This is a genomic window from Cupriavidus sp. OV096 (assembly GCF_900115455.1).
In the GTDB taxonomy this organism is placed as follows: Bacteria; Pseudomonadota; Gammaproteobacteria; order Burkholderiales; family Burkholderiaceae; genus Cupriavidus.
The window spans coordinates 1-228,469 of the sequence record NZ_FOWM01000001.1 but is presented as its reverse complement, the minus strand read 5'-3'; the positions used below and the strand labels follow the sequence as shown (position 1 = coordinate 228,469).

The 228,469-nt window shown below is 65.2% G+C and carries 213 protein-coding genes, 3 tRNA genes and 1 pseudogene (1 of these 217 cut by a window edge); 160 read left to right on the top strand and 57 right to left on the bottom strand.

Annotated features, from left to right (window positions below):
* Both BM115_RS01080 and BM115_RS01075 read right to left on the bottom strand, forming a co-directional pair.
* Positions 1–2: a 2-nt sliver of an Rrf2 family transcriptional regulator gene (locus tag BM115_RS01080; protein ID WP_092289667.1), read on the bottom strand. 436 nt of this gene lie to the left of the window's left edge; only 2 of the gene's 438 nt are visible here; the start codon is cut by the window's left edge — 2 of its three bases fall inside, at positions 1–2; the stop codon falls past the left edge of the window.
* A gap of 306 nt (positions 3–308) precedes the next feature.
* Positions 309–395 (bottom strand) — tRNA-Leu (locus tag BM115_RS01075).
* A 69-nt stretch (positions 396–464) separates the two neighbouring features.
* Between BM115_RS01075 and rnr the strand changes: the two genes are divergently transcribed.
* Genes rnr through BM115_RS01060 form a run of 3 tightly spaced genes read left to right on the top strand, consistent with a single transcriptional unit; the run spans position 465 to position 4,602 of the window.
* Entirely contained in the window at positions 465–3,071 is a 2,607-nt protein-coding gene (gene rnr, locus BM115_RS01070) for a ribonuclease R (protein WP_092289665.1), read from the top strand.
* Between the two features lie 42 nt (positions 3,072–3,113).
* Positions 3,114–3,857, top strand: coding sequence for a 23S rRNA (guanosine(2251)-2'-O)-methyltransferase RlmB (rlmB, locus tag BM115_RS01065; protein ID WP_092289663.1), 744 nt, complete (start codon positions 3,114–3,116; stop codon positions 3,855–3,857).
* A 16-nt stretch (positions 3,858–3,873) separates the two neighbouring features.
* Complete coding sequence (locus BM115_RS01060) at positions 3,874–4,602, top strand: SIR2 family NAD-dependent protein deacylase (RefSeq protein ID WP_177219830.1); 729 nt, start codon at positions 3,874–3,876, stop codon at positions 4,600–4,602.
* 4 nt (positions 4,603–4,606) lie between these two features.
* Here the strand turns inward: BM115_RS01060 and tal are convergent, their stop codons facing one another.
* A complete protein-coding gene (gene tal / locus BM115_RS01055) occupies positions 4,607–5,563 on the bottom strand; it encodes a transaldolase (RefSeq protein WP_092290827.1) in 957 nt (318 codons plus the stop codon).
* Between the two features lie 146 nt (positions 5,564–5,709).
* On the opposite strand from tal, the gene rpiA reads away from it, so the two are divergent.
* Positions 5,710–6,396 (top strand): ribose-5-phosphate isomerase RpiA, encoded by a 687-nt coding sequence (gene rpiA / locus BM115_RS01050; protein WP_092289661.1) that lies wholly within the window; start codon positions 5,710–5,712, stop codon positions 6,394–6,396.
* A 90-nt stretch (positions 6,397–6,486) separates the two neighbouring features.
* Here the strand turns inward: rpiA and BM115_RS01045 are convergent, their stop codons facing one another.
* Both BM115_RS01045 and argA read right to left on the bottom strand, forming a co-directional pair.
* Positions 6,487–6,759, bottom strand: a complete 273-nt coding sequence (locus tag BM115_RS01045) for an oxidative damage protection protein (protein ID WP_092289659.1) — start codon at positions 6,757–6,759, stop codon at positions 6,487–6,489.
* A gap of 127 nt (positions 6,760–6,886) precedes the next feature.
* On the bottom strand, positions 6,887–8,356 hold the full coding sequence (argA, locus tag BM115_RS01040) for an amino-acid N-acetyltransferase (RefSeq protein ID WP_092289657.1): 1,470 nt from the start codon (positions 8,354–8,356) through the stop codon (positions 6,887–6,889).
* Between the two features lie 23 nt (positions 8,357–8,379).
* Here argA and hrpA point away from each other — a divergent pair, with 23 nt between their 5' ends.
* The 7 genes from hrpA (at position 8,380) to BM115_RS01005 (ending at position 18,039) form a co-directional block, all read left to right on the top strand.
* The gene (hrpA, locus tag BM115_RS01035; protein WP_092289655.1) at positions 8,380–12,393 is read left to right on the top strand and encodes an ATP-dependent RNA helicase HrpA; all 4,014 of its coding nucleotides are present in this window, start codon (positions 8,380–8,382) and stop codon (positions 12,391–12,393) included.
* Between the two features lie 127 nt (positions 12,394–12,520).
* Positions 12,521–13,507 (top strand): YVTN family beta-propeller repeat protein, encoded by a 987-nt coding sequence (locus BM115_RS01030; RefSeq protein ID WP_092289653.1) that lies wholly within the window; start codon positions 12,521–12,523, stop codon positions 13,505–13,507.
* A 13-nt stretch (positions 13,508–13,520) separates the two neighbouring features.
* Positions 13,521–14,336, top strand: a complete 816-nt coding sequence (locus tag BM115_RS01025; RefSeq protein ID WP_092289651.1) for a polysaccharide deacetylase family protein — start codon at positions 13,521–13,523, stop codon at positions 14,334–14,336.
* Positions 14,336–15,328, top strand: coding sequence for a sterol desaturase family protein (locus BM115_RS01020; protein ID WP_092289649.1), 993 nt, complete (start codon positions 14,336–14,338; stop codon positions 15,326–15,328). Before BM115_RS01025 ends, BM115_RS01020 begins: the two co-directional genes overlap by 1 nt.
* Before the next feature lie 73 nt (positions 15,329–15,401).
* Positions 15,402–16,277 carry an EI24 domain-containing protein gene (locus BM115_RS01015; protein ID WP_092289647.1) on the top strand — a complete coding sequence of 292 codons (876 nt, stop codon included), beginning with the start codon at positions 15,402–15,404 and terminating at the stop codon, positions 16,275–16,277.
* 12 nt (positions 16,278–16,289) lie between these two features.
* Complete coding sequence (locus BM115_RS01010; protein ID WP_092289645.1) at positions 16,290–17,090, top strand: competence/damage-inducible protein A; 801 nt, start codon at positions 16,290–16,292, stop codon at positions 17,088–17,090.
* Between the two features lie 121 nt (positions 17,091–17,211).
* Entirely contained in the window at positions 17,212–18,039 is an 828-nt protein-coding gene (locus BM115_RS01005; protein ID WP_177219829.1) for an EI24 domain-containing protein, read from the top strand.
* A gap of 13 nt (positions 18,040–18,052) precedes the next feature.
* Here BM115_RS01005 and BM115_RS01000 read toward each other — a convergent pair whose 3' ends face one another.
* Positions 18,053–18,517, bottom strand: a complete 465-nt coding sequence (locus BM115_RS01000; protein WP_092289641.1) for a rhodanese-like domain-containing protein — start codon at positions 18,515–18,517, stop codon at positions 18,053–18,055.
* Between the two features lie 513 nt (positions 18,518–19,030).
* On the opposite strand from BM115_RS01000, the gene BM115_RS00995 reads away from it, so the two are divergent.
* The 4 genes from BM115_RS00995 (at position 19,031) to ntrC (ending at position 24,012) form a co-directional block, all read left to right on the top strand.
* Entirely contained in the window at positions 19,031–20,446 is a 1,416-nt protein-coding gene (locus tag BM115_RS00995; protein ID WP_092289640.1) for a 3-hydroxylaminophenol mutase, read from the top strand.
* A gap of 202 nt (positions 20,447–20,648) precedes the next feature.
* Complete coding sequence (locus BM115_RS00990; protein ID WP_092290825.1) at positions 20,649–21,176, top strand: DUF4124 domain-containing protein; 528 nt, start codon at positions 20,649–20,651, stop codon at positions 21,174–21,176.
* Positions 21,177–21,186: 10 nt separating this feature from the next.
* A complete protein-coding gene (gene glnL / locus BM115_RS00985) occupies positions 21,187–22,326 on the top strand; it encodes a nitrogen regulation protein NR(II) (RefSeq protein ID WP_092290823.1) in 1,140 nt (379 codons plus the stop codon).
* A 111-nt stretch (positions 22,327–22,437) separates the two neighbouring features.
* Positions 22,438–24,012 (top strand): nitrogen regulation protein NR(I), encoded by a 1,575-nt coding sequence (ntrC, locus tag BM115_RS00980; RefSeq protein WP_092289638.1) that lies wholly within the window; start codon positions 22,438–22,440, stop codon positions 24,010–24,012.
* Positions 24,013–24,075: 63 nt separating this feature from the next.
* Here the strand turns inward: ntrC and BM115_RS00975 are convergent, their stop codons facing one another.
* Complete coding sequence (locus BM115_RS00975) at positions 24,076–24,873, bottom strand: HAD-IIB family hydrolase (RefSeq protein ID WP_092290821.1); 798 nt, start codon at positions 24,871–24,873, stop codon at positions 24,076–24,078.
* A gap of 237 nt (positions 24,874–25,110) precedes the next feature.
* On the opposite strand from BM115_RS00975, the gene ugpB reads away from it, so the two are divergent.
* From ugpB to BM115_RS00885, 18 genes are all read left to right on the top strand, one after another.
* Positions 25,111–26,421 carry a sn-glycerol-3-phosphate ABC transporter substrate-binding protein UgpB gene (gene ugpB, locus BM115_RS00970; protein WP_092289636.1) on the top strand — a complete coding sequence of 437 codons (1,311 nt, stop codon included), beginning with the start codon at positions 25,111–25,113 and terminating at the stop codon, positions 26,419–26,421.
* 116 nt (positions 26,422–26,537) lie between these two features.
* Complete coding sequence (gene ugpA, locus BM115_RS00965) at positions 26,538–27,419, top strand: sn-glycerol-3-phosphate ABC transporter permease UgpA (RefSeq protein WP_092289634.1); 882 nt, start codon at positions 26,538–26,540, stop codon at positions 27,417–27,419.
* Positions 27,420–27,437: 18 nt separating this feature from the next.
* On the top strand, positions 27,438–28,286 hold the full coding sequence (gene ugpE, locus BM115_RS00960; protein WP_092289632.1) for a sn-glycerol-3-phosphate ABC transporter permease UgpE: 849 nt from the start codon (positions 27,438–27,440) through the stop codon (positions 28,284–28,286).
* A gap of 27 nt (positions 28,287–28,313) precedes the next feature.
* Positions 28,314–29,435, top strand: coding sequence for a sn-glycerol-3-phosphate import ATP-binding protein UgpC (locus BM115_RS00955; protein ID WP_092289630.1), 1,122 nt, complete (start codon positions 28,314–28,316; stop codon positions 29,433–29,435).
* The gene (gene ugpQ, locus BM115_RS00950) at positions 29,432–30,205 is read left to right on the top strand and encodes a glycerophosphodiester phosphodiesterase (RefSeq protein ID WP_092289628.1); all 774 of its coding nucleotides are present in this window, start codon (positions 29,432–29,434) and stop codon (positions 30,203–30,205) included. Before BM115_RS00955 ends, ugpQ begins: the two co-directional genes overlap by 4 nt.
* 301 nt (positions 30,206–30,506) lie before the next feature.
* On the top strand, positions 30,507–33,359 hold the full coding sequence (locus BM115_RS00945; RefSeq protein ID WP_092289626.1) for a 2-oxoglutarate dehydrogenase E1 component: 2,853 nt from the start codon (positions 30,507–30,509) through the stop codon (positions 33,357–33,359).
* Positions 33,360–33,446: 87 nt separating this feature from the next.
* Positions 33,447–34,703 carry a 2-oxoglutarate dehydrogenase complex dihydrolipoyllysine-residue succinyltransferase gene (odhB, locus tag BM115_RS00940; protein WP_092289624.1) on the top strand — a complete coding sequence of 419 codons (1,257 nt, stop codon included), beginning with the start codon at positions 33,447–33,449 and terminating at the stop codon, positions 34,701–34,703.
* Between the two features lie 93 nt (positions 34,704–34,796).
* Positions 34,797–36,221, top strand: a complete 1,425-nt coding sequence (gene lpdA, locus BM115_RS00935) for a dihydrolipoyl dehydrogenase (protein WP_092289621.1) — start codon at positions 34,797–34,799, stop codon at positions 36,219–36,221.
* A 110-nt stretch (positions 36,222–36,331) separates the two neighbouring features.
* Positions 36,332–37,429, top strand: coding sequence for a cell division protein ZapE (gene zapE / locus BM115_RS00930; RefSeq protein WP_092289619.1), 1,098 nt, complete (start codon positions 36,332–36,334; stop codon positions 37,427–37,429).
* 245 nt (positions 37,430–37,674) lie between these two features.
* The gene (locus tag BM115_RS00925) at positions 37,675–40,188 is read left to right on the top strand and encodes a heavy metal translocating P-type ATPase (protein ID WP_092289617.1); all 2,514 of its coding nucleotides are present in this window, start codon (positions 37,675–37,677) and stop codon (positions 40,186–40,188) included.
* Positions 40,189–40,190: 2 nt separating this feature from the next.
* Positions 40,191–40,337: a cbb3-type cytochrome oxidase assembly protein CcoS gene (gene ccoS / locus BM115_RS00920; protein WP_092289615.1), complete on the top strand. Its 147-nt coding sequence runs from the start codon at positions 40,191–40,193 to the stop codon at positions 40,335–40,337.
* Positions 40,338–40,495: 158 nt separating this feature from the next.
* Positions 40,496–41,956, top strand: a complete 1,461-nt coding sequence (gene ccoN, locus BM115_RS00915; protein WP_092289613.1) for a cytochrome-c oxidase, cbb3-type subunit I — start codon at positions 40,496–40,498, stop codon at positions 41,954–41,956.
* 18 nt (positions 41,957–41,974) lie between these two features.
* Entirely contained in the window at positions 41,975–42,640 is a 666-nt protein-coding gene (gene ccoO, locus BM115_RS00910) for a cytochrome-c oxidase, cbb3-type subunit II (RefSeq protein WP_092289612.1), read from the top strand.
* 5 nt (positions 42,641–42,645) lie between these two features.
* Positions 42,646–42,816, top strand: coding sequence for a cbb3-type cytochrome oxidase subunit 3 (locus BM115_RS00905; RefSeq protein ID WP_092289610.1), 171 nt, complete (start codon positions 42,646–42,648; stop codon positions 42,814–42,816).
* Positions 42,813–43,727: a cytochrome-c oxidase, cbb3-type subunit III gene (gene ccoP, locus BM115_RS00900; protein WP_092289608.1), complete on the top strand. Its 915-nt coding sequence runs from the start codon at positions 42,813–42,815 to the stop codon at positions 43,725–43,727. Before BM115_RS00905 ends, ccoP begins: the two co-directional genes overlap by 4 nt.
* Positions 43,728–43,782: 55 nt before the next feature.
* A complete protein-coding gene (gene ccoG, locus BM115_RS00895) occupies positions 43,783–45,324 on the top strand; it encodes a cytochrome c oxidase accessory protein CcoG (RefSeq protein ID WP_092289606.1) in 1,542 nt (513 codons plus the stop codon).
* 40 nt (positions 45,325–45,364) lie between these two features.
* The gene (locus BM115_RS00890) at positions 45,365–45,592 is read left to right on the top strand and encodes a hypothetical protein (protein ID WP_092289604.1); all 228 of its coding nucleotides are present in this window, start codon (positions 45,365–45,367) and stop codon (positions 45,590–45,592) included.
* Positions 45,589–45,834: a hypothetical protein gene (locus BM115_RS00885; protein WP_092289602.1), complete on the top strand. Its 246-nt coding sequence runs from the start codon at positions 45,589–45,591 to the stop codon at positions 45,832–45,834. Before BM115_RS00890 ends, BM115_RS00885 begins: the two co-directional genes overlap by 4 nt.
* A 28-nt stretch (positions 45,835–45,862) precedes the next feature.
* On the opposite strand, the gene fnr is transcribed toward BM115_RS00885, so the two are convergent.
* Positions 45,863–46,588, bottom strand: coding sequence for a fumarate/nitrate reduction transcriptional regulator Fnr (gene fnr / locus BM115_RS00880; RefSeq protein WP_092290819.1), 726 nt, complete (start codon positions 46,586–46,588; stop codon positions 45,863–45,865).
* Positions 46,589–46,672: 84 nt separating this feature from the next.
* Between fnr and BM115_RS00875 the strand changes: the two genes are divergently transcribed.
* The 10 genes from BM115_RS00875 to BM115_RS00830 all read left to right on the top strand — a co-directional run bounded on the left by BM115_RS00875 (position 46,673) and on the right by BM115_RS00830 (position 60,071).
* The gene (locus BM115_RS00875) at positions 46,673–47,431 is read left to right on the top strand and encodes a sulfite exporter TauE/SafE family protein (protein WP_092289600.1); all 759 of its coding nucleotides are present in this window, start codon (positions 46,673–46,675) and stop codon (positions 47,429–47,431) included.
* Between the two features lie 635 nt (positions 47,432–48,066).
* Positions 48,067–48,990: an SMC-Scp complex subunit ScpB gene (scpB, locus tag BM115_RS00870; RefSeq protein ID WP_092289599.1), complete on the top strand. Its 924-nt coding sequence runs from the start codon at positions 48,067–48,069 to the stop codon at positions 48,988–48,990.
* 28 nt (positions 48,991–49,018) lie between these two features.
* The gene (gene rluB / locus BM115_RS00865; RefSeq protein WP_092289597.1) at positions 49,019–50,968 is read left to right on the top strand and encodes a 23S rRNA pseudouridine(2605) synthase RluB; all 1,950 of its coding nucleotides are present in this window, start codon (positions 49,019–49,021) and stop codon (positions 50,966–50,968) included.
* A 337-nt stretch (positions 50,969–51,305) separates the two neighbouring features.
* Entirely contained in the window at positions 51,306–51,794 is a 489-nt protein-coding gene (rimP, locus tag BM115_RS00860; RefSeq protein ID WP_092289595.1) for a ribosome maturation factor RimP, read from the top strand.
* On the top strand, positions 51,791–53,266 hold the full coding sequence (gene nusA, locus BM115_RS00855; protein WP_092289593.1) for a transcription termination factor NusA: 1,476 nt from the start codon (positions 51,791–51,793) through the stop codon (positions 53,264–53,266). Before rimP ends, nusA begins: the two co-directional genes overlap by 4 nt.
* A gap of 82 nt (positions 53,267–53,348) precedes the next feature.
* Complete coding sequence (gene infB, locus BM115_RS00850) at positions 53,349–56,240, top strand: translation initiation factor IF-2 (RefSeq protein ID WP_092289591.1); 2,892 nt, start codon at positions 53,349–53,351, stop codon at positions 56,238–56,240.
* 63 nt (positions 56,241–56,303) lie between these two features.
* A complete protein-coding gene (gene rbfA / locus BM115_RS00845) occupies positions 56,304–56,675 on the top strand; it encodes a 30S ribosome-binding factor RbfA (RefSeq protein ID WP_092289589.1) in 372 nt (123 codons plus the stop codon).
* Between the two features lie 72 nt (positions 56,676–56,747).
* Positions 56,748–57,698: a tRNA pseudouridine(55) synthase TruB gene (gene truB / locus BM115_RS00840; protein ID WP_092289587.1), complete on the top strand. Its 951-nt coding sequence runs from the start codon at positions 56,748–56,750 to the stop codon at positions 57,696–57,698.
* Positions 57,699–57,823: 125 nt separating this feature from the next.
* A complete protein-coding gene (locus BM115_RS00835) occupies positions 57,824–58,789 on the top strand; it encodes an Ig domain-containing protein (protein WP_092289585.1) in 966 nt (321 codons plus the stop codon).
* Between the two features lie 97 nt (positions 58,790–58,886).
* Complete coding sequence (locus BM115_RS00830) at positions 58,887–60,071, top strand: MFS transporter (protein ID WP_092289583.1); 1,185 nt, start codon at positions 58,887–58,889, stop codon at positions 60,069–60,071.
* A gap of 24 nt (positions 60,072–60,095) precedes the next feature.
* On the opposite strand, the gene BM115_RS00825 is transcribed toward BM115_RS00830, so the two are convergent.
* The 4 genes from BM115_RS00825 to BM115_RS00810 form a co-directional block, all read right to left on the bottom strand.
* Positions 60,096–61,697: a DHA2 family efflux MFS transporter permease subunit gene (locus tag BM115_RS00825; protein WP_092289581.1), complete on the bottom strand. Its 1,602-nt coding sequence runs from the start codon at positions 61,695–61,697 to the stop codon at positions 60,096–60,098.
* A 36-nt stretch (positions 61,698–61,733) separates the two neighbouring features.
* Positions 61,734–62,999 carry an HlyD/EmrA/EmrK family protein gene (locus BM115_RS00820; protein WP_092289579.1) on the bottom strand — a complete coding sequence of 422 codons (1,266 nt, stop codon included), beginning with the start codon at positions 62,997–62,999 and terminating at the stop codon, positions 61,734–61,736.
* A 60-nt stretch (positions 63,000–63,059) separates the two neighbouring features.
* Positions 63,060–64,541, bottom strand: coding sequence for an efflux transporter outer membrane subunit (locus tag BM115_RS00815; RefSeq protein WP_143093839.1), 1,482 nt, complete (start codon positions 64,539–64,541; stop codon positions 63,060–63,062).
* Positions 64,542–64,626: 85 nt separating this feature from the next.
* Entirely contained in the window at positions 64,627–65,166 is a 540-nt protein-coding gene (locus BM115_RS00810) for a MarR family winged helix-turn-helix transcriptional regulator (RefSeq protein ID WP_092289577.1), read from the bottom strand.
* 194 nt (positions 65,167–65,360) lie between these two features.
* Here BM115_RS00810 and typA point away from each other — a divergent pair, with 194 nt between their 5' ends.
* Positions 65,361–67,181, top strand: coding sequence for a translational GTPase TypA (gene typA / locus BM115_RS00805; RefSeq protein WP_092289575.1), 1,821 nt, complete (start codon positions 65,361–65,363; stop codon positions 67,179–67,181).
* Positions 67,182–67,227: 46 nt separating this feature from the next.
* On the opposite strand, the gene BM115_RS00800 is transcribed toward typA, so the two are convergent.
* Entirely contained in the window at positions 67,228–68,085 is an 858-nt protein-coding gene (locus BM115_RS00800) for a sterol desaturase family protein (protein ID WP_092289573.1), read from the bottom strand.
* A 218-nt stretch (positions 68,086–68,303) separates the two neighbouring features.
* Here BM115_RS00800 and BM115_RS00795 point away from each other — a divergent pair, with 218 nt between their 5' ends.
* The 6 genes from BM115_RS00795 to BM115_RS00765 all read left to right on the top strand — a co-directional run bounded on the left by BM115_RS00795 (position 68,304) and on the right by BM115_RS00765 (position 76,327).
* A complete protein-coding gene (locus BM115_RS00795; RefSeq protein WP_092289571.1) occupies positions 68,304–69,872 on the top strand; it encodes a methyl-accepting chemotaxis protein in 1,569 nt (522 codons plus the stop codon).
* Between the two features lie 98 nt (positions 69,873–69,970).
* Positions 69,971–71,077, top strand: coding sequence for an enoyl-CoA hydratase/isomerase family protein (locus tag BM115_RS00790; RefSeq protein WP_092289569.1), 1,107 nt, complete (start codon positions 69,971–69,973; stop codon positions 71,075–71,077).
* A 107-nt stretch (positions 71,078–71,184) separates the two neighbouring features.
* Positions 71,185–71,745, top strand: coding sequence for an NADPH-dependent FMN reductase (locus tag BM115_RS00785; RefSeq protein WP_092289568.1), 561 nt, complete (start codon positions 71,185–71,187; stop codon positions 71,743–71,745).
* 1,161 nt (positions 71,746–72,906) lie between these two features.
* Positions 72,907–74,736, top strand: a complete 1,830-nt coding sequence (locus BM115_RS00775; RefSeq protein WP_143093838.1) for a hypothetical protein — start codon at positions 72,907–72,909, stop codon at positions 74,734–74,736.
* Between the two features lie 3 nt (positions 74,737–74,739).
* Positions 74,740–75,525 (top strand): hypothetical protein, encoded by a 786-nt coding sequence (locus BM115_RS00770; protein ID WP_092289564.1) that lies wholly within the window; start codon positions 74,740–74,742, stop codon positions 75,523–75,525.
* Positions 75,518–76,327: a hypothetical protein gene (locus BM115_RS00765; RefSeq protein ID WP_143093837.1), complete on the top strand. Its 810-nt coding sequence runs from the start codon at positions 75,518–75,520 to the stop codon at positions 76,325–76,327. Before BM115_RS00770 ends, BM115_RS00765 begins: the two co-directional genes overlap by 8 nt.
* A gap of 105 nt (positions 76,328–76,432) precedes the next feature.
* Here BM115_RS00765 and BM115_RS00760 read toward each other — a convergent pair whose 3' ends face one another.
* The 6 genes from BM115_RS00760 to BM115_RS00740 form a co-directional block, all read right to left on the bottom strand.
* Positions 76,433–77,812 carry a type II restriction endonuclease gene (locus tag BM115_RS00760; RefSeq protein WP_092289560.1) on the bottom strand — a complete coding sequence of 460 codons (1,380 nt, stop codon included), beginning with the start codon at positions 77,810–77,812 and terminating at the stop codon, positions 76,433–76,435.
* Between the two features lie 36 nt (positions 77,813–77,848).
* Positions 77,849–78,328, bottom strand: a complete 480-nt coding sequence (locus BM115_RS00755; protein WP_092290813.1) for a very short patch repair endonuclease — start codon at positions 78,326–78,328, stop codon at positions 77,849–77,851.
* A 1-nt stretch (position 78,329) separates the two neighbouring features.
* A complete protein-coding gene (gene dcm, locus BM115_RS00750) occupies positions 78,330–79,592 on the bottom strand; it encodes a DNA (cytosine-5-)-methyltransferase (RefSeq protein ID WP_092289558.1) in 1,263 nt (420 codons plus the stop codon).
* A gap of 319 nt (positions 79,593–79,911) precedes the next feature.
* Complete coding sequence (locus BM115_RS00745) at positions 79,912–80,172, bottom strand: helix-turn-helix transcriptional regulator (protein ID WP_092289556.1); 261 nt, start codon at positions 80,170–80,172, stop codon at positions 79,912–79,914.
* Positions 80,169–80,363 carry a hypothetical protein gene (locus BM115_RS27005; protein ID WP_143093836.1) on the bottom strand — a complete coding sequence of 65 codons (195 nt, stop codon included), beginning with the start codon at positions 80,361–80,363 and terminating at the stop codon, positions 80,169–80,171. The genes BM115_RS00745 and BM115_RS27005 overlap by 4 nt, the downstream gene beginning before the upstream one ends.
* Positions 80,363–80,671, bottom strand: a complete 309-nt coding sequence (locus BM115_RS00740) for a hypothetical protein (RefSeq protein ID WP_092289554.1) — start codon at positions 80,669–80,671, stop codon at positions 80,363–80,365. Before BM115_RS00740 ends, BM115_RS27005 begins: the two co-directional genes overlap by 1 nt.
* A gap of 210 nt (positions 80,672–80,881) precedes the next feature.
* Between BM115_RS00740 and BM115_RS27425 the strand changes: the two genes are divergently transcribed.
* Positions 80,882–81,118 carry a hypothetical protein gene (locus tag BM115_RS27425; protein WP_092289552.1) on the top strand — a complete coding sequence of 79 codons (237 nt, stop codon included), beginning with the start codon at positions 80,882–80,884 and terminating at the stop codon, positions 81,116–81,118.
* Between the two features lie 515 nt (positions 81,119–81,633).
* Here BM115_RS27425 and BM115_RS00720 read toward each other — a convergent pair.
* The 13 genes from BM115_RS00720 to BM115_RS00670 form a co-directional block, all read right to left on the bottom strand.
* Positions 81,634–83,415 carry a DNA cytosine methyltransferase gene (locus BM115_RS00720; protein WP_092289546.1) on the bottom strand — a complete coding sequence of 594 codons (1,782 nt, stop codon included), beginning with the start codon at positions 83,413–83,415 and terminating at the stop codon, positions 81,634–81,636.
* Entirely contained in the window at positions 83,412–84,089 is a 678-nt protein-coding gene (locus BM115_RS27000; RefSeq protein ID WP_143093835.1) for a hypothetical protein, read from the bottom strand. Before BM115_RS27000 ends, BM115_RS00720 begins: the two co-directional genes overlap by 4 nt.
* A complete protein-coding gene (locus BM115_RS00710; RefSeq protein ID WP_092289542.1) occupies positions 84,086–84,394 on the bottom strand; it encodes a hypothetical protein in 309 nt (102 codons plus the stop codon). The genes BM115_RS27000 and BM115_RS00710 overlap by 4 nt, the downstream gene beginning before the upstream one ends.
* The gene (locus BM115_RS00705) at positions 84,391–84,576 is read right to left on the bottom strand and encodes a hypothetical protein (protein WP_255370654.1); all 186 of its coding nucleotides are present in this window, start codon (positions 84,574–84,576) and stop codon (positions 84,391–84,393) included. Before BM115_RS00705 ends, BM115_RS00710 begins: the two co-directional genes overlap by 4 nt.
* Before the next feature lie 253 nt (positions 84,577–84,829).
* Positions 84,830–85,234: a hypothetical protein gene (locus BM115_RS00700; protein ID WP_092289540.1), complete on the bottom strand. Its 405-nt coding sequence runs from the start codon at positions 85,232–85,234 to the stop codon at positions 84,830–84,832.
* Positions 85,234–86,145 (bottom strand): DNA translocase FtsK, encoded by a 912-nt coding sequence (locus tag BM115_RS00695; protein ID WP_255370653.1) that lies wholly within the window; start codon positions 86,143–86,145, stop codon positions 85,234–85,236. Before BM115_RS00695 ends, BM115_RS00700 begins: the two co-directional genes overlap by 1 nt.
* Positions 86,146–86,212: 67 nt before the next feature.
* Complete coding sequence (locus tag BM115_RS27545; protein ID WP_092289538.1) at positions 86,213–87,367, bottom strand: RecT family recombinase; 1,155 nt, start codon at positions 87,365–87,367, stop codon at positions 86,213–86,215.
* Positions 87,364–88,287, bottom strand: a complete 924-nt coding sequence (locus BM115_RS00685) for a YqaJ viral recombinase family nuclease (protein ID WP_092289536.1) — start codon at positions 88,285–88,287, stop codon at positions 87,364–87,366. The genes BM115_RS27545 and BM115_RS00685 overlap by 4 nt, the downstream gene beginning before the upstream one ends.
* Positions 88,288–88,412: 125 nt before the next feature.
* Positions 88,413–88,574, bottom strand: a complete 162-nt coding sequence (locus BM115_RS27235; RefSeq protein WP_177219827.1) for a hypothetical protein — start codon at positions 88,572–88,574, stop codon at positions 88,413–88,415.
* The gene (locus tag BM115_RS00680; protein ID WP_092289534.1) at positions 88,571–88,807 is read right to left on the bottom strand and encodes a hypothetical protein; all 237 of its coding nucleotides are present in this window, start codon (positions 88,805–88,807) and stop codon (positions 88,571–88,573) included. Before BM115_RS00680 ends, BM115_RS27235 begins: the two co-directional genes overlap by 4 nt.
* On the bottom strand, positions 88,804–89,118 hold the full coding sequence (locus BM115_RS00675) for a hypothetical protein (RefSeq protein WP_092289532.1): 315 nt from the start codon (positions 89,116–89,118) through the stop codon (positions 88,804–88,806). The genes BM115_RS00680 and BM115_RS00675 overlap by 4 nt, the downstream gene beginning before the upstream one ends.
* A 73-nt stretch (positions 89,119–89,191) precedes the next feature.
* Complete coding sequence (locus BM115_RS26995) at positions 89,192–89,461, bottom strand: hypothetical protein (RefSeq protein ID WP_143093834.1); 270 nt, start codon at positions 89,459–89,461, stop codon at positions 89,192–89,194.
* Between the two features lie 169 nt (positions 89,462–89,630).
* Positions 89,631–90,092: a helix-turn-helix domain-containing protein gene (locus BM115_RS00670; protein WP_092289530.1), complete on the bottom strand. Its 462-nt coding sequence runs from the start codon at positions 90,090–90,092 to the stop codon at positions 89,631–89,633.
* 85 nt (positions 90,093–90,177) lie between these two features.
* Between BM115_RS00670 and BM115_RS27565 the strand changes: the two genes are divergently transcribed.
* The 39 genes from BM115_RS27565 (at position 90,178) to BM115_RS00475 (ending at position 117,263) form a co-directional block, all read left to right on the top strand.
* Positions 90,178–90,462, top strand: a complete 285-nt coding sequence (locus tag BM115_RS27565) for a YdaS family helix-turn-helix protein (protein WP_092289528.1) — start codon at positions 90,178–90,180, stop codon at positions 90,460–90,462.
* Positions 90,463–90,625: 163 nt separating this feature from the next.
* Entirely contained in the window at positions 90,626–90,877 is a 252-nt protein-coding gene (locus BM115_RS00660; protein WP_177219826.1) for a hypothetical protein, read from the top strand.
* Positions 90,874–91,092 carry a hypothetical protein gene (locus BM115_RS00655; protein ID WP_092289527.1) on the top strand — a complete coding sequence of 73 codons (219 nt, stop codon included), beginning with the start codon at positions 90,874–90,876 and terminating at the stop codon, positions 91,090–91,092. The genes BM115_RS00660 and BM115_RS00655 overlap by 4 nt, the downstream gene beginning before the upstream one ends.
* 242 nt (positions 91,093–91,334) lie before the next feature.
* Entirely contained in the window at positions 91,335–91,637 is a 303-nt protein-coding gene (locus BM115_RS00650; protein WP_143093833.1) for a hypothetical protein, read from the top strand.
* 265 nt (positions 91,638–91,902) lie between these two features.
* Entirely contained in the window at positions 91,903–93,051 is a 1,149-nt protein-coding gene (locus BM115_RS00645) for a DUF1376 domain-containing protein (protein WP_092289523.1), read from the top strand.
* 287 nt (positions 93,052–93,338) lie between these two features.
* Positions 93,339–93,842 (top strand): hypothetical protein, encoded by a 504-nt coding sequence (locus BM115_RS00640; protein ID WP_177219824.1) that lies wholly within the window; start codon positions 93,339–93,341, stop codon positions 93,840–93,842.
* Entirely contained in the window at positions 93,839–94,357 is a 519-nt protein-coding gene (locus BM115_RS00635; RefSeq protein WP_092289522.1) for a RusA family crossover junction endodeoxyribonuclease, read from the top strand. The genes BM115_RS00640 and BM115_RS00635 overlap by 4 nt, the downstream gene beginning before the upstream one ends.
* Positions 94,357–95,073 (top strand): hypothetical protein, encoded by a 717-nt coding sequence (locus tag BM115_RS00630; RefSeq protein ID WP_092289520.1) that lies wholly within the window; start codon positions 94,357–94,359, stop codon positions 95,071–95,073. Before BM115_RS00635 ends, BM115_RS00630 begins: the two co-directional genes overlap by 1 nt.
* Before the next feature lie 389 nt (positions 95,074–95,462).
* A tRNA-Gly gene (locus tag BM115_RS00620) sits at positions 95,463–95,536 on the top strand.
* Positions 95,537–95,551: 15 nt separating this feature from the next.
* On the top strand, positions 95,552–96,916 hold the full coding sequence (locus BM115_RS00615) for a site-specific DNA-methyltransferase (RefSeq protein WP_092289517.1): 1,365 nt from the start codon (positions 95,552–95,554) through the stop codon (positions 96,914–96,916).
* Positions 96,917–96,925: 9 nt separating this feature from the next.
* Positions 96,926–97,327: a hypothetical protein gene (locus BM115_RS00610; RefSeq protein ID WP_092289515.1), complete on the top strand. Its 402-nt coding sequence runs from the start codon at positions 96,926–96,928 to the stop codon at positions 97,325–97,327.
* Between the two features lie 3 nt (positions 97,328–97,330).
* Positions 97,331–98,722 (top strand): phage terminase large subunit, encoded by a 1,392-nt coding sequence (gene terL / locus BM115_RS00605; protein WP_092289513.1) that lies wholly within the window; start codon positions 97,331–97,333, stop codon positions 98,720–98,722.
* A gap of 9 nt (positions 98,723–98,731) precedes the next feature.
* On the top strand, positions 98,732–100,006 hold the full coding sequence (locus tag BM115_RS00600; protein WP_092289511.1) for a phage portal protein: 1,275 nt from the start codon (positions 98,732–98,734) through the stop codon (positions 100,004–100,006).
* Positions 99,945–100,781 (top strand): phage head morphogenesis protein, encoded by an 837-nt coding sequence (locus BM115_RS00595; protein WP_092289509.1) that lies wholly within the window; start codon positions 99,945–99,947, stop codon positions 100,779–100,781. Before BM115_RS00600 ends, BM115_RS00595 begins: the two co-directional genes overlap by 62 nt.
* 9 nt (positions 100,782–100,790) lie before the next feature.
* A complete protein-coding gene (locus tag BM115_RS00590; RefSeq protein WP_092289507.1) occupies positions 100,791–101,867 on the top strand; it encodes a DUF2213 domain-containing protein in 1,077 nt (358 codons plus the stop codon).
* A gap of 19 nt (positions 101,868–101,886) precedes the next feature.
* A complete protein-coding gene (locus BM115_RS00585) occupies positions 101,887–102,312 on the top strand; it encodes a structural cement protein Gp24 (RefSeq protein WP_255370652.1) in 426 nt (141 codons plus the stop codon).
* A gap of 70 nt (positions 102,313–102,382) precedes the next feature.
* The gene (locus tag BM115_RS00580; RefSeq protein ID WP_092289503.1) at positions 102,383–103,345 is read left to right on the top strand and encodes a DUF2184 domain-containing protein; all 963 of its coding nucleotides are present in this window, start codon (positions 102,383–102,385) and stop codon (positions 103,343–103,345) included.
* 1 nt (position 103,346) lies between these two features.
* Positions 103,347–103,664: a hypothetical protein gene (locus BM115_RS00575; RefSeq protein ID WP_092289501.1), complete on the top strand. Its 318-nt coding sequence runs from the start codon at positions 103,347–103,349 to the stop codon at positions 103,662–103,664.
* Positions 103,665–103,678: 14 nt separating this feature from the next.
* Positions 103,679–104,068: a DUF4054 domain-containing protein gene (locus BM115_RS00570; RefSeq protein WP_255370651.1), complete on the top strand. Its 390-nt coding sequence runs from the start codon at positions 103,679–103,681 to the stop codon at positions 104,066–104,068.
* A gap of 28 nt (positions 104,069–104,096) precedes the next feature.
* Positions 104,097–104,501 (top strand): hypothetical protein, encoded by a 405-nt coding sequence (locus BM115_RS00565; RefSeq protein ID WP_255370650.1) that lies wholly within the window; start codon positions 104,097–104,099, stop codon positions 104,499–104,501.
* Between the two features lie 116 nt (positions 104,502–104,617).
* Positions 104,618–104,860: a hypothetical protein gene (locus BM115_RS00560; protein ID WP_255370649.1), complete on the top strand. Its 243-nt coding sequence runs from the start codon at positions 104,618–104,620 to the stop codon at positions 104,858–104,860.
* The gene (locus tag BM115_RS00555; RefSeq protein ID WP_255370648.1) at positions 104,857–105,378 is read left to right on the top strand and encodes a phage neck terminator protein; all 522 of its coding nucleotides are present in this window, start codon (positions 104,857–104,859) and stop codon (positions 105,376–105,378) included. Before BM115_RS00560 ends, BM115_RS00555 begins: the two co-directional genes overlap by 4 nt.
* Positions 105,379–105,439: 61 nt before the next feature.
* Positions 105,440–106,822, top strand: coding sequence for a DUF3383 family protein (locus BM115_RS00550; RefSeq protein WP_092289498.1), 1,383 nt, complete (start codon positions 105,440–105,442; stop codon positions 106,820–106,822).
* 12 nt (positions 106,823–106,834) lie between these two features.
* Positions 106,835–107,263, top strand: a complete 429-nt coding sequence (locus BM115_RS00545) for a phage structural protein (RefSeq protein ID WP_092289496.1) — start codon at positions 106,835–106,837, stop codon at positions 107,261–107,263.
* Positions 107,263–107,772, top strand: a complete 510-nt coding sequence (locus BM115_RS00540) for a phage tail assembly chaperone (RefSeq protein WP_092289494.1) — start codon at positions 107,263–107,265, stop codon at positions 107,770–107,772. The genes BM115_RS00545 and BM115_RS00540 overlap by 1 nt, the downstream gene beginning before the upstream one ends.
* Complete coding sequence (locus BM115_RS27230) at positions 107,772–107,927, top strand: hypothetical protein (RefSeq protein WP_177219823.1); 156 nt, start codon at positions 107,772–107,774, stop codon at positions 107,925–107,927. The genes BM115_RS00540 and BM115_RS27230 overlap by 1 nt, the downstream gene beginning before the upstream one ends.
* Positions 107,924–109,783, top strand: coding sequence for a tape measure protein (locus BM115_RS00535; RefSeq protein ID WP_092289492.1), 1,860 nt, complete (start codon positions 107,924–107,926; stop codon positions 109,781–109,783). Before BM115_RS27230 ends, BM115_RS00535 begins: the two co-directional genes overlap by 4 nt.
* Positions 109,780–110,370: a phage baseplate protein gene (locus BM115_RS00530; protein ID WP_092289490.1), complete on the top strand. Its 591-nt coding sequence runs from the start codon at positions 109,780–109,782 to the stop codon at positions 110,368–110,370. Before BM115_RS00535 ends, BM115_RS00530 begins: the two co-directional genes overlap by 4 nt.
* A 3-nt stretch (positions 110,371–110,373) precedes the next feature.
* Complete coding sequence (locus BM115_RS00525; RefSeq protein WP_092289488.1) at positions 110,374–110,706, top strand: phage baseplate plug family protein; 333 nt, start codon at positions 110,374–110,376, stop codon at positions 110,704–110,706.
* Complete coding sequence (locus BM115_RS00520) at positions 110,693–111,634, top strand: phage protein (protein WP_092289486.1); 942 nt, start codon at positions 110,693–110,695, stop codon at positions 111,632–111,634. The genes BM115_RS00525 and BM115_RS00520 overlap by 14 nt, the downstream gene beginning before the upstream one ends.
* Entirely contained in the window at positions 111,631–112,317 is a 687-nt protein-coding gene (locus BM115_RS27225) for a Gp138 family membrane-puncturing spike protein (RefSeq protein ID WP_177219822.1), read from the top strand. The genes BM115_RS00520 and BM115_RS27225 overlap by 4 nt, the downstream gene beginning before the upstream one ends.
* Complete coding sequence (locus BM115_RS00510; protein WP_092289484.1) at positions 112,314–112,679, top strand: contractile injection system sheath initiator; 366 nt, start codon at positions 112,314–112,316, stop codon at positions 112,677–112,679. The genes BM115_RS27225 and BM115_RS00510 overlap by 4 nt, the downstream gene beginning before the upstream one ends.
* 10 nt (positions 112,680–112,689) lie before the next feature.
* The gene (locus BM115_RS00505; RefSeq protein WP_092289482.1) at positions 112,690–114,153 is read left to right on the top strand and encodes a hypothetical protein; all 1,464 of its coding nucleotides are present in this window, start codon (positions 112,690–112,692) and stop codon (positions 114,151–114,153) included.
* Positions 114,144–114,758, top strand: a complete 615-nt coding sequence (locus tag BM115_RS00500) for a baseplate wedge 1 family protein (protein ID WP_092289480.1) — start codon at positions 114,144–114,146, stop codon at positions 114,756–114,758. The genes BM115_RS00505 and BM115_RS00500 overlap by 10 nt, the downstream gene beginning before the upstream one ends.
* Positions 114,759–114,760: 2 nt before the next feature.
* Complete coding sequence (locus BM115_RS00495; protein WP_092289478.1) at positions 114,761–115,591, top strand: phage tail protein; 831 nt, start codon at positions 114,761–114,763, stop codon at positions 115,589–115,591.
* A gap of 134 nt (positions 115,592–115,725) precedes the next feature.
* Entirely contained in the window at positions 115,726–116,109 is a 384-nt protein-coding gene (locus tag BM115_RS00490) for a putative holin (protein WP_092289476.1), read from the top strand.
* A complete protein-coding gene (locus BM115_RS00485) occupies positions 116,102–116,455 on the top strand; it encodes a hypothetical protein (protein WP_092289474.1) in 354 nt (117 codons plus the stop codon). Before BM115_RS00490 ends, BM115_RS00485 begins: the two co-directional genes overlap by 8 nt.
* Positions 116,455–116,868, top strand: a complete 414-nt coding sequence (locus BM115_RS00480; RefSeq protein ID WP_092289472.1) for a DUF5675 family protein — start codon at positions 116,455–116,457, stop codon at positions 116,866–116,868. The genes BM115_RS00485 and BM115_RS00480 overlap by 1 nt, the downstream gene beginning before the upstream one ends.
* Positions 116,865–117,263, top strand: coding sequence for a hypothetical protein (locus tag BM115_RS00475; RefSeq protein ID WP_092289471.1), 399 nt, complete (start codon positions 116,865–116,867; stop codon positions 117,261–117,263). The genes BM115_RS00480 and BM115_RS00475 overlap by 4 nt, the downstream gene beginning before the upstream one ends.
* 244 nt (positions 117,264–117,507) lie before the next feature.
* Here the strand turns inward: BM115_RS00475 and BM115_RS00470 are convergent, their stop codons facing one another.
* Positions 117,508–117,801, bottom strand: a complete 294-nt coding sequence (locus BM115_RS00470; RefSeq protein WP_092289469.1) for a hypothetical protein — start codon at positions 117,799–117,801, stop codon at positions 117,508–117,510.
* Between the two features lie 1,370 nt (positions 117,802–119,171).
* Between BM115_RS00470 and BM115_RS00460 the strand changes: the two genes are divergently transcribed.
* On the top strand, positions 119,172–120,209 hold the full coding sequence (locus tag BM115_RS00460) for a hypothetical protein (RefSeq protein WP_143093832.1): 1,038 nt from the start codon (positions 119,172–119,174) through the stop codon (positions 120,207–120,209).
* Complete coding sequence (locus BM115_RS00455) at positions 120,196–120,729, top strand: hypothetical protein (RefSeq protein ID WP_177219821.1); 534 nt, start codon at positions 120,196–120,198, stop codon at positions 120,727–120,729. The genes BM115_RS00460 and BM115_RS00455 overlap by 14 nt, the downstream gene beginning before the upstream one ends.
* A 53-nt stretch (positions 120,730–120,782) precedes the next feature.
* On the opposite strand, the gene BM115_RS00450 is transcribed toward BM115_RS00455, so the two are convergent.
* Positions 120,783–121,883, bottom strand: coding sequence for a site-specific integrase (locus BM115_RS00450; protein ID WP_092289465.1), 1,101 nt, complete (start codon positions 121,881–121,883; stop codon positions 120,783–120,785).
* A gap of 100 nt (positions 121,884–121,983) precedes the next feature.
* Between BM115_RS00450 and dusA the strand changes: the two genes are divergently transcribed.
* The 3 genes from dusA to BM115_RS00435 all read left to right on the top strand — a co-directional run bounded on the left by dusA (position 121,984) and on the right by BM115_RS00435 (position 124,269).
* Positions 121,984–123,012 carry a tRNA dihydrouridine(20/20a) synthase DusA gene (dusA, locus tag BM115_RS00445; RefSeq protein WP_092289463.1) on the top strand — a complete coding sequence of 343 codons (1,029 nt, stop codon included), beginning with the start codon at positions 121,984–121,986 and terminating at the stop codon, positions 123,010–123,012.
* Between the two features lie 782 nt (positions 123,013–123,794).
* Complete coding sequence (locus tag BM115_RS00440) at positions 123,795–124,058, top strand: hypothetical protein (RefSeq protein WP_369823365.1); 264 nt, start codon at positions 123,795–123,797, stop codon at positions 124,056–124,058.
* A gap of 135 nt (positions 124,059–124,193) precedes the next feature.
* Positions 124,194–124,269: transfer RNA gene (locus tag BM115_RS00435), tRNA-His, on the top strand.
* A 67-nt stretch (positions 124,270–124,336) separates the two neighbouring features.
* On the opposite strand, the gene BM115_RS00430 is transcribed toward BM115_RS00435, so the two are convergent.
* Entirely contained in the window at positions 124,337–125,461 is a 1,125-nt protein-coding gene (locus BM115_RS00430) for a hypothetical protein (protein ID WP_092289461.1), read from the bottom strand.
* Positions 125,462–125,704: 243 nt separating this feature from the next.
* Between BM115_RS00430 and BM115_RS00425 the strand changes: the two genes are divergently transcribed.
* Entirely contained in the window at positions 125,705–126,442 is a 738-nt protein-coding gene (locus tag BM115_RS00425) for a hypothetical protein (protein WP_092289459.1), read from the top strand.
* Positions 126,443–126,655: 213 nt separating this feature from the next.
* On the opposite strand, the gene BM115_RS27220 is transcribed toward BM115_RS00425, so the two are convergent.
* Together BM115_RS27220 and lexA are read right to left on the bottom strand one after the other, a co-directional pair.
* Positions 126,656–126,829, bottom strand: coding sequence for a hypothetical protein (locus tag BM115_RS27220; RefSeq protein ID WP_177219820.1), 174 nt, complete (start codon positions 126,827–126,829; stop codon positions 126,656–126,658).
* A gap of 120 nt (positions 126,830–126,949) precedes the next feature.
* The gene (gene lexA / locus BM115_RS00420; RefSeq protein WP_092289457.1) at positions 126,950–127,606 is read right to left on the bottom strand and encodes a transcriptional repressor LexA; all 657 of its coding nucleotides are present in this window, start codon (positions 127,604–127,606) and stop codon (positions 126,950–126,952) included.
* A gap of 191 nt (positions 127,607–127,797) precedes the next feature.
* On the opposite strand from lexA, the gene BM115_RS00415 reads away from it, so the two are divergent.
* The 8 genes from BM115_RS00415 to BM115_RS00380 all read left to right on the top strand — a co-directional run bounded on the left by BM115_RS00415 (position 127,798) and on the right by BM115_RS00380 (position 133,816).
* Positions 127,798–128,841 (top strand): asparaginase, encoded by a 1,044-nt coding sequence (locus BM115_RS00415; protein WP_369823371.1) that lies wholly within the window; start codon positions 127,798–127,800, stop codon positions 128,839–128,841.
* Positions 128,842–128,968: 127 nt separating this feature from the next.
* Positions 128,969–129,343 (top strand): 30S ribosomal protein S6, encoded by a 375-nt coding sequence (gene rpsF, locus BM115_RS00410; RefSeq protein WP_019448365.1) that lies wholly within the window; start codon positions 128,969–128,971, stop codon positions 129,341–129,343.
* Positions 129,344–129,420: 77 nt separating this feature from the next.
* Positions 129,421–129,720, top strand: coding sequence for a primosomal replication protein N (gene priB / locus BM115_RS00405; RefSeq protein WP_092289453.1), 300 nt, complete (start codon positions 129,421–129,423; stop codon positions 129,718–129,720).
* Between the two features lie 3 nt (positions 129,721–129,723).
* Positions 129,724–130,002, top strand: coding sequence for a 30S ribosomal protein S18 (gene rpsR / locus BM115_RS00400; protein WP_006163606.1), 279 nt, complete (start codon positions 129,724–129,726; stop codon positions 130,000–130,002).
* 30 nt (positions 130,003–130,032) lie between these two features.
* Entirely contained in the window at positions 130,033–130,485 is a 453-nt protein-coding gene (gene rplI, locus BM115_RS00395) for a 50S ribosomal protein L9 (protein WP_092289451.1), read from the top strand.
* A gap of 129 nt (positions 130,486–130,614) precedes the next feature.
* Complete coding sequence (locus BM115_RS00390) at positions 130,615–132,006, top strand: replicative DNA helicase (protein ID WP_092289449.1); 1,392 nt, start codon at positions 130,615–130,617, stop codon at positions 132,004–132,006.
* Positions 132,007–132,165: 159 nt separating this feature from the next.
* Positions 132,166–132,792: a DUF47 domain-containing protein gene (locus tag BM115_RS00385; RefSeq protein WP_092289447.1), complete on the top strand. Its 627-nt coding sequence runs from the start codon at positions 132,166–132,168 to the stop codon at positions 132,790–132,792.
* Positions 132,793–132,805: 13 nt separating this feature from the next.
* Entirely contained in the window at positions 132,806–133,816 is a 1,011-nt protein-coding gene (locus BM115_RS00380) for an inorganic phosphate transporter (RefSeq protein ID WP_092289446.1), read from the top strand.
* Between the two features lie 68 nt (positions 133,817–133,884).
* Here the strand turns inward: BM115_RS00380 and BM115_RS00375 are convergent, their stop codons facing one another.
* From BM115_RS00375 to BM115_RS00355, 5 genes are all read right to left on the bottom strand, one after another.
* Entirely contained in the window at positions 133,885–134,532 is a 648-nt protein-coding gene (locus tag BM115_RS00375; RefSeq protein ID WP_092289444.1) for a C40 family peptidase, read from the bottom strand.
* Between the two features lie 71 nt (positions 134,533–134,603).
* On the bottom strand, positions 134,604–135,086 hold the full coding sequence (locus BM115_RS00370) for a hypothetical protein (protein ID WP_092290797.1): 483 nt from the start codon (positions 135,084–135,086) through the stop codon (positions 134,604–134,606).
* Positions 135,087–135,260: 174 nt separating this feature from the next.
* Positions 135,261–136,976 (bottom strand): PhoH family protein, encoded by a 1,716-nt coding sequence (locus BM115_RS00365; RefSeq protein WP_092289442.1) that lies wholly within the window; start codon positions 136,974–136,976, stop codon positions 135,261–135,263.
* Between the two features lie 276 nt (positions 136,977–137,252).
* On the bottom strand, positions 137,253–137,714 hold the full coding sequence (locus tag BM115_RS00360; protein ID WP_092289440.1) for a peroxiredoxin: 462 nt from the start codon (positions 137,712–137,714) through the stop codon (positions 137,253–137,255).
* 177 nt (positions 137,715–137,891) lie between these two features.
* The gene (locus BM115_RS00355; RefSeq protein ID WP_092289438.1) at positions 137,892–138,278 is read right to left on the bottom strand and encodes an Mth938-like domain-containing protein; all 387 of its coding nucleotides are present in this window, start codon (positions 138,276–138,278) and stop codon (positions 137,892–137,894) included.
* Positions 138,279–138,522: 244 nt separating this feature from the next.
* Between BM115_RS00355 and BM115_RS00350 the strand changes: the two genes are divergently transcribed.
* The 11 genes from BM115_RS00350 to clpB all read left to right on the top strand — a co-directional run bounded on the left by BM115_RS00350 (position 138,523) and on the right by clpB (position 151,111).
* Positions 138,523–139,752 (top strand): pyridoxal phosphate-dependent aminotransferase, encoded by a 1,230-nt coding sequence (locus BM115_RS00350; RefSeq protein ID WP_092289436.1) that lies wholly within the window; start codon positions 138,523–138,525, stop codon positions 139,750–139,752.
* A 54-nt stretch (positions 139,753–139,806) separates the two neighbouring features.
* Positions 139,807–141,117 (top strand): homoserine dehydrogenase, encoded by a 1,311-nt coding sequence (locus tag BM115_RS00345; RefSeq protein WP_092289434.1) that lies wholly within the window; start codon positions 139,807–139,809, stop codon positions 141,115–141,117.
* A 13-nt stretch (positions 141,118–141,130) separates the two neighbouring features.
* Positions 141,131–142,576 (top strand): threonine synthase, encoded by a 1,446-nt coding sequence (thrC, locus tag BM115_RS00340; protein WP_092289432.1) that lies wholly within the window; start codon positions 141,131–141,133, stop codon positions 142,574–142,576.
* 173 nt (positions 142,577–142,749) lie between these two features.
* Positions 142,750–143,958, top strand: coding sequence for a molybdopterin molybdotransferase MoeA (glp, locus tag BM115_RS00335; protein WP_177219841.1), 1,209 nt, complete (start codon positions 142,750–142,752; stop codon positions 143,956–143,958).
* Between the two features lie 18 nt (positions 143,959–143,976).
* Entirely contained in the window at positions 143,977–144,234 is a 258-nt protein-coding gene (gene moaD / locus BM115_RS00330) for a molybdopterin converting factor subunit 1 (protein ID WP_092289428.1), read from the top strand.
* Between the two features lies 1 nt (position 144,235).
* On the top strand, positions 144,236–144,739 hold the full coding sequence (locus BM115_RS00325) for a molybdenum cofactor biosynthesis protein MoaE (RefSeq protein ID WP_092289426.1): 504 nt from the start codon (positions 144,236–144,238) through the stop codon (positions 144,737–144,739).
* Positions 144,740–145,120 carry a fluoride efflux transporter CrcB gene (gene crcB, locus BM115_RS00320; protein ID WP_092289424.1) on the top strand — a complete coding sequence of 127 codons (381 nt, stop codon included), beginning with the start codon at positions 144,740–144,742 and terminating at the stop codon, positions 145,118–145,120.
* Between the two features lie 306 nt (positions 145,121–145,426).
* The gene (locus BM115_RS00315; RefSeq protein ID WP_092289422.1) at positions 145,427–147,583 is read left to right on the top strand and encodes a 3-hydroxybutyrate oligomer hydrolase family protein; all 2,157 of its coding nucleotides are present in this window, start codon (positions 145,427–145,429) and stop codon (positions 147,581–147,583) included.
* A 165-nt stretch (positions 147,584–147,748) separates the two neighbouring features.
* Positions 147,749–148,039, top strand: coding sequence for a tlde1 domain-containing protein (locus BM115_RS00310; RefSeq protein WP_092289421.1), 291 nt, complete (start codon positions 147,749–147,751; stop codon positions 148,037–148,039).
* 96 nt (positions 148,040–148,135) lie between these two features.
* Complete coding sequence (locus tag BM115_RS26990) at positions 148,136–148,426, top strand: protein BatD (protein ID WP_143093831.1); 291 nt, start codon at positions 148,136–148,138, stop codon at positions 148,424–148,426.
* A gap of 96 nt (positions 148,427–148,522) precedes the next feature.
* Entirely contained in the window at positions 148,523–151,111 is a 2,589-nt protein-coding gene (gene clpB / locus BM115_RS00305) for an ATP-dependent chaperone ClpB (protein WP_092289419.1), read from the top strand.
* Positions 151,112–151,180: 69 nt separating this feature from the next.
* Here clpB and BM115_RS00300 read toward each other — a convergent pair whose 3' ends face one another.
* From BM115_RS00300 to BM115_RS00270, 7 genes are all read right to left on the bottom strand, one after another.
* Positions 151,181–151,516, bottom strand: coding sequence for a type II toxin-antitoxin system RelE/ParE family toxin (locus BM115_RS00300; RefSeq protein ID WP_092289418.1), 336 nt, complete (start codon positions 151,514–151,516; stop codon positions 151,181–151,183).
* Positions 151,513–151,785 carry a type II toxin-antitoxin system Phd/YefM family antitoxin gene (locus BM115_RS00295; RefSeq protein WP_092289416.1) on the bottom strand — a complete coding sequence of 91 codons (273 nt, stop codon included), beginning with the start codon at positions 151,783–151,785 and terminating at the stop codon, positions 151,513–151,515. The genes BM115_RS00300 and BM115_RS00295 overlap by 4 nt, the downstream gene beginning before the upstream one ends.
* An 82-nt stretch (positions 151,786–151,867) precedes the next feature.
* Complete coding sequence (locus tag BM115_RS00290) at positions 151,868–152,668, bottom strand: enoyl-CoA hydratase/isomerase family protein (protein WP_092289414.1); 801 nt, start codon at positions 152,666–152,668, stop codon at positions 151,868–151,870.
* Positions 152,665–153,900, bottom strand: a complete 1,236-nt coding sequence (locus BM115_RS00285; RefSeq protein WP_092289412.1) for a CaiB/BaiF CoA transferase family protein — start codon at positions 153,898–153,900, stop codon at positions 152,665–152,667. Before BM115_RS00285 ends, BM115_RS00290 begins: the two co-directional genes overlap by 4 nt.
* A gap of 68 nt (positions 153,901–153,968) precedes the next feature.
* Positions 153,969–154,946, bottom strand: coding sequence for a Bug family tripartite tricarboxylate transporter substrate binding protein (locus tag BM115_RS00280; RefSeq protein WP_092289410.1), 978 nt, complete (start codon positions 154,944–154,946; stop codon positions 153,969–153,971).
* Between the two features lie 82 nt (positions 154,947–155,028).
* Positions 155,029–155,949, bottom strand: a complete 921-nt coding sequence (locus tag BM115_RS00275) for a LysR family transcriptional regulator (protein ID WP_092289408.1) — start codon at positions 155,947–155,949, stop codon at positions 155,029–155,031.
* A 153-nt stretch (positions 155,950–156,102) separates the two neighbouring features.
* Positions 156,103–157,857, bottom strand: coding sequence for a YadA family autotransporter adhesin (locus tag BM115_RS00270; protein ID WP_092289406.1), 1,755 nt, complete (start codon positions 157,855–157,857; stop codon positions 156,103–156,105).
* A 530-nt stretch (positions 157,858–158,387) separates the two neighbouring features.
* On the opposite strand from BM115_RS00270, the gene BM115_RS00265 reads away from it, so the two are divergent.
* From BM115_RS00265 to aceA, 16 genes are all read left to right on the top strand, one after another.
* Positions 158,388–159,392 (top strand): sulfate ABC transporter substrate-binding protein, encoded by a 1,005-nt coding sequence (locus BM115_RS00265; protein ID WP_092289404.1) that lies wholly within the window; start codon positions 158,388–158,390, stop codon positions 159,390–159,392.
* Between the two features lie 272 nt (positions 159,393–159,664).
* A complete protein-coding gene (locus BM115_RS00260) occupies positions 159,665–160,705 on the top strand; it encodes a sulfonate ABC transporter substrate-binding protein (RefSeq protein ID WP_092289402.1) in 1,041 nt (346 codons plus the stop codon).
* Positions 160,706–160,744: 39 nt separating this feature from the next.
* On the top strand, positions 160,745–161,908 hold the full coding sequence (ssuD, locus tag BM115_RS00255) for an FMNH2-dependent alkanesulfonate monooxygenase (RefSeq protein WP_092289401.1): 1,164 nt from the start codon (positions 160,745–160,747) through the stop codon (positions 161,906–161,908).
* 19 nt (positions 161,909–161,927) lie between these two features.
* Positions 161,928–162,722 (top strand): aliphatic sulfonate ABC transporter permease SsuC, encoded by a 795-nt coding sequence (gene ssuC, locus BM115_RS00250; protein ID WP_092289399.1) that lies wholly within the window; start codon positions 161,928–161,930, stop codon positions 162,720–162,722.
* Between the two features lie 31 nt (positions 162,723–162,753).
* Positions 162,754–163,659, top strand: a complete 906-nt coding sequence (locus BM115_RS00245) for an ATP-binding cassette domain-containing protein (RefSeq protein ID WP_092289398.1) — start codon at positions 162,754–162,756, stop codon at positions 163,657–163,659.
* A gap of 43 nt (positions 163,660–163,702) precedes the next feature.
* The gene (locus BM115_RS00240) at positions 163,703–164,557 is read left to right on the top strand and encodes an EAL domain-containing protein (RefSeq protein ID WP_092289396.1); all 855 of its coding nucleotides are present in this window, start codon (positions 163,703–163,705) and stop codon (positions 164,555–164,557) included.
* Complete coding sequence (locus tag BM115_RS00235; RefSeq protein WP_092289394.1) at positions 164,554–165,243, top strand: RBBP9/YdeN family alpha/beta hydrolase; 690 nt, start codon at positions 164,554–164,556, stop codon at positions 165,241–165,243. Before BM115_RS00240 ends, BM115_RS00235 begins: the two co-directional genes overlap by 4 nt.
* A 107-nt stretch (positions 165,244–165,350) precedes the next feature.
* A complete protein-coding gene (gene cysT / locus BM115_RS00230) occupies positions 165,351–166,283 on the top strand; it encodes a sulfate ABC transporter permease subunit CysT (RefSeq protein ID WP_092289392.1) in 933 nt (310 codons plus the stop codon).
* Position 166,284: 1 nt separating this feature from the next.
* Complete coding sequence (gene cysW, locus BM115_RS00225) at positions 166,285–167,205, top strand: sulfate ABC transporter permease subunit CysW (protein ID WP_092289390.1); 921 nt, start codon at positions 166,285–166,287, stop codon at positions 167,203–167,205.
* The gene (locus BM115_RS00220) at positions 167,202–168,284 is read left to right on the top strand and encodes a sulfate/molybdate ABC transporter ATP-binding protein (protein ID WP_092289389.1); all 1,083 of its coding nucleotides are present in this window, start codon (positions 167,202–167,204) and stop codon (positions 168,282–168,284) included. The genes cysW and BM115_RS00220 overlap by 4 nt, the downstream gene beginning before the upstream one ends.
* Before the next feature lie 34 nt (positions 168,285–168,318).
* Positions 168,319–169,266, top strand: coding sequence for a CysB family HTH-type transcriptional regulator (locus BM115_RS00215; protein ID WP_092289387.1), 948 nt, complete (start codon positions 168,319–168,321; stop codon positions 169,264–169,266).
* A gap of 324 nt (positions 169,267–169,590) precedes the next feature.
* Positions 169,591–170,748, top strand: a complete 1,158-nt coding sequence (locus BM115_RS00210; protein ID WP_092289385.1) for a sensor histidine kinase — start codon at positions 169,591–169,593, stop codon at positions 170,746–170,748.
* Positions 170,749–170,777: 29 nt separating this feature from the next.
* Entirely contained in the window at positions 170,778–171,593 is an 816-nt protein-coding gene (locus BM115_RS00205; RefSeq protein ID WP_092289383.1) for a LytR/AlgR family response regulator transcription factor, read from the top strand.
* Between the two features lie 81 nt (positions 171,594–171,674).
* Positions 171,675–172,091, top strand: coding sequence for a gamma-glutamylcyclotransferase family protein (locus tag BM115_RS00200; RefSeq protein ID WP_092289381.1), 417 nt, complete (start codon positions 171,675–171,677; stop codon positions 172,089–172,091).
* 120 nt (positions 172,092–172,211) lie between these two features.
* Complete coding sequence (locus tag BM115_RS00195) at positions 172,212–173,207, top strand: alpha/beta fold hydrolase (RefSeq protein ID WP_092289379.1); 996 nt, start codon at positions 172,212–172,214, stop codon at positions 173,205–173,207.
* A gap of 299 nt (positions 173,208–173,506) precedes the next feature.
* Positions 173,507–174,802, top strand: coding sequence for an isocitrate lyase (gene aceA, locus BM115_RS00190; protein WP_092289378.1), 1,296 nt, complete (start codon positions 173,507–173,509; stop codon positions 174,800–174,802).
* Between the two features lie 90 nt (positions 174,803–174,892).
* Here aceA and BM115_RS00185 read toward each other — a convergent pair whose 3' ends face one another.
* From BM115_RS00185 to BM115_RS00170, 4 genes are all read right to left on the bottom strand, one after another.
* Positions 174,893–176,476, bottom strand: coding sequence for a glucoamylase family protein (locus tag BM115_RS00185; protein WP_092289376.1), 1,584 nt, complete (start codon positions 176,474–176,476; stop codon positions 174,893–174,895).
* A gap of 80 nt (positions 176,477–176,556) precedes the next feature.
* A complete protein-coding gene (locus BM115_RS00180; protein ID WP_255370647.1) occupies positions 176,557–178,158 on the bottom strand; it encodes a DUF3131 domain-containing protein in 1,602 nt (533 codons plus the stop codon).
* A 235-nt stretch (positions 178,159–178,393) separates the two neighbouring features.
* The gene (locus BM115_RS00175; protein WP_092289374.1) at positions 178,394–178,828 is read right to left on the bottom strand and encodes a universal stress protein; all 435 of its coding nucleotides are present in this window, start codon (positions 178,826–178,828) and stop codon (positions 178,394–178,396) included.
* A gap of 136 nt (positions 178,829–178,964) precedes the next feature.
* Positions 178,965–179,921 carry a LysR family transcriptional regulator gene (locus tag BM115_RS00170; RefSeq protein WP_092289372.1) on the bottom strand — a complete coding sequence of 319 codons (957 nt, stop codon included), beginning with the start codon at positions 179,919–179,921 and terminating at the stop codon, positions 178,965–178,967.
* A gap of 155 nt (positions 179,922–180,076) precedes the next feature.
* Here BM115_RS00170 and BM115_RS00165 point away from each other — a divergent pair, with 155 nt between their 5' ends.
* Both BM115_RS00165 and aceB read left to right on the top strand, forming a co-directional pair.
* Complete coding sequence (locus BM115_RS00165) at positions 180,077–180,778, top strand: haloacid dehalogenase type II (protein ID WP_092289371.1); 702 nt, start codon at positions 180,077–180,079, stop codon at positions 180,776–180,778.
* Positions 180,779–180,827: 49 nt separating this feature from the next.
* On the top strand, positions 180,828–182,414 hold the full coding sequence (gene aceB / locus BM115_RS00160; protein WP_092289369.1) for a malate synthase A: 1,587 nt from the start codon (positions 180,828–180,830) through the stop codon (positions 182,412–182,414).
* A 73-nt stretch (positions 182,415–182,487) separates the two neighbouring features.
* On the opposite strand, the gene BM115_RS00155 is transcribed toward aceB, so the two are convergent.
* Positions 182,488–182,898 carry a VOC family protein gene (locus tag BM115_RS00155; protein ID WP_092289367.1) on the bottom strand — a complete coding sequence of 137 codons (411 nt, stop codon included), beginning with the start codon at positions 182,896–182,898 and terminating at the stop codon, positions 182,488–182,490.
* 285 nt (positions 182,899–183,183) lie between these two features.
* Between BM115_RS00155 and BM115_RS00150 the strand changes: the two genes are divergently transcribed.
* The gene (locus BM115_RS00150) at positions 183,184–183,654 is read left to right on the top strand and encodes an SRPBCC family protein (protein WP_092289366.1); all 471 of its coding nucleotides are present in this window, start codon (positions 183,184–183,186) and stop codon (positions 183,652–183,654) included.
* The gene (locus BM115_RS00145; protein ID WP_255370646.1) at positions 183,651–185,108 is read left to right on the top strand and encodes a DHA2 family efflux MFS transporter permease subunit; all 1,458 of its coding nucleotides are present in this window, start codon (positions 183,651–183,653) and stop codon (positions 185,106–185,108) included. Before BM115_RS00150 ends, BM115_RS00145 begins: the two co-directional genes overlap by 4 nt.
* A gap of 7 nt (positions 185,109–185,115) precedes the next feature.
* Here the strand turns inward: BM115_RS00145 and BM115_RS00140 are convergent, their stop codons facing one another.
* Positions 185,116–185,385 (bottom strand): acyl-CoA-binding protein, encoded by a 270-nt coding sequence (locus BM115_RS00140; RefSeq protein ID WP_092289362.1) that lies wholly within the window; start codon positions 185,383–185,385, stop codon positions 185,116–185,118.
* A 175-nt stretch (positions 185,386–185,560) separates the two neighbouring features.
* Between BM115_RS00140 and tsaB the strand changes: the two genes are divergently transcribed.
* The 6 genes from tsaB (at position 185,561) to BM115_RS00110 (ending at position 194,863) form a co-directional block, all read left to right on the top strand.
* A complete protein-coding gene (gene tsaB, locus BM115_RS00135) occupies positions 185,561–186,340 on the top strand; it encodes a tRNA (adenosine(37)-N6)-threonylcarbamoyltransferase complex dimerization subunit type 1 TsaB (protein WP_092289361.1) in 780 nt (259 codons plus the stop codon).
* Positions 186,337–186,873, top strand: a complete 537-nt coding sequence (gene rimI, locus BM115_RS00130) for a ribosomal protein S18-alanine N-acetyltransferase (protein ID WP_369823364.1) — start codon at positions 186,337–186,339, stop codon at positions 186,871–186,873. The genes tsaB and rimI overlap by 4 nt, the downstream gene beginning before the upstream one ends.
* Complete coding sequence (locus tag BM115_RS00125) at positions 186,870–187,709, top strand: uracil-DNA glycosylase (protein WP_092289359.1); 840 nt, start codon at positions 186,870–186,872, stop codon at positions 187,707–187,709. The genes rimI and BM115_RS00125 overlap by 4 nt, the downstream gene beginning before the upstream one ends.
* A complete protein-coding gene (locus BM115_RS00120; protein WP_092289357.1) occupies positions 187,690–188,823 on the top strand; it encodes a DUF1853 family protein in 1,134 nt (377 codons plus the stop codon). The genes BM115_RS00125 and BM115_RS00120 overlap by 20 nt, the downstream gene beginning before the upstream one ends.
* Positions 188,824–188,914: 91 nt before the next feature.
* Positions 188,915–191,869, top strand: coding sequence for a putative mucin/carbohydrate-binding domain-containing protein (locus BM115_RS00115; RefSeq protein ID WP_092289355.1), 2,955 nt, complete (start codon positions 188,915–188,917; stop codon positions 191,867–191,869).
* A 42-nt stretch (positions 191,870–191,911) separates the two neighbouring features.
* Positions 191,912–194,863 (top strand): putative mucin/carbohydrate-binding domain-containing protein, encoded by a 2,952-nt coding sequence (locus tag BM115_RS00110; protein WP_092289353.1) that lies wholly within the window; start codon positions 191,912–191,914, stop codon positions 194,861–194,863.
* A 60-nt stretch (positions 194,864–194,923) separates the two neighbouring features.
* On the opposite strand, the gene lplT is transcribed toward BM115_RS00110, so the two are convergent.
* Complete coding sequence (lplT, locus tag BM115_RS00105) at positions 194,924–196,243, bottom strand: lysophospholipid transporter LplT (RefSeq protein ID WP_092289351.1); 1,320 nt, start codon at positions 196,241–196,243, stop codon at positions 194,924–194,926.
* Positions 196,244–196,728: 485 nt separating this feature from the next.
* Between lplT and alr the strand changes: the two genes are divergently transcribed.
* From alr to BM115_RS00075, 6 genes are all read left to right on the top strand, one after another.
* The gene (alr, locus tag BM115_RS00100) at positions 196,729–197,838 is read left to right on the top strand and encodes an alanine racemase (protein ID WP_092289349.1); all 1,110 of its coding nucleotides are present in this window, start codon (positions 196,729–196,731) and stop codon (positions 197,836–197,838) included.
* Between the two features lie 46 nt (positions 197,839–197,884).
* Positions 197,885–199,252 carry a DNA repair protein RadA gene (radA, locus tag BM115_RS00095; protein ID WP_092289347.1) on the top strand — a complete coding sequence of 456 codons (1,368 nt, stop codon included), beginning with the start codon at positions 197,885–197,887 and terminating at the stop codon, positions 199,250–199,252.
* Between the two features lie 25 nt (positions 199,253–199,277).
* Positions 199,278–200,057, top strand: coding sequence for a GntR family transcriptional regulator (locus tag BM115_RS00090; RefSeq protein WP_092289345.1), 780 nt, complete (start codon positions 199,278–199,280; stop codon positions 200,055–200,057).
* 215 nt (positions 200,058–200,272) lie between these two features.
* The gene (locus BM115_RS00085) at positions 200,273–201,841 is read left to right on the top strand and encodes a gamma-glutamyltransferase family protein (protein ID WP_092289343.1); all 1,569 of its coding nucleotides are present in this window, start codon (positions 200,273–200,275) and stop codon (positions 201,839–201,841) included.
* Positions 201,842–201,944: 103 nt separating this feature from the next.
* Positions 201,945–203,240, top strand: coding sequence for an oxalate/formate MFS antiporter (gene oxlT, locus BM115_RS00080; RefSeq protein ID WP_369823363.1), 1,296 nt, complete (start codon positions 201,945–201,947; stop codon positions 203,238–203,240).
* A 129-nt stretch (positions 203,241–203,369) separates the two neighbouring features.
* Positions 203,370–203,855: a disulfide bond formation protein B gene (locus BM115_RS00075; RefSeq protein WP_092289341.1), complete on the top strand. Its 486-nt coding sequence runs from the start codon at positions 203,370–203,372 to the stop codon at positions 203,853–203,855.
* Between the two features lie 54 nt (positions 203,856–203,909).
* Here the strand turns inward: BM115_RS00075 and BM115_RS00070 are convergent, their stop codons facing one another.
* On the bottom strand, positions 203,910–205,844 hold the full coding sequence (locus tag BM115_RS00070; protein ID WP_092289339.1) for an ATP-binding cassette domain-containing protein: 1,935 nt from the start codon (positions 205,842–205,844) through the stop codon (positions 203,910–203,912).
* A gap of 279 nt (positions 205,845–206,123) precedes the next feature.
* Here BM115_RS00070 and BM115_RS00065 point away from each other — a divergent pair, with 279 nt between their 5' ends.
* The 13 genes and pseudogenes from BM115_RS00065 to BM115_RS00005 all read left to right on the top strand — a co-directional run.
* Positions 206,124–207,038: a MurR/RpiR family transcriptional regulator gene (locus BM115_RS00065; protein ID WP_092289338.1), complete on the top strand. Its 915-nt coding sequence runs from the start codon at positions 206,124–206,126 to the stop codon at positions 207,036–207,038.
* Positions 207,039–207,046: 8 nt separating this feature from the next.
* Positions 207,047–208,021 carry an isoaspartyl peptidase/L-asparaginase family protein gene (locus BM115_RS00060; protein ID WP_092289336.1) on the top strand — a complete coding sequence of 325 codons (975 nt, stop codon included), beginning with the start codon at positions 207,047–207,049 and terminating at the stop codon, positions 208,019–208,021.
* A gap of 89 nt (positions 208,022–208,110) precedes the next feature.
* The gene (locus tag BM115_RS00055) at positions 208,111–210,003 is read left to right on the top strand and encodes a dipeptide ABC transporter ATP-binding protein (protein ID WP_092289334.1); all 1,893 of its coding nucleotides are present in this window, start codon (positions 208,111–208,113) and stop codon (positions 210,001–210,003) included.
* Positions 210,004–210,069: 66 nt separating this feature from the next.
* On the top strand, positions 210,070–211,626 hold the full coding sequence (gene gsiB, locus BM115_RS00050) for a glutathione ABC transporter substrate-binding protein GsiB (protein WP_092289332.1): 1,557 nt from the start codon (positions 210,070–210,072) through the stop codon (positions 211,624–211,626).
* Between the two features lie 192 nt (positions 211,627–211,818).
* Positions 211,819–212,739 carry a glutathione ABC transporter permease GsiC gene (gsiC, locus tag BM115_RS00045; protein ID WP_092289330.1) on the top strand — a complete coding sequence of 307 codons (921 nt, stop codon included), beginning with the start codon at positions 211,819–211,821 and terminating at the stop codon, positions 212,737–212,739.
* Positions 212,740–212,748: 9 nt separating this feature from the next.
* Entirely contained in the window at positions 212,749–213,654 is a 906-nt protein-coding gene (gsiD, locus tag BM115_RS00040; protein WP_092289329.1) for a glutathione ABC transporter permease GsiD, read from the top strand.
* A 7-nt stretch (positions 213,655–213,661) separates the two neighbouring features.
* Positions 213,662–214,690: a DmpA family aminopeptidase gene (locus tag BM115_RS00035; RefSeq protein ID WP_092289327.1), complete on the top strand. Its 1,029-nt coding sequence runs from the start codon at positions 213,662–213,664 to the stop codon at positions 214,688–214,690.
* A gap of 1 nt (position 214,691) precedes the next feature.
* On the top strand, positions 214,692–215,519 hold the full coding sequence (locus tag BM115_RS00030) for a M55 family metallopeptidase (RefSeq protein ID WP_092289325.1): 828 nt from the start codon (positions 214,692–214,694) through the stop codon (positions 215,517–215,519).
* A 70-nt stretch (positions 215,520–215,589) separates the two neighbouring features.
* Complete coding sequence (locus BM115_RS00025; protein ID WP_092289323.1) at positions 215,590–216,336, top strand: hypothetical protein; 747 nt, start codon at positions 215,590–215,592, stop codon at positions 216,334–216,336.
* Between the two features lie 417 nt (positions 216,337–216,753).
* A complete protein-coding gene (locus BM115_RS00020; protein ID WP_255370645.1) occupies positions 216,754–219,144 on the top strand; it encodes a filamentous hemagglutinin N-terminal domain-containing protein in 2,391 nt (796 codons plus the stop codon).
* Positions 219,141–220,883 (top strand): annotated as a pseudogene (locus tag BM115_RS00015) (ShlB/FhaC/HecB family hemolysin secretion/activation protein). Before BM115_RS00020 ends, BM115_RS00015 begins: the two are co-directional and overlap by 4 nt.
* Before the next feature lie 11 nt (positions 220,884–220,894).
* The gene (locus BM115_RS00010; RefSeq protein ID WP_092289321.1) at positions 220,895–221,701 is read left to right on the top strand and encodes a peptidylprolyl isomerase; all 807 of its coding nucleotides are present in this window, start codon (positions 220,895–220,897) and stop codon (positions 221,699–221,701) included.
* A 61-nt stretch (positions 221,702–221,762) separates the two neighbouring features.
* Positions 221,763–228,469: two-partner secretion domain-containing protein (locus BM115_RS00005; RefSeq protein ID WP_092289319.1), on the top strand; the 6,707-nt coding region annotated here is incomplete at its 3' end.

Here is a 228,469-nt window from a genome sequence, read left to right as displayed (position 1 = left end):
ATGAACGAAATCTCAATGTGAAACCATCTTAGTTACAGATGGTCGAACTGTCAACGCGGTAAATGGCCATTGTTGCCGTTTGTTTTTCGCGAAGGGTGGCCGAATCGTGCCGGATAATGCCGGAATCGGCACTGAAACTGATACACTCATCGACGGCGCCGTGCCGCCAATGAATTCACAAGCCAGAATGGCGTAGAGGGGAGTGCGGATTTGCAGGTTTCTCGGATCAGCGTCGGCAACGCGAAAATCATAGCGATGCCGCAAAACAAAAAGCCCGCAACTTGCGTTGCGGGCTTCTCGCTGAAACCTGGTGCCCAGGAGAGGACTCGAACCTCCACAGTGTTGCCACCGCTAGGACCTGAACCTAGTGCGTCTACCAATTCCGCCACCTGGGCAGGTGTCGAAACAACCGAAGCCGCCATTATAGCGACCGTAAAACGTTTGTCAAATAGTTTCCAGAAAAATTGAATCAGAACAACTATCCGATCCCTAGCCGGGAAGAAATCCTCGGCGTGCTGAGAACTTCGGGGTCGCCGCAATCGGCAGGCGATATCGCCAAGGCCCTGGCCGTCACGCGCAAGGAGCACGACGGCTTCCAGAAGCGCCTCGCCGCGATGGAGCGCGACGGCCAGATCGAACTGAACCGCAAGGGCCGCTATGAGCTGGCCCACCAACCGAATTTCATCGTCGGCCGTGTGCAGGGGCACCGCGACGGTTTCGGTTTCCTGATTCGCGATGACGGTGAGGACGATGTCTTCCTGCCCGAGCGCGAACTCCAGAAGGCGATGCACAACGACCGCGCGCAAGTGCGCGTGGTGGGCTACGACCGCCGTGGCCGCCCGGAAGGGCAGATCGTCGAGATCGTCGAGCGCGCCAACCGCTATGTGATTGGTCGCCTGCTGTCCGAGAACGGGGTGCTCGTGGTAGCGCCCGAGGACAAGCGCATCGGCCAGGACATTCTGATTCCGCCCAAGCAGCAGGGCAAGGCCCGCGTGGGACAGGTGGTCAGCGTGGAGCTGATCGAGTATCCGGACCGCTACGTGCAGCCCGTGGGCCGCGTGGTGGAAATTCTTGGCGATATCGACGATCCCGGCATGGAAATCGAGATCGCCGTGCGCAAGTACGGTGTGCCGCATGCGTTCTCGCCGGCCGCCGCCAAGGAAGCGCAGGGGCTGCCGGACGAGGTGCGCGAAGCCGACCTCGACCATCGCATCGACCTGCGCGACATCCCGCTGGTCACCATCGATGGCGAAGACGCGCGCGACTTCGACGATGCCGTCTATTGCGAGCCGGTCAAGATCGGCCGCGCCAAGGGCTGGCGCCTGATCGTGGCGATTGCCGACGTGTCGCACTACGTGCGCCCAGGCACGCCGCTGGACGCCGATGCGCTGGACCGCGCCACGTCGGTCTACTTCCCGCGCCGCGTGATTCCGATGCTGCCCGAGAAGCTGTCCAACGGCCTCTGCTCGCTGAACCCGCACGTGGACCGCCTGTGCATGGTCTGCGACGCGGTGATCACGGCCAAGGGCGAACTCAAGGGCTACCAGTTCTACCCGGCGGTGATGCACTCCAAGGCGCGCCTGACCTACAACGAGGTCTGGGCCGTGCTGTCGAACACCAAGGGTCCCGAGGCGCACAAGCGCGGTGACCTCGTGCCGCACATGCAGAACCTGTACGAGCTGTTCCAGGTCCTGCTCAAGGCGCGCCGCGAGCGCGGGGCGATCGACTTCGACACCACCGAGACCTACATCGTCTGCAACGCGCAGGGCAAGATCGAGCAGATCCTGCCGCGCACCCGCAACGACGCGCACCGGCTGATCGAGGAGTGCATGCTGACGGCCAACGTCTGCGCGGCCGACTTCCTCGAGCGCTTCAAGCATCCGGCGCTGTACCGCATCCACGCGGGCCCGAGCGAGGAAAAACTCAAGAATCTGCGAGAGTTCCTGCGCACGTCCGGCCTGTCTCTGGGCGGTGGCGACAAGCCGCAGGCATCGGACTACGCCGAGGTCATGGACAAGATCAAGTCCCGCCCCGACGCGCCGATGCTCCAGACCATGCTGCTGCGCTCGATGCAGCAGGCGGTCTACAGCCCCGACAATATCGGCCACTTCGGCCTCGCGTATGAGGCTTACGCCCACTTCACGAGTCCGATCCGTCGCTATCCCGACCTGCTCGTGCACCGCGCGATCAAGGCCGTGCTGGCGCACACCAAGTACCAACCGGCGTTCGCGCACGGCACCGAGCTGAACACAGCGGTCTCGCCCAAGGCGCGCCGCTTGAACGCGGCCGATGCCGAGAAGAAGGCGCAGAACTCGGCCGCCCGGGCCAAGCGCAACGAAGCCATCTGGGATGAGCTGGGCCTGCACTGCTCGGCAAACGAGCGCCGGGCTGACGAGGCCTCCCGCGATGTGGAGGCCTGGCTGAAGTGCTACTTCATGCGCGACAAGCTCGGCAGCGACTTCGCCGGCACGGTCAGCGCGGTCACCTCCTTCGGCATCTTCGTGCAGCTCGACGAACTCTATGTCGAAGGGCTGGTGCACGTGACCGAACTGGGCAGCGACTACTTCCAGTTCGACGAGGCTCGCAACGAACTGCGCGGCGAGCGCACGGGCATCCGCTATCGGCTGACCGACCGCGTGCGCGTGCAGGTGTCGCGCGTCGACCTGGACGCTCGCAAGATCGACTTCCGCCTGGTGCAGGAGCCGTCGGCCAAGACGCTGCGCGCCCGCACGACGGGACCCGAAGTGCAACCGCGCGTGCCGGCCGCCCATGCGGTGCCCGCGCGCAAGAAGGGCCGTCAGCTGGCGGCGCTGCTTGGCGGCACGTCGAAGCCTGAGGAATCGTTCGACGAGACGCTGGACCGCGTGATCGAGGAGCAGCCGGTGTTCGAGGCCGTGATCACGCCGATGAAGCCGCATGTGGGTCATGCGCCGCATGGCAAGTCCGGCGGCAAGCCGGCCAAGCGCGCGGCCAAGCCCAAGCCCGCGCACCTCGAGCAGCCGCGCAAGCCCACGGCCAAGCGCACCGCCAAGGCGGCGGCCAAGACCGCGCGCCCGGCACGCAAGCGTTAAAACACGCGGCGCCGGGGTGGCCATGGCGGGTACAATCCCGCCATGGCCAAACACAAACTCCTGATCGGCTTTCACGCCGTGAACGCACGCCTTCGCCAAGACGCGAAGAGCGTGTCCGACATCTATATCGAATCCAACCGGCGCGACCGCCGCATGCAGGACTTCATCCGCCTCGCGGAAAGCCTGAACGTGCGCCTGCATCCGGTGGATGCCGACCGCCTGCGCGGCATGGCCGGCACCGATCGCCACCAGGGCGTGGTGGCGCGTGCCGACGACATCTCGCTGGCGCTCAATCTGGACGAACTACTCGATAGCATCGAAGGCACGCCGCTGCTGCTGGTGCTCGATGGCGTGACCGATCCGCACAACCTCGGCGCCTGCCTGCGCGTGGCCGATGGCGCCGGCGCGCATGCCGTGATCGCCCCGAAGGATCGCAGCGTCGGGCTGAACACCACGGTGGCCAAGGTGGCCAGCGGCGCGGCCGAAACCGTGCCTTACATCACCGTGACCAACCTCGCGCGCACGCTGCGCGAGCTGCAGGAGCGCGGCATCTGGGTGGTCGGCACGGTCGACGGCGCCGAGAAGACGCTGTACGACTTGGACCTCAAGGGCCCGATGGCGATCGTCATGGGCGCCGAAGGCGAGGGCATGCGCCGGTTGACGCGCGAGACCTGCGACGAGCTGGTCGGCATTCCGATGGCGGGCGGCGTGGAAAGCCTGAACGTGTCGGTGGCGAGCGGCGTCTGCCTGTACGAGGCGGTGCGCCAGCGCCGACTGCCGCGCTGACATCGGCATATTGGCGATGATTCTGGACGCGGCATTGCTCGCCCAGGCGCGCGACCGAATCGCGGCGGCGCGCCAGATCTTCGTGCTGACTGGCGCGGGGGTCTCGGCGGAATCGGGCGTGCCGACGTTCCGTGACGCGCTGACGGGCCTCTGGGCCCGCTTCGACCCCGAAGATCTCGCTACAGAGGCCGCGTTCCGGCACCAGCCGGCGCTGGTCTGGCAGTGGTACGAGCACCGCCGCGCGATGGTTTCGGCCACCCAGCCCAACCCCGCGCACTTCGCGCTGGCGCAGCTGGCGGACCAGAAACCGGTCACGCTGGTCACGCAGAATATCGACGGATTGCACCAGCAGGCCGGCAGCCAGCATGTGATCGAGTTGCACGGCAACCTGTTCGCCAACAAATGGCTGGATGGCTGCGGACACTGCGACACGGTGCCGCCGGTACCGGGCGAGCCGCCGCATTGCGCGCTGTGCGGCGCGATGATGCGGCCCGGGGTGGTCTGGTTTGGGGAGGATCTGCCGCGCGTGGCGCGCTATCGCGCCGAGCACGCGGCGGAGACCTGCGATCTGTGCCTGGTGGTCGGCACGTCGGGGCTGGTGTATCCGGCGGCGGCGCTGCCGGGCATGGCCAGGGAGAACGGGGCGTTCGTGATCGTGGTCAATCCGCAGCCGTCGGCGCTGGACGCCACCGCGGACCTCGTGCTGGCGGCGCCAGCAGGGCAGTGCCTGCCGGCGCTGTGGTAAGGGCCTAGGCGGCCAGCTCTCCCACCAGCTTTTCCAGCTTCACCGCGTCGGCCGCGAACAGGCGGATGCCTTCGGCCAGCTTTTCGGTGGCCATCGCGTCCTCGTTCAGTTGCCAGCGGAACGCCGGCTCGTCGGCCACGACGCGCGCCACATTCGCTGCCTGCGCATGCTCTACCGACAGCTTGCGCTCGACCGTGCCGCGCCCAGCCGCCAACTGCTCGAGCAGCTCCGGGCTGATCGTCAGCAGGTCGCAGCCAGCCAGGGCCAGGATCTGGCCGGTGCCGCGGAAGCTCGCGCCCATCACCTCGGTCGCATGGCCGAAACTCTTGTAGTAGTCGTAGATCTGCCGCACCGAGCGCACGCCCGGGTCGTTGTCGCCGGCATTGGCGTCGGCGTCCCACTTGTCACCTGCCTGCTTCTTGTACCAGTCGAGGATACGGCCGACGAACGGGGAGATCAGCTGCGCGCCGGCCTCGGCACAGGCCACGGCCTGCACCAGTGAGAACAGCAGCGTCATATTGCAGCGGATGTTTTCGCGCTGGAGGATCTCGGCCGCCTTGATGCCTTCCCAGGTGGAGGCGATCTTGATCAGCACGCGCTCCCGCGCCACGCCGCGCTGCTCGTACAGCCCGATCAGGTGGCGCGCCTTGTCCACGGTGGCCTGGGTGTCGAACGAGAGCCGTGCATCGACCTCGGTGGACACGCGGCCCGGCACGATGGCCAGGATCTCGCAGCCAAAGGCGATCAGGAGCTGGTCCATCACGGCGTCCAGGCCCGCGTTGCCATGATGGTCGCGCACGGCCTGCTCGAGCAGGGGCCGATATTCGGCCTTCTGCACCGCCTTGAGAATCAGGGACGGATTGGTGGTCGCGTCCTGCGGCGTGTACTGCTTCATCAACTGGAAGTCGCCGGTATCGGCCACTACCGTGGTGAATTGTCTCAGTTGCTCTAGCTCGGTCATGATCTGTTCCATCCGGTTCCGTCAGTTGCCGCCCGCTTGGGAAGTCAGCATTCATTGTAACGGCGCTGGCACGGTTGGAAACAACGCCGTCACACGCCGATCCGCTACACTACGCGTTTCCCCCCAAGCAATCAGGCTGTTTTCACATGACGCAGGATGAACTCAAGGCGCTGGTGGCGCAAGCCGCCGCCGACTACGTGAAGCAGGAAGTGCCCCAGGGCGCCGTACTCGGCGTCGGCACCGGCTCCACCGCCAACCTCTTCATCGACGCCATCGCGGCGTTCAAGGAGCGCTTCTCGGGCGCGGTGTCCAGCTCGGAGGCTTCCACGCGACGCCTGCAGCAGCATGGCATCCAGGTGCTGGACCTGAACGAAGTGGACGAGATTCCCGTCTACGTGGACGGCGCCGACGAGATCGACGCCTCGGGCGCGATGATCAAGGGCGGCGGCGGCGCGCTGACGCGCGAGAAGATCGTGGCCGCCGTGGCCGGCCGCTTCGTCTGCATCGCCGATGGCAGCAAGCTCGTGGACACGCTCGGCGCGTTCCCGCTGCCGGTGGAGGTGATCCCAATGGCACGTGCAGCCGTGGCGCGCAAGCTGGCCGCGCTCGGTGGCCAGCCGCGCCTGCGCATGACCAAGGAAGGCGGCATCTACAAGACCGACAACGGCAACGTGATCCTCGACGTCTCGGCGCTGCGCATCACCCAGCCGAAGGACATCGAACAGCAGATCAATCAGATCCCGGGTGTGGTGACGGTGGGGCTGTTCGCGCTGCGTGGCGCGGACGTGCTGCTGCTGGGCACGGAGCAGGGTGTGCAGCGCACCGATTATTGACCGGAAGCGTGGCCCGGGCGGCCTAACCGGCCGCCCATGAAAAAGGGGTGCTTGATAAAGCACCCCTTTTCGTTTTTCCAGACTGGCGAATCAGTTCGCCGGCGGCACGTAGCCGGCGGCGGCATCGGCGCCTTCGCCGAAGAAGTACTTCTCGGTTTGCTTGAGCAGGTACTGGCGCGCGCGGGTGTCGGCCATGTTCAGACGATTCTCATTGATCAGCATGGTCTGATGCTTGAGCCAGCCGGCCCAGGCTTCCTTCGACACGCTTTGCCAGATCTTCTTGCCGAGTTCGCCCGGCAGCGGCGGGAAGTCGAGGCCTTCGGCTTCCTTGTTCAGCTTGATGCAATGGACCGTGCGGGCCATGTGAAACTCCTTGTTCGTGGCGCTTTTGTGGTGCGAGGGGACGCCGATTCGTGATGCCGGTTCTGGGCGGCTGCGTGGCCGCTATTGTAGCCAAGCCCGGCCAAGGCTGGGCTTGGCCCTGCCGGCGTTACAGTTTCTTCATGAGCACCATCGATTTGCGCTGCCAGTTATAGAGCTTGCGCTTGTCTTCCGGCAGGTCGTCCACGGTGGCGTGGACGAAGCCGCGCTTCAGGAACCAGTGCTCGGTGCGCGTGGTGAGCACGAACAGCCGGTCCAGCCCCAGCGCGCGGGCGCGGCGCTCGATGCGCTTGAGCAGCCGCTCGCCGTCGCCAGTGCCCTGGGCCTCGGACGAGACCGTCAGGCAGGCCATCTCGCCCATGTTCTCGCGCGGGAATTCGTAGAGCGCGGCGCAGCCGAACAGCACGCCATCGTGCTCGATCACCGAGAAATTGCCGATATCCCGCTCGATCAGGTGACGTCCACGTGGCACGAGCGTGCCATCGGCCTCGAGCGGTGCAATCAGTTGCAGGATGCCGCCCACGTCATCGAGCGTGGCTTCCCGCAGGCTTTCCAGGTCGGTGTCGGACACCATGGTGCCTACGCCATCGTGCAGGAAGAGCTCGAGCAGCACCGAGCCGTCGAGCGAATAGGGGATCAAGTGCGCGCGGGGCACGCCGCCCTTGAGCGCCTTGACCAGATGTTCCAGGTAATAGGCCACGTCCGGCGGCAGGTGGTTGTTCTGCAACCGTTCCACGGCCGTGCGCAGCGACATTTCCTTCATCAGCTTGCCCACCGGGTCCGGCACGCCGGGCACTTCGGTGATGTAGATCAGCTTGTCGGCCTTCAGCGCGCTGGCGGTGGCGCTGGCCACGTCTTCCATCGACAGGTTGAACGCCTGCCCGGTGGGCGAAAAGCCCAGCGGCGACAGCAGCACCACCTTGCCGTGCGAGAGCGACATGTGCATCGAGTCGTTGTCGATCTTGCGCACCAGCCCGGTGTGCTGGTAATCGACCCCGTTGACGATGCCCACCGGCCGCGCGGTGATGAAGTTGCCGGAGACCACCGACAGCTGCGCGCCAGCCATCGGCGTGTTCGGCAAGCCCTGGCTGAAGGCGGCCTCGATGTCCAGGCGCAGCTCGCCGGCCGCCTCCTTGGCGCATTCGAGCGCGGCGTTGTCGGTAATGCGCACGCCGTCCGCGTACTGGGATTCCACATGGCGCAATGCCAACTGCTCCTCCACCTGCGGGCGGGAGCCGAAGACCAGCACGATCTGCATGCCCATGGCGTGCAGCAGGGCCACGTCGTTGACGAGCGCGTTGAGCACGCCGGCCTTGACCAGCTCGCCGCTGAAGGCGATCACGAAGGTCTTGCCGCGGAAGGCGTGGATATAAGGCGCGACGGCGCGCAGCCAATCCACGAACTGCTGGTGGTCCGGCCCGCTGGCCTCGGCCAACTCGGCGGCGGCCGTGGCGGACGGGATCGGCGTGGCGGGTTCGGCGACGGGGAGGGGGGCTGCGCTCAGGGCAGCGGGGGCGTCTTCGTCGGGGGCGACAGGGGCCGGAGCAGGCGCCTGCGCATTGGAGGTTCTGGCGTTCATGCCGCGGATTATAATCCCGGCCAATGTCAGCACAACGCCCCGTCAAACCTGTTTCCCGGCCGCCACGCCCGCCCCGTCCATCACGTGAGGCGCGCCCGGCGGGCCAGCCTCCCGAGCAGCGGCCCCAGGAGTCTTCCGAACAGCGGCGCGAGCCGCGGCCGGAGCGCGCGCCGCGCCCGCCGCGCGACGCCCAGACCCCTCGAGAGCCGCGCGAGCCGCGCCAGCCGCGCCCCGTGCGCCCGGTCCGCATGGCTAATCCGCTGCCCGAGATCACCTTTCCCGAAGCGCTGCCGGTTTCCGCGCGCCGGGACGAGATCGCCGCCGCGCTGCAGGCCAACCAGGTGGTGATCGTGTCCGGCGAGACCGGCTCCGGCAAGACCACCCAACTGCCCAAGATCGCGCTGTCGATCGGCCGTGGCCCGGCGCGGGAAGGCAAGGAAGGCGGCGGCCTGATCGGCCACACCCAGCCCAGGCGGATCGCCGCCACGTCCACGGCCAAGCGCATCGCCCAGGAACTGGGCACGCCGCTGGGCCAGAACGTCGGCTATCAGGTGCGGTTCAACGACACGATGTCCGCCGGCGCCTCTGTCAAGCTGATGACGGACGGCATCCTGCTGGCCGAGACGCAGAACGACCCGTTGCTGCGTGCCTACGACACGATCATCATCGATGAGGCGCACGAGCGTAGCCTCAACATCGACTTCCTGATCGGCTACCTGCGCCAGATCCTGCCCAAGCGGCCGGACCTGAAGGTCATCATCACGTCCGCGACGATCGACGCCCAGCGGTTCGCCGAGCACTTCGCCCGTAACGGCAAGCCGGCGCCGGTGATCGAGGTCAGCGGGCGGCTGTATCCCGTGGAAGTGCGATATCGGCCGATCCAGTCCGATGCGCCGCCCGACGCCGCGCCGAAATCCGCCCAGGCCCGCGAGCGCGACCTGTACGACGGCATTGTCGAGGCCGTGGACGAACTGTGCCGGCTCGGCCCCGGCGACGTTCTCGTCTTTCTGCCAGGCGAGCGCGAGATCCGCGAGGCCGCCGAGGCGCTGCGCAAGCACCATCCTCCGCATACCGAGATCCTGCCGCTGTTCGCGCGGCTCTCGGTGCAGGAGCAGGAGCGCGTGTTCAAGCCATCGAACGCGCGGCGGATCGTGCTGGCGACCAACGTGGCCGAGACCTCGCTGACCGTGCCGGGCATCCGCTATGTGGTGGATACGGGGCTTGCGCGCGTCAAGCGCTACTCGTACCGCAACAAGGTGGAGCAGTTGCAGATCGAGGCGATTTCGCAGGCCGCCGCCAACCAGCGCGCGGGCCGGTGCGGCCGGGTAGCCGATGGCGTTTGCATCCGTCTATACGAGGAATCCGATTTCATCGCCCGTACGCGCTTCACCGACCCGGAAATCCTGCGTTCGTCGCTGGCGGCGGTGATTCTGCGCATGAAGGCGCTGCGGCTGACCGACATCGAGTCGTTCCCGTTCATCGAGCCGCCGCTGGGCCGGGCGGTTGCCGATGGCTACCAGCTCCTGCAGGAACTGGGCGCCGTGGACGAGGCCAACCAGCTTACTGGCACTGGCCGTCAACTGGCCAAGCTGCCGCTGGACCCGCGCGTGGCGCGCATGATCCTGGCCGCGCGCGAGCAGCAGTGCCTGCGCGAGGTGCTGATCATCGCCAGCGCGCTGTCCGTGCAGGATCCGCGCGACCGTCCGCAGGAGGCGCAGGAAGCCGCCGACCAGGCCCATCGCAAGTTCATGGACGAAAAGTCCGAGTTCCTGGGGTGGGTCAAGCTGTGGAAGTGGTTCGAGGAGGCAGTGGCCCACAAGAAGACCAACCGGCAGCTGCAGGACCAGTGCCGCGCCAACTTCCTCTCGCACGTGCGGCTGCGCGAGTGGCGAGATGTGCACTCGCAACTTCTGACGACGGTGACCGAGCAGGGCTGGCGCCTGAATGAGACGGAACCGACGTTCGAGCAAGTCCACAAGGCGCTGCTGACCGGGCTGCTCGGGAACGTCGGCCTGAAGCTGGACGAGGCCGACGGGCGCGGGCGCGAGTACCTGGGCGCGCGCGGCATCAAGTTCCACCTGTGGCCGGGCTCGCTGATCGCGCGCAAGGTGGGCCGCTGGATCATCGCCGCTGAACTGGTCGAGACGAGCCGGCTGTTCGCACGCACGCTGGCGCGGATCGAGCCGGAATGGATCGAGCAGGTGGGCAGCCATCTGCTGAAGGTGAGCTGGAGCGACCCGCACTGGGAAAAGAAGGCCGGCCAGGTGCTGGCGATGGAGCGCGGCACGCTGTACGGCCTGCCCATCTACCAGCATCGGCGCGTGCACTACGGGCCGATGAACCCGGCCGAGGCGCGCGAGCTGTTCATCCGCCGCGCGCTGGTGGAGGGCGAATTCGACACGAAATTGCCGTTTTACGCCCACAACCAGCGGCTGCGGCGCGAAATTGAGAATCTGGAGCACAAGTCGCGCCGGCAGGACGTGCTGGTGGACGACGAGCTGATCTACGCCTTCTATGACCGGGCGATCCCGGCGGACACCCATAACCAGACCAGCTTCGAGACGTGGTACCAGGCGGAGAGCGCGAAGGATCGCAAGCTGCTGTACCTGAACCGCGACGAACTGATGCGGCACGAAGCGGCCGGCATCACGACCGACCTGTTCCCGAAGCTGCTGCCGATTGCCGGCGTGGACATGGGGTTGTCGTACCACTTCGAGCCCGGCAGCCACCGCGACGGCGTGACGCTGACCGTGCCGCTGTACGCGCTGAACCAGGTGCGGCCCGAGCGCACCGAATGGCTGGTGCCCGGCATGATCAAGGAGAAGGTGCACCTGCTGCTGAAGTCCTTGCCGCAGAAGCTGCGCCGCCACTGCGTGCCGCTGCCCGAGTACGCGGGCGGGTTTGTCGACCGCCAGCCGTTCGGCGAGGGCGAGTTGATCGACGTGCTGATTGCCGACATCCGCGAGCAGACCGGCACGATGGTGCGCCGCGCAGACTTCAAGCAGGAGACCCTGCCGGCCCACCATGCGATGAACTTCAAGGTCATCGACGAACATGGCCGACAGCTCGAAATGGGGCGGAATCTGGCGCAATTGCGAGCCGAGTTCGGCGGACAGGCGCAGCAGTCGTTCCAGAACATTGCCGCCCGCGACGTGCCCGCGGCCGAGGCCGGCCAGTACGAAAACCTGACGTCCTGGTCGTTCGGCGAACTGCCCGAACTGCTGGAAATCCGCAAGGGCAACCAGACCCTGTTCGGCTATCCGGCCCTTGTGGATCATGGCGACCATTGCGAGGTGGAGGTCTTTGACGACCCGCAGGAGGCGGCACGCATCCACCATACGGGGCTGCGCCGACTGTTCGCGATCCAGCTCCGCGAGCCGGTGAAGTTCATCGAGAAGAACATCCCGAATCTTCAGCAAATGGCGATGCAGTACATGACCCTGGGCACGCAGGAGGAACTGCGCAACCAGATCGTGATGGTCACGCTGGAGCGCGCCTGCATGCAGCCGCCGCTGCCGCGCAACGAGGCCGAGTTCAACGCCCGCAAGGACGAGGGGCGCGCGCGGCTGTCGCTGCTGGCGCAGGAGATGGCGCGGCTGGTGGGCGCGATCCTGGCCGAGTACGCGGGACTTCCGCGCAAGCTGCTCCAGGCCAAGCCGTTCGGCTCCGCCCACCAGGACATGGAGGCGCAACTGGCGCGGCTGATGACAAAGTCGTTCGTGATCGATACGCCATACACGCAGCTCGTGCACTTCCCGCGCTATCTCAAGGGGATGGCGATGCGCGTGGACAAGCTCAAGGGCGACCCCGGCCGCGACAGCCAGCGCACCCAGGAGATGACACCGCTGGTGCAACAGTGGCAGCGCGCCGAGAAACAGCTCCGCACGCAGGGCAGGGGGGCCGAAGATGCCCGATTGGACGAATTCCGATGGATGCTTGAGGAGCTGCGCATCGCGCTGTTCGCGCAGGAGCTGCGCACGCCGGTGCCGATGTCGGTCAAGCGGTTGCAGAAGGTGTGGGAGTCCATGCAGCGCTGACGCGGAGTTCGTGTGGAAAACCACGATTTGTGTCGGAATGCCCGGCGAAAGATAAATTCGCGCAAACGGTCAGCGTAACCCCCGGCTCAAACGTTAGAATGCCCGATTCCTCATGGTTGACGGTCTTATGCTCTCGTTGCGTCGTGTTGTGTCTAGCGTGGTGTCGGTCGGCGCGCTGGCATTGGCAGTGGTGTCCGCCCCCGCGCAAGCGGAGGTTGTGACGATCCTTAATTCGGGTGATGCAACCGTCACCCTGATCGACAAGGACACGCAGAAGGTGCTGGAAACCTTCCCCGTCGGCAAGGAACCGCACCACCTGATTGCCACGCCTGACGACAAGTCGCTGATCGTGGCCAACGCGGTCGGCAACGACCTGGTGTTCCTGGATCCGGTGACCGGCAAGGTGCAGCAGCGCGTACCGAACATCGACGATCCGTACCAGATCGGCTTCTCGCCGGACCAGAAATGGTTCGTGACGACGGGCAACCGGCTCGACCGCGTGGACGTCTACCGCTGGGACGGCCACCAGCTCAAGATCGCCAAGCAATTCCCGCTGCCCAAGACGCCCAGCCATATCGCGTTCACGGCGGACAGCAAGATCGCCTTCATCACCCTGCAGGACAGCGATCAGATCGCCGCGATCGACCTCAATTCGCTGACCGTGCTCTGGACCATGGACGCCGGCTCGGCGCCGGCCGGGATCTGGGTGACGCCGGACCAGAAATACCTGCTGGTGGGCATGACCGGCGCCGACTATGTGGCCGTGATCGACTGGCGCACGCGCACCGTGGTCAAGCAGATCCAGACCGGCAAGGGCGCGCACAATTTCCGCGCGGTGGGCGACAAGCGTCATCTGTTCCTGACCAACCGCGTCTCGGGGTCCATCAGCATCATTGACCAGCAGACGCTGTCCAAAGTTGGCGATATCACCGGCCTGCTGCCGGGGCCTGACGACATGGAGTTGACCGCCGATGGCAAGACACTCTGGGTGACGTTCCGCTGGGCGCGTTCGGTGGGGCTGATCGACGTGGCGAGCCGCAAGCTGGTCAAGACCATCCGCGTGGGCAAGTCGCCACACGGTATCTACTTCCGCACGCGGGCGCCGCTCTACTGAGGCAGGGTTCGACATGGCTCGGCTGCTGATTCGTATTCTTGCCATGCTGGCCGCGATGCTGGCGCTGGCCGGTGCTGCCTCGGCGGCGGACGCCGCCGCCAGTTGCCGTGCCGGTACGCTGTACCTGACCTTCGACACCGGCAGCATGAGCCAGGCGGAACTGATCGCCCGCACGCTGCGCCGGCATCATATCCGCGCCACGTTCTTCCTGGCCAGCGAGCCGACCGTCAATCATGACAACTCGCTGGACCCGACCTGGGCTCCTTACTGGAAAGCGTTGGCCGCCGATGGGCACGTGTTCGGTTCCCATACGTTCGATCACGTCTACCTGCGCGGGGTGCACGGGGACAAGGTGACGATGCGTCCGCAGTTTGGCGCGCAGGGCGGCAAGGACGTCGCGATGACTGCCGACGCCTTCTGCACGGAACTGCGCCGCAGCGCCCAGGCATTCCGGTCGATGACTGGCCAGCCGATGGCGCCGATCTGGCGCGCGCCGGGCGGCCGCACCGCCCCGCAGACGCTGGCCTGGGCCGAGCAATGCGGCTTCAAGCACGTGGGCTGGGCGCCGGCCGGCTTCCTCGGCGACGAACTGTCTTCCGAGAAATTTCCGAACCGGGCTTTGCTGGACCGCGCGCTGCGCGACCTCCGGGATGGCGATATTACGATGGCGCACCTCGGCATCTGGTCGCGCAAGGACCCCTGGGCACCGGGCGTGCTCGAACCGCTGCTGACCGGCCTCGAACAGAAGGGCTTCTGCTTCGCCACGCTGCGCGAGCATCCCCGCTACAAGGATTGGTTCCAGCAGCACGGGGCGGAGGGCCGGCGGTAATGTGGGACGCGTTCACGAACTGGATCAGCCTCTGGGTAGGCCAGGTGGAAGCCACGGTATTCCAGGGCGTGGTGCTGCCGGTGGTCTACCACCTCGGCTTCGGCGGCTATGCCGAGGACGCCTTCACAGGCACCGAATGGTTGCTAGTGGGTGTGGTGCAGATCGCAGTGATGGTGCTGATCCTCGGCCCGTTGGAGAAATTGCGACCCGTGGAGCCGGTGACGGACCGCGCCGCCGTGCGCACGGACATGCTCTATACGATGATCCATCGCCTGGGCCTGTTCCGGCTCGCGATGTTCTTCGTGCTGGCGCCGCTGATGGATGGCCTCGAAGGCCATCTGCGCCTGCTGGGCTGGCAGCGGATCAACGTGGAGGACTGGTGGCCCGGCGTGACGTCGATCCCGCTGGTCAGCTTCTTCGTCTACCTGCTGCTGTTCGATCTGCTCGACTATTGGTATCACCGGTTTTCGCATACCTATCGCTGGTGGTGGAGCCTGCACGCCACGCACCACAGCCAGCGCCAGATGACGCTCTGGAGCGACAATCGCAACCATCTTCTGGACGATATGCTACGTGACGCAGTTTTTGCGACCGTGGCGCTGGCGGTTGGCGTGGAGCCGTCGCAGTACGTGCTGCTGGTGGCGCTTTCGCAACTGCTGCAAAGCCTCCAGCACGCCAACCTGCGACTGCATTTCGGCTGGCTCGGGGAGCGGCTGCTGGTTTCGCCGCGCTTCCATCGCACGCACCACGCGGTGGGGCTCGGCCACGAGCAGCAGGCGGCGGGCAAGCCGGTGCGGCTTGGCGGCTGCAACTACGGCGTGATCTTTCCGTGGTGGGACATGTTGTTCCGCACCGCCCGGTTCGTCGAGGCCTACCATCCGACGGGCATCCGGGACCAGCTTCCGCCGCCCACCGGCCACGGCCGCGACTACGGCGCGGGATTCCTGTCCCAGCAGTGGCTGGGCCTGAAGCGGCTGCTACGGCTCCGCTGACCGGGAATGTCGTCGGCGTGGGATCTTTTCGGCCTGTGCTAGGCTCTGAAGGTTTTCCCGACCGCTTTCCTGCATGAACGATATCTTTCGCTCGTTTGGCCGTGCCCTGATCAGCCAGTTGCATCCGCGCATGCTGATGCTGACGCTGGTGCCATTCGTCCTCGCCACCGTGCTATGGGGCGGCCTGATCTGGTGGGGCTGGGACCCGATCATGGGCGGCGCTCGCGCCATCCTCGAGGGCTCCGTTTTCACGAGCTGGATCTACTCCGCGCTGGACTGGCTCGGTCTGCAGTCGCTGCGCACCGTGGTGGCGCCGCTGTTCGTGCTGACGCTGGCTGTGCCGCTGGTGATCGCGTCGATGCTGATCTTCATCAGCCTGTTCTCGGTGCCGGCCGTGGTGAAGCACCTGGACCGCAGCTATCCGGGGCTGGTCAAGGCGCGCGGCGGCAGCGTCGCCGGCAGCGTGTTCCAGGCGCTCAGCAACACCGTGGTGTTCCTGTTGCTGGTGCTCGTGACGATGCCGCTATGGTTGATTCCGCCGTTCTTCGCGCTGATTCCGCCCGTGCTGTGGGGCTGGCTCACCTACCGCGTGATGACCTACGACGCCCTGGCCGAACACGCCACGGCCGAGGAGCGCAAGACGCTGATGAAGCGCCATCGCACCTCGCTGCTGATGATCGGCGTGGCCGTGGGCCTGCTTGGCTCCGCGCCGACCTTGCTGTGGGTCTGGTCGGCTGTCATCATCTTCCTGTTTCCGGTGGTGCTGGCCGGCACGCTGTGGCTGTACGTGCTGATCTTTATCTTCTCGGCGCTCTGGTTCGGCCATTTCTGCCTCCGGGCATTGGCTGAATTGCGCGCCGAGCGCGACGCCGCGGCACCCCCGCCGCCGCCCGCCACCGACGTGATCGACCTGGCGCCGGGCGACGTGCGCCGCATTGAACAATCTTGAGCGAGGAACACCATGGGTTTCGGTTTGATTGTCATCGGCGATGAGATCCTGTCCGGGCGGCGCGAGGACAAGCACATGCGCCGGACCATCGAACTGCTGGGCGCACGCGGCCTGGCGCTGGACTGGGCCGAGTACGTGGGCGACGAGCGCGAGCGCATCACCGCCACGCTGCGCCGCACGCTGGCCGGGCCGGACGTGGTCTTTTGCACGGGCGGCATCGGCGCCACGCCGGACGACCACACGCGTCAGTGCGCGGCCGCCGCGCTGGGCGTGGAGCTGGCGCTGCACCCCGAGGCGCGCGAGCAGATTGCGCTACGCATCGCCGAGACCGCCAATGGCGACCCGGTCAAGGCTGACCTGAACCTGCCTGATAACCAGCATCGCTTCAAGATGGGCGAGTTTCCAGTCGGAGCGCGCATCATCCCCAACAGTTACAACCGCATTCCGGGCTTCTCGGTGGCCGACCACCATTTCATGCCGGGCTTTCCGGTCATGGCATGGCCGATGATGGAATGGGTGCTCGACCACTATTACACCCACCTGTTCCACCTGGAGGTAGCGCAGTCGCGCGCCTTCTATGTGTTCGAGGCGCCCGAGTCGACCCTGACACCGCTGATGGAGCAGGTGGAGGCCGCATTCGCCGGCATCCGCGTATTCAGCCTGCCATCCGTGGGCGACGTGAGCCGGGGCGACCGCTTCGCGCGGCGCCATATCGATCTTGGGGTGAAGGGACCGGCGGAACAGGTCCTGCCAGCCTATGCGATGCTGCTCGAAGGCGTCCGCGCCATGGGGTACGAGATCGTCGAGCAGTAGGTGAGGGTGGGGGGCTGTGCCAATCCTGTGCCAACCTTGACACAGGTCGAAAAAGCGCGCGCCGACGCGTGATAGCTTGATGGGCTTTGTTCAGCCTGCGCTGCCTCGTCAGCGCTCACACATGAAACCAGTTCTCCGGGCGTTCGGCCGCGCGTTGCTGTGCGTTCTGCATCCGCGCATGCTGATACATGCCATCTTGCCGCTCATCCTGATCCCGATGTTCTGGGCCGGCATCCTTTGGTGGGCATGGGATCCTGTCACCCAGGCATTCAATAGGTTTCTCGACGCTACCCAGATGTTTGCCTGGCTGAGTGGGACTTCCCCTTGGAGTTGGCTGGCCGGGTTGGGGCCGTACGTGGCGCCGGTGCTTGTCGTGATGGCGCTGTGCCCGTTGATTGTTGTGTCGATGCTGATCTATATCAGCGTATTCTTCGAGTCGACAGTGGCTGGACACGTGGCGCGCGGCTATCCGGGACTTCGCCGTGCCCAGGGCGGTTCGCTAATGGGCGGCCTGCGGGAGTTGATCGTGAGCACTGGGGTGTTCCTGGTGCTCACCATGCTGACGCTGCCGTTGGCGTACCTGCCGGTGATTGGTTTTGTCACACCGTCACTGCTGTCCGGCTGGCTGATGTACCGTGTGATGACCTACGACGCGCTGGAAGATCACGCCACGGTGGAAGAGCGCAAAACGCTGATGAAGCGCCATCGCACATCGTTGATGGGAATCGGCGTGCTCAGCGGCTTTCTCGGCTGGCTGGCCAACCTCGTCTGGGTCTGGGCAATCGTAATGGTTGTACTGCTACCCCTGGCGCTGTTGTGCGTCATGTGGGTCTATATGATGATTTTGATCTTTGCGGTGCCCTGGTACGGCCACTTTTGCCTACAGGCGCTGGCCGACCTGCGCGCGGAGCGGGCAACCCCGCTCCCACACGCCATGGACGGGCGTTAGCTGATGGCTCCCCTTACGCCCCGTGCCACGGCAGGTTGCGCTTGCACCAGCCTTCCACGGTCTTGCGGTGGTATTCCTCGTCGCGGGGGCCTTCGAAGCCTTCCAGCACATCCATGGCACAGGTGTAGCCGGCCTCAGTGGCCAGACGGGCCGCGTGCTTCGAGCGCGCAGCGCTACGGCACAGGAACAGCACCGGCGCATCGGTCGGCACGCGGGCCTTGAGTTCCTCGACGAAATTCGGGTTCTGCTTGCCGCCGGGATAGCTGTTCCATTCCACATGGGCGAATTGCTCGTCCGGCAGGTTCACGCCACCTACCCAATCCAGTTCTGCCTGCGTGCGCACGTCCACGAGCACGGCCTTCGGGTCGGCCTGCAGCAGGTCATAGGCTTGCTGTGGGTCCAGCGCGCCGAAGTACGCAAGCTGGTTCTGTTGCTGGCGCGCGTGCGCCGCCTGGAGGAGGTCGTCTCGGGTGGTCATCTTCTGTGACGGAGTCAATAAGAGAAGCGGGAGTAAAGCGGGGTTCGCTGTGCCGGGGCAACAGCGTGACCCGGGATCGGGCACGGCGCTGGGATGTCGCCGCGTTCGGCGCTATTCTAGCGTGCAGCCACGGCCATCCCCCGAAAATCCGCCTGCGCGGCGCATGCCCATCTTCGGTGCGTATTCTGGTGCATAGGCACTAAAATGGTGCTTTTCCTTGAATCGCGCACCGAGATGGTGTTTGATGAAGTCGCCGCGGAGCGGTGCGCAAGTGGATCGTTCGCCGCGTCGGCATGTTCAGCTTGGGTTGTATGCAATCCGCGGCCCCCGCCACGGTGCGGCGTGACCGATCACTGCACATTTTTCGGGATGGCGAGGGCAAATGAGGGCGTCGGTTGGCATGCTTTCTGCTAACATTCCTCGTCCCTTTTGGGGCGGTTCCCGCGAGGGTTTTCCGGGGCCGGACCCAACAATGGCTTTCCCAGACTCAGCCCGAATTTCCAGGAGATAGGCATGGCCCACAGCGTTGCAGATGTGATGAAGCTCGTGAAGGAAAACGACGTCAAATTCGTCGATTTCCGTTTCACGGATACCAAAGGCAAGGAGCAACACGTGTCTGTGCCCGTGTCGCACTTCGACGACGACAAGTTCGAGAGCGGCCACGCCTTCGACGGTTCCTCGATCGCCGGCTGGAAGGGTATCGAAGCTTCGGACATGCTGCTGATGCCGGATTCGAACACGGCCCACATCGACCCATTCTACGAAGAGCCGACGCTGGTGCTGACCTGCGACGTGATCGAGCCGTCGGACGGCAAAGGTTACGACCGCGACCCGCGTTCCATCGCCAAGCGTGCCGAAGCCTACCTGAAGAGCACCGGCCTGGGCGACACCGCCTTCTTCGGTCCGGAACCCGAATTCTTCATTTTCGACGGCGTGACCTGGAACGTCGACATGCAGGGTTGCTCGGTGAAGATTCACTCCGAGGAAGCCCCGTGGTCGTCGGGCAAGGAATTCGAGCACGGCAACAGCGGTCATCGTCCGGGCAAGAAGGGCGGCTACTTCCCGGTTGCCCCGATCGACACGTTCCAGGACATCCGTTCGGAAATGTGCCTGATCCTCGAATCGCTCGGCATTCCCGTTGAAGTCCACCACCACGAAGTGGCTGGCCAGGGCCAGAACGAAATCGGCACGCGTTTCAGCACGCTGGTGCAACGCGCCGACTGGACCCAGCTCCAGAAGTACGTGATCCAGAACGTGGCGCACACCTACGGCAAGACGGCAACGTTCATGCCGAAGCCGGTGGTTGGCGACAACGGCTCGGGCATGCACGTGCACCAGTCCGTGTGGAAGGACGGTCAGAACCTGTTCGCAGGCAACGGCTACGCCGGCCTGTCGGAATTCGCGCTGTACTACATTGGCGGCATCATCAAGCACGCCCGTGCCCTGAACGCGCTGACCAACCCGGGCACGAACTCGTACAAGCGTCTGGTGCCGGGCTTCGAAGCCCCGGTGAAGCTGGCCTACTCGGCCCGCAACCGTTCGGCCTCGATCCGCATTCCGTACGTGGCGAACCCGAAGGGCCGCCGCATCGAAACGCGCTTCCCGGATCCGCTGATGAACCCGTACCTGGGCTTCTCGGCGCTGCTGATGGCCGGCCTGGACGGCGTGATGAACAAGATCCACCCGGGCGAAGCTGCCGACAAGAACCTGTACGACCTGCCGCCGGAAGAGGATGCAAAGATCCCGACCGTCTGCTCGAGCCTCGACCAGGCCCTGGAATACCTCGACAACGACCGTGAGTTCCTGACCCGCGGCGGTGTGTTCTCCAACTCCATGCTCGATGCCTACATCGAACTGAAGATGGAAGAAGTCACGCGTTTCCGCATGACGACGCACCCGATCGAGTTCGAGATGTACTACTCGCTGTAATCGCGTCCGGTTGCCAGGTTGTCACCGGGCAACAGTTGCACCAGGAAGGGGCGGCTTCGGCTGTCCCTTTTTGTTTTGCGAGCGGGTTGATCGCTAGAATGGGGCTCCTTCCCTAACCTTCATGCCGATGTTCATGAACGCGATGTCAAATAAGGTCACGCGCAGCCGCCAAGGCGGACTGTCGCACCAGGGTTCATACCGGATGACGCACCAGATCCGGGTGGGTTTCCCCATTCTGGTGATGGCCATGGCGCTGGGGCTCGGCGCCTGGAGCCGGCCCGCGCCGGCGCAGTCGTCGGATGTCTATATGTGCAAGGGCCCCAACGGCGTGCCCGAGTACCGCAACGGCAATCCGGGCGGCAGCAAGGACTGCAAGAAGCTGAACCTGCCTGACGTGATCACGGTGCCGGGTTCGCGCACTGCCAGCTCGGGCGGTGGCAAGGCGGCGGCGCCTTCGGCGTCCCCGGCGGCTTTCCCGCGCGTGGACAGCGCCACCCAGAAGAACCGCGACAGCGAGCGCCGCGCGGTGCTGGAGCAGGAACTCCAGAGCGAAGAAGCCAAGCTGGCCGGGCTGCGCGCCGAGTACAACAATGGCGAGCCCGAGCGCCAGGGCAACGAGCGCAACTATCAGAAATATCTCGATCGCACGGCACGCCTGCGCGACGACGTCGCACGTAGCGAAGCTAACGCCGCCTCCTTGCGCCGTGAGCTATCGAACCTTAAGGAATAGTGAAATGGCCATGGGTCGCCTGATTCGCGGAGTGTCGCGCAAAGTCACCGGAGCAGACCGCAAGGCGGAAGCCGAGGTCCTGCCGTTGGGCGACGCGGCGTTCCACCCCGGCCTGGACGTGGTGGCCAACCCGGTGCTGCTGGTGCGCCAGCCCGGGCTGCAGGTGGTTTACGCGAATCCGGCCGCCGAGGCCAGCTTCGCGTTGTCCCGCCGGGCGATGGTGGAACTGACGCTGCCGGACTTGTTCGGCCAGATCGACGAGCTGGACAGCATGATCGAGACGGTGATCGCGCGGCAGATCGATGTGCGGCGCCAGGATCTCGTGCTGCGCCCGCCGCTGCAGGAGCCGATGCATGCCCATGTCGTAATCGGGGCGATCGAAGGCCATGCCAATACGGTCCTGGTTGAGATCCTTCTGAACGAGCAGAAGGTACGCAGCGACCGCGAGGAGCGCATCCTCGACCTGACGTCGGCCAACAAGGAACTGATCCGCAACCTGGCCCACGAGATCAAGAATCCGCTCGGGGGCATCCGTGGCGCGGCCCAGTTGCTTGAGTTCGAGCTGCCCGAACGGTCCTTGCGCGAGTACACCCAAGTCATCATCAAGGAGTCGGACCGCCTGCAGACGCTGGTGGACCGGCTGCTGGAGCCGCACCGGCACCCGCACATCGTCTCGGACCTCAATATCCACGAGGTGCTGGAGCGCGTGCGCTCGGTGGTGCTGGCCGAATTCCCGAACGGGCTGGAGATTGTGCGCGACTACGACGCGAGCCTGCCCGACCTGCGCGGCGACATGGAGCAACTGATCCAGGCCGTGCTGAACATCGTGCACAACGCTGCCCAGGCGTTGCACGAGCGCATCGCGCGCGGCGATGCGCAGATCGTATTGCGGACGCGGGTGGCACGGCAGGTGACGATTGCCAAGCGCTTGTTCAAGCTGGCATTGGACTTGCATGTCATCGATAACGGCCCGGGCATCCCCGAGGACATCCGCGAACGCATCTTCTATCCATTGGTATCGGGCAGGGACGGCGGCAGCGGACTCGGTCTCACACTCGCTCAAACCTTCGTGCAGCAGCACGAGGGCTTGATCGAATGCGAGAGCCGGCCGGGCTGTACCGACTTCCGTATCCTGCTGCCGCTGCACTGACCTCCCGCGCCTCTGACCGGCCCGGATGTGCGAGCGGCGCGGGACCTGCCTGAGAGGGAAGATGGCGGGACAACGGGAGACCACATGACACCGAGCAGACAAGCGACGCACATGAAGCCGATCTGGATAGTCGACGACGATCAATCAATCCGCTGGGTCCTCGAGAAGGCCCTTGCCCGTGAAAGCCTGCTCTCTCGCAGTTTTACCAATGTTCGCGACGTGCTCGCGGCGCTGGAGGATGACGAGCCGCAGGTCCTGATTTCCGATATCCGCATGCCTGGCGGCTCGGGCCTGGACCTGCTGCAGGCCATCAAGGCGCGGCACCCGGGCCTGCCGGTCATCGTCATGACCGCGTATTCCGACCTGGACAGCGCCGTGGCGGCGTTCCAGGGCGGCGCCTTCGAATACCTGGCCAAGCCGTTCGATGTCGACAAGGCCGTCGAGCTGATCCGGCGCGCGCTCGAAGAGAGCCTGCGCGAGGAGGAAATGGACGATCGGCTAGTCGACGCGCCTGAGATCCTGGGTCAGGCACCGGCGATGCAGGACGTGTTCCGCGCCATCGGCCGCCTGTCGCAGTCGAACGTGACGGTGATGATTACCGGCGAGTCCGGCACCGGCAAGGAACTCGTCGCACGGGCGCTGCACAAGCACAGCCCGCGCGCCAACGGGCCATTTATCGCGCTCAACACGGCGGCGATTCCGAAGGATCTGCTCGAATCCGAACTGTTCGGACATGAGCGCGGCGCGTTCACGGGTGCGCAGACGATGCGGCGTGGCCGCTTCGAGCAGGCCGAGGGCGGCACGCTGTTCCTCGATGAAATCGGCGATATGCCATTCGATCTGCAAACGCGGCTGTTGCGCGTGCTGTCGGACGGCAACTTCTATCGCGTGGGTGGCCACAACCCGTTGCGCGCCAATGTGCGCGTGATTGCGGCCACGCACCAGAACCTCGAGACGCGCGTGAAAGAGGGGCTGTTCCGCGAGGACTTGTTCCACCGCCTGAACGTGATTCGTCTGCGGCTGCCGCCGCTGCGCGAGCGGCCCGAGGACATCACGCTGCTGGCGCGCCACTTCCTGCAGAAGAGCGCCAAGGAGCTTGGCGTGGAACCCAAGCGCATGTCCGACGAGGCGCTGGCCTACGTCAGCACGCTGCCGTTCCCGGGCAACGTGAGACAGCTTGAGAATCTGTGTAACTGGCTGACCGTGATGGCGCCGGCGCAGACCATCGAAGTCAAGGATATGCCACGCGAGATGATCGGCACGCCCCAGTCGGAAAGCACCGGTTCGCCGATGCGCGCGCCGGGCAGCGAGTCGCGCATGACAGGTGGCGACTACGATGCGATCGAGACATCCGACTACGGCATGAACACCGCGGCAGGCGAGGGTGACACGATGGTCGCCACGCGCCCACCGATGACCGCCGCGGCGCCAGGCATGGCGTCCGCACCGGCCTTCGCGGGCAATGCGGTGTCGGCAAGCTGGGAGTCGCTGCTGGCCGGCGAGGCCAAGTCGATGCTGGAAGCGGGCCAGCCCGAGGTGATGGATGTGCTGACGCGGCGCTTCGAAAAAGCTGTGCTCGAAGCCGCGCTGGGCGTCACGCGCGGGCGCCGCGTGGAAGCCGCCACCCGGCTTGGGATTGGACGCAATACGATTACCCGCAAGCTGCAGGAGCTGGGATTCGATTGATGTCCAGGGGTTGAGACGATTCTCTGCTCTCCCGCTGCGGGGGAGCAGAGAACAAGAATCGTCTCAGCCGTTGCTACGTACCGCCAGCAGTCGCTCCGCCATCTCGGCGAAGCCTTCACCGCCGGCCGCCTCCGTGACGTAGGCGGGCGCCACCGGCAACTGATCCAGAATCTCCCGCACGTTCGCCACGCCCACCGACAACGGGAAGTGGCCGAACATCGCCGCGTCATTGGCCGAGTCGCCGATGAACAGCCATTCGTCGCGCGCGGCGTCGATGTCATCCCCCAGCAACTCCTGCACGCAAAGCCGGCTCATCGACAGCTTGTCATGGTCGCCGAACCAGCCGTTAACGTGGATCGAGCTGACCGTCGCCGTCATGCCGGCCTCGCGCATCATCGCGGCAATGCGGTCCACCGCCGGCTGGGGCAGGGGTGCCACGTCCTCGGCATGGTCGATGGCAAGGTCGGCCGCATGCCATGCCTGGTCCGATGCCAGCGCGCAGCCAGGCACCTCGCGCACGATCCGCTCGCCCAGCGCGTGGATCTTCTCAAGATTCCCGGCGCGCGTCGGCGCATCGTCGAGGAAGCGTGTGATCAGCTTGTTGTCGCGCAAATGTGAGAAGAAGGCGCCATTTTCGCCGATGATGGCATCTACCGGCCAGAGTCTGACGAGGATCTCCGCCCAGGCGATGCAGCGTCCTGTGACGGGTACGACATGCAGCCCAGCCCGGGCCAGCCGGTCCAGTGCGAGATAGGTGGGGGCAGGCAGCCGGCCATCGGTCGTCAGGGTGCCGTCGATGTCGGTCAGGATGCCGCGCACGCGCCGGAGGGCGGCGTCCGGCAAGGTGGCGAAGGGTTTCATCGTGCTCATGGGCGAGGATTGTACGCAAACGTCCGCCGGTGCGGCGCGCCCGGTTGTGTGACATCAATGTGTCGTCAAAATGCAGCAATATTCTCACCGCAAGGCGGGTTTGCCCGGTTTGCGGCGAGGTGCGACGGGCGTAACATCCCGCTGTCACAAAAAATGCATACAGTCGGGCGCTTTTTCTTGTTTCTTGCCCGATTTGCCCGACTGATAACAGCCTCAGGAGAGAAGTCCATGTCCTTTCCACGCACCGCCCTAAAATTCGCTGCCGTCGCCGCCCTGGCCATGGCCGGCACCGCCCACGCCGCGGTCGAGATCCAGTGGTGGCACGCCATGCAGGGCGCGCTGAACGACAAGGTCAACGAGATCGCCAACAAGTTCAACGCGAGCCAGACCGACTACAAGATCGTGCCTGTTAACAAGGGCAACTACGACGAAACCATGGCGGCCGGCATTGCCGCCTTCCGCGCGGGCGGCGCTCCGGCGATCCTGCAGGTGTTCGAAGTGGGCACGGCCACGATGATGAGTGCCAAAGGCGCGATCAAGCCGGTCTCCACGGTGATGAAGGATGCGGGCGAGAAGTTCGACCAGAAGGCCTACATCCCCGCCGTGGCCGGTTACTACACCTCGTCGAAGGGCGAGATGCTGTCGTTCCCGTTCAACAGCTCGACCACCGTCTTCTATTACAACAAGGACGCCTTCAAGAAGGCGGGCCTCTCCGAGCCGCCCAAGACCTGGCCCGAAGTGATGCAATATTCGGCCAAGCTGAAGGCATCGGGCACGAACTGCGCCTATACCACCGACTGGCAGGGCTGGGTGCACCTGGAAAGCTTCTCGGCCTGGCATAACACGCTGTTCGCGACCAAGAACAACGGCTTCGGCGGCACCGACGCCCGCCTGGTCTTCAACAGCCCGCTGCACGTGAAGCACATCACCAATCTCCAGGAGATGGTGAAGAAGGGCTACTTCAGCTACGGCGGCCGCAAGGCAGAGTCGCAAGCCAAGTTCTTCAACGGCGAGTGCGCGATGTTCACGGGCTCGTCGGCATCGCTGGCCAACATTCGCAAGAACGCCAAGTTCCAGTTCGGCGTGTCGCAGTTGCCGTACTACCCGGACGTGCAGGGCGCCCCGCAGAACACGATCATCGGCGGCGCGTCGCTGTGGGTGATGGGTGGCAAGAAGGCCGAGGAATACAAGGGCGTAGCCAAGTTCTTCACGTTCCTGTCGCAGCCTGAGATCCAGTCGGACTGGCACCAGGCCACCGGCTACCTGCCGGTGACGATGGCCGCCTACGATCTGACCAGGAAATCGGGTTACTACGACAAGAACCCGGGCGCCGATGTGTCCGTGCAGCAAATGGTCGTGAAGACCACGGACAAGTCGCGCGGTGTGCGCCTGGGCAACCTGGTGCAGATCCGTACCGTGGTGGACGAGGAACTGGAAGCCGTCTGGGCCGGCAAGAAGGAGCCGAAGGCTGCGCTGGACACGGCGGTGGCGCGCGGCAACGACCTGCTGGAGCGCTTCCAGAAGACTGCGAAAGAGTAAGTCAGGGGCGTCGCGAGGCCTGGCCGGTATGACCGGTCCGGGCTGAGGGCGCCAGACGTGCGGCAAGTGGGCGGCGGCGAAACCGTCGCCCGCTTGCGTTATGAAAAGGTTTGACGATGGAAAAACGCGTCGTTTTCCGGTCGCCGTGGCTGCCGTATCTGCTGGTGTTGCCGCAGATCGCCATCACGATGATCTTCTTTTTCTGGCCGGCCGGCCAGGCGCTGTGGCAGTCGCTGCTCCAGCAGGATGCCTTCGGCATCAATCTCGAATTCGTAGGGCTCGACAACTTCAGGACGCTGTGGGCAGACCCGCAGTATGTGGAGTCGTTCGAGGTCACGGCCATCTTCGCCATTGGTGTGACGGTGGTCGGCCTGTCGGTGGCGCTGCTGCTTGCCTACTTCGCCGACCGCGTGGTGCGCGTGGCCACGGGCTACAAGACCCTGCTGATCTGGCCGTATGCCGTGGCCCCGGCCGTGGCGGGCGTGCTCTGGATGTTCATGTTCAACCCGACGCTGGGCGTGGTGTCGTACGCGCTGCGCAAGGGCGGCGTGGACTGGAACTTCCTGCTCAATGGCAATCAGGCGCTGACGCTGGTGGTGCTGGCCGCCGCGTGGAAGCAGATCAGCTACAACTTCCTGTTCTTCCTGGCCGGGTTGCAGAGCATTCCACGCTCGCTGATCGAGGCGGCCGCCATCGATGGCGCCGGACCATGGCGGCGCTTCTGGTCCATCATATTTCCGCTACTTTCGCCGACCACGTTCTTCCTGCTGGTCATCAACGTGGTCTACGCATTCTTCGATACCTTCGCCATCATCGATGCCGTGACGCATGGCGGCCCGTTCAATTCGACGAACACGCTTGTGTACAAGGTGTTCCACGACGGCTTCCGCGGCATGGACATCGGCGGCTCGGCCGCGCAGTCCGTGGTGCTGATGGTGATCGTGATTGCGCTGACCGTGGTGCAGTTCCGGTTCGTGGAACGCAAGGTCCAGTACTGACACGAAAGGCGCCCAAAAATGGTAGAACGTCGTCCAATTCTTGATGTCATCACCCACGTGGTGCTGATCCTCGGCATCATCGTCGTGGCGTTTCCGGTGTACCTGACCTTCGTGGCGTCCACGCTGACGGCCGAACAGGTGCTCGATTCGCCCATGACGCTGATCCCCGGCAGCCACATGGTTGAGAACTTTCGCACCGTGCTGTTCAAGGGCGTGGGGGAGGCCGCCTCGCCGGTCGCCACCATGATGAAGAACAGCCTGATCATGGCGCTGGGCATCGCGCTCGGGAAGATCGCGATCTCGATCATCTCGGCCTTCGCCATCGTTTATTTCCGATTTCCGCTGCGCAAGACCTTCTTCTGGCTCATCTTCATCACGCTGATGCTGCCTGTGGAAGTGCGGATCCTGCCGACCTACAAGGTGGTGTCGGACCTCGGCCTGCTGGACAGCTACTTCGGCCTGACCATTCCGATCATCGCATCGGCCACGGCCACGTTCCTGTTCCGCCAGTTCTTCCTGACCATTCCCGATGAACTGGCCGAGGCCGCGCGCATCGATGGCGCCGGTCCGCTGCGCTTCTTCTGGGACGTGGTGCTGCCGCTCTCGCGCACCAGCATCGCGGCGCTGTTCGTAATCCAGTTCATCTATGGCTGGAATCAGTACCTGTGGCCGCTGCTGATTACTACGCAAAAATCGATGACGCCGGTGGTGGTTGGCGTGACGCAGATGATTTCGCGCTCGGGCGATGCCGCGACGGACTGGAATCTCGTGATGGCCACTGTGATGCTGGCGATGATCCCGCCTGCCGTGGTGGTGGTGCTGATGCAGAGGTGGTTCGTCAAGGGCCTGGTCGAAACAGAAAAGTAAGCGAAACAAGCGGATTACGAGAAAGCCATGGCAAAACTGTCACTTCGCAACGTTCAGAAAACCTACGCCGGCGGCACGCAGGTCGTGCACGGCATCGACATGGAAATCGCCGACGGCGAGTTCATCGTCATCGTCGGCCCCTCGGGCTGCGGCAAGTCCACGCTGCTGCGCATGGTCGCCGGGCTGGAAACCGTTACCGGCGGCGAGATCCATATTGGCGACAAGGTAGTCAACGACTTCGAGCCGGCCGAGCGCGACATCGCGATGGTGTTCCAGAACTACGCGCTCTACCCGCACATGACCGTGTACGACAACATGGCCTACGGCCTGCGGATTCGCGGCATGTCCAAGGCCGAGATCGACCAGCGCGTGAAGCACGCGGCGGGCATCCTGGAGCTGGGCGCGCTGCTCGAACGCAAGCCGCGCGCGCTCTCGGGCGGTCAGCGCCAGCGCGTGGCGATGGGGCGCGCCATCGTGCGCGAGCCGGCCGTGTTCCTGTTCGACGAGCCGCTGTCCAACCTCGATGCCAAGCTGCGCGTGCAGATGCGGCTCGAGCTGAAGGACCTGCATCGCCGCCTGGGCACCACCAGCCTGTACGTCACCCACGATCAGGTCGAGGCCATGACGCTGGCCGACCGCATGATGGTGCTGAACGGAGGCCGGGTGGAGCAGATCGGTACGCCGCTCGAGGTCTACTCGCGTCCGGCCAGCACCTTCGTGGCCGGCTTTATCGGCTCGCCGCCGATGAACCTCGTGCCCGTGGTGCGTACCAACGCCGCCCAGGGCGAGGCGCAGATGCGCGTGGTGCCGAAGGCGAATGGTGCCGGCGAAGGGCAGGGTGCGCCGGCCACGCTCGGCCATCTGCCGATGGGCCTGCACCTGCCCGAGCAGGCGTTGATGGGGCTGCGCCCCGAGCATATCGAGCCGTGCGCGGCCCACGACGCCATCGCGCATGTCGATGTGCGCGTGGTCGAGGCGCTCGGCGCCGATTCATTCGCCTATGGTTCGCTGGGCGGCCAGTTGATCGTGGTCCGGCTGGACAGCCACATGCCAGTGCGTGCCGGTGACCGTCTGCCGATCACGGCTTCGGCTGATCATCTGCACTTCTTCGACGCGACGTCGGGCAAGCGTATCGAGGCACTGGCATGAGTGCGTCAATCGTCACGTTTCCTGTGGTCGATGCAGCCAACTGGCCGTATCCGCGCCATATCGCGCACCGGGGTGCCGGCAAGCTCGCACCCGAGAACACGCTGGCCGCGTTCCGGCACGGGGCGTCGTTCGGCTACCGGATGTTCGAGTTCGACGTGAAGTTGTCGGCCGACGGCAAGCCGGTGCTGATGCACGATGCCACGCTGGACCGCACCACGTCCGGCAAGGGCCGCGTCGACGCTATGACGCTGGGCGAACTGGCCGCGCTGGACGCCGGAAGCTGGCATAGCCCGGCCTATGCCGGCGAACCGGTGCCGACCCTGGCGACGATCGCCCGCTACACGCGCGCCAATGGCTTCCACGTCAATATCGAGATCAAGCCGGTGCCTGGCACGGAATGGCGGACCGGCGCAGCAGTGGCGATTGATGCGCTTTCGCTCTGGCAGGGCGCCGACGTGCCGCCGCTGCTTTCGTCGTTTTCCGAGGAGGCGCTCGACGCCGCCCGCCAGGTGGCGCCCGGCCTGCCGCGCGCGCTACTGCTCGACAAGCTGCCCGCCGACTGGCCCGAACGCCTGCGCCGGCTGGGCTGCGTAGCCTTGGACGCCAACCATCGCGAGCTGGACGCGGCCGTCATCGCCCGCGCCCATGCGGACGGTTTTCAAGTGTTGTGCTACACGGTGAACGACGCGTCCCGGGCCGCCGAGCTATTGTCTTGGGGGCTGGACGGACTGATCACGGACGCGGTCGATCGGATCGAGCCGGCCGCCTGATGGCGTAGCACCGATGTGTGGCGGCAACGGTCATGATTTTGCATCACGAAAAGTCCCCACTGTCGTTGGGCAAACGTGCTATGCTTTTGCGAGTGAAGACTAAGGTCCTTCCCCGCACAACTTGCCCTTTCGGGCTGTCGGTGAGACCCCAGACAGACGGCACCTTCGCGGTGCCGTTCGTTCAAGGTAGCGCTGTCTGGCTCCCAAGAGTTGTTTGCAATCCGCTAACCGGTCAAGCCGTGTCGCGGAAGGTTGATGAACCCGCTTAACTCCGGCATTCCCGGAGAATAGTGAGCGCCCCATGATGCAGCAGTATCAGAGCAATTCGTACCTCTTCGGCGGCAACGCCCCCTATGTGGAAGAGCTGTACGAGGCCTATCTCCAGAATCCCAGCTCGGTTCCCGACAACTGGCGCGCGTATTTCGACGCGATGCAGAATGTCCCGGCTGTGGATGGGTCCAACTCCCGCGATATCCCCCACGCACCGATCGTTGCCTCGTTCGCCGAGCGCGCCAAGCAGGGCCCCATCAAGACCATCGTTGCCTCGGCCGATTCCGACATGGGCCGCAAGCGCGTTGCTGCGACCCAGCTGATCGCTGCCTACCGCAACATCGGTACCCACTGGGCCGACCTCGATCCGCTGAAGCGCCAGGAGCGTCCGCCCCTGCCTGATCTGGATCCGGCGTTCTACGGTTTCTCCGAGGCCGACCTCGACATCGTCTTCAATGCCAGCAACACGTATTTCGGCAAGGAATCGATGAGCCTGCGCGAGTTGCTCAACAACCTCCGTGAGACCTACTGCGGCACCATCGGCGCCGAGTTCATGTACGTGAGCGACCAGGCGCAGAAGCGCTGGTGGCAGGAGCGCCTGGAAACCACGCGTTCCAAGCCCGTGTTCACGCTGGAAAAGAAGAAGCACATCCTGGACCGCCTGACCGCGTCCGAGGGCCTTGAGCGCTTCCTCCACACGAAGTACGTCGGCCAGAAGCGCTTCTCGCTCGAAGGCGGCGAGAGCTTTATCGCCGCGATGGACGAGCTGATCCAGCACTCCGGTTCGAAGGGTGTGCAGGAAATCGTGATCGGCATGGCCCACCGTGGCCGTCTGAACGTGCTGGTCAATACGCTGGGCAAGATGCCGGCCGACCTGTTCGCCGAATTCGAAGGCAAGCACGTCGATGACCTGCCCGCCGGCGACGTCAAGTACCACAAGGGCTTCTCGAGCGATGTCTCGACCGAAGGCGGCCCGGTTCACCTGTCGCTCGCGTTCAACCCGTCGCACCTGGAAATCGTCAACCCGGTGGTCGAGGGTTCGTCGAAGGCCCGCCAGGAACGCCGTGGCGAAGCCGGCCACAAGGAAGTGCTGCCGGTGCAGGTGCACGGCGACGCCGCCTTCGCTGGCCAGGGCGTGGTCATGGAGACGCTGAACCTGGCGCAGACCCGCGGCTACGGCACGGGCGGCACCATGCACATCGTCATCAACAACCAGATCGGCTTCACGACGTCTGACCCGCGCGACGCGCGTTCCACGCTGTACTGCACGGACGTGGTCAAGATGATCGAGGCTCCGGTGCTGCACGTGAACGGCGACGATCCCGAAGCCGTGGTGTACGCCATGCAACTGGCCACCGACTTCCGCATGGAATTCAAGAAGGATGTCGTGGTTGACATCATCTGCTTCCGGAAGCTGGGCCACAACGAGCAGGACACGCCGGCTGTAACGCAGCCGCTGATGTACAAGAAGATCTCGCAACACCCGGGCACGCGCAAGTTGTACGCCGACAAGCTGGCCGCGCAGAACCTGGTGCCCGCCGACTTTGGCGACCAGCTGGTCAAGGAATACCGTGCCGCGATGGACGCGGGCAAGCACACGGTGGACCCGGTCCTGTCGAACTTCAAGAACAAGTTCGCCGTGGACTGGATGCCGTTCCTGAACCGCAAGTGGACCGACGCAGCCGACACCGCCGTGCCGGTGACCGAGCTGAAGCGCCTGGCCGAGCGGATCACGACCATCCCCGAGCACCTGAAGCTGCACCCGCTGGTGGAAAAGGTCATTAAGGACCGCGCCAACATGGGCCGTGGCGACCAGCCTCTGGACTGGGGCATGGGCGAGCACCTGGCGTTCGCATCGCTGGTGGCCTCGGGCTACCCGGTGCGTATCACCGGCCAGGATGCTGGCCGTGGCACCTTCACCCACCGTCACTCGGTACTGCACGACCAGGGTCGCGAGCGCTGGGATGCCGGCAGCTACGTGCCGCTGCAGAACGTGTCCGAGAATCAGGCCCCGTTCACCGTGATCGACTCGGTGCTGTCCGAAGAAGCCGTGCTCGGCTTCGAATACGGCTACTCGACTGCGGAACCGAATGCGCTGGTGATCTGGGAAGCCCAGTTCGGCGACTTCGTGAATGGCGCCCAGGTGGTGATCGACCAGTTCATCTCGTCGGGTGAAGTGAAGTGGGGCCGCGCCTCGGGCCTGACGATGATGCTGCCGCACGGCTATGAGGGCCAGGGTCCGGAACACAGCTCGGCCCGTATCGAGCGTTTCCTGCAGCTCTGCGCAGACCACAACATTCAGGTTGTGCAGCCGACCACGCCGGCACAGATCTTCCACCTGCTGCGTCGCCAGATGATCCGGCTGTTCCGCAAGCCGCTGGTGATCATGACGCCGAAGTCGCTGCTGCGTAACAAGGATGCGGTGTCGCCGCTGTCCGACCTGGCCAAGGGTCACTTCGAGACGGTCATCCCCGATCACGAAGAACTGAACGCCAGCAAGGTCAAGCGCGTGATCATGTGCTCGGGCAAGGTCTACTACGACCTGGTCAACACCCGCAAGGAGCGTGGTGCCACCGACACGGCGATCATCCGCCTGGAACAGCTGTACCCGTTCCCGCACAAGGCTGTGGCCGCCGAGCTCAAGAAGTACCCGGGCGTGACCGAAATCCTGTGGTGCCAGGACGAGCCGCAGAACCAGGGTGCCTGGTTCTTCGTGCAGCACTACATCATGGAAAACATGACGGAAGGCCAGAAGCTCGGTTATGCCGGTCGTCCTGCCTCGGCTTCGCCGGCGGTGGGCTACTACGCAAAGCACAACGAGCAACAGAAGGCGCTGCTGGACGCTGCGTTCTCCAAGCTCAAGGGCTTTGTGCTGACCAAGTAATAAGACGGCCGGCCTGGCGCGCAGTGGTGCGCGCCGGGCTTCGGCCTGTTTGAACATACACGCATACATCGAGGAAAATTTCTCACCATGGCTATTGTTGACGTCAAGGTTCCGCAACTGTCTGAATCGGTCGCCGAAGCGACCATGCTGAACTGGAAGAAGAAGCCGGGCGAAGCTGTTGCCCAGGACGAGATCCTGATCGAGATCGAGACCGACAAGGTCGTGCTGGAAGTGCCGGCGCCCGCCGCCGGCGTGCTGTCGCAGATCATCAAGAACGACGGCGATACCGTCGTGGCCGATGAACTGATCGCCAAGATTGATACCGAAGCCACCGCTGGCGCCGCCGCTCCGGCTGCCGCCGCCCCGGCTCCGGCCGCTGCACCTGCCGCCGCCGCCCCGGCTCCCGCTGCCGCCACCGGCGCCAGCGGCATCGCCATGCCGTCGGCTGCCAAGCTGATGGCCGAAGGCGGCCTGTCCGCCGGTCAGGTTGCCGGCACCGGCAAGGATGGCCGCATCACCAAGGGTGACGTGCTGGCCGCCGGCTCGGCGCCCGCACCGGCCGCCAAGGCCGCCCCGGCACCGGCTCCGGCCAAGCCGGCCCTGCAGCAAGTGTCCGCCCAGGTGGACTTCGCCGCGCTGGGCGACCGCCCGGAAGAGCGCGTGCCGATGAGCCGCCTGCGCGCCCGTATCGCCGAGCGCCTGGTGCAGTCGCAGTCCACCAACGCCATCCTCACTACGTTCAACGAAGTGAACATGAAGCCGGTGATGGACCTGCGCAACAAGTACAAGGACCGCTTCGAGAAGGAGCACGGCGTGAAGCTGGGCTTCATGTCGTTCTTCGTCAAGGCTGCCGTGCACGCCCTGAAGAAGTACCCGATCATCAACGCCTCGGTGGATGGCAACGATATCGTCTACCACGGCTACTTCGACATCGGTATCGCGGTGGGTTCGCCGCGTGGCCTGGTGGTGCCGATCCTGCGCAACGCCGACCAGATGAGCCTGGCCGACATCGAGAAGAAGATCGCCGAGTTCGGCGCCAAGGCCCGTGACGGCAAGCTGTCGCTGGAAGAACTGACGGGCGGCACGTTCTCGATCTCGAACGGCGGTACGTTCGGTTCGATGCTGTCGACGCCGATTATCAACCCGCCGCAATCGGCCATCCTGGGCGTGCACGCCACCAAGGATCGTGCCGTGGTGGAAGACGGCCAGATCGTGATTCGCCCGATGAACTACCTGGCCATGTCCTACGACCACCGGATCATCGATGGTCGCGAGGCTGTGCTGGGCCTGGTGGCGATGAAGGAAGCGCTGGAAGATCCGGCCCGCCTGCTGCTGGACCTGTAAGCGTCCGTCTCCTCCCTCTGAATTGAAGGACACCCGCTCCCCGCCGCCCGTTGAATCGGGCGCGTGGGAGCAGGCCGTCCAGAAGGAAACTCCATGAGCAAACAATTCGACGTGCTGGTGATCGGCGCCGGCCCCGGCGGCTATATCGCCGCCATCCGCGCAGCCCAGCTGGGCCTGAACGTGGCCTGCTGCGAAGGCAACGCCTATGACGACCCCAAGGGCGAGCCGCGCCTGGGCGGCACCTGCCTGAACGTGGGCTGCATCCCCTCCAAGGCATTGCTGGCTTCCTCGGAAGAGTTCGAGAACGCCTCGCACCACCTAGCCGACCACGGCATCACCGTGGGTGACGTCAAGGTGGACGTGCCCAAGATGCTCAAGCGCAAGGACGACATCGTCGGCAAGATGACCAAGGGCATCGAGTTCCTGTTCCGCAAGAACAAGGTGACGCTGCTCAAGGGCTACGGCAAGTTCGCCGGCAAGGCTGCCGAAGGCTTCCAGGTGGAAGTGGCCGGTGAGGTCGTGACCGCGAAGCAGGTCATTATCGCTACCGGTTCGAAGGCCCGTCACCTGCCGGGCATCACCGTGGACAACAACCTCGTCAGCGATAACGAGGGCGCGCTGAAGTTCCCGACCGTGCCGAAGAAACTGGGCGTGATTGGCGCCGGCGTGATCGGCCTGGAACTGGGCTCGGTGTGGCGCCGCCTGGGTGCCGAAGTGACCGTGCTGGAAGCGCTGCCTGCGTTCCTGGGCGCTGCCGATGAAGGCGTGGCCAAGGAAGCGCAGAAGCTGCTGACCAAGCAGGGCCTGCAGTTCAGCCTCGGCGTGAAGGTCAACGAGGTCAAGACCGGCAAGGACAGCGTCACCGTCAGCTATGACGACAAGGACGGCAAGGCCCAGACGCTGGAAGTGGATCGCCTGATCGTGTCCGTCGGCCGCGTGCCGAACACCGACAACCTGAACCTGGAAGCGGTGGGCCTGGGCGCGGACGCGCGCGGCTTCATCGAGGTGGACGACCACTGCCAGACCAAGGTGCCGGGCCTGTGGGCCATCGGCGACGTGGTGCGTGGTCCGATGCTCGCCCATAAGGCGGAAGACGAAGGCGTGGCCGTGGCCGAGCGCATCGTCGGCCAGAAGCCGCACATCGACTTCAACACGGTTCCTTGGGTGATCTACACCTTCCCGGAAATCGCGTGGGTCGGCAAGACCGAGCAGCAGCTGAAGGCCGAAGGCCGCCAGTACAAATCGGGCCAGTTCCCGTTCATGGCCAACGGCCGTGCGCTGGGCATGGGCGCCTCGGACGGCTTCGTCAAGATGCTGGCCGATGCCAAGACCGACGAGATCCTGGGCGTGCACATCGTGGCCGCCAACGCGTCGGACCTGATCGCCGAAGCCGTCGTGGCGATGGAGTTCAAGGCCGCCAGCGAGGATATCGGTCGCGTCTGCCATCCGCACCCGTCGATGTCCGAAGTCATGCGCGAAGCCGCGCTGGCCGTGGACAAGCGCCAGCTCAACATGTAAGGCTGATGCCTGCCATTGCGTGAGCACCGGCGCGCCGCAACCAGCGGCGCGCCGTTTTCACTTGCAGCGCCCGCGCATCTTGCGCCGGACGCCCCCAGCGTGAACCCAGCATGAACGTCACCGAGTTTTACGAGAAAGAACTGCAACAGCGCGGCTACCAGTCGGACGAGGCGCAACTGCGCGCCGTGGCACGGCTGCAGCAGTGCTACGACGAATGGGTGGCCTACAAGAACCGGCGCAGCAACGCGCTGAAGAAGCTTCTGGTGCACCCCGATGTGCCCAAGGGCGTCTACCTGTGGGGTGGAGTGGGGCGCGGCAAGTCGTTCCTGATGGACAGCTTCTACTCTTGCGTGCCCGTGGTTCGGAAGACGCGGCTCCATTTCCACGAGTTCATGCGCGAAGTGCATCGCCAGTTGGAGGAATTGCGAGGTCGGCCCGACCCCCTCGACGAACTGGCCAAGCGCATCGCGCGCAAATACCGGCTGATCTGCTTCGACGAATTCCACGTCAGCGACGTGGCGGACGCCATGATGCTGCACCGCCTGCTGGACCAGATGTTCGCGAATGGCGTGCAATTCGTGATGACGTCGAACTATCGCCCGGACCTGCTGTACCCGGACGGCTTGCACCGCGAACGCGTGCTGCCCGCGATCGACCTCCTCCAGGAGAAGCTCGACGTGCTCAACGTGGACGCGGGTATCGACTACCGCAAGCGCGCCCTGGAGCAGGTCGAGGCGTACCACACGCCGCTGAACCGCGAGGCCAGCGCGGCGCTGCGCGATGCCTTCGTGGGTATCGCCGGCACGGCCGACGAATCGCCGATCCTCCATATCGAGCACCGTGAACTCAAGGCGCTGCGTAAGGCGAACGGTGTGGTCTGGTTCGACTTCGCCACGCTCTGCGGCGGCCCGCGCTCGCAAAACGACTATCTGGAGCTGGCGTCGCAGTTCCATACGGTGATCCTGTCGGATGTGCCGAAGATGACGCCGCGGATGTCGTCGGAGGCGCGCCGCTTCACCTGGCTGATCGACGTGTTCTACGACCACAAGGTCAAGCTGCTGATGTCCGCCGAGGTGCCTGCCGACGAGTTGTATACCGAAGGGCAGATGGCTGGCGAGTTCCATCGCACGGTGTCGCGGATCATCGAAATGCAGTCACGGGAGTACCTGGAGTCCGAGCGACGGACCATGGATACCTCGCTGACCTGAGCGGGCTGGAAGCTGTTGTCGGACTGGTACGAATCCGACCTATTTGATCTGCATCAAGGCGTATGGTGTGCGTGCTACCTACTATCCGTGGGTATTAAAAGCGCGCCATGCCGTCCCCGTCCCTACCTACCCCATCGCTCGCACCAGCCGGCGGCCCCCTTGGGGTGCTGCCAGCGACAACGACGACCTTACCGCCCCCATCCGCCGCCCGGCGCGCGATTCCCGCGACGCCTGCGGCCCCCACGATGGCGGGCGCTTCGCCATCCCCATCGACTTCCACGCACGTAGACGGCCATTGCTTTCACTGCGGCCAGCCGCTGACGCCAGCGGAGCCGGTATTCATTGCCGATGTCGAAGGCAGCGCGCGCAGTTTCTGCTGCGGCGGCTGCCAGACGCTGGCGCAGATGCTCCACGCGGCTGGTTTCGGCCATCTGTATGGCGATACCTCTCGCTTCGCGCGTCCTATCGACGACGCCGCGCGCCGGGAAGCCGAGCCGGTCTGGGCTGCCTACGACACGCCCGAGCTGCGCCAGCAGTTCGTCCGCCCGCTAGGCGATGACAAGGCTGAGGTCACTCTGGCGCCGGAAGGTATCCGCTGCGCTGCCTGCGCGTGGCTGATCGAGCAGCGCCTGGGCCAGCTGCCGGGTGTGGAACTGGCGGTGGCCAACGTGGCAACGCGCCGCGTGGTGGTGCGCTGGCGGGAATCGCAACAAACCGTGTCAGCCTTGCTCGGCGCCCTAGCGGACATCGGCTATATGGCGTGGCCATTCGAGGTGTCCCGCAGCGACCGCCAGGACCGCCGCGAACGGCGCGGGCTGCTGATGCGGATGGCCGTGGCGATGCTCGGCATGATGCAGGTCATGATGTACGCGTGGCCGATCTACACCCATGAAGCCACGATCGATGCTGGCCAGTTGCAACTGATGCGCTGGGCCAGCTTCGCGCTGACGCTTCCGGTCGTCTTTTATTCTGCCTCCCCGATTTTCACCGGCGCCTGGCGCAGCCTGCGCCAGCGCGCGATGGGCATGGACGTGCCCGTGGCCATCGGCGTGGCCGCCGGCTTTCTGGCCAGCGCAGCCGCCACGGTGCGCGGCGTGGGTGAGGTTTACTTCGATTCCGTGACGATGTTCGTGGCCTTCCTGCTGCTGGCCCGCTATCTGGAACTGCGCGTGCGTCAGGCGTCCCGAAGCGGCGCCGAGATGCTCGCGCGTCAGCTTCCGGCCACCTGCGAGCGCCTGACGGAGGGCGGCACCGCCGAGCGCGTGCCGGTGGCCCGCCTCGGCGCGGGCGACCGTATCCGGGTCAAGGCCGGTGAAATCATGCCCGTGGACGGCGTGGTGCTGGCTGGCATCAGCGAACTCGACGAATCGATGCTGACCGGCGAGGCACGACCGGTGCGACGGGGTATCGGCGATGCGGTACTCGCCGGGTGTTTCAACACGGCCAGCCCGCTCGAGGTGCGCGTCGGGCGCATCGGCGCCAATACGCGGCTGGCCGAGATCGTGGCGGTGCTGGACCGTGCCCTTGCGGAAAAGCCACGACTGGCGATGCTGGCCGACCGCGTCGCAGGCTGGTTTGTCGGCGCGCTGCTTGGGATGGCGGCGGTCACCGGTATCGTCTGGGCCGTCTGGATCGATCCGTCGCGCGCGTTGTTGGTGACGGTGGCGGTGCTCGTGGTGAGCTGTCCCTGCGCGCTGTCGCTGGCTACGCCTGCGGCGCTGGCGGCCGCCGGTGCGGCACTGTCGCGGCGCGGCGTGCTGCTGACGCGGTCTCACGCCATCGAAACCCTCGCGCGCGTCACCGACATCGTGCTCGACAAGACCGGCACGCTGACCGAGGGGCGCTTCGCGGTGGTGCTGACCGAAGCCACAGGCCGCCTCGAAGCGGACATCTGCCTGGCGATTGCCGCGGCGATGGAGCAGGGCGGCGAGCATCCGATAGCCCGGGCGTTCCTCGATGCCCGCGCACCATCGACCGGGCGGGAGCAGCCCTCGGTGGACGATCTGTGCAATGTGCCGGGGCAGGGAGTCGAAGCCTGTGTCGACGGGCGGCGCGTGCGGCTTGGCCGGCGCGACTTCGCGGCGGCGTTGGCGCTGGAGCCGGGCGTCTGGGTCGGCGATGACGCGGCCATCGGCGCCTCTGGCAACGCCCATCGCGGCGCTACCGAGGTCTGGTTGGGCGCTGCCGAGGGCCTGCTGGCACGGTTTTTCCTGTCCGATATTGCACGCCCGCAGACGCCGGCGCTGATCGATGCGCTCGACCTGCTTGGCATTCGTACTCATCTGATTTCTGGCGACAACGTCGAAGCGGTGCGCTGGTGGGCCGACCATTTCGGCATGGAAACCGCCCATGGCGCCGTGACGCCCGAAGGCAAACGCGCCTATGTGGCCGCGCTGCAAGAGCAGGGCGCTGTGGTGCTGGCCGTGGGCGACGGCATCAATGACGCGCCGGTGCTGGCCCAGGCACAGGTCTCCATCGCAATCGGGAGCGGCGCACCGCTGGCCCAGGCAGGCGCCGACGCGGTCCTCACGCATGGCGGCGTGGCCGAGATTGCCAACACCATCGCCGCCGCGCGCCGTACGCGCCGCGTGGTGCGGCAGAACCTCGGCTGGGCCTTCTTCTACAACATTGTGGCCATTCCGCTGGCCGCCACAGGGCTGGTCACGGCCTGGATGGCAGGCATCGGCATGTCCGTGTCGTCGCTGCTTGTGGTGGCCAATGCCTGGCGCCTGCTGCGTGCACCGAACAAGGAGCGCTGACCATGGAAACCCTTTACCTGCTCGTGCCAATGAGCCTGGTGCTCGTGGCGCTGATAGCTGGCGCGCTCTGGTGGGCGCTCAACGCGGGCCAGTACGACGACCTCGACCGACCCGGCGAAGCCATCCTGCTCGATAACGACAAGCCATGAATTGCAAGCTTTTTACGAGCCCGAGTGGCGCGCGGCAGCAACAGTTCCCTTCGTTGAATTGCGACTTGACCGGGATCAACGCGCGGGCGGCGGCGACTTTCTAAAGTCACACCAACACTAGGGTTAAACGATCTTTACTTCTGTATTTGGGGGTCTGAATGGATGTCTCTACCGCGTCTCCACGCGTCGACACCTTTAACTACGGCGTCGTACGGCAGTTTGCCGTGATGACCGTGGTTTGGGGGATCGTCGGCATGGCCGTCGGCGTTCTGCTGGCGGCGCAACTGATCTGGCCAGATCTCAATTTCAATACCCCGTGGCTGTCCTTCGGGCGCCTGCGTCCGCTGCACACCAACGCGGTGATCTTCGCCTTCGGCGGCAGCGCGCTGTTCGCCACGTCGTACTACGTGGTGCAGCGCACCTGCCAGGCGCGCCTGTTCTGCGGGCCGCTGGCAGCGTTCACGTTCTGGGGCTGGCAGATCGTCATCGTGGCGGCTGCCATCACGCTACCGCTCGGCATCACGACTTCCAAGGAATATGCGGAACTCGAATGGCCAATCGACATCCTGATTACGCTGGTCTGGGTCGCCTACGCGGTGGTGTTCTTCGGCACCATCATCAAGCGCAAGACGCGCCATATCTACGTGGCCAACTGGTTCTTCGGCGCGTACATCCTGACCATCGCCATCCTGCATATCGTGAACAACATCGAGATGCCGGCGTCGATGTGGAAGTCGTATTCCGCCTATGCGGGCGTGCAGGACGCGATGATCCAGTGGTGGTACGGCCATAACGCCGTGGGCTTCTTCCTGACCACCAGCTTCCTCGGGATGATGTACTACTTCATCCCGAAGCAGGCCGGACGGCCGATCTACTCGTACCGGCTCTCCATCGTCCACTTCTGGGCGCTGAACTTCACCTATATGTGGGCCGGCCCCCACCATCTGCAATACACCGCGCTGCCGGACTGGGCGCAGTCGCTCGGCATGGCGTTTTCGCTGATCCTGCTCGCGCCGTCCTGGGGCGGGATGATCAACGGGATCATGACCATGTCCGGCGCCTGGCACAAGCTTCGCACGGACCCGATCCTCAAGTTCATGGTGGTTGCGCTGTCGTTCTACGGCATGGCCACGTTTGAAGGATCGATGATGTCCATCAAGACCGTGAATGCGCTGTCGCACTACACGGACTGGACGATCGGCCATGTCCACTCGGGCGCGCTCGGCTGGGTCGCGATGATCTCGATCGGCTCGCTGTACTACCTGATTCCACGCCTGTTCGGGCAAAAGGAGATGTTCAGCGTCAAGCTGATCGAGTGGCACTTCTGGATCGCGACGATCGGCGTGGTGCTCTACATCGCCTCGATGTGGATCGCCGGCGTGATGGAAGGGCTGATGTGGCGCGCCACGCAGCCGGACGGCACGCTGACCTACGCGTTCGTCGAAGCGGTCAAGGCGAAGTATCCGTTCTACCTGATCCGCCTGCTCGGTGGCCTGTGTTTCCTGACCGGCATGCTGGTCATGGCCTACAACGTGGTGCGCACGATCGCCGGCAAGACGGCCACGGACGCGCCGATCCCGGCCAGCCTGCCGGCTTCCGCCCAGGCTCCCGCACACTGACCGCCGAGGATTGCTGAGATGTCACAAAAACAAGGATTCTTCACCCACGAAACACTGGAAAAGAACGTTGGCTGGCTGATCATCGCCACGATCATCGTGGTGAGCATTGCGGGTCTGGTGCAGATCGTGCCGCTGTTCTTCCAGCATTCCACGACCAAGCCCGACGCGGGCATCGTGCCCTACACGCCGCTGCGCCTGATGGGCCGCGATATCTATATCCGCGAAGGCTGCGTCGGCTGCCATTCGCAGCAGGTGCGCACGCTGCAGGCCGAGACGGAGCGCTATGGCCATTTCTCGACGGCCGGCGAGTCGGTGTATGACCATCCGTTCCTGTGGGGTTCCAAGCGTACCGGTCCAGACCTCGCCCGCGTGGGCGGCCGGTATTCGGATGACTGGCAGCGCATCCACCTGCGCAATCCGCGCGATGTGGTGCCGGAATCGGTGATGCCGTCGTATCCGTGGCTCGAGAAGACCGCGCTGCCGACGGGCGATATCCAGGGCCGGATGCGCGCCCTGAAGCGGTTGGGTGTGCCGTACACCGAGGAGCAAATCGCCCATGCCCCTGAGGAACTCGCCGGCAAGACCGAAGAGGACGCGATGGTGGCCTACCTGCAAGGCCTCGGCCTGAACCGCCGCAACGTGCGCCTGGACGCCGCCACGGCGGCCGCGGCACCGAAGGAGTAACCGCCATGGCCATCCTGACCTCCGCTGCCACCGTGCTGTCGATGCTGGCCTTCCTCGCCATCTGCTGGTGGGCCTGGTCGTCGCGGCGCCAGGCCGCCAACGAGGAGTCAGCCATGCTGCCCTTCGCGTTGCCCGACGAGACCACGATAACGACAAGCCGGAACCCACAGTCATGAGCGATTTCTTTTCCGATTACTGGAGTTACTACATTACGGCCATCTCGCTGGTCGGCATCGCGTGGTGCGTGTGGCTGCTGTTCTCGCAGCGCCGGGCGCCAAAAAGCCAGGGTGCGACCGAGGATACCGGCCATGTCTGGGATGGTGACCTGCGCGAGTTGAACAACCCGCTGCCGCGCTGGTGGATGTGGATGTTCCTGCTGGCCTGCATCTTCAGCGTGTGCTACCTGGTGCTGTATCCGGGCCTGGGTTCCTACGCCGGCGTGCTGGGGTTCTCCTCGCAGGGCGAACTGGCGGCGCATCGACAGGCTGCCGAGAAGATGCAGAACGAGATCTACGGGAAGTACATGTCGATGGACGTGACGAAGGTCGCCGCCGATCCCGACGCCCGTGAAATTGGCCAGCGCCTGTTCCTGAACTACTGCGCGCAGTGCCATGGCTCCGACGCGCGCGGCAGCCGCGGCTTTCCGAACCTGGCCGACAACGACTGGCTCTATGGCGGCGACCCCGAAACGATCCGTCAGACGATCACCAAGGGTCGCAACGGCATGATGCCGCCGTTTGCGGGCGTCATCGACGCCAAGCTCGCCGGGGACACGGCCCAGTATGTGCGCTCGCTGTCGGGCCTGGCGTCTGACCCGATCCGCGCGTCGCGGGGCGAGGGCACCTTCAAGACCACGTGTGCGGCCTGCCATGGGGCCAGCGGCAAGGGCAACCAGGCGCTCGGCGCGCCGAACCTGTCGGACAGCGTCTGGCTCTACGGCAGTTCGGAAAATGCCATCGTCGAGGCGATCCAGAAGGGTCATAACGGGCACATGCCCGCGCATGAGGAAATCCTGACGCCCGAGCGCATCCGCATGCTGACCGCCTACGTGTGGGGTCTCTCCAATACAGGAGCGGCCGGACAATGATCAACAGCCCCCGGGCAGGGCGGCCAGCCGCCTGCCGGGGCGCGAGGAACACAAGATGAACGCGCCCCCCAATGCTGCACAGCCCGTAGCGGACGACCCCGCTACGTCGGAGCCCTCACGGCCCGACGACAGCCCGCCATGGCGCCCGGCTGCCACGCCGCTATCCGGGCAATCTGCCCAATCGGCTGAATCTTCGGAAGAAACACTCTACGAGGTCCGGCGCAAGATCTATCCGCGCTCGGTCACGGGCGCCTTCTCGAGCTGGCGCGTCTGGCTCGTCATCCTCACCCAGCTGGTCTACTACGGCGCCCCGTGGCTGCAATGGAACGACCGCCAGGCGGTGCTGTTTGACCTCGGCGCGCGCAAGTTCTATATCTTCGGCCTCGTGCTGTGGCCGCAGGACGTGATCTACCTCGCGGTCCTGCTTGTCATCTCGGCGCTCGCCCTGTTCCTGTTCACCGCCATCGCGGGCCGGCTGTTCTGTGGCTACGCGTGTCCACAGACCGTCTACACAGAAATCTTCATGTGGATCGAGCGACGCGTGGAAGGCGATCGCATCGCCCGCATCCGGCTGGACGGCGACCCGTGGAGCCTGCGCAAGCTGCGGCTCAAGGCGACCAAGCACACGCTCTGGGTGGTGATCGCCCTGTGGACCGGCTTCACGTTCGTCGGCTATTTCTCGCCGATCCGCGAGCTGGGCGGGCAGGTGATCGACCTCTCGCTGGGGCCGTGGCAGTCGTTCTGGATGCTGTTCTATGCCTTCGCCACCTGGGGCAACGCCGGCTTCATGCGCGAGCAGGTGTGCAAGTACATGTGCCCATATGCGCGTTTCCAGAGCGTGATGGTCGACCGCGATACCTTCGTGGTGACCTATGACGTAGGCCGTGGCGAGCCGCGCGGCAGCCGCTCGCGCAAGACGGACCGGCACACCGCCGGCATTGGCGATTGCGTCAATTGCAGCATCTGCGTGCAGGTCTGCCCGACCGGGATCGACATCCGTGACGGATTGCAATACGAGTGCATTGGCTGCGGTGCCTGCATCGACGCCTGTAACCAGGTCATGGACAAGATGGCCTATCCGCGTGGCCTGATCCGCTACACCTCTGAGAACGCGATGCGCAAGGGCCTGTCGGCAGTCGCCGCGCGCAAGCGCTTGTTCCGCACGCGGACGATTGTCTGCGCGGTGATCTGGTCGGCGCTGGTGGGGGGCTTCATCGGGTCGCTGGCGATGCGCACGCCGCTCAAGGTCGATGTCATCCGCGACCGTGGCGCGTTGGGCCGCGAGGTCGAAGGTCGCTGGATCGAGAACGTGTACCGGCTGCAACTGATCAATACGACCGAGACGCCGATGCGCGTCCGGGTACAGGCGACGAGCGCGGAGCTGCAAGGGTTGACCATCGAGTATGACAAGTCGGCAGAAACGCTGCCGCCTACGTCGAACCGGCTGTTGCCGGTGCGGATCCGTATCCCGCTCGACCACGCGCCGCAGGGCACGCACAAGATCCGTATCACGGTCACGGGGGAGGGTATGGACGACGCACGCGGACGCGCGCAGATCCAGGAAGCGACCAGTTTCATCGTGCCGCGCGGCCTGTAGGACAGGTCATTCAGGAAATATTCGACGCAAGGAGTAGGCAATGACAGCGCAACAAGTCAAGCCGTGGTGGAAGGAACCGTGGCCGTGGCTGCTGATGAGCGGACCGCTGCTGGCGATGATCGGCTGTGGTGTGACGATCTGGCTCGCCAATACCCACGCCGACGTGCCGGTGCGCGATGCCGCGCGGCATGGGCTGGTGGTGGAGAAGCTGGATGGGTCCGCCGTGCGTGCCGACGCCCATGTCAATGACACGGCGAGGCGGCCATGAGACTACGCTGGCTGATGTGGGTGATGTGGCCAGCGTTCCTGATGGGCGGCGTGGCCACGGCAACGGTGTTCTCGATTGTCGATCCCAGTGACCTGAGCTTCTTCGGTCATCCGGTCGACGCGTCGCGTGAGGCGATCTATACCGTGGGATTCCTGCTGGCGTGGCTGTTCTGCGCCTTGTCGAGCGGCCTGACGCTCTACACCATGCCAACGCCGCTCAGCGATACCGATGAACTCGAGTAGCGAGTGCACCGCCGCCGGCGAGCCGGCCTTAGCAGGAGCGGTTGTAGATCTGCTTGATGCCGGCCATGTCGATGAGCTTGACGTGGCGCTGGCGGATCTGGATCAGGCCCGCCTCGGCAAAACGAGAGAACAGGCGGCTGACGGTTTCGAGTTTCAGGCCAAGATAACTGCCGATCTCCTCGCGACTCATGCGCAACACGAACTCGCTCGACGAGTAGCCACGCGCCGACAGGCGATCGGAAAGATTGACGAGGAACGCGGCAAGCCGCTCCTCGGCCCGCATCGAACCCAACGTCATCAGCATCACCTGGTCCTGCGAAATCTCCTTGCTCATCAAGCGCAGGAACTGGGTTTGCAGCGAGGGCAGGTCAGACGAGAGCGCCTGCAAGTCGTTGAAGCGTACGACGCAGACTTCGGCATCCTCGAGGGCCGTGGCATCGGAAGCATGCTGCATTTCGCCGAGGCCATCCATACCGACCATCTCGCCGGGCAGATGGAAGCCGGTGATCTGCGAGCGGCCGTCTTCGAGCGTCACGTGCGTCTTGAGCGTGCCGAAACGCACGGCATAGACGGCGGTGAGCGGATCGCCCATGCGGTAAAGCGTTTCGCCCTTGTGCACGCGCACGCGTTCCTGCACGAGCGTGTCCATCTTCAGGAGGTCCTGGTGCGACATGCCTACCGGCAGACAAAGCTGGCCCATCCCGCACGTAGAGCAGCGGGGCGAGATCTCGGTGACGGGTATGGAGGTAAGCAATTGAGGGCTCTTGGTGATGCGCATTGCAGCGAGGGCGCGACAGATCAATTTTACCGCGTGAAGTGACGCGGAAGCGAGGGACCGTTGCCATTTGGTGTGCTTTTCAGCGTTTTTATCGTTGCGTTGTTTGGTGGCGTCCACTGTGCTGCGATGTGTGGCGGCATTGCGATGGCGGCCGAGCAGCGCGCGGCGGTGCGCGTGCCGGTGACGATCCATCGCTCGCCGCGCGGCTGGCTCGTGGAATTGCTGGCGATGCACGCCGGCCGCCTGACCACCTACGCGTTGCTGGGGGCGGTGGTGGGTGCCGTCGGCGCCACCGTATGGAAGCAGGACTATCTGCCTGTGCAGCGATGGCTCTATGGCGCAGGCGGAGCGATGCTGGTGATGTCGGGCTTCTGGCTGTTGCGTGGGCGCACCATGCGTGCGGCGCGCCTGGAGGCGTTCGCGGTGCGCATGGCCCAAGGGGTGGTGGGTCGCATGGGCGCGCTCGGTATCAGGCTGCCTGCCGGCCTGGCCCGGCATGCGCCGCTGCTGCGGCGCTTCGGTCTGGGACTCGCCTGGGGGATCGTGCCGTGCGGGATGGTCTATGGGGCACTCGCAATGGCGTTGCTGGCCGGCAATGCGGCGTCGGGCGCGCTGGTCCTGTTCGCCTTTGGGTTGGGAACGCTGCCAAACCTACTGGTGATTTCGGGGTTGTCGGGCTATGTGCGCCATGTGTCGCGCCGGCCGGCGGTCCGGACCGTGGCGGGCGTGCTGATCATCGGCTTCGGCATCGTGGGCGTGGCGCGGGCGGTCTGGCTCCCGGAGACGCTGGCTGCGCATGGGTTCTGCGTGGTGTTCTAGGACGATTCCGGGCGGCGGACAGGCCGCCCCGGTTCGTGCCATTCGCCACGCCGGGCGGCGGGCGGGTTGCGGAGGGGGGCGGGAATGCCATACAATCGCGAGAACCACGGTATCGCGCCACGTAATTCCCTGGCGTCGCCGGGCCGGCATCCCTGATCTGGGATGCGTGTCCATGGGTCCGAGGCAGCATTGGCTTGCCGGATCCGTCCCCACAGTGCATCCGGTTCAAAAGATCTGGTTTAAAAGCCGGTCGGCCTTGTGGAGTGGTGGTGCAGTCGCAGGACGAAGCTTGTCCGGGCCGATATCCGTTTTTTCTTGCCGCCTTGGCAATCTGATTGTCCTGGCGAATGTCCGCTCCAAGGGGAAGGGTTCCGCCTGCGAGGGTAAAGGCGAGAGCGCGACGCAAGAGGTTCGACTCCCGGCGAAGCCAGCCGGATGCGGACGATCTCCTGCCGGAACGACCCGGCAAATCGATGCAAAAGAACGAAGTGCACCGCTTGGCTGCCTGGGCTGCGACAGGCTGCGAGTTGGCTGCGCAATGAGATGGCGGTGGCATCGGTACCGCTGTATCCGAAATCTCCAGTGCTCCGGGATTCGTCCGGGAGCAGGTGCAAAGACAGGCTGCACACAATCACATGAATACCCAAGAGGCGAAGATCGTCCTCGAGACCGCGCTGATTTGTGCGCAGGAGCCCCTGCGCGTCAACGATCTCCGCCGTCTTTTCGCCGACGATGTCGGCGCCGACACCATCCGCGCCCTGTTGGACGAATTGCGACAGGACTGGCAGCAACGCGGTGTGGAACTCGTGGCCCTGGCCAGCGGTTGGCGTTTCCAGAGCCGGCCCGAGATGCGCGAGTTCCTCGACCGGCTCAACCCGGAAAAGCCGCCCAAGTATTCGCGCGCGGTGATGGAGACGCTGGCCATCATCGCCTATCGCCAGCCCGTGACGCGCGGCGATATCGAGGAAATTCGCGGCGTGACGGTCAGCACCGACGTGGTCAAGAAGCTCGAGGACCGCAGCTGGATCGAGGTGATCGGGCATCGCGACGTACCGGGCCGTCCCGCGCTCTATGCCACGACCAAGGCGTTTCTGGACGATCTGGGGCTGCGCACGCTGGATGAGCTGCCGCCGCTCGAGGATGCCCAGGCCCAGGTCCAGGCAGCCCTGCTGGACCAGCAGGCGATAGATTTTGAAGAAGTTGCCACGGCCAACCCGCCGGCTGGCGATGAAGAGACCTTTGCCGAGCCCCAGGCCGCCGAGACCGCTACCGATGCGGTGGAAGCGGAAGTCGTGGCCGCGGCGGAGAGCGACCATGCGGAGCCGGTGGAGACGGAAGCCCACGGCGCCGATACCGAACAGAACGACACGCCGCACCCGCAAGACAACAGCGTTGCGCAGTGGTCCGCCGATGGCGGGCATGACGACGACGCGCCGCTGGCCCACGCCAACGGTTTCCACGTGGACACAGCTGCTTCCTCCCCGGAAGCGGCCGACGATTCGGTCCGGGACGGCAACGCGCCGCATCCTGCTGAGGACGACGAACGCGTGTCCAACTGAATAACACGCAACATCGATAGTGAATACTTTGTCTGATTCCGCTGAGCAAGACGTCCGGCAACCGGACGCGCCGGGCGATACCGGCGCTGCGCCCGACGCGGGCAATGGCACCGACGGCGCGCCGCGCCGCAAGGGCCTGCGCCGTGGCCTGCGCAATCTGGTGGCGTCGCGCCGCCAGTCCGCACAGGACCGCGAGGGTGGCCGTGCCGAGGGCGATGCCGCCGCACCGGCGCAAGCCGACGCGCCGCAGCCCGACGCCGCCGCACCGGCCGGTCGCGAGCCGCGCGCCCGTGGCCGCCGCAAGCCGGCAGCCGATCGTGATGCCCGTGACGTCCGCGAACCGCGCGCCGAGGCGAGTGACGCCGACGGCCAGCCTGCGCAGCCACAGGGTGCCGGCGTGCGCAAGCGCCGCCAGCAGCCCCAGCGCAAGGCTGCGCTGGTCGATGGCGACAACAAGCCGGCAGCCCAGCAGCCGGGCCGGCGCGACAAGCGCGGCCAAGGCGGTCAGGGTGGCCAAGGCGGCCAGGGTCAGCGCAAGGGGCAGGCGGGCGCCGCAGGCGGCAAGCCTTCGGAAAAATTCGAGCAGCGCGCCGGTGACAAGCCGGCTCGCGGCGCGAAGGCCGGCAAGCCTGCTGGCGGTGCCGAGGACGTCTTCAAATTCGTGATCTCGGAACAATTCGATCAGGAAGAGATGGCGCTGCCGCGCACCAAGGCCAAGCCGGTGCGCGAACTGTCCGCCGACGATGACGCGCCCAAGCTGCACAAGGTGCTGGCCGAAGGCGGCCTCGGCTCACGCCGCGAAATGGAACAGCTGATCCTCGAGGGTCGTGTCTCGGTTAACGGTCTGCCGGCCCACATCGGCCAGCGGATCTTGCCGACCGACCAGGTGCGCGTGAACGGCAAGCTGATCCATCGCAAGGTGTCGAGCAAGCCACCGCGCGTGCTGCTGTATCACAAGCCGTCCGGCGAAATCGTGAGCCAGAGCGATCCGGAAGGCCGTCCGACCGTGTTCGACAGCCTGCCGCGCATCAAGGCCGGCAAGTGGGTGGCGGTGGGTCGTCTCGACTTCAATACCGAAGGCTTGCTGATCTTCACGACCTCGGGCGATATCGCCAACCGCTTCATGCACCCGCGCTACGGCGTGGAGCGCGAATACGCGGTGCGCACGCTGGGCGAGCTGGCCGAGGCCGACCGCCAGGCGCTGCTGCACGGTATCCAATTGGACGATGGCGAAGCGAACTTCCTGCGCATCGCTGATGGCGGTGGCGAAGGCGTGAACCAGTGGTATCACGTGGCGCTGACCGAAGGCCGTAATCGCGAGGTGCGCCGCATGTTCGAGGCCGTTGGCCTGACCGTGTCGCGCCTGATCCGTACGCGCTACGGCCAGTTCCTGCTGCCGCGCGGCCTCAAGCGTGGCCGCTGGCAAGAGCTGGACCCGACCGACGTGCGCGCGCTGATGGCCAATATCGGCCTGAAAGCGCCGGCGAAGGGCGAGCAGGGCGGCAAGGGTGCCACCAAGGTGGGCGGCCGCAAGGCGCGTACCGAGGCGGCCATTGCGGGCATGCCGATGCACACCGGCATGGACGGCCTGCCGCGCTACGAAAAGGGAGGCGCGCGCGGTAACGGCGGCGGTGCCGGCCGTGGTGGCCAGCCCGATCCGATGCAGACCTCGATGGGTTACATCCCGACCGGCCCGGCGCCGCTGACGTCGCATACCACCAAGTTCAGTGGTGGCGCGGCCGGCGGCCTGCGTGGCGGCGGTGCCGGTGGGCGCGGTGGCAATCGCGGCGGCCTTGGCGGCGGTGGTGGCCTGGGCGGCGGAGGCATGGGTGGCCAGCGCGGCCAGCAGCGTCGCGGCGGTGGTGGCGAGGCCAACGGCAATGTGATGCCGAAGGCAGCCAAGGGCGGCGGCAATGCCAGCGGCCCGCGTCGTCCGCGCGGTCGTGGCGGCAACCAGGGGGGTGGCGGTCACCGCTAACCCAGGCAGGCGGCATGCCGGCCGGGGCTCGCCCTGGCCGCACGCTGCCCGCGGATCCTGTCCGGCTTTTGCCTTTTGGACATAATCCGCGTATAATCCAAGTCTATTCAAAAGTGTCATCCTTAGCGAGGGTGGGCGAATGATGGGCATTGCGCCCATTTTTTTTTGGTTCGCCCGTTTTGTGCTTGTGGCCGCGACTGCGCCACGCCGGCGCCGGGGATGACGGGGCAGGCAAGGCAGCGGTTCGTTCCAGAACCTCGTTTCAGGACCTAGTTTCAGAACGGAAGTCGTTGTCCGGTGTCTGCCATGGTGTTGAAGGCCACTATTCGGGAATACAGTGCATCTGGCAGATTTGATCGAAACCACCCTTAACGGCATGGGCTACGAGTTGGTTGAGCTTGAGCGTGCCCCCGTCGGACTGCTGCGTGTCTATATCGATCAGCCTGAAACCGGCATCGTCATTGAGGATTGCGAGAAAGTAAGCCGCCAGCTTACCCATGTGCTTACGGTCGAAAATGTCGACTACGAGCGCCTCGAGGTGTCCTCGCCCGGTCTGGACCGGCCGCTGAAGAAGCTGGCCGATTACGTCCGTTTTGCCGGCGTCGAGGCCAGAATCACGCTGCGCCTCCCGGTGAATGGCCAGAAGAATTTCGTCGGCATCATCCAGGCACCCACTGGCGATGACGGAGCCGAGAAAATCGGCCTGGAATTCGAAGGACGCGACGGCCCGGCACTGCTGGAATTCGCCATATCCGACGTCGACAAGGCACGGCTCGTGCCAGTGATCGACTTCAAGGGAAATCAAAGAAAAGGGAACAAGCAATGAGCCGCGAAGTTCTGTTGCTCGTCGATGCGCTTGCGCGTGAAAAGAACGTCGACAAGGATGTGGTATTCGGTGCGCTCGAAGCAGCACTCGCTTCGGCCACCAAGAAACGCTTCGAGGAAGACGTGGATATCCGCGTCGCCATCGACCGCGAATCCGGTGAGCACGAAACGTTCCGCCGCTGGCTTGTCGTCCCCGACGAGCAGGGCCTGCAGGAGCCGGACAAGCAGATCCTGCTGTTCGAAGCCCGCGATCAGGATCCGGAGATCGAGCTCGAGGAGTTTGTCGAAGAGCAGATCGAGTCCGTGGAATTCGGCCGGATTGGCGCCCAGGCGGCCAAGCAGGTGATTTTGCAGCGGATCCGCGACGCCGAGCGCGAGCAGATCCTGAACGATTACCTGGATCGTGGCGAAAAGGTCATGACCGGCACGGTCAAGCGTGCCGACAAGAAGGGTCTGATCGTGGAGTCCGGCCGCGTGGAAGCGCTGCTGGCCCGCGACCAGATCATTCCGAAGGAAAATCTCCGTACCGGTGACCGCGTACGGGCGTATATCCTCAATGTGGATCGCGCCGCGCGCGGCCCGCAGATCGAACTGTCGCGTACGGCACCCGAGTTCCTGATCAAGCTGTTCGAGAACGAAGTGCCGGAGATGGAACAGGGCCTGCTCGAGATCAAGGCGGCCGCCCGCGACCCCGGCGTGCGCGCCAAGATCGCCGTGGTGGCCCATGACAAGCGCATCGACCCGATCGGCACTTGCGTGGGCGTGCGCGGTACCCGCGTGACGGCTGTGCGCAACGAGATCGGCGGCGAGGCCGTGGATATCGTGCTGTGGTCGGAAGACCCGGCGCAGTTCGTGATCGGCGCACTGGCGCCGGCGCAGGTGCAGTCCATCGTCGTGGACGAGGAAAAGCATTGCATGGATGTGGTGGTGGACGAGGAAAACCTCGCCGTCGCCATCGGCCGCAGCGGCCAGAACGTACGCCTGGCGTCCGAACTGACCGGCTGGCAGATCAACATCATGACGCAGGAAGAATCGGCGCAGAAGCAGGCCGAGGAAAGCGAAGTGGTACGCAAGCTGTTCATGGCCAAGCTGGACGTGGACGAGGAAGTGGCGGACATCCTGATTGAGGAAGGGTTCTCCACGCTGGAAGAAGTTGCCTACGTGCCCATCAGTGAAATGATGGAAATCGAGGCCTTCGATGAGGACACCGTCACTGAGCTGCGCAACCGCGCACGCGATGCGCTGCTGACGATGGAACTGGCCCGGGAAGAAAAGGTGGAAGAGGTGTCGCAGGATCTGCGCTCGCTCGACGGCCTGACCCCCGAGCTGATCGGCAAGCTGGCCGAAGGCAATATCCACACGCGTGACGACCTGGCCGAACTGGCTGTGGACGAACTGGTCGAGCTGGCCGGCGTGGCGGATGAGGAAGCCAAGGCGCTGATCATGAAAGCACGGGAACATTGGTTTAACTGAGGGACACGTACGGGGCAGGGGCCCCGGCGCTTTCCGCATACGATTTGTCCCGACGTAGAAACCGAGCATTGAAAGGGTTTGAATGGCAAGCACAACAGTTGCCCAACTGGCCGCAGAACTGAGCCGCAGCGCAGCTGCCCTGCTGGAACAATTGCAGGCAGCTGGGGTGGGCAAAGCGACGCCGGAAGACATCATCACCGAATCGGACAAGACCCGACTCCTTGATTATCTCAAGCGGTCGCACGGTCAGGCCGACGACAGCGCACGCAAAAAGATCACGCTGACCAAGCGCGAAACGTCCGAAATCCGTCAGGCCGATTCCACCGGCAAGACCCGTACCGTTCAGGTCGAGGTGCGCAAGAAGCGCGTCCTGATCAAGCGTGACGAGGTCGCCGGGGATGCACACGCCGATGGCGTGGACGCCGCGGAAGCGGCCGAGGCCGCCGCCGAACAGGCACGCCGCGAGGAAGAGGAAAGCCGTCAGCAGGCCGAGGCGCTCGCGCGCCAGGAAGCCGAACTGAAGGCACGCCAGGAAGCCGCCGAGCGCGAGGAAGCCGAGCGCCGTGCGCGCCAGGAAGCCCTCGAGGCCGAGCAGCGCCGCCAGACCGAACTTCTCGCCCGCAAGGCCGAGGAAGAGGCCGTGGCTGCCCAGGCGGTGAACAACGCCGTCGAGGACGCTGCCGTGCGCAAGAAGGCCGAGGACGACCAGGCCCGCGTGGCCGCCGAGCGCGTGCAGGTGCAGAAGGATGCGGATGACGCGAAGGCAGCGGCCGACAAGGCCCGTGCCGAGCAGGACGCCGCCCGCCGCCGCCGCGAGGCTGCCGAGGCCGAGGCCCGTGCGATCCAGCAGATGCTGAACGCCCCGGCCCGCGTGCTGAAGGCGCCGTCGGAACGCAAGGCCGAGGAAAAGAAGGCCGAGCAGACCGGTACGCTGCACAAGCCGGTGAAGCCGCCTGGCACGACGACCGAAGCCAAGAAGGACGACAAGAAACCGGCCACGACCACCACGGCCACGACCACCGTCGACAAGAAGACCGGCAAGCCGGTCAAGACCGGTACGTGGCAGGACGATAGCTCGCGCAAGAAGGGCAGCGGCCTGAAGACGCGCGGCGATACGTCGGGCGGTGTGGGTGGCTGGCGCGGTGGCCCGCGTGGCCGCGGCGGCAAGCAGCATGCCGACGATCGCAGCAACTTCCAGGCGCCGACCGAGCCGGTGGTGCGTGAAGTGCACGTGCCGGAAACCATCTCGGTGGCCGATCTGGCGCACAAGATGGCCGTGAAGGCGTCCGAGGTCATCAAGCAGATGATGAAGCTCGGCCAGATGGTCACGATCAACCAGGTGCTGGACCAGGAAACCGCCATGATCGTGGTGGAAGAAATGGGCCACAAGGCGTTCGCCGCCAAGCTGGACGATCCGGAAGCACTGCTGGTGGTGGATGGCGAAGACCATACCGACGCCGAACTGCTGCCGCGTCCGCCGGTGGTGACCGTGATGGGTCACGTCGACCACGGCAAGACCTCGCTGCTCGATTACATCCGCCGCACCAAGGTTGCCGCGGGCGAAGCCGGGGGCATTACGCAGCACATTGGCGCGTACCACGTCGAAACCGAACGTGGCGTGATCACCTTCCTGGACACCCCGGGTCACGAGGCCTTCACGGCCATGCGTGCCCGTGGCGCCAAGGCCACCGACATCGTGATCCTGGTGGTTGCGGCGGACGACGGCGTGATGCCGCAGACCAAGGAAGCGATTGCGCACGCCAAGGCTGCCGGCGTGCCCATCGTGGTGGCGATCAACAAGATCGACAAGCCCGAAGCCAACCCGGACCGCGTGAAGCAGGAACTGGTGGCCGAGCAGGTGTTGCCGGAAGAGTACGGCGGCGATTCGCCGTTCGTGCCGGTGTCCGCCAAGACCGGCCTGGGCATCGACGACCTGCTCGAGCAGGTGCTGCTGCAAGCCGAAGTGCTGGAGTTGACGGCACCGGTGGACGCCCCGGCCAAGGGTCTGGTGGTGGAAGCCCAGCTCGACAAGGGCAAGGGCCCGATCGCGACGATCCTGGTCAGCAGCGGCACGCTCAAGCGTGGCGACGTGGTGCTCGCAGGCAGTGCCTACGGCCGCGTGCGCGCCATGCTGGACGAAAACGGCAAGCCGACGAAGGAAGCTGGTCCGTCGATCCCGGTGGAAATCCAGGGTCTGTCGGAAGTGCCGGCCGCCGGCGAGGAAGTGCTGGTGCTCCCGGACGAGCGCAAGGCGCGTGAAATCGCCCTGTTCCGTCAGGGCAAGTTCCGCGACGTGAAGCTCGCCAAGCAGCAGGCCGCCAAGCTGGAAACGATGCTGGAGCAGATGAGCGAAGGCGAAGTGCAATCGCTGCCGCTGATCGTGAAGGCCGACGTGCAGGGTTCGCAGGAAGCACTGGTGCAGTCGCTGCAGAAGCTGTCGACCGAGGAAGTGCGCGTGCAGATCGTGCACGGCGGCGTGGGCGGCATCTCGGAGTCGGACGTCAACCTGGCTGTGGCCTCGAAGGCAGTCATCATCGGCTTCAACGTGCGGGCTGATTCCGGCGCGCGCAAGCTGGCCGAGCACAACGGCATCGACATCCGCTACTACAACATCATTTACGATGCGGTAGACGAGATCAAGGCGGCGATGTCCGGCATGCTGGCGCCGGAGAAGCGCGAGACCACGATCGGCCAGGTGGAAGTCCGCCAGGTCTTCCGTGTGCCGAAGATTGGCGCCGTGGCCGGCTGTATGGTCACCGACGGCATGGTCAAGCGCAACTCGCTGGTGCGCGTGCTGCGCAACAACGTGGTGGTGCACACCGGCGAACTGGACTCGCTCAAGCGGTTCAAGGACGACGTCAAGGAAGTCAAGCAAGGCTTCGAGTGCGGTTTGTCGATCAAGAACTTCAACGACGTTCAGGAAGGCGACCAACTCGAGGTGTACGAAATTACCGAAGTGGCGCGTACGCTGTAAGGCGATACGCAAGACGGCAGGCTCCGGCCTGCCGTTTTCACTTTGGGCATAAGACAGGTTTGAATGGCCAAGAAAGGCAATATCTCTTCCCGCAATCTGCGGCTTTCCGACCAGATCCAGAAGGAACTGGCCGAGATGATCCAGCGCGAACTGCGCGACCCGCGCCTGGGCCTGGTCACGCTGCAATCGGTGGCGCTGACGCCCGATTACGCGCACGCCAAGGTCTACTTCACGGTGCTGGGCGCCGAGCCTGAGGTGGCCGCCGGTATCCTGCGCGAGAAGGCCGGTTACCTGCACTCGCTGCTATTCAAGCGCCTGCACATCCACACCGTGCCGACGCTGCATTTCCATCACGACACCTCGGTGGAACATGCCATCGAAATGTCGAAGCTGATCAACGAAGCCAATTCGACGCGCGCCAAGGACGACGAGTAAGTCCGTCGCGCCGTTCCGCCTTTGTGACGCGCGCCGGACCCGCTCCGGCGCCGCGCTTCTCTCCCCGCCGCAATGACCGATTCCTCCGCAACCCGTCCGCCCCGGCTGCCGCGCCGCGACGTGCATGGCGTGCTGCTGCTCGACAAGCCATTGGGCCTGTCGTCCAACGACGCGCTGGTGCGCGCCAAGCGCATGCTGCGCGCCAACAAGGCTGGCCACACGGGCACGCTGGACCCGCTCGCCACCGGCCTGTTGCCGCTGTGTTTCGGCGAGGCGACCAAGTTCTCCCAGGATCTACTCGAGGCCGACAAGACCTATGAGGCCGTGGTGCGGCTCGGCGTGACGACGACCACCGGCGATGCCGAGGGCGAAGTCGTTGCCGAACGCCCGGTCACCTGCGACCGCGCCGCGCTGGATCTGGCGGTATTACGATTTACGGGCCCAATCGAACAGGTGCCGCCGATGTATTCGGCCCTGAAGAAGGACGGCAAGCCGCTATATGAATACGCGCGCGCCGGCCAGACCATCGAACGCGCGGCGCGGGCGGTGACGATCCATGCGATCGAACTGCTCGACGTGGCCCTCGACGCCAGTCCGCCGCAATTCACGATGCGCGTGCGCTGCAGCAAGGGCACCTACATCCGCACGCTGGGCGAGGACATTGGCGAAGCGCTCGGTTGCGGCGGCCACCTGACCGCCTTGCGCCGCACGGCCGTGGGCGACCTCACGCTCGATGGCGCGGTCACGCTGGAACAAATCGACCAGCAATCCGACGATATTCGCCCGACCATGCTCGCGCCCGTGGACGCCTTGCTGCAACGCTGCGTGCTCGTGCAGCTCGACGACGCCGCGATGGCGCGATTCCTCCAGGGCCAGCGCATCGCCCGGCGCGACCTGCCCGAGGGCACCGCGCTGGAAGAGGAAACCCTGGCGCGCGTGTACGGCGGCGAGCCGTCCCGCCTGCTGGGCGTGGCCCGGATGCGAGAGGGCGCACTGCGCCCGGAGCGGCTCGTAAAGATCTGAAATCTGGCCGGGCAGCGGCCAGCCAGTCCCCGACGGACGTGTTGTATATTCACGCGTGATGCCATAGGCATCGGCGCGGCCAGCGGGCAGGGCCGCAATAAAAACAACCACTTACGGGGCTGACGATGTCTTTCCGATCCTTCGGTGCCGCGCTGCGCGCGCCGCATGCTGGTCTGTCGTCGGCCCGGTCGTGGCTGGCGATTCTCTTTCTGTGTGGTGGGGCGTTGCTGTCGGGATGTGTCACCGATGAAGACGACGGGAAAGTCCAGGCACCGGCGGGGCTGAGCTACGCCATGACATCGGCGATCTACGTAGCCGGCCAGCCCATCGTGCCGAATCGACCCAGCGTCAGTGGCGACCCTGTGACGCGCTATTCCGTGGCACCGGTCTTGCCGGCCGGGCTGACGATCGACGCGGCCAGTGGGGTGATTGCCGGTACGCCCGCCTCGGTCAGCGCCGCCACTGTATACGTAGTGACCGCCGAGAACGCCGGCGGCAGCGCTACCGCCCGGGTGCAAATCGAGGTGCGCAATACCGGGGCGGCGCCTTCGGGGCTGACTTACTGGGAGTCGGCCGTCATCTACACCGTCGGCACAGCCATCACGGCCAATACGGCCACCAGCACCGGCGGCCCCATTTCCACATTCCGCATCGCGCCCGCACTGCCGGCCGGGATGGCATTCAATACCCAGACGGGCGCCATCACTGGCACGCCGACCGTCGTGTCGGCCGAGTCGAGCTATACCGTCACGGGCAACAACGGGGCGGGCGAGACCACCGCCACGCTGCGTATCGCCGTGCAGGCGGGCGTCGTGGCACCGGCCAGCCTGGCGTTCAGCACGCCCACGGCCCGCTACGTCGTGGCGGAAGCCATCGTACCCAATACCCCTGTGGTGACTGGCGGCGCGGTCATCGCCTATACGGTCAGCCCGCCCTTGCCGGTGGGCCTGAGCATGAACACGCAAACCGGCGTGATCTCCGGCACGCCAGCGGTCGTGCAGTCGCAGGCGGTCTACACGGTCACGGCCCGCAATGCTGGAGGCAGCACGCAGGGGCAGGTGCAGATCTCGATTGTGGCGCGAGGCAGCTAGGCTTCGGCTACGCCCCCGGCCCCTGACCGAGCGGCCCCGGGCCGAGGCTCCCATGACCTATCCTTGACCCACCAGCCACGAATCAGCGGTGGGAGCCATGCGTTGCCTGATTTTTTGCGCGGTGCAGTGCCTGCTGGCCGTGACGTGGACGCTCTACGCGGCCTTCCTGCCGCAACTCGCCGCGCAGGTCGGCATTGGCAAGGCGCAGGTCGCGTGGATCTTGTTGATGGATCAGGCGATCTTCGTCATCGCCGACAGTGCCATGGGCATCGCCGCCGACCGCATGGCCAACGCCATGCACCGTCTGGGCGTCTGGATCCTGGCGATTTCGGTCGTCTCCGGCGTCGCTTTCGTGCTGCTGCCGGCCGCCACGTCGCCGGCGCTGCTGGTGGGCCTGACCGCGCTCTGGGCCGCCAGCTCGTCCGCGCTGCGCGCACCGCCGATGGTCATCATCGCGCGTCGTCTTGAACGCTCCGCCACGCCGCTTCTGATTGCATGGTCGATACTGGGCATCGGGCTGGCCGGGGCGCTGGCCCCGATGCTGACGGCGGCGCTGCGCCAGTCGTCGCCCGTAGTGCCGTTCGTGCTGGCGAGCGCCGGCCTCGTGGTGGCAGTGGTCGCACTGCGCTGGATCGAGTTGCCGCCGCGCGAAGCTCCCCCGCCACGCCGCGCCCCGCCCGCGCCGATGCCGGCGCTCTGGCTGTTCTTCGCCGCGACGTGGCTGCTGGCGTTCGGCTTCCAGATCCACATCGCGATCAATTCCGGTCCCGCCTATCTCCGCTTTGCGCCCGCCACAGAGCTGGTGCGCTACATGCCGGCCTTCTGGGTGGGCTTCGTCCTTGGGGTGTTGCTGCCGCAGGCGCCTTTGCTGAAGCGCGTGCCGGCCGCCGTGCTGCTGCTGGCTGCAGCCCTGCTGGGGGCGCTCACGCTGGTCGGTTTCGCCACGGCCTCCACGCTCCCCGGCGTGTTGCTCGCGCAGGGCGTTGCGGGCGTGTTGTGGGCGATGGTCTTCGGCACGGTGGTCAATGCGGCGACCGATGCCGGCCATGTGGGGCGGGAAGGGCGCTTCGTCGGGCTGGTGTTCTCGCTCGCGGCGCTGGCGGCGTTGGCGCGCATCGCCATGCTGGCCGCCGGGGCCGCCGCGCCGCTGGCGGGCTGGTTGCCCTGGCTGCCGGTGTTCGCCTGGGGCTGCGCCGCCGTGTTGCTGGCCGCGTTTGCCTGGCAGGGCGGCACGCGGATGGTGCCGCCCGTTGGCGCCGCGTCGCCGCCGGAGCGGCGATAGCGGCGGGTGCGCTTTGTGACGCGCTCAGTGCGCGCCGGCCGCCTCGGCGCCGCCGCCGCCCTGGCTGCGCTTGGTCAGCCAGACAAAGCCGATCAGCACGAAGAACAGCACGCCCGAGATCCAGAAGATGTCGTTGGCACCCAGCATCGACGCCTGGAGCGAGATGTTCCGCTCCATCAGTCCGATGGCCTGCGTCTGCGTCATGCCCATCTGCATCAGATGGTTCAACTGCTCGGTGTAGGTGGCGCTGTAGGGGTTGATCTGCTCCACCAGTTGCGCGTGATGGAGCGCCGAGCGGTTTTCCCAGATCGTGGTCGAGATCGACGCCCCGATTGCCCCGAACGTAATCCGCACGAAGTTCGACAAGCCGGAGGCCGCCGGAATCTTCTCAGGCGGCTGGCCGGACAGGATGATCGACGTCAGCGGAATGAAGAACAGCGCCATCGCCGCGCCCTGGATAAGCGTGGGAATCATCAGCGTGCGCGTATCCACCCCGGTGGTGAAGCCGGCCCGCATGAAACTGACGATGCCGAACGTGATGAACGCGCCCGTCGCCACCCAGCGCGCGTCCACCTTGGGCAGGATGCGCCCGATGATCGGCGACAGGATGATCGCGAAAATGCCCACCGGCGCCATGACGATGCCCGCGTCCGTGGCGGTGTAGCCGACGATGGTCTGCAGCCACAGCGGCAGGATCACCAGGTTGCCGAAGAACAGCCCGTACGCGACCGAGATCGCCACCACGCCGGCGGCGAAGTTGCGCCCCTTGAACAGATGGATGTCCACCACCGGATGTTTCTCGTAGTTTTCCCAGATCAGAAAGAACAGGAAGCCCACCACGGCAATCACGGTCAGCGTCACGATCACGTTGGAATGGAACCAGTCGAGTTCCTTGCCCTTGTCGAGCATCAGCTGCATCGAGCCGACCCAGATCACCAGCAGCGCCAGCCCGATGCGGTCGATCGGCAGCGTCTTGGTGGGCGTTTCCCGCTCGCGATAGATCGCCCAGGTGGCGTAGGCGGCACCCAGACCAACCGGGATATTGATATAGAAGATCCACGGCCAGGTCATGTTGTCCGAGATCCAGCCGCCCAGCAGCGGCCCCATGATCGGCGCGACCAGCGTGGTCATGCCCCACAGCGCCAGCGCCATCGAACTCTTGGCTGGTGGATAGCTGGCCAGCAGCAGCGACTGGGAGAGCGGGATCATCGGCCCGGCCACAGCACCCTGGAGGATCCGGGCGGCCAGCAGCGTCTCAAGGTTCGGCGCCACGCCGCATAGCCACGATGAGACCACGAACAGCAGGATCGACAGCACGAACAGCCGCACCGCGCCGAAGCGCGTGGTCAGCCAGCCGGTCAGCGGCACCGAGATGGCGTTGGCCACCGCGAACGAGGTGATGACCCAGGTGCCCTGGTTGGGCGAGACGCCGAGATCGCCCGAGATGGCCGGGATCGACACATTGGCAATCGACGAGTCGAGCACGTTCATGAACGTGGCCAGCGACAGCGCGATCGTGCCGATCACGAGCTTGCCGCCGGTCAGCGGCGGTGGCGTGGCGGAGGGCGCCTTGGCCGGTGCCGGCGAAGCGCCCGCGCCCGGCGTGGCGGTGGTGGAATTAGCCATGAGCGGTCAGCCGTGCGGAATCAGGGAGTCAGACAATTACGTATTGGCCGGCTTGGCCACGGGAGCCGCGGCGCCCGCCTTGCCGGTCACGGCCGGTGCCGCCTGCGGCGCGGCCGAGGTGCGGCCGCCGTTGTTCAGCGAGATGATCTTGGCGATCAGTTCGTCGGCGTCCTGCGCCACCTTGTCGTAGACATCGGTCTGGAGCGGCTTGGCGGCGGAGGCGCTGAGCATCGCGCCGCCTTCTTCCTTGCGCACGTCGACGGTGACGTTCATCGACAGGCCCACGCGCAGCGGATGGTCCTTCAACTGCTGCGGATCCAGCGCGATACGCACCGGCAGGCGCTGCACCACCTTGATCCAGTTGCCCGTGGCGTTCTGTGCCGGCAGCAGCGAGAACGCGGAGCCCGTGCCGGCCGAGAAGCCCGCCACGTGACCCGTGTACTTGACCTTCGAGCCATAGACATCGGCCTCCAGCTCCACCGGCTGGCCGATCCGCATATGCGTGATCTGCACTTCCTTGAAGTTGGCATCCACCCACACTTGGTCTAGCGGCACCACGGCCATCAGCGGCGTGCCGGGGCTCACGCGCTGGCCCACCTGGACCGAGCGCTTGGCCACGTAGCCGGTGACCGGCGCGGGCATCGTCGAGCGGGCGAAGGCGAGGTAGGCCGAACGCAGGTTCGCGGCAGCGCGCTGCACATTGGGATGTTTCTCAACCGTAGTCTGGTCGGTCAGCACCTTGTTCGAAGCGAGTTGCTCCTGCGCGGCCAGCAGCGCCGATTCGGCGGCCTTCAGCCCGGTCTGCGCATGAGAAATTTCTTCGTTCGACACGGCACCCGAGCCGGCGATGGCCTGGCGGCGGCGCAGGTCGTCGCGCGCCTTGGCTACGTCGGCCTGGCGCATCGCCACGTTGGCGGACAGCGAGCCGTTGTTCACGTAGAGCGTGCGCACCTCGCGCACGGCCTGGGCGAGCTGGGCCTCGGCCTGTTCCATGGCCACCTGGGAGTCGGCGCGGTCGAGCTGGATCAGCGGCTGGCCGGCGGTAACGAGCTGCGTGTCGTCGGCAGTGATGGAGATCACCGTGCCACCCACCAGCGGCGTCACCTGCACCACATTGCCGGCGACGTAGGCATCGTCGGTATTCTCGAAATGGCGCGCGTAGACGCCCCAGTACAGGCCATAGCCAAGCCCGGCCACAACGACGGCGGCGGTCAGCGCCACCAGCAGGCGGCGGCGCTTGCCATTGTTGTCGGCGGCGGGGGTCGGGGTTTGCGGCGCGGCAGATTGCGGAGTGTTGCTCATGATGTCTGTCTTTTGCGTAGTCTTTGACGGATTGTCTGGTGTCGGCGGGCGAGCGCCCGGTCAGCCTTGGGCGGCGCGCGGCGCTTGCGCGGTATCCGGCGTCTCGCCCTGGTAGCCGCCGCCGAGGGCCTTCATCAGCCCCATCTGCAAATCGAGCCGCCGCGCCTGGAGGTCGGTGGCCAGCCGGCGCTGCTGGAGCACATTGCTCTCGGCGTTGAGCACGGTCAGCTGCGTGCCGAGACCGGCCTTGTAGCGCGTGGTGGCCAGCGCGTAGGCGTGCTCGGCCAGGTCCAGCGCCTCGCGCTGGGTCTTGATCTGGGTGTCCACGCTGCGAATGCTGGTCACGGTGTCGGCGGTTTCGCGCAGCGCGTCGACCAGCGTCTGGTTGTAGTTCGCCACGGCGATGTCGTATTGCGCGTTCTTGCCCTTGAGGTTGGCGCGCAGCCGGCCGCCTTCGAATACCGGCAGCCGCACCGAAGGACCGATGCCGAAGGTGCGGCTGATGCCCATCAGCAGGTTCGACGGATCGAGCGAGGCCACGCCGGCGAACGCGGTCAGCGTCACGTCGGGCAGGAACTCCTTCTTTGCCACGCTGATGTCCTTCGACGCCGCCTCCACGCGCCAGCGCGCCGCCACCACATCCGGGCGACGGCCGATGAGGCCGATGGTCAGGTCATCGGGCAGCAGCGGCGTGGCGTTGGCGAGCAGGGTGGGGCGGGCGATCTGCAGTCCACGATCCGGGCCCTTGCCCAGCAGCGCGGCGATCTGGTTGCGGGCGAGGGCGATTTCCTCTTCCACGCGTTGCAGGTCGGTCTGCGCGGCGGCCACGGTGCCGCGTGCCTGCGTGGTCTCGACCTGGGTATCGAGCCCGGCGGCCAGACGCTGGCGCGAGAGGTCGGTCAGGTCGCGACGCTGGGCGATGGCGCGCTCGGCCACATCGCGCTGCGCATACAGCGCGGCCAGCCGGTTGTAGTTGCGGGCGATGGAGGTGGTCAGGATCAGGCGCGCGGCCTGACTCTCGGCCTCCATGGCGCGGTCGTCGGAGAGCGCAGCTTCCAGCGCATCGCGGTTCTTGCCCCAGAAGTCGAGGTCCCACGACAGGCCCATCTGCAGCCGCGACTGGTTCTGCCAGGAGCCGGCCAGCGGCGTGCCTTCGAACAGGTCGGTTTCGGAGAACCGCTGGCGCACGATGCTGCCTTCGAAGTCCACGCTCGGATACAGCGCGCCGCGCGTGGCTTCGGCCAGTGCACGCGATGCCGCCACGCGGCCAATCGCGGCCTGCAGGCTCGGATTGTCCTTGACGGCCTCGTCGGCCAGCGCGCGGAGTTGCGCATCGTGGAACTGGTCGACCCAGTCCTGCGACGGCCACTGGCCGTGATCGTTGGTAAAGGTCTGCGGCGACGCCAGCGCCTGCGGCTCGGCCAGGTTTTGGGTGCTGTGCGAGTCACCCAACGCCGCGCAGCCGGCCAGCGCGGCCGCGGCCATGACCGTGAGGGCCAGGGCGCCCAGACGGCGCGATGCGGAGGAGATAACGGGTTGCATATCGATCTGACTTCTTATTTAGCCTGTCGCCAGGATGGTGGCGCCGGGTGATGAGAAAACGTGCAAAGGGCGGGGCAGGGGTGCGCTAGCCGCCATCGCGCTCAGTCCAGCAGGTGCCGACGGCCTGCCCGCCACCGTTGTCGATGACCCGATGCAGCATGCCGCGCAGTACGTCGATTTCCGCCTGGCTGAAGCCGACGAAATGGCGCCGCATCACGTTGCAGTAGACGGCAGGCAGTTGGGCGGCGATGGCCGTGCCCTCGGGCGTCAGCGACAGGTCCACCACGCGGCGATCGTCGTCGCGGCGCGTGCGCACGATAAGTCCCCGTTTCTCAAGCCGGCTCAACATGCGGGTGATCGATCCGGCATCGGTGTTCAGGCTGCGGCCGATGTCGGTGACGGTACTGGCGCCACCCATCGACAACATGATCAGGCAGCTCGCCTGGGCGTGCGTGATGTCCAGGCCATTCACTTCCTGCTCGATGCCGAGCGTTAGCAGGTTCTTGGCCCGGGCCAGCAGGTAACCAACGCTGGAGCCAAGCTCGTAGACGGCCGGATCGAAAAGATCCGGCTCGGCAGGCCCTGCGCCGGAAGTGGTCGTAAAAGTGGTGTTAGATTCACTCATTGTTTGTCGCCGCAATCTTTGCTGTGACAAATATATGCATGTGACGCACGATCCGCAAGAACGGAAATTCGTCATTGCAGAAACCGCAACGACGCCTAACATAGAAGGTCGATCCGCAGCAGAGCGTTTTGCGCCGCAGCATGCTAGAATGTCGGGTTAATTTTTCGAACGCTCCGCGTCAAGGGGACGCCGCAATGACCCGCGCCATCCGTAACATCGCCATCATCGCCCACGTCGATCATGGCAAGACCACCCTGGTCGACCAGCTCCTGCGCCAGGCAGGTACCTTCCGTGAAAACCAGCAAATGGTTGAACGCGTGATGGACTCGAACGACCTGGAAAAGGAACGCGGGATCACGATCCTCGCGAAGAACTGTGCCGTCGAGTACAACGGCACGCACATCAACATCGTGGACACCCCGGGCCACGCCGACTTCGGCGGTGAAGTGGAGCGCGTGCTGTCGATGGTCGACGGCGTGCTGCTGCTCGTCGATGCCGTGGAAGGCCCGATGCCGCAAACGCGTTTCGTGACGCGCAAGGCACTCGCGCTCGGCCTGAAGCCGATCGTCGTGATCAACAAGATCGACCGTCCGGGCGCACGCCCTGACTGGGTGATCAACCAGACCTTCGACCTGTTCGACAAGCTCGGCGCCAACGACGAGCAGCTCGACTTCCCGGTGATCTTCGCCTCGGGGCTGAACGGCTATGCCGGTCTGACCGAAGACGTGCGCGATGGTGACATGAAGCCGCTGTTCGAGACCGTGCTGACCAAGGTGCCGGTTCGTAACGACGACCCGGACGGTCCGCTGCAGATGCAGATCATCTCGCTCGACTACTCGAGCTACGTCGGCAAGATCGGCGTGGGCCGCATTTCGCGTGGCCGCGCCAAGTCGCTGCAGGACGTGGTGGTCAAGTTCGGCCCGGAAGGCAACCCGATCAAGGGTCGTATCAACCAGGTGCTGAAGTTCCGTGGCCTGGAGCGCGAAATCGTGCCCGAGGCGGAAGCCGGCGACATCGTGCTGATCAACGGTATTGAGGAACTGGGTATCGGCTGCACCGTGTGCGCGCCGGACGCCCAGGACGCCCTGCCGATGCTGAAGGTGGACGAGCCCACCCTGACCATGAACTTCTGCGTGAACACGTCGCCGCTGGCCGGCCGTGAAGGCAAGTTCGTGACCAGCCGCCAGTTGCGCGAACGCCTGGACCGCGAACTGAAGTCGAACGTGGCCCTGCGCGTGGCCGAGACCGGCGACGACACGATTTTCGAAGTGTCGGGCCGTGGCGAACTGCACTTGACCATCCTGCTGGAAAACATGCGCCGCGAAGGCTACGAGCTGGCCGTGTCGCGCCCGCGCGTGGTGTTCAAGGAAATCGATGGCGTGAAGCATGAGCCGTACGAACTGCTGACCGTGGATGTGGAAGACGGCCACCAGGGCAGCGTCATGGAAGAGCTGGGCCGCCGCAAGGGCGAACTGCTCGACATGGCATCGGACGGCAAGGGCCGTACCCGCCTGGAGTACCGTATTCCGGCGCGTGGCCTGATCGGCTTCCAGGGCGAGTTCCTGACGCTGACGCGCGGCACGGGCCTGATCAGCCACATTTTCGACGACTATGCACCGGTGCGCGAAGGCGGCCTGGGCGAGCGTCACAATGGCGTGCTGATCTCGCAGGACGACGGCGACGCCGTGGCGTACGCACTGTGGAAGCTGCAGGATCGCGGCCGCATGTTCGTGAAGCCGGGCGATGCGCTGTACGAAGGCATGATCATCGGCATCCATAGCCGGGACAACGACCTCGTCGTGAACCCGATCAAGGGCAAGCAACTGACCAACGTGCGCGCCTCGGGTACTGACGAAGCCGTGCGCCTGGTGCCGCCGATCCAGATGTCGCTTGAATACGCGGTGGAATTCATCGCCGATGACGAACTCGTGGAAATCACCCCCAAGAGCATTCGTCTGCGCAAGCGCCACCTGAAGGAGCACGAGCGTAAGCGTGCTTCGCGCGACACCGTGTAACACCGGTTTGCCCCATGAAAAAACCGCGCCCTCGAGCGCGGTTTTTTCATGGTTCAACGTGTTTGGGGCTGCGCCACTCGGGCGGCTTCCAGAAGTAGCGCGGGTCTCGGGCGTGCCAGGCGTCGCGGAACATGTCACGCCATTCGTGGAAGGTGAGTGTCAGCGGGTTGTGCGTGCGTATCTGCCGCGTGATGCCGTATTCGGGCGCGGCCTCCTCGGGCACGAAGCTGCCGAACAGGCGATCCCAGAGGGTCAGCACGCCCGCGTAGTTACGGTCGATGTACTGCGGATTCCTCGCATGGTGGACCCGATGCACCGACGGCGTGTTGAGAACCATCTCAACGAGCGGCCAGCGCCGGCCCAGCCGCGTATGGACGAAGAACTGGAACGCGAGGTTCAGGCCGACGGCCAGGATCACCCAATCTGGCGTAAATCCGATGAACGCGAGCGGAATCCAGAACAGCCACATGCCCGAGATCGGATAGGTCAGGCTCTGCCGGAACGCCGTCGAGAAATTCATGCCTTCCGATGAGTGGTGCGCCACGTGCGACGCCCACAGCCAGCGCACCCGATGGCTGGCCCGGTGGAACCAGTAATAAAGAAAATCCTGTAGTAACAGCAGCAGCGCGAACGACCACCAGGTCTCCGGCACCGCGCGCAGACCGTGCGCGTAGCACCACGTGTAGACCGTGCGGATCAGCAGCCAGAGGAAGAAGGCGTCCGACGCCTGATGCATCAGCGCGAGGCTGGCGTTGGATAGCGTGTCCCGCCAGCTATAGACGGCGGGGTCGCGGCGCGCCCAGTACCAGGCCTCCCAGCCGATAGTCAGCAGGAAGACCGGCGCGAAGGCCATCAGGATCAGGCCGGGATCGAAGCCGGCGGATTGCGGGGGCGTGACGTGCATGGCGCAAGTGTGCACATTCTCAAGGTTTTTGCGTGGAGGGCTTCCTCCATACGCACCATGTGCTCGATCGTGCGCGCGCGCGTCGTCTATCGCACATCATCACAAATCTGCAACACAGACTATCCATCGCGATGCATCAAGGTTCGTGCGGGCGCGCCGTCATTGCGTGTGCGGCCGAGGAGGAGTGGCCGCTTTTCACGTTACGGAGAGTCGCCCCCATGTTTCGCAACACTACGATCGGAGCCAGGCTGTGGCTCCTCACGATTGTCACGAATTTGTTGCTGCTGATTGTCGGCGGCGTCGGTTGGCTGGGCATGTCGCGCAGCAACGACGCCACGCGTCAGGTCTATCAACAGCAGCTTGCCGCCGCGACGTATCTGGCCGAAGCGCGCTCCAACCAGTTGCTGGTGCGCGTGCTGCTGGACCAGGCCGCGTTCGCCACCGATCCGGCCGACGCCAAGGCGCGCGCCGCCACGGCACAGGACTTCGCGCGCCAGTCGGACGCGGCCTGGAAATCGTATCTTGAGATTCCTCGCAATGAGGAGCAGACGCGCGCCACCGAGGCCGTGTCGGCCCGTCGCCAGGCGCTGTTCACGCAGGGCGTGGCGCCAATGATTGCCGCGCTCCATGCCGGTAACCGCGACGCGATGATGACGGCGGTCATGGACACGATTCCCAAGCTCGACATCCAGTTCACGGCCGTCAACACGGAACTGGCCCGTCTACAGGTGGCGAGCGCCAAGGCCGTGTACGAAAGTTCTCAAGATCGTTACGGTCGGCTGCTGACGCTCTCGCTCGTCGTGCTGGCCGTGGGTCTGGTGTTCAGCACCGTGGTGGCCTGGCGCCTGCGGGTCTCCATTGTCCGGCCGCTCGACGTGGCCATCGCCCGCTTCGCCCGCATTGCCGACGGGGATCTCGGCACCGCGCATCGGGAGGACGCCGGCGTAATGGTCGACGAGCACGCCAGGAATGAGACGAGTCGCATGCTGGGGATGCTCGGCCGCATGCAGGCGCGGTTGCGCGAGATGGTGGGCGAGGTGCGCGGCGGCGCCGACTCGATCGCCGCTGCCAGCGCGCAGATCGCCAGCGGCAACGCCAACCTGTCGCAGCGCACCGAGCAGCAGGCCGCGTCGCTGGAGGAGACCGCATCGAGCATGGAGCAGCTGACCAGCACCGTACGCCACAACGCCGATAGCGCGCGCGACGCCACCTCGCTGGCGACTAACGCCCAGACGCTGGCCGAGCGCGGCAGCACGGCGGTTTCGCGCGTAGTGGACACCATGCGCGCCATCGACGCCGGCGCCAACAAGATCGTCGACATCATCGAGGTGATCGAGAAAATCGCGTTCCAGACCAACATCCTGGCGCTCAATGCCGCCGTGGAAGCCGCCCGGGCGGGGGAGCACGGGCGCGGCTTTGCCGTCGTAGCGGGCGATGTTCGAGATTTGTCTCAACGCTGCGCGGCGGCGTCTAAGGAGATCCGGGGGCTGATCGGCGCGTCGGTGTCCAGCGTGCGCGAGGGCACCTCCCTCGTGGACGGGGCGGGCAGGGCGATGCAGGACATCGTGGACGAAGTACGACGCGTGAGCGACATCATCGGCGGCATCAGCGCGGCATCGGACGAGCAGTCGCGCGGCATCGAACAGGTGAACGTGGCGGTGTCCCATATGGACGGCATGACGCAGCAGAACGCGGCGCTGGTCGAGGAAGCGGCTGCCGCGGCGGCGTCGCTCCAGGACCAGGCCCAGCGGCTGACGGGTCTCATGGCCGCCTTCCGGCTGGCCTGAGCCGAGTCCGTTGAGACGATTCTGAAAATCGCAAAGTGGCCCGGCATCGTCATGTGGCTGGCGTAAAATCGCTGGCAACAAGAAAGGAGCAGAGACACATGACGGAGTTTGGATCGACGCAGGCAGTGGTGGAAGTGACGACCGAGGAGCGTGGCGGGGTGGCGTATCTGACGCTGAACCGCCCGCAGGCGCTGAACGCGCTGTCGCTGGAGATGATTCGCGCGATCACGGACGCGTTGACGCGCTGGGAGGCCGATCCGGCGGTGCACGCGGTGGTGGTGGCGGGCGCAGGCGGCAAGGCGTTCTGCGCTGGCGGAGACATCCGCTGGTTCCACAAGGCATGGCACGCGCAGGACCCGCTGCTCGACCAGTTCTTCGTCGAGGAATACGCGCTCAACCACTTGATTCACCGCTACACGAAGCCCTATATCGCGCTGATGGACGGCGTGGTCATGGGCGGTGGAATGGGCATTTCGCAAGGTGCCCGCCTGCGCATCGTCACGGATCGCACGAAGATGGCGATGCCCGAGACCAATATCGGCCTGTTCCCAGACGTGGGCGGCGGCTGGTTCCTCGCCCGCACGCCGGGCCGGCTGGGCGAATACCTGGGCTTGACCGGCACGGTCATCCACGCCGCCGATGCGCTGTACGCGCGTCTGGCGGATGCCTACCTGCCCGCCAATGCGCTGGCCGAGATGGTAGCGGCGCTGCAGGCGGCCCGGTTCAGCAGCCCCGAGTCGGTGGTGGCACATATCGCCAGGTTCACGGACCAGCACGCAGCGGCCTGCCAGCCGGCCGACAGCACCCTCGCGCGGCTGTCGGACCAGATCGACACCGCGTTCGCGGGCGCGACGGTGCCGGCCATCCTCGCCACCATCAGCGATGCCGAAGGCGATTGGGCCGCCCAGACCGCCGCGATGCTGCGCAGCCGTTCGCCGCTGATGCTATGCGTGACGCTCGAGCAGATTCGCCGTGCGCGGTCGATGGCGCTGGACGACGAGCTGCGCATGGAACTGGACATGATGTACCACGTGTTCCGCATTGGCGAGAAGGTGGAAGGCATCCGCGCGCTCGCCGTGGACAAGGACCATCAGCCCAATTGGCAGCCGGCGCGGCTTGACGACGTGACCACGGCACGTGTGCGATCATTCTTCGATAGCCCGTGGCGGCGCGAGGAACATCCGCTGGCCGGTCTGGGTCGATAGACTGAATCGATAGACAACTCGGGCAGGGCAACATGCCCCGCCCGGATTTTCGCTGCATCCGTTGCAATCCGTTGTACTTCAACCGTCAACAGTGAAAGGAACCCGTGATGAGCAATCCTCGTGATGTCGCCGTAGTGGTGGGAAGCCTGCGCAAGGAATCCCTGAACCTGAAGCTGGCCAAAGCGCTGGCAGCGCTGGCGCCGCCGCAGTTGAAACTGGATATCGTGGATATCCGGCAGCTGCAGATGTACAACCAGGACGACGACGACAATCCACCGGCCGAGTGGGTGGCGTTCCGCGACCGCATCCGCCGCGCAGATGCGGTGCTGTTCATCACGCCCGAGTACAACCGCTCGGTGCCCGGCGTCCTCAAGAACGCCATCGACGTCGGCTCGCGCCCCTATGGGCAGAGCGCCTGGGACGGCAAGCCGGGCGGCGTGATCAGCGCATCGCCGGGTGCCATTGGTGGCTTCGGCGCCAATCACCACCTGCGCCAGTCGCTGGTATTCCTCAATATCCCGGTCTTGCAGCAGCCCGAAGCCTATATCAGCGGCGCAGACAAGCTGTTCGACGCGCAGGGCGGGATTGCGAACGAATCGACACGCGGCTTCCTGAGCAAGTACCTGACGACGTTTGCCAGTTGGATCGACAAGAACGCCGCTCGCTGATCCAGGTGGGGAAGGTAGGGTCAGCCCAGTCCTACAGTGCGAAGCGGGGCGGCCCCGACATCGCCGGCAGGTGCCTGTTTCTATAGTGGAGTCAAGCCCACTACAGATATTCAGGAGGAAAACCATGCCGTACATCGTCGCGTGGCTACTCGGCGTCCCGGCCTTCGTGCTGGTTCTGATCTGGCTGTTCATGCATTGATGCCCCCCGCATCACGAGCAAGAGCCAAACGGCGCTTTCGGGCGCCGTTTTCTTTGACGCAGCACCCCGCCGAGTGCAGCCGGCGCATCCCTTACCACGCCCTGCAACGCACGCCCAGCTCACGTATACTGCGGGTCTCCCAATAGCCGGGTTCGTCCCAGGCTACATCCGCTATCCCACGACCCGCATGACCGTAAATCCCCGCCGCATCTCGGTGGCCCCGATGATGGATTGGTAGGAAGTAAGCCTGACTTTGGCTTAACCGCGCGGGTTACAGGGCAATGCCTCCCTTCCTCGTAGCAAATTCGTAGCACTGACGATCGCCGTCGGGGCTAGGGAACACTTGCGCCACGCCGCAGACATCAGTTTCACACACCACTTTTCTTGGATTCCTCGCGGCCCATGGAGGCTGAATGCCGGCATCGACGTGTCTAGGGTCAACTCGTTCACCTTCTCGAAAAAGGCGTGCTCAGGCTCTGGTGTTGGGCGGCGAGGGCCGGAAGAAGGCTTTTGCGGGCGGAGAAGGGTGAAGCCAAGGACCGACTGGGGGCTTAGTCCTGGCTTGCGGGGCACTTGCCCAGCGTTTCGACTAATCATCGGCGGTCTCTATGTGGCAAATATTTCTCACACATTGTGAATTTGTTGCTGCATGCAACAGTTGCTGATACATTTCCTATCCATATCCCATGTGTTCTCGGAGAGTAAGGTGAGTAATCTGCCCGTGCCGCCGGCTAGAGATAAACGAGCAAAATTTGTAGAGATTGCTTCGAGACGTGTCAATCGAGTCATTAAGGAGATCCGTCTGATCTCAAACCTGTCGAATCGCTCGGCATACGAGTACACGGACGACGACGTCCGAAAGATCAGTCGTGCCCTGCAAAGGGAGCTGGACTTGATGAAGGCTCGATTTGAGGGCACGGGTCGCGGCGCGGAGAACGAATTCACTTTGTAGGGAGAGGGAGATGAAATGTCTTGCAAGAGTCATTCCCCGCGCCGAAGTCGATCAGGGGATCACGCAGCGTGATCAGTTCAATAGCGACGAGTTTCCTATTCGGGAAACCCTGGTGCGTGAGCCGCACCAAAACTCATTGGACGGTCGTTCTAAACTCTTCACAGGGCCGGTCACAACAAGAATCCGCTTGGTCGAACCAAGCGCGGACAACGCTTCGTATTGGAGTGAACTTCTTGAGCCATTGAGGCCGCACCTTGCAGCGTCGCGCTTGGACATGACTGGCGTAGAGCTCTCCATGCCCCGAATTCTCTTAATTGAAGACTTCGGAACGACTGGGCTGCTTGGTGATCCGAACGACAAGGACGAGCTGAACTTCTCGGACTTCTGGCGACGGTTCGGGCTGTCGCACAAGAAGGGTGGGGCTGCCGGCCGATGGGGATTGGGTAAGCTGGTGTTCTCTAGCGCGTCGTCTATCGGAACATTCTTCGGGTTGACTATCCGCGCTGACGATCCGTCAGGGGAAAGGCTGCTGATGGGCCAGGCAGTTTTGAACAATCACAAAATCGGCACCCTGAACTATGCGCCACATGTGTTCTTTGCCGTGAGGGCGGACGACGGCTTCCAGCTGCCATCGCGAGACCCTTCCACCATAGAAGCTTTCCGGAAAGCGGCGGGGATCACTCGGACCAAGGAACCTGGGCTGTCGATAGCGGTGCTTTGCCTTCGCGAGGGACTGGAACCCACGAAGTTGATGCCGCACGTGATCACGAACTACTTCTTTCCCATCTTGACTGGGCGACTGGTAGTCGAGATGGGCGACAAGAAAATCGACAGTGCCAGTTTCGCTGAGCTTGCGGAATCCCACGGCGGGCCTGAGCTGGCAGATGGGTCACTCATAAGGTTCATCCGACTAGTCGATGCTGCCAGATCAATTGCTCCCGGAACTTCCTTGGGTTCAGACTGGATCAAGCACGGCGTCGCTACGAGCCTGACAGAAGCCGAACTGAAGCACGTTCGTTCGTCATTCGGTGCTGGCGAGCTAGTGAACGTTCGAGCACCGGTTGAGCTCCGGCGCAAAGACGGAGCCATTTTGCAGACTTATGTCGATGCATATCTGCAAGCGGCTCCTGAGCCATCCAAGGGGCAAGCCCTCTATGTACGAGGCGACATCACTATTCCAGGGGAATCGCGCTCGTTTCGTGGTCGAAAGACGATGGCGGCGCTGTTGGCCTCAGACACCAGCATTGTCGAGTTTCTTGGCGACTCCGAGAATCCCGCGCATACGCGCTGGGTCGGGTCTGCGGACAAGCTAACCGCGAAGTGGAGCAGAGCTGGTGAGAAGGTCTCTGCAATCAAGCGGCTACTGAACGATCTGAACGACATCGTGACGGAAGCGGAGACGCAAATAGATGAGGACGCTCTGATCGAGTTCTTTTCGATACCGACACGCGTATCTCCGGATGTCGATATAAGGCCCAAGCCTGTTCCGCGCCCGTCCCCGCCGCCGGCGCCGCCACCCGCAAAGCCTCGGGCGTTCAATGTGACCCCAAGGTCAGGAGGATTTGTCATCCGCGGCAACCCCGATGCGATTGTCCCCGTTCCATACCAGATCAGGGTCGTTGCAGCCTACGGTGTACGGCGAGGCAACCCCTTCAAGCGCCACAAACCGCAGGACTTCGACTTCCGCGGCAGCGGCTCGATCGCGGCAACCGCGACCGGGGCAACGTGGCACGCCACGGAACCGAACACAATTCTGGTCGATGTGGCGAGTCCAGATTTCAAGTTCGAAGCGACCGGCTTCGACACCGAACGTGATCTCGAACTGAATGTAAGGCGGTAGCCAATGAAGCGAAGCATCAATTCGACCGGTCGTCAGCGCATCACCCGCGACATGGTTTCTTTCCGGATCGAGCGATCCCCATCCGGCCGGCCTGTCAGCTTTAGCGCCGATCTCAGTGGACTCGCTGACCTGAAGCTTCCTCCTTCGGCGAGGGTGTCCGTCGAACCATTCCTCGGCCACAGCGCCATGCGATTTGAGTTTGGAACTATCGGGACAATCGTCGCACCGGCCAGTACGTTGCTCGATGAAATCGATAACGGCGGGGAAGTCAGCTTTCGGGTCAAGGTCATCGATGACAACGCTGGTCGTCTTGGGAGGCTTCTCGCATCCGGGGATCGCATTTCCGAGGCACCACTCGGGGGGCCTGAGGCGGGGCGCCTGCCCTTGCTGCCGGTGAAACCTGAATGGCTCGAAGAGCGAATTTGGGACGTGAGCACCGCTGACGGAGAACGTCCCTATCTGCTGGTCAACTCTCGAATTCCAGGGCTCGCTGCGCGCATTCAAGAAGATCCGCTGCTCAGAGGCTCCATCTTGGTAGAGGCATTTCGAAAAATCCTCTCAGTGATGCTCGACTCGGGCGATGGCGACGGCATTGCATGGTTCGCAGACTGGAAGACGTTCCTCACCGACGTGCTCGGAACGAGCTATCCCGAGGACCTCGATCCCAGCGATGACGGTGGCGAACGCGAGGAATACATAGTCGATACGCTCGAGATCTTCTCGAAAAAATTCCAGTTTGCGACGCAATCGATCCCGGCGGGTGAGCAAGAGGAGTCAACCCATGAGTGAAACAGTACGGATGCTCAACGATGAGGGTATCGGTCACTTCGAAAAGTACGTTGAGGAGCTTCGAAGCAATCCGACGCTGCCCCCGCCACTCCACTTGCTGACGGATGCTGCTACGTCCCTCCCTGCGCCGTTTACTGCATCCATCGCACTCCAGCCACTCGGCCGACCCTATCGATCTGCATATGAGCTCGGCAAGTATCTGTGCGAAGAGGTCCTTGTCGGCGTTAGCAAGCCCATGATCTCGCGCGACCACCGGCTCTGGAATTGGTTGGCTCTCTTCATGTTCGACGAATTGTGTCCGTCGCTCGACGGCAAGCGTGCTCCGCTGGAAACTGCAGCCTACGTGCTTAGCAAGGACTTTAAGTACACAAGGTACTACAGACATTTGGTCCGTAGCACATGGGTCCTAGTCGCCGTGCACAAGAAGTTCGCCAAGGTTCTACTTACGGCCGGCTCGAATCAGGCATCTCCCGTTTCTGTTAGAACCGAAATGCAGATGCAGCTCTCGGCCACACAGGAATTCGTCGAAAGCAAGAGCGTCGTGGAGACAGCCTACGCCCTTTATTTCGACGAATCTGGTGACCGCATGAAGGTCGGCAGCTCGTCAAAGGGGGCAGGGACGCCGAGACGCTTGGTAACAGTGCTGAACCAGTTCGACCTCACATACGATTTGCATGCATCGCCGGCGGCAACGCTGGTTGCGCTGTTGCCTGCAGAATTCGACCGTTTCCGTGGCAAAGTGAAGTCGAAAGCTAAAGGCAAGTCCCACGACTCGGTTGTCGCATCACTCAAAGCTGAGTGAACGACTGCTGTGATCTGCTTCGCTAACAAAGATGGCACTGCATTGCTTACCTGCCTGAACAGCTGCGTTTTGTGACATAACGAAACGCACGCGATCAAGGATATTTCAAACTAGTGATTTGGTGGCGATCAAGCCTCGGGCTTCCCACAGGGGCCAGCGCACCTCTTTAATTTCTGCGGAGAAGAATTTCTCGAACGAAATAACGCTTTCCTGTCGCTTATATTCTGTCGTGTCCGAGTTCTTGAGGCTTTCCGGCACGACAAGGCGGATGCCCTGCGAAGCCATGTCCGTAATAGCGTTCTCGGCGATGTTCTCATCCACCGTCGCAAGGAAAAGATCGCAGTTTCTTATTTCCGCATGAACCTGCTTCCATCGCTCGCGTAGCGTCGTCTTGGCGCTCAGTACCAGAGCTTCTCTGTCAGTCCTTGCTCCATCGTCATAGAGGGCAAGGGAGGGCAGTATGAAGTCGGGCCGTTTCTTGGCCTCGATGACGACCTGCTTCTGGAACGGGATCCCGCCGTCGATCAGCATTGCCTCGATGTGATGCTCAAATGAGTAACCTGCCCGCGACTTTCGCTGTTGGGCGGCAGAAAGCATAATCGCGTCGATCTTTGGGTACTCGAGTACGATCGCGCGCAAGGCCTTCTCGGGTGAAACTGCCCCAGGAGCATCGCCGAGAAGCAGGCGCACCAGTTCGACCGCCCGCGCTCTCATTTGAAAGTCTTTGAAGATCTCATATTCGACCCCGCGACTTATGGAACGGATTACATCGCCAGGTCTGGCTATTGAGTAGGGGTCGAGACTCGTTAGGCCATTGTCGGCCATGAAACGAGTCCTCGCCATTTCCGCTAACGCGGCAGTCGTCGGCATGGAAGCATACTTGGCGGCCAGGGCGACGATGTTCCCGTCGAAGAAGGCCTTTACTACCTCCTCGATGAACGTGATCTCCTTCTCTTCGCGCTTACGCCGCAACGCTTCCAGCGCGAAAATGCCGGAACGAAAATCCGGGGCAAGCGAGAGGAGGTCACCGAGCAAATCGCAATCTTCGCTCTCGGAGTCGATGGTGACAGCCCTGTATTCGCCCTCACCCCGCCTTCCGATGACCAGGAAAGAGGCCGGCGCCAGATCGCTGAACGCTGCCTTTGGGAGCCCCGTTAAATGCGTCTCAGCGCCCTTGCCTGTGTAGTGAACGAGTCTGGCCTTCCTCTTGACATTGATGCCGGCCCAATCGATGTCGAAGAAGGCTTCCCGTATCTCGTCGGCCCCCGCTTTCTCGCGCCGCTTGGCTACTAGTGGCGCGAAAAAACCGCTATCACGCTCGGAAGGGGGAACATAAACGCCGGCCTGGTGCTTGTTAGGAAGCCGCGCCCAATCGCGATCATTTAAAGATAGCTTTTTTACAAAGACGGCTTCCGAGCTGTCAAGGAAAGCGGAAATCGGAGGGCTCGGCTCTTTTTCCGCAAAGATATCGAATTGTTCCGGCATTTGTCCTGAATTGTTATGCGGTTGTTTGAGGACATGCTACCCGCCAGTCGAAAAATGATCCATAGCGGCAATTTCGACCCGTGTCCCATTCCCCGATCTTATCCATTCAGCCAACTCTTCACAGACGGTCTCGATGGGTCTTTTCCCACGCCCTCTGATCGCGCATTCGCGGACGATTGCAACTCGCCAACCTTCTGCAAGAAGTTCGGAGACGACGCGGTCATCCCTTGCGCGGTTGCCCTCGATCTTGGTCGTCCAGAATTCAGGCCTGGTGCTGGGAATCTTGAAAAGGGGGCAGCCTACGTGCCCATGCCAGAAACAGCCGTGGAAGAAAACCACCGTCCGTCGTCCCCGAAAGACAATATCGGGCTTTCCGGGCAATGTGTCGCGGCGAAGCGAGTAACGAAGCCCGAGGCGATGTAGGCCTTTGCGCAGCGCCAGTTCGGGCTTTGTGTCTTTCCCGCGGATGCCCGACATCATTCGGCTGCGGATCTCCGGCGGGACGACGTCTACCACGTCAGGCAGCAAACAGTCGGGGCGTACCGGCCTCTTTCTCGGCCAAGGCCATGACGCGCGGTTTCATCAACGCGGCGACGGCTTCGAACACGGGTACGGCGACGGCATTGCCGAACTGGCGATAGGCCTGAGTATCCGAAACAGGAATTTTCCAGTCGTCGGGAAAGCCCATGAGCCTTGCACACTCGCGCGGAGTGAGTCGCCGTGGGTTCTTCTTCCCGCGCGACACAAGGATTTCTGACCCATCCTTGTGGTAGCGGGCCGAAAGTGTTCTTGAGACCATGTCGGGGGTAACAAGGCCAAAGCCAAAACCGTTTCCGGCGGCTTTATGCTTGTCCGCATAGGCCTTCAGGTAGGCCCACAGCTTGTCCGACAGGACATATTTATCAGAGACCTTCGCCTTAGGTCCAGCTGTGAACGGTGCCTCCGCCGACTCGCTACCATCCTCGGGGTGCAGAATTGAGGCGAGTCGTGGACCTTCATTGGGAAGGTCTAGATCGTCGAAACTGAATCCTACGTCCTCTCGAAAACCGACAATAACGATTCGTTCCCGATGCTGAGGAACGAATCTCTTGGCATCGATGACACGTGCCTCGACATGATAGCCAAGCTCTTCGCGAAGAGTGCGCATGATGACACTGAACGTCCGGCCTTTGTCGTGTGAGACCAGGTTCTTGACGTTCTCGAGCAGGAAAGCCTTCGGCCGCTTTTCTTCAAGAATACGTGCGACGTCAAAGAACAGCGTGCCTTGCGTATCGCATGCGAACCCGTGGGCCCGGCCTAGTGAGTTCTTCTTTGAAACCCCCGCGATACTGAAGGGCTGACAAGGAAAGCCGGCAAGCAGCACATCATGATCAGGAACATCGGAGGCTTCGATTTTGGTGATGTCGCCATTGACCTCGTGCTCATCGCCGAAGTTTGCAACATAGGTCTTCTGCGAGAAAGTATTCCACTCGCTTGTGAATACGCATTTGCCGCCTTGCCGCTCAAAGCCGAGGCGGATGCCGCCGATTCCAGCGAACAAATCGATGAAGGTGAAATCTCCACCGCTGACGGACGGTGTGCGAGGGCTTTTCGGAACCTCTACGTCCTTCCGCATGAGCTCACGAATTGCCAAACCGACCATCCGGGGAGCCAAATTTTTGCCTGTTTCCCAACGCGAAACAGTTTTCGCATCCACACCGAGTAAGTCGGCCAGCTCCTTCTGTGTCCAGTTCTTCCGCGCCTCCGAGAGGATCGCCTCAATCTCAATGGGATCGCCCATGCCTTGCTCCCTTTTTGCCCTTCTTGTGCTTTCGACCCATATGGGAATGCTGGCGGACATTATGCCCCTGAATGGTCCCAGGGTCCAGTCCTCACATTGTCGAGCGATGGCGAAAAGTGGAGCAAAAGGCTGTCTCCACCAACGTCATGAGTGACTTGCAAAAAAGTCTATACTGTATATTTGTACAGTGCAACGGCTGAGCGCTCTGGGTGACACCAATCGTCCGCGCGCCGACTGGCGGGCTAGGTGCGGGTGTACTTCGGAAGCGTTCACAACTCGACCCGCAGACCAGTGATGATGTTTTTCAGTGTGTCCGCATTCAAGCCGTGGCCAGCGCGCGCTTCATTCGTTGGTAGTTCGCCCGGGCCGCAGCCCGTTGCTCATCGAGGTAGTCCGACACGTCGCGGATGTCGCCGACCAGGTTGCGTCCTTCTTTACGCATCGGGATAGGAAACGTGCCGGCCGACATCCGGTTGTACGCGGTCTGCTTCTGGATCCCGATCGCGTCGCAGACCTCGTCCAGCGACAGCAGCATCCGCCCATCGAACTGCGCGGCCAGCAGAAAGAGGCTAGATTTCAAGGCTTCGCTCCAATCCACCGGGCCGGCGGGCGGGTCAATTCGATCATGCGTGCTGCTGCATTGGTCATTCTTTGGGTCGTCAGGCGGCGTGCTCGCGGCAATGTAAATCCGGTGGGCACGCTCACGCCGGTCGCGATCGGGTGGCCCATGACGTTGCGCCAGTAGCCTTGGTAGCAACGGTCGAGTTGCATCAGCCCACCTTCCTCGGTCGGCCCACGGGCTGCTCGCGGTACGACTCGGTCCACGCGATGACCTCGGCGGCCTTCCAGCGCGGGAGCGCTTTTGCTTGCTCGCTCTTGCCGGACTGCACGGAGGGGATGCGGATCGGTTTCGGGAATCCGGGCAGCGTCACTACCCGCTCGCGCACCACCTTGGGCGAGCGCACCAGGTATTCGGCGATGCGCTCCACGTCCCACAGGGTGACGCTCACTGGCAGCGCCGGCCGCACGTGGTTCGCCACGGCCACCGCAATGCGTTCGATCAGGTCTGCTTCGCTCATGCTGATGCTCCAGGTTCTGGCTGTTTTTTTGTTAAAGCGTGCGGCTGCTTCGGTCATTCGTTGAATCGTTTGGGGCCGCGTGCGGGTAGCTTGCATTGCGGGATCAATGACCTCTTGGTCCCACGCCGGCGCGCCGGTGGGCTGGCCCATCGCGGGAAGGTGAGGGGGAGTTGGTCATGCTAGGATCGGTATCACGTTGCGGGGGCGGATATGGAACGCGTTTCCGAGTACCGAGGCTTCGAGATCCGGATGTTCCTGACTGGAGCGTCCACAGACATGTTTGACGTCTGGTTCCAGATCACGGGGCCGACCACTCCAGCTGGAGTCGCCGCGATAGGAAAGCGGATCAAAGTTCACGGCAGCCCATTCTCCAAACGATGGGCATATCTTGTGGCTGAAGTCGCTGGCCGTGCTGCGGTGGACGTGATATTGGGCGTGGACGAGTAAGTTGCCCTTTTGACCCCCGACGAATTGGAGGGACAAGCCATGGCAGAGAGCCTCATTTTCATGGATCGGCACGTGAGCTTCGAATTGACCGAGAGGACTTTCGGGGTGTGGCATTGGGCGTACACGCTCGACGACCAAGCGAGATTCGAGAGCCAAGGCATGTCCTTCCCCACGTGTGAACTTGCGATGGCCGACGCCATGCGTGATGCAAAGATTCGAATTGAACGGAGCCCGGAGTAGTCTTTCACCGGCACCTTCATGAGTGCTACATAGCTTCACCATTCTTGGGAGATGGCCGTGGCGAAGTGCGATGCTTGTTTTTCGATCGTCCCCGACAGGCGGGGGGAGCGGGGTCACGAAGCCCTTGTTGAAACCGGCAGTGAGAAAATCCGTCCGTTCGGGAAGGCGCCCGTCATCAAAACGTCGTTCACTTGCTCGACGTGCGGGACGAAATGGACATACGAGAACGATATGAACGACAGCTTCGCCGGATGGCATGAGGTTGAGAACTGACATTACGCAGCGTCCGGCTGCGGCACCGACAGTGCAATGGCAACCGGCCGCACCCACACCGGCGTAGCCGACAGCATGAACGTCTCGCCAGTCTCCGCCAGCAGCAGCGTGGTCCCCATCACCTCCGCAATCGCGCGCGCAGCGTCTGGCGGCACAGCATTACCAATCCGCTCGCGCCAAGCCTGATCACTCAGCCCGTCCAGTTCCAGGTATTCCTCCGGCTCGATCAGCGACTGCAACGCGGCCAGTTCGAGCGTGGTGAACGGGCGATGCCAGGTCCCGTCCAGCGCCCGAATGATGGCGACCAGCTTGGCGTTTGCCGCTGGCAGCCGGGGATCCGCCACCGACCACCGGCCGTTGTCGTAGCCTGCCGCTGCGGATACCGCGCCGCTGTGCTGATTCCAGCCGATGACGCCGCAGTGCCCGGCGGTCAGGTAGTTGTCCCCCTTTTCGCGGTGGAAGCCCGGTCGCGGGTCGGCCACCGCGTAGGCGCCCTGGCCCGTTGTGCTGCCGGCGATTACCGTGCCGGTCGCCGACTCCCACGACGTGACGGCGTACTTGCCGAAGGTCGGACCCACGCGGCGGGGGTCGGCCACGCACTGGCCTGTGCCGTGCGCGCTGGTGACGGCGCCGGAGGCGTTGCCCCATGGCACGATGCGATATTCGTTGTTGTGCTTGGCCGGGCCGGCGTGGCGCGGATCCGCGACGCTGAAGGTGCCCTGGCCGGGCGACTTCACGCCGATGATGGCCCCGGAAGCGTCGCCCCAGCGAAGGACGCCGTACTGCTGGTATTGCGCTGCGTCCGCCGGGCCGCGTGGGTCGGCGACGGAGAACGCGCCATTACTCGGCAGCGACTCGCCCGCGACCGCGCCGACATGCTCGTTCCAGTCCAGCACGCCCAGATAGCCATTCCGGCGCTCCGGGACGATGAGGTAGTCGCGCAGCTGCCCGTTTTCGATTGCCAGCCGGGTCAGGGTACGCCAGTCGCCGCCCGCCTCCACAAAGGCCAGCCGCACCCACGTCTTCCACTGCAGTGCCGGGACACGGTGCATCGGCCCGCCGGCCTTGGCGCCAGGCAGCGGCATGCGGCCGATCACGGTGCCGACGCCCTGCAGGCGGCGCACGGGCGGCTCGTACAGGCACGCAGGCACCTTGGCGGTGTGCCGCGCGACCAGGAGGAAGCGCTTCCGGCTCTGGGCCAGCCCGCCGATCACGCCACAGTCGTGCGTCGTCTCGTTCACGGCATAGCCGTAGTGCCGCAGCAACTGCCCGATCTGGTCGAGCAGGTGTCGACCGCGCGTGGCCAGGCGCGGAACGTTCTCGAACACGATCAACTCGACTGGATCATCCTTCCACGCTTCGCACATCAGCCAGACGCATCGCAGCGTCAGTTCGTTCAGCGCCTGGTACTTGGGCGTGCGGCTCAGGGTTTCGGACAGCAACCCGGACGCGCCCTTGCATGGGGACGAAATGAAGACACAGTGCGGATGCTCGTTGTTCGCCGCGCACTGGATGTCGCCCGGGGTGGCTTCGTGCCAGTCCGCAGGCGGCTCAGTGCCGTGGAACGCCGCGTACTGTTGCCGTGTGAACAGATCCATGACGGTGCAAGGCGTGCCCACAAGCGCTTCGAAATCCCGGGCTGCAGCAGGGTCGTTGTCAATGCCGCCGATGCATCGCCAGGTGGCGATCATGTTGCCGACATGGGCCACGGTTTTGCGAAAGCCTTTGGCGCCGCCGCCAAGGCCAGAGCACATGGTGAAGCAGTTGTATTCGCGGCGGATCATGCTACGATGCCTCCCAAAAAATTAGGAAGAAAATGGGGAAAAAGGAAATGGGGCTCGTAGCCGGTGGCTTCGCCGCTGGATTGCTGTTGACAGCGTTGATCGGATTTCCCCCGACCAACAGCAGTGAGTGGGCCTCCTGGGTTCAGGCATTTGGCTCCATCGGGGCACTTGCCGGCGCGTTCCTGGTAGCGAACCATCAGTATCGGCTGCAAATGCGAGCAGAAGCTACCCGCAGGCATGACGATGCGGTCGAACTCATAAGGTCCGCCGCGACTTTCTTGGCTCACGCCCGAGGTGCCATTGGGCAGTCGATGAGAGATATAGAAGGGCACGACAGTGGGGACCCTTTTGAATCCCACCCCGACAGACTGTTGGACGTGCAAGCGGCTCTGCGGGGATTTTTGAATCGGCCGCTTCCTTTGAAACTGTTGGCTATGGTTCTGCACATGCAGCGCCTTGTCACTGAGTCCTTGCGAGAACTGCAAGATCGAGACGACCTTGCCCTTCAATACAAAGAGGGGGCACTTCGACGAGCGAGAAAACGGGACGACGAAGCGGCGAAGCTTCTCAAGGACGTTCTGACGGTCGACGCTTGACACCTTCGTTGGATGTGCAATGGAGCCGCCGCCGAGGCCGAAGCAGTAGCCGAACGCTTTGTATTCGCGGCGGATCATGCTGCCTCTCCCGCGTGTACTTGCATCGTGATCCCCATGTGCTCTCGCACAAGCTGCGCAATTCCTTCCTCTACGTCGGGCGTGATTTCGAACTGCGCCTGTCCCTCGGGGACGACGATGGTTGCGCGCAGGCTTGGTCTCTTGAAGAGGCTTTCGGGCAACTGCAGTGAAATGCGGATCGGCACCTCCGTTGCATCGCAGTTGGGCTTGGTGCGAGTCACGCGCACGGACGGCTTGCCGGCTGCGTAGCCGGACGCGGTGAAACGCTGGCTAACCACGGCATAGAAATCGAGCTTGATGTTCATCCGAAGTGCCTCTCGTGCAGTTCGTCTAGCTTTTCGACCTGCGCACCTGTGAGCTGCGTCACCTCACCAGCGCGCATGACGGCAGCCAGCTTGCGTACGAAGTCCTGTTCCCAGGTGATGAGGCCGCTGGTGTCCAGCATTCCTTCGAGGCGCTGGATCATGGCAGCTGTGCTGATCATCATTGCGTCTCCCCCGATGCATGCGTGTCGCGCACGTGGTCGTCGAGTCCAACCCGCTTCACGCGCCTGCCGCAGGTAGCGCAGGGGACTTTGGCGAGTCGGTTACTCGGGCTTGTTTGCCTTTCGGGCGTTACAGGAGGTGCATCGTCCTTGCATCTGCCGCAGCGCCACGGCGGCCCATCGCCGCCTTTGCGATTCGTGCAGCCGCAGCCTTCGCACAGCGTGCCGTCGAGCATCATGTCTGCGATCTCGCCCATCAAGCCGCCTCCGAATGCTCGAAGTTGTGCCCTTGTACGCGCAGGTCGGGCGCATCGCCGTGGCGCCAGATATCGGCGGTAAGGTCGGGCAGTTCCCCTACTGCGTCGATTCCGCGCGTCTTCTTTAGGTTCAGTACGCGGCGCATTGCCAGGTCATGAGCGCGTTGCTCGGACATACCGACCCACACTCGCTGGCCGAAATGTGGCCTGTGGTGCGGTGCATAGATGTCGCGATGCCATTTGACGTGGGCCATGCCCATGACCTCGCCGCAACTCGGGCACGGGACGTAGAACGCTGTCACGCCGTCCCGGCTGTTCCAGATCACCTCGTGATGACCGCATTTGCACGCGTAATGCATCAGGCAAAACGCCTCGGCGTGCCTGGTATTCTTGGGGGCACCCATCACGCTGCCTCCCGGCTGGCGTCATCCTCGCCAATCACCGTGCGCTGGCCATCCGCATCCGCAGGGCTGACGACACAGCGCCTTTCCATCTCTTCCACCAGTCGCACAGCCCGGCCGTTGCCAATCTGGAGCTGCCGCCGTAGCTTGCTGATGCTCACCTTGCCATCCGCGCGGACGCATTCGACGGCCTGGTCGTACAGTTCATCGATCACCTCGGGATGCTCATCTTCGCGCCATGCCTTCCAGCCCTTCACCCATTCGATGCACAGCGGGCCTGCCATGACGGGGCATGCGCTCTCCGGCTTGCCTTCGGCGGCGGCCGTGGCGCCGGCCTCGAAGGCGGCATTGAGTTCGTCCTGAAGGGGTTGGTGGTCGATGCCGAGCACTTTGAACTCGGCATCGACCACATCGTCACCATCGGTTGCTGGCGGCATACCGGCGCCATCGTCGTCTGCATACTCCCGACCCAGATCCAACCCCCGCTGGTCGGCCTCGCCACGGACCTCATCCATGCCGCCTGTGAAGGTCTCTGGATTGCCGCTGACCACGAGAAGCACCGCTTGACCCTGGGCCGTGGCCAGCTCCAGTAGGCCGGGAGCGGCCTTGCCGAACTTGATCGTGGCCTGCGTGCCGTTGTGGATCGTCACCTTGTCGAGATCGCCTTGAAGGACTGTCCGGCCATTGGCTGCGATCAGATGCACCGCCATCTTGACCGCCGTGTCGACGCGGTTGCGGAGCCGCTCAATGATGTCGTCCTGCTTTTTCTGGGACATCTTTGCCCAGATCGAGGGCATCATCTTCATCTCAAGCACAAGCGCGGAAAGCAGATCCCTTCCAACGGTGCCGGCAGTCATGTTCAGGGTGTCTCGCATTTCAGGTGAGTGGCTCATGTTCGTGTCCTGGCTGGTCATTGGGGTGCCGCCTCTGGCGGCCGTCACGCCTGGTTCTTGGTACGCGCGGCGTTCCGCTGCGAATCGGTCAGCTGCCGATGCGCTTCAAGCGCTCGTACTCATTGCGAAGTTCGTCCTGCTGGACCATGTCGGGCACGTACCTGATCAGGTCAGCGGCCAGATTCAACGCTTCCATCGACCGAGCGTTCTGCAGGTCCTCCATCACTTGGGCGAAGGTCAGAACATCGTTGTGGTCCGAGGCTGGCGCCTGTACAGGCTGCGTTGAAGTTGCGGCCTTTCCGGCCTGGAGCTTGGCCTGATACGCTTCGCGCGCGCGATCCTTGTCGGGCCCATCCGCCATTTGTGCTGCGAGCTGGCCGGCGGCGGATAGCTCCGTGCCGTTTGTGGCTGCGCCGATGGCGCCGAGCACTTCATCAAGTCCCGGATCGCCTGTCGTGACTTCGGTTGCCGGCACGTCCGTTGCCTGAGCGGAGCGGGTCTGGAGCTTGTCCTTTGCTCGACTGGCGCGGGTGGTCGACGCAGGAGAATTGGTCTTGCGGACGTCCTCAACCCTTCCCATGTCTCGCTCAGGCTGCGGCAGCGCATCTTCGAGTTCGTCCGGCGTGTAGACGCCGAGAATGACGTCAGGGCAGTACAGGCGAGACCATCGCTTCACGGCGAGGTAGGAAAGCTGTTGCTTCGGGTCTTGTCCCCAGAGAGGCGAGTTGCGCACGCCTGCCTGCGACAGGAGCAGGCGCAACTCCCTTGGGTCGGATTCGCCCCGGAAGGTCGCCCACACACGCACGCCGAGGCCTTTCTCTTCTTCGATCGACCAGTCGCGTACGATGCGCTTCTCGTCCGGGTTGTTCTTCGCAGGCACCTCTTTGAAGCGCCCAGCGATGCGGTCCCACTCGCCGAACCATTCATAGTTGATGCGCCCGGTGACGGGCGCCCGCGCCGTGATGATGGCGTTGACCAGCTGGGCCTCGTAGCCCAGCGTGCCGTTCACCAGGTGGGTCTTCTGAGCAACCGCGAAGGGGTTCATTCCCCATTGCATGGATTGCATCGTCACAGCGAAGCAATCGCCCCGGTTGCCCTGCAGGTGTCGAGGTACGGTGGCCTTGCCAGCGGCCATGATCTCGGCCACGCGGCTGATGGCCTCGATGGTGGCGGCATCCAGAACCATGGCGGCGGACGTGAGAGCATGTTGTTGCTGAGTGTCCGTGGCTGTCAGATTGCTCATGCTGCCTCCTGCTCGACCGTGGTCGCCTTCTTCGGCTTCTCGGGCTTCATATGCCGGAAGTCGACGTACGTCATCGGGTCGACGACGTACCCTTTGCGAGGGATTTCCTTGCGGCGGTAGAAGCTTCCGTCCGGAAGTCGGCCGACGGCCGCGCCGCCCATGAAGGCCGTGATGTGGTTGGTGGCGGCGTCGAGCACACTCTCATATGCCTTCACCGCCGAGGCGGCGTCCTGGCGAACCTTGTGCCAGTGCTCGAGTTCAGCTATGTCCACTTCGCTGCCGTCGGTGCCGGGATAGAGGCGCTTGAGGAGCGGGCCAGTCGTGGTGTGTTCGTAGTCCGGCGCGGGCTGGTCGTCGTTCTCGACGCGCGTCCAGAATGCGTGTTCCTGCTCGATGAGCATCTGCTCGAGTTCCGGGTCGCGGCGGACGATGTAGGTCTTCAACTTGTTGCCGCCCACGCAGGCCGCGAGGTGCCACTCGGGGTAATCGAGGACGGCCATGTAGTGAACGCACTGGAACAGGTATTCATCGGGCACCTCGTCTGTGCCTGGCTCACCCCATTCGCCGAAGCGGAAGGCCATGGCGTCAACGTTCTTGCACTCCAGACCGATGCGCTGGCCCTCGATCAACCTATCGACGTTGGCCCGCATCCACGGGTACTTCGGATGCTCAAGGATGGCATTGCGCCGGCGCACCTTGACGCCGTTGCGGCGCGCGTACTCCCGCGCGATCACTTCCTCCATGAGGTTGCCGAAACGGATGACCTCCTTGTCGTCCAGGTTCTCGGCCGCCAGCTCGCCGCGCTTTTCGAGGTACAGCTGATACGGCGTCTTGAACCGGGAGAGGCCAATGGCGGCAGCCGCATCGGAGCCACCGATGCCTTGCTGGCGTTGTTGTAGCCATTCTTCGCGTGCGTTCACGTCAGGTGCTCCTTATCAGTGGATGCGAACAACTTCGGGCTCGCCGCTGGCTAGCCAGCGGCCGGTAAGGCGGAAGCCGGCGGCACGTTGCGCACGTACCCAGGCTTCCCATGTCAAGGCGTCTTTCATGCTGAGTTCCGTTGGATGGCGGGTTGGATGACCGTGGCAGGCTCATCAATGGCCAGCGAATAGGCGATCGAGAGGAGGGCGAGTACAAACGCTGTCCAGGCGCAGCGGTTGAACCAGCGGACGTAACGACCGATGCGGGCGTTGTTGCGCGGGGTCATGCTGGCCCCGCCGCGCTTTGGCAAGTCGTCTCGCCCGCGCCGCCGGCGTTCAGTAGCAACTGCGCGTACAGCAGCACCTCAGCCTTGTTGATGGCGTCCCAGACGGTCCGCTTTTCGGCGGCCGCGAGGTAGCCGGACAGCAGTGCGGCGCCGGTCCGCTTGCGGGCCATTTCGTCGAGGAACGCCTTCTCGGCGAACGTGCCGTAGGTGGCTGATGTGTCGAGGGCGCTCATGCCGGCCCCCGCTCGGTCACGAGTTCTCTGGCGTCGGAGCGTGCGTGTGCCGAGGCCTTGGTCTCCTCGTCGGCTACCCGCTGGACGTTGCGCCCTATGATTTCGTCGAAGATCGCATGGGCGCGGACGCCCATGAGTTCGTGTGATCGACGTAGGTGTTGAGAGGGGGATTCGGCGACGAGGTAGCCGACATTGCCGGCCTTGAAGATGTCGCCTAGGTACTGCAATGCCTGGTCAGGCGGGCAGTACGGCTCGACCGCGCCGGCGCGAAGGTCGGCGGCGATCAGGTCCGCGGCTTGGATATCGTTCATCTGCGTGCATCCGTGTGAGTCGATGCGCAGAGAATATTACTTGGGTTATCGTCATGTCAATAACCACAGTTATTTATTTAGACCTTCGGGTGTAGCGGCTGCGTGCAAATTCGGCGAGCTGGATGGCATCAGCCATCGCTGAGCAACGGTCCGTGATGTAGATGCCGTCCAGGGCAATTTCGATGGAGCCATCGGAAAAATGTCGAAGTTCGATCGTGCCATCCCTCTGTTTTTTGATGGGGGGAGGGGGCGAGGCGAGCTGGACTTCGTCGGCTTCAGCTTGAGTTCGGCGAGCGCGAATTCGCCTGGTTCGGAATTTTGAAATGTCGCAGACGTTTCCCAAGAACGAACTCCCACGGGGCGGGATACGAACTGGCGCGAGACAGCGTGCAGTGCAATCCCTAGGCGTGCTCCGCGCTGAGTTCAGGTTTTTTCCGATGTCGCTCTTGTCGCTCTCATATCGGAAAAAGCTTCGAAACTTAGGGGCGAAAAAAAACCGCCCAGTGGGCGGCTTACTTTGTCTTGCGTTTCCGGGTTGGAGGCGCCTCTGTGCCTGTATCGATGTCAAAATCAGTGACGGCCCCCTCGCGCGAGATCTTCCGAATCACGGCATTCGTCGCGAAACTGCCTTGGGTCATCGCTTCCATTACTGCCGCCACCGTAGTGACCTGCTCGATAGTCAGTGCCTGCGCGGCCTGAAGCAGTCGGTCAATCGCCGCTGCCTTCGCTGGCTCCTGCGGGAGGCTGTGATCCGTTCGCTTCTGGCTGGAGTCGGACATGGGTTCGGCCCCCGATGCAAGCCATTGGGGGCGAACGCCTAAGGCGATGGCGAGCTCGACCACCTTCGAGGTCTCCGATCCTTGCTCAATCTTTCGAATCATTGGCTGTGACAGCCCTACAAGCTCGCCGAGGGCGGCTTGGCTAAGGCCCCGGGTCTTGCGCGCGTGGAGGAGTCGTTCGGCCAACGTTTTCATAGGCCGAACGATATAACCCCGGTTGTGGCTCGTCAAAGTACTAGGGTTATTGACTGATAGATAACTATAGTTATATATTGGTCGCATGGAAAAGAATCAATCTCACGAGGCGTTGCTTGAAGCCGCACGCATCGCCGGATCTCAGTCAAGGCTCACAGCCATGTGTGGGAAGAAGCAAGCGCACTTTCACAAGTGGCTGAACAGCCCACTTGGTGTGCCGGCGGAGTACTGCCCGCTGATAGAGCAGGGTACCGGCGTGACCTGCGAACGGCTGCGGCCGGATCTGGCCGGCCAGTGGCAATACCTCAGAACTAGTCTCCACGGTTGTGGAAATCCTTCGCCTGACGGCTCAGATAGGGGGGTGTCGTGAGGCTTGGCATCAAGTTCAAGGTTATTGCGATTGCGCCCGCGCCGCTTCTCTGGAACGTTTGTGGGGCGATGGAATTCAGGCGCGCCGCACGTTCGGGGCTCACCCGTTTGCCCATCGGGCGCCGATCCGCGCCTGTGAAGCCAATCCTTCATTTGATCGATCCATGACCCGCCGTCACAACGAACGCCGTAATGAGGTGAAGTCCCACGTCCGCGACCGGACCTACGACGCACTGCAGCTGTACATGCAAGTCCACGGCCAGGAGAGCGTTTCCGCGGCGGTCAACCGCATACTCGAGCAGCACCTGTTCGGCGCCGTCGGCACCTTGCCACCGCCAATGGTCGGCATCTTGCCCGCACCGCCGCGCGATGTCAGGTCCGATTCGGCCCAGTTTGGCCCAAGGAGCGCGCCATGAGCCCAACGGTGAAACACCTGGACGTGGCACTGCCGGCGCAGGCAGCGGACGAGCTCGTGGCCGAGGCCGAACGCGCCGGCGTGCCGGTGCCTGACCACCTTGGGTTCCATGTCATGCGCAGCCGCTACGGCGCTGTGCATCCCCTCGTGCTGGCCAGGGAAGCGCAGGCCGGTCTGGGACAAATTGGGACAGCCGAGGAGGGTGGCGATGCATGAGCAATTCGAGCGCGCCGCCTTCCGCTCTGGCTGGCTTGCCGCCCGCGCCGGGGCGCCGTTCGGCGAGAACCCTTTAGCGCGCGGGCCGCTGGTCCGCTTTCATCGACATTGGGGGCGGGGCTGGGCCGCGCACGTGGAGCGCGCCTGCCGCCTTGCCTTCCGACCGAAGAATTCAGATTGCCAGGAGGCGTTCCATGAATAGGACATGCGGCATCAGAGCTCAATGCGCAACCGACGCCGAGTTGGCGCAGCTGATCATCGAGCATCTGCTCAACAATCCCGTCCAGCGGTTCAGCGAGCCCATACTGGCCCGCCGCTTTGCCGTGCCAGCCTGCAAACTGCGCCGCGCCATGAAGCCCGCGGTGGCCGACGGTACCGTCGCGACGACCCTCGTCGACGGCATCCGGTTCTACCTTGCGCCGAGCGCGCCAAACCGTCCGGCGGAGCGGATCGTTGGGAAAGGCGTCCTCACGGGCTACGAGTCAGGCATTCGCCGGCTCTGCGAGCTGCGCATGGGGTTGCGCGGGGCAGGGTGGTCATTGTGACCAGGTGCAAGGCAGGAGATCTCGCCATCATCGCCCGCGACCCCTTTCAGGAGAATGTCGGCCGGGTGGTGTTGGTGATTGCGCGCGCACGGCCCATCGATGGGAATGCGGCCTGGCTTGTCGAAGCCGAAGGTGCGCCGCTTCGCGTACTCGAGATACCTTCGTTGAGAGCGACCTACAGCGGCGATGGCGAATGCTGTGACGTTGACCTGTGGCCAATCGGCAGCACCGCTGTATGCCAGCGCATGGGGGCGGAAAACTCGGCATGAGCCAGGACTTGCCCGCACCCCTCACACCGGCGGACTGCGACCTTCGCGACTTTCAGTTCATGCCGCTGGACGTGGTCCGCCTGCGCGACAGCGACCTGGTCATCCAGGCGACCGCCGAGGAGTTTCGCGCTGCCGTGATGCTCTGGTGCGCTGCATGGCATCAGATCCCGGCGGCAAGCTTGCCCGACGACGACAAGACGCTCTCCGCGCTGGCGGGATATGGCCGCGTCGTCGAGGCATGGAGAAAGGTGCGTCAGGGCGCGATGCATGGCTGGGTGCGCTGCGCTGATGGCCGGCTCTATCACCCCGTGGTGGCAGAGAAGGCGCGCGATGCTTGGGATGCGAAGCTGCGGCAGCGTTTCAAGACGGAGTGCGCCCGCATCAAAAAATACTGCCAGCGGCACAAGGTGCCATACGAGGAGCCCGACCTTGATGAGTGGGTTGAGGCCGGTTGTCCCTCGGGACAACGCGCCAATGTCCCGAGGACAAACGCGAACTGTCCCGAGGACAACGACCAAATGTCCCGAGGACAACAGGCACTTGTCCCCGAGGACATACCCCACATGTCCCCAAAAAAGCCCCCCGATGTCCCTAGGGAAATCGACTCCAAGGGACAGGGAGAGGGACAGGGACAGGGACAGTATTTAAAACAAGGCAGCGGCATAGCACCCGGCGGTGGTTGCGCGAGCGGGCCTGAGCCGCCGCCTGCCGCCGCTGCGTTTGCCGAGATTCTCGCCACCCATGGGGTCGATGCGGAGCCGGGCGACGAACGCCTGCGGCTTTGGGCGGAGGAGGGCGTGACGCCCAAGGAGCTGGCCTGTGCCATCGATGGCGCCAAGGCCAGACGCTGCACGGCACGCTCGTCGCAGCCGGTCAACGTGGGGCTGGTGGACGTGCTGCTGGCCGACGTCCTCGCCGCGCGAGACGGCACGACGCCACGCAGCAGCGGCCACGACGTCGCCTGGTGGCAGAGCGCGTCCGGCATAGCGCGGCAGGGCGAAGACCTTGGCGTCCACCAGGCTCACGACGAGCCGTTTCCGTACTTCAAGGCCCGTGTTTTCGAGGCTGCCGGGGATGGCCCATGGGTGTGGAAGGCGCGGGGCGCCACGACGATCGCGGGGCCCTCGCCGGCCGGGAGGCACTGACCATGGCATCGCAGAAACCGTCAAACCTCGTATGGGTCAAGCGCCTGATGGCCGAGTGCGAGTGGGCCCGGCGGCGATGGGTGGCCATTTTTCCCGGAATCCGAACATGGCCCGATCCAGATGTGACAAGGCTTAGCGGGCGATTCGAGCCCATTCTTCCCGAATATAAAAACCAGTGCGCCCCTCGTAGTTTTCCGACAAACCTGACAGCAGGAAGAGACCATGACAGATCAGACGAAGGAACAGGGCGCGGCAATCGCATGTCCCGCCGAACGGGAGGGCCGGTGATGGGCTGGAGCATCGGTTACGACGAAACCTGGAAACGCGACATCGGATACGGGGTGCCGGCAATCTGCGATCACCCCGACTGCAACGTGCTGATCAATCGCGGACTGGCTCACGTGTGCGGCGGCGAGCCGCACGGTGGCGAGTGGGGCTGTGGGTTGTTCTTTTGCGGCAACCACCGCTGCATGCGCCACCAGCGCTGCGAACGGTGCAGCAAAAGCCGTAAGCCGTTCCTGGCTAAGCCTGACTGCCGCGAGTGGATCGAGTGGAAGCTGTCGGACGCGAGCTGGCAGCAGTGGCGCGAGGAGAATCCGGGCGAGTTGGCAGCGTTGCAAACGGCGCTCGAGGCGAGTAGTCCGTATGTCCACGTGCCGGCAGCCACCGAGTGCAGTGCCGTCTTCGGGCGCGACTGCACATTCTGCCGGAATGCCACCACGGGCTGCGTCTTCTGCGTGCGCTGCGGTCGCAAGAAACTCGTGATTTGCGGGCAGGAGGTCAAGCAATGAGGCAGCCCAGCGACGCCAAGAATGAGCCCGACGCGCTGCTGGCGCCAGCCCGTGTCTGCTTCAGCATCCCCGGTCAGCCCGTGGCAAAAGGCCGCGCCCGCAGCGCGCCCCTGATGCGCGGCGGCAAACCGGTCTTCAACGGCAGCGGCCGGCCAGTGGTTATTCACCACACGCCGGAGAAGACGGCGAACTATGAGAACCGTGTCGCGCTGGCAGCGCAGCAGGCTATGGGTGCTCGCATGCCGTTCGCCGGCCCGATTCACCTGGTGGTGGAGATCGCGTTGACCATCCCGGCCAGCTGGTCGAAGAAGCGCCAGGCGATGGCTGAAGCAGGGCAGATTTGCGCGACCAAGAAGCCGGACGCCGACAACGTTCTCAAGGCCATCAAGGATGGGTTGAACGGCATCGTCTGGGTGGATGACTCCCAGGCGGTGGAGCTGCGCGTCAGCAAGAAATACGGCACGTCGCCAGGCGTCTATGTCGAAGCGATGGAGCTGCCGCTGGAGAGGGCTTGATGAGTGAAGTGGAACACCCGATGGACGCGATTTTCCAATACACCGAGCAGGCGCTGCATGTCTCGTTCCTGATCCTGTCGCAGCCGGCGATGGCCGATGGGCAGATGCGGCGGGCGCTGATCCGCGCCATGGAGGGTGTGTCGCACCTCACCGGCCGGCAGCAGTCGTGGTTGCAGCAGCTGCGGGGCGAGCCCGGCGCCGGGCGCATCGATTTTGGCGACCTGGACATGCTCGAGGTGCGCGGGCAATGCGCGATGATCGTGGCGGCGGTGCGCGACCGTCTGCCGAGGCCGGAGCGGGGCGCCATGCTGGCGCGCTACGGCGTAGGCGACGAGAAGACGGAGGGTGTGCGGATACTCGCTGGCTACGCACGCGTGATCTGCGGCATCCACGCCTACGAGCCAGTCCTTCACCTGATTGCGAGGCACTATGCGCCGCGCAAGACAAAGTGCGACGGCATGTCAGTGCGCGATATCGGTGACCGATGGGGCGTGAACCGGGGCAAGGTCCAGCGGGCGGCGAAATGGATGGCCACGCATTTTGTGGCGCTGGAGGCGCGGGCGGTGGAGCGGCTGGGCGCGACGTTCCGGGAGCACGGCGTGGTATCGACCGAGGCCGAGCGCGAGTGGGAAGTGGAGCGAGCCCGTTCGGCTGCCGCCAGAGCGGTGACGCTGCCCGCGCAGCTTCCGCGAAGCGCGGCGCCAGCGCACGCTTGACACCGTGTGACAAACGAACTACATTTTTGCCATAGTCGCAGTAGCTGTATCCAAAGCCCGCCATCGAGCGGGCTTTCGCACGTCCGGCCTACGAAAAGGAGTCGAGATGGCGAGGAGCAAGCGAAAAACGGCGATTAGAGGGGTGACTACTGCGGAAAGCGAGGCGGCCGACAAGGCGGCCTGGCACCGGCGGTGGCGTCGGGGCGAGAAGCAGCGGCTGAATGCTGATCCCAATTCTGACCCGATTGGCCACCTTGGATACTCCAACAAGTGGATGATGGAGAAGGATGGGAAGCGCTACTTCCACGATGTGCCATCATCCGTGATGAGAAAGTAAAAGCCCGCTGAGCGAAAGCCAGCGGGCTTTTTTGTTTCCCAGTTTGGTCCGTGCGGGCCGGGCCGAGCGGTAAGGCAGCGGCCCTCCAAGCCGCCTGGACCGATTCGAATCCGGTAGCCCGCTCCAGCCTCGGGAGGTCGTATGGCAAAGCCAGATGTCTCGTTCAGACCGGTTGCGGAACTTGCGCCCTACGCGCGCAACGCACGGACTCATTCGGCGGCCCAGATCGAGCAACTGGCGGACAGCATCCGCGAGTTCGGGTGGACGCTGCCGGTGCTGGCTGACCGGGATGGAATTGTCGCCGGCCACGCACGCGTGCAGGCGGCGAAGCTGCTCTATGACGCGGGTGAGGCCATCCGGCTGCCCAGCGGTGGCGAGATCCCAGCCGGCACCGTGCCCGTCATCGATTGCACCGGCTGGACGACTGCCCAGCGGCGCGCATACATCCTGGCCGACAACCGGCTGGCTGAGAACGCTTCGTGGGACACGGAGCTGCTGGCCGGCGAGTTGTCGGCGCTAATGGACATTGGCTTCGATGTGGATCTGCTGGGCTTCGATGAGGACGAGCTGAAGGCGATGCGCCCGGATATTGGAGCGCAGGCGGAAGAGGATGACGTGCCGCCGGCTCCCGCAAAGCCAGTGTGCCAGCCAGGTGACCTGTGGCAGCTCGGCAGTCACCGATTGCTCTGTGGCGATGCATTGGACAGGGCAGCCATGCGGATGCTGCTGGACGGCACCCGTGCGGATCTGGTTGTGACCGACCCGCCGTACAACGTCGGCTACGAAGGTAAGACGGCCGAGCGCCTGCACATCGAGAACGATGCCATGTCCGGTGACGCCTTTCGGCGCTTCCTGCTGGCGGCGTACCAGAACCTCGCGGCCTGTGCCCGGCCTGGCGCGGGTGTCTACGTGTTCCACGCCGATGCCGAGGGCATCGCCTTTCGAGCCGCGTTTGCCGCAGCGGGCCTGAAGCTGGCCCAATGCTGCGTCTGGGTGAAGCAATCCTTCGTGCTGGGACGGAACGACTACCACTGGCAGCACGAACCCGTCCTCTACGGCTGGAAGCCGGGTGCCGCGCACTGCTGGCACGGCGACCGGGCGCAATCCACTGTGTGGGCGTTCGACAGGCCGAGCCGTAGCGAGGAGCATCCGACGATGAAGCCGGTGGCACTCCTTGAATATCTCATCGGCAATAGTTCGCGGGTCGGCGACGTCGTACTCGACCCCTTTGGCGGGTCGGGTTCCACGCTAATCGCCTGTGAGCAGACAGGCCGGCGTGCATACCTGATGGAGATCGATCCGCGCTACTGCGATGTCATCCTCAGGCGATGGACCGCCGTGACGGGTGACAATGCTCGCCTGGCCGATGGCCGGTCGTTCGAAGACGTTGCGGTGGCACGTGCCGCTGGCGTGGCCGAACCGAAGATGGATGCCGCGGCAGTACAGCGCAGATCGGTGTCTGATGCGCTGCGCGCGTGGGTCAGTCGGCACGTCAGAGGAAGGTGAGCGAGTCAAATGGCAGGCAGGAAACCCTTCGAGCCTACGGAGAAGCAGCGCGTTACCGTTGCCGCTATGGCCGCCTGCGGCACTCCGCAGGACATGATCTGCAGCAAGATCAAGAATCCGCAGACGGGCAGGCCGGTGGATGTAAAGACTCTCCGTGCAGCATTCCGCGCCGAGCTGAAGGACTCCAAGGCGCTAGCCACCGCGATGGTTGCGCAGAACCTGTTTCAGCACGCCATGGGCAAGGATCAAAAGGCGGTCACTGCGGCGATCTTCTGGATGAAGTGCCAGGCGGGGTGGAAGGAAGGGTCCAAGCTTGAACTCACCGGTAAGGACGGCGGGCCGCTGCAAAGTGTGTCTATGACGAAGGACGAGTTTCGGGAGATCGCCCGGGATCTGCTCGACGAGGTGTAGGTGATGCGTGAGTACTCGGCGGCCGAGCGGGTGGCGGCGGCCGAGCTGGCGCGCGAGGACCTTTACTTCTACACGCGCTGGATGTTCTATCAGCGCCGCCGCTTCAAATGGAAGCGCGGGCCGCACCACAAGACCATCTGCGACGCGCTGACCAGGGTGTTCCGGGGGCGGTGCCGGCGGCTGATCATCAACGTGGCGCCGCGGTACTCGAAAACCGAGCTGGCCGTGCCGAACTTCGTCTCGTGGGCGATGGGGCATTTCCCGGACGCAGAGTTCATCCACACGTCATACGGGGCCAAGCTGGCGGGCAAAAATGCCTTGGCGACGCGCGAAATGCTCGCGCACCCGGCCTACGGCGAGATCTTCGGCGGAACCTGCCTGGACCCATCGTCGTCAGCTCGCGACGACTGGAAGACGACCGCTGGCGGCGTGATGTACGCCACTGGCTCCAGCGGGCCCATTACAGGCTTCGGCGCCGGTAAGCAGCGTGACGGCTTCGGCGGCGCGATCATCATCGACGACCCGCACAAGCCCGACGAAGCCGAAAGCGAGCCGGTTCGCGAGGGCGTGATCGAGTGGTTCCAGAACACGCTGGAGTCGCGCACCAACACGCCGGACACGCCGATCATCCTGATCATGCAGCGCCTGCACGAGCGGGACCTGGCCGGCTGGCTGCTGGGCGGCGGCAATGGCGAGGCGTGGGAGCATGTCTGCATCCCCGCGCGCAATGAGGACGGCACGCCGCTCTGGCCGGAGAAGCATTCGGCTGCCGACCTGGCCCGGATGGAAGACGCGAACCCCTATGTGTTCGCCGGCCAGTACATGCAGGCGCCGGCCCCGCGCGACGGCGGCGTGTTCAAGCCGAGCAGGATCGAGATCGTTGATGCGCTGCCGGCGGGGCTGGAGTTCGTGCGGGGCTGGGATCTGGCCGCGACCAAAGGCGGCGGCGACTGGACCGCCGGCCCACTGCTTGGCCGCAGCCCGGACGGCATCCTGTGGATTGCGGACGTCCAGCGCGAACGCGGCGGGCCGGACGACGTCGAGCGGCTTCTGGTCAATACGGCACGGCGCGACGGGCCGCGGATCATGCAGTCGATCCCGCAGGACCCCGGCCAGGCCGGCAAGGCGCAGGCCAGCTATCTGAGCAAGAAGCTGTTTGGCACGTCGTTCGCCTTTTCCACGGAGAGCGGGGACAAGGCCACGCGGGCCGCGCCATTCGCCGCCCAAGTGAACGTCGGCAACGTCCGCATGCTGCGCGCCTCGTGGAACGATGCACTAATTGGTGAGATGCGCATGTTCCCGAATGGCGCCTTCGACGACCAGGTGGACGGACTGTCCCGAGCGTTCAATAGCTTGGGCGACAACATTGCCAGGGCGAGGGCGCTGGCAAGCTGACGAGACCGCATGAGACTAGATGGATACGAATCCGCGGTGCTGGGGCGCCATGCCCGCGCGGGGCTCATGCCGCCGCAGTCGGTCATCGAGCTCTACGCCACCGGCGGCCTGTACGCACGCGTGGTGGACTTGCCGGCGGACAAGGCGGTGTCTCGGGGCGTGCAGATCGTTGGAGACGATGAGAAGGTTGTCGCCAATGAGCTGGATCGCTTGAAAGTGCTGCCGGCCCTGGCCGACGGCATGCGTTGGGCGCGGCTGAGCGGCGGCGCGGCCATCGTGGTGATTGCAGATGATGGCGGCCTGCTTCGGACACCGCTGCGTACTGCAGCGTTGAACCGCATCGAGGAACTGAAGGTCTTCGACCTGGACGACATCAGCGCTACAGATCGGCGCTACATCGACCCGACGAAGCCCAACTTCGGCATGCCGGAGGTGTATCGCGTGCGCACACAGGCGTCGGGTGTGGCCGATGCGGAGTTTCTGGTCCATGAGAGCCGCTTGATTCCCGTGCCTGGCGACCCGCTGCCCCGCCGCATCGCTGCCATCAAGGGCGTACCTTGGGCCGGCCGCAGCGCAGCGCGGCGCCCTTACCAGATCATCAACGACTACTTGCAGTCCCTGCGTTGGTCCTTGGGCATCCTAGAGCGCAAGCAGCAGGCGGTCTACGGGATGAAAGGTCTGGCGGACCTGATCAAGGCGCAGCTAGAGGAATTGGCGCAGAAGCGCATCGCCCTTGTCGACTCCGCCCGGAACATCCTGAACACTGTTGCTATCGACAGCGAGGACGAATACCGCATCGAAGACACGAGCGTGGCCGGAGTGCGCGAAATCGTGGGCGAGTTCCAGATTGCGCTCTCCGCCGAGACCGGAATACCGGTGACGGTGCTCTATGGTCGCTCGCCTGCCGGGCAGAACGCCACAGGCGAGGCCGATTTCGACACCCTGCATGACCTGGTCGAGGGCCTGCAGAAGAGCAAGGCTACGCCTGCGCTGGAGCGGCTCGTGGCGCTGATCCTGGCACAGAAGACCATTGGGCGCGCGCCGAAGCAGTGGTCGATCGTCTGGCCATCACTGGACACGCCGACGGCCAAGGAAGGCGCGGATATCAGCAAGACCACCGCTGATGCCCAGGCGGCGGAGGCGAATGCGCTGGGCACGCTGGTGGACCGCGGCGTGCTGAGCGAAGAAGAGGCGAAAGACTACCTCACCGCCGAGGGCAAGTATGGACTCGATGCCGAACAAGACAGTCGCCAGGCAGCCACGCAGTACGCCGCGCAAGCCTAAGAAGTGGCTGTATCCCGCGGCGATTGAACGGGAGTATGTTCGGTTCGTGAAGGGCTACGCGTCGCGGATTATCGCGGCAGTAGACCGGCATGTCATGCCGGCGCTCGGCGCCGCGCGGGCCGATGACCTGAGGCAGCCGCCAGAGGATGACCGTTGGTACACCGCGATGGAAGTTGCCTTCGCTGAGGCCGTGGCCGCGGCCGTACTCTCGGAGGCGGTGTTGCAGTCGGTCATTACGATGTTTGGCGAGCGGATGGATCGCTTCAATTCTCGCCAGTTTCACGAGACGCTTCGGTCCGCCTACGGCGTGGACATCTTCGTCACGGAGCCAGGTCTAGCGCCGCTCATGCGGGTCTGGGAGGCGGAAAATCTGCGCCTGATCAGGTCCATTCCGAGCCAGTACGTCGAGCAGCTGCAGGGCAGGATCGTAGCCGCCGTCCAGCGGGGCGAAACCGTGCGAAGCCTCACGAAGCTCATCCGTGAGACGTACAACCTTCCGATGAACCGGGCCGAGCTGATCGCCCGGGACCAGATCGGCAAGCTGAATGGCCGCCTGACGGCGTACCGGCAGCAGAACGTCGGCATCAAGGAATACCGCTGGCGCGGCACGTTGGACGAGCGCGAGCGCGACGAGCACGTGGAACGTGAGGGCGAGACGTTCTCATGGGACAAACCGCCGCCGGACGGCCATCCGGGCCAGCCGATCCGGTGCCGATGCTGGCCCGAGGCAGTCCTGCCATCGCTAGACGACCTGGACGCCTTGATTGTGCATTGAGGACACCCAATGGAAATGCGATTCGACACCTCGCCGCTGAAGGCCACGAGCACGGCGGAGGGCTTTCTGCAGGACAGCCCCGTGCTGACCCGCGTCGGGGTGTTTCCCTACCGACGGGCGGATGGGTCGACGCGGTACGAGCTGCGGCCGCCGGAAGAGGTGTTCCACCCCGAGACACTCGCCAGCCTGAAAGGAAAGCCCATCACCGACGGCCATCCCGGCCTCGTGACGGCGCGCAATGCCAAGGCGCACACCGTCGGCGCGGTGCTGTCGGAGGGCCGGCAGGACGGCGAGGACACGCGCGGCGACGTGATCGTGCACGACACGACGCCGGTTGCGCAGGGGAAGAAGGACCTGTCCTGCGGCTACACGCTGGATCTCGACGAGACCCCCGGGGTGTGGAACGGCCAGCGTTACGACGCCGTGCAACGGCACATCAGGTACAACCACCTGGCCCTCGTGCGCGCTGGCAGGGCCGGTAATGCCCGCCTGAATCTGGATGCGGCGGATGCCGATTTGAGCAACGATGAGGAAAGCAACATGACGACTGTCAAAGTGCGGCTTGACTCGGGCCTGTCCTACGACGCCGCGCCCGAGGTAGCCCAGGAACTGGAGGCGCTGCGCGCCAAGGCGGCCGTGGAGACCAAGCGGGCCGACACCGAGCAGGCGCGCGCCGATTCGGAGAAGTCGCGCGCCGACGAGGCAGCCGGCAAGATCGAGCAGGCGCGCAAGGACGGGGAAGCCGCCGCGCTGGCGCGTCTCAAGCTGGAGGGCGATGCGAAGACCATGGGCGTGGAGCTGAAGCAGGACATGGCTGACAAGGACATCCGCGTCGCCGTCATCAAGGCGGTGCGTGGCGATGCCTTCGACGTCGCCGGCAAGTCGGACGCCTATATCGAGGTGGCCTACGACATGGCCGTGGCCGAGAAGGGCCGGCGGGCCGATTCCATCGGCCAGCAGCGCCGCGACATGCAACCGAGCATGAAGCAGGACGGCAAGGACGAGGGCGGCGGCAATGCCGGCGCCAACCAGTCTGCCGCCGCCGCACGCGTGCGGATGATCAGCAATATGAACGGAGGCCAGTGACATCATGTACGAAGACCAAATGGACCCGGCCTTCCCGGGCATGAAGGTGGACTCGCGGGACGACCTCGTCGAGTCTTTCCCGGTCGGCGCCGACCTGCCCTTTGGGCTGGTTTGCGGCCTGCAGGCTGATGGTCTGCTGGGGCCGGGTGGCGGCATCATCAGGCTTTGCGGCATTTCGCTGCATACGCACACGGTTTCCTATAACGCCAGCAAGTATGTCAGGACGGACTGCGCCTCGGTAATCCGGCGCGGCATGGTATGGGCGCGCGCAACGCCAGGCGGGACGGTGACGGTGAATTACCCCGTCAGCTTCGATGCCGACGGTACCGTCTCCGATGGCGGCGCGACGCGGCTGGCCAACGCGGTATTCCGCACCCCAAAGATCACGCTGCGCAACGGCACCCAGGTCGTCCGCGTGGAACTGCACAACCCGCTTACTGCCTGAGCGCGCGCTGAACTTCACGACAGCGACGGACCGCATCGAGCGGGCCGTTTTTCAATCTCCATGAGGGAATATGGACCGACACACCCACTACGACGAAGCCGACCTGGCCGCCGTGCAGACGTTCGCCCCGCAGATGGGCGGGATGCGCGAGGACGAGTCGCTGTACGCCGCGCGCGAGCTGGACTACGTCAAGTCTCGCACCTACGACCGCAAGCTGCCGCCGATGAAAGGGCTGCTGCTGGTGCCGCAGTCCACGGAAGTGCCCGAATGGGCGGAGACGTTCACCTACCGCTACTACGATCAGGTGGGCATGGCCAAGATCGTCGCGAACTACGCCGATGACCTGCCGCGCGCCGATGTGATGGGCGCCGAGAAGACCGTGCGCGTGAAGGACATTGGCGACAGCTACGGCTATAGCATCCCGGAAATCCGTGCCGCGCTGGCCAACCGGTCGAATCTGCCGACGAGGAAGGCCAGCGCCGCGCGGCGCGCGGTGGACGTCAAGCTGAACCAGATCGCCATGGTCGGTGACCGGCCATACGGCCTCTACGGCCTGACCAACCATCCGAACATCGGCCTGACGGTGCTGCCGAACGGCAACTGGTCCACTCCGGCCACGACCGCCGACCAGATCCTGGCGGACTGCGACGCCATGTATGACGCGGTGCGGCTCCAGTCGAAGGGGGTCCACACGCCGAACTACTTTGCACTGCCCAGCGCGCAGCACTCGCTGCTGTTCTCGAAGCGGCTGCCCGATGGCATCGGCAAGACGGTCGGCGAGTTCTTCAAGGGCAAGCATCCCGGGCTGACGATCGAGGAGGTGGCGGAACTGGCCACGGCATCGAATACCCATGGCCCGCTGGCGGTGATGTACGAGCGCAGCGAGGACAACCTGAGCATGGAGAACCCCATGCCGTTCTACCAACTGCCGGCGCAAGCCCGCAACCTCGAGCTGGTGGTGCCGTGTCTCGCCCGTACCGCGGGCGTGACGGTGTACTACCCGCTGGCGCTCACCAAGTCGGAGGGTCTGTGATATGTGGGTCAAGAACACCGAGGCGTTCGTGGTGAACATCGGCGGCACGCTGGTGATTCCGCCGCTCGGCAAGGCCGAGGTCGATGAGCGGCACGGGGGCATTGCTCGGCTGCTCAGGCAGGGCGTGCTGACGGCTACCGAGGCCGACGAAGTCGACGAAGCGGATGACGGTCAGCCCGGCGATCAGGGCCCGCAGACGGTGGTCAAACTGAAGCAGGCGCTTGACGATCTCCAGATCGGGTATCCGGATAACGCCCGGAAGCCGGAGCTGCAGGCGCTGTACGAGCAGGCGTTGTACGAACAGGCAAAGGGGCAGTGAGCGTGGCGGCCACCGTGGGCCTGTTGGACTTCCTGGCGCCGGCGGTTGCCGATGCGGCGGACGAGGACAAGAAAGCTGCGCTCGTGCTGGCCGCTGCCTATCGCCCGTGGTGCCTGCCGGAGGGCAAGCAGGACGAGGCGCACGCCTGGTACGCCGCGTGGCTGCTGTACCAGCGCAAGCAGCAGGCCGCGGCGGCCGCCACCGTCGGCGTGATACCGGCCGGCATTGCCAGCGAGAAGGAAGGGGACCTGGCGCGTTCGTACCGGGCCGGCCGTACAGCGGGCGAGGCGGTGGACGATCCGATGGGGTTTTATGCGCAATACGAGCGCCTGGCCGCCCTGTGCGGCTATGGCGCCATCACCGTTGCGAGGCCGGTCTATGGCTGTGCGTGTCAAGGCTATTGACCGGGGTCTGCTGGAGTACGCAAGCAAGATGGGCAAACTGGCCGGTCAGGGGGTCAAGGTCGGCATCCAGGCGGATGCCGGCAAGGATCCCGACAGCGGTGTTGACGTGCTCGATATCGCCATCTTCAACGAACTCGGCACCGAGACGATCCCCGCGCGTCCCTTCGTGCGGGACTTCTTCGACAAGAACCGTAAGGTGCTGGCGACGGCAATGGGCCGGCAGGCGGAGGCGGTGGGGAACGGTGCCAGCCTGCAGGCAGCCATGGACGCGCTGGGTCTCTGGGTCGAGAAGCACCAGAAGGCCCACGTGCAGCAGTCGCCGCGCTGGGCGGTCCCGAACGCGCCATCGACCGTCGCCCGTAAGGGCAGCAGCACGCCGTTGATCGACGATGGCGTGATGCTGGGCGCCATCCGCCATCAAAGGCTGAAATGAGCAGCTTCCGCAAACCGGTGCAGATCCGTCGCTGCGCGGCGGGCCAGTGGGTGAATGGCCGCTGGGTCGACGGTGCGGACGAGGCCCTTGTGACCATTCAAGCGTCGGTACAGCCCATGAGCCTGACTGACTATCACCAGATGCAGGCACTGCTGGAGGGACGGCGCGTGGAGGCGGGAGTGCGGATCTACACCGATGCCGTGCTCAACGTTGCAGGCGCGGGCGACCGGAATGGGGACCGCCTCATCTGGCCCTTCGGCCCTCGGCCTGGCGACTACCTCGTGGTGCAGTCCAGCCCCTGGCAGTCCGGCATCATCCCGCACTACCGATACCGCGCGGTGCTGGAGGTGGAGCCGTGACGCCGGGAGCCGTGACGTCGGAAGAGGCCATCTTTGCGCTGATCAGCCGCTTTGCGGGGCTGCCGGTGGTGTTCGCCAATGAAAACGGTCCTCGTCCGCCAAAGCCATACATCCAGCTGCGCGTGCAAGCCGCCCAGCAGTTTCCCCTGCACCGGGGCGCCGTGGACGATGCGGGTGAGCAGCCCGTCACGGCCCACCGCGACGCATCGGTGGAGCTTCAGTGCTTCGGCCAGGGTGCCTATGACGCACTGGACACCCTCGCGCAGCGGCTCAGGATGGACGACGCGCTGGCCGAGGCCGAAGCGCTCGACCTCGCCGTGTTCGACATCGGCAAGGTCAGCCAGCTGCCCGTTTTGCGCGATGCGTCAACCTACGAGCCGCGCGGGGTGCTGGAGCTAGGTATCCGCTATGCCGTGACGCTGGTGCAGAGCGTTGGCGTCATCGAGAAGCTCACCATCAACAGCAAGCTGGTCAATGGCGCAGTCCGCGTGCTGCCCTTTGACCTGTCCGTGCCGTAGTACGTCCGAAACCCATGCCACGAGCCGCCCCCGGGCGGCTCTCTTCATTTCTGGAGCCGCTATGGCCAATATCGACCGCATCGTCAACGTCCAGATCAGCCTCAACACCACGGCGGTTCGGGAGAAATCGTTCTCCGATCTCCTGATCTTCGGTCCCCACCTGATGTCGCCGAGCCGCGTGCAGGTCGTGACGGGCGTGGACGACCTGCCCGACCTGTGGAAGTACTCCCCAGACATCTACATCGCCGTCCGCGACGCGTTCGCGCAGATTCCCACGCTCAACCGGGTGTTCATCGGCCGCCGGCAGGTGAGTTCAACCGAGGTCATTTTGCGCGAGGCGCCCGCCGGCACTACCTATTCGCTTGTCATTGGCACTTTGTCGCCAGACGGCTATGAAGTGTCATATCCGGTCACGGTCACTGCTGATCCGGAAGGCGATCCGCAGGACACTGCGGCGGCGCTTGCCGGTGCAATCAATGCGACTGCCGCACCCGTCACCGCAACGGCTGCTTTTAAGTACGAAAACAATGGAACGCTGCAGATCGCAGGGGACTCGCCAGGCGCGGTGTTCAGCCTGAAAGTGGGCGACAGGTTATCGCTCGGCGTGCAGACGTGGACCGAACCCGCCACCGATGCGCTGCGCGCGATCAGCGCGGAGAACAGCGACTGGTACGGCGTGGTGTGCGCCACGCGGGACAGCCAGGCCGACATCATCGGCACGGCGGAGTGGGTCGAGACAAACGAGAAGCTGTTTGTTGTGTCGTCGAAGGACGCGGGCGTGCTCAGTTCGTCCAGTGGGACGGATATCGCCAGCGTGCTGCAGCAGCGGCAGTTCTTTCGGACTGCGTTGTATTTCCACCAGAAGGCGGACGCGGAGTGCACCGAATCGGCTGTCTCGGCGAACCGGTTCACGTTCTACCCCGGCGCCGAGACGTGGGCGAACGTGCGCCTTGCCGGCATCACCTACGACAACCTCAAGGAAGGTGAGGCGATCACGGCGCACCGGAAGAACGCCAACACCTTCGAGCCCTTCCGCAACTTCGCCATCACGCAGAACGGCAGGGTGGCGGCTGGTGAATGGATTGACGTGATCCGCTTCCGCGACTGGCTGGCCGAGCAGATCAAGGTCAACGTGATGTCGGTGCTTGTGAACCTGAAGAACAACAAGGGCAAGGTGCCTTACACCGACGGCGGCATTGCCATCGTCACCACGGCAGTGCGGCAGGCGCTGGACCTTGGCGTGACCCGTGGCGGGATCGCGCCGGAGGAAGTGGACGACGAGATGCGCGTCATTCCTTCCTACGTCATCACGGCGCCCCGCGCAGCCAACGTCTCGTCCAACGACAAGGCCAACCGCGTTCTGAACGATATCGGCTTCACCGCCCGGCTGGCCGGCGCCATCCACGCAGTGACCATCAAGGGCAACCTGACCTATGCCATGTAATTGGAGCCAGGCATGACGACACACACTTACGACCCGGCGCGCGTCAACGTCACTGTGGCCGGCGCGACGCTGAGCGGCTTTGCAGAGGACAGCTTTCTGAGCATCGAAGAGCAGGGCGATGGCGTGACGTCGGTCAGCGGCGCCGACGGCGAAGTGGCCCGGGCGATGTCCAGCGACCGCCGCTGTAAGGTGACCATCAAGCTGCTGCATACGAGCGCGAGCAATGACGTGCTCTCGGCGCTGCTGCTGGCTGACCGCCTGAGCGGAGGGAGCGGTATTTTTCCGATGGCCGTGGCGGACTTGCGCGGCAGGACGCTCTTCACGTCGTCGGAGGCATGGGTGGTCAAGTCCGCCAATGCCGAATTCGGCAAGGAAGTCAGCGAGCGCGAGTGGGAGATCCACACAGGAAAGGGCAGCTACTTCGTGGGGGGCAATAGCTGATGGAACCGCGACGACACCAGGTCACGATTGGCGATGTGGATTTCTACATCGCCCGCTTCGATCCGTTCACCGCGCTGCGGATCTTCGGCGATCTCCAGAAGGAGATCCTGCCGTCGGTGGGCCACCTCATGCAGGCGGCCTTCGGCGAGGACGACAAGGGCCGGTCGCTTGACCAGCGGGCACTGGACGCAGCGGCGGACGGCGCGCTGGTGGAGGGGTTCCGCGAGCTGTCCGGGAAACTGGATGGCGCCTCGCTCGAGTCGTGGGCCAACCGGCTGCTCGATCACGAATGCATCACGGCATCGATCAACGGCCAGGACGCGAAGCTGACGCGGGAGGTCCGTCTGATGGCATTCCGTGATGCTGGTGACATCCTTGAACTCATGTTCCACGTCATCCGCCACAACTTCGCGGATTTTTTGGTGCGCTGGGCCGGCCGTATTGGACCGGCCCGAGGGCTGATGGCAAAGCTGTCGGCAGATTCCGACCGGACTTCGAAGCCGAACTGATGATCTGGCGCGTGGTGCGCGCGGGCTGGGTCCATATCGATGCCGTCAGGGCAGGTCACGTGGATATCGTGGATCTGCTGAAGGCAAACGCGGTGTTGGACGCCATGGAAGCGGCGGAAGCGGCGGCCATCAAGGAAGCACAGGAGAGGCGATGAGCGCGATTCGGGAACTGGTTACCGTGCTGCGGTACGAGGTGAACAACTCGGGTCTGCGGCAGTACGTCACGGGCTTTCGCAATGTCATGGGGCGGCTGCGGGCCGGGGCGCGCAACGTGCGCGAGATCGGCGTGGGGTTCATGGAGGGCGCCCGGCTCGGGGTGCAAGACGTTCTCGTCCGGCAGCGCGCCCTGAACGCTGCGCAGGCCAAAGGCGCGGCTTCCGTCGAAAGAATGGGGCAGGGCTACCGCAGCATCGCAAACGCTGCCAGATCCCTTGTCGCAGGTCTGTCGGCGGTGTCGGCAGCCCGCATTGCGGACGAATGGTCGAGCGTGGAGGCGCGTGTGGGCCTCGTGACATCCGGGGTGGAAGAGCAGAAGACCTCCCTGGAGGAGATCTACACGATCGCGCAGCGCACGCGGCAGGAGTACACCGCGACCGGTGAACTATTTCAGAAGATCCAGCGCAATGCAAAGGATCTTCACCTGGATACGACCGACTCGCTCCAGTTGACGGAAATCATCGGCAAGGCGATGGGTATCGGTGGTGGCAGCGCGGGCGCACAGCAGGCGGCGCTGACGCAGCTTGGCCAAGCATTGGGCGCTGGCGTGCTGCGCGGCGACGAGCTTAATTCCATTATCGAGCAGGCGCCGCGGCTCGCGCAGGCGATTGCCGAGGCGTTCGGTGTTTCGGTTGGCCAGCTGAAGGAACTCGGCGAACAGGGGAAGCTGACCAGCAACGTCCTGGCGAAAGGCCTCCTCAAGCAGGCCGGCAAGATAAACGCCGAGTTCGAGCGTATGCCCAAGACGTTTGGCGGGGCGATGGTGGTCCTAAAAAACGCTTTGGGCCGCGAGGTCGACGCGTTTAACCGGGCCACGGATGCTTCCCGGAGGTTCGCCGCGGCGGCCGAACTGGTTGCCGCGAATCTGCGGGAGGTGCTGAAGACACTGGCGCTCATCGGCGTGAGCTATGCCATCACGCGGCTCCAGGCGGCCATGGTCCGGCTCCGTGCAGTGTCCCTGGCCGCGCTGTTGCCGTTCCTTCGCATGGCCGCGGTGCTCGGCACCTTGTACCTGATCGGACAGGACGTTTGGGGCTGGTTGAACGGCTGGGACTCGGTCACCGGCGGCGTCCTTGGCGATGCGAAGGAGTGGCAGAAGACGCTGGACAAGATCAGGGGCGTCATCCACTGGATAAAGGACGCGTTTGGTGGTGCGGAGGAGACCATCGGACCATGGATCGCGAAGGTCGCGTTGTTCGGGGCCATGCTCTACGGGGTAGTGGTCCCGCTGGTGGCCATCTTCAAGCTGCTCTTAAGCATAGTGGCCCTCGCGGGCTTGCCGGCGGTACTTATCGCTCTCGCTGTTGCTGCATTGATCGCGCTGGGCGTCTACATCTACAGGCACTGGGACGAACTCAAGGCTTCGGCCAAGGAAGCCTGGAAGGCCATCAAGGACGCCGCCGGCGAGGCCTGGGACAAGGCCACCGACGCAATGGGCGAGTACTACGACAGGGCGATCGACTGGATCAAGGGCATCGGCAAAGCCATCACGGACTGGATTGTCGACAAGCTGTCCAGCATCCCCATCCCGGACTGGCTCAAGCGCGCAGCGAACTGGGCTAACCTGGCCTTGGGCGGCGGTACGGCCATTGCCACGCCCGGCCAGGTGCAGGCGCCCGGCTCGCAGGTGCGCAACGGTGGCGCCACCAGCGTTAGCCAGAGCATCGTGGTGCACGCCGCCAACGCCAACCCGGCCGCCGTGGCGGATGCCACGCAGGTCGCCGGCAAGCGGATGATGGCCGACTACCAGCGCGGCTTCGGCGGCATGGTGCCCGCGATGGAGGCCATGCCATGAGCTTCACGTCACTGGTCTTCCACCATGGCACCGGCAGGACGAGCGTGGGGGCGATCCTGCTGGACGCGCTGGTCGAAGAGAGCACGAAGCTGTCCAGCCGGGCGACGTCCTATGTGGTGGAGGACGGCGCGCCGATCTCCGATCACGTGGTGTCCGAGGCCGAGCAGCTGTCGCTGTCGGGCTGGGTCACCGCGGCGGACACGGTGCTGTTCGGCGGGGCCGGGCGCAGCAAGCTCATCGCGACGAAGGATGCACTGCGGGCCATCCACAAGGAGCGCCTGCCCGTGGTCGTCTCCACCGGCCTCGACACCTACACCGACATGGTGATGGAGTCCTGCCAGATCAGCCGCAGCGCCAAAGGCGAGTTCTTCAACGTCGAATGCGACTTCAGGAAGATCCGCAAGGCAACGCTGCGGCATGCCGACATCCCGCCCGAGAAGGTGAAAGGTGGCAAGGGCGGCAAGGCCAAGGGCAAGGCGGGGGCGACGAAGACCAACGCTGGCAAGGCAGGCACCAAGCCGGGGACCGAGAAGCAGAAGACGGACTGGAAGAAGATCATGGACATCATCATGGGACGGGGGAAGTAGCACATGGAGGCGATCCCCGTTATCGATGCGAATGACAGCCAGACCGAGGTGGAACTGGATGGGCGCACGTTCTTCCTGCACATCTCGTGGAACAGCGAGGCGGAGGTCTGGTCCCTGGCGATCGAGAACGCCTACAACGAACTGGTGGTGTCGGGCATTGCCATGGTGCCGGACTTCCCGCTGCTGGCGCAGTACCGGCACCTCTCCGTGCCCGATGGCGAGCTGCTGGTGCTGACCCCGGATGGCCGCGACACCATCAGCCGCGTGTCGCTGCCGCGCGGGGACGTCGAGCTGCTCTACATAGGGGCCGACGCGTTGACGAATGGCACGCTTTGACCGGACCTACCGGCTGCTGGTGGGGCCTGCCGGCAAAAAGGGGATCGAGATTGGACCGCCATTCCGGATCACCTTCGATATCGAGAAGGACGCCAGCGAGCAGCCGAACCCCCACACGATCCGCGTCTACAACCTGAAGCCGGAGACGCGCGTCGCCATCTCGGCGCCCGATACCCGGTGCGTGCTGTATGCCGGCTACGCCGAGGAGGACGGCCCGGTGCTGCTGGCTGCCGGCGCGGTGACCTTTGCCTATACCTTCTTCGACGGTCCGGACGTGGTGACCGAGTTGGAGGTGCGGGACGGGTATATCGAGATCCGGGATACGGCTGTGTCGCTGGGCTTTGGCGCGGGCGCCTCGGCAAAGCGGATCGTGCGGGACATCGCAAAGCAGATGGGCCTGTCGCTGGTGATGGCCGATGACATTCCGGACCGCACCTGGCAGAACGGCTTCGCCTTCTACGGGCCGGCGCGGCAGGCGCTGCACAAGGTGGTGCAGGGGGCCGGGCTGGAATGGTCGATCCAGAACCAGACCCTGCAGGTGGTGGCCAAGCGCGGCACCACGCGGCGCCAGGCTGTGGTGCTGGCCGCCGACTCCGGCCTGATCGGCTATCCCGAACGAACGCGCGAGGGCGCCCGCGAGAAGGCGAAGGTGAAGGACGAGACTAGCGGCAGGCGGGCAAACCTTGTCAGCGCGGCCCAGCAGCGCGACGGGTGGAAGCTTCGATCGTTGTTGCTGCCGCAGATCAACCCCGGAGATCTGGTGAAGCTGGAGAGCCGCTCGGTGACGGGCTTCTTCCGCGCCGAACGGGCGCGGCACACCGGCGATTCCGAGGGCGGCGACTGGCAGACCGAACTGGACGTGGTGGACCGCTACGCGCCGCCGCCCCAAATGGCTAAGGCTAAGGCGAAGGCGAAGGGCAAGACATGAATGTGACGGAGTTGCGCCATTTGATCGCGACCGAGTTGGCCGAGGTGCATACCACGCTGCCGGGCGTGATCGTCTCCTATGACGGTGCCACGGCAGTGGTGCGGCCCGCGCTGCCCAAGCAGCTCGCAAACGGCGAGGTGTTGCCGCCGCCGCAGATTGTCCAGGTGCCGGTCTGCTGGCCGTGCGGCGACCTGCAGGGCGGCGTGGCGCTGGTATCGGTGCCGCTGAAACCGGGTGATGCGGTGAAGCTGTCGTTCTCTGAGCGAGCGCTCGAGGGCTGGCTGTCAGGCACCGACGCGGCGCCGGACGATCCGCGGCAGTTCGATCTGTCGGATGCGTTCGCCTCCCCGGTGCTGCGCCCGGGGCGAGGGCGCGCCGACACCGAGAACGTGAGCGTGCAATACGGCCAGTGCGCGCTGAAGCTGTCGCCGGATGGCAATGCCACGCTGGACGGCCCGGGCGTGTTCACCGTCGGCATGGAAACGGTATTCCGGAAGGCGGTAATGGTGGAGGGGCTCCTGACGTATCAGGCCGGCCTGGCAGGCTCAGGCGGTGCAACTGGCACGACGATCAGCGGCAACCTCAACCACACCGGCGGGACGATCACCTCCCAGAACGTGGTGGAGGACGGCCACCGCCACAAAGACAGCCGCAACGGCGACACATCCGGGCCCTTGCAATGACCTTTGACCTTGCACTCTCGACCTCCCACCAGCTGGCCCTGTCCGACACCGGCGACCTGATGCTGCTGGACGGCGCCGAGCGCATCGCCCAGCAGATCAAGGTGACGCTGCTGGCCTTTCTCGGCGAATGGTTTCTGGACGAGTCGTTCGGCGTGCCATACCTCGAATCGGTCCTGGTCAAGGCGCCCGACCGCGCGCAGCTGGAGGCGATCTTCCGCGCGCGTATCGCCGATGTGCCGGGCGTGCGCCGGGTGCAGCATCTGGACCTCTTGATAGACCGCGAGCACCGCACGCTGGCGGTGGACTTCGACGCCGACACGGGCGCTGGCCTCATCGCGCGGCGCTACTTCCTCAAAGCATAGGATTGGCAAAATGGATTACGGAGTGACCAAGGACGGGTTCGTGCGCAAGCGCCTGCCCGAGATCCGCCGGGAGATAGTGGCCGGCTGGGAGGGCGGGCTGCGCGCGAAGGGCTACACAGGCGTCATCGAGACACGGCCCGATTCCGTCACGGGCCTGCTGATCGACACCTTCGCCGAGCGCGAGGCGGCGCTGTGGGAACTGGCGGAGGGCGTTTACTACGCCATGTACCCGACATCGGCCTCCGGCGTGCCGCTGGATAACGCCGTGGCGTTCACCGGCGCGAAGCGCAAGGCCGCCGAGCCCTCGCGGTGCTATGTGGTGGCATACGGTGTGGAGGGCACGGCAATCGAGGCGGGCGCGCAGATCCGGCACCGCACGACGCAGAATCTGTGGGGCGTCGTCGATGGCGCGACGATTACCGTTGGCGCGGCGGCGGACGTGCTGGTGGCTGTCGCTGCGGTGACTGCCAATGCGGATTACACGGTGTTTCTGAACGCCGTGCCTTATACCTACCGCACCGGCACGGCACCGACCGCCGTCAGCATCGTGTATGGCCTGGCCAATGCGCTGTTGACCTCGGGGCAATCGATCGAGTCGACCGCTACCGGCGTGCGGATCTTCACGGATGGCCGGGCGTCGTTCAGCGCGCTGCTGTCGACGAACCTTCGGTTTGCCAGCGTCGGCTCACCGGCACTGGCGCAGACGCTGGACAAGATCGCCGAGGTGGCGCTGCCGGGCGACCTGTCGCAGATCGTCACCCAGACGGACGGCTGGGCTTCAGTGAGCAACCTGCAGCCCGGATCGGCGGGCCGGACGGCCGAGAACGATGCGGCGCTGCGCCTGAGCTATGGGCGGGGCATCTACCGGCTTGGCGCCGGCACGCTGCCCAGCATCGCCGCCAATATCGACGATCTGGTGCCGGGCGTGGTCGCCGTGAGGGACTTCGAGAACGACAGCGATTTCCCCGACGAGTACGGGCGGCCGCCGCACTCCATCCATGTGGTGGTGGATGGCGGGCTGGACCAGGACATCGGGGACGCCATCTTTCGGGTCAAGGGCGGGGGCATCGACACCTACGGTGCAGTCGAGGTCACCGTGACCGACAAGTACGGCAACAAACGCCTGATGCAATTCGACCGGCCCGGCAAGGTGTACGTATGGGCCAAGGCGAGGGTCCAGCTGCTTCCAGCGGCGGAGCAGGAATTCCCGACCGACGGGTACGAGCGCATCCAGAAGGGCATCGTGGCGGTGGGCAAGACCTTGGAGATCGGGGAAGACATCGTCGTGCAGAAGCTCTACCGCGGCGTGTACGTGACGCCTGGCGTCGCATATGTCGATCTGCGTCTGATCTGTTCGACGGATCCCAATTTTGTGCCGATTGACCAGGACTTTTCAGCGGGCAACTGGCCCGTGAAGCCGTTTGAGCGCGCGGATTTCGATCTGTCGCGTGTCGAGGTGTTGCCATGGATCTGAACCAGGCGCACGGCGATATCGCGTGGTCGAACTGGCTGTCGCAGTTCAAGGATGGGGGCGACCTGGAGGTGTTGGTCAAGGCGCTGCTGCGGCCGGCGGATGGCCTGCAGGATGCGTTGCGCGACCTCCACGGCAAGCGTTCGCTGGAAACGGCGGAGGGCCAGCAGCTCGATGGTATCGGCACCATTGTCGTGCTGGCGCGGCCCGATAACTCACTCCCCGGCAATCTGGCGCATGCCCGGCACGCCGACGCCAGTGGCGAGCTGGGCGGCGTGGCGGACGCCCCGGACGATCTCTACCGGCGCCTCCTGCGCTGGAAGATCGCCATCAACAACGGCCACGGCACGACGCCAGAGATTTCGGATTCGCTGGAAGCCGTGTTCGGTGCCACGCGCGTGATCGTGGCCGACATCGGCAACGCCAAGATTCGGATCTGGATGGATGTATTGCCGGACGCGTTTCCCGGAGTCGATGTTGCGGCGTACGTGCCCAAGCTGGCGGGGGTCGGGATCAAGTCAATCAGCGGCGGCGGGGCGAAGCCGTTTGGGTTCGTCAACCAGGGCCTCTACGGCTTCGGTGTTGGCACGTTTTCCAGGTCATTCTAATCATGGCGGACATCGACTTTTTTGACGACTTCGAAACAATATGGGGGACGACTGGTGGTGTGTGGCCAGTCGATGAGAAGGACTACAGGCGGGGGTGGGCCTACATTGGCGACACGCCACCGGCCGTCGAGCAGTTCAATCAGTATCAGCAGCTCGTGGATCAGAGGATGGCCTGGCTGTTCAGGCAGCTGAAGGAGTTGGCCCGGGTCTACACCTTTCCGCTAGGCGCGGACCGGATCGATGGGCTGACGCAGGCGTTTGCGATGGTGCGCACGTACAGCCCCGGGGACGTGGTGGTCACAGCGGGATTGGCGCCGCCGCCGGGCACGCTGGCGATGAACGGCGCCACCTACTCGACGCTCACATACCCGGAGCTGTATGCCGCCATCGGCAACCGCTATGGCGGCGCTGCATCGGAGAGCACGTTCAAGGTCCCCAACGTTCCTGAGGGCTATGCGCTGGTGGGCGGGGCCGGTGAATCCGTGGGCGCGGCGACGATTGGCGCCATCCTTGCGCACATTCACGAGGCGAGTGTGGGCGCGGGCGGCGCGCACGGGCATGCCGGGCGCGCAATGGCTGGTGGCCAGCACAACCACGAGTATGTGTATTCGCCAGCGGCGTCCAACCCGGACGCGCAAGGCGCCGCAGCCGGGCACTCATATCTGGATCTCACACGCCATGTGAGCAGCCAGACCAGCACGGCCCCACCGCATGACCATGCGTTGGCGATCGATGCAGCTGCGGACCACACCCACCCGGCCAGCATTGCGAGCACCGGCGGGGCGGCCAACTACGCGGCAGGTGTGAAATTTCTGATGTGCATCGCTTTCTAGCTCTTCGATTGCCTGGCTTCAGGCACCTCTGACCATGCCCCAACGGCTGTCTATCCATTTCTGCCTGTGAATCCGGCCTCGCGCCGGATTTTTTATTTCTCGCCGCGATCTTGCGGCTCAACCGAAGACTGTTGATGCCTGAACCTGTTTCGTCCGCCAGCGCCGCCGTGGTCGCGGGTGCGGCCAGCGGCCTGGCGCTCGGCTCGCTGTGGCCGCAGCCGGACCTCGCGCTGCTGAGCGGCGTGTTCTGCGGCGCGCTGGTTTTCCTGCTGCGCAGCAAGGAACCGTCGTGGTGGAAGAAGGCGGCGTACTTCTGCGTCTCCCTGGTCGGGGGCTATGCCATTACTCCGGCGGTGCGCGCGGCGGCGGACTGGCTGCCGCTGTGGGCCGCTGCATTCGTGTCCGGCGCGGCAGTGGTGGCGGTCGCCATCATCGTGCTGGACTGGTTGGAGACGGGCGTGCCCAAGGCGCTGAACCGTCTTCTCGATCGTCTTGTTGGAGGAAGTCGCAATGACTGAGGTGGTGACTGAGGTGATGTCGCACTTCGCGGCCCACGGGCTGCTGGATCTGGTCTTGCTGGTGCTGAACGGCTTGGTGGCCACGGCCATCTTTCTGATCCTGCTGTTCTCGCGGCCGGAGGCGGAGGGGCCGCTGGCGTTTTACGGGCGGGTGGCCCGCTACGCGTTTGCCGCCATTTACAGCATCCTCGCGGCGCGCGTATGGACCGGCTCGTACCTGACGCCGGTGGAATATACCGAGGTGGCGGTGAACTGCGTGGTGCTTTGGCTGGCGCTGGTGGTGCGGGGGGACCTGTCGGTCTTCCTGGCGGCCGTGCGGGTGGTCCGCGACCGGAGGGCGCCGTGATGAGGATGCTGCTCAGGCGCGAGCCTTCAACGGCGCGTGCGACGCTCGGACGCCTCTACGTCAACGGCAACTTCCAGTGCTACACGCTCGAAGACGTGGTCCGCCCGACGAAGGTCAAAGGCCAGACCGCTATCCCCGCCGGCACCTATGCGGTCATCGTCAACATGTCGGGCCGGTTTCGGCGCCGCCTTCCGCTGCTGCTCAACGTGCCGAGCTTCGAGGGGGTGCGCATCCATCCGGGCAACACCGCCGCCGACACCGAGGGCTGCATCCTGCCCGGCAGCACGCTGGGGGCGGATGCCGTCTTCAAGAGCCGTGCGGCGTTCGAACCGCTGTTCGCGCGCATCGACGGCGCGCTGGCGCGCAAGGAAGGGGTGACGATCGAGATCGTGGACGGGGAGGGCGGGGAATGATTCAGCGTGCTGCATTGGGGGTGGTTGCCAAAGCCATCCCGTGGCGGGGCATCGCCGTCGCTGGCGCCGGCCTGTGCCTGTTTGCGGCGGGCTGGACTGCGCAGGGCTGGCGCATGGGTGAGCAACTGGCCGCACTGACCACCGCCCGCGCGCAGTCGGACCTGACCGTCGCCAACCAGGCGCTCGCCGACCTGCGCGCGGCCAGCACCACCATCCGCACCAAAGCCGACGAGTTCGCCGGCATCCAGACCACCCTCGGCGCCAAGCTCGACGCCATCCGCAGAGACCTGAAGAATGCTCCGCAATTGCCTGCTGATTGCCGTCCTGACGATTTCAGGATGCGCCTCCTGTCCGACGCAGTTGAGGCTGCCAAGCAAGCCGCCGCCGCTCGATAGTGGGCTAGCGGCGGCGTGCAGGGTGCCGGATGCGCCGGCCGTGGCCGACTACGACGTGTGGCAGGAGTGGGTGATGAAGGATTTGCTGGGCGCGCTGGGGGAATGTGCGGCGCGGCACCGGAAAGTAGTGTCCGAATGAACCACCTGAGGAGACTATGCACGAAGAGCCGCCGCCCGAAGGCAGCGGCAGGCTTACTGGCCTCCCAAGCGGTCAGCCAAGATCAAAGCAGACACCTATGCACGCCTACGCCGCCTGGCGCAGGCCAGACCACCAGGTCCCGCTGCTCAGCGTGACAAATACTTCGGGCGCGGCTTTTGCGGGAGCACACGTGGCGGCAATTCGGGAAACAGCATCGCGGATGCTGCCACCATCTTCCGCGCGTTCCCCGATGTAAGTTGCGTCGGGAAGCACGGAGTATTTGCCGGTACTGCCGTCCCTCACATACCGATGAAAGCTGATGGCCTCCATCTGTTTGTGAAGCGCGGCGTACTCTTCGCCGGTGCCGTTGTGAATCGTTACTCGAACGAGGTATTGCATGGTAGTTCTCCATGCCGCACAAATGCGGCTGATTCCGTAAACACGTTCGGGGCCGGAAGTCAAATGAGGATCTTCTATTGGCGCCCACACAATCCAATGCATAGAATCGAGCCCGGACGGCGGAAGTGCCAATGAACCGGCAGCTTCCGCCTTTCGGAAGCAAATGCTCCTGTCCCCGAATCATTGGGACAGCAGGTGCATTTCTTTCAAGGCTCTGTGCCCGAAGGCCCATCAGCGCTCTACTTTGCCGAGCGGACGCTGGTGGGCCTTTGCTTTTTCCGGCCCCCGAGACGGCACATTCAACGGGAGCCGCAGACTCTGTCCTTCATAGACCCTCCAAGGGGAACCGCTATAGATCGTATGTCAGTCTGAAATCTGGACTAAGTGTAGTGAAACGAATCGGAAAGACCAGTCTTGACAACTACGATGCCGGGCCAGCAAGGGGATGTGCGGCAACGCCACATGCTCGGAAGCGCTTCTTCTACAAGGGAACTCCGGCTGCCATTTTCTCGGCAGTTGGTTTTATAGAAATTTTTTAATCGTCGGAGCGTGGCGATAGGCTGGTGGTAATGTGGGAGTTTCGCAACATCATTATCTGAAGCTTATCGCCTGAACCGCTCGGCCGGCACCGCGCTCCATACCGCTTCCCCTTATGCAGTGGAAGCTGCCTTGGCCCGCGGCGGCATGGGCGCAGGCTCCGCCACCATGGCGTCGGCCGGGTTGAGCCGCAGGAAGCTGCGCGCCGCCTCTGGGTCCCGGCATGCCAACCAGTCGTCCCATTCGGCGCGCGGCAGGCATCACGATGCCGGCGCTTCTCGCCGCCTGGCTTGTGGAACCGCTTCATAAGCGGGTGGCTGTCCGCATTGATCGTGGGCATGTGAACGAGGCCGCGCCGTCCGGCCCGGCACGCCAAAGGCCCGGAATCGCGAACGGTTCACCGCCAAGGAGGCCGATGCGCCAGCGCACTGCCTTGCCAGTCTTCCCGTTGGGCTCGAAGAACCCGGTCTCGAGCGAAACGGTTCCTCAATGGCTCGCCCATCCTCTGTCATTAACTCCTGGTCAATTTTGGGTGTTGCCCAGTCTCCACCACATGGTGGGATGGTGCCGTCCGCGATGGCTGTCGGCAGGATTGCTAGGCCAGAGGCGATGTAGTCGCCTTGGATGCGACCGAAAATTCGTGAGCTTGCTTAGGCGCCTTCGACGATGCCGTGACCGCAGGTGGCACATGGCTGCAAGCTTGCTGTTGACCATGATCGAAGATAATATACTGTATAAATATACAGGTATGAGCAGCTGCCCTCCCGTTGGGGGGGGATCGCCTGAAGTATGTAGTTACAATCTCGCCTCGAGATCACTTATGAGCGCGCGAGATGCCAGTCGAACAGGTACGAATTTCTTTCTATCAGGTAAGGAAGTGCGGTTTCTTCGGGTGGGGAGCTTCAGCCCCCGCGTTTGGAAGTTTGGCCGACACTATGTCTCAATTAGAACAATGGTCCGACGGGATGGCTCTGGGGCTAACGAAGATCGCGACTCCGGGCGGCAAGGAGCCGTCCCATCCTGTTTACCTCGCGGGCATCCATCAACGAGGCAGGGACTGGGTATTCGCGACCTGGAACGAAGTTCCTGCGCATGATGGCGAGGTGGCGTCCGTGAGCATCGACTCTGTGGTGGGAGATCCTGAAGTTCACATGAACGCTATAGTCGAGAACAGCGTTCCCGGCTTCGCGACCTACTTTTGGGCAGTTCCGGACCTCGACGTTATTGCAAGCATCCGGTTCACCCATGCGGCGACCGGGCACGGCCCGATGTGCGGTTACCTCGAGCGTTTCCTGGGGGTGGAGAGCAACTATGCGGTGGCGGGCGAAGATGACGTCGGTAATCGAGTGATCCTCGGGTACACAGATCAGGACGACAACGTCCCCAAGAAGCTTTGGGCGCGTTTTAGGAGTGAGGCCTATGCTAAGGGCGGTCAGCGGCGCTTTCTGTTGAATAACTGTCACCGAATCACAAAGGTGATTCGGCGGGGCAGCCTTGATGCTACCAAGCCGGCCAATAAGCGCTGGTGGCAGGGGATGGTCAAGTTTCTGCATGGTCAACCCCAAGACGGAAACGGATTCGTTTCGTCGCAAGCGTATGTAGAACTGCAATACACGCCCGGCGAAGACGAGTTGAAAGCTATGTTTGAGGCGGAGGATGCAGAGACGCACGACTCTCCTTGGGATGACCTCGGATTCCAGTTGCAGAACGATAGCAATAAGATCCACTGGATTGGTCGGTCACGAGCTAGCGATGTGTTTCAGATCGACATAACCCGCCAGAATGCGGAGATGATTGACTTGGACTCACTGGCTCGAGCGCTCTCAGGTCAGCGAGCTCGGATACTGAGACTCCTAGATGAAGACGCTTAGGCTAGTTTTCTTTATCGTACTAGGAATGGTGGCTCTTGCATTGTGCGGAGCGGGATACCACTACGGCCGGCTGATTCCTTTCGCGCAGCAGTGGCCGTTGTATGAGGCACTTAGGAACACTGCGTCGATCATCTTTGCGGTCGTTGGTGCGTGGCTCGCCATCATTTATCCGGAGCGGCTGAAACTGTCGTTTGGGAAGGGGGGCAAGGAGGTGGCTCCGAAGGGGAACATCGGACTGCTTCTGACTCCTGCTGTCCATTCCACGATTATTCTTGTGATCCTGTTGCTTGTTGGAATCATTGCGCCTTTGCTCAAGCAGATTGGCGCCATCATTGAGCACGTCGAAGTGTGGCGCGGCGTCTCTTTTGCGCTGTTGGCATCGCTTACCCTCTGGCAGGTTGTCATTGTCATCATGACTATTTTCCCGGCTGACATGGTGCAAACCTTTGTCGCCAAAGAAGAGGCGACTTCAGAGATAAAGGCGCATTACGGAAAGCTCAATCGCAAGGCAGGGAAGTAATCCCCTCAGCAATTGTCCGATTCCGTCAGCTGCCCAAGAGTAGTCAGATCCGATCAGACTCTGTTGCGGCTCCTCCGAATGGAGAAGCCGACGATCCCCGAAGAAGAGTGCTTCGGCCGCTTGCCTTTCTGCGAGCCCGGCACTGGTCGGTGGAGATTTTTGGCCTTCAGCTGCGTGTATCGCTGCAACTGCTTCCAATCTCTGTGCCCACTTACCAGTGCGACTTGCGCGATAGCATAGCCGGCCTCAAATAGGCGAGATACGCCCTCGTGCCGCAAATCATGAAACCGCAGATCCTCAATCTCGAGCGCCTTGCACGCCCGCGGAAACAGCGATGAGAAGCTCGCGGAGTTGTACGGAAAGATCAGGTCGTGGCCGCGAGGCTGCCGCATTGCGATCGCCCAGGCATCCCCGAGCAATGGCACAACCTGGTCGTTCCCGATCTTTTCCTCGGGATCCTTGCGATCTCGGATCACAATGGTTCTGTCGGCCTCGTGAATGTCATCCCAGCGCAGACGAGTAATCTCGCCAGCGCGCATGGCGGACGCCACGGCAAAACGAATGATGTCCGGCATGGGGATCCGTTGTCGGGCCTTTTTCTCGAACCAGGCGCAGATGGCGTCGAGCTCGGCGGGGGTAGGGCGCCGGTCCCGCTTTTTGGATTTGGCGATGAGGCCGAGATAGCGCAGATTCTTCCGTGCCGCCGCGATAGGGCTGGCGGGCAGGGGAAGCTTCCAGAGTGAGCGCGCCATTTCAAGCACGCCGTCCAGGTACGTGAACTCCATGCCAATTGTGACGCCACCGGCACCCATTGCCTGCCGGCGCTTGGCGTAGTCGACGACCGCAGCCTCGTTCAGGACGGACAGGGCGGTGTCTCCGAAGTGGCGCTTTAGCATCGAGAGAGCGCCAGCCTTGCTCCGGCCGATCGGGCGCAGCTTCCCGACTTCCTCCTCGTACTTCTCGATGAGTCCGCGAATGGTAAACTCGGCGAGCTTCCGTTCATCGTTGAACCCGCCGTCGCGCAGTTGCCCCTCAACGTCATGGGCCCATCGCTCCGCCTGCGCTTTCTTGTCGAATGTGCGCGTGACCGGTTGGTGCCCCTTGCGTCGGACCTGGGCGCGCCATTTCTCGCCGACCTTGATGATGGAAGCCAATCTCTCCCTCGCCAGTAGCAATCTCGTAGCAATCGTAGCAGAAACGAGGGTAGTTTTTAGGAATTTGAGGTAAGAATCGGTCCAGCCGATTCGGCTAGAAATGACTGATTTCAAAGAAAAAACCAATGCTATCAACCCTCGGCGGATCTCTGTGGCCCCGATGATGGATTGGACTGATCGCCATTGCCGCACGTTTCACCGCGCGTTGAGCCGGGACACCTGGCTCTATACCGAAATGGTGACGACGGGCGCGCTTCTTCATGGCGATGTGGCGCGCCACCTGGATTTCGACGCCGCCGAGCAGCCCGTAGCGCTTCAACTGGGCGGCAGCGAGCCTGCCGACCTCGCCCAGGCGGCAAAACTCGGCGAACAATGGGGTTACAAGGAAATCAACCTCAACTGCGGCTGCCCGTCGGAGCGCGTGCAGCGTGGCGCGTTTGGCGCTTGCCTGATGGCGGAGCCGACTCTGGTGGCGGATTGCGTGAAAGCGATGCGCGATGCGGTGTCCATTCCGGTGACGGTCAAGCACCGGATCGGTATCGACACGATCGAGCATTACGATTTTGTCCGCGATTTTGTTGGCACGATCGCTGATGCGGGATGCGAGACGTTTATCGTCCATGCGCGCAACGCGATATTGAAGGGCCTGAGCCCAAAAGAAAATCGCGAAATCCCGCCGCTCCGTTATGAGGTCGCTTATCAGCTAAAACGCGAGTTTCCGAAACTCGAGATTCTGATCAATGGTGGCATCGTGACCTACGACGAGATCGCCGAGCATCTGCAACACGTGGATGGCGTCATGATTGGCCGCGAGGCGTATCACCAACCGTATTTCCTGTCGGAAATGGATACGCGCTTCTATGGCGCGACCACGCCTATTTCTGCGCGGCAGGAAGTGGAGTTGGCGATGCAGGACTACATCGGCGCTTTGGTGGAGCAAGGCGGTTACATGGGCGCCGTCACGCGGCACATGCTGGGCTTGCATCGTGGCATTCACGGTGGCCGGGGTTGGCGGCGTGTGCTGTCAGATGCACGTCGCATGCACGCCGCGCGTGGCCGTATCGCCGTGGACGCGCTCTTCGAAGAAGCGCGTAGCCACCTGCGTCCGGACCTGCTTGAGGCAGCCTGAGCGCCCGCCGGAATCGAAGGAAAACTCTAATTTCGAACGATCGTTCTATGCAGGGTGCCCGGACGGGTGCGTGCAGCGGTGTATTGGGCAGTCGGTGGCGTCGAATCCCGCACCAGCAAAGGGATTCCCCTAATTCGCCGCTTAGCGGGCACCTTCTTACACTGTGCTTGCCCTCGAATACAGGGCTTTCTTCAACTGATTATTGGGCCCGCCGTGTGCGGGCTCTTTTTTTGTCCGCCGTACCTTGGGTTTGCCCGAATAGTGCTCACGATCCGGGCCGACTACATTGATCCTGCCTTCAGGGCATTGAGATCGCTAATTTAAGAGTCCGCTACGGCGGGCTCTTTTTTTTCGTCCTCACATTCTGCGCGTCCCCAAAAAAAGCAGGCGACTCTTGGTTACCAAGGCCGCCTGACGGGAATGTCGAGGGGGGTCAATGTCCCTCGCGAAAGAGTATCTATCAGCACCAATTGCGCCAGAACCCTGCGTTCGTGGGGCCCGCCGCGTTTTTCGTGCGGTAGCCGATAGACATTTTGACTTGGCGAAACGGCGTTCGATGTCCCACGCTATAGACATCTGGATTTCTGAAAGTAGGTAAGCGGCGTTTTCGTCATGTTACGATGCCATCAATGCCGCGGCAGTCGGCATGTGGCCTGTGAATCCTGTGCAACCAGGGTTTCGGTGGGGGAAAAGCAAGTGGGCTGGCCGGTAGTCGGCGTCGCAGCGCGTGCACGAGCATGGGCCGGCGCGACGGATCGGAAGCGAGCCTTGGGGGATAGCACATGGTGGATGGGGAAGAGCCATTTGGCGAGGTCTTCGAGGACTTCCGCCTGATCTGGGTGGCCGAGCGTCTGCAGGACGGCAAATGGACTGCGCGGTACTGCTGGCACGCCGGCACCTCGGTGGAAGCGGGTAAAGCATTGCAGCGCGATGTGCTCAATGGCAAGTCCCGGCGACTGCTCGGCTTGTTCCCGAGCGAGGCCGAGACTGTTGCCGCAATCAAGGAGGCGGTGCTGCTCGAAGCGAAGTGGCATGGCAGTCGATAAGGCAGGCGAGGCCGGTTGAAATTTTTTGTGCGGAATACTAGCCATCCTCTGAAGATCCTTGTAGAATCTTGTTTTTCGTTGAACGGCAACGCCGGTTAGCGGAAGCGTCAGCGGCAAGCTGGCAAAACCTCTACGGTGGCTGTAGCTCAGTTGGTAGAGTCCAGGATTGTGATTCCTGTCGTCGTGGGTTCGAGTCCCATCAGCCACCCCAAATTGCTTAACAAAACGGCCACTTACTCAAGTGGCCGTTTGCTTTTCTGCGCGCCGTTGCTACCCGCTCAGCGAGCACTCCCGTCCTGATTCCCCTCCGAGAAATAGTAGAGATGGGTGTTGTCCGGCGCTTCGGCGTGGCGACGAAATTTTTCGCTGTCCGATTCGGCGCTGGCCTTGGCCAGTTCCGCGGCTTGTCGATAGGGCATCGGCTCCTTGTCCTTCTCGACCTCCAGCAACCGCGTCTGCTCATTCACGCGCACGCTGAACCGGCCCAGGTTGTAGAACAGGTACATGGCGTAGAGATTGTCGAAGTCGCGATAGGCCCCTTGCTCCCTGCGGAAATCGAGCGACAGGACGGAGGGGAAGCGGTTGGGCAGGTCCTTGAATGCCACCTTCTCCTCTTCGCGAGGTTCCACATAGGTGGAGCTGCCGTACTTCTTGTACAGCACTACGTCCATACCGTATCCGCGCTTGCCCCATTCCTTGATCAGCTTCATCGCCATCTCCGTGGGAATATTCGCGGTCGCGGCGGCCACCACGCGTCGCCCGGATAGGACTTTGGGGCTCTTTATCGTCAAATCCTTGTAGCCGGCGCCGTACTTGAAGGCGGCGCCGATGGTCTTGGCGCAGTTCAGGCGCAAATAATCGTATTGGATTGTACCGCTGTGATATTCGGTGTCCGTTGCCCGCCGATGGTAGTCGTCGTTGATGCGGCGGAAGTAATCGACCAGCGACTGTTTTTCCTGCGTGGGCACGCCGTAGACCCGCACACCGATCACCGACCGCTTGTAGATCTCGCCATAGTCGAGGCCAAACATCGTCGTTTCCGCGATGGAGGAGGCCGTCTTGAACAGATATTCCTTCTTTGGGATGCCCGCCATCAGATTGGCGGTGTAAAAATCATTCTCGTGCTTGGGCGTGCGGTCGGCGTAGAAATTTGCCGAGTAGACAATGTCGTCGCCGAGCGTGTCGTCACGGACGCCCAGGGCGATATGGCCAGCCGATCCGCCCTTCGATGTCCCAAAGCTGATCAGTAGCTCCAGGTCGTAGGGCTCTTCGCGAAGTAGGTCGGTAATCTGATCGATATTGGCGGGCTCGGGGCCACCCTTGCTACCGAACTCAGCAGCAACCCCCGGCCCCGAAATCAGTGCGGCGATGACCAGGAGCCATGCCGCCAGGCTTGTCCTCATTGCGTCCCTTATATCGTCAGCCAGTGTCCGTCGATCCTTCACCCAAAGAATAATCGTTGATCGGCCCATGTGCCGGAAAACCGTCGGGGGCGTGGATGCACTGGGCTTTGTTCCCGGATCATGTGCGACAGCCCACATAGTGACAAGTTTTCGAGAATGATTTTCGCTACGCTTCACGGCGGGCCAAATGGTCTAATCCATATCATCTAGGCAAATCACCTATACGAAGCGCGAGGTCATGCCGTGGCGGAGCGAATTCGATTCAACCCTGATGTAGCACTGGCGGCATTTTCCAGTGTGATTCCGATGCCGACCTTGGCTGCCATTAACGCGGCTATCGATCGATCCTTCGGCGAACAGCCCGAGCGTGCCGAGCCATTCGCAATGGCTGAGTTACTACGTCGCAATGAAGCCTTCCGCAAGCTCGAGGAGACGGCGTGCGCCGAGACTCGGGCCATGGCCACCACGCTCCTGAAGAAGTCGCTGCGTTGGGAAGCGTTCCACGTGATTCGTTGTGCCAGCACGTCTACGCGCAACGAGAGCCATTGCCGCCACTACGATTCGCATCTGCTGACGCTGCTGATTCCGCTGAAGCTCGCCCCCGATGGCGTTTGCAACGGTGATCTGCTGGTTTATCACCCGCCACGGCTGGCGGTATCCACTGTGGCCAATGTTTTTTGCAAGCTTCGTCATGGCATTCAGCGCAATCTGCCGTTTCCCATCAGAAAATGGATGACGCTACGGGATCTGCGCCGTGGCCGCTGCAACCGCGTGCCGGTGGAGCCGGGCAGCGTCTATGTCTTCAACGGCTTTGTGCTCCAGCATGCCAACCTTGATGTGGAAGTTGGCGAGCGCCGGTCGTTGCTGATTCACTACTACGACCCTGGCTACTCGGCGGGTCTGAGCGGGACCGTGCGGGGCGTGCGTATGCTGTGGGACCGTCTGCGCAAGAACATGACTGGCATGTATCCTGGTACCTGATCCAGCCGGGGAGGGCGAAAAAAAACCGGCACTCGGCGGGGTCGACAAGTTCCGGTTTCGCGCATCGGCGCCAATGCGCCAGTACTACGGATGCGCGCCATCGAGTGTAAAGCACCTCTCACGACGAATTAAACGTTCTCTTAATTTCACGTGGTGGGCTCGCAACTGCACTATTTACAATGATTTGGGCGACGCGGATCCGCCGCTAGCGGTTCATGCGTCCAGTTTGTCGGGCATATCCGCAAGTTCCAGCATCCGGCAGATTGCAGCCATGCTGCCGACCATCGTACGACGCTGGGCGCCCTGGTAGACGCGCACGCCCTTGGTTTGGCGGAACGGCACGGGCTTGACCGGGCGGCGGGAAGCGGTGTGGTTGACTGGCAGCATGGCGGCACCTCGAAGTTTGCGACAGCAGGAGTCCACGCCCGTCGTCCGGAGAGAACGGGGCGGCGTTGGCACTGCAAAACTGGGGACCAGGACAGGCGGCCGCCCGTCCGGTCTCGGAAGTCAGAAGCCCGAGGAGCGGATTAGCCCGACGGCGATGCCTTCCAGCGAAAATTCCTCGCGGCCGGCCTGCACCACGATATTCTCGAAATCCGGGTTTTCGGCGATCAGTTCGATCATGTCGCCGCGCCGCTTCAGGCGTTTGACGGTCACATCGTCGCCGATCCGCGCGACGACGATCTTGCCGTTGGCGGCTTCGCTGGCTTTCCTGACGGCGAGCAGGTCGCCGTCGAGGATGCCGGCATCGCGCATGCTCAGGCCCCGCACGCGCAGCAGGTAATCAGGTCGATCATCAAATACCGAGGCGTCTACCTGGTACTGTCGGTCGATGTGCTCTGCGGCAAGGATCGGGCTGCCTGCGGCCACGCGGCCCACGAGCGGCAGCGTCAGCTGCATCACGCCGGCCATCGGCAGCGAGAACTGGTCCGTCATCTCCGAATCGCTACGTGCCACCTTGAGGCGGATGCCGCGCGACGCGCCTGGCGTCAGCTCGATCACGCCCTTGCGGGCCAGCGCTCGCAGGTGTTCCTCGGCAGAGTTGGGCGAGGAGAAACCGAATTCGGACGCGATCTCGGCACGGGTCGGCGGAATGCCGGTGTGCCGGATCGTGTTGCGGATCAGGTCGAAGATCTGCTGTTGCCGGGGTGTCAGGGTCGCCATGGGTCGCCGGTCTCTCGTGGTGCCGAAGCACTGTATGTTTAAACAGTATGCTGTGATTTTATACAGTATCGAGTGAAGTGCAAGCACAATTTGCAGTGGCAATGTGGGGCATGCGCGACACCAGGCGGACTCCAGTGCGCCCGGCGACACGGGTTTGCGAGAGCGGCGGCCCTCGGCGTGCCACAGTTACAATCGCCTGCACCACCCGCTCACTCGCTCGATTTTCTCGCTATATGTCTACGTCATTGCCCCGCATCGTCGTGCTCGCCACCGGCGGCACCATCGCAGGCTCGTCCGCCAGCCCCGCCAGCAGTGCGCAGTACCGCGCGGCCACCGTGCCGGTCTCGTCGCTGATCCAGGCCGTGCCTGCGCTGGGCGAGGTGGCCCGTGTGGAGACGGAGCAGGTGGCCCAGATCGACAGCAAGGACATGGCCTTCAGCCTGTGGGCGACGCTTGCCGCGCGGGTGGCGCATTGGGTCGCGCAGCCCGATGTGGTGGGCGTGGTGATTACCCACGGCACGGACACGCTTGAAGAAACGGCGATGTTCCTGCACCTGACGCAGCGGAGCGCGGTGCCGGTGGTGCTGACCGCGGCAATGCGCCCGTCCACGTCGCTCTCGGCCGATGGTCCGCTGAATTTGCTCGACGCAGTGCGCGTGGCGGCAAGCCCGGATGCGCGCGGGCAGGGCGTGCTCGTGGTCCTGAACCAGGAAATTCATGCGGCCCGCGATGTCGCCAAGGCCCATACCTCGGCGGTCAATGCGTTCACGTCGCCGGCGGGCGGGCCAATTGGTTTCGTGCAGGATGCCTACGTGCGCTTTGGACGCGCGTTCGCCCCCGGCGACGCGCCAGCGCTGCCCGTGCCTACGGCGTGGCCACTTGTCGAAATCGTGGCGAGCTATGCCCAGCCGGGCAGGGTGGCCGTGGATGCGATGGTCTCGGCCGGCGTAAAGGGGTTCGTGGTGGCGGCCACCGGCAATGGCTCGGTTCATGAGACGCTGGGCGACGCGCTCGCCGATGCAGCTGCGCGAGGCGTGGCCGTGGTGCGAAGCTCCCGCACGGGCGCCGGCCATGTGGCGGGGCCGGCACGCCCGCGCCTGGCCTCGGGCGAATTCGCCTCCGCCGGCAATCTCAATCCGTACAAGGCGCGCGTGCTGCTGCTGGTGGCGCTGGCGGCGGATGCGTCGCTTGGCACCGATCCGGCTCGCCTGCAGGCTGTTTTCCGACAATACTGAGAGATTCCCAGCGTCCTGCCGGGATGCCGGCTTGCGTGCTGGCTCGGAACCGGGCTATACTCGCGGGCTATTCAACCTTGCTACACCGGACATGGCGCCCGGGTGGCTACATCCAAAAGGAGCGTCAATGCGTCATTACGAAATCGTATTTATCGTCCATCCGGACCAAAGCGAACAAGTGCCGGCGATGATCGAGCGTTACAAGCAGCTCGTCACGTCGCAAAACGGCCAGGTTCACCGCGTGGAAGACTGGGGCCGCCGTCAGATGGCCTACATGATCCAGAAGCTGGCCAAGGCTCACTACGTTTGCCTGAACATCGAATGCGGCAAGGAAACCCTGGCCGAACTCGAGCACGCCTTCAAGTTCAATGACGCCGTGCTGCGTCACCTGATCGTGCAGACCAAGAAGGCCGAGACCGCTCCTTCGCCGATGATGAAGGAAGTGCAGCGCGAAGAAGCCCGCAAGGCCGCGCAAACGACCACGGAAGGCCAGGCTGCCTGAATGCAGTCTGCGGTGCCGGTCGTGGCAGGCGAAATCCGCCACGGCAGGCCAGGTAGCGAGAGCGGGGGAGCACAGCGGTGAACCAGTTAAGGCTGACCGCCACCCTCGCGGAGCGCGATGCGCTGCGCTACACCCCGGCCGGTGTGCCCGTCGTCAACTGCATCCTGCAGCATGCCGGCGAGGTCATGGAGGCGGAAACGCCCCGGCAGGTGGAATTCGCCATCGCGGCGATGGGGATCGGTCCCGTCGGCCAGCGTCTGGAGCGGTTACCGCTCGGCACGCTGCTCGACTGCGAAGGATTCCTCACCCGCAGGCACCGCAACAGCAAGGCACTCGTCTTTCACATCACTGGATGTAAAGCATTCGTAAAGGATTGAATCATGGCATTCGTCAAACGTGACAACAAGAACAAGAAGCGCTTCCAGCAACAGAACCCGCTGTTCAAGCGCAAGCGCTTCTGCCGCTTCACCGTGGCTGGCGTGGAACAGATCGACTACAAGGATCTGGACACCCTGAAGGACTTCATCGGCGATAACGGCAAGATCACGCCGGCTCGTCTGACCGGTACCAAGGCTCACTATCAGCGTCAGCTGGATACGGCCATCAAGCGCGCCCGCTTCCTGGCGCTGATGCCGTACACCGACCTGCACAAGAACTGATAGTCCCAGGACCGCAAGGAGAAATACACGATGCAAGTCATTCTGCTGGAAAAAGTCATCAACCTGGGCAACCTGGGCGACATCGTTCGCGTGAAGGACGGTTACGCTCGTAACTTCCTGATCCCGTCGAAGAAGGCACGTCGCGCCACGCAAACCGCGATCGCCGAGTTCGAAGTGAAGCGCGCCGAGCTGGAAAAGGCCGCTGCCGCTAAGCTGGCCGCCGCTCAAGGCGAAGGCGAGAAGCTGAACGGCCTGACCGTCCAGATCACCCAGAAGTCGGGTGTGGACGGCCGACTGTTCGGTTCGGTGACCAACGCCGACATCGCCGAAGCCCTGGAAACCCAAGGCTTCAAGGTCGAGAAGGCCCAAGTGCGTCTGCCGAACGGCCCGCTGAAGATCGTTGGCGACCACCCGGTCAACGTTGCGCTGCACACCGACGTGGTGGTGGACGTGACCGTGTCCGTCCTGGGCGAGCACGTCTAAGCAGCACCGTATCGATGCGCCGGCCCCGGCCGGTGCGTCCGATGCACAAGAAGGCAGGAGCTGCGCTCCTGCCTTTTTTATTGCCGCCGCGCCCTTGGGCCGGGTCCGGCGCCGCTATAATCCCACCCCATGAATGCGCCTGCCGCCGATCCCCAACTAGACAGTCTCAAGGTTCCCCCGCACTCCATCGAGGCCGAGCAATCGGTACTCGGCGGTCTGCTGCTGGATAACGCCGCCTGGGACCGTATTGCCGACTTCCTCTCCGAATCGGACTTCTACCGCTTCGATCACCGCCTCATCTTCCAGAGCATTGCCCGCCTGATCTCCGCCACCAAGCCGGCGGACGTGATCACGGTGTATGAAATGCTCCAGGTGGCCGGCAAGGCCGAGGAGGTGGGTGGGCTGGCCTACCTGAACTCCCTGGCGCAGAACACGCCGAGCGCGGCCAATATCCGCCGCTATGCGGAAATCGTGCGCGAGCGCTCGGTGCTGCGCAAGCTGGTCACCGTGGCGGACGACATTGCCTCGGCCGCCTTTGCGCCGAAGGGCCGCGAGGTCCGTGAGCTGCTTGATGAAGCAGAATCCAAGGTTTTTGCGATTGCCGAAGAGGGCTCGCGGGGGCAGAAGGGCTTCCAGGAAATCCAGCCGCTGCTGACGCAGGTGGTGGAGCGGATCGACGAGCTGTATCACCGTGATTCCGCCACCGACGTGACCGGCGTGCCCACTGGCTTTATCGACCTGGACAAGATGACCAGCGGCATGCAGGCCGGCGACCTGATCATCGTGGCAGGCCGTCCGTCGATGGGTAAGACGGCATTTTCGCTGAACATCGGCGAACATGTGGCCGTGGAGCAGGGTCTGCCCGTGGCTGTGTTCTCGATGGAAATGGCCGGTGTGCAGCTGGCCATGCGTATGTTGGGCTCGGTGGGCCGGCTCGACCAGCACCGGTTGCGTACCGGCCGCCTACTGGACGAGGACTGGCCGCGTCTAACCCATGCCATCCAGCGCATGAACGACGCACAATTGTTTATCGACGAAACGCCAGCACTGAACCCGATGGAGCTGCGCGCGCGTTCGCGCCGCCTCGCGCGCCAGTGCGGGCAGCTTGGCCTGATCATCATCGATTACCTCCAGCTGATGTCCGGCTCGGGCAGCGGCGAGAACCGCGCGACCGAGATTTCGGAGATCTCCCGGTCGCTGAAGGGGCTCGCCAAGGAACTCAACTGCCCGGTGATCGCGCTGTCGCAGCTGAACCGAAGCCTGGAACAGCGTCCGAACAAGCGTCCGGTGATGTCCGATCTGCGTGAATCGGGCGCCATCGAACAGGATGCCGATGTGATCCTGTTCATTTATCGCGACGAAGTCTACAACCCGGACTCGCAGGACAAAGGGACATCGGAAATCATCATCGGTAAGCAGCGTAACGGCCCGATCGGCACCGTTCGGCTCACGTTCCTGGGTCAATTCACGAAGTTCGACAACTTCAGCGGTGGGCCGGCGTTCTTTGACAACGACACCTGATCCCACACGGCAACCCCTGAGCGGGCCGTAACCCTGTAAAATATTGCGCTTTGATGACAGCTGCCCAGCGCGGCTGTCGTGCAATCTGCGCCGGCGTGTGCCGGGCTCCCCTTTGCAACACAACCTGACGCGCCAGCGCGCGCGCCACAAGGACATTTCATGTTCGGCCGATTCATGCCCACCGAGGGCAAGTTCTTCGAATACTTCAACCAGCACGCCGATTGCGCGGTGACCGCCGCCCACGAGCTGGAAGCCCTCGTCAACGACCTGCCCAACGCTGAAGCCCATGCCCGGCGCGTGCAGGCCACCGAGAAGAAGGCTGACCGCATCACGCACGACACGATCGACCTGCTGCACAAGACCTTCATCACGCCGCTGGACCGCGACGAGATCCACAAGCTCATCACGACCATGGACGACATCCTGGACCTGATGGAAGACGTGGCCGAGACGATCTCGCTCTACGACGTGACCAGCCTGACGGACGAAGCCCGCCGCCTGGCCACCATCTGCGTGCAGTGCTGCGATCAGGTGAAGATTGCCGTGGGGCTGCTCGAAGACATGGGTAATGCCAGCACGATCCTGAAGACCGCACAGCAGATCGACCAGCTCGAGTCCGAGGCAGACCGCGTGATGCGCTCGGCCATGTCGAAGCTGTTCCGGGAAGAGACCGACGTGAAGCGCCTGATCAAGTTGAAGGCGATTTACGAGCAGTTGGAGACCATTACCGACAAGTGCGAGGACGTGGCCAACATCATCGAAGGCATCGTCCTGGAAAACGCCTGAGGCGCGCACTCGCATGCAAACCATTCAAATGAGCTTGTGGGTGATCGGCCTGCTGGTCGTGCTCGCGTTGCTGTTCGACTTCATGAACGGCTTCCACGATGCGGCCAACTCGATCGCCACGGTGGTGTCCACGGGTGTGCTGAAGCCGCACCATGCCGTGGCGATGGCCGCCATGTGCAACGTGGTCGCGATCTTCGTGTTCCACCTGAAGGTGGCCGCCACCGTCGGCACGGGCACGATTGACGTCAACATCGTCGATCACTACGTTATCTTCGGCGCGCTGGTCGGCGCCATCGCGTGGAACGTCATCACGTGGTTCTACGGGATTCCGTCGTCGTCGTCGCACGCGCTGATCGGCGGACTGGTCGGCGCAGCGGTGGCCAAGGCCGGCACCGGCGCGCTGGTTGGTAACGGCCTGATCAAGACCGTGGCCTTCATCCTGATTTCGCCGCTGCTCGGCTTCGTGCTGGGATCGATAATGATGGTGGTGGTGGGCTGGACGTTCTTCCGCACGCCGCCGTCGCGCGTGGACCGCTGGTTCCGCCGTCTGCAACTGGTGTCGGCGTCGCTCTATAGCCTCGGCCACGGCGGCAATGACGCGCAGAAGACCATCGGCATTATCTGGATGCTGCTGATCGCGAGCGGCCATATCGCCACGGGGGCCTCGGGCCCGCCGACCTGGGTGATCGTGAGCTGCTACGTGGCCATCGGCATGGGCACGCTGTTCGGCGGCTGGCGTATTGTCCGCACCATGGGCCAGAAGATCACCAAGCTGAAGCCGGTTGGCGGTTTCTGTGCTGAGACGGGCGGGGCGATTACGCTGTTCATCGCCTCGGCGCTTGGCGTGCCAGTGTCGACCACGCACACGATTACCGGCGCCATCGTTGGCGTGGGTTCGGCGCAGAAAATGTCCGCCGTGCGCTGGGGCGTGGCGGGCAACATCGTCTGGGCGTGGGTGCTGACCATTCCGGCGTCGGCGTTCATGGCCGCCATCGCATGGTGGATTGGCCGGCAGATCCTCTGACGGGATCGTGCAGAAACAAGAAAGCCAGGCATCGCGCCTGGCTTTTTTTTAGGCCTTTTACTAGACGACTATTGCCGGGCGAAGGCGGCGATGGGGTCGTCGTCTTCCTGGGTGGGCGCAGGGGCGGGCGGGGGGGCTTCTGGGGCGGGCGCCGGCGTCATCGGCAAATTACTAGCTGCCACCACGCGGCGGGCGCCGTTGTAGCGGGAGGCCCAATAAGACTTGCCCATGTCCTCGAGCCGCACCGTGCCACCGGTGGCGGGCGCATGGACGAAGCGGTTCTGGCCGACATAGATGCCTACGTGGGAATTGGCGCGTCCCGTGGTGTTGAAGAACACGAGGTCGCCGGAGGCCACCTGGCTGCGGTCCAGCGACGAACCGCGCTGGCCCATCTGCTCGGTCGTGCGGGGCAGGTTCACGTTGGCGGCGCGCTGCACCACGTAGCGAACCAGGCCGCTGCAATCGAAACCGGAATCGGGGGTGTTGCCGCCGTAGCGGTAGGGGGTGCCGACCAGCGACATCGCCTGGATCGAGATTTCCTCAAGTCCGGCGCTCGGGTCGATCATCGGTTTGCCGGGTGCCCGGGGCACGGACGAACCCTGCCGGGGCGGCGGCCCGCCGGCGCAGGCGGCCAGTAGCAGCGCGGCGGCACTCACCGCGAGGGCGGCGGTGCGGGAGGCATTGAGAGAGAAAAGGCGAAGCGGGCGCTGCGGCATCCTTCTTTTTGTTCGGTTGCCGGGTCACGCGTCCGTCCGCGGTGCAGCGCGGTTAGCGCATTGTTAATGCATCACCAGCGAAGCTGGGCGTTGCGCGTGCCGGTGCTGATCTTCATGGACTTGGCCTGACCCTTATAGGTCGCTTCGATATTGTAGCTGCCTTCGGGCGCACGTATGAGGCAGCGGGGGCCGCCAGCCTTGAAATTGGCCACCGGCTGGCCGTCGCGTGTCAGATTGACGTCAACTTCCGACAAAAATTCGCCATTCGGGCCCTGTGTGAACAGGATGCCCATGTTGAAGTTCTTCTCCTGCTCGGTCAGTTTGGCGCGCTCATCCTCCGCCACGCCGCCGCAGACATAGCTGACGGGGCCCATCGTGCGGATGACCATTTCCTCGGCCGCCCGGGCCGGACGCCAGGTGGCGGCGACGACCAGCGACGTGCCGATCAGCGTGGCCGCCAGGATGCGGCGCCGCCGCGTGGTGCGCGAATGGCGGGAAAACAGGGTCCGTGGATTGCCGGACAGGTAGGGATTGAACGATTGTGGCTTGTCCATCGACGCCTCCATATCGACATGAACACCGGACGATCATAGCGCCACTGCCGCGCTTTGGCTGTCAGCCAAAGCCCGACGCGACGTGACGACATGGGCGGGCATCCACGCGGACGCCCGGATCCGGGTAAAAGGGAGACGAACGCCGCCCGGCGGACAATGCCGGGCGGGCGGTACTTAAAGAACGTCCGCCGCGTGGTCGGCCAGGCGCGAGCGTTCGCCGCGCGCCAGCGTGACGTGGCCGCTGTGGCTCCAGCCCTTGAAGCGGTCTACCACATAGGTCAGGCCCGACGAGCCCTCGGTCAGGTACGGCGTGTCGATCTGCGCGATATTGCCCAGGCAGACGATCTTGGTACCGGGGCCGGCCCGCGTGACCAGCGTCTTCATCTGCTTCGGCGTCAGGTTCTGGGCCTCGTCGATGATGACGAACTTGTTCACGAACGTGCGGCCGCGCATGAAATTCATGCTCTTGACCTTGATGCGCGAGCGGATCAGCTCCTGCGTGGCCGCTCGGCCCCAGTCACCGGCGCTGTCATCGCTCTTCTGCAGGACTTCGAGGTTGTCGTCGAACGCGCCCATCCAGGGCTGCATCTTCTCTTCCTCGGTACCCGGCAGGAAGCCGATGTCCTCGCCCACGGGCACGGTGGCGCGGGTGACGATGATCTCGTTGTAGAGCTTCTGGTCCAGCACCTGCTCCAGGCCGGACGCCAGCGCCAGCAGCGTCTTGCCGGTACCGGCCTGGCCCAGCAGCGTGACGAAGTCGATGTCCGGGCTCATCAGCAGGTTCAGCGCGAAGTTCTGCTCGCGATTGCGGGCCACCACGCTCCACACGTTGTTCTTGTTGTGGGTGTAGTCCTTCAGGGTCTGGAGCAGGGCGGTCTTGCCGTTGATTTCCTTGACCTGCGCGTACAGCGGCAGGCTGCCGTCCATCGGCTCCAGGTAGACGAACTGGTTGACCAGGAACGACGGCACCAGCGGCCCGGTCAGGCGATAGAACATGGCGCCGGACTTCGGGTCCTGCCAGCTTTCCACGCCCTTGCCGTGCTTGGCCCAGAAGTCGTTGGGCAACTGCATCACGCCCGCGTAGAGCAGGTCCTTGTCTTCCAGGACCTGGTCGTTGAAGTAGTCCTCGGCCGGCAGCCCCAGCGCACGCGCCTTGATGCGCATGTTGATGTCTTTCGACACCAGCACGACCTGGCGCTCCGGGAACTGCTGCTGGAGCGCACTGACCACGCCCAGAATCTGGTTGTCGGCCTTGCCCTGCGGCAGGCCTTCGGGCAGCTTGATCTCGTTCAGGCGGGTCTGGAAGAACAGCTTGCCCTGCGCATCGCGGTTGCCGAGCGTGGCCAGCGGCAGGCCGTCGTCGAGCACGCCGTCGGTGGCGCCGACCAGCGAGTCGAGCGTGCGGCTGACCATCCGCGCGTTGCGAGCGACTTCGCTCATGCCCTTCTTGTGGTTGTCCAGCTCCTCGAGCGTCATCATCGGCAGATAGATGTCGTGCTCTTCGAAGCGGAACAGCGAGCTCGGGTCGTGCATTAGCACGTTGGTGTCCAGCACGAACAGCTTGCTGGGCCCCTCGGCCTTGCGGGCGCGGCGCGTGGGGCCGGCCGCCGGCTTGACCAGGCTCACGGCCGGCGCGGACGGGGCGGTCGTGGCTGGCGCCGGGGCGTCCGGGGTGCGGGCGCGCGTGGGGCTGCCGGCGCGGCCGCGCGTGGCGGGCGCCTGGAGGTCGCCCGTGTCACCGGTCGGGCCTGAATCGAGCAATGCCTCGCGCTCGAGCGTCGGCACAGGTTTCTTACCCTGCGCGGCTTTGGCCTTGGGCAGTGAGACCGGTGCGAATTCGCTCGGGTCCAGCAATTGGGCAGGCTTGGCGGGCATGGTAGGCAGCGGCATGCTTGGACATCCTTTCAGGGGGGCGGAAAAGGGCAGGCAAACAAAAAAGCCGCCATGCCTGATGAACAGGTGTGGCGGCTTCTTCGCGGACCCCGGACACGGCAGGTCCGCTACCAGCCCGGGGACTTTCTCTCCTGGGCCGGAACGGTACAACAGCGTGGCAACTGGGATCTGAACGCATTACGGGCCAATGTATCCGAACGTTTTCGGTTTGGCAATGACCCTGCGGACGGAGTGTTGCGCGGTGTTGCGCCCGTGGCAGTGGCGCCTGGCGGACTAGATCTTGCGGATGAGTTCGAGGACTTCGTCCACGTGGTTCGGCACCTTGATGCCGCGCATCTCGTGCCGCAGGATGCCCTTGCCGTCGAGGATGAAAGTGCTGCGCTCGATCCCGCGCACTTCCTTGCCATACATCTTTTTCATCTTGATGACATCGAACAGGCTGCAGAGCGCCTCGTCGGCGTCCGAGATCAGCGCGAAGGGCAGCTCAAGCTTGGCCTTGAAGTTCTCGTGAGACTTCATGCTGTCGCGCGAGATGCCGAACACCACGGCGCCGGCCGCCTCGACCTCGGCGTACTGGTCGCGGAAGTTCATCGCTTCGGTGGTGCAGCCCGGCGTGTTGTCCTTCGGGTAGAAGTACAGGACCACGGTCTTGCCGCGCTGGCCGGCAAGATGGAACTCCCCGCCGGTAGCGGGGGCGCGGAAGTCCGGAACGGCCTGGTTGAGACTGACTGTCATGCTGGTGGCTCTCCTGGATGGCGGTGCATCATCGGTGATGGCGGCCCGTTTGTTGTGGGGGGATCCGGGCTTGTGCCATGGCGGGTGCAGTTTGGGGCAGTCGGCCAGACTTCAAGCGTGGCGTGTGCTCAACCTCGGCAGGTTGCCAGCCGATATTCGCACCAGGGGGCCCGCCGCTCAAGCTTCGTCGATCGGCTCCACCAGCAGGATCGCCGCCACCTTGCGGCCCTCGGCCATCAGGATATTGTAGGTGCGGCATGCGGCCTGGAGATCCATGGCGTCCACGCCGATATGGCGGCGAGCCAGCGCGGCGGTCAGGCGCGGGTGGGGAAAACGCAGCTTGTTGCCGGTACCCAGCAGGACGACTTCTGCCTGTTTATCGAGCAGGACGTCGAAATGGGCGGGTTCCAGGTCCTCGAAACGGGCAACCGGCCACGGCTCGACCGGGCCTTCCGGCATGACGAGCACGGACTGGTTGTGGCGGACCAGGTTGATTTCGATATACCCGGGGCCGTAGCTGGTCACGGTATTGAGATTGTGGGGTTTGTCAGCGTGGAGTTTCAAGAGGGGGCTCGCGGTGGCAGGATCGTGCGCCCGGCGCGGGAAAGCGTCGCTGCAATGCAAGAATCCATGCCGAAGTCTGTCATAATCCGATAAATTATAGCTTTTGCCTCCCTGTCTGCCACGCGCCGGGCACATCACCGCGGATGCGCCGCCGTCCGCCCAGACTTGCCAGGACATTCCAGAAGATTCCGAAAATCCGCTGCCACGGAGACCGGCAGCCTGCCCTGACATCGCCAACACCGCCGTGAAACCCATCCAGAAATCGAACAAGCTCCAGAACGTTTGCTATGACATCCGCGGCCCGGTGCTGGAAAAGGCCCGGCAGATGGAGGAGGAAGGGCACAAGATCATCAAGCTGAACATCGGCAACCTGGCCGTGTTCGGTTTCGATGCCCCGGAGGAGATCCAGCAGGACATGATGCGCAACCTGCCCAATTCGGCAGGTTACTCGGACTCCAAGGGCATCTTCGCGGCGCGCAAGGCCATCATGCACTACACCCAGGAGAAGAAGATCCAGGGCGTGGGGCTGGACGACATCTACGTGGGCAACGGCGCCTCCGAGCTGATCGTGATGTCGATGAACGCGCTGCTCAACAGCGGCGACGAGGTGTTGGTGCCGGCGCCGGACTACCCGCTGTGGACCGCCGCCGTGAGCCTGTCCGGCGGCACTCCGGTGCACTATATCTGCGACGAGGCCGACGACTGGATGCCGGACCTCGACGACATCCGCAAGAAGATCACCCCGAACACCAAGGCGATCGTCGTCATCAACCCGAACAACCCCACTGGGGCGCTGTACTCGGACGAATTGCTGCAGGAGATCGTGGCCATCGCGCGCGAGCACGGCCTGATCATCTTTGCCGACGAGATCTACGACAAGGTGCTGTACGACGGCCATTCGCACACCTCGATCGCCGCGCTGTCCACGGACGTGCTGACAGTGACCTTCAACGGCCTGTCGAAGAACTACCGCTCGTGCGGCTACCGCGCTGGCTGGATGGTGGTGTCGGGCGACAAGCGCCCGGCGCTGGACTATATCGAGGGCCTGAACATGCTGTCCTCGATGCGGCTGTGCGCCAACGTGCCGGCCCAGTGGGCCATCCAGACCGCGCTGGGCGGCTACCAGAGCATCAACGACCTGGTGGGCGAGGGCGGCCGGCTGCGCCGCCAGCGCGACCTGGCCTATGAGCTGATCACCCAGATCCCCGGTGTGAGCTGCGTCAAGCCCAAGGCCGCGCTGTACCTGTTCCCCAAGCTCGACCTGTCGATGTACCCGATCCAGGACGACCAGGAATTCATCTACGAACTGCTGCAGGAATCGAAGGTGCTGCTGGTGCAGGGCACCGGCTTCAACTGGGGCGCGCCGGATCACTTCCGGATCGTGTTCCTGCCGCACGAGGAAGACCTGCGCGAGGCCGTGACGCGCGTCGGCCGCTTCCTCGAAACCTATCGAAAACGTCACGGCACGGCCTGAGCCGCCGCGGCGCCCCCGTTCATCCCGCATCAAGCAACCCAGAGTCAGACGTCCATGCAACCCATTAAAGTCGGCCTTCTCGGCATCGGTACCGTTGGTAGCGGCACGTTCAACGTGCTCAAGCGCAATCAGGAAGAAATTCGTCGCCGTGCAGGCCGCGGCATCGAGATTGCGATGGTGGCCGACCTCAACACCGAGCGCGCCCGGGAGCTGACCGGCGGCGAGGTGGAAGTCGTCAGCGATGCCAACGAGGTGGTCACCCGCCCGGAAATCGACATCGTGGTGGAGCTGATCGGCGGCTACGGCATCGCCCGCGAGCTGGTCCTGAAGGCCATCGAGAACGGCAAGCACGTGGTCACCGCCAACAAGGCGCTGCTGGCCGTGCATGGCAACGAGATCTTCGAAGCTGCGCGACGCAAGGGCGTGATCGTGGCGTTCGAGGCCGCCGTGGCTGGGGGCATCCCCATCATCAAGGCGCTGCGCGAGGGCCTGACCGCGAACCGCATCCAGTGGATCGCCGGCATCATCAACGGCACGACGAACTTCATCCTGTCCGAAATGCGCGACAAGGGCCTGGACTTCGACGTGGTGCTCAAGGAAGCCCAGCAGCTGGGCTATGCCGAGGCTGACCCGACCTTCGACATCGAGGGCATCGACGCCGCCCACAAGGTCACGCTGATGAGCGCCATCGCCTTCGGCATGCCGGTGCAGTTCGACAAGGCGCACGTGGAAGGCATCACCAACCTGTCCGCCATCGACATCAAGTACGCCGAGGAACTGGGCTACCGCATCAAGCTGCTCGGCATCACGCGCCGCCGCGAGGAGGGTGTGGAGCTGCGCGTGCATCCCACGCTGGTGCCGGCATCCCGCCTGATCGCCAATGTGGAAGGCGCGATGAACGCCGTGCTGGTGCAGGCCGACGCCGTGGGCACCACGCTGTACTACGGCAAGGGCGCCGGCGCTGAGCCGACCGCCTCGGCCGTGATCGCCGATCTGGTGGACGTGACGCGCCTGCATACGGCCGATCCTAACCATCGCGTGCCGCACCTGGCGTTCCAGCCGGACGAGCTGTCCAGCGTGCCGGTGCTGCCGATCGAGGAAGTCACCAGCTCCTACTACCTGCGCATGCGCGTGTCCGACGAGACCGGCGTGCTGGCCGAGATCACGCGCATCCTGGCCGAGGGCGGCATCAGCATCGACGCAATGCTCCAGAAGGAGTCGCGCCAGGGCGAGCCGCAGACCGACATCATCATCCTGACGCACCTCACGCGCGAGAAGCACGTGAACGCCGCCATCCGCGGCATCGAGTCGCTGCCGACGGTGCTGTCCGCCGTGACGCGCCTGCGCATGGAAGAACTGAACTAAGACGCCCTCGCTCATGCAATACCAATCGACGCGCGGCCATGACATGCCGCAATCGTTCTCCGAGATCCTGCTGGGCGGCCTGGCGCCGGACGGTGGGCTCTACCTGCCGAAGCAGTACCCGCAGATCACGGCCGACGAACTGGAAGCCTGGCGCAAGCTGTCCTATGCCGACCTGGCGTTCGAGGTGCTCTCGCGCTTCTGCGACGACATCCCCGCCGACGACCTGCGCGCGCTGACGCGCCAGACCTACACCGCCGAGGTGTACTGCAACGCACGTCCGGGCGATAACACGGCGGACATCACTCCGCTGCGCACGCTGGGCGAGGAAGGCGGCACGCCGCTGCAACTGCTGGGCCTGTCGAACGGCCCGACGCTGGCCTTCAAGGACATGGCGATGCAGCTGCTCGGCAACCTGTTCGAGTACGCACTGCGCCGGGCCGGCCTGAAGCTGAACATCCTCGGGGCGACGTCCGGCGACACCGGCAGCGCCGCCGAGTACGCGATGCGCGGCAAGGACGGCATCCGCGTGTTCATGCTGAGCCCGCACCGCAAGATGAGCGCGTTCCAGACCGCGCAGATGTTCAGCCTGCAGGACCCGAACATCTTCAACCTGGCCATCGAAGGCGTGTTCGACGACGCCCAGGACATCGTCAAGGCGGTGTCGAACGACCACGCCTTCAAGGCGCGCCAGTGCATCGGCACCGTCAATTCGATCAACTGGGCGCGCGTGGTGGCCCAGGTGGTCTACTACTTCAAGGGCTGGCTGCTGGCCACCGATGGCCCTGGCCAGAAGGTGTCGTTCTGCGTGCCGTCGGGCAACTTCGGCAACGTCTGCGCCGGCCATATCGCGCGCATGATGGGCCTGCCGATCGACAAGCTCGTGGTGGCCACCAACGAGAACGACGTGCTCGACGAGTTCTTTCGCACCGGCACCTACCGCGTGCGGACCTCGGCGCAGACGTACCACACGTCGAGCCCGAGCATGGATATCTCCAAGGCCTCGAACTTCGAGCGCTTCGTGTTCGACCTGCTCGGCCAGGACGGCGACAAGCTGGCCGCGCTGTTCCGCGACGTGGATGCCAAGGGGGGCTTCGATCTCTCCGGCACGCCGGAATTCGACCGCATCCGCCAGTTCGGCTTCGTTTCGGGCCGCAGCACGCATGACGACCGCCTGGCCACCATCCGCGACGTGCACGCGCGTTACGGCGTCACCATCGACACCCATACCGCCGATGGCGTGAAGGTGGCGCGCGAGTACCTGACGCCGGGCGTGCCGATGGTAGTGCTGGAAACGGCACTGCCGGCCAAGTTCGCCGACACGATCCGCGAGGCACTGGGGCACGAGCCCGAGCGGCCCGCCGCGTTCGATGGGATCGAGGCGCTGCCGCAGCGTTTCGAGGTGATGCCGGCGGATGCCGCGCAGGTCAAGGCGTACATCGCCCGGCACACCGGACTGTAAGCGACTGTCCAGCGACCGACCGGCGCCCAACTCGTTACAATCGGGTTTGCCGGGCCCGCTGCCACGGCCCCCAGGCTTCGCGCCGGGGGCTGTTTTTCATGGGCCAACCTGATTCCAGCCACGCTCACATGACCCAAGCCCCCACTCCAACTGCTGCCGCCAACCGTCCGCCGATGCTGACCATGGCCGAGGCCCTCGCGGCCCTGATGGCCGGCGTGCGTCCGCTGACGGCCACCGAGACCGTCGACACGCTCGACGCCAACGGCCGCGTGCTGGCCGCGCCCGTGACCAGCACGCTGCGCGTGCCGCCCGCCGACAATACCTCGATGGATGGCTACGTGATGCGCGCCGCCGACGTCCCCGCGCCGGGTACGCGCCTGCCGGTCTCGCAGCGGATTCCGGCCGGCCACGTGGGCACGGCGCTGGCCGCCGGCACCGCCGCGCGCATCTTCACGGGCGGCCTGATCCCGCCCGGCGCCGATGCCGTGGTCATGCAGGAGCAGTGCGTGGCCGATGGCGACGCGGTCATCGTCAATCATGTGCCGGCTTCGGGCGAATGGATTCGCCGCGCGGGCGAGGACATCGAGACCGGCGCCGAGATCCTGCCGGCCGGCACGCGGCTGACGCCGCAGGCGCTGGGCCTGGCGGCTTCGGTCGGGCAGGCGAAGCTGGATGTGGTGCGCCGCGTGCGCGTGGCCGTGTTCTTCACGGGCGACGAGCTGGCCATGCCCGGCGAGCCGCTCAAGCCGGGCGCCATCTATAACTCCAACCGCTTCACGCTGCGCGGCCTGCTCGAAAACCTGGGCTGCGAAGTGTCCGACTTCGGCATCGTGCCGGACACGCTGGCCGCCACGCGTGACACCCTGCGCCGCGCCGCCGAAGGGTGTGATCTGATCATCACCTCGGGTGGCGTCTCGGTGGGTGAGGAAGACCATATCCGGCCGGCCGTGCAGGCCGAAGGGCGGCTGGACCTCTGGCAGATCGCCATCAAGCCCGGTAAGCCGCTGGCCTTCGGCCAGGTGGCGAACGGCTCGGACAGTCCAGCGCACTTCCTCGGCCTGCCGGGCAACCCCGTGTCGAGCTTCGTCACCTTCCTGCTGTTCGTGCGGCCGTTCATCCTGCGTCTGCAAGGCGTGGCCGATGTGACGCCGCGCCGCCTGCCGCTGCGTGCCGATTTCGATCTGGAGCGTGGCGACCGCCGCAACGAATTCCTGCGCGCGCGCCTCAACGACGCGGGCGGCCTCGACCTGTTCCCGAACCAGAGTTCGGGCGTGCTGACGTCTACGGTCTGGGGCGACGGGCTGATCGACAACCCGCCGAACCAGACCATTCGTCGCGGCGACACCGTGCAATTCATCCCGTTCGACGGCCTGCTGGGCTGACGCGCGGACCCGAACATCATGCAAATCGAACTCCGATACTTCGCCAGCGTGCGCGAGCAGGTGGGGCAGGGCGCCGAGCGCGCCGAGGTGCCCGCCAGCGTACGCACCGTGGGCGACCTGCGCGGCTGGCTGCGCGAGCGCGGCGGCCAGTGGGCCGAGGCGCTGGCCGAGGGCCGCGCGCTGCGCATGGCCGTGGACCACGCCGTGGCCCGCGCCGACACGCCGCTGGCCGAGGGCTGCGAGGTGGCGTTCTTCCCGCCCGTGACCGGAGGCTGAGATGAGCGCACGCGTGCAGCACGATGATTTCGACCTCGGCGCCGAAGTGGCGGCGCTGCGGGCCGGCAATCCCGGCGTGGGCGCCGTGGCCAGCTTCATCGGCACCGTGCGCGATGTCACGCACGGCACGGCGGTCCGGACGATGGAACTCGAGCACTATCCGGGCATGACCGAGAAGTCGCTGGAACGCATCGAGGCCGCCGCGCGCGAGCGCTGGGCGTTGCTCGGCGTGACCATTGTCCATCGCGTGGGGCTGTTGCAGCCGCTGGACCAGATCGTGCTGGTCGCCGTGGCGTCCGCGCACCGGGGCGATGCCTTCGCGGCGTGCGAGTTCATCATGGACTACCTGAAGTCCGAGGCGCCGTTCTGGAAGAAGGAAGAAACGCCCGAGGGCGCGCGCTGGGTCGATGCGCGGGTCTCGGACGACGCGGCGCTGCGCCGCTGGGGCATCGAATCGTTCAACGCCGAATCATCGAACACATCGAACAACAATAAGGAAGGTTGAATGGGTCCGCTCGGGTTTGTGGCGGTGGGCGTCGGCGCCGCCGCGGGCGCCTGGCTGCGCTGGGGATTTTCCGTGCTGTGGAACGCGGCCAACCCGGCGCTGCCGTACGGCACGCTGGCCGCCAACCTCGTGGGCGGCTATCTGGTCGGGATCGCCGTGGCGTTCTTCCAGTCGCACCCGGGCCTCTCGCCCGAATGGCGGCTGCTGGCCGTCACCGGCTTTCTCGGCGGCCTGACCACGTTCTCGACGTTCTCCAGCGAGGTGGTCGGCAACCTGATGGCGGGCGACTATCGCTGGGCGCTCGCCCACGTGGTGGTGCACCTGGGTGGCTCGCTGGTGCTCACGGCCTTCGGCATCTGGACCTGGCGCGCGCTCGCCTAAGTATTTTCCCTTTTCCGTCAAACACTTGGCTGGCCCGATGCCTATGTATCGGGTCGCACATACAGGTTCCGGCATCGGCGCTATAGCTGGCATTCGACTGACTGCCTGCTCGCATCCAAACGCCTGAACCGTCTACTATGTCCCGGGAGGGACGAATACGACGCTCCGCCGGGCGTGCTCCCCATCGCCCCCGTCGCCCCCGTCGCCCCCGTTGGTTTGCATTTGCGGTTTGCAGTTTGCGGTTCGTAGGTCTTGTTTCTGTTTTACCGATCCGGCCCCGCCGGCATACATAACAGGAGACACCCCATGACGCATAGCCTTGCAACGCGCGCAGGAAAATTCCTAGTCGATCCACGATGCCACACCGCCGTTGCCGCCGCCGTGGCGGTGCTGCTGATTGGCGCCTGCGGCGGCGGGGACAACAACAACAGCGGTGGGGGCGGTGGCGGCCCGGTCACGCAGAACCCGAACAACCGGCCGACCTTCGTGGTGGGCACCATCGGCGTGCAGAACTACGACGGCACGACCGACGACCTGCTGACCGCCGGGCTCGGCAAGGACGGCCTGATCGCCACGGCTACCGCGCCGGTTCCCGCCGATCCCGCCGCGCCCACGGCGGCCGAGCTGCGCCGCATCGCCATCTTCAATAACTACCGCGCCATCGTCGATACCAATCCGCTGGGCGGGTACGGCTCGCTGTACGGGCCGAACGTCGATCCCCAGGGTAACGTCACCGCCAGCCAGGGCAAGGTGCCCGGTACCGAGTACATCGCCTTTGCCGACGACGGCACCGGCCAGCAGAACGTGACGATCATGGCGCAGATCCCGACCAACTTCGATCCCGCCAATCCTTGCCTGATCTCGGCGACCTCGTCGGGCTCGCGCGGCATTTATGGCGGGATTTCGGTCGGCGAATGGGGGCTCAAGCGCGGCTGTGCCGTGGCCTATACCGACAAGGGCACGGGCGCGGGGCCGCACGACCTCGACTCGGACACCGTGCCGCTGATCAACGGCACCCGCCAGGCTCGCACCGGCGCCGGCAAGCTGGCCCAGTTCGCGGCGCAGCCGGGCGCGCAGTCGCTGGCGGACTTCACCACTGCCAATCCGCACCGGCTGGCCTACAAGCACGCCCACTCGAAGCAGAATCCTGAGGCCAACTGGGGGCTGAACACGCTCCAGGCCATCGAGTTCGCCATGTGGGCGATCAACGATAAATTCGGCACCGTGGGGTCCGACGGGGTGCGGCAGGCCTCCATCGGCAAGGACAAGATCCTGGTGATCGCCTCGGCCGTCTCCAACGGCGGCGGCGCGGCCATCGCGGCGGCGGAGCAGGATACGAACGGCCTGATCGACGGCGTGGCTGTGGGCGAGCCGAACGTGAACATGCCCGCCGTGCCGGCCATCACGGTGAAGCGGGGCGGGGTGACGGTGGGGTCATCGGGGCGGCATCTGTATGACTACACGACCACGGCGAACCTGTTCTCGCTTTGCGCGGGGCAGAAGGTGCTACCTGCACCGTTTACGCCCAGTCCGGCGCTACAGGGTGGCAACCGATGTGCGTCGCTGGTAGGTGGTGGCCAATTGGCGGGCGCTGATCTCATCGCGCGGGCCGACGATGCCTTGGACCATTTGCACGCGGCCGGCTGGGAGCCAGAGTCAGATGTGCTCCATGCTTCGCTTTCAACATTCGAAGTGGCCAGTTCGATCTCAGTGACGTACGCCAACTCGTATTCCCGTGCCAGCGTCACCGACAAACTGTGCGGTTACACATTCGCCTCGCCCGGCGCGGCTGACAACAAGCCCGTGACCATCCCGCCAAACACATTGGCCCTGACCTTCTCCACCGGCAACGGCGTGCCACCCAGCACGGGGGTGACGCTCATGAACGAGAGTGCCCAAGGTGGCGCGATCCGCGACTTCGTCTCGATCAATGCTGACGGCACCCAGGACGCCAACCTGCCCGGCGCCAATTGCCTGCGCGACCTGCTGACCAACAGCGCAGCACTCCAGGCGGGCATCGGCCAGACCTTGCGCACGGGCAATCTGCGCGGCAAGCCGGCGATGATCGTCCATGGCCGCAGCGACGGCCTGCTGCCGGTCAACCACACGTCGCGGCCTTACCTGGGGCTGAACAAGGTGGCCGAGGGCACCAGCAGCAAACTCTCTTATATAGAGGTGACCAACGGCCAGCATTTCGACGCCTTCATCGACGTACTGCCTGGCTACGCCAACACCTTCATCCCGCTGCACGTGTACCTGAACCGGGCGCTTGACGCCGTGTACGCCAACCTGCGCAGCGGCACGGCCCTGCCGCCGTCCCAAGTGGTGCGCACCACGTCACGCGGAGGCACAGCCGCCCCGGCACCGCAGATCCTGCCCTCGAACGTCCCCCCGATCGCCGCCACCCCGGCGGCGGGCGATGTGATTTCGGTGAGTGGATCGACGGTGAACGTGCCGAACTAGTCGGGTAAGTGCGTTAAACGCCACATTTCCCGTCGAGAGACCCCACATCTCGACGGGAGCGTTCTGACCCCAGTCAGTTTGATGACCGCTTTCGAACAATTCCTATTGGGCCTGGCGCGCCCCTAAGCCAATCTCGATGCTCGTTTCACGAAGGAGCATCGAGTCATGATCGATTTGACGTTTTATCTCAACGACCGGCCCATGAGTCGGCTTCGGGCCGGCGTACTCGATGTGCCGGCATTCTCGGGACGAGATGGGGACATCAATAGTTATCTTGCCGCCTGTCGCAAGAACTCCGGTCCGATCACGCCTGGCACTTATTACGTGTTAGACCGGCCCTCCGGCGGGCGTTTGAGATGGTTTCGGGAGCAAAATCCGTTTTCGACCGACAGGCGCAGGTGGTTCGCCCTCTTCGCCGCGGATGGAAGAGTGGACGATGTCTCGCACCGACTTTGACCGCCTGAGGGCTTTGCTCAAAGCATCGACTGTCGGCCGGATTCCCAACACGGATGTTGCCTGCTACGGCAGACTCACGGTCAAGAGGTCCACGCCGTGACGGCGGTCTTAAAGGCACTTGTCAAAGTCGTGTTGCTGGCCGCGTGGCTTGTGCTTTGTCCTCTGTACCTGACTGCCAAGTGGCTGGATTACTCGGAGGTCATTTCTATTCCTCCGTGGCTCGGACAGTGGTTGTTCGACCATTACCGGCGTTTCGATCCCGCTGAGGACGGATACAACTTCGAAGCGTTGTTGTATTGGCTTCCCTCGTTTCTGACGACGCTGGTGGTCACTGCGGTCGCCATATGGCTTTGGCGCCGCCGCTCGAAATCCGCCCGTCAGCCTTGAAATGTCAAGTCAAAGCCCTATCTTTCCGAAGTAACGTGTCCGGGCCGGGCCACCCCGCGCAACAGGACACACTTTCCTAGAGAGAGAGGGATCCGAATGCGACTTGATAAATTCACCACCCGGTTCCAGGAGGCGCTTGCTGATGCGCAGAGCCTGGCGCTGGGTCACGACAACCAGTACATCGAACCGGTGCACCTGCTGCGCGCGCTGCTGGCGCAGAACGATGGCGCCGCGCGCACGTTGCTGGCGCGCGCCGGTGTGAACGTCAGTGGGCTGCAGACCACGTTGGACGCCGCCATCAAGCGGCTGCCGCAGGTGCAGGGCACCAACGAGGTCCAGGTGGGCCGTGACCTCAACAACCTGCTCAACGCCACCGAGAAGGAAGCCATCAAGCGCAATGACCAGTTCATTGCCAGCGAGCTGTTCCTGCTCGCCGTGGCTGACGACAAAGGCGAGGGCGGCCGTATTGCGCGCGAGCATGGGCTGTCGCGCAAGTCGCTCGAGGCGGCCATCCAGACCGTGCGGGGTGGCGACACCGTGCAGAGTGCCGATGCCGAATCCCAGCGCGAGGCGCTCAAGAAATACACCGTCGACCTGACCGAGCGCGCCCGTGCGGGCAAGCTCGACCCGGTGATCGGCCGTGACGACGAAATCCGCCGCTCCATCCAGATCCTGCAGCGCCGTACCAAGAACAATCCGGTGCTGATCGGCGAGCCGGGCGTGGGCAAGACCGCCATTGTCGAAGGGCTGGCCCAGCGCATCGTCAACGGCGAGGTGCCCGAGACGCTCAAGAACAAGCGCGTGCTGGTGCTCGACATGGCCGGCCTGCTGGCTGGCGCCAAGTATCGCGGCGAGTTCGAGGAACGGCTCAAGGCTGTGCTGAACGACGTGGCCAAGGATGAAGGCCAGACCATCGTCTTCATCGACGAAATCCACACCATGGTCGGCGCGGGCAAGGCCGAGGGCGCCATCGACGCCGGCAACATGCTCAAGCCGGCGCTGGCGCGCGGCGAGCTGCACTGCATTGGCGCGACCACGCTCAATGAGTACCGCAAGTACATCGAGAAGGACGCCGCGCTGGAGCGCCGCTTCCAGAAGGTGCTGGTGGAAGAGCCGAGCGTGGAGGCGACCATCGCCATCCTGCGCGGCCTGCAGGAGAAGTACGAACTGCACCACGGCGTGGAGATCACCGACCCGGCCATCGTCGCGGCGGCGGAACTGTCGCACCGCTACATCACGGACCGCTTCCTGCCGGACAAGGCCATCGACCTGATCGACGAGGCCGGCGCGCGCATCAAGATGGAAATCGACTCCAAGCCGGAGGCGATGGACAAGCTCGAGCGCCGCACGATCCAGCTCAAGATCGAGCGCGAGGCCGTGAAGAAGGAGAGCGACGAGGCGTCGCGCAAGCGGCTGGAGCTGATCGAGCAGGAAATCGAGCGGCTTGGGAAGGAATATGCCGACCTGGACGAGATCTGGCGCGCCGAGAAGGGCGCTGCCCAGGGCGCGGCTGCGCTGAAGGAAGAGATCGAGAAGATCAAGCTCGAGATCACCCGGCTGCAGCGCGAGGGCAAGCTGGACAAGGTGGCGGAGCTTCAGTACGGCAAGCTGCCGGAACTGGAAGGCAAGCTGCAGGCGGCGACCAAGGCCGAGGCCAGCGAGCAGAGGCAGCCGAACAAGCTGCTGCGCACGCAGGTGGGTGCCGAGGAAATCGCCGAGGTAGTCAGCCGTGCCACCGGGATTCCGGTCGCCAAGATGATGCAGGGCGAGCGCGACAAGCTGCTGAAGATGGAAGACCGCCTCCACGCACGCGTGGTGGGCCAGGACGAGGCCGTGCGGCTGGTGTCCGACGCCATCCGCCGCTCGCGTGCCGGCCTGGCGGACGAGAACAAGCCCTATGGCTCGTTCCTGTTCCTGGGGCCGACCGGCGTCGGCAAGACCGAGCTGTGCAAGGCGCTGGCCGAGTTCCTGTTCGACTCGGAAGACCACCTGATCCGCATCGACATGAGCGAGTTCATGGAGAAGCACAGCGTGAGCCGGCTGATCGGCGCGCCCCCGGGCTACGTGGGCTACGAGGAAGGCGGCTACCTGACCGAGGCGGTGCGACGCAAGCCGTATGCGGTGATCCTGCTCGATGAAGTCGAGAAGGCGCACCCGGACGTGTTCAACGTGCTGCTGCAGGTGCTGGACGATGGCCGCCTGACCGATGGCCAGGGCCGCACGGTCGATTTCAAGAACACGGTGATCGTGATGACCAGCAACCTGGGCTCGCACCTGATCCAGTCGATGTCCGGCGAGCCGCAGGACGTAGTGAAGGGCGCGGTCTGGCAGGAGGTGCGCACGCATTTCCGCCCCGAGTTCCTGAACCGGATCGACGAGGTGGTGGTGTTCCACTCGCTGGACCAGCAGCACATCGAGTCCATCGCCCGCATCCAGCTGCAACGGCTGCAGGCGCGTCTGGCACGCATGGACATGACGCTGGACGTGACCGAGGCGGCGCTGGAGAAGATTGCCAGCGCAGGCTACGACCCGGTGTTCGGCGCCCGGCCGCTGAAGCGCGCGATCCAGCAGCAGATCGAGAACCCGGTGGCCCGCGCCATCCTCGAAGGCAAGTTCGCCGCCAAGGACGTGATCCCGGTGGACTACGAAGACGGCGCGTTCACGTTTGGGAAGATGGTGGACTGAGCGGCTGGCAAATCTGCCGGTACAAGAAAACGGCCCGGAGGGGGATACCCTCCGGGCCGTTTTTCGCATCTAGTTGCCTTCTGGAATCGCTCGCAGGAGCCTGCGGGAAAGGAGGGTGCGCATGTCGCGGCGCGTGTCGCAGACGATGTGGATGTACAGGACGTCAGCCCTGACCTCGTAGAGGATTCGGTTCATGCCCGAGATGACCTGTCGGTACTGCCGGAGGCCGAGGTCTGCCAGTTCGTCGGGGATGGCACCGCCTTCCGGAAAGGCCTGGACCGTGCGCACCGAGTCCTTGGTGCCCTGCAAGGTTTCCTGCCAACTTGCCTTGCCGAAGCGCCGGACGATGTAGCGGCGCAGTTCGTGCAAATCCTCTTCTGCCGCTGCAAGGAAGACGGCCCTCACGCGTCGTCGTCCTTATCTAGGTCGGCGAAGACGTCCTCCACATCACGAAAACGCCCGCGCTCGATGTCGCGGGCGCCCATCGCCAGCAGCTTCAGCAGGGCGAGGGTTTCTTCCTGTTCCTCGAACGTGCGCACATCCATGACCACGAGCTTGGCCTCGCCGTTTTGGGTGATCAGCATCGGCTCGCGCGACGCCGAGATGTCCTTGACGATCTCGGCGGCGTGGCTTTTGAGGTAACTGATGGGTTTGACCTGGGTGGAGAATTTCACGGCTTGGCTCCCTCGGTCCATGGTGGATGGGGTCCAAATATAGACCAAATATGGTCTTGTCCGCAAGTATTCCCGCCTGGAGTCAGCTTCCCCGCCACACCGGCGACCGCTTGGCCACGAACGCATCCACCCCTTCCCGGAAGTCCTCGCTGCCATAGCATTGCCGGACGAGGTCGTCGGTGTCTGCCACGGCGGCTACGGTCTGGCGGCGGAGGGCTTCCTTGACCACGGTCTGGGTGACGGGGGCCAGGGCGCCGAGGCGGTCGCAGAGGGCGGCGACTTCGGCCTCCAGGGCGTCGGGCGCGTGCACGCCTTCGAGGAAGCCGCAGGCCAAGGCGGCGTCCGCGTCGAGGATCTGGGCCAGCAGCAGCATGCGGCGCACCGGTTGCAGGCCCCACGCGGCGCGCAGCCGGGTGAGGTTCAGTGCCGACAGCGTGTTGCCCAGCGTGCGGGCGATCGGCACGCCGAAGCGGGCCTTGGGCGTGCCGAGGCGGAAGTCGCAAGCCGTGGCGATGGCGAGCCCGCCGCCTACCGCCCAGCCTTCGACAACTGCCACGGTAGGCATCGGCAGCTGCTCGACCAGCTGGATGCCTTCGTCGATGCGTGACTCGTAATCCACGCCATCGTCGCCACTGGAAAACTGCTGGAACTGGGCGATGTCGGTGCCGGCCACGAAGGCCTCGCCGCCCGCGCCGCGCATCACCACCACGCGCGCGCCGGCCGTGCCTTGCGCGGCCAGCGTGCGGCAATGCCCGGCCAGTTGCTCGTACATCGCCCAGGTCATCGCGTTGCGCGCGGCGGGGCGGTCGAAGGTGAGCGTGGCGATGCCGCCTGCCATCGTCAGCGTGACCTGCCCGTCCGGGGACGGCAGCGGGGCGCTCATGATCCGAACGCGCCGGCCGTCGCCAGCGACTGCTGTTCGTCCTGCGAGAGACCCAGTTCGGCCAGGATTTCCTTGGTGTGCTGGCCCAGCAGCGGCGGCGGGCGCCGCACCTGCTGGGGCGTGCCGCCCATCTTTACCGCGAAGCCGATATTGGGCACCTTGCCCTCGATCGGATGGTCGATCTCGATGCGCATCTGGCGATGCTTGCCGTGCTCGCTGTCGAACGCCTGCGGGTAGGTCAGGATCGGCCCGGCCGGGATGCCCACGGCGAGCAGCCGCTCGATCCATTCATCGCAACTCGCCTTGGCGAAGCTCTGCTCCAGCTCGGCGATCAGCGCCGGCCGGTTGGCCAGCCGCAGCGACACGCTGGCGAAGCGCTCGTCCTTGAGCAGGTCATGCCGATCCAGCGTCTGGCACAGCAACTGCCACAGCTTCTGGTTGGTGGCGCCCATCACGAAGTAGCCGTCGGCGGCCTTCATGGCCTGGTAGGGCGCGCTCATGCGGTTGGCCGTGCCCAGCGGCTCGGGCTCGCGCCCCGTGCCCCAGTACTCGCATGTGTCCCACACCGAGAACGCCAGCGCGGAGTCGAACAGCGACGCATCCACGTACTGCCCCTTGCCCGTCTGCTTGGCGCCGATATAGGCTGCCAGCATGCCGTAAGTGGCGAAAAGCGCACAGCCGATATCGGCGACCGGCACGCCAGCCTTCACGGGCGCGCCGCCGGGGTAGCCGGTCACGCTCATCACGCCCGACATGGCCTGCGCCATCAGGTCGAAGCCGGGCCGGTTGGCCCACGGCCCGCTCTGGCCGAAGCCCGAAATGCTCACGTACACCAGCTTCGGATTGATCTTGGCCAGCGTCTCATAGTCGATGCCAAGCCGCTTCATCACGCCGGGCCGGTAGTTCTCGACCAGGATGTCGGCGGTTTCCGCCAGCCGGTAGAGCACCTCGCGGCCGGAATCGGTCTTGAGGTCCAGCGTGACGCTGCGCTTGTTCCGGTTCATGTTAAGGAAGCCCATGCTGTCCGGCCCCTTCATCTTGAAACCCATGGCGCCGCGCGTCTGGTCGCCGCCATCGGGCGGTTCGATCTTGATCACGTCGGCGCCGAGATCGGCCAGCAGCATGCACGCGTAGGGGCCGGCCATGACCTGGCTCACGTCGAGCACACGCACGCCGGCCAGCGGCAGGGGGGTGGCAGGCGCCGGGGCGCCGGATTGGCTGAGATCTGTCATCGGGTGAATCCTGAATTCGTGGAGAGGGGGGCGAGGGTGGCGCGCGCGGGCGCGCCGTCTCGCAGCCATCAGCTTTCGGCTTTCACGCCGGCGTCCTTCACGACCTTGGCCCACTTGGTGGACTCGGACGCGATAAAGGCGCCGAACTGCTGGCTCGAGCCGCCGGAATCTTCGGCGCCGAAGCTCTTGAGCCGCTCGGCCACGTCGGGCATGAGCAGCACGCGGTTGACGTCGTCGTTCATGCGCTGCACCAGCGCTGGGGACATCCCCTTCGGCCCGACCAGGCCGTACCAAGACGCCGCGTCCAGCCCGGGAAAGCCGGACTCGGCCAGCGTCGGCACATTGGGATGGCTGGCCGCGCGCTTGAGCCGGGTCTGGGCGATGGCGATGACCTTGCCCTGCTGGATGAAGGGCGTGGCGGCGGTCATGGTGTCGAACGCGTAGTCGATCTGGCCGCCGATCAGGTCCGCCACGAGCGGGCCGGAGCCTTTGTAGGGCACATGCACCACATCGAGCTTGGCCTGCAGCCGGAACATTTCCAGCGCCAGATGCTGGGCCGAACCGATGCCGGACGAGCCGAACGAGATCTGGCCCGGCTTCTGCCGGCACAGCGCGACGATATCCTTCACCGTGCGCACCTTCTGCTCGGGCCGGCAGGTCAGCATGTTGGGGGTGACGCCGACCATAGAAATCGGCGTGAAGTCGGCGCGCGGGTCGTACTTGACGTCGAGCAGCGCCGGGGCGATGGCATGGCTGTTGACGTGCGCCATCAGCAACGTGGTGCCATCAGGTGGCTGTTTCGCCACATATGCAGCGGCAATGGCCCCGGTGGCGCCGGGTTTGTTCTCCACCAGCACGGTGGTGTTCCACATCATCCCCAGCTTCTGGCCGATGACCCGCGCCAGCACGTCGGTACCGCCGCCCGGGGCGAAGCCCACGACGATGCGCACCGGGCCGGCCACATCGGCCGCCCGCGCCAGGCTGGGCATCAGGCCCGGCACGGCCAGTCCGGCCACGGCTCCAAGTAGGAATTGTCTGCGCTGCATTGCCTGTCTCCATCCTTAATCGTTATGGAGCCATCATCCGCAATGCGCCCGGCGCGGGCTATCGCTATTTGGGGGATTCTGGTTACGCGTTTTGCGCAAGCACCTTGAGCACGCCCAGCGCCGCCGAGGACAGCGCGTCCGCCGGGCGATGGCACAGCACGAACTGCCGCTCCGCCCAGGGGGCGTCGATGGGCAGGCGCACGAAGCGGCTGCCGCCCGCCACCTCGGCCGCGACGGCCTCCGGCATCACGCCGCAGCCCAGGTTCTGCGCCACCAGCGCGGCGATGCTGTCGAAGCCGCCCACGCGCATGCGCATGCGCAGCACCCGGCCGGCTTCCTCGGCCAGCCGTTCCAGTCCGAGCGAGATGGCCGAGCCTTCGCCCAGCACGATCAGGTCGCAGTCGAGCACATCGTCCGAGGTCACCTGGGCGTGCCCGGCCAGCGCATGGTCGCGCGCCACCACCAGCACCAGCCGGTCATGGCGGTAGGGTGCGGTCGGCAGATCGATCATACCCAGGCTGCCTTCGTAGATGCCGATGTCCACGGTGCCGCGCCGCAGGGACTGCTGCACCTCGAGGCTGTTCATTTCCTGGAGGTCGATGCGCACGCCGGGGCAGGCCGAGGCGCAGCGCTGGATATCGAACGGCAGGAACTGGATCACGGCGGACTTCGGCGCGGCAATGCGCACCACGCCAAGGTCGCCGCCGATAAAGGAGGCGGCGTCGTCCTGCATGCGCTGCACGGTGTGGGTGATGCCGCGCGCGTGGGCCAGCAGCGCGCGGCCGGCTTCGGTCAGCGCCATGCCGTGAGGCAGGCGTTCGAACAGGGCCACGCCCAGTTGGGCCTCCAGTTCGAGCACGCGGCGCGAGGCCGCGGCCGGGGCCAGGTGCAGGCGCTCCGCGCCGCGCGTGATGCCGCCGAGTTCGGCCACGGCGATGAAAAGCTGGACCGTCGTGAGATCGAAATGCAGCCGGGGGCTGCGCAAGGGCAGGGGGGACGTCACGATGGGCGGCGTGGGGACTGGCGATGGGGAGCCATCGATTGTCCGCCGATCCGGGGGCGCCGGCCACTGCGGTTTTCCCGTGCCGGGGCGCATGAAAAAAGCCCGCCTCCGGGAGGAGACGGGCTTTGCTGGCGTGGCGCCCGCTGTCGTGGCTTACCAGTGGAAGCCGGCGGAGACCGTCGAGCCATAGTTGCCGCGCGTGTTGGAGGACACGATGGCCTTATAGACCCACTTCCCGCTGCTCGACATCTTGGAGACGCCCAGCGCGATCGCGGATTCCCCGCTGTACCCGGAGGCACCCATCGACGCCATGCCTTTGCCCGGCCGGACCGACTGCGGCAGGCCTGCCATCGCCATGGCCGACGCGGTGCCGGCGTGGGCGTCGCGGCGCACCGCGCCGACCAGCCGGCTGGCGTAGGTATTGGCCTGGATCAACGTCTGGCTGTTGCTCTGGCCCGTGTGGTTGCGCATCTGGCCGAGGTTGACCGCGTCGGTGTCCTCGGTGCCGGCCGCCACGTTCGCGATCTGGCGTTCGGCATCGGCGGCGCCCACCGAGACGGTGTCCGCACGGTCCGCAACCGAGCCGGCGCCCAGTGCCACGCTGTTGTCGCCGAGGGCCCGGGCGTCGGCGCCCAGGGCCACGGCGCCGTCGCCGCTGGCCTCGGCGGCGCTGCCGGCTGCCATGCCGCCGCTATCCGGCCGGACGCTGGCGGCCTCGGCGCTGCCGCCGTACCGGCCCACCGCCTGGAAGTACACGCCAACGCCTCCGGTCTTCGCCAGCCGCTCCGCCAGGCTGTGGATCTGGCTGCCGTTGATGGCATCCGTGCTGCCCGCGCCAATCACACCGTCGGCCACGCCGGTGAGCAGGCGCGCGCCGTCCGTGCCGGCCACGTTCATCACCGTGCCGCCTTGGGTGGCGGCCACGTTGACGTCGCCCGCCGCGCCGTCCTGCCTGACCAGCCCGACTGCGCCCCGGTTGATCCGGTTGGTGACCTGGGCCACCGAGCCTTCGACGTTGGTCACGCGGTTATCGACCGTCGTGACGCGGCCATCGACTGCGGCAACCCGGTTATCGACCGTGGTGACGCGGTCATTGACGGTGCTGACCCGGCCATCGACTGCGGTGACCCGGTCATCGAGCGTGCTGACGCGGCCATCGACTGCGGCAACCCGGTTATCGACCGTGGTGACGCGGTCATTGACGGTGGTGACCCGGCCATCGACCGTGCTGACGCGCCCATCGACGGTGGTGACCCGGTTATCGACCGTGCTGACGCGGCCATCGACCGTGGCGATGTGGCCATCGAGACTGGTAATGGCGTTGCCCACGCTGTTGACGGTGGTGCCGCCGACGGTATAGGTCGGCGCGGAGACGGTGCCATCGGCGCTGACCGAGGCGCCACCGCCCAGACCCGCCGCAATCCCGCGCAATTGGCCCACGTTGGCGGCGTCGGTATCCCCTCGGCCAGCCGCCATGTGGGTGATCGTGCGACGGGTAGTTGCACTGCCGACGGCTACCGTATTGAGATCCGTAGCGGTGGACCCGGCACCGAGCGCGACGGAGTTCATGCCGCTGGCGATGGAGTTCAAGCCAAGCGCGGTGGAGAAGACACCGGCGGCATGGGCTTTGGGGCCCAGGGCTGTGCTCATGAGGGCGGTAGCCTTGGCGTCTACGCCAATCGCTGTGGCGGAGTGGTGGGAGGCCGTGGCGCCATTGCCGAGCGCAACGGCGCTCGTGCCGGAGGCATGGGCCTGGTTGCCAATAGCAATTGCGCCATTGGAGCCGGTCGCCCTGCCGCCATCCAGCGAGCCGGCCCGTGAATCTTCGGCGCTCAGGATGGACGCGCTGATCGCCAGCAATGCCGTGGTGGACTTGATGTTCTTGGTGCTTTTCCGTGACGTTTTCATAATCTTCGCTTCCTACCGTAGTCAAATGAGGCTGAGCAGTCTTCAGACTTTTGCTAGGCGTCCAAGGCTTCCCGCATGTCACCAATAATGGAGGTTGGGGGCTTGGTCCTGAATAGCCAAATCTTTGAAAACGACGGTACGGACGACCGGGCGAAGTCGGGCAGCGCCGTCGGCTTTGCCGACGCTTGATCTGAGTCAAGGTGATTCGAGGGCTCGGTCGTTACGATGGCATCCGTCATGGAGATGCGGGGGCGCTCTTCATGACTTGTCTACCCGTTTCCGGAAATGGAAACTTGGCCCGCGATGCTTCTCCGGCTTCGCGGGCTTTCTTTTTTGGGCGCCGCCCCGGCAGTACGGGTGTGGAATGTGCATATTGCTGCCCGTTCTTATGCGGATTTCGTGCTTGGATCGGCGAAACCATTCGTTCCGTTCAGAAGACCCCGTCGGTAGTCTCTAACCCTGACAGAAGCCCGGAAGCCATCCGGGCCGGTTTCCACGCCATTCACGACACTAGACGGGAGCAAGACAAGATGATTCGCAAGCTGGCCATCGGCCTCGCCGTACTTTCCGCGCTCGGCGCCGCCCAGACCGCCTCGGCCACCAATCTGCTGAACGTATCGTATGACCCCACGCGCGAGCTGTACGTGGATGTGAACGCGGCCTTCGCCAAGGCCTGGAAGGCGCAGGGTGGCGATGCCGTGACGATTCGCCAGTCGCACGGCGGTTCGGGCAAGCAGGCCCGCTCCGTGATCGACGGGCTGGACGCCGACGTGGTCACGCTGGCGCTCGGCTACGACATCGACGCCATCGCCGAAAAGGGCTGGATCAAGCCGGACTGGCAGAAGCGCCTCCCCCACAACGCCTCGCCGTACACCTCGACCATCGTGTTCCTGGTCCGCAAGGGCAATCCCAAGCAGATCAAGGACTGGGGCGATCTGATCAAGCCGGGCGTGCAGGTGATCACCCCGAACCCGAAGACCTCGGGCGGCGCGCGCTGGAACTACCTGGCCGCGTGGGGCTATGCGCTGCGCCAGCCGGGCGGCAATGACGCCAAGGCCCGCGATTTCGTCTCGGCGCTGCTCAAGAACGTGCCGGTGCTCGATTCCGGCGCGCGCGGTGCCACCACCACCTTCGTGGAACGCGGCCTGGGCGACGTGCTGATCGCCTGGGAGAACGAGGCCATCCTGGCCATCAAGGAACTGGGTCCGGACAAGTTCGATATCGTCGCCCCGTCGGTCTCGATCCTGGCCGAGCCGCCCGTGGCGGTGGTGGACAAGGTGGTGGACAAGAAGGGCACCCGCAAGGCGGCCGAAGCCTACCTCCAGTTCCTCTACACCGACGAGGGCCAGGAAATCGCCGCGAAGAACTACTACCGGCCGATTTCCGAGAAGGTGGCGGCCAAGTACGCGGCCAACTTCCCGAAGGTGAAGCTGTTCACGATCGACGAGGTATTTGGCGGCTGGCAGAAGGCCCAGAAGACGCACTTCGCCGATGGCGGGTCGTTCGACCAGGTCTACCAGCCGGGCCGGAAGTAAATCCGTCACGGGGTGGCGCCATCGCGTGCGCCGCCCCGGCCCATCCGGAAGACCCATCAGGAAGACCCAACAAGGAGCGCCCGATGTCCGCCAGCCTGTTCCGCATCGCCCGCCGGCGATGTCCCGCCTGACCTGAATCCCCCGCGCCGCGCCTGACGCGCGCCGCATTCCCGGAAGACCACGTGCCCGATGCCGCTGTTCGACAGCCGGCAGGGAGGCCTGTCGCCGGCTGCTATCCGATTCCACTTTCAGACAGATTTAGGACAACTCGCATGACATCGCCCATCGCTCGCTCCCTTTTCAAACGCCGCCGCCTGCTGACGGGCGCGCTGGTACTCGCCACCGGCCTGGCCTACGGGCTGCTGGCCGCCCCGGTACAGGCCCAGTCGCAGACTGTGAACCCGAAGCTGCTGCGCATCGGCTACCAGAAGTACGGCACGCTGACGCTGCTCAAGGCGCGCGGCACGCTTGAGAAACGTCTTGCGCCGCAGGGCATTACGGTCAAGTGGACCGAGTTCCCGGCTGGCCCGCAGCTGCTGGAGGGGCTCAACGTGGGCGCCGTCGATTTCGGCACCGTGGGCGAAGCCCCGCCGATCTTTGCCCAGGCCGCCGGCGCGCAACTGGCCTACATCGGCAATGAGCCGCCCGCGCCGACCGCCGAGGCCATCGTGGTGCCGAAGGGCTCCGCGCTGAAGTCCGTGGCGGACCTGCGCGGCAAGCGCGTGGCGCTGAACAAGGGCTCGAACGTGCACTACCTGCTGGTGAAGCAGTTGGAGGCGGCCGGCGTGGCCTACAGCGAGATCCAGCCGGTCTACCTGCCGCCCGCCGATGCCCGGGCTGCCTTCGAGCGCGGCGCCGTGGACGCCTGGGTGATCTGGGACCCGTTCCTGGCCGCCGCCGAGAAGCAGCTGGGCGCGCGCGTGCTGATCGACGGACGCAGCGCGGATGGCAAGAACGTGGTCAGCAATCACCAGTTCTACCTGGCCTCGCGCCCCTACGCGCAGGCCAAGCCGGACGTGGTGAGCACCATCCTCGACGAACTCGCGCAACTGGGCCAGTGGGCCGAGAAGCATCCGAAGGACGCCAGCGCGGTGCTGGTGAAGGAAACCGGCCTCGACGCCACCGTGCTAGACCTCGCCGTTTCCCGATTTTCCTATGGCGCGAAGCCGGTCACGCCCGCTGTGCTGGCCGAGCAGCAGCGCATTGCCGATGCCTTCCACACGCTCAAGCTGATTCCCAAGCCGATCCAGGTGGCCGATGCCGCCTGGACGCCGCCGGCCGGCAAGGCGTCGACCCAGCAGGCACAACGCTGATCCCTGGTCCCCCTATCTAGATAAATCACGAGGCCCGACATGCAACTGTTCTGGTTCATCCCCACCCATGGCGACAGCCGCTACCTGGGCACGTCCGAAGGCGCGCGCGAGGTCAGCTTCGACTATCTGAAGCAGATTGCCGTCGCCGCCGATACGCTCGGTTACGAAGGCGTGCTGATTCCCACCGGCCGCTCGTGCGAAGACCCGTGGGTGGCGGCGTCGGCGTTGTCCGCCGTGACGCGCCAGCTCAAGTTCCTGGTGGCCGTGCGGCCTGGCCTGATGACGCCGACGCTGGCCGCGCGCATGGCGGCCACGTTCGACCGACTCTCCGGCGGGCGGCTGCTCGTGAATCTGGTCACCGGCGGTGATGTGGCGGAGCTGGAAGGCGATGGTGTGTTCCTCGACCATGCGGCGCGCTACGAGGCCTCGGCGGAGTTCATCCGCATCTGGCGCGACGTGCTGGCCGCCAGCCATGACAGCGGGCAGATCGACTTCAGCGGCAAGCATCTGACCGTGAAGGGCGCCCGGGTGCTGTACCCGCCGGTGCAGCGCCCGCATCCGCCGGTGTACTTCGGCGGGTCGTCCGAGGCCGCGCACGAACTGGCGGGCGAGCAGGTCGATACCTACCTGACCTGGGGTGAGCCGCCGGCAGACGTGGCGAAGAAGCTGGCCGATGTGCGCGCCCGCGCGGCGAAGCATGGCCGCACGGTCAAGTTCGGCATCCGCCTGCATGTGATCGTGCGCGAGACCGACGATGCCGCCTGGGCCGCCGCCGAGGACCTGATCAGCCGGCTCGACGATGAGACCGTGGCGCGCGCGCAGGCCGTCTTCGCCAAGATGGATTCGGAAGGGCAGCGCCGCATGGCCGCGCTCCACGCGGGCGGGGCCAAGCGCACCCGCGAGGCGCTTGAGATCAGTCCTAACCTGTGGGCCGGCGTGGGGCTGGTGCGCGGCGGTGCCGGCACGGCGCTGGTCGGCGATCCGCAGACCGTGGCGGCGCGTATCGAGGAATACGCGGCGCTGGGCATCGACACCTTCGTGCTGTCCGGCTACCCGCACCTCGAAGAAGCGTACCGCTTCGCCGAGCTGGTTTTCCCGCTGCTGCCGCGCACCGTGCGGGAGAAGCTGCCGGGACAGGTGCTGTCCGGGCCGTTCGGCGAAGTGATGGCCACCGGCATCGTGCCGCGTGCGTCGCAGAGCTAGCGCGGGGGAGGGTCTCAAGATGTCTCAATCGAAACGCATTTCCGTGCCGACCCTCAACGCGCAGGCCATCGCCCCGTGGATCGTGCCGGTGCTGCTGATTGGCGTGTGGCAGGCGTCCTCGCAACTGGGGTGGCTGTCCAACCGCGTGCTGCCGGCGCCGCTGGCCGTGGTGGAGGCCGCGTGGTCGCTGGCCGCCTCCGGTGAGCTGTGGCGCCATGTCTGGGTCAGCACCTGGCGCGCGGTGGTAGGGCTGGCGGTGGGTGGCGGGCTGGGCCTCGTGCTCGGGCTGCTGACCGGCACCTTCCGCACCGCCGCCACGCTGCTCGACAGCACGCTCCAGATGGTGCGCAACATCCCCACGCTGGCGCTGATTCCGCTGGTGATCCTCTGGTTTGGCATCGACGAGACCGCCAAGCTGTTCCTGGTGGCGCTGGGTGTGTTCTTCCCGGTCTACCTGAATACCTACCACGGCATTCGCGCGGTGGACCCGGGGCTGGTGGAGATGGCGCGCAGCTACGGCTTGTCCGGCTGGCGGCTGTACCGCGAGGTGATCCTGCCCGGCGCGCTGCCGAACATCCTGGTGGGCGTGCGGTTCTCGCTCGGCCTGATGTGGGTGATTCTGATCGTTGCCGAGACGATCTCTGCGCAGTCAGGTATCGGCTATATGACGATGAACGCGCGCGAGTTCCTGCAGACCGATGTGGTGCTGGTGGGCATCCTGCTCTACGCGCTGCTTGGCAAGCTGGCGGACGTGCTGTCGCGCGCGCTGGAGCGCTTCTGGCTGCGCTGGCATCCGGGCTACCAGTCCGCCTGAACGCGGCATGACAACGAACAAGGAGTCGACGATGCATACCCATCCGGTGGAACAAGCGGCGCTGGCCTACCTCGACGCAGGGCTGGCCGCCCGCGCCCCGACGCGGCCGGTGACGCGCGATACCCGACCTTCAGGGGGGGTGTCCCTGCGCGTGGAGCAGGTGGTCAAGCGCTACAACGGCCGGGAGGTGCTGCACGGCATCGACCTGCAGGCGCAGCCGGGCGAGTTCGTGGCCATCGTCGGACGTAGCGGCTGCGGCAAGAGCACGCTGCTGCGGTTGGTGGCGGGGCTGGAGGCGGCCGATGGCGGCGCCGTCACCATCGACACCAGCGAAGCCAAGGCAGGCAAGGCGGTGCGCGAGGACATCCGCGTGATGTTCCAGGACGCGCGCCTGCTGCCGTGGAAGCGCGTGCTGGACAACGTGGCGCTGGGCCTGCCGCGCACGCGCCGCGACGACGCGGCCAACGTGCTGGCCCAGGTGGGGCTGGCCGAGCGTGCCGGCGAATGGCCCGCGCGGCTCTCCGGCGGCCAGCGGCAGCGCGTGGCACTGGCGCGGGCGCTGGTCCACCATCCGCGCCTGCTGTTGCTCGATGAGCCGCTCGGCGCGCTGGACGCGCTGACGCGCATCGAGATGCAGGGGCTGATCGAATCGCTGTGGCGCCGGCTCGGCTTCACGGCACTGCTGGTTACGCACGATGTGTCCGAGGCGATTGCGCTGGCCGACCGCGTGGTGCTGATCGAGGACGGCCGCATCGCGCTGGACCAGCGCGTGGACCTGCCCCGGCCCCGCCAACGCGGCGCGGCGGCGTTTGCGGAACTGGAGGCGGCGGTGCTCGACCGCGTGATGCGGAAGGCAGAGCCGGCCGCGGACACGCCCGCCGACCCACAAACCTCGCAGAATCTTCATGCCCCGTTGGCGGAGGAGCTTCTATCATGATCCATCAGGCCATCCACACACCGGCGTTGCCGGCGGAGCTGCCATGACCCTTTCGACGCAAGCCCTGTCTTCGTCGGCCAGCCCGCTGGCCACCTATCTCGACACCCTGCCGCGTGAGCCGGTGCCGGGGCGCGAGCTGTGGCGCGATGCGCGCGGGCAGGTGCAGGGCCAGTACTTCAACTGCTCGCTGACCAGCGCGTTCGAGCCGCTGGTGACGCTGGCGGCGCGCGAGGTGGTGGCCCATGAGGGCTCCATCCGCACCTATGCCGAGGACGGCGTGGGGCTGGCGGCGTGGAAGCTGTTCGCGATGGCGGCGGACGACGCCTCGCTGGTCTCGCTGGACCGCCTGTCGCGGCTGGTGCACGCCATCAACTACTTCGCGGCCGATGGTTCCCATCAGCTTGTCTTGAATGTTCACAATCGGCTGCTGGCCGCCGTGGCGGACGACCACGGCGCGGCGTTCCGGCGCGCGCTGGAGTCCTTGGGGCTGCCGATCGACCGTTTCGTGATCCAGGTGCCGGCTAGCGCCAATGACGACCTGCCGCTGCTGCTGCACGTGGTGGGCAACTACCGGCGCAACGGCTTCAAGGTGAGCCTGCAGGCATCGGACCCGGCCGAGGCCGGTGCGCTGATGGCGCACGCGCTGCCGGACTGGCTCAAGCTCGACATGCGCCGCACCTGGACCGACCGCCAGCTATCCGGCCTCCGTGCGAGCGCCGATACCGCCGGCGTGACGCTGATCGGCCGCCGGCTGCAGGACGACGTGGCCGTGGCGCGGCTGCAGGACGCGGGCATCGCGCTGGGGCAGGGCGTGGCTGTGGCCGGGGAGCCGGTGTCGGCACGTCACTTGCATGCAACGGAACATTCATCGACTGCCGCGCCAAGGGAGCCCGCATGACTGCATCGATCGCTTCGTTGTCTGCGTTGTTGCCGGATAGCAAGGCCGCGCCGCGCCTGGCGGTGCCGCGCGGCTTGCAGATCCTGACCGTGCCCGGGCTCCACGGCAGCGGGCCGGCCCACTGGCAGAGCCGTTGGGAAGCGAAGTTTCCGGACTGGCAGCGCATCGATCAGCATGATTGGGGGCGCCCCAGCCTGCCGCTCTGGGCGGAACGGGTCTCGGAAGGCATCTCGCGCGCCCAGCGCGTGGCGCCGCGCGGGGCGGTACTCGTCGCGCACAGTTTCGGGTGCCTGGCCACGCTGCGCCAGGCGGTGCTGGACCCGGCCGGCGTGGCGGGCGTGCTGCTGGTGGCCCCGGCCGACCCGGACAAATTCGGCGTGGCCTCGCTGCTACCGACCTCCCGGCTGCCGTTTCCGACGATTCTCGTCGCCAGCCGCAACGATCCATGGATGCACCAGCGCACCGCCTTCTGCTGGGGCACGCTGTGGGGCAGCGAGCTAGTCGATGCCGGTCATCTCGGTCATATCAATGCCGATTCGGGGTTGGACGAGTGGCCAGAAGGGCAGGCCTTACTCGCCACTTTGCTGCAAAGAATTGAGTCAGATGGACGAATTTCGGCTTCAGGTGACGGGTCAGACACCTGGGAGGCCTCCGCCGAGGTCAGTCCGACCTTCCCTTATATTTAAAACGATTAAAGAAATTCGTAAAGATTCGTTCTGTTTATAAGGGCGTATCTGCAAAATTTGTCTCGTACACCGGCGCCTTATGCGCCGGCTTCATAAGACGAGACGACATGCCCCCATCGATCACCCTGGCGGCCCCCGCGCCCACCGACGCGCCGCGTCGGCCGGCCCGCTCCGGCACGCAACGGTTTACCGTGCTGCCCGGCTTCGGCCTGTCCCTGGGTTTCACCATCTTCTATCTGACGCTGATCGTCCTGATCCCGCTGTCGGCCACGTTCCTGAAGACGTTCACGATGACGTGGGACGCGTTCTGGACCACGGTGACCGCGCCGCGCGTGGTGGCGTCCTATCAGTTGAGCTTTGGCGCCTCGCTGGTGGCGGCCATCATCAATACCGTGTTCGGACTGGTGGTGGCGTGGGTGCTGGTGCGCTACCGCTTTCCGGGCAAGCGCCTGATCGACGCGCTGGTGGACCTGCCGTTCGCACTGCCCACCGCCGTGGCCGGTATCGCGCTGACGGCGCTGTTCGCGGGCAATGGCTGGATCGGCAAGTATCTGGAGCCCCTCGGCATCAAGGTGGCGTTTACGCCACTTGGTGTGGTGGTGGCGCTGACCTTCATCGGCCTGCCGTTCGTCGTGCGCACGGTGCAGCCGGTGCTGGAAGACGTGGAGCGTGAGCTTGAGGAAGCCGCTGCCAGCCTGGGCGCCTCCCGGCTCCAGACCTTCTGGCGCGTGATCCTGCCGGCCATCCTGCCGGCGCTGCTGACCGGCTTCGCGCTGTCGTTCGCCCGGGCCACGGGCGAGTACGGCTCGGTGGTGTTCATCTCCGGCAACATGCCGATGGTGTCCGAGATTGCCCCGCTGATGATTTATTCGAAGCTGGAGCAGTACGACTACGCCGGCGCCACCGCCGTGGCGGTGGTGATGCTGGTGATCTCGTTCGGGCTGCTGCTGTTAATCAACCTGTTGCAGGCGTGGACGCGCCGTTCCCAGTCGGGCCGCCGCGCTGCTGCGCTGCCTGACGGCAATCCGGAGGCGAACTGACATGGCCGGCGCAATTTCCCGACTCGGCGCCAACGCCGGCGCCCCGCACCGCCACGACGCCACCGGCGAAGCCCCGTGGGTGCGCTACACCCTGATCACAGTGGCGGTGCTGTTCCTCGGCCTGTTCCTGTTCATCCCGCTGGCTTCGGTGTTCTACGAAGCGCTGAAGAAGGGCGTCGATACCTACTTCGCCGCGCTCGTGGAGCCGGACGCCGTTTCGGCGATCCAGCTCACGCTGCTGGTGGCCGTCATCGCCGTGCCGCTGAACGTGGTGTTCGGCGTGGCCGCCGCGTGGGCCATCGCCAAGTTCGAATTCCGGGGCAAGCAGCTGCTGACCACGCTGATCGACCTGCCGTTCTCGGTCTCGCCGGTTATCTCGGGCTTGATCTACGTGCTGATGTTCGGCGCGCAGGGCTGGTTCGGCCCGTGGCTGGAGGCGCACGATATCAAGATCATGTTCGCGGTGCCGGGCATCGTGCTGGCGACGATCTTCGTCACCTTCCCGTTCGTGGCGCGCGAGCTGATTCCGCTGATGCAGGCCCAGGGCAGCGAGGAAGAGGAGGCCGCCATCGTGCTGGGCGCCTCCGGCTGGCAGACCTTCCGCCATATCACGCTGCCGAACATCCGCTGGGGGCTGCTGTATGGCGTGATCCTGTGCAATGCGCGGGCGATGGGCGAGTTCGGCGCGGTGTCGGTGGTCTCGGGCCATATCCGCGGCCTGACCAACACCATGCCGCTGCACGTGGAAATTCTTTACAACGAGTACAACTTCGCGGCCGCGTTCGCGGTGGCGTCGCTGCTGACGCTGCTGGCGCTGGTCACGCTGGGCATCAAGACGCTGGTGGAACTCCGCGCCAGCAAGGAACATCAGGACGAGGGCGCGAGCCGCCCCGCGCCGACACTGCAAGGGCAGCCATCATGAGCATTCAGGTCAGGAACGTACAGAAGCATTTCGGCGATTTCGTCGCGCTGGACAACGTCTCGCTCGATTTCGACGAAGGCGAGCTGACCGCGCTGCTGGGGCCCTCGGGCTGCGGCAAGACCACGCTGCTGCGCATCATCGCCGGGCTGGAGCGCGCCGATGCGGGCCAGGTGGTGCTGGGCGGGCAGGATGCCTCGGCGCAGCATGTGCGCCAGCGCAACGTCGGCTTCGTCTTCCAGCATTACGCGCTGTTCAAGCACATGAGCGTGTTCGAGAACGTGGCCTTCGGCCTGCGCGTGAAGCCGCGCGCCGAGCGGCCTTCGGAAGCGAAGATCCGCGAGAAGGTGAAGTCGCTGCTGGAACTGGTGCAGCTCGACTGGCTGGCCGACCGCTACCCGGCGCAACTCTCGGGCGGGCAGCGCCAGCGGATTGCGCTGGCCCGCGCGCTGGCCGTGGAGCCGCGCGTGCTGCTGCTCGACGAGCCGTTCGGCGCGCTGGATGCCAAGGTGCGCAAGGAACTGCGCCGCTGGCTGCGCCGCCTGCACGATGAACTGCACGTGACCAGCGTCTTCGTCACGCACGACCAGGAAGAGGCGCTGGAAGTGGCCGACCAGGTGGTGCTGATGAACCACGGCCGCGTGGAGCAGTTCGGCACGCCCGAGGCGGTCTACAACCATCCGGCCACGCCGTTCGTGTTCGGCTTTCTCGGCAATGTGAACCTGTTCCATGGCCGGCTGGAGGTGGGCGATACCGGCGGGCTGCTGCACACGGGCGATTCGGTGCTGCCCGTGGTGGGCAGCGGCCACGAGACTGCCGGCGACGCGGTGGCCTACGTCCGCCCGCATGACCTGGACGTGGAGCGCTACGCGCCGGGCACCGATGGCATCGCCGTCACGCTGCGCCGCGCGCTGACGCTGGGCCCGGTGGCCCAGCTCGAACTGGAACGCGAGGACAACCAGGACGTGATCGAGGTGGCGCTGCCGCTCGAACGCTTCCGCCATGCGGGCTTCCGGGAAGGCGAGTTGCTGGCGGTGCGTCCGCGCCAGTTGCGCGTCTTCACGGCCGGCACCCGTAACTGATCGCCCCCTATAAACAGAGCACCCAGGAGCGCCCATGAACTTCCAGCAACTGAGATCGATCCGCGAGGCGGTGCGCCGTCAGTTCAACCTGACGGAAGTGGCCAATGCGCTCTATACGTCACAACCGGGCGTGTCGCGCCAGATCCGCGAACTCGAGGAAGAACTCGGCGTGGAGATCTTCGAACGCTACGGCAAGCGGCTGACCGGGCTGACCGAGCCGGGCCGCGAGATCGTCCGCATCGTCGAACGGCTATTGCTCGAGGCCGAGAACCTGCGCCAGGCCGGCGATGAGTTCGCGGGCCGCCATACCGGCCGCCTGACCGTGGCCACGACCCACACGCAGGCGCGCTATGCGCTGCCGAAGGTGGTGCAGAGCTTCCGCCGCGAATATCCCCATGTGACGCTGGCGCTGCAGGAGGCGTCGCCGTCCCATATCGTCGAATTGCTGCTGACCGGGCAGGCCGACATCGGCATCGCCACGGAGGCCGTGGCCAACGAGGCCGGGCTGACCTCGTTCGAGGCCTATAGCTGGCAGCACGTGCTGGTGGTCTCGCCCGAGCATCCGCTGACGCGGCTGCCCGAGCCGACGCTGGAGGACATCGCCAATTTCCCGATCATCACCTACGACGCCGGTTTCACCGGGCGCCGCAAGATCGACGGGGCGTTTGCCGATGCCGGTCTCCAGCCGGAAATCGTGCTGACGGCAATGGATGCCGACGTGATCAAGACCTATGCCGAGCTGGACCTGGGCGTGGGGATCATCGCCTCGATGGCCTACGACGCCCGCAAGGACGCCGGCTTGGTGCGGATCTCCGCCGACCATCTGTTCGAGCCGAACACGACCAGCGTGGCTGTGCGGCGGGGCGCCTACCTGCGCGGCTACGCGCACGCGTTCATCAATATGTTCGCGCCGCATCTGTCGCGCGACACTGTGTCCACGGCGCTGGCCGAGAGCGTCAACCGTCCGGCGCTGGCCGCCTGATCCTGCGCGAACGGCTTTCAAACGGCCGTTCGCGGGGTCGCCAACAACAGATCTCCCCAAAATCCTGCCTCCCGGTCGGCCCGGCGCACACTTCGCGCCGTGTGCCGCCGTTTCGTCGCACGATGCTTCCTTCCTCGCCGCGTCCGGCGTAAAGTGCCCTCACGCAGACCGCCTTTTAAGCAAATTGCGATAACAGGCGGATGCATGCTGCAGTGCATCATCAGAATGCCACGCGGCCATTGCCGTGAATCAACGAGGAGGGAAGACCATGCGGCAAATCCATGTCGCCGGGGACAGGTGCGTCATCCTGGCGGACGTCCGCCTATGAAGCGCTGCCTCTCCACCGCGCTGCCATCGCGGCTGAATATCCTTGGCCGCGACCTGCTGTTCGTGCTTTGCATGAACACGGTGATCGCCGTCAGCCTGAACTACGGCTTCCAGACGGGTGGCACCTTCGCGCACAACTTCCTCTATAGCCAGCTGATTGGCCTGTCGATCTGGGTCTTTATCGACGTGCCGCGCGTGCTGATCTGGTGGAACGACCGCCCGCGCCGCTGGCCGTTCATGTGCCTGGCCGTGGTGGCCGTGCCGCTGGGCGTGGTGCTCGGTAGCTGGGCCACGCGCGCGCTGCTGGGGCTGCCGGTCAAGTCGCAGGCCGAGACCGGCGACATGCTGCGCATGTGCCTGGTGGTGGGCATGCTGGCCTCGGCGAGCATGATCTATTTCTACTGGTCGCGCGAGAAGCTGGCCTACCTGGAACGGCAGGCGGCGCTGGACGCGCTCCAGCGCGAAGAATCCGAGAAGCAGCTCGTGCGCGCCCAGCTGATGGCGCTGCAGGCGCAGATCGAACCCCATTTCCTGTTCAACTCGCTGGCCAACCTCGACGGGCTGATCGCCACCGATCCGCGCGCGGCGCGGCAACTGCTGCAGCGGCTGATCGGCTTCCTGCGCATGTCGCTGCAACACACGCGGGCGGAGCAGTGCACGCTGAAGCAGGAGTTCGAGCTGCTGCGCAGCTATCTCGATATCCAGGGCATGCGCTTTGGCGCGCGGCTCGACTTCCAGATCGACCTGCCGCCGGCGCTGGCCGAGGCCGAGATTCCGCCGATGCTGATCCAGCCGCTGGTGGAGAACGCGGTGACGCACGGCATCGAGCCTTGCATGCGGGGCGGCAAGATCACGCTGTCTGCCCGGGAAGCCGGCGACGGCAGCGTGCAGGTCATCATCGCCGATACCGGCGTGGGCTTCTGCCAGGGCCACAGCAAGGGCTCGGGCATGGGTCTGACCCATGTGCGCGAGCGCCTGGCGCGGATCTTCGGCGCCACAGCCAGCATGCAGATGGAAGAAAACACCCCGCGCGGCGTGGTGGTGCGGGTGACGCTGCCGCTGGTACGGCGGACCGATCCCACGCTCGCCCCCGTGCGCGCTCCCGCGCAAGGCAGTGCGCCGGCCATGGCCGCGCCTGCCGTTTCCAGTTCCTGATTCCTTTCTGCCTCCCCGAGTCCGACCCCATGAGTCCGACCCTGCTGATCGCTGACGACGAACTGCTGCTGGCCCGCGTGCTGGCGTCCGAACTGGCCGGGCTCTGGCCCGAGGCGAATATCGTCGCCGTGGTCCATGACGGCGTGGCGGCGCTCGATGCCGCGCGCGAACATCGGCCCGACGTGGCCTTCCTCGACATCCGCATGCCCGGCATGAGCGGCATGGACGTGGCGCGCGAACTGATCGAGTTCGACGACCCGCCGCTGGTGGTCTTCGTCACCGCCTACGACCAGTTCGCGCTGGAAGCCTTCGAGCGCGCCGCCGTGGACTACGTGCTGAAGCCGGTGCAGCGCGAGCGGCTGGAGGCCACCGTCTGCCGGCTCAAGGCGCGCATGGAGGCCCGGGACAGCAGCCACGAGACCCACGACGTGGGCGCGATGGTCGATGCAGACAAGCTCGCGCAACTGCTGCACCGGCTGGAGTCGCTCGAGAACCAGACCCCGACGCGTTCCGCCGGGCAGTATTTGCGCTTTATCAAGGCGCTGGTGGGGCAGGAGGTCCGCATCATCCCCGTGGACGAAGTGGTCTACCTCGAAGCCACCGACAAGTACGTGAACGTGGTCTCCACCAGCGGCGAGGCGCTGATCCGCACCAGCCTGCGCGAACTGGCGCAGCAGCTGGACCCGGACCGCTTCTGGCAGATCCATCGCGGCACGGTGGTCAATATCGACTGCGTGGCCAGCGCGATCACCCAGTCGCTGGGCCGGCTCTCGCTGCGGCTGCGCGACCGCGAGGAAGTGCTGCCGGTGGCGCGGCAGTACGCGCACCTGTTCAAGCAGATGTAAGGCGGCAGGCCGCCTCAATCCGCCATATTTCCTCTACCATGGCCGCTTCCCGAGTGGCTATTTTCCTGAGGAGACGTCCTGATGCCCCGCGTTTTCGTCTACGGTACGCTGCGTGCCGGCGAGGTCAACGACCTGAACCGCGCGGCTGCGCGCCATGGCATTGCCGCGCCGACGCTGATCGGCACGGGCGTGCTGGCGGGCCGGCTGTATGACTTCGGCACCTATCCGGGGCTTGTGCCTGACGCGGCGGCCGGGCCGGTGACCGGCGATCTCTACGACATCCCCGACGCGCTGCTGCCCGTGCTCGACGAGATCGAGGAGGTCTACCCGGGTCAGGCCACGCTGTTCCTGCGCGAATCCTGCATCGTCGACTGCAACGGCGCGCCCATCGAATGTCTGCTGTATCCGGTGGCCGATGCTGCCGTGGCCGGGCTCGCCCGTATCGACAGCGGCGACTGGGTGGCCTACCGCAAGGCCCGCGACGGCGTGGCGGCCTGATCCAGACTTGTCACGTTTCAAACACCGTCGCGCGGCTCGCGGCGGTGCGGCGTTCGGCGTAGCATGGATCGACGATGACAGCACCGGCTGTCATCGCGCCATCCCCGGAGCCTGCCGCCGATGCCTGCCAGCCATCCCCTGCATATAGATATAGAGCGAGACGGGCCGCAGCCGTATCCCTATCCGGCCTGCCAGTTCCACGTCCAGTCCGGCACCGTACGGCTGGCGGCAACGGCGTGGGGCGATCCCGCCAAGCCAGTGGTGGTGCTGGTGCACGGCTACCCGGACAACAGCCACGTCTGGCACGGCGTGGCCGAGGCGCTGGCCGACCGCTTCCATGTGATTGCGTACGACGTGCGCGGCGCTGGGGCCTCGGACGTGCCGCCGCGCGTGGATGACTACCGGCTGGAACGGCTCGCCGATGATTTCATCGCGGTCATCGACGCCGTGGCGCCAGATCGGCGCGTGCATCTGGTCGGCCACGACTGGGGATCGATCCAGGGCTGGGAATTCGTGACCGACCCGCGCCTCTACGGGCGCATCGCGTCGTTCACCTCGTGCTCGGGGCCGTGCCTCGACCATGCCGCCAGCGCGCTGCGCACATCGGAGCGGCGCACGTGGGCGCAGCGGCGCGCCACGCTGCGGCAGGCGCTGGCCTCGTGGTACATCGTCTTCTTCCATATTCCCAAGCTGCCCGAATGGCACTGGCGCCTCTGGCTCGGGCGCGGCTGGACACACTGGCTGCGCCATACCGAGGGGCTGTTCGCGCCGCCCAATCCCACGCAGACCGCCGATGGCATCCATGGCCTGCGGCTCTATCGCGCCAACTTCCGCGCCCGGCTGCGCGCCCCGCGCGAGCGCCGGGCCCATGCGCCGGTGCAGGTCATCGTGCCGACGCTGGACCGCTACGTGCGTCCCGCACTCACCGAGAACCTCGGCAAATGGGTGGCGGACCTCTGGCGCCGGCAGGTGGAGGCCCACCACTGGTTGCCGCTGGCCCAGCCCCGGCGCATGGCGACGATGGTCAGCGAATTTGTCGACCATCTGGAAGGCGCACCGGCGTCGCCGGACCTCGCAAAAGCCCGAGTGTCGTCCTCGGCTGCCAATATTTCATGATGTGGAAAGCTGTTTTGGTGCGCAAAAATACATGGGTGCGCGGCACAACGGGCATTTCTCATCATGAAAGATTGCGTGCCGCATCGTGAAAATTGTTTTTCAACATACTGATTATTAAGGATTAAAAATCTCTGCCTGACGATGAATGAGCGCTGTTGCGACGCGGGAAGCTTCCCTACACTCTTATATAAGACACATGACCTGAGACGCCAAAATCACGGCGACGCAGGGTGTCACAAGATCCGAAGCCAAGTACCCGAATTTTCGCCAACTACCCATCTGTCATCAGGAGAGTGAACATGACTTCCCGCCAACAACAAATCGACGCCCTGCAAAAAGACTGGGACACCAACCCCCGCTGGAAGGGCATTCAACGTCACTACACCGCCGAAGACGTGGTGCGCCTGCGCGGCTCGGTCCAGATCGAGCACACGCTGGCCCGCCGCGGCGCCGACAAGCTCTGGCACCTGCTGAACACCGAGCCGTTCGTCAACACGCTCGGCGCGCTGACCGGCAACCAGGCCATGCAACAGGTGAAGGCCGGCCTGAAGGCCATCTACCTGTCCGGCTGGCAAGTGGCCGGCGACGCCAACCTGGCCGGCGAGATGTACCCGGACCAGTCGCTGTACCCGGCCAACTCGGTGCCGATGGTGGTCAAGCGCATCAACAACACGTTCCAGCGCGCCGACCAGATCCAGTGGAGCGAAGGCAAGGGTGACACCGACTTCTTCGCCCCGATCGTGGCCGATGCCGAAGCCGGTTTCGGTGGTGTGCTGAATGCGTTCGAACTGATGAAGTCGATGATCGACGCGGGCGCCGCCGGCGTTCACTTCGAAGACCAGCTCGCCTCGGTGAAGAAGTGCGGCCACATGGGTGGCAAGGTGCTCGTGCCGACGCGTGAAGCCGTGGCCAAGCTGACGGCCGCGCGCCTGGCTGCCGACGTCTCGGGCACCCCGACGCTGGTGATCGCCCGGACCGACGCCGAAGCCGCCGACCTGCTGACCTCGGACGTGGACGAGCGCGACCAGCCGTTCCTGACCGGCGAACGCACCGTGGAAGGCTTCTATCGCACCAAGCCGGGCATCGAGCAGTCCATCGCCCGTGCACTGGCCTACGCCGAAGTGGCTGACCTGGTGTGGTGCGAAACCGGCAAGCCGGACCTGGAGTTCGCCAAAAAGTTTGCCGAGGCCGTCCACGCCAAGTTCCCGGGCAAGATGCTGGCCTACAATTGCTCGCCGTCGTTCAACTGGAAGAAGAACCTCGACGACGCCACGATCGCCAAGTTCCAGAAGGAACTGGGCGCGATGGGCTACAAGTTCCAGTTCATCACGCTGGCTGGCTTCCACTCGCTGAACTACTCGATGTTCAACCTGGCCCACGGCTACGCCCGCAACCAGATGAGCGCGTTCGTGGAACTGCAGGAGAACGAGTTCGCCGCGGCCGAGAAGGGCTTCACCGCCGTCAAGCACCAGCGCGAAGTGGGCACCGGTTACTTCGACGCCGTGACGCAGGCCATCGAAGGCGGCCAGTCGTCGACGACCGCGCTGAAGGGCTCGACCGAAGACGAGCAGTTCTTCGACAAGAAGGTGGCCTGATACCTGGCTAGTCGTCGATAAGGCGACAAAACGCCGCGCCGTCCGGTAGGGGACGGCGCGGCGTTTTTCATTCCGGGGACGGCAGCCGGACTAGGGCTGCTGCGCCGGGATGCTGAATTCCTCGATCTCCAGCAGCGGCTGGAGGATGTGGCCCCATTCCTTGTCGACGTAACCACGCAGCTTGCCATCGGTTAGATAGTTGGCCACGGCGCCGAGCGCCAGCGAGTTGTCGAGGTACAGCGCGCAGTTGGATACGACGCCGGTCTGCACGTCGACACTGTCCATCAGCCCATAGGTCGGGTGGTCCAGTGCGGGGAAGTTGGTGATCAGCTTGCGCATGGCGTCCATCACGGCTTCGGGCTCGTATTCGATCAGCGACAACACGGAATAGGGCGATACCACCGGGCCGGCACGGGTGGATTCACGCTGCCCCACCGGGCGGTAGCCGCCCGCCACGGACAGCGGCGGCGCGCCGTACTCGGTGTACCCGCCCGTGGCCGGAATGGTGGCGGGCGAGAAGCCCCAGTAGCCGAACTGGTCGAGCCCGTACTGGATCTGCGCCTTGGCCATGTTCGGATGCGAACGTGCCCAGCTGTTGGTACCCCATTTCTGCTCGTTGATCATGATTGGCACGGCAAATGTCTCGAATACGGAGCCGCCCCAGGTCGGGATGAAGGACTGCCCCCCGAAGCTGCGCGAGGCCTCGTAGACGCGCACGCCTTCATAGGTGCGGTACTTCGACTGGTCGATGCTGCGCTCGGCCCATTCCGGCACGCGGTCGAGGTGGAAGTACTGGCTGCGCGGCACATTGCCCAGCGCGATGGCCGCATAGCTGATCAGCCGCGTCTCGCTCATCAGGTCATAGGTACTCCCCGAGTTCTGCTGCGTGGCCGGGTTGTAGTTGATGTAGAACTGCTGCTTCTGCGGGTCCAGCATGGTGTCGAAGCGCATCTGGGCGAGGATGGCGCCGGCCTGCGCGGCGAGTTCCGGGAAGGCCTGCTTGGCCATGGCCAGGCCGGTGGCCACCCAGGCGTTCTCGATGACACCCACGTCGCCGTCCGGCACGCCCGTGGTGCTGTTGAGCGAACCGAGGAACAATCCGCCCGGTGCACCCTTGTCCTTCGCCTGCTGCTGCAGCACGGCGATGGCGGGCAGCATGCGCGCCATGCGCTGGCTGGCGTCTTCCGGCGTGATCAGGCCCAGGTCCCGCGCAGCCACTACGTTCGAGATATACGAGGCAAGCTCGCCGATGAACATCCAGTTGACCGCGTTCATCTTGTTCTCGGCGTTGACGCAGGCCTTGTTCGACGGGAACGCTGGCTTGGTCTCCATCGCCTCGATGGACTTCCACAGCGACTTCGCATAGATGCGCGCTTCGGCCTTCAGGGCCGCCTGCGGGTCGGGCTGGACGGGGACATCGGGCGCTACGTCGGAAGGGGGGACCTCGGTGGGTGTCGGGGCAGGGATGGGGGCGGGGGTCGGCTGGGGCGTCGGCTGGGGCGTCGGGGTGGGCGCCGGCTCGGTGCCGGTATCAACCCGCGCCTGCGTGCCCGGCTGGGCCGGCGGGGCGACCGGCTCGTCGCTCCCGCCGCCTCCGCAGGCAACCAACAAGGCGCTGAGGCCGATGCAGATGGCTCGGTGAGCCAGCGGATGTGCGGATGAATCGAGTGCCATGATGTGCTCCGTGCGGGGAATGTTCTGATGAACCATTCTCGTCCGCGAGAGCGATCAAGATAATCGTAGTTCGTCCATTTTTAGCCCTGCTGCGCAGGCTCCGCCGGGATGCTGAATTCCTCGATCTCCAGCAGCGGCTGCAGCATGTGGCCCCATTCCTTGTCCACATAGCCGCGCAGCTTGCCATCGGTCAGGTAGTTGGTCACGGCGCCCAGCGCCCAACCGACGTTGCCGGCGAGCAGGCACTTGGAAACGGTGCCGTTTTCCACGTCGACACTGTCCATCAGGCCGTATTGCGGGTGGTTCAGCGTGGGGAAGTTGTCGAGCAGCTTCTTCATGTTGGCCATCACCGCCTCGGGGTCCTCCTCGATCAACAGCAGGACCGAGTAGAGCGACACCACCGGGCCGGCACGGGTCGCCACGTGTTGCCCGCGCGGGTTGTAGCCGGAGCCGCCCAGCGAAGCCGGCGGCGTGCCGTACTCGGTGTATCCGGCGTTGGCCGGCACGGAAGCGGGCGAAAAGCCCCAGTAGCCAAAGGTGTCGAGGCCGTACTTGATCTGCGTCTTGGCCATGTTCGGATGCGAGCGCCCCCAGCTGTTGGGGCCCCATTTGGATTCGGAAATCACCACGGGCACCGCGAACGATTCGAACACCGAGCCGCCGTTGGTCGGCATGAAATGCCGGCCGTCATAGGAGCGGGTGCCTTCATATACCCGGACGCCCTCGTAGGTGCGGAACTTCGCCGGGTCCTGCGAGCGCTCGGCCCAGGTCGGTACGCGGCCGATGTTGAAATACTGGCTGCGCGGCACGGTTCCGAGGGCGATGCCGACATAGGCCAGCAGCCGTGTCTCGCCGAGCAGGCCGTAGGTCATCCCCGAATATGTCTGCGTCTTGGGATTGAAGGAGATCTCGTATTGCTGTTTTTGCGGATGCACCATGGTCTCGAAGCGCATCTGGCCGAGGATGGCGCCAGCCTGCGCGGCGAGCTCGGGGTACGCCTGTTTGGCCATGGCGAGGCTGACAGCCAGCCAGGCATTCTCGATCGAACCCACATCGCCGGAGGGTACGGCTGTCCGGTTGTCCGTGGTGCCATGGAACAGGCCACCGGGCGCGCCATTCTGCCGGGCTGTTGCTTGCAGCACGGCGAGGGAGTCCAGATGGCGCGCCACGCGCCGCTGGGCTTCGGCGGCGTCCAGCAGGCCAAGATCACGCGCGGCAGTCACGTTCCAGATGAACTGGCCGAGGTTGCCGGTGAACACCCAGCCCACCGGGCTGGCCACGCCTTGCGCGTTCATGCAGGACTTGTTGACCGGCAGCGCGCGGCCAGGGTCCAGCGTTTCGGCGGACTTCCATAGGGCTTCGGCGTATACGCGAGCCTGCGTTTTCAGTACCGAGTCCCGCGTGATCACTTCTGTCTCGGTGGGCGGTCCCGGGTGGGGAACGGGCGGGATCGGCTGCGGCTCGGGCGGGACGGGAACAGGGGCCGGTGGCGTGGGCGCAGGCGCGGGTAGCTCCGGCGTGGGGGGCGTTGGCGCGGGTTCGACGTTGGGCGGCAGCGGGGCCGGGCCCGCCTCGGGTTGGGTCACGGAGATGTCCGTGCCAATCGGTTCCGAATCGTCGCCGCCCCCACCGCAGGCGGCCAGCAGCGCACTGACGCCAAGACAGATTGCTCGGCGGGTCAAGGGGCGGACGTAAAGATCGATTGCCATCATGCTCTTCCCAGTTGGAAATGGATGATGGATTCTCGTCAACGGCGGGGATCAAGAGAATCGTAGTTCGTCCAATTCCTAGGGCCAATCGGCACAATCCTGGCGGCATTGCGATGCGGCGATGACATATGAAGCAACAAGGCCGCGCATGTTGCCGTGCGCGGCCTTGATGTGAACTGACGCGGCGGGATGCCGCTGGTTCAGCGTGTCATCGATAAACGATGACCGGGATGTCGGTGTGAGTCAGGACCTTCTGGGTTTCGCTGCCGAGCAGCAGGCCGGACAGTCCGCGCCGGCCGTGCGAAGCCATGAAGATCACGTCGCAGCCATGGCGTTCGGCCGCGTCGATGATGCCGAGGTAGGGCACCGCGAAGGTGGTCATGTCGGCGTCGAACGGCAGGCCATCGGCCACGGCGGCGGTCTCGATCTCCTTCAGGTAGAGCCGCGCCTGATTCTCGATCCGGTCCCGGAAGGCTTGCGGGGCCTCGACGACAATCTCGCTAAACGGCGTGTAGGGGTATTCCTCCAGACAGACATAGGCGGTGACCCGGGCACCAATCGCCTTGGCCAGCTCCAGGCCGCCATTGATGGCCTTTTTGGAGAGTTCCGACCCGTCGGTGGGCAACAGGATGTGCTTGAACATGCCATACCTCCTTTCACGAATTTAAAGATTTCACGATAAGGCGGGGCAGGCCAGACGGCGCCTGTCTGATTGGATTGTAGTCAGTGTGAAGCAGTCGCCATTGCGGAATATCAATGTTTACAGTGGGTGAAACCACCTATGCCACGGCGGCGGACGCCTCGGCGGCGGCGCTGGTCGGCGCCTGCTCGGCGCGGCGCCAGTAGGCCGGATTGCCGTAGGTGTGCTTCAGATGGTCGATGAACAGCCGCACGCGCAGCGGCAGGTGCTTGCGCTGCGGGAATACCGCGTGGATGCCGATGGGGGGCGCCTGGAAGTCGTCGAGCACGGTGACAAGCCGGCCGCTGGCGATTTCCTGGCCCACCTCCCACCAGGACCGCCACGCCAGCCCATGGCCTTCGAGGCACCACGCGTGCAGCACGGCGCCGTCGGTGCATTCCATATTGCCGCCCACCTTGACCGTGACCGCGCGCCCATCCTGCTGGAACACCCAGCCGCGCTGCACGTTGGCACTGGCGCCGAAAGCCAGGCAATTGTGGCGTGACAGGTCCTCCGGCAGCTTCGGCGTGCCGGCGCGGGCCAGATAGCCGGGGGAGGCCACCACCACGCGGCGGTTTTCCGCCAGGCGGATCGAGACGAGGCTGGAATCGGGCAGGTCACCGAGGCGGATGGCGCAGTCAAAGCCTTCGTTGACGAGATCGACCACCCGATCGGAGAGGTCGAGCGTAAGCGTCACGTCCGGGTGCGATTCGATGAACAGCGGCACCACCGGCGCCACATGCTTGCGGCCGAAGCCAGCCGGGGCGGTCACCCGCAGGTGGCCGCTGGCCTTGACGCCGCCGGCCGAGACGCTGGCCTCGGCGTTGTGCAGGTCGTTCAGGATGCGCTGGCAGTCCTCGAGGAAGGCGGAGCCTTCGAACGTCAGCGTGATCTTGCGTGTGGTGCGCACCAGCAGCTTCACGCCGAGCCGTTCTTCCAGCGCATCGATGCGACGCCCGATGATCGCCGGCGCCACGCCTTCGGCGGCGGCGGCAGCCGAGAGGCTGCCACGTGACGCGACCGATACAAAAGTCTCCAATTGCTTGAAATGATCCACGAAAGCTCGCCGGTTAATACACAGTCTTGTGCGGATCGGCCAAGATTAGTTGCCCAAAAGTAAAAGATCAAGTGACCCGGTGCGACTTTGCCGCACTGCAACGACTGACTACAATCGGATGCATTCAACGGTGTACAGGCCCATTCAGTCCCTCCATGAACAAGATCCGCGCGGTGGTGTTCGATGCCTACGGCACGCTGTTCGACGTGTATTCGGTCACGGCGCGCGCAGAGCAGTTGTTTCCCGGCAAGGGAGAGGCCCTGGCGCTGTTGTGGCGCGAACGCCAGATCGATTACACGCGGTTGCGCACCATGGCCGCGCCGGACGGCGCGCTGTACAAGCCGTTCTGGGCGCTGACCGTGGATGCGCTGCGCTACGCCGCGGAGCGCCTCGGGCTGAAGCTGGACGAGGCCACCGAGGCGCAACTGCTCAAGGAGTACGCCTGCCTTTCGGCCTTCCCCGAGAACCTCGGCGCGCTCAAGCGGCTGCGCCGCGCGGGGCTGCCGCTGGGCATCCTGTCGAATGGCAACCCCGAGATGCTCGACATCTCGGTCAAGAGCGCAGGCATGCACGGGTTGTTCGACCACGTGCTGTCGGTCGATGCGGTGCGCCAGTACAAGACCGCGCCGGCCGCCTACGCGCTGGGGCCGCAGGCCTTCGACCTGCCCGCCGGCGACATCGCCTTCGTGTCCTCGAACGGCTGGGACGCGTGCGGCGCCACCTGGTATGGCTACAAGACTTTCTGGATCAACCGTGCCGGCCACCCGGCGGAGCGCCTGGACGTGGCGCCCACCGGCACCGGGCACGACATGAACGACCTGCTGGCCTTCCTCGCCGCCTCCGGCGTCGCGGTCTGACGGACGGGTCCACCCAACAACACACCATCGCACACACAGGAGAAGACTGATGGCTATCACGCTGCCCGCGGGCATGAAGATTACCGGCGACATCCTGCCGGCCTACGAAGACATCCTCACGCCGGAAGCCCTGGCCCTGGTCGACAAGCTGCATCGCGCCTTCGAGCCGCGCCGCCAGGAACTGCTGGCCGCCCGCGTGGCGCGCGCCAAGCGCCTGGATGCCGGCGAACTCCCGGACTTCCTGCCGGAGACCAAGAGCGTCCGCGAAGGCGAATGGAAGGTGGCACCGGTGCCGCAGGCGCTGGAGTGCCGTCGTGTGGAAATCACCGGTCCGGTGGAAGCCAAGATGGTGATCAACGCCTTCAACTCGGGCGCTGACAGCTACATGACGGACTTCGAGGACTCCAACACCCCGAACTGGCACAACCAGATGCAGGGCCAGGTGAACCTGAAGGCCGCCGTGCGCCGCACGCTGACGCTGGACTCCAACGGCAAGCACTACAAGCTCAACGACAAGATCGCCACGCTGCAGGTGCGCCCGCGCGGCTGGCACCTGGAAGAGAAGCACGTCACCATCGACGGCAAGCGCATCTCGGGCGGCATCTTCGACTTCGCACTGTTCCTGTTCCACAACGCCCGCGAGCAGATCGCGCGTGGCGCCGGCCCGTTCTTCTACCTGCCGAAGATGGAAAGCCACCTGGAGGCCCGCCTCTGGAACGACATCTTCGTGATGGCCCAGAACGAGATTGGCCTGCCGCAGGGCACGGTCAAGGCCACGGTGCTGATCGAGACCATCCTGGCCGCGTTCGAGATGGAGGAAATCCTCTATGAACTGCGCGACCACAGCGCTGGCCTGAACGCCGGCCGCTGGGACTACATCTTCTCGTGCATCAAGAAGTTCAAGGTGGACAAGGACTTCTGCCTGGCAGACCGCGCCAAGGTCACGATGACCGCGCCGTTCATGCGCGCCTACGCGCTGCTGCTGCTGAAGACCTGCCACAAGCGCGGTGCGCCCGCGATTGGCGGCATGAGCGCCCTGATCCCGATCAAGAACGATCCGGAAAAGAACGCCATCGCCATGGAAGGCATCATCAGCGACAAGCGCCGTGACGCTACCGATGGCTACGACGGCGGCTGGGTGGCCCACCCGGGTCTGGTCGCGCCGGCGATGAAGGAATTTGTGGAAGTGCTCGGCGACAAGCCGAACCAGTTCGAGAAGCAGCGTCCGGACGTGAACGTGAAGGGCGCCGACCTGCTCGACTTCAAGCCCGAGGCCCCGATCACCGAGCACGGCCTGCGCATGAACATCAACGTGGGCATCCATTACCTGGGCGCCTGGCTGGCCGGCAACGGCTGCGTGCCGATCCACAACCTGATGGAAGATGCCGCCACGGCCGAGATCTCGCGCTCGCAGGTCTGGCAATGGATCCGCTCGCCGAAGGGCAAGCTGGAAGACGGCCGCAAGGTGACCGCCGAGCTGGTGCGCGCGCTGATTCCGGAAGAACTGGCCAAGGTGAAGGCACTCGTGGGTGGCGATACCAGCACTTATGATCGCGCCGCGCAGATCTTCGAGGAAATGTCGACGTCGGAAGACTTCGCCGAATTCCTGACGCTGCCGCTGTACGAGGAAGTCTGAGTTTCTTCAGGCTTGCAATGAAAAACCCCACGGTTCGCGCCGTGGGGTTTTTTGTTTGTGGCTGGCTCGTGGGTCAGGGGCCCGCCACGGCGCCGTAGCCCCGGCCCCGCCATTCGATGAAGCACAGGCCATGGCCGAACGGGTCGGACAGGCGGGCCTGCCGGCCCCAGTCGAAGTCCTGCGGCCAGTCCTCGATCTCGGCGCCGGCGCCCAGCGCGCGCTCGATGGCCGCTTCGAGGTTTTCCACCACGAAGTCCAGGTGCACGGGGGTCCAGTGCCGCGCGTAGTCGCGCCGCGCATCGGCCCGCGCCGTGGCCACCGTGCCGGCCTCCTTGGCCAGCAGGTAGATCGGCGCGCAGGCGCCGTGCATTTCCGCCACGCTGTTGTCGAACAGCCGGCGGCCCAGCCGCAATCCCAGTCCTGCTTCGTAGAAGCCGATGCCGTGTTCGAGGTCATCGACGTCGATATTGATCAGCAACTCCATGCCAGCCTCCTGCTTCAAGAGCGTTCTCGGGCGTGGCGGCGGCCAGTGTCGGTTCGTGCTTTTCCACTTCTGTCCGCTCCTGACGGCTCCTGACGCCTTCCTTGCCCGGGCCAGCATTGTGCGCCGGCACTCCTGACAATAGCTGTCAGGAGTGATGCCAGTCCGGACAGGATCATCGATGCGCTGCATGGCGGCTATGAGATGACTCTGAAAACGAAAGCGCGGACCGCCGCGGCGCGCAAGGAGCCTTCATAATATGGACATTCACGAGATTGGAGAGTCAAGTTGCGTTTTGAACACCTGGTGGAGATCAATGACCCAGGCAATCCCACGCTGGAGCCGCTGACCGCTGAACAGCTGTGGCAGGGCCTGGTGCTGCGGGCCGAGTCGCCCGAGTTGTTCGTCCTGGGGCTGGAGCGCGCCGAGGTATTGGCGCGGGGCGATGGCTGGCTGGACCGCGTGCTGCATTTCGGAAAGACGTCGATACAGGACCGCGTGGTATTCGAGCCACGGCGCGCGGTGCGCTATGAGACTGCGGCCACGGCCGAGCATGCCGGCGGCAGGCTGTCGATGAGCATCGAGACCCCCGCGCCGGGCGCGCTGCTGGTGCGTTTCATCTATGAAACGACCCTGCCCGACACGGATGACAGCGGCGACGACCGCTATGCGGAGATCGTCAAGTCGGCATACCACGAGGCGGACCTCGACACGGTGCGCAAGATCCGGGAGATCGCTCACACCGGGCGGCTCGGGTGACGGGCTCGCAGCCGGCCGGCGGGCCGACACGCGCCGTGCTGCGCGCCCGCTATGGCGAGCGCCTGCGCTGGCTGATCCTGGTCACGCTGATGCTGGGCACGATGTCGTCCATCGTGTCCTCGACCATCGTCAACGTGGCCGTGCCGGACCTGAGCCGGCATTTCCACCTTGGCCAGGAGCGCGCGCAGTGGGTGGCGGCCAGTTTCATGATCGCCATGACGCTGTCGATGCTGCTCACGCCGTGGCTGCTGAACCGATTCGGGCTGCGCCGCACCTTCGTCGGCAGCCTGTTGCTGCTGGGCGCGGGCGGGCTGATTGGCGGGTTTTCGCCCACCTTCGGCGTGATGCTGGCCATGCGCGTGGCCGAGGGCATCGCGGCCGGCATCATGCAGCCGCTGCCCAATATTTTCATCCTGCGCGTGTTCGAAGAACGCGAGCAGGGCAAGGCGCTGAGTCTGTTCGGCTTCGGCGTGGTGCTGGCGCCAGCCATCGGCCCAAGCGTGGGCGGCTTCCTCGTGGAGACCTTCGGCTGGCGCTCGATCTTCTTCGTGGTGGTGCCGCTGACCCTCATCGGCCTGTGGATGGCGCGCCGCTATATGGCCGTGGACTCGGCGATGATCGGCGAGCGGAAGGCACTCGACTGGCGCGGGCTGGCGCTGGCCGGCGTGGCCACCGTGACGCTGCTCAACGGGCTGGTGGAAATGCGCGAGAACGTGCCGGCCGGACTGGCGCTGGCCGGGCTGGGCGTCTTGCTGCTGGCGGGCTTCGTGGTCTGGCAGCTGCGCGCGCCCGAGCCGCTGATGGATATGCGGCTCTACAGCTACCGCCAGTTCTCGGCCGGGGCCGTGGTGGCGTTTATCTATGGCGCCGGGCTGTTCGGTTCCACCTACCTGCTGCCGGTCTACATGCAGATGGCGCTGGCCTATACGCCGTCGCAGGCGGGCATCGTGCTGATGCCGGCCGGCATTGTGCTGGCGGTGACGATTGCGGTGGCGGGGCGGCTGACCAACTACATCTTGCCGCACCGGCAGGTGTCGTTCGGGCTGGCGCTGCTGGCGGCGTCGTTCCTGCTGATGGCCACCGGGTCGATGGCCACGCCTTACCTGCTGCTGGTGCTCTATGCGGTGATTGGGCGGATCGGGCTCGGCTCCATCCTGCCGTCGCTGACGCTCGGGTCGATGCGCGGGGTGGATTTCTCGCTGATCGCCCAAGGCTCGAGCTGCATCAATTTCCTGCGGCAGCTTGGCGGGGCGATCGGGGTGAGTCTGGCGGGGGTGGGGCTGCAGTGGCGGCTGGCGGAGCACGGCGCGGTGCTCGGGCCGGGTGGCGATCCGGTCGCCCGGATCGCGGCATTCGATGAGACCTTCCTGGCCGTGGGCGTGGTGATCGCCACGGCGATCCTGGCCGCGTGGCGTATCCGGCCGAAGCCGATGCCGGTCGGGGCAGGGGCCTAGCGGGGGCTTAGCTGGCGGTGCCTGCCAGCAGTTCGCCGACCAGTTCGACGTATTTCTGCTTGGCGTCGTCCTGGCTGGTGCCCTTGAGGGCTTCCCAGGCTTCGAACTTGTAGCGGCCGACGAAGTCGGTCATGCCGGGCTTGTCGCCGTGGGCGTCGCCCTCGGCACCCTGCTTGTAAAGCGCGTAGAGGCGCAGCAGCGTCATATTGTTGGGACGCTCGCTCAGGGTCTTGACGTCGATTAGGGCCTGGTCGAAGCGGGCCTGCAGGTCGCTCATGGTGTCTCCGGGTAATGAGTGGGCGTAGAAGTGCGATGATAGCCGCCGCGCCGCGCCGTTTGCGGCGGAAAAACCGAAGAAGCCCTCGGTCCGCGCGCGGCGGCACGGTCTGTCGCGCACGGTGCCGGCGTGCCTGCCAATACAGCTTTGGCCGCGCTCCGGATACAATCGCGCCATGTCCTGGATTCTTGCTGTCGAGACCTCCACCGAGTGGTGCTCCGTCGCACTGGGGCGCGCCGCCACTGACGGCGCCCTCGAGTGTTTCTCCCGCCATGAGCATACGGGCGCGCGGTCGTCTGCGCGCGTGCTCCCGGCCGTGGCCGAAGTGCTGGCCGAGGCCGGCATCACGCTAGCCGACTGTGCCGCCATCGCGTTTGGCGCCGGCCCCGGCTCGTTCACTGGCCTGCGTACCGCCTGCGGCGTGGCCCAAGGGCTCGCCTTCGGCGCTGATCTGCCGGTAATTCCCATCAATGTATTGACGATGTGCGCGGAAAGCGTCCGATCCGGCACTTCATCGTTGCCGGCGGACACGCGCGTGCTGGTTGCGCTCGACGCCCGCATGGACGAGACCTATGCCGCCACGTTCCGCTGGGACGCCGCCGCAATGGAGTGGTCGATGGAGGGCCCGGTGCAGGTGGGACCGCCCGAAGCCGTGGCGCAGCCCGATGGCGCGTTCTGGCTCGCCGGCAATGGTTCGACCGTGTTTGGCGAACGGCTCCAGGTGGCCGCGCAGGCCGGCCGCGTAATGCCCGAAGCCATGCCGGACGCCCGCGCCGCGGTGGCCATCGGCCTGCGGGCGCTGGCGCGCGGCGAGACCATCGACGCTGCCGACGCCATGCCGATCTATGTGCGCAACAAGGTTGCCCACACCATCGTGGAGCGCGAGGCGATTGCCGCCGAGAAAGCTGATAAAGCCGCCAAGGCCGCGAAGGCCGCCGCAGGGGAGGCCGCGTGAGCGCCGCGCTGCTGCCCGAGTCGCCCCAATGGCCGGCCGTGCCGGTCATGCCCGAGCTGGGCGATGGCTGGACGCTCGGCCGCATGAGCGCGCTGGACCTGCACGCCGTGGCCGATATCGAGCAGCGCGCCTACAGCCATCCCTGGACGCGCGGCAATTTTGAGAATTCCCTGAAATCGGGCCATATCGGCCTGACGCTCCGTGATCCAGCCAATACGCTGGTCGGCTATGCCGTGTTGATGCCGGTGGTCGACGAAATGCACCTGCTCAATATCACCGTGGACCCGCGCCGGCAGCGGCAGGGCCATGGCCGGCTGCTGCTGGCTGTGGCGCTGGCCACCGCCCATGCCCACAACCTCGGCACCATGCTGCTGGAAGTGCGCCCGTCCAATGTGGGCGCGCTGACGCTGTACGAGGAAGCCGGGTTTGCCGAGATCGGCCGCCGCAAGGGCTACTATCCGGCCACGGCCAAGGGGCGCGAAGACGCGCTCGTGCTGCGCCGGGCCTGGCACGAAGGCAAGGAGTCCGCATGAATCGCCGCGCGCAGTTCCTCGAAGTGCTCGGCATCCCGTCGGAATGGGTGCCGCGCCGGTTGGCTGGGGCGCCTGTAGAGGCCGAAGCCGACGTCGAGGTCGAAATCGAGGTCGCCACGGTAGCCGTGGCCGAAATCGAACCCGAAGTCGACGTGGTGATGACCACCCCGGCCGCCACCCCGCGCCCCGTGGTGATCGAAGCCCTGTCGCCGCCGCCGCAACCCGCCGTGCAGGATGAGGCCGCTCTGGCCCGGGACGCCGCCATCGCCGCCATGGACTGGGCGGCGCTGGAAGCCGCCGTGGCCGAGTGCACCGCCTGCGGCCTGAGCGACACCCGCACCAATACGGTCGTCGGCGTGGGCGACCGCCGCGCCGAATGGATGCTAGTGGGCGAGGCCCCGGGCGAGAATGAAGACCTCCAGGGCGAGCCGTTCGTCGGCCAGGCCGGCAAGCTGCTCGACAACATGCTCGGCGCGCTGGGCCTTGCGCGCGACCGCAATGTCTTTATCGCCAATGTGCTGAAGTGCCGCCCGCCCGGCAATCGCAATCCGGAGCCGGAGGAGGTGGCGCACTGCGAGCCGTTCCTGCGCCGCCAGATCGCGCTGATCCGGCCGAAGGTGATCGTGGTGCTGGGGCGTTTCGCGGCGCAGTCGCTGCTGCGCTCGACGACGCCCATCGGCAAGCTGCGCGGCACCGTGCACCAGTACGAGGGGATTCCCGTGGTGGTGACCTATCATCCGGCTTACCTGCTGCGCACGCTGACCGACAAGGCGCGCGCATGGGAAGACCTGTGTCTGGCCCGCGAGGTACACGACCGTGCGGGAGCTGAAGCCTGATCCCGCGCAGGCCATCCGCCCGGGCGGGCCGGTAGCAGCCGGCGCCGACGGGCCGGCGCCCCTGTGGCGCACCGCCGCGTCCCAGCGGGTGCGCGATCTCGCGTGGTGCTCGCTCTCGCCGCCGCTGCTCTCGCACCTGCCGGCTGGCTACGGCGCCGGCGCCGCGTTGGCCTACTGGCCGCCCGGCGCGCAGGCCGCGTGGCAGCGCTGGCTGGAGGGCGCCGACCCCGCCACACTTCCCGAAACCATCGCCGAACTGAGCGGCCACCCGGACCCCACGGGTAGCCGCAGCCTGCGCCTGGGCCGCCATGCCGAGCGGCTGCTCCACTTCGCGTTGCATCGGGCCGATGGGATCGAACTCGTCGCCGCCAATGTGCCGATCCGGCGCGCCAACGGCCATGGCATCCAGACGCTGGGCGAACTGGACGTGATCTGGCGCGATCCCGCCAGCGCGCAGACCGTGCACTGGGAGATGGCGGCCAAGTTCTACCTGATGGTGGATGGACAGCCGGGCACGCCACCCGACCGCCGCAACTTCGTCGGCCCCAATCTCGTCGATCGGTTAGGGGACAAGCTCGACCATATCGTCGGCCGTCAGCTGCCGCTGGGCCGCGCGGCCGAAGCGCAGGCGGTGCTCACCCATCCCATCGACCGCAGCGAGGTCTACCTGCTGGGCTGGCTGTTCTATCGCGATGGCCGCCTGCCGGCCGGGCTCGATACGCTGGGCATCGCGCCCGATCACCTGCACGGCTGGTGGTCCACGCTGGAGGACTGGGCCGCGCGGGCGCAGGCCCACCCGGCGGCGGCCACCACGCGCTGGTGCCGGCTGCCGCGCGCGGACTGGCTCTCGGGCGCGCGGGTGCCCGAGTCGCAGACGGAGTCCGCCGCCGCGTTGCACACCGCGCTGGCGCAACGCTTTGCCGATCCGCACCAGGCGCATAGCTGGCGGCGTGAAGCCCCGGTGATGGTCTGCGAACTGGCGCCCGCCGGGCCCGAGCAGCCCGGCATCTGGCAGGAACGCTCGCGCGGCTTCGTGGTGCCGCCGGGGTGGCAGGCGCGCGCCGCCGAGCGGGCCACTGCCGACAAATCCCCTCCCGCACCCGCCTCTCGCTAATCCATTCCGGCCTCCGCACCGCACCGCGATACTTCCCCTCACGCTGCATCGAAACGTCCGATCCGGACGTCGCGACGAAGGGGGATGGCAGATGTCGGACATCGAGAAGGTCAAGACGCTCCACTGGCTCACGGACCCCGAGTGGTTCCACAAGGCCGGACTCGACAAGGGTCTCGGCCATGACCGCCAGCATCTCGGCGTGGTCCTGGCGGCGGGCGGCGAGCTGACGATCAGCCAGATCGACATGGATTTCATGGGCGAGCTGACACTGCGCCTGCTCAACAGCGACGGCCGCACCGAGCGCGTGTTCAGTTTCGGCGAAATGCCACTTACGATCACGGCGCACACCGCCTCGGTGCCGTTTATCGAGACCCCGTACCTCGGCGGCGGCACACCGCCCACGGTCTGGTACACCTGCTCGCCAACCAGCAAGACGCTCCCCGTGTTCGAAGCTGGCGGTGCGGAATCCCCATTTTTTGCGACGTGGGACCAGCAGGCGGCCGAATTCGCGCTGATCCAGTCGCGCTACGTCCGGATGCTGGTGCCCGAGGCCGACAAGCCCATGCTCAGGACCTTGCCGGGCGGCCTCGCCGCACTGACGGCGTACTACGACAACGTGGTTTCCACCTTCAACGCGCTGTGTGGCATAGCGTTCGATCCCGAACGGGCGACGGATCTCAACATCCGCAACCAGTTCTTCATCAAGGCCGATGCGGAGGGCAGCGGCAGCGCCTACTACGGCCCCGCGTGGGCCGCATCCACCTCGGCGTCCATGACGGCGGACTGGTTCGCCGGCCTGCGCACCAATTGGACCCCGCTGGAAACGCTGGGCCACGCCTACCTCGGCACCTTCATGGCGGCTGGCTCGGTCAGCTTTCTCGAGGTCTGGAACAAGCTGTATGCCGCCACCTGGCAGGACAACGCGCTGGGCGCCGCGGTGCACACCGATGGCTGGCTCTATCAGGACGAGGTGGCCCTGTTCAGCGGCGTGATCGGCCGGATCACGAGCGGTACGCCGCTGCAGGAGTGGAGCATGCGCGAGAAGCTCTACTTTTTGATGCTGCTCAAGTACAAGGCTGGCAACACGGCGTTTGCCAGCTTCAACCGGCAATACCGGACCTATGCCAACGCGCTGCCGTTGCCGCCGATCGCGCCGCCCGTGATCGACATGATGGCCGAGGTTTATGCCGCCGAGGCCGGGGTGGATGTGGCGCCATTCATCGGCATGGTGGGCGCCAGGATGGCGTCGGTACGGACGGTGCTCAATATGTTCAGCGACGCGCGCGCGGTGTACCCGCTCTATGCGCTGGTCAGCGCGGCCAGCCTGGTCCCGGCGCAGGAGGCGCTCCATGCGGCGTCGCCGCTGCAACTGGTGGACCCGGCGGAGATGCGCCGTACTGGCCTGCGCGGCAGCGTGACGCTGCAGTTTGCCATCGACCAGTTCGTGCAGATCTACGACGAACCGCTGTTCGTGATGGAAGGGCCGAGGGAGGTGTCCTCGGCACGCATCATCGCCACCGGGGTGACGTTCGCCGATTTGCCGGTTGGCGTGTACACGTTGCGCCCACCCACCGGCAAGAATCGTAAATATGCGATTGACTCGGCCTACCTGATTGTGAAGGAGGGCACCAGCACGCAGGCGCTGGCCTATCTCTTCAAGCAGGCGTCCGCCATCGTCACGCAGACCTTCATGCTGTTGGGGGCGGATAACGGCCTGTACGGCACGATCCGCGTGGACGCGCCCACGCGCCAGATCATCGTGGACCTGTTGAGCAACCCCAATACCGCGTTCATGGATACCGTCTACATCGGCGTCACGATCCGGACGGCCGATGGCGATCCGGTCTATCAGCGGGACTTCCACGGCAACCACCCAGCCCCGGAGCATGCCGACATTCCGTTCGAGGTCGGCTATCGGATCGAGGTGCGCCATGAGGAGCCATCGCGGCTGCGGGTGCTGCCGGCCGCCCCCGGACTGATTCGGCCGCAGGCGACCAACGACTTCGTGATCACGGCGCACGGGCTCGAGAACCTGCAGGCGATGAACAGTCCGGTGGCGGACCTGTCGTTGCGCATTGCGGAAGCGGCGGCACTGGTGCGGGAGCGCCTGCCGATTGCCACGGCGCCCTATGCCACGGTCAAGGATGACATCTACCTGGCCGTGATGGCGCTGCCGGAGCCGGCGCGCGCCCAGGCGGTGGCCGACTACGCCGACGTGATGTCCCTGCAGAACACGGCGCCGGGCACCAATATCGGAAACAATTTCGTCGTCTCGCTGAAGGGCATCAGCAATTGGACGTTCTTCACCATGACGCTCGACCTGGTTCGTCTCGAAGTGCGCTTCCAGACCTTCAGCGGCAAGCCGCACAGCTATTTTGGGAGTACTTACGGCTACGTCAGCTTTCGCGACGCGGACGGCCAGGAATTGTTCTCCTATGACTTCATCGGCGACCTGACCGTGACCGCCATGGTCCGCACGTTTCCGCTGTCCCGCTACGGTGGCGAGCAGTTCTACTCGTTCAAGGAGGAACTGGGTCAGCGCTACACCATCGAGAACAGGATGCAGGGCGTCACGTGGAACGGGTTGGCCAATACGATGCTGGACCTGCCCGGCAACGGCGTGGTGATGACGGCCACGGCATCGGAAATCTCTCAAACGCCGTCCGTGCGGGGCAACATGTTCACGTGGAATCTGCTCGGTAATGCGGATCAGCCGGTCGCCACGCTGGAACTGGACCTGGTGATCAATGTGCTGAGACTGACGCTACACGCTGCCGTGCCGAATCCCGGCGTGCCGGCGGTCTATATCAGCATCGGCGTGGCAAACCGCTACGGCGATCCCGTCTATGACATCGCCATGCCGGGGAATGCCGCGGTGTCCGCCGATAACCAGTTCTTCCCGCTGCAGAAGGGCTATACGGTCACGGTCTTCCACCAGGACCCCACGCGCTCCCAACTGATCAACGCAGAGACGTCGGCGCGGACCACCGTGGCGGCCACGGCGCGCTACCAGACCATGCCGCGCGGCTTGCGGGCGGTGGCGTGACGCGCCGTCGCCTCCGATTGCATCCTTCACGAGGTATCCAAGATGGCGGAAATCCTACAGACCAAGTCCGTGTACACGCTTCAGGATCCGGGATGGATTCGCAAGGCGGGGTTGCGGAAAGGGCTTGATCACGACAAGCAGGCGCTCGGCATCATCCTGCCGACTGGTGCCACGCTCCGGCTCCGGCAAGTATCGCCCGACTTCACTTCGTCGGTAATGGTGACATGCGCCAGCGACGGCACGATCCCGGCGCAGTGGGTGGGAGTGGGTAATGCGTGGGTCAATGTCACCATGAACGCGGTGCGCGTCCCGTTTGTCGTGACGCCCTATGTGGCAGGCACCCCTCTGATCGAGTTTGCCTTCCCCTCGACGAGCAAAATGCTGCCGATCTATCGGGCGGGCAATGCCGAGGCGCCATTCTTTGCCACCTGGGACGCGCAGGATGCCGAGTTTGGCCTGATCGAGGGCGACTATATGTACATGCTGGTGCCGGCGCGGGACAAGGCCGTGCTGCGGGCCTATCCCGGCGGTCTCAATGCGCTGGGTGCGTACTACCAGGACATGTTGACCTCCTTCAATGCCCTGATGGGGGTGTCATTCCAACCCCAGCGGCCCACGGATCTCAACGTCAGGAACCACTACTACCTGGCGGCCGATGACATCGCATCGGATGCCGAACCTGCCTACTATGGCCTACGCGTGGCCGCCACGACGTCGGCGTCGGTCGCGCCGGTCTGGCTCGACAACCTGCCGACCAGCTGGAATGCGCCCAATGTCATCGCTGGCGGCTATCAGCGCCGCTTTTCCGAGCAGAATGTGGCCGATCCGGATTCCGTATGGGGCAATGTTTTTGCGGCCACCTGGCAGGACTTCGTGATGGGCGCCAACGTCTACACCCAGGGTTGGCTCTACCAAGGGGCGCCGGCGTTCTTCGCGAGCGTGATGGCGCTGCTCCGCAGCGGCACGCGGTATGAGTCCTGGGATGTCCGGGCGCAGGTCTATCTGGTGATGCTGCTGAAGTACAAGGCTGGCGATGCCTCGATCACCCGCCTGAACCAGCAGGATCGGATCCATATGAACACGTCGCCCTCGCCGGCGGTGCGGCCGGCCGGGTTCGATGAGATGGCTGCCGCCTGCGCCGAACGTTGCGATGTGGATGTTGCGCCATTTCTCGCGCTGGCCGGCGCGCCGGTGACGCCGCTGCGCGCCATGCTCAACGCCTTCAGCCACGCCCGCGCGGTCTATCCGCTCAGCGAACTGGTCACGGCGGAGACGCTGCCGACAGTGCAATCCGCGCTGCATCTCGACTCGCCGCTGCGCCTGGTCGATACCGTGGAGCTGCAGGGTACCGGCGTCACGGGCAGCCTTTCCCTGCGGTTCGTGATCGACGAATTCAAGCAGATCTACGGCGAACCGCTGATGCTGATGGAGGGCGCCCGGGAGGTGCTCCACGTTCCGGTCCGCGCGCCGGAAATGATCCTGGACAACCTGCCGATTGGCGCTTATACGATCCGGCCACCGACGGGCAAGAACCGCAAATACCTGGTGGATGCCGACTATCTGGTCGTCAAGGAACAGACGGCCAGCCAGTCGCTGACATACACCTTCAAGCAGGGGTCGGGCACGATTTCCCAGACGCTGGTGCTGCTCGGTTCCTCTCGCGATGTAAGCGGGACAATCCGCGTCGACTTCACCACCATGCAGGTGCGCATCGATATCAAGGCCCAGCCGCTCGATGCCTTGGGCACGGGGTTCTACGCCGCGATCGGGGTGAAGAACGGCGTGGGAGCCTACGTCCTTGCATGCGAGATTAGCGGCCAGGCCGCGGCGCCGTTTCACCGCGCCGCGGCCTTCGAGATCGGCTATCAGCTTGAGGTGCACGTGGCGTATGCCAACCTGCTGGCCGTCGAGCCCCCCACGCCCGGCTTGCTCCTGGACCAGCAGAGTCACTTGCTGACGATCACGGCGCTGGGTCTGCAGAACGCGGCGGCCAGCAACGATCCCGAAGCGGATCTGCTGGCGCGCATCGCCGCCGGCGCGACGATCGTGCGCGACCACCTGCCGATCGCCCATGCGCCTTACGCCCAGTTGAAGGACGACCTCTACCTGGCGGTCATGGCGCTGCCGCCGGCGGCCCGCACCGCGGCGCGGCGCGAGTACATGGACGTAATGTCCACCTTCAACTTCGAACCGGATGCCTACGTTGGCAACCTCTTCACCCTCAAGATGAAGGGCATCAGCGACTTCCAGTTCTGTACCGTGACGATCGACCTGGCGGCGCGGGAGATCCGCTTTCAGATCGTTGGCGGGAAGCCGCACTATTACTTTTCGGATACCTACGGCTATGTCAGTTTCTCCGACGTCACCGGCAATGAATTGTTCTCATATGACTGTATCGGCACATTGAATTCGACCGCCATGAACGTGATCTTCCCGTTGTCCCCCTATGGCGGCGAGCGGTATTACTCGTTCAAGGAGGAGGCGAACATTGGCCGCTATCCGATCGAAAACGTGATGCAGGGGCAGGTCAAGGCCGGGGTAAAGAACATGGTGGCCGAGGTGCTTGCCGATGGCCTCATCACCTATGCGTCAGCATCCGAGATCGCGGTGGTGCCGACCGTGCGCGGGAACATGTTCCTGTGGTCGCTGTTCGACGGTGCTGGCAATCCGGTGGCGACGTTGAACCTCAGCCTGGTCTTCAATACGCTGACGGTTTCCGTTTCCGCCGGGACGCACGAAGGGGGATTGCGCGTCAGCGTGCATGTGGAGGATAAGTATCAGCAGGTGGTCTACGACCTGGATGTCCATGGCGGGGCGCCGGTGGCCCCCGAGACTTCCACCTTCTCGTTGCAGAAGGGCTATACGGTCACGGTGTTCCACAGCGATCCGACCCGTTCCCAGTTGGTCAACACGGAAACCAATGCACGGACCGTGGTCGGCGAGACCGCGCGCTACCAGACCATGGCGCGCGGCCTGAAGGCGCTGCCAGCATGAAAAACGCCCCGCCGGCGCAGGCCGGGCGGGGCGTTTCCTGTTTCGCTGCCCGCGCGCGGGTCAGTGGTGCTTGTCCTCGCCGATCATCGCCAGCGAGTTGTGCATCTTGATGTTGTGCTTGTGCAGGCGCATGACCAGCAGCATGGTGGCCGAGATGAACAGGCCCAGCGCCACGATCACGAAGCCGATCGGCACATTCAGCTTGATGAGCAGCGCGTAGAGGCACAGCATCAGCAGAACTGAAACATTTTCGTTGAAGTTCTGGACGGCGATCGAGTGCCCGGCGGACAGCAGCACGTGCCCGCGATGCTGGAGCAGGGCGTTCATCGGCACCACGAAGTAGCCCGACATGGCTCCGACGATCATCAGGAACACATAGGCGATGGCCATGTAGAGCGGCATGGGATAACCCAGCACGTTCAGCATCACGGCCGGCATGGCGTCCTTGGTGTAGAAGGCCATGATCATGACGGTGATCCCCATCGCCACGCCGAACGGCAGCACCGACAGCGAGCGGCGCAGCGGGATCCGGGCGGCGGCCATGATCGCGCCGACCGCCACACCCACCGCCACCACGGCCTGGAGCAGGGCGCCCTGGGACAGGTTCAGCCCCAGCGACTTCTCCGCCCACTTGAGCACGATGAACTGCAAGGTGGCGCCCACGCCCCAGAACAGCGTGGTCACGGCCAGCGAGATCTGGCCCAGCTTGTCGCGCCACAGCGCGATGAAGCAGTCGCCGAACTCGGCAATCAGCTTCACCGGGTTCTTTTCCTGTTGCGGGTAGCGCGCGCCGGTCTCCGGGATAAACACGTTGAACACCGACGCCACGACGTAGAAGAACATGATCACCACCATGGCCGCCTCGGCCGGGGTGTTGATGCCGGTGTCCACGTAGGGGATGTCGAAGCGGAGCAGGATGTCCGAGATATGGACCGAGATCAGCGCGCCGCCCACCACGGTGCCGAGGATGATCGAACTCACCGTGAGCCCCTCGATCCAGCCGTTGGCCATCACCAGCTTCTCGGGCGGCAGCAGCTCGGTCAGGATGCCGTACTTGGCCGGCGAGTACGCGGCGGCGCCGAAGCCCACCACGCCGTACGCCAGCAGCGGGTGCAGCCCGAACATCATGATCGCGCAGCCGACGATCTTGATGGCGTTGGTGATCAGCATGACCTTGCCCTTGGGCATGGAGTCCGCGAAGGCCCCCACGAAGGCCGCCAGCACCACATAGGACAGCACGAAGAACAGCTTCAGCAGCGGGGTCATCCACTGCGGGGAATGCAATTCGGTGAGAAGGGCGATGGCGGCGATGAGCAGCGCATTGTCGGCCAGCGACGAAAAGAACTGCGCGGCCATGATCGTGTAGAAACCCTTCTTCATACCTTCGACTTTGTCTCCATCGCGGACGCCCGGCGCGGCGGGCAGGGGCACGCCGACCGGCAACATCGCGGCTTGTAGGGAACCTGGCGCGACGGCCTTGTCAAAGTGGGGCGGTTGCGCAACTTTCGCGCGCCTTTCGGCTTGCCTGACCGTCATTGACATATTGCTTCTCTTTTAAAACATGGCCGGAGCGTCCGGCTTTATATCACGAAACCACGACATTTCAGCACTCCGGCGGACCCGCGTTTTGACAGGAACCCGCCTTCCGGATTCCCTGAGGTGGGCGCCGGTTGTGTTCAAATATCGCCTGCGCGATGTTGCCCCGCATGTGCCGGCCGCTCCGTATTCCAGCGCACTTTCGCGTCATGCGCGTGGCGGTGCCGGCACAGTGTATGCAACATCAACGCCCGATTGCAGCGGGTTGCCGTCCGGGTCTTCCCTGATCCGGTGCATGCGGGGACGCAACCTGCACCCTTAGCCAGACCATGCCAAGACCCATACACGCAGTCATCCACCAGCCCGCGCTGGCCAACAACCTGGACGTGGTGCGCCGCTACGCGCCCCAATCCCACATCTGGGCGGTGGTCAAGGCCAACGCCTACGGCCACGGTATCCGGCGCGCCTTTGCGGGCATGCGCGGCACCGACGGCTTCGGGCTCCTCGACCTCAACGAGGCCGTGCTGCTCCGCGAACTCGGGTGGCAGGGGCCGATCCTCTTGCTAGAGGGATTCTTCCAACCGCAGGATGTTCCCCTGTTGGAACAATATCGCCTCACGACAGCCATTCATTGCGAGGAACAACTGCGCATGCTCGAGGTGGCCCGGCCCCGGGGGCCGCTGGCGATCCAGCTCAAGCTCAACACCGGCATGAACCGGCTCGGCTTCCGGCCGGAGGCCTATCGGACCGCCTGGGAACGTGCGCGCGGACTCTCCTGTGTGGGCAGTATCGTGCACATGACGCATTTCTCGGATGCCGACAGCGCGCGGGGCATCGCGCACCAGATCGAGGCCTTCGACACCACCACGGCCAATTTGCCGGGCGAAGCCAGCCTGTCCAACTCGGCCGCCGTGCTCTGGCACCCGCAGGCGCACCGCGCCTGGGTGCGGCCGGGGGTGATCCTGTACGGCGCGTCGCCCACGGGCGTGGCGGCGGATATCGCTGATACCGGCCTGCAGCCGGCCATGTCGCTGCACAGCGAACTGATCGCCGTCCAGGACCTGCAGCCGGGCGATACGGTCGGCTATGGGTCGATGTTCACGGCCGACCGCGCGATGCGCATCGGCATCGTGGCCTGCGGCTATGCCGATGGCTACCCGCGCCACGCGGCCGGCTGGGGCGACCGCCCCGCGCCGGTGCTGGTCGATGGCACGCGCACCACGCTGGTCGGCCGGGTCTCGATGGACATGGTCTGCGTGGATCTCACGCCCTGCCCGAAGGCCCGTGTCGGCACATCGGTCACGCTCTGGGGCCAGGGCCTGCCGATCGACGAGGTGGCGGCGGCCAGCGGCACCGTCGGCTATGAGCTGATGTGCGCGCTGGCGATGCGCGTACCCTGCACGGTGGCCACGCTGACCACGGCCGACGCCCCGGCCTGACCCGCGCCTGACCGCCGCTGACCCTCTCCCAGAACAAGGACGCCGTTTGGCCAAGACCAAGACTGTCTATTCCTGCACCGAGTGCGGCGGCACCACGCCGCGCTGGGCCGGGCAGTGCCCGCAGTGCAACGCCTGGAACACGCTCGTGGAATCCGTGGCGGATTCCGGGTCCAGCGCCGCCCGGCGCTTCCAGCCGCTGGCCAACTCGGCCGTGGTGCGCAAGCTGTCCGAGATCGACGCGGCTGACGTGCCGCGCTTCACCACCGGCATCGATGAGTTCGACCGCGTGCTCGGCGGCGGGCTGGTCTCGGGCGGCGTGGTGCTGATTGGCGGCGACCCCGGCATCGGCAAGTCCACGCTGCTGCTCCAGACGCTGGCCAACCTGGCCGGCCAGCGGCGCGTGCTCTATGTGAGCGGCGAGGAGTCCGGCGCCCAGATCGCCCTGCGTGCCCAACGGCTGGGCGTGGATGCCCCCGCACTGGGCCTGCTGCCCGAAATCCAGCTCGAGAAAATCCAGGCCACGCTGGAGGCCGAGCAGCCCGAAGTGGCCGTGATCGACTCGATCCAGACCCTGTATTCGGAGGCGCTGACCTCGGCGCCCGGCTCGGTGGCGCAGGTGCGCGAGTGCGCGGCGCAACTGACGCGCATCGCCAAAAGCACCGGCATCACCATCATCCTGGTCGGCCATGTGACCAAGGAGGGCAGCCTGGCCGGGCCGCGCGTGCTGGAGCACATCGTCGATACGGTGCTGTACTTCGAAGGGGACACCCATTCGTCGCACCGGCTGATCCGCGCCTTCAAGAACCGCTTCGGTGCGGTCAACGAACTGGGTGTTTTTGCGATGACCGAGCGCGGCCTGCGCGGCATCAGCAATCCTTCGGCGCTGTTCCTCTCGCAGCACGAGGAATCGGTGGCGGGCTCGTGCGTGCTGGTCACGCAGGAGGGCACCCGGCCGCTGCTGGTAGAGGTGCAGGCGCTGGTCGATACCGCCAACGTGCCCAATCCGCGCCGGCTGGCGGTGGGGCTGGAGCAGAACCGGCTGGCGATGCTGCTGGCCGTGCTGCACCGGCACGCGGGCATTGCCTGCTTCGATCAGGACGTGTTCCTGAACGCCGTGGGCGGAGTCAAGATCACCGAGCCGGCCGCCGATCTGGCGGTGCTGCTGTCGATCCATTCGTCGATGCGCAACAAGCCGCTGCCGCGCGGGCTGGTCGTGTTCGGCGAAGTGGGGCTGGCTGGCGAGATCCGCCCGAGCCCGCGCGGGCAGGAGCGGCTCAAGGAAGCCGCCAAGCTCGGCTTCACGATGGCGGTGATCCCGAAGGCCAACGCGCCGAAGCAGAAGATCGAGGGTATCGAGGTGATTCCCGTGGATCGCCTCGAACAAGCCATCGACCGCGTGCGGCACCTGGACTGACGGGCCAAGGCCGGGGGGAACGAGCATGGCAGACGCAGCAGACACCCTCGATGGCAGCGCCAGCCTGGCCAAGGCCAAGCGCTCCCAGGCCGCCTATCAGGCGCTGCGCGACGACATCTTCGCCTTCCGCCTCCTGCCCGGCGATCGGTTCACCGAGAACGATGTGGCGGAGCGGCTGGGCATCTCCCGCACGCCCGTGCGCGAGGCGCTGCACCGCCTGCAGGGCGATGGGCTGGTGCGCGGCTACTACCGCAACGGCTGGGAAGTGGTGCCGCTGGATCTGGCCCGCTTCGAAGCGCTCTACGAGTTGCGCACCCTGCTGGAGACCCACGCGGTAACGCGGCTGTGCCGGCCCGAGGCCCCGCATCAGGCGGCCCTCGCGGCGCTGGTGCGGCAGCTTGGCGCGATCTGGCGCGTGCCCGTCGCCCGGCGGCTGGCCGATGGCAACGCCGTGGCGCAACTGGACGAGGCCTTCCACCTTGCCATCGTCGATGCGGCCGGCAATCCCGAGTCGGCGGCGGTCCACCAGCAGGTGACGGACCGCATCCGCATCATCCGCCGGCTCGACTTCGCCTTCGGCACGCGGATTTCGCTGACGTACGACGAACATTCGGCCATTCTCGACGCCCTGGAAGCCGCCGATGGCGCCCGCGCCGTGGCGCTGCTCTCCACCCATATCGAAGATGGCCGTGCCGAGGTCAGCCGGCTGACCACCGAGCGGCTCGAGCAAGCCCGCACCAGCCTTGTGCGCCCCGCGCCGGCCCAGACCCCGAACGCACCCGTCCGGCGCAGGCGCTTCGGCTGACTCCCGCCTTTCCCATTCCGCTTTCCACGTGACCATCCACCCGCCAGCCCCGTGCTGACGCGGGCTTGAGACGTTTCTTATTAGGCGAGCGTGCCCGGGCGCACGTGGTGGCACGCCTATTGCGATCCTTCTGCACAGGAAATTTATGTATACATAAATCGCAGGAGTCGCGGAGCGTGGCATTTCATCTCAATCCGATCCGGGGTAGCCGGGGCATGGCCGTGGCGCCGCACGCGCTGGCGTCGCAGAGTGCGCTGGCCGTGCTGCGCGAGGGCGGCAACGCCGTCGAGGCGATGGTCGCCGCCGCCGCCACCATCGCCGTGGTCTATCCCCATATGAATAGCATCGGCGGCGACAGCTTCTGGCTGATCTCCCGCCCCGGCGAGGCGCCGCGCGCCCTGGACGCCTGCGGCGCAGCGGCCGGCGATGCCACCATCGCGCGCTATCGGGAGGCCGGCTTCCAGGCCATTCCCACGCGCGGCGGCATGGCGGCGAACACCGTCGCCGGCACGGTGTCCGGCTGGCAGGCGGCGCTGGCGTGGTCGCACGACGCGCTGGGCGGGCGCCTGCCGCTCTCGCGGCTGCTGGCCGATGCCATCGACTATGCCCGCGTGGGCGTGCCGGTCACGCAGAGCCAGTCGGCCTGCGTGGCCGCCAAGGCCGCAGAACTGGCCGATGTGCCGGGCTTCGCTGAGACATTTCTGATCGACGGACGCGCTCCGGCGGCGGGCACGCGCTTCCGCCATCCGCGTCTGGGCGCCACGCTGGAGCAACTGGCGCAGGCCGGGCTCGATGACTTCTATCAGGGCGATCTGGCACAGATGCTGGCCCGCGAACTCGGCAACGCGGGCAGTCCGCTGACGCTGGCCGACCTGCGCGCGCACCGCGCCACTTGGAAAGCGCCCCTGGCGCTGGCCCATTCACGCGGCACGGTCTACAACATGCCGCCGCCCACGCAGGGGCTGGTGTCGCTGCTGATCCTCGGTCAACTGGACCGCCTGCTGGCGCCCGGCATGGACCCGCTCGGCCCGGACTTCGTCCATGCCTGCGTGGAGGCCACCAAGCAGGCGTTCCACGTGCGCGACCGGCATATCACCGATCCCGCCTATATGGAGATCGATCCACTGGACCTGCTGGCGCCGCCGTGGCTCGATGCCGCCGCCGCGCGCATCCGCCCGGACGCGGTGCTGCCGTGGGGGCAGGGCATGGGGCCGGCGGACACGGTCTGGATGGGCGTGATCGATGGTAGCGGCGTGGCGGTGAGCTTTATCCAGAGCATTTATCACGAGTTCGGCAGCGGCATCGTGCTACCGGGCACCGGCGTGAACTGGCAGAACCGGGGCTGCAGCTTTTCGCTCGATCCGACTGCGCGCAACCCGCTGATGCCGGGGCGCAAGCCATTCCACACGCTGAATCCGGCCATGGCGCGCCTGAACGACGGCCGCACGCTGGTCTACGGAAACATGGGCGGCGACGGCCAGCCGCAGTCGCAGAGCGCGGTGTTCTCGCGGATCGTCCATTTCGGCATGAACCCGCAGGCCGCCATCGACGCACCGCGCTGGCTGCTCGGCCGCACCTGGGGCCAGACCAGCGACACCCTCAAGCTCGAATCGCGCTTTCCCGATGCCACGCAGCAGGCGCTGCACCGCCTGGGTCATGACGTGGAGGTGCTGGGGCCATACGACGAAACCATGGGCCACGCCGGCGCCATCGTGCTGCAGGCCGATGGCCTCTACCAGGGCGGCAGCGATCCGCGTAGCGATGGCGGCGTGGCGGCCTGGTAGGGCGGGGGTCGCAATTTACTGAGTTCCAACCTGCGCGAGCCCGCCATGACGAATGCGTGGCCGCGTGTCTTCCTCGAAGTTCCTGTCTCAAGGAGTGGTGCAAATGCGTACCGTTGCTGATAACGCGGCCCTCGGCGTGCCGCAGGCCATGCCGCTGGCGCGCACGCGCTGGCTGCAACTGTTGCTGGGTCTCGTCTGCATGATGGCGATTTCCAGTCCGCAGTATGTCTGGACCCTGTTTACCAAGCCGCTGGCGGCCAAGCTGGGGGTGCCGCTCTCGGAGTTGCAGGTCACCTTCTCGCTGCTGATCGTGCTGCAGACGTTCTTTTCGCCGTTCCAGGGCGCGCTGATCGAGCGCTTCGGGCCACGCCGGCTGATCGCGGCCGGCACGGTGATGGCCGGGCTGTCGTGGGTGCTGGCCGCCTCGGCCCAGAGCGTGGGCATGCTGTACCTGACCTATGGCGTGGTCGGCGGCCTGGGCACGGGCATCGTCTATATCGGCGTGGTGGGGCAGATGGTGCGCTGGTTCCCGGACCGGCGCGGGTTTGCCGTCGGCATGGTCGCGGCCGGCTACGGCATGGGCGCCATCGTCACCACCTTCCCGATTGCTTCGGCCCTGGCCGGCAAGGGGCTGGAGACCACGCTGTGGCAGTTCGGCCTGATTTTCGCGGTGATCGGCTTCCTGGCTTCGCAGGGGCTGCGCGCCCCGGCGCCGGGCGAGCGGCTGCCGGTGCGCGCGTCGTACACGCCCTCCAACGTGGTGGACATGCCGACCCGTCAGATGCTCAAGATGCCGCTGTTCTGGCTGCTGTTCCTGATGATGACGATGATGTCCACGTCAGGGCTGATGGTCACCTCGCAGATGGCCGCCTTCGCCAAGGACTTCGGGGTGTCCAACGCGGTGGTCTTCGGCATGGCCGCGCTACCGCTGGCGCTGACCATCGACCGGCTCACCAACGGGCTGACGCGACCGATGTTCGGCTGGATTTCCGACCGCTGGGGTCGTGAAAATACGATGTGCTTCGCCTTCGCGCTGGAGGCCGTGGCGATGACGCTGTGGCTGCTCACGCGCGAGAACGCGGTGCTGTTCGTGCTGCTCTCGGGCGTGGTGTTCCTGGGCTGGGGCGAGATCTTCTCGCTGTTCCCGTCCACGCTGACCGATACCTTCGGCACCAAATTCGCCACCACCAACTACGGCTGGCTCTATATCTCGCAGGGGATCGGCTCGATTTTCGGCGGCCCGCTGGCGGCGCTGATGCATGAGCGCATGGGGAGCTGGATGCCGGTGTTCGGCGTGGCCATCACGCTGGACATCGTCACGGCGGCGCTGGCCATCGCGGTGCTCAAGCCGTGGCGCCGGCGCTATCTGGCGGGCACTTCGGCAGCCGCGGCAGCCTGACCGCGGGCGCTGCGTCAATCCGCCGCGGCGGATTGACAGCGCAATGGCGGGATATCAAGGGGCCGCTGGCAACGGCGGACGGAAAATGGGTAATAATTCGGCTCGACGCCTCTTCCGTCCCGGACCCCCATGCAAGCCAATTCCCGTGCCTACTTCCTGCTGATCGCCGTGCTCTCGTTCGCGATGCTCGGCGCCGCGCTCTACTTCCAGTTCGTGGAGGGCTACCAGCCGTGTCCGCTCTGCATCATGCAGCGCTTCGCCTTCGTCGGCATCGGCCTGTTTTCCCTGCTGGCCGCGCTGGCCCAGAACACGCGCACGCTGTGGCAGGGGCTGGGCATGCTGTCCGGCGTGGCCGGGATCGCGGTGGCGGGGTATCACGTCTCCCTGCTGCTGAACCCGAAGTCCTCGTGCGGCATCGATCCGCTGGAAAACTGGGTCAACGCACTGCCCACCGCGCGCCTGCTGCCCCAGGTGTTCTTCTCGGACGGCCTGTGCACCGCGCCGCTGCCGCCCCTGTTCGGCATCTCGATCCCGGCATGGTCACTGATCTGGCTGGTGATTCTGACGGTGACGCTGGCGGTGGGGCTGATCCGGCGGGAGAAGAATTACCGGTGAGACGCCGGTGAGATCAAACAAAAACGCCACCCTCGGGTGGCGTTTTCACATGTCTTACGCGATCTGTTCGATCTGTTCCTGCAGTTCCAGCCAGCGCTCCTCCAGCTGTTCCAGTTCGCTGGTGACTTCGCCCTGGCGCTTCAGCATTTCCATCAGCCTGGCCTTGTTGGTTTCGGCGTAGCTGGTCTCGTCGGCCATGAAGGCGTCGATGGCGGTTTTGTCGGTGTGGAGCGCGGCCATGCGCTTTTCGACTTTTTCGAGTTCCTTGGTCAGCGGCTTGCGCAGGACGGAGAGACGCTGGCGCTCGTCGGCGTCGGCGCGGCGCTGGTCCTTGCGGTTGACGTTGGCGCCGGCGTCCGCCGCGGCTTCGGAGGCGTGCGCGGCCGTGGCGGCGTTGCGCTTGGCGGCGGCTTGCTGGAGCAGCCAGTCACGGTAGTCGTCCAGGTCGCCATCGAATGGACGGATGGTGCCGTCCGCCACCAGCATGAACTGGTCCGAGGTGGCGCGCAGCAGGTGCCGGTCGTGGGAGACCAGGATCAGGGTGCCTTCGAACTGGGCCAGCGCCATGGTCAGGGCCTCGCGGGTGTCGAGGTCCAGGTGGTTGGTCGGCTCGTCCAGCAGCAGGAAGTTGGGCTTCTGCCAGACGATCAGCGACAGCGCCAGCCGGGCCTTTTCGCCACCCGAGAACGGTTCGATCGGCGCGGTCGCCATGTCGCCCCGGAAGTTGAAGCTGCCCAGGAAGTCGCGCAGCTCCTGCTCGCGCACGTCCGGCGCCAGCCGCGCCAGATGCTGGAGCGGGGAATCGTGGTCGCGCAGGGTTTCGAGCTGATGCTGGGCGAAATAGCCGATCACCAGCCCCTTGCCCAGCCGCAGCGTGCCGTTCATCGGCGCCTGCGTGCCGGCCAGCGTCTTGACCAGCGTGGACTTGCCTTGACCGTTGGCGCCAAGCAGGCCGATGCGCTGGCCGTTCTGGATCGACATCGCCAGGTTGTGCAGGATGGTCACGGGCGGCTCGGCCTCGGCGTACCCGCAATCCACCCCCTCGAGCACCATCATCGGGTTCGGCGCCGAATCGGGCTCGCGGAACTCGAAGGCAAAGCCGGCCGCCACGTGCACCGGCGCCAGCCGCTCCATCTTCTCGAGCGCCTTGACGCGGCTCTGCGCCTGGCGCGCTTTGGTCGCCTTAGCCTTGAAGCGGTTGATGAACGATTCCAGATGCGCGATTTCTTTCTGCTGGCGCGCGTAGGCTGACGACTGCAGCGCCATCTGCTGGAGCCGCAGGGTCTCGAACTGGGTGTAATTGCCGCCATAACGGCGCAACTGCTGGTTCTCGATATGGACCGTGACGTTGCAGATCGCGTCGAGGAACTCGCGATCGTGGGAAATCATCACCAGCGTGCCCGGGTAGCGCGCCAGCCAGTCCTCCAGCCAGACGATGGCGTCCAGATCCAGGTGGTTGGTCGGTTCGTCGAGCAGCAGCAGGTCGGACGGGCACATCAGCGCCTGGGCCAGGTTCAGGCGCATGCGCCAGCCGCCCGAGAACGACGCCACGGGCTGCGTCACCTGCGGCAACGTGAAGCCCAGGCCCAGCAGCAGCGCTTCGGCGCGGGCCGGCGCGGTGTAGCCGTCGGCATCGGCGAAGGCGGCGTGGGCCTCGCCCTCGGCGCTGCCGTCGCCGCTGGCCTGGGCGGCGGCGATGCGCGCTTCGATCTCGCGCAGCCGGGTGTCGCCATCGATCACATAGTCCACGGCGGAGCGGTCAACCGCCGGGGTTTCCTGCGCCACGTGCGCGATACGCCACTGCGCGGGCACGAAGACATCGCCGCCATCCGGGTGCAGCTCGCCCCGCAGCATGCCGAACAGCGTGGACTTGCCGCTGCCGTTGGCGCCGACAAGGCCGACGCGCTCGGCTGGGTTGAGCGTCACGCTGGTGTGGTCGAACAGCACCTTGGTGCCGCGCTGGAGGACTAGCTGGTCGATTCGGATCACGAGGACTGGGAGATAAGGCGAAGAACACGCCCGGAGGCGGGCAGGCCGGCATTGTAGCGCGCCCGGTGGCCGGTCTTGCGGGCGCCAGCCGGCCCCGGGCCCCATGTCCGTATCCATGTATTCAGGGATTTCCCCTAATTCGTCACTTCCAGGTTCTCCTGGTACGGGGTTTGCGTGTAAATTTATTTACATAGACCGCCGCACCGGGAAAGTGCCTTTTCATCAAAGGACTTTCCGGGATGGTGCGCGCGGCGCCCTGAACCGGTTCTTTCCCCAGACATGCCCGAAGGCCAGTCGATTTCCGAACGCATCGCCCGCAGCCTGCCCACGCTGACGCCCGCGCACCAGCGCATGGCGCAGTACGTGCTGGACAACCTGTTCCGCGCGGCGACCATGCGCATCGACGAATTCGCGACGGCCGTGGATGTGTCCGTGGCCACGGCCAACCGCTTTGCCCGGGCGCTCGGCTTCGAAGGCTATCCGCAGTTCCGCGCCGAACTCGTGCGCGGCTTCGAGGCCACGCTGGCCCCGGTGGAGCGCCTGCGCGACGAACTGGCCCGCCCGACGACGGTGGCCGAGGTCTTCGCCGCCGCGCTGGACGACGGCGCGCGCAACCTCGAAGCCACGCGCCGCGCGCTCGATGCCGAGGCCTGCGAGCGGGCCGTCGATGCCATCCTCGCCGCCGAGCGCGTCTATGTGATGGGCTTCGGGGCGAGCGGCTTCCTGGCCGGCCTGCTCCAGCACGGGCTGGAGATGCACTGCCGCATGGTGACGTCGGTGTCGACGGTGGGCGGCGCGTCGCACGCGGCGCGGCAACTGTTCAAGCTCCAGCCGCAAGACCTGGTCATCGCCATCGCCTTTCCCCGATATGTGACGGACAGCATGGTGCTGGCCAAGCGCGTGAAGGCCCATCGCGGCAGGCTGCTGGCGCTGACGGATGGCCCGACCTCGCCGCTGGCACCGCTGGCCGATATCGCGCTGTATGCCAACGCCGGCAATCGTCTTTCCGCGAATTCCGATGCCACGGTGCTCGCGCTGATCGAAGCGCTGTGCGGTGCCGTGGCCTATCGCTCGGTGCGCTCCGTCAAGGCGGCGGCCGAGATGACCGAATTCCTGCTCCCCTGGCTCTACGACGCACCCGGTGCGGGCCAGCGCGAGCGGGGCACCTCGAAATCTTCCGAATCTACTGAGTGAAAGCTGTCATGACCCAGGCTGTCATTGCCATCCACGGCGGCGCCGGCACGATTACCCGTGCCGCCATGGATGCCAACCGTGAACGCGAATACATCGCTGCGCTGGAGCAGGTGCTGCTGGCCGGCCAACGCGTGCTGGCCGAGGGCGGCAGCGCGCTCGACGCCGTGACCGAAGCGGTGCGCCTGCTTGAGGACTGCCCGCTGTTCAACGCCGGCAAGGGCGCCGTGCTGACCCACGCCGGCACGTTCGAGCTGGACGCCGCCGTGATGGACGGCGCCACGCGCAACGCTGGCGCCGTGGCCTGCGTGACGCGCGTGCGCAACCCGGTGCTGGCCGCGCGGGCCGTGCTGGAGCACAGCGAGCACGTGCTGTTCGCCGCCGACGGCGCCGAGGCGTTTGCCGAGGCGCAGGGGCTCGAACTCGTCTCCCCCGACTATTACTTCACGCAGGCCCGCCACGACCAGTGGCAGCGCGCGCAGGCGAGCACCGGCATGGCCTTGCTCGACCACGACGCGGCGGCGCTGGCAGCGAAGGCGGCGCAAGCTGGCACCGATCCGATCGATCCGGACAAGAAGTTCGGCACGGTGGGCGCGGTGGCTTGCGACGCCCAGGGCAACCTGGCTGCCGCCACCTCTACCGGCGGCGTGACCAACAAGCAGGTGGGCCGCGTGGGCGATACGCCCGTGTTCGGCGCCGGCTGCTATGCCGATGACGTGGCGGCCGTGTCCGCCACCGGCACCGGCGAGATGTTCATCCGCACCGTGGCCGCGCACGATGTGTCCGCGCAGATGCGCTACGCCGGGCTGTCGCTGGAAGAATCGGCGCGCCGCGTGGTGATGGAGAAGCTGGTCGCCATTCAGGGCCGGGGCGGCCTGATTGCCGTGGATCGGCAGGGCAACGTCACGCTGCCGTTCAACACCGAGGGCATGTACCGCGGCGTGGCGCGCGTGGGCGAGCCTGTCAGCGTGCTGATCTACGGTTGATCGTCGTCAGCCCGCAGCCCCGCAAATTCGAAGTCTTTCGTAGCAAATCGCAGTAGAACGCAGCAATCGCAGCACATCGGACAAGTCGCATGGCCAACACCTCTACGCATCGAAACCTCGTACTTCCCCCTGAACGCGTCGTCGCGGTGGACAACCTGTCCGTCCGCTTCGCCACCTCGGAGCGGACCGTCGAGGCCGTGCGCAACCTCTCTTTCCACGTCGATCGCGGCGAGACGCTGGCCGTGGTGGGCGAGTCCGGCTCGGGCAAGTCGGTCACGTCGCTGGCGCTGATGCGGCTGGTGGAGCATGGCGGCGGCAAGATCGCCAACGGCAGCATGCTGCTGCGCCGGCGCGGCGGCGAGGTGCTGGACCTGGCTCGCGCGCCCGACGCCGCCCTGCGTTCCGTGCGCGGCTCGGACGTGGCGATGATCTTCCAGGAGCCGATGACCTCGCTGAACCCGGTATTCCCGGTGGGCGAGCAGATCGCCGAATCGATCCGGCTGCATCAGGGCAAGAACAAGGCTGCCGCGCGCGCCGAGGCGCTGCGCATGCTCGAACTCGTACGCATTCCCGAGGCGCGCCGCGTGCTGGACCGCTATCCGCACCAGCTCTCCGGCGGCATGCGCCAGCGCGTGATGATTGCCATGGCGCTGTCGTGCAAGCCGGCGCTGCTGATTGCCGATGAGCCGACCACGGCGCTGGACGTGACCATCCAGGCCGAAATCCTGCAACTGATCCGCAACCTCCAGTCCGAGATGGACATGGGCGTGGTCTTCATCACCCACGACATGGGCGTGGTGGCCGAAGTGGCCGACCGCGTGCTGGTGATGTATCGGGGCGAGAAGGTCGAGGAGGGCACCTCCGACGAGGTCTTCCACGCGCCGGCTCACCCGTACACGCGCGCGCTGCTCTCCGCCGTGCCGAAGCTCGGGGCGATGTCCGGCAAGGATCTGCCGGCCAAGTTCCCGCTGGTGCAGGTGAACGACGTGGCCGCGCCCGAGGCCGAGGTGCCGCAGGACACCGTCCACGCCGGCGCCGAGCCGATCCTGCGCGTGCGCGATCTGGTCACCCGCTTCGACGTCCCGGGCGGCCTGTTCGGCCGGGTCACGCGCCGCGTGCATGCGGTGGAGCAGGTCAGCTTCGACCTGTACCCGGGCGAGACGCTGGCGCTGGTGGGCGAATCGGGCTGCGGCAAGTCCACCACGGGCCGCTCGCTGCTGCGTCTGGTGGATGCCCAGAGCGGCACGATCGAGTTCGCCGGCCAGAACATCAGCCAGATGCAGGGCCCGGCGCTGCAGGCGCTGCGCCGCAATATCCAGTTCATCTTCCAGGACCCGTTCGCCTCGCTCGATCCGCGCGTGCCGGTGGGTTACTCGATCATGGAGCCGCTGCTGGTGCACAAGGTCGCCAGCGGCCGCGAAGCCGAAGCCCGCGTGGCGTGGCTGCTCGAAAAGGTGGGCCTGACGCCCGCCCACGCCTCGCGCTATCCGCACGAGTTCTCGGGCGGCCAACGCCAGCGCATCTGTATTGCACGGGCGCTGGCGCTGAACCCCAAGGTGGTGGTGGCCGACGAATCGGTGTCCGCCCTCGATGTGTCGATTCAGGCACAAATCGTGAACCTGATGCTCGACCTCCAGCGCGAGCTGGGCGTCGCCTTCCTGTTCATCTCCCACGATATGGCCGTGGTGGAGCGCGTGAGCCATCGCGTGGCCGTGATGTATCTGGGCCAGATCGTCGAGATCGGCCCGCGCCGCGCGATTTTCGAGAATCCGCAGCACCCGTATACGAAGAAGCTGATGTCGGCGGTGCCGATTGCCGATCCGGCGCGCCGCCATGTGAGGCGCGAGCCGCTTTCTGATGAAATCCCCAGCCCGATCCGTGCAGTGGGCGACGAGCCGGTGGTGCAGCCACTGGTGGCGGTGGCCGGCAGCGGCGCGCACGGGCACTTCGTGGCCCGGCACCCGGTTGGCGGCGCGTATTGAGCTTTTATCAAGTCTTGAGTCTAGTCATCACGCAGTACTGATTTTTTCCAACAGGAGAAGAGAAATATGTCTACCCGTATGGTTTCGCCGCGCCTGATCGCCGGCGCCGTGGCGATGAGCGCGATTGGCATGCTGGGCGCCAGCCCGGCGTTCGCGGCCAAGGACGCCGTGATGGCCGTGTACTCGACGTTCACCACGCTCGATCCGTACGATGCCAACGACACGCTGTCGCAGGCAGCCGTGAAGTCGTTCTACCAGGGCCTGTTCGGCTTCGACAAGGACCTGAAGCTGGTCAACGTGCTGGCTGACAGCTACGACGTGACCAAGGACGGCCTGGTCTACACGATCAAGCTCAAGAAGGGCATCAAGTTCCACGACGGCACCACCTTCGACGCCACCGCCGTCAAGGCCAACCTGGACCGCGTGACCGATCCGGCCAACAAGCTCAAGCGCTACACGCTGTTCAACCGCGTGGCCAAGACCGAGGTGGTGGACCCGGCCACGGTCAAGATCACGCTGAAGGAGCAGTTCTCGCCGTTCATCAACGTGCTGGCCCACCCGTCGGCCGTGATGATCAGCCCGACCGCGCTGAAGAAGTACGGCAAGGAAATCGCCTTCCACCCGGTGGGCACCGGTCCGTTCGAGTTCGTCGAATGGAAGCAGACCGACTACCTGAAGGGCAAGAAGTTTGCCGGCTACTGGAAGACGGGCTACCCAAAGATCGACACCATCACCTGGAAGCCGGTGGTGGACAACAACACCCGCTCGGCCGTGATGCAGACGGGCGAGGCGGACTTCGCGTTCAGCATTCCGTTCGAGCAGGCCGCCGTGCTGAAGGCCAGCCCGAAGGTGGACCTGATCGACGGTCCGTCGATCATCCAGCGCTATGTGTCGTTCAACACCCAGGTCAAGCCGTTCAATGACCCGAAGGTGCGCCAGGCCATCAACTACGCCATCAACAAGGAAGCGCTGGCCAAGGTGGCCTTCGCCGGCTACGCCGTGCCGGCCCAGGGCGTGGTGCCGCCGGGCGTGGACTTCGCCGAGAAGCTGGGCCCGTGGCCGTATGACCCGGCCAAGGCGCGCGAGCTGCTGAAGGAAGCCGGCTACCCGAACGGCTTCGAGACCACGCTGTGGTCGGCCTACAACCACACCACGGCGCAGAAGGTGATCCAGTTCGTGCAGCAGCAGCTGCAACAGGTGGGCATCAAGGCGCAGGTGCAGGCCCTGGAAGCCGGCCAGCGCGTGGAGCGCGTGGAGTCCGTGCAGAAGCCTGAGGACGCCGGCGTGCGCCTGTACTACGTGGGCTGGTCGTCGTCGACGGGCGAGTCGGACTGGGCGCTGCGCCCGCTGCTGGCCTCGGAATCGATGCCGCCGAAGCTGCTGAACACGGCGTACTACAAGAACGACCAGGTCGATGCGGACATCGCCGGCGCGCTGCGCACGACGGACCGCGCCGAGAAGGCCAGGCTGTACAAGGACGCCCAGGAACGGATCTGGAAGGATGCCCCGTGGGCGTTCCTGATCACGGAGAAGGTGCTGTTCGCGCGTTCCAAGCGCCTGAGCGGCGCCTACGTGATGCCTGACGGCTCGTTCAACTTCGACGAGATCGACATCAAGCAGTAAGCGTTTTGCGCCCCTCTCCCGCTTGCGGGGGAGGGGCGCAAATATAAAGACGGCGCCACCAAGCGCCGCCGAAGTGGTAGCTGTAGTCGCGGTAAGTCGTCCTTACAGTCGTACGCAGTAAGCCGTGTTGGCCGCCCGCCCGAGATGCGGGGCATGGGCGGGTGGCCCGCGGTCTCAATTCCTGGTAGCCAGATGCTGAATTACTTCCTCAAACGATTCCTGGGCGTGATCCCGACACTGCTGCTCGTGGCAGTGCTGGTGTTCCTGTTCGTCCACATGCTGCCCGGTGACCCGGCGCGGCTGGCCGCCGGCCCTGAAGCCGACATGGCCACCGTCGAACTGGTGCGCAAGGACCTGGGACTGGATCGCCCGATGCCCGAGCAGTTCGTGCGCTTCTTCACCAACGCGCTGCAGGGGGAATTCGGCACCTCGCTGCGCACCAAGCGCCCGGTCTCCGAGGAGATTGGCGAGCGCTTCCTGCCCACGCTGTACCTGACGCTCTCGTCGATGGTCTGGGCAGTCATCTTCGGCATGGCCATCGGCATTGGCTCGGCGGTGTGGCGCAACAAATGGCCGGACCGGCTCGGCATGACGCTGGCGGTGTCGGGCATCTCGTTCCCGGCCTTCGCGCTCGGCATGCTGCTGATGGAGGTCTTCTCGGTGCAACTGGGCTGGCTGCCGTCGATTGGCGCCGATAGCTGGAAGCACTACATCCTGCCCTCGCTGACGCTGGGCGCCGCCGTGGCCGCCGTGATGGCGCGCTTCACGCGGGCCTCGTTCATCGAGGTGCTGCAGGAAGATTTCGTGCGTACCGCCCGGGCCAAGGGCGTGCGCGAGACCGTGGTGGTCATCAAGCACACGCTGCGCAACGCGATGATCCCGGTCGTGACGATGATGGGCCTGCAGTTCGGCTTCCTGCTGGGCGGCTCCATCCTGGTCGAGAAGGTGTTCAACTGGCCCGGCCTGGGCCGCCTGCTGGTGGACGCCGTGGAAATGCGCGACTACCCGGTCATCCAGGCCGAGGTGCTGCTGTTCTCGCTCGAATTCATCCTGATCAACCTGGTGGTGGACATGCTCTACACCGTGATCAATCCCACCATCCGCTACAAGTAAGAGGCCGGCATGACTGAGCTTTCCACGCCCGCCGCGGCAGCATCCCCCAGTACCGCCCCGGAGGCCGTCCGCACGCCCTGGACCGAGTTCTGGCGCAAGTTCCGCAAGCAGCACCTGGCCCTGGTGGCCGGCGCCTTCGTGCTGATGCTGGTGGTGATTGCGGTGCTGGCGCCGTACATCGTCCCCTACGACCCCGAGAACTTCTTCGACTACGACGCGCTGAACGCCGGGCCGTCCGCCGCCCACTGGATGGGGGTGGACTCGCTCGGCCGCGACATCTTCAGCCGCATCCTGGCCGGCACGCGCATCTCGCTGGCGGCTGGCTTCTTCTCGGTCATCATCGGCGCCATCATCGGCACCGTGCTGGGCCTGATGGCGGGCTACTACGAGGGCTGGTGGGACCGCATCGTGACGCGCCTGTCGGACGTGCTGTTCGCGTTCCCGGGCATCCTGCTTGCGATCGGCATCGTGGCCATCCTCGGCAATGGCATGACCAACGTGATCTTCGCCGTGGCCGTGTTCAGCGTGCCGGCGTTCGCGCGGCTGGTGCGCGGCAACACGCTGATGCTCAAGGGGCTGACCTATGTGGAGGCGGCCAGGAGTATCGGGGCGTCCGACTGGACCATCCTGATGCGGCACATCCTGCCGGGTACGGTGTCGTCCATCGTGGTGTATTTCTCGATGCGGATCGGCACGTCGATTATCACGGCCGCCGGGCTGTCGTTCCTCGGCCTCGGCGCCCAGCCGCCCACCCCGGAATGGGGCGCGATGCTCAACGAGGCGCGCGCCGACATGGTCACCGCGCCGCACGTGGCCATCTTCCCGAGCCTGGCCATCTTCCTGACCGTGCTGGCGTTCAACCTGCTCGGCGACGGGCTGCGCGACGCCCTCGATCCGAAGATCGACCGCCGGTGATGCCCGCATGACCGCCAACGCGCCCCCCGTGGTCGGCAACCTGCCGGCCGGCTCCCGCAACGCGATCACCGATGTGCCGGGCGTGAGCGTCGGCCATCGCACGCTGGCGGACGGCGCCTGCCAGACCGGCGTGACCGTGATCCGCCCGCACGCCGGCAACGTCTACACCCACAAGGTGCCGGCGGCGGCTGTGGTGCTCAATGGCTTCGGCAAGAGCATCGGGCTGGTGCAGGTGGAGGAACTGGGCGTGCTGGAGACGCCCATCGCGCTGACCAACACGTTCAGCGTGGGGACCGTGGCGCAGGCGCAGATCCGCGCGGCGATTGCGGAGAACCCCGAGATCGGGCGCGGCTGGCCCACGGTCAATCCGCTGGTTTTCGAATGCAATGACGGCTACCTGAACGATATCCAGGCGATGGCGGTGCAGGAAGCCGACTACGCCGGGGCACTGGCGACTGCCGGGGCCGAGGTGGCGCAGGGCGCCGTAGGCGCCGGGCGTGGGATGTCGTCGTTCGGGGTGAAGGGTGGCATCGGCACGGCGTCACGTCTGGCGGGTGGGTATACCGTCGGCGCGATGGTGCTGTCGAACTTCGGCACGGCCGAGTCGCTGATCTATGCGGGCCAGGCCGTGGGTTCCAGGCTGGCCGAGCGTCTGGCTGCCAAGACCGAGACGGAGAAGGGCTCGATCATCATGGTCGTGGCCACCGATGCGCCGCTCGACGCCCGGCAGCTTCGGCGCCTGGCGCTGCGCGCCGGCACCGGCCTCGCGCGTACCGGGTCGGTCTTCGGCCATGGCTCCGGCGACATCGCGCTGGCCTTTTCCACGGCCTACACCGTGCCCCATCTGGCCGATGTGCCGATGCCTGCCGTGCCGATGGTCCACGAATCGCGGCTCGACCCGCTGTTCCGGGCCGCCGCCGACAGCGTGGAGCAGGCCATCGTCCACGCCCTCTGGCATGCCGAGCCAGTGACCGGCCGCGACGGCCACCACCGCGCGGCGCTGCGCGAGCTGCTGCCGGATCTCTCCGAGACCTGATATGAAGATTCTGATTTCCGCCGATATCGAAGGCGTGGCGGGCGTATTCCACACCGAGCAGACGCGCGCCGGCAATGGCGAGTACGAGCGCGCCCGCGCCTGGATGACGGCCGAGGCGAACGCGGCGGTGCAGGGCGCCTTCGCGGGCGGCGCCACCGAGGTGCTGGTCAACGACTCGCACGGCGGCTTCCGCAACCTGCTGCCGGACCAGATCGACCCGCGTGCGCAACTGGTGCTCGGCAAGCCGCGCTACCTGAGCATGATGGCCGGCGTGGAGCACGACTGCGACGGCGTGTTCATGATCGGCTATCACAGCCGCGCACAGGGCCGGGGCGTGCTGGCGCACACCATCAACAGCAGCGCCTTCGCACGGGTCTGGTTCAACGGGCTGGAGCTGGGCGAGGCGGGCATCTATGCCGCACTGGCCGGCGAGTTCGACGTGCCCGTGCTGCTGGCCAGCGGCGACGACGTGTTCATCGCCGAAACCCAGCCGCTGATGCCCTGGGTGCGCTACGTGCAGACCAAGACGGCGGGCGGGCAGGGCAGCGGCACCACGCTGTCACCGACGGCTGCGCGCGATGCCATCGCCCACGCGGCGGAGGCCGTGACGCGCAATGCCATCGCCCATCCCGAGGCCCGCTGCCTGGAACTGGCCGGCCCGGTCAACTGCCGGCTGCAAACCATGTCCTCCGCCTACGCCGACCTGTTCTGCCAGTGGCCGACCTTCGAGCGCGTGGACGGCGTGACGCTGGCCTTCACGGCGCCCACCGTGCAGGCCGCCGTGCGCATGCTGAACTGCTGCTCGGCCATGGCCTTCATGCTGAAGTAACGATAAATGGTGGCGGCGGGGCGGGCGGTGCGACAATAGCGCCCGTTCCCCGGATTTACCCCTCGTCACCATGAAGCAGGCCCCGCCCGGCGGCTGGATTCCCGTTCGCAAGGATTTCGTCGATCCCGCCAACACCCGCTGCCACGCGCGCGGCGCCAAGGGCGGCCGCCACCACGGCTTTCCCGAGGGCCACGCCTATATCCTGCGCGGGCCGGATGGCCACGAATACCCCTTCGGCGCCGACTGTGCCCGCGCCGCGCTGCCCGAGCCGGCCTGGCTTGAACAGGTGCCCGACTACACCGAGCGCGACGCCGTGCCGCGCCTCCCCGATTTCACCGACATCCCGCCCCCGCGCCGCAGCCGCAAGGCCACCGCCGCCGAGCAGGAACTCGCCCGCCGCAACGCCGCCACGCGCTACGTGGTGCTACGCATGGAGAAGGTGGCCGCCGTGCCACGCGTGCAGCCCACGGTGCGCTTCCCGGCGCTGGAAGACCTCTACCAGCAGATCGCCCAGGGCGGCGCGCTCTCCAACGCCCAGGTGACCCGCGTGCTGGCCATCGAACGCAGCGCCGCCACGCCAGCCAAGCTCCGCATGCTGAACCTGCTCGACGTCTACACGGCCCACGTGAAGCTGGAACGCCTGATCGCCGCCTCGAACAACCTCGACAACATCCGCTTCCTGCGCAGCCTCCACGACTGGCTGGCGCGCCACCTCGTGCTATCCACGGCGCAGCTGGACGCGGCAGGGGTCGTTATGCATCCCCACGCATTCCGGTCGGCCTGGCCGAGTGGGGGTGGGGAGGGGGAGTTGTTCTAGGGGGGCAGGCGCGGCTCTGCAAATCCCACGATTGAGGGGGTACCTCCCTCGTCGGTGGGGGAGGGGCGGCGTGGGCGCTCGGACGTCTTTCGACAAGGTGCAATCCCCCGCATCGACAGATAACGGCACGCCGCACATCATCCTTAACCTCATGTCGTGATGTAACTGGCGTCAGGCGTGAGATGTGGGGTGTTCACGCATTGCTGTGCGCGGTGCGGCTTGAATTTAATCCTGCTTACTTCTCCCTTAAAAATTACGAAATCGCCTCAAATTGCAACGTTGCACTCCGCCCACGACGCGGGTGCTTTTAGCCGATCGGCTATTTGAGGCAGATCCCGCCTTTGTTATCTTCCGGCCCCGATAGCCGCTGCGTTCGTCACATGCGCAGCACAGGATAAGAAAGAAGGGAGCAGGTCGTTGTATCGAGTACGGGGGAATTTTGCCTGGCTGCCGCGTGGGGTGGCCGGATGGGTCACGGGTCTGAGCCAGTTCGCACTGGCCGCGCACTGCCTTGCCGCCGGCGTTGTGCCGGACGGCGGCACTGCCACCACGGCCGTCACGGGCGCCAATGGCCGCATCACGGTCGGCGTGGCCGGCGCCGTGGGCGGCGTTTCCGCCAATACCTACCGCGAATTCAACGTGCCGCGTGCCGGGGTCGATCTCGACAACGCGGCGGCGCGCGCACGCACCATCCTCAACCAGGTCACCGGCACCAATCCGTCCCTGCTCGAGGGCCAGCTCAGCGTGCTGGGCCCCCGCGCGAACGTCGTGATCGCCAATCCCAACGGCATCAGCGTCAACGGCATGGTGGTGCGGAACATGGGCAACCTGGCGCTGACCACGGGGCAGGTCACGTTCAACGATTTCACGGTCAACGGACAGTTGCAGCGCAACCTCGTGCTGAATACGCGTCAGGGCGCCATCGACATTGGCCCCGGCGGGCTGTCCGGCACGCTGCTGAACCTGGAGCTGATCGCCAAGCAATTGCGCATCGCCGGCAAGGTCGAGAACCTGTATGCGGATGCCAACGCGCGCGTCCGCGCAGTGGTGGGTGACAGCCATGCCGAGATCGACGCCAGCGTTTCCCCAACCGACAACCTGTCCCCCTGGATTGCCTACAGCGCGCCGTCCGCCACCCCGGCGAATGGCATTGCGCTCGATATCACGGCCGCAGGCAGCCTGATGGCTGGCCGGATCGAACTGATGGTGACGGACCAGGGCGCCGGCGTGCGGTATGCTGGCGCGGCCTATGCGACCGCCGGCGATTTCGTTGTGTCGGGGAGCGGCGACCTGCGGCTCGCATCGGGCCGTCTCGAGGCCAATCGCGACGTGGTGGTAGCCAGCGGTGGCTTGCGGGGCACGGGAACGGTGGAGGCGGGGCGGCATGTGTCGGTGGCTTCAGACCGGGTGGAGTTGGCCAATGCCGCGATCCGGGCCGGCTCCAAGGGAGCCGGGGACATCGTGATCGGCGCCAGCGGCCAGGTCCATACCGAACCGGTACGGCTGGCCGATACGACGCTCGATGCCAGCGGCGGCATCGGCCTTTTTGACGCGGGCACGGCCATGCAATTGACCGGCACGCGCGCCTCGGCAGGCGGGCACCTGATCGTCGGCGCCCATGACGTGGCACTCGATGGAACGGTGCTGACGTCCGTGGGCGGCGCCGCCAACATCGACGCCGCCGGGCGTTTTGCCCTGCGTGACAGCGACATCCTGGCCGCCACCGACATCAGGCTGCACGCCGGATCGATCGAACTCGAGTCGGCAGCACGTCAGTCCACCGTCGTCGCCCGCAGCGGTGGCGTGCTCGTGCAGGCCGATGGCGACATGGTCAACCTGGGCGCGCTGGTGCAGGGCCAGACGCGCATTCAGGATACGGCGGCGTCCCTCGGCGCGGTCACGGTGCAAACCGGAGGCTCGCTCCGCAACGAATCGACGCCCGATTCCCTCGCCATCCTCTTCGGCGTCAACGACGACGTCGTGGTGCGCGCCGGCGGCGACGTCATCAACCGCCACGCGCGGATGCTGTCCAACGCCCGGCTCGAAGTGACCGCCGCCGGCGACCTCGTCAACGCCATCACCAAGTCCGATGGCGCCAACGCCGAACAGCCCGTTATCGGCGCATCCTCCGGGCGGCGCTGGCTGGTGCTGTCGAAGCGCAGCAATACCTTCGATATCGACTACGGGACGGTAGACCGCCCGGACCAGACCGCCTACCTGCTTTCCGAGACCGGCACCACGCTGAGTGGGCGCAATGTGATCAATACCGGGGGCAACATCTACGCCAACAACGGATCAATCGTTATCAAGGCGGCCGACACGTTCCGGACCGAAGGCGTCACCAGCGGCGCCGCGCACCTCTCGCGCACGTGCATGATCGTGTGCCGGACTTCGGCGTCCTCGACGACGACTGTCAGCGGTGGGCTGCTGTCCGCCGGCGGCGATATCGACATCACGGCGGGCCGCGTGGCCGAGAACATCGGCGGGCGCGTGCTGGCGGTGGGCGACCTCAGGGTCAACGCGCCGCTCACCTATGCCACTGGTGTTACCGGCTACACGGCGATCGCCCGGGACCGCGGTTTCAAGGTGTTCTTCGGTGACACCTGGGCGCGGCTCTATGCCATGGACGTGGGCGGAAGCTGGATGGCCACGGGCCGCACGCGCCTGAGCGGCGACGCCGTGATCGATGGCGGTAGCCTGGACGGTGACGTGACGGTGGCCGGGAACACCACGGTGGTGCGGCCCCGCCAGCAGGACCCGGTCAGCATCGAAAGCCATGTGGGGCTGACGTCATGGGCATGGCGATGAGCACCCGGCACGCAGTGGCATGGGCGGCAGCCTGGACGGCCGCCACGGCGGCCTGGGCGCAGGCGCTGCCGCCGGGCCCCATCGTTCCGGAAGACCCCGCCCAGCGTTTGCTGCGGGAGCAGCGCCAGCGCGACCTCGAGCGCGAGGCGACGCAGCCGCCGGCCCGCATCGACAGGGGCGTCGTGGTGGCGCCCGACGCGCGCGTCGAGGACATGGCGGAGACTTCGGCCACCTTCGATATCGCACGGATCGATGTGGTGGGCAACACGGTGCTGGCCGATGCCGAAGTCGCGGCCATTACCGCACCTTTCGTCGGCCGGGCGCTTGGCACGAACCGGATCAACCTGCTCCTGCGCCGCTTCACGGAGGCGTTCGTGGCCCGTGGCTACATCACCACGCGCGCCTACCTTGGCGAGCAGAACCTCGCCAGCGGGGTGCTGGTGGTGACCGTCGTGACGGGGAAGGTGGAAGCCCTCCAGCTCAATGGCCGCACGCTCCGGCCTGGCAGCGCGCCACTGTTCGATACGGTGGGTGGCGGCTGGGTGACGGATGCCGGCACGGCCTGGCAGTTTCCGGCGCCAGACGACACCCTGCGCCTGCCCGACCTGGAACAGGGCGTCGACCAGATCAACCGCCTGCGCCGCAATCGCGCGGAAATGCAGATCCTGCCGGGCCAGACCCCGGGCGGGTCGGTCGTGGCGCTGACGAATCCGCCCGGCGACCGCTTCCGGTTCAACGCCGGCGTGGATAACTACGGCAGCCGCAGCACGGGCATCGCCCGCACGCGGCTCGGCATGGATGCGGACAACGCGCTGGGGCTGCAGGAATCGTTCTCGGCCAGCTATGTCGGCACGACCGACACCAATGCCGCCGTGGCCTCGGCGGCGCTGCCATTCGGCTACAACACGTTCAGCTACACGGCATCGCTGTCGGAGTACCAGAACACCATCGGTGATACGGCGTTGCTCTAAGGCAGCAGCATCGGTCATACCTTCGGCTGGAACCGCGTGATCACGCGCGGTCAGACCGGCCGGCAGGCGCTCGACTTGACCCTGACGTGGCGCAAGAGCGAGCGCGAAATCAACAACCTGCAACTCGATCCGCAGCGGCTGACCGTGCTGCGCGCCGGCTGGAACGGCCTGTGGCGCTTTGCCGCCAATGGCATGCAGGGCTACGTGACGGCCGACGCCGGGTACTCGCGTGGCCTGACCTCACTGCACGCCACGCGCGATCCGTCCGATATCCGCCAAGACGAGGCGCACGCCCAGTTCAACAAGCTCGATGCCAGCACCACGCTGCAACTGCCGCTCCCGCCGGTGGGCGGCGGGGCGGTGCTCGCGTGGCGCGCCCAACTCTCGGGCCAATGGACCAACGTCGCGCTATTCGGCTCGGAGCAGATCTACGCCGGGGGCATGAGCACCGTGCGCGGCTTCCGGGAAGGCGGGATTGCCGGGGATCGCGGCGCCTATCTGCGCAACGAACTGGCCTGGGCCAATGCGCCCGTCGTGGCCGGCATCCGCATCGAACCCTATCTCTTTCTCGACGGCGGCGAGGCCCAGTACGTGGCCACCCGCCAATGGCAAGCGGTGGCTGGCGCCGGGGCAGGCGTTCGCCTGTCGGCCCAATGGGCCGGCCAGACCCTGAGCGGGGAACTGCTGGCTGGCGCGCCACTGGCCCAGCCCGCGAACCTCGGCCCCAAGCGGACCGTCCTGCTGGCCACGCTGAACTGGATCTACTAGGAACCCAAACCATGCAACCGATTCTCTCCCGCCTCGCTGCCGGCGTCGTTCTGGCACTCGGCCTCCATGTTGCCCACGCCGCAACGGTCAATGGCGTGACGATCTCCGACGCCGCCATCGTCGAGGCAGCAAAGGCGGCTGGCCTGCCAGACACGCCTCAGTCGCGCGAGGTGATCAAGCAGCAGTTGATCGCGCGCGAGCTGTTCCGGCAGGAAGCCAGCAAGGACAAGGCGCTGGAAGCCCGCCCGGAGGTGCAGACCCAGCTGCGGGAGGCCCGCAATCAGATCCTGACGCAGGCATGGCTCAAGGATCGGATCAAGCCCGAGCCGGTGACCGATGCGCAGGTCCGCGCGCGGTACGACGCCATCGCGGCGTCGCTGGGCGCCATGGAGTACAAGGCGCGTGTGATCGAGCTGGCCGACGATGCGGCGGCCGTGAAGGCGCTGGCACGGATCAAGGCCGGCGAGGACTTCGCCAAGGTTGCCCAGGACATGAGCCTGGCACCCACCCGCACCAGTGGCGGGGCGCTGGACTGGATCAGCTTCAAGGTGCCCGCGCAGGAAGGCCATACGCAAAGCCTGCCGCTGCCGATTGCCGAGGCCATTTCCACGCTGCCGGCGGGTGGGGTGAGCCCAAACGCCGTGACCTGGAACGCCCGTCGCTACCTCGTCAAGGTGGACGCCTTGCGCCCGACGCAGGTGCCGTCGTATGACGCGGCGGCGCCGGGGATCCGGCAGGCACTGCAGGCGCAGGCGCTCGAGCGCGCCACGGTGGCCCTGGTCACCGGCCTGCTGACCAAGGCAAAGATCACCCAGTGACCTGCCGCCATCGTCAGTAACCCCGTCATTGCCGCCCCCTGGAAGAACTCGTAGGAACGCCATGCAACGCGACCGCTCGGCCACGCCGTCCGTCCACGCCCTGAACATTCACGCCCCGACCGCCGCGACCGTCCCGACGGATACGCGGGAGCCAGCTTCGCTGGCCGAGCGGGGCCGGCGCAGCCTGCTTGCACGGGCGGTGGCGGCGACGGTGGCCGTCACGTTGTGGCTTGGGCCGGTGCAGATCACCCTGCAGCAAGCGCGGCAGGCGGCGGGCGCGCTGGCGGCGGGGGCGACGGAGGTCGATGCACTGGCCGTGCACGGCGGCGCGGTGCGGCAAGGGCTGCTGCGCTGGGCCGTGTCGAAGCTGCCGGTGCTGCTGCGCTTTGGCCCGGCGGAGGCGCTGGCCGCGCCGATTACCGATCCGAACGCGCCGGTGCGCTTTACGCCATCGATTTCCGTGACCACGGGACCCGGTGCGCCCGATGGCGGCGTACCGGTCGTCGGCATCACCACGCCGAACGCGCAGGGCATCTCGCTCAACCAGTACCGCACGTTTGTCGTCGATCCCATCGGCCTGATCCTGAACAATAGTGCGACCGGCGGTGGCGCTTTCCTGGGCGGGCAGGTTGCCGGCAATGCCAATCTGGCCGCGTCGGGGCCGGCGCGGCTGATCGTCAACCAGGTCACCAGCAGCGCGCCGGCGCAGATCAACGGCACCGTGGAGATCTTCGGTGCGGCGGCAGGGCTCGTGATTGCCGCGCCCGGCGGCGTCTACACCAATGGCGCGGGCTTCACCAATACCAGCCAGGTCACGCTGACCACCGGCACGCCGCAATGGCTGTCCGCTGCCGGCACCGCCACGAGCTTCGACACCGCCGCCACGGCGGGCTTCCTGGTGGAAGGCGGCAGGATCCAGATCGGCAATCCCAACCCGGGCAGCGCTGCCACGGGCATCGAGGGCACGGTCGGCAACATCAATCTGATTGGCGAGTCGATCGGCATTGACGCCGCGCTGAACGCGGGCAAGCAGATCAACGTGGTGGCCGGCCGCCAGCTGGTAACGCCGCTGGGCGATGGCTTTACCACTGCCGCCGCCGGGGCGAATAGCGCCGCCTCCAATTCCAGCGCGAGCAACGGGCTGGCGATTGATGCCACGGCATTTGGTGCGATGAACGCCGGCCAGATCCACATCATCAGCACGACGGCGGGCGTGGGCGTGCGCGCCGATGGCAACCTGGCGGCATCGGCCGGCAATCTGACCATCGACTCGGCTGGCAATCTCAAAGTAGGCAGCACCTATGCCAAGCAGGCGGCGGCGCTCAACGCGGGCGGCGCGATCGTGGCGTCGGGCAACGGCCAGGCAGAGGCGGGCTACACGGCTCAGGCGGGTGGGGATGTCACGCTGGGCGGTACGCTGGAGTCGGGTCGGGCGCTGACCGTCACGGCTGGCGGCGCGATCAACGGCGCCGGCGGCGTGAAGGCGGCGGAGGCGGTGACGCTGGATGCCGCTGCCAGCGTGGACGTTGGCGGCGCCGTCAATGGCGCCACCGTGCTCGTGAAGGCGGCGGGGCAGGACGGGCGCGGTGATATTCGGCTCGGCGGCGACGTGACGTCGCCGGGCGCGATCCGGTTGCAGGCGGCACGCGACACCCTGATCGACGGCAACGCGGTGTCGGCCGGAGACCTCGACCTGGCATCGCAACGCAACCTGACGATTCGCGGCGCCGCCGGCAGTACGGCGGGTAACGTCGCGCTGACGGGTGTCACTGGCAGCGTGACCACCAGCGGCAACGTGGTGTCGCCGGGCACGCTGACGGTGACGGCCGGCACAGACGCGGCGTTGGGCGGGCAGGTGCTGTCCACCGGCGCGCTGAACGTGACGGCGCAGAACGGCAGCATCAGCACGAGCGGGGAGATTGGTAGCAACGCGGGCCTGACGCTGACCGCTTCCCGCGACGTCACCGTGGGCGGTCAGGCGCAAAGCGCCGGCGACACCCGCATCCGCGCGACGCAAGGCAATGTGGCGATCCAGGGTGCCTTGACCAGCGATGGCGAAGCGGATATCGGCGCGGGCGGGAGCGCCGTCGTGGCGGGCAGCCTGTCCAGCGGTGGCAATACGACGCTGACGGCTGCGGGCGGATCGGCGACGGTCAGCGGCGCGCTGACCAGCCTCGGCAACGCCACGGTGAGCGGCGCGCAGAACGTGACCATGTCGGGAAGCACGCTCGTGGGCGGCAACCTCGGCGTGGCGGCGGGCGGCTCGGCGAAAGTGAGCGATCTGACGTGGATTGGCGGCGACGCCACGCTGCGCGGCAATGACGTGACGATCGGCGCGGGGGCCACCGGCAACGGCAACGCCGTGAACGGCAACGCCGTGAACGGCAAGCTGGACGCTGGCGCCACGCGCGCGCTGACCCTGTCCGGGAACAGCACGGGCACGAACGTCTCGTTGAGCGGGGCAACCATCGTCAACCAGGGTGTCACCGCTGCGGTACAGACCCTGAGCGTGGGCGGTGGTGCCGTCATCAATACCGGCACGATGGCCGGCAACGCGGCGGCGTTCAACGTCGGCAACCTGACGAATCGGGGCACCATCGGCGGCCAGACCGTAGACGCCACCGTGACCGGGGCGCTCGACAACGCGTACGGGTTGATTGCGGGTGCGCAGCGGCTCGACGTGACCGCCGGCACCCTGGCCGCGAACCAGGGCGGCACGCTGTTCGCGGGCGATTTGACCGGCCAGAGCCCGCTGACGGGCAATCTCGGCTTCACGGTATTGGGCGGCAACGGCAGCTTCAATAACGCGAGCGGCCAGATCCTGGCGGGCAACAACCTGACGGTCAACGCGCTGAACCAGGTCTTCGACCCATCGGCAACGAGCACCGGAAGCCTCAACGCCAACGGCACGCTGACGCTGGGCGCGCTGGCGATCAACAATACCGGTACCTGGACCGTGCCGGGCGGCAGCGTGGTGCTCAATGCCAGCCAGGGCATCACCAATAGCGGCACGATCCAGAAGGCCGGCGACCTGTCGCTGGCCACGGGCGGTACGCTGACCAACACCGGGCAGATCGTGGGCGGCAGCAATGTCTCGCTGTCGGCCGGCAATCTGTCCAATACCGGCACGATGCACGCCAACGGCAACCTCGCGCTGGACGGCAACGTGACCAACCGTGGCGTGGCGGAGGCGCTGGGCGACATCGTTGTCACGGGTTCGAACTACGACAACACGGGCGCGAAGACGCAGGCCAACCGCGATGTGAAGATCGACATTGCCGGGACGGTGTCGAACACCGGTGGCGTGCTCGGCGCGAACCGCGACATGCATATCGCTGCGGGGGCGGTCATCAATGACCGGACCGGGCCGGTGGATGCCGGCAGCACGACCGGCAAGGTGGCGAATGACGCGCTGCTGGACTCGACGGTGATCGGCAGCTATCGGCCGTGGGTGGGTGGCGACTGCGATTCGTGCTCCGGGCCGCACCCGGGCGATCCGCTCGACATTCGCATTGGCGACGTCACGCGCAATCCAGATGGCACGACGGTATCGCCTGTCATCGGCTATGTGCCGTTCTACAACGGCGGCGAGGGCGGCATCGTCTATTTGCCGATGTGGCACCTGGGACCGAACCAAGCCGGCGCCGGCAGCCCCGTGGTCGCTTTGCCGACGGTGGACCGGACCGTCATCAGCCAGACGGACGGCGTGGCCGGCCAGATCATCAGCCGGGGCAAGCTTGAGATTGCCGCCGCAACGCTTTCCAACAAGGGCGGTGCCATCTCCGCAGGCAGCGACCTGACGCTGAACGTGGGCCTACTCGACAACGGCCGCTCCGCCACGCTGGTGAACAGCGTGACCGACCGCGTGAACGCGGGCGAATTGAGCGCGTTCCTCGCGCAACTGGTGCAGTTGGGCGCCAACGTCGACGGGACGATGCCGGAAACGACGCAGATGATGTTCGGCACCCCGGCACCCGGATGCCAGGGCGACAGCTGTAGCGCGCCACCGCTGACCGCATCGCCGATGAACGTGGGGGTTGCGGCAGATAACTCGGCCGTCAGCGCTCCCACCCAGTCATCGACCATCTACCAGCTTGGCAAGGCCGGCCAGATCACGGCGGGGGGCAACCTCGCCCTGACTGGCACCGGTGACCTGACCAATGCCGGGGACTTGGCTGCGGCGGGCAAGGTGACCATTACCACGCCCGGCACGTTTACCAACCAGGGCGTCCATGACATCCAGGTGACTACCCGCCAGGGGTGCGTGCCGGGTGCCGATTGCCCGGACGACAGCGCGCCGACGGTCCAGTCCGTCACGTGGCAGCAGACGCCTAGCACGGTGGCGGCGGGCCAGACGCTGACCATCAACGCGGCGAACGTCAGGAACCTTAGCGGCACGCTCGCCGCCCAGGGCAACGTGGACATCACGGCGGGCGGCACGGTCACGAACCAGGCCGGCGCCATCCAGTCGCTTTCGGGCGATGTGTCGATTACGGCGGCGTCGCTGGTCAACACCTCGCTCGACCCGGTGCAATTGCGCAAGAGCTACGGTGGCCAGAATCCGTCCTATGCGGGCGGCTGCAACCCCGGCGGCACCTATGGGAACAGCCAGTGCTCAGCGATGGAGGACGCGGCGGCAGGGCCGGCGGCGGTCATCAGTGGCGCGCGCGATGTCTTCATTCAGGGCGGCAGCGTCAACAACCACGGCGCGCTGATCAGCGGCGGCCGCAATGTCAGCGTGCAAGCCACCGGCGGCGTGGACAACACGGCCATCGCGCTCAATGCGGACTGGGTTGGTCGCTGGCAGGAAGACCGCAGCGGCGGCGACCGCTGGCACGATACCGGCGGCCGGGCCGCCATCGGCAACATTGCCTCGGGTATCCAGGCCGGCAATGCGTTGTCCGTGAGTTCGGGCGGCCAGATCGTCAATACCGGCAACCTGTTGGGTGCGGCGGTGGACATCACCGGCGCCGCGATGGTCAACGGCATCACAAGCCCGAACCAGCCGACGCCCCCGGCGGCCCCGCCGACTCAAGTCATTTCACTCGGCCCGCCGCCGGTGCCGGCCGGCTCGCTGCCGCCCGCGACGCCGACACCGGACCCGACCGAACCGTGGCAATTCACCCCAGTCATCGTGGCGACGCCTGCCGCGCCCACGGCGGGTGGGCCGGCCACCGTTGACTGGCACTTCAACGCCAAGCCGGACGGCACGCCGCTGACAGCGCCGACGAACACCGGCGGCCGTGCCCAATACGTCAACCCGAACCCGGCGACGGGCGTGCTGGCCGGCGTGACGCCGGATAGCCTGCTGGGCCAGTTGCCGCCGGAACTGCGGCCGGGCAACGTCACGTTCTACTACGACCCGTACACCGAATCGCAGAAGTTGAATCAGGCCGCGTTGCAGCAGACCGGGCAGGACAGCTTCGTCAGCGGGCTGGCATGGGACAGCCAGAACAATCTCTCGGTCGATGACCAGGAGAAGCTGGCGCTGTACAAGAACGCGGCGGACTACGCCAAAGAGCACAGCATAGCGCTGGGCACGGCGCTGACCGACGAACAGATGCACGCGCTGGACAAGCCGATGCTCTGGTACGTGGAGCAGGCCGTCCCGGACCCGCGCTGCACGGTGGCCAGCACGGCCTGCGGCAGCGTGAACGCGCTGGTGCCGCAGGTCTACCTGCCGGACGGCTACGTCCAGGCGCTGGCGACGCCCAACGGCGGCACGATCAGCGGGCAGAACGTCAGCCTGGACATCGACGGGCAACTGCGTAACAGCGGTCAGATCACGGCCGGTGACTTGTTGCAGGTGAAGGCGGGCAGCCTGGACCTGAGCCCGAACGTGGTCGACATCGGCACGAATGCGTACAAGGCGCAGGGCGGCTGGAATGTGGTGACGGGCACGGTGGTGCAGCCGGGCGGGTTCCTGTCGGCGATGCGCATGGACATCGACGCCGGCACGATCCACGCGGTGAACGACGCGTTCCGGATCACCCGAGCCGACGGCACCGTGGACGAGGAAGCCAGCGCGGCGCTGGTGGCGCAATTGAAGGAGAGCCTCGGGCTGAACTACACCGAGGACACGCTCCAGGACGACATCCACACCCGGTTTATCAAGGAAAAGAAGGGCTTCGGCATCATCGGCCAGATTGTGGCGATGGTCGCGGCGGTGGCGATCTCGATTGTTACGGCTGGGGCGGGGGCGGTTGTTGTCACAGCGGCATTTGGTGCGACGTTTGCCGGTTCCGTGATGGGCGTCGCGCTATCGGCGGCGATCTCCGGCTTGGTTGCCGGTACGTTGTCCAGCATGGTGACGCAGGTCATTACCACGGGCTCGCTCAACCTCGGCGCCGCGCTGAAAGCGGGCGCGGTATCCGGCCTAACGGCCGGGCTGACCCAAGGCGCGATGGGAGCTTTGGACCTCAGCTCTCCCGGGGTGACAAGCTTTGGCGACAACATCGCCAAGGGCGACTGGGCTGCGGTGCAGGCGAACCTGGGGAATTACGTCGAAGCAACGGTAGTCCGCTCTGCCATCAGCGCGGGCGTGAACACCGTGGCCTATGGCGGAAGCTTTGGGCAGGCGTTCGTGGGTGGGCTGGTAAGGGATGCGGCAGCAGTTGGGGCCAACGCCGTGGGAGTAAGCGCGCCGGGTATTGGCATGCCGGGCTCGGACTCCTCGACGATCCTGACCAATGTGTTGGGACATGCGCTGGTGGGGTGTGCTGCGCAGGGCCTTACAGGTGGTGATTGTGCAGGAGGCGCGATCGGCGG

Excerpts from the sequence above, each read along its gene's own strand:
- rlmB (WP_092289663.1), top strand. The coding sequence starts at position 3,114 with ATGGCCAAACACAAACTCCTGATCGGCTTTCACGCCGTGAACGCACGC.
- BM115_RS01060 (WP_177219830.1), top strand. The coding sequence starts at position 3,874 with ATGATTCTGGACGCGGCATTGCTCGCCCAGGCGCGCGACCGAATCGCG.
- tal (WP_092290827.1), bottom strand. The coding sequence starts at position 5,563 with ATGACCGAGCTAGAGCAACTGAGACAATTCACCACGGTAGTGGCCGAT.
- rpiA (WP_092289661.1), top strand. The coding sequence starts at position 5,710 with ATGACGCAGGATGAACTCAAGGCGCTGGTGGCGCAAGCCGCCGCCGAC.
- BM115_RS01045 (WP_092289659.1), bottom strand. The coding sequence starts at position 6,759 with ATGGCCCGCACGGTCCATTGCATCAAGCTGAACAAGGAAGCCGAAGGC.
- argA (WP_092289657.1), bottom strand. The coding sequence starts at position 8,356 with ATGAACGCCAGAACCTCCAATGCGCAGGCGCCTGCTCCGGCCCCTGTC.
- hrpA (WP_092289655.1), top strand. The coding sequence starts at position 8,380 with ATGTCAGCACAACGCCCCGTCAAACCTGTTTCCCGGCCGCCACGCCCG.
- BM115_RS01030 (WP_092289653.1), top strand. The coding sequence starts at position 12,521 with ATGCTCTCGTTGCGTCGTGTTGTGTCTAGCGTGGTGTCGGTCGGCGCG.
- BM115_RS01025 (WP_092289651.1), top strand. The coding sequence starts at position 13,521 with ATGGCTCGGCTGCTGATTCGTATTCTTGCCATGCTGGCCGCGATGCTG.
- BM115_RS01020 (WP_092289649.1), top strand. The coding sequence starts at position 14,336 with ATGTGGGACGCGTTCACGAACTGGATCAGCCTCTGGGTAGGCCAGGTG.
- BM115_RS01015 (WP_092289647.1), top strand. The coding sequence starts at position 15,402 with ATGAACGATATCTTTCGCTCGTTTGGCCGTGCCCTGATCAGCCAGTTG.
- BM115_RS01010 (WP_092289645.1), top strand. The coding sequence starts at position 16,290 with ATGGGTTTCGGTTTGATTGTCATCGGCGATGAGATCCTGTCCGGGCGG.
- BM115_RS01005 (WP_177219829.1), top strand. The coding sequence starts at position 17,212 with ATGAAACCAGTTCTCCGGGCGTTCGGCCGCGCGTTGCTGTGCGTTCTG.
- BM115_RS01000 (WP_092289641.1), bottom strand. The coding sequence starts at position 18,517 with ATGACCACCCGAGACGACCTCCTCCAGGCGGCGCACGCGCGCCAGCAA.
- BM115_RS00995 (WP_092289640.1), top strand. The coding sequence starts at position 19,031 with ATGGCCCACAGCGTTGCAGATGTGATGAAGCTCGTGAAGGAAAACGAC.
- BM115_RS00990 (WP_092290825.1), top strand. The coding sequence starts at position 20,649 with ATGACGCACCAGATCCGGGTGGGTTTCCCCATTCTGGTGATGGCCATG.
- glnL (WP_092290823.1), top strand. The coding sequence starts at position 21,187 with ATGGGTCGCCTGATTCGCGGAGTGTCGCGCAAAGTCACCGGAGCAGAC.
- ntrC (WP_092289638.1), top strand. The coding sequence starts at position 22,438 with ATGAAGCCGATCTGGATAGTCGACGACGATCAATCAATCCGCTGGGTC.
- BM115_RS00975 (WP_092290821.1), bottom strand. The coding sequence starts at position 24,873 with ATGAAACCCTTCGCCACCTTGCCGGACGCCGCCCTCCGGCGCGTGCGC.
- ugpB (WP_092289636.1), top strand. The coding sequence starts at position 25,111 with ATGTCCTTTCCACGCACCGCCCTAAAATTCGCTGCCGTCGCCGCCCTG.
- ugpA (WP_092289634.1), top strand. The coding sequence starts at position 26,538 with ATGGAAAAACGCGTCGTTTTCCGGTCGCCGTGGCTGCCGTATCTGCTG.
- ugpE (WP_092289632.1), top strand. The coding sequence starts at position 27,438 with ATGGTAGAACGTCGTCCAATTCTTGATGTCATCACCCACGTGGTGCTG.
- BM115_RS00955 (WP_092289630.1), top strand. The coding sequence starts at position 28,314 with ATGGCAAAACTGTCACTTCGCAACGTTCAGAAAACCTACGCCGGCGGC.
- ugpQ (WP_092289628.1), top strand. The coding sequence starts at position 29,432 with ATGAGTGCGTCAATCGTCACGTTTCCTGTGGTCGATGCAGCCAACTGG.
- BM115_RS00945 (WP_092289626.1), top strand. The coding sequence starts at position 30,507 with ATGATGCAGCAGTATCAGAGCAATTCGTACCTCTTCGGCGGCAACGCC.
- odhB (WP_092289624.1), top strand. The coding sequence starts at position 33,447 with ATGGCTATTGTTGACGTCAAGGTTCCGCAACTGTCTGAATCGGTCGCC.
- lpdA (WP_092289621.1), top strand. The coding sequence starts at position 34,797 with ATGAGCAAACAATTCGACGTGCTGGTGATCGGCGCCGGCCCCGGCGGC.
- zapE (WP_092289619.1), top strand. The coding sequence starts at position 36,332 with ATGAACGTCACCGAGTTTTACGAGAAAGAACTGCAACAGCGCGGCTAC.
- BM115_RS00925 (WP_092289617.1), top strand. The coding sequence starts at position 37,675 with ATGGCGGGCGCTTCGCCATCCCCATCGACTTCCACGCACGTAGACGGC.
- ccoS (WP_092289615.1), top strand. The coding sequence starts at position 40,191 with ATGGAAACCCTTTACCTGCTCGTGCCAATGAGCCTGGTGCTCGTGGCG.
- ccoN (WP_092289613.1), top strand. The coding sequence starts at position 40,496 with ATGGATGTCTCTACCGCGTCTCCACGCGTCGACACCTTTAACTACGGC.
- ccoO (WP_092289612.1), top strand. The coding sequence starts at position 41,975 with ATGTCACAAAAACAAGGATTCTTCACCCACGAAACACTGGAAAAGAAC.
- BM115_RS00905 (WP_092289610.1), top strand. The coding sequence starts at position 42,646 with ATGGCCATCCTGACCTCCGCTGCCACCGTGCTGTCGATGCTGGCCTTC.
- ccoP (WP_092289608.1), top strand. The coding sequence starts at position 42,813 with ATGAGCGATTTCTTTTCCGATTACTGGAGTTACTACATTACGGCCATC.
- ccoG (WP_092289606.1), top strand. The coding sequence starts at position 43,783 with ATGAACGCGCCCCCCAATGCTGCACAGCCCGTAGCGGACGACCCCGCT.
- BM115_RS00890 (WP_092289604.1), top strand. The coding sequence starts at position 45,365 with ATGACAGCGCAACAAGTCAAGCCGTGGTGGAAGGAACCGTGGCCGTGG.
- BM115_RS00885 (WP_092289602.1), top strand. The coding sequence starts at position 45,589 with ATGAGACTACGCTGGCTGATGTGGGTGATGTGGCCAGCGTTCCTGATG.
- scpB (WP_092289599.1), top strand. The coding sequence starts at position 48,067 with ATGAATACCCAAGAGGCGAAGATCGTCCTCGAGACCGCGCTGATTTGT.
- nusA (WP_092289593.1), top strand. The coding sequence starts at position 51,791 with ATGAGCCGCGAAGTTCTGTTGCTCGTCGATGCGCTTGCGCGTGAAAAG.
- infB (WP_092289591.1), top strand. The coding sequence starts at position 53,349 with ATGGCAAGCACAACAGTTGCCCAACTGGCCGCAGAACTGAGCCGCAGC.
- rbfA (WP_092289589.1), top strand. The coding sequence starts at position 56,304 with ATGGCCAAGAAAGGCAATATCTCTTCCCGCAATCTGCGGCTTTCCGAC.
- truB (WP_092289587.1), top strand. The coding sequence starts at position 56,748 with ATGACCGATTCCTCCGCAACCCGTCCGCCCCGGCTGCCGCGCCGCGAC.
- BM115_RS00835 (WP_092289585.1), top strand. The coding sequence starts at position 57,824 with ATGTCTTTCCGATCCTTCGGTGCCGCGCTGCGCGCGCCGCATGCTGGT.
- BM115_RS00830 (WP_092289583.1), top strand. The coding sequence starts at position 58,887 with ATGCGTTGCCTGATTTTTTGCGCGGTGCAGTGCCTGCTGGCCGTGACG.
- BM115_RS00825 (WP_092289581.1), bottom strand. The coding sequence starts at position 61,697 with ATGGCTAATTCCACCACCGCCACGCCGGGCGCGGGCGCTTCGCCGGCA.
- BM115_RS00820 (WP_092289579.1), bottom strand. The coding sequence starts at position 62,999 with ATGAGCAACACTCCGCAATCTGCCGCGCCGCAAACCCCGACCCCCGCC.
- BM115_RS00815 (WP_143093839.1), bottom strand. The coding sequence starts at position 64,541 with ATGCAACCCGTTATCTCCTCCGCATCGCGCCGTCTGGGCGCCCTGGCC.
- BM115_RS00810 (WP_092289577.1), bottom strand. The coding sequence starts at position 65,166 with ATGAGTGAATCTAACACCACTTTTACGACCACTTCCGGCGCAGGGCCT.
- typA (WP_092289575.1), top strand. The coding sequence starts at position 65,361 with ATGACCCGCGCCATCCGTAACATCGCCATCATCGCCCACGTCGATCAT.
- BM115_RS00800 (WP_092289573.1), bottom strand. The coding sequence starts at position 68,085 with ATGCACGTCACGCCCCCGCAATCCGCCGGCTTCGATCCCGGCCTGATC.
- BM115_RS00795 (WP_092289571.1), top strand. The coding sequence starts at position 68,304 with ATGTTTCGCAACACTACGATCGGAGCCAGGCTGTGGCTCCTCACGATT.
- BM115_RS00790 (WP_092289569.1), top strand. The coding sequence starts at position 69,971 with ATGACGGAGTTTGGATCGACGCAGGCAGTGGTGGAAGTGACGACCGAG.
- BM115_RS00785 (WP_092289568.1), top strand. The coding sequence starts at position 71,185 with ATGAGCAATCCTCGTGATGTCGCCGTAGTGGTGGGAAGCCTGCGCAAG.
- BM115_RS00775 (WP_143093838.1), top strand. The coding sequence starts at position 72,907 with ATGAAATGTCTTGCAAGAGTCATTCCCCGCGCCGAAGTCGATCAGGGG.
- BM115_RS00770 (WP_092289564.1), top strand. The coding sequence starts at position 74,740 with ATGAAGCGAAGCATCAATTCGACCGGTCGTCAGCGCATCACCCGCGAC.
- BM115_RS00765 (WP_143093837.1), top strand. The coding sequence starts at position 75,518 with ATGAGTGAAACAGTACGGATGCTCAACGATGAGGGTATCGGTCACTTC.
- BM115_RS00760 (WP_092289560.1), bottom strand. The coding sequence starts at position 77,812 with ATGCCGGAACAATTCGATATCTTTGCGGAAAAAGAGCCGAGCCCTCCG.
- dcm (WP_092289558.1), bottom strand. The coding sequence starts at position 79,592 with ATGGGCGATCCCATTGAGATTGAGGCGATCCTCTCGGAGGCGCGGAAG.
- BM115_RS27005 (WP_143093836.1), bottom strand. The coding sequence starts at position 80,363 with ATGCAACTCGACCGTTGCTACCAAGGCTACTGGCGCAACGTCATGGGC.
- BM115_RS00740 (WP_092289554.1), bottom strand. The coding sequence starts at position 80,671 with ATGAGCGAAGCAGACCTGATCGAACGCATTGCGGTGGCCGTGGCGAAC.
- BM115_RS27425 (WP_092289552.1), top strand. The coding sequence starts at position 80,882 with ATGGAACGCGTTTCCGAGTACCGAGGCTTCGAGATCCGGATGTTCCTG.
- BM115_RS00720 (WP_092289546.1), bottom strand. The coding sequence starts at position 83,415 with ATGATCCGCCGCGAATACAACTGCTTCACCATGTGCTCTGGCCTTGGC.
- BM115_RS27000 (WP_143093835.1), bottom strand. The coding sequence starts at position 84,089 with ATGATCCGCCGCGAATACAAAGCGTTCGGCTACTGCTTCGGCCTCGGC.
- BM115_RS00710 (WP_092289542.1), bottom strand. The coding sequence starts at position 84,394 with ATGAACATCAAGCTCGATTTCTATGCCGTGGTTAGCCAGCGTTTCACC.
- BM115_RS00705 (WP_255370654.1), bottom strand. The coding sequence starts at position 84,576 with ATGATGATCAGCACAGCTGCCATGATCCAGCGCCTCGAAGGAATGCTG.
- BM115_RS00700 (WP_092289540.1), bottom strand. The coding sequence starts at position 85,234 with ATGGGTGCCCCCAAGAATACCAGGCACGCCGAGGCGTTTTGCCTGATG.
- BM115_RS00695 (WP_255370653.1), bottom strand. The coding sequence starts at position 86,145 with ATGACCAGCCAGGACACGAACATGAGCCACTCACCTGAAATGCGAGAC.
- BM115_RS27545 (WP_092289538.1), bottom strand. The coding sequence starts at position 87,367 with ATGAGCAATCTGACAGCCACGGACACTCAGCAACAACATGCTCTCACG.
- BM115_RS27235 (WP_177219827.1), bottom strand. The coding sequence starts at position 88,574 with ATGACCCCGCGCAACAACGCCCGCATCGGTCGTTACGTCCGCTGGTTC.
- BM115_RS00680 (WP_092289534.1), bottom strand. The coding sequence starts at position 88,807 with ATGAGCGCCCTCGACACATCAGCCACCTACGGCACGTTCGCCGAGAAG.
- BM115_RS00675 (WP_092289532.1), bottom strand. The coding sequence starts at position 89,118 with ATGAACGATATCCAAGCCGCGGACCTGATCGCCGCCGACCTTCGCGCC.
- BM115_RS00670 (WP_092289530.1), bottom strand. The coding sequence starts at position 90,092 with ATGAAAACGTTGGCCGAACGACTCCTCCACGCGCGCAAGACCCGGGGC.
- BM115_RS27565 (WP_092289528.1), top strand. The coding sequence starts at position 90,178 with ATGGAAAAGAATCAATCTCACGAGGCGTTGCTTGAAGCCGCACGCATC.
- BM115_RS00660 (WP_177219826.1), top strand. The coding sequence starts at position 90,626 with ATGACCCGCCGTCACAACGAACGCCGTAATGAGGTGAAGTCCCACGTC.
- BM115_RS00655 (WP_092289527.1), top strand. The coding sequence starts at position 90,874 with ATGAGCCCAACGGTGAAACACCTGGACGTGGCACTGCCGGCGCAGGCA.
- BM115_RS00645 (WP_092289523.1), top strand. The coding sequence starts at position 91,903 with ATGAGCCAGGACTTGCCCGCACCCCTCACACCGGCGGACTGCGACCTT.
- BM115_RS00640 (WP_177219824.1), top strand. The coding sequence starts at position 93,339 with ATGGGCTGGAGCATCGGTTACGACGAAACCTGGAAACGCGACATCGGA.
- BM115_RS00635 (WP_092289522.1), top strand. The coding sequence starts at position 93,839 with ATGAGGCAGCCCAGCGACGCCAAGAATGAGCCCGACGCGCTGCTGGCG.
- BM115_RS00630 (WP_092289520.1), top strand. The coding sequence starts at position 94,357 with ATGAGTGAAGTGGAACACCCGATGGACGCGATTTTCCAATACACCGAG.
- BM115_RS00615 (WP_092289517.1), top strand. The coding sequence starts at position 95,552 with ATGGCAAAGCCAGATGTCTCGTTCAGACCGGTTGCGGAACTTGCGCCC.
- BM115_RS00610 (WP_092289515.1), top strand. The coding sequence starts at position 96,926 with ATGGCAGGCAGGAAACCCTTCGAGCCTACGGAGAAGCAGCGCGTTACC.
- terL (WP_092289513.1), top strand. The coding sequence starts at position 97,331 with ATGCGTGAGTACTCGGCGGCCGAGCGGGTGGCGGCGGCCGAGCTGGCG.
- BM115_RS00600 (WP_092289511.1), top strand. The coding sequence starts at position 98,732 with ATGAGACTAGATGGATACGAATCCGCGGTGCTGGGGCGCCATGCCCGC.
- BM115_RS00595 (WP_092289509.1), top strand. The coding sequence starts at position 99,945 with ATGGACTCGATGCCGAACAAGACAGTCGCCAGGCAGCCACGCAGTACG.
- BM115_RS00590 (WP_092289507.1), top strand. The coding sequence starts at position 100,791 with ATGGAAATGCGATTCGACACCTCGCCGCTGAAGGCCACGAGCACGGCG.
- BM115_RS00585 (WP_255370652.1), top strand. The coding sequence starts at position 101,887 with ATGGACCCGGCCTTCCCGGGCATGAAGGTGGACTCGCGGGACGACCTC.
- BM115_RS00580 (WP_092289503.1), top strand. The coding sequence starts at position 102,383 with ATGGACCGACACACCCACTACGACGAAGCCGACCTGGCCGCCGTGCAG.
- BM115_RS00575 (WP_092289501.1), top strand. The coding sequence starts at position 103,347 with ATGTGGGTCAAGAACACCGAGGCGTTCGTGGTGAACATCGGCGGCACG.
- BM115_RS00565 (WP_255370650.1), top strand. The coding sequence starts at position 104,097 with ATGGGCAAACTGGCCGGTCAGGGGGTCAAGGTCGGCATCCAGGCGGAT.
- BM115_RS00560 (WP_255370649.1), top strand. The coding sequence starts at position 104,618 with ATGAGCCTGACTGACTATCACCAGATGCAGGCACTGCTGGAGGGACGG.
- BM115_RS00550 (WP_092289498.1), top strand. The coding sequence starts at position 105,440 with ATGGCCAATATCGACCGCATCGTCAACGTCCAGATCAGCCTCAACACC.
- BM115_RS00545 (WP_092289496.1), top strand. The coding sequence starts at position 106,835 with ATGACGACACACACTTACGACCCGGCGCGCGTCAACGTCACTGTGGCC.
- BM115_RS00540 (WP_092289494.1), top strand. The coding sequence starts at position 107,263 with ATGGAACCGCGACGACACCAGGTCACGATTGGCGATGTGGATTTCTAC.
- BM115_RS27230 (WP_177219823.1), top strand. The coding sequence starts at position 107,772 with ATGATCTGGCGCGTGGTGCGCGCGGGCTGGGTCCATATCGATGCCGTC.
- BM115_RS00535 (WP_092289492.1), top strand. The coding sequence starts at position 107,924 with ATGAGCGCGATTCGGGAACTGGTTACCGTGCTGCGGTACGAGGTGAAC.
- BM115_RS00530 (WP_092289490.1), top strand. The coding sequence starts at position 109,780 with ATGAGCTTCACGTCACTGGTCTTCCACCATGGCACCGGCAGGACGAGC.
- BM115_RS00525 (WP_092289488.1), top strand. The coding sequence starts at position 110,374 with ATGGAGGCGATCCCCGTTATCGATGCGAATGACAGCCAGACCGAGGTG.
- BM115_RS00520 (WP_092289486.1), top strand. The coding sequence starts at position 110,693 with ATGGCACGCTTTGACCGGACCTACCGGCTGCTGGTGGGGCCTGCCGGC.
- BM115_RS27225 (WP_177219822.1), top strand. The coding sequence starts at position 111,631 with ATGAATGTGACGGAGTTGCGCCATTTGATCGCGACCGAGTTGGCCGAG.
- BM115_RS00510 (WP_092289484.1), top strand. The coding sequence starts at position 112,314 with ATGACCTTTGACCTTGCACTCTCGACCTCCCACCAGCTGGCCCTGTCC.
- BM115_RS00505 (WP_092289482.1), top strand. The coding sequence starts at position 112,690 with ATGGATTACGGAGTGACCAAGGACGGGTTCGTGCGCAAGCGCCTGCCC.
- BM115_RS00500 (WP_092289480.1), top strand. The coding sequence starts at position 114,144 with ATGGATCTGAACCAGGCGCACGGCGATATCGCGTGGTCGAACTGGCTG.
- BM115_RS00495 (WP_092289478.1), top strand. The coding sequence starts at position 114,761 with ATGGCGGACATCGACTTTTTTGACGACTTCGAAACAATATGGGGGACG.
- BM115_RS00490 (WP_092289476.1), top strand. The coding sequence starts at position 115,726 with ATGCCTGAACCTGTTTCGTCCGCCAGCGCCGCCGTGGTCGCGGGTGCG.
- BM115_RS00485 (WP_092289474.1), top strand. The coding sequence starts at position 116,102 with ATGACTGAGGTGGTGACTGAGGTGATGTCGCACTTCGCGGCCCACGGG.
- BM115_RS00480 (WP_092289472.1), top strand. The coding sequence starts at position 116,455 with ATGAGGATGCTGCTCAGGCGCGAGCCTTCAACGGCGCGTGCGACGCTC.
- BM115_RS00475 (WP_092289471.1), top strand. The coding sequence starts at position 116,865 with ATGATTCAGCGTGCTGCATTGGGGGTGGTTGCCAAAGCCATCCCGTGG.
- BM115_RS00470 (WP_092289469.1), bottom strand. The coding sequence starts at position 117,801 with ATGCAATACCTCGTTCGAGTAACGATTCACAACGGCACCGGCGAAGAG.
- BM115_RS00460 (WP_143093832.1), top strand. The coding sequence starts at position 119,172 with ATGCCAGTCGAACAGGTACGAATTTCTTTCTATCAGGTAAGGAAGTGC.
- BM115_RS00455 (WP_177219821.1), top strand. The coding sequence starts at position 120,196 with ATGAAGACGCTTAGGCTAGTTTTCTTTATCGTACTAGGAATGGTGGCT.
- dusA (WP_092289463.1), top strand. The coding sequence starts at position 121,984 with ATGACTGATTTCAAAGAAAAAACCAATGCTATCAACCCTCGGCGGATC.
- BM115_RS00440 (WP_369823365.1), top strand. The coding sequence starts at position 123,795 with ATGGTGGATGGGGAAGAGCCATTTGGCGAGGTCTTCGAGGACTTCCGC.
- BM115_RS00430 (WP_092289461.1), bottom strand. The coding sequence starts at position 125,461 with ATGAGGACAAGCCTGGCGGCATGGCTCCTGGTCATCGCCGCACTGATT.
- BM115_RS27220 (WP_177219820.1), bottom strand. The coding sequence starts at position 126,829 with ATGCTGCCAGTCAACCACACCGCTTCCCGCCGCCCGGTCAAGCCCGTG.
- lexA (WP_092289457.1), bottom strand. The coding sequence starts at position 127,606 with ATGGCGACCCTGACACCCCGGCAACAGCAGATCTTCGACCTGATCCGC.
- rpsF (WP_019448365.1), top strand. The coding sequence starts at position 128,969 with ATGCGTCATTACGAAATCGTATTTATCGTCCATCCGGACCAAAGCGAA.
- rpsR (WP_006163606.1), top strand. The coding sequence starts at position 129,724 with ATGGCATTCGTCAAACGTGACAACAAGAACAAGAAGCGCTTCCAGCAA.
- rplI (WP_092289451.1), top strand. The coding sequence starts at position 130,033 with ATGCAAGTCATTCTGCTGGAAAAAGTCATCAACCTGGGCAACCTGGGC.
- BM115_RS00390 (WP_092289449.1), top strand. The coding sequence starts at position 130,615 with ATGAATGCGCCTGCCGCCGATCCCCAACTAGACAGTCTCAAGGTTCCC.
- BM115_RS00385 (WP_092289447.1), top strand. The coding sequence starts at position 132,166 with ATGTTCGGCCGATTCATGCCCACCGAGGGCAAGTTCTTCGAATACTTC.
- BM115_RS00380 (WP_092289446.1), top strand. The coding sequence starts at position 132,806 with ATGCAAACCATTCAAATGAGCTTGTGGGTGATCGGCCTGCTGGTCGTG.
- BM115_RS00375 (WP_092289444.1), bottom strand. The coding sequence starts at position 134,532 with ATGCCGCAGCGCCCGCTTCGCCTTTTCTCTCTCAATGCCTCCCGCACC.
- BM115_RS00370 (WP_092290797.1), bottom strand. The coding sequence starts at position 135,086 with ATGGACAAGCCACAATCGTTCAATCCCTACCTGTCCGGCAATCCACGG.
- BM115_RS00365 (WP_092289442.1), bottom strand. The coding sequence starts at position 136,976 with ATGCCGCTGCCTACCATGCCCGCCAAGCCTGCCCAATTGCTGGACCCG.
- BM115_RS00360 (WP_092289440.1), bottom strand. The coding sequence starts at position 137,714 with ATGACAGTCAGTCTCAACCAGGCCGTTCCGGACTTCCGCGCCCCCGCT.
- BM115_RS00345 (WP_092289434.1), top strand. The coding sequence starts at position 139,807 with ATGCAACCCATTAAAGTCGGCCTTCTCGGCATCGGTACCGTTGGTAGC.
- thrC (WP_092289432.1), top strand. The coding sequence starts at position 141,131 with ATGCAATACCAATCGACGCGCGGCCATGACATGCCGCAATCGTTCTCC.
- glp (WP_177219841.1), top strand. The coding sequence starts at position 142,750 with ATGCTGACCATGGCCGAGGCCCTCGCGGCCCTGATGGCCGGCGTGCGT.
- moaD (WP_092289428.1), top strand. The coding sequence starts at position 143,977 with ATGCAAATCGAACTCCGATACTTCGCCAGCGTGCGCGAGCAGGTGGGG.
- BM115_RS00325 (WP_092289426.1), top strand. The coding sequence starts at position 144,236 with ATGAGCGCACGCGTGCAGCACGATGATTTCGACCTCGGCGCCGAAGTG.
- crcB (WP_092289424.1), top strand. The coding sequence starts at position 144,740 with ATGGGTCCGCTCGGGTTTGTGGCGGTGGGCGTCGGCGCCGCCGCGGGC.
- BM115_RS00315 (WP_092289422.1), top strand. The coding sequence starts at position 145,427 with ATGACGCATAGCCTTGCAACGCGCGCAGGAAAATTCCTAGTCGATCCA.
- BM115_RS00310 (WP_092289421.1), top strand. The coding sequence starts at position 147,749 with ATGATCGATTTGACGTTTTATCTCAACGACCGGCCCATGAGTCGGCTT.
- clpB (WP_092289419.1), top strand. The coding sequence starts at position 148,523 with ATGCGACTTGATAAATTCACCACCCGGTTCCAGGAGGCGCTTGCTGAT.
- BM115_RS00290 (WP_092289414.1), bottom strand. The coding sequence starts at position 152,668 with ATGAGCGCCCCGCTGCCGTCCCCGGACGGGCAGGTCACGCTGACGATG.
- BM115_RS00285 (WP_092289412.1), bottom strand. The coding sequence starts at position 153,900 with ATGACAGATCTCAGCCAATCCGGCGCCCCGGCGCCTGCCACCCCCCTG.
- BM115_RS00280 (WP_092289410.1), bottom strand. The coding sequence starts at position 154,946 with ATGCAGCGCAGACAATTCCTACTTGGAGCCGTGGCCGGACTGGCCGTG.
- BM115_RS00270 (WP_092289406.1), bottom strand. The coding sequence starts at position 157,857 with ATGAAAACGTCACGGAAAAGCACCAAGAACATCAAGTCCACCACGGCA.
- BM115_RS00265 (WP_092289404.1), top strand. The coding sequence starts at position 158,388 with ATGATTCGCAAGCTGGCCATCGGCCTCGCCGTACTTTCCGCGCTCGGC.
- BM115_RS00260 (WP_092289402.1), top strand. The coding sequence starts at position 159,665 with ATGACATCGCCCATCGCTCGCTCCCTTTTCAAACGCCGCCGCCTGCTG.
- ssuD (WP_092289401.1), top strand. The coding sequence starts at position 160,745 with ATGCAACTGTTCTGGTTCATCCCCACCCATGGCGACAGCCGCTACCTG.
- ssuC (WP_092289399.1), top strand. The coding sequence starts at position 161,928 with ATGTCTCAATCGAAACGCATTTCCGTGCCGACCCTCAACGCGCAGGCC.
- BM115_RS00245 (WP_092289398.1), top strand. The coding sequence starts at position 162,754 with ATGCATACCCATCCGGTGGAACAAGCGGCGCTGGCCTACCTCGACGCA.
- BM115_RS00240 (WP_092289396.1), top strand. The coding sequence starts at position 163,703 with ATGACCCTTTCGACGCAAGCCCTGTCTTCGTCGGCCAGCCCGCTGGCC.
- BM115_RS00235 (WP_092289394.1), top strand. The coding sequence starts at position 164,554 with ATGACTGCATCGATCGCTTCGTTGTCTGCGTTGTTGCCGGATAGCAAG.
- cysT (WP_092289392.1), top strand. The coding sequence starts at position 165,351 with ATGCCCCCATCGATCACCCTGGCGGCCCCCGCGCCCACCGACGCGCCG.
- cysW (WP_092289390.1), top strand. The coding sequence starts at position 166,285 with ATGGCCGGCGCAATTTCCCGACTCGGCGCCAACGCCGGCGCCCCGCAC.
- BM115_RS00220 (WP_092289389.1), top strand. The coding sequence starts at position 167,202 with ATGAGCATTCAGGTCAGGAACGTACAGAAGCATTTCGGCGATTTCGTC.
- BM115_RS00215 (WP_092289387.1), top strand. The coding sequence starts at position 168,319 with ATGAACTTCCAGCAACTGAGATCGATCCGCGAGGCGGTGCGCCGTCAG.
- BM115_RS00210 (WP_092289385.1), top strand. The coding sequence starts at position 169,591 with ATGAAGCGCTGCCTCTCCACCGCGCTGCCATCGCGGCTGAATATCCTT.
- BM115_RS00205 (WP_092289383.1), top strand. The coding sequence starts at position 170,778 with ATGAGTCCGACCCTGCTGATCGCTGACGACGAACTGCTGCTGGCCCGC.
- BM115_RS00200 (WP_092289381.1), top strand. The coding sequence starts at position 171,675 with ATGCCCCGCGTTTTCGTCTACGGTACGCTGCGTGCCGGCGAGGTCAAC.
- BM115_RS00195 (WP_092289379.1), top strand. The coding sequence starts at position 172,212 with ATGCCTGCCAGCCATCCCCTGCATATAGATATAGAGCGAGACGGGCCG.
- aceA (WP_092289378.1), top strand. The coding sequence starts at position 173,507 with ATGACTTCCCGCCAACAACAAATCGACGCCCTGCAAAAAGACTGGGAC.
- BM115_RS00185 (WP_092289376.1), bottom strand. The coding sequence starts at position 176,476 with ATGGCACTCGATTCATCCGCACATCCGCTGGCTCACCGAGCCATCTGC.
- BM115_RS00175 (WP_092289374.1), bottom strand. The coding sequence starts at position 178,828 with ATGTTCAAGCACATCCTGTTGCCCACCGACGGGTCGGAACTCTCCAAA.
- BM115_RS00165 (WP_092289371.1), top strand. The coding sequence starts at position 180,077 with ATGAACAAGATCCGCGCGGTGGTGTTCGATGCCTACGGCACGCTGTTC.
- aceB (WP_092289369.1), top strand. The coding sequence starts at position 180,828 with ATGGCTATCACGCTGCCCGCGGGCATGAAGATTACCGGCGACATCCTG.
- BM115_RS00155 (WP_092289367.1), bottom strand. The coding sequence starts at position 182,898 with ATGGAGTTGCTGATCAATATCGACGTCGATGACCTCGAACACGGCATC.
- BM115_RS00140 (WP_092289362.1), bottom strand. The coding sequence starts at position 185,385 with ATGAGCGACCTGCAGGCCCGCTTCGACCAGGCCCTAATCGACGTCAAG.
- tsaB (WP_092289361.1), top strand. The coding sequence starts at position 185,561 with ATGTCCTGGATTCTTGCTGTCGAGACCTCCACCGAGTGGTGCTCCGTC.
- BM115_RS00125 (WP_092289359.1), top strand. The coding sequence starts at position 186,870 with ATGAATCGCCGCGCGCAGTTCCTCGAAGTGCTCGGCATCCCGTCGGAA.
- BM115_RS00115 (WP_092289355.1), top strand. The coding sequence starts at position 188,915 with ATGTCGGACATCGAGAAGGTCAAGACGCTCCACTGGCTCACGGACCCC.
- BM115_RS00110 (WP_092289353.1), top strand. The coding sequence starts at position 191,912 with ATGGCGGAAATCCTACAGACCAAGTCCGTGTACACGCTTCAGGATCCG.
- lplT (WP_092289351.1), bottom strand. The coding sequence starts at position 196,243 with ATGAAGAAGGGTTTCTACACGATCATGGCCGCGCAGTTCTTTTCGTCG.
- alr (WP_092289349.1), top strand. The coding sequence starts at position 196,729 with ATGCCAAGACCCATACACGCAGTCATCCACCAGCCCGCGCTGGCCAAC.
- BM115_RS00090 (WP_092289345.1), top strand. The coding sequence starts at position 199,278 with ATGGCAGACGCAGCAGACACCCTCGATGGCAGCGCCAGCCTGGCCAAG.
- BM115_RS00085 (WP_092289343.1), top strand. The coding sequence starts at position 200,273 with ATGGCCGTGGCGCCGCACGCGCTGGCGTCGCAGAGTGCGCTGGCCGTG.
- oxlT (WP_369823363.1), top strand. The coding sequence starts at position 201,945 with ATGCGTACCGTTGCTGATAACGCGGCCCTCGGCGTGCCGCAGGCCATG.
- BM115_RS00075 (WP_092289341.1), top strand. The coding sequence starts at position 203,370 with ATGCAAGCCAATTCCCGTGCCTACTTCCTGCTGATCGCCGTGCTCTCG.
- BM115_RS00065 (WP_092289338.1), top strand. The coding sequence starts at position 206,124 with ATGCCCGAAGGCCAGTCGATTTCCGAACGCATCGCCCGCAGCCTGCCC.
- BM115_RS00060 (WP_092289336.1), top strand. The coding sequence starts at position 207,047 with ATGACCCAGGCTGTCATTGCCATCCACGGCGGCGCCGGCACGATTACC.
- BM115_RS00055 (WP_092289334.1), top strand. The coding sequence starts at position 208,111 with ATGGCCAACACCTCTACGCATCGAAACCTCGTACTTCCCCCTGAACGC.
- gsiB (WP_092289332.1), top strand. The coding sequence starts at position 210,070 with ATGTCTACCCGTATGGTTTCGCCGCGCCTGATCGCCGGCGCCGTGGCG.
- gsiC (WP_092289330.1), top strand. The coding sequence starts at position 211,819 with ATGCTGAATTACTTCCTCAAACGATTCCTGGGCGTGATCCCGACACTG.
- gsiD (WP_092289329.1), top strand. The coding sequence starts at position 212,749 with ATGACTGAGCTTTCCACGCCCGCCGCGGCAGCATCCCCCAGTACCGCC.
- BM115_RS00035 (WP_092289327.1), top strand. The coding sequence starts at position 213,662 with ATGACCGCCAACGCGCCCCCCGTGGTCGGCAACCTGCCGGCCGGCTCC.
- BM115_RS00030 (WP_092289325.1), top strand. The coding sequence starts at position 214,692 with ATGAAGATTCTGATTTCCGCCGATATCGAAGGCGTGGCGGGCGTATTC.
- BM115_RS00025 (WP_092289323.1), top strand. The coding sequence starts at position 215,590 with ATGAAGCAGGCCCCGCCCGGCGGCTGGATTCCCGTTCGCAAGGATTTC.
- BM115_RS00010 (WP_092289321.1), top strand. The coding sequence starts at position 220,895 with ATGCAACCGATTCTCTCCCGCCTCGCTGCCGGCGTCGTTCTGGCACTC.